We start from the raw sequence: 227,542 nt of genomic DNA on the forward strand, positions 1-227,542 counted from the left end.
CGCGGCTCGCCCCGCGGCACCCCCGCATCCCCCCCCCCCGCCCCCCCAAACCCCACCACCCCCCCCCCCCCCACCTAGACCCCCCCGGTAAGGGGGGGGCGCCGGGGGGGCGGGCCCCCGGGCCCGCTCCCAGTTCCGTCGAGCGCGCACCTGTCACCTCGGCGGCGAGCGTGGGGCCACGACGGACCCGTCCGCCGTACGTTCCGCAACTCAGGAGTACACGTGTACGACTCCCTGAAGGAATCCGCCGCACCACACCCGCCCGCCCTGCGCTTCTCCGTTCTGGGCCCGCTCGCCGCTGAGGCACACGGGCGTGCACTGCCCCTTGGTCCCCCCAAACAGCGGCTGGTGCTCGCCATGCTGCTGTGCCACCCGAACGCGCCCGTTCCGCTCGACCTGCTGACCGATGCGGTGTGGAACGAGGGTCCGCCGCAGACGGCCCGCAAGAACCTCCGGGTCTACGTCTCGGCGCTGCGCCGGACGCTGGCCGAGGCGGGCGCCGACGGCCGTCTGGTGCTCCATGCCGGCGGATACCTGCTCAGGCTGGCCGAATCGGAACTCGACTCGATGCAACTCCAGGCACTGGCCCGGGCCGGACGCGAGGCTGCCGACAGCGGGGATCCCGAACGCGCCGCCCGACTGCTGCACCAGGCCATGGACCTGTGGGCCGGGCCGCCGCTTCCCGAGCTGGCCTGCTCGGAGCCGGTCCAGAACGAGGTCGCCCGGCTGACGCTGCGTCATGTGGCCCTCTGCGAGGACTGGGCCGAGGTCGCCCTGGAGGCGGGCCAGGCACGTGAGGTCGCCGAGGTTGCGGGCGAGCTGGCGGAACAACATCCGTTGCGAGAGCGGCTACGTGCACTTCGGATGACGGCCCTGCACCGCTCGGGGCGCCGGGCCGAGGCGATGGCCGACTACGACGAGGTGCGGCACTGCCTGTCGAGGGAACTGGGCCTGTCGCCGAGCCCGGCACTGGAGTCCGTGTACCGCTCGATCCTGGCCGACCAGGGCGCGGACTCCGGTCCGACCGGCGCTGTCGGGACCGACCGGCGACGCCGGGCTCCGGTGGAACTGCCCACCGACACCGCTGACTTCACCGGTCACGGCAAGCTCCTGGCGGAGCTGCTCGGTGCCGCGGTCGGAGGCGGCACCACGGTGGTGGTCGGCCCGGCCGGCGCGGGCAAGACCGCCCTGTCGGTGCGGGCGGCCCATCGCCTGGCGGAGGAGTTCCCCGGCGGACGGATCTATGTCCGGCTCCGCGGGATCGACGGAACGCCCCGTTCCCTCGCCTCGGTGACCGCCCAGCTGCACGCGCACATGCGCGGGCCGGGCGAGGCCGCACACGATCCCGACCGGGCCGCCGCGCACTGGCGTGCCTGGCTGGCCGACCGCAGAGCGCTGGTGGTGCTGGACGACGCCCCCGACGAGGCCTGCGTCCGGCCCCTGCTGCCGGGCACCGGGCGGAGCGCGGTGGTCGTCACCGCCCGCACCCAGCTCGCCGGGCTCGCCCCGGCCGGTCGGGTCCAGCTACCGCCGCTGTCCGCTGCCGAGGCCCTGGAACTGCTCGGCCGGTTCATCGGCACGGGCCGGGTGCTCTGCGATCGGCCCGCCGCCGAACGCATCGTCGCGGCCTGCGGGTTGCTGCCGCTGGCGGTGCGGGTGGCGGGACTCAAGCTCGCGGTGCTGCGGCACCTCCCGCTCGCCGAGTACGCGGACCGGCTGGCCGATCCCCAGGCGGTGCTGGACGAACTCGCCGTGGGCGATGTCGACGTGCGCTCGCACGCGGCCGACGCGTGGCGGCAGCTGGACACCCCGCGCCGCTTCGCGCTGCGGCAGCTGGCGAGGCTGCCACTGTCGCGGACCTTCACCGTCGCGGACGCCGCCGCCGTCCTGTCGTCGAGTCAGCGGGAGACCCGGCGGGAGCTGGAGCTGATGATCGAGGCCGGTGCGCTGGTCTCGCCGGAGAGCGAGGTGACCGCGCACGCGGCCGCCTACTCGCTCCCCTATCTGACCCACCTCTACGCCCGTGAGGCAGCTTCGGTCTCCGCCTCGGACGATCTGATGCTCTCTGAGGCATCATGAGGGTCGGCCCGAGACCTCGGCGACCGCGGCGGGCACCGTCACCGGGCCGAGGTGCGCGGAACGCGCCGAGCGGAGCGCCTGCGGGCCGGCCAGCGCGGCGGCGGCCAGCGACACCGCGCACAGGGTCCAGAGAGCGGGGCGTATCCCGAGCCGGTCGCCGAGCATGCCCCCGGCCAGCGCCCCCAGCATCGCCGCCAGCCCCAGTACGAGCTGCAGGGCCGCACTCACGCGGCCCATCTCGCCCTCCTCGACGTCCGCGGTGAGCACCGAGGACACCGCAACATTGGCGATCGCGCCGAAGAAGACCGGCAGGCCGATCCCCAGGGCGGCGCACCCCGCCGCCAGTAGCAGCGGTCCTGCGGCCAGCGGCAGCAGCAGGCAGCAGGTCATCCCGCAGCCGAAGGCGAGGATGGTCAGCCGCCGCGGGTCCCGGTGCGGTGCGAGCACCCGGCCGGCCGCCATCGAGCCGGCCAGGCCGGTCGCCCCGGCCAGGACGAAGGCAAGGCCGTAGTAGGCGGTCGGCAGGTGGATGACGCGCAGCAGGAACGGGCCGGTGAGCGTGCCCACACCGGTCATGGCGGCGGCCGGGACGACGATGAAGACCAGCAGTGCCCGCTGGTAGCGGTGGGTGGCGAAGAAGCGCAGGCCCGAGACCGCACGGCGGAAGCCTCCACCGCTGTCCCGGTCGGCCGCCGTGGCCGGTGCCCGGTCGGGGGCTTTCATGCCCAACAGCGCGGTGGCGCTGAGCAGATAGCTGGCGGCGTCGATCGCCAGGGCGGCCGGGCTGCCGAAGGTCACGATCACTGGTCCGGCCAGGATTCGGCCGAGCAGGGCGGCCCCGTACTGCCCTGCCTGGAGCCGGGCCCGGACCGGCCCGATCCCGCCGTCACTGGCACCCGCTGAGTCGACGAGCTGCCGCAGATGAACGAAGTACAGGGACCCGGCCAGGACCGACAGGCAGCCCTCCAGCACCCCGAGGCAGACCAGCCACCCGATCGTGGCGACCCGGTTCGCCACCCCCAGCGCCAGCAGCGCCACGCCGAGTGCCGACACCGTGTCCAGGGCGAGCAGGGTTCTGCGGGGCCGGGTGATCCGATCCGCGAGCGCCCCGGCGGGCAGCCCGGCCACGAGGCCGGGCACGGTGGACGCCGCCCCGATCAGCCCCATCTGGCCCGGGGAGGCCCCCAGATGGAGGATCGCGATGACGGGCAGCGCGACCGCGGTGAAGACCGAGCCGAAGGCGGAGGTGGTCTGGCCGCACCAGTAGAGCGTGATGTCACGCCGCACGGTGCGCTGCCGGGTCGAGGGTGAAAAGGGTGTCGGGGCGCGGATCGAGCAGCTGGGTCAGGAACAGCAGCGTCCCGGCCGAACCGCTCCACAGGTCCGCGCTCAGCCGCTGCAGGTGCTCGCCCAGGAACCGCACCCCGGTGGTGTGCGGTACGGCGAACTTGAACAGCGCCTGGCCGACCCTTACGGCGGCCTCGCGTTCCGCCTGGTCGCCGGTGAACACCGCGCGGTCCGCGAGGGCGAAGCCAAGGCCCGACATGCCCTGGTAGAGGCCGGACATCACCGTGTACGGCACCTGCAGCTGCGTCAGCAGCCGGGGCATGGCGAGGGTGAGCCGGGTGTCCTCCACCGACCGCAGATAGCGGGTGGCCACGTGGACCAGGCCGGCGGAGCCGCAGTAGAGGTAGGGCATCTGGCGCCGGTCGGTGCTGGAGACGGGGAAGGCCATCCCAGGGCTGTCGGGGTCGCTCTCGCGGTCGAGTTCGGCGTGCAGCAGTCGCAGCCCGCGTACCAGAAGGGCGCCGTCCCCGGTGACCGCGGCGAGCTGATGCAGCATCAGTGCGACCCCGGTGCGGCCGTGCAGCAGGCCGGTGGCGTCGTCCGGGCCCAGCTGGGACGCCAGTTCGCCGTCCGCCGGGAGTGCCTCGGCGAGAGCCGCCGCCCGGTCGAGATGGTGCTGGTCGCGGGTGTGCCGGTACAGCGCGAGGTGGCTCAGTGCGACGCCCGCCGCACCGCCGAAGAGCGTGGCGTGCCGCGCGGTGAGCGGGTGCCGATCGGCCGCGTCGAGCAGAGTGCGGGCCTCCGCCAGGTCGCCCTGGTCGGCGAGGACCCGGGCGATCCCCGCGGTCCCGACATGGAAACCGGGCCCCAGCTCTTCCATCGTGGCGAGCGCATCGCGCCGCAGGCGTTCGCGCACTCCCTCGGGCAGGGCCCGGCCGGCCCGGTGCAGGGCGTGGACCACGCCTGCGGCCCCGTAGGCCACGCACAGGGTGTTGGTGCTGAACCCCTGCGGGATGGTGGGGAAGATCGTGGCCGGGTGGTCGACGTCCGCCATCGACACCAGGGCGTCACCGACCCGGTCGCGCAGCTCCTTGAGATGGGTGAGCGGGTCCTCCGCGACGCGCTCGGGGGTCGGCAGGCTGGGCAGGCCCGTGGTGTCACCCGGCGCGTGGAAGGCGGTGACGCGCTTCCACAGCGCGGGCGGGACCGGTGCGATGCCGGACAGGTCGTGGTGCAGATGGGCCAGTGCGTCGGGGTTCCGCTGGACCACGCCGTGCATGGGCGCCATCAACAGCTGGGCCAGTGCGGCGAGCCCGTAGCTGTCGTACACCGTCATATCGTCCGCCACGAGCTCGGCGGGGGGCGTGTACCCAGGGGTGCCGGCCAGGGAGAGGGCACCGCCCAGGCGCTGGGCGGTCTCGAAGTCGATCAAGCGAACCGCGTCGTTCTCGGCAACCAGCACATTGCCGGGGCTGACGTCCACGAAGAGGTAGCCACAGGAGTGCAGTCGGTCGATGGCCTGCTCGGCGCCGGAGATCACCCTCTCGTAGCGCAGGTAGTAGGCGGCGAAGTCGTCTGCCGTGGAACCTGCCCGGATCAGGGGGCTGTTGGCGACCACCCAGCGCTGCAGCGTGGTGCCCTCGATGAACTCGGTGACCAGGAACTCGTGTTCCCATTCGCTGAAGTACGCGACCGGTTCCGGTGCGAGTCCGGGCGCGACCCGGTGCAGCGCCCGCAGCGTCTCCCACTCCCCGCGCAGCAGCTCCCGGGCGTCACGACCGTCCTTGTCGATCCCGATGTGCGCCCGGGCCTCCTTGACGAACACGGTCCGTCCGGTGGCCAGTTCCCGCGCACGGTAGGTCCCTCCGGCGTTGCTGTGCTGGATCGCCTCCTCGAAGGCGAAACCGCCGAAGGAGGACGGCGCCTTGGCCTTGGCCCGTGGGCGGTCCACCGGTGCGGCGAACGGGTCGGCCACGCCCGCGGGCAGCCGGAAGGCGATGTCCCTGCGGTCCTCGACGAGCTCGCCATGCCCGTCGCGGACCAGCATCGAGCGGGTGCCGTCGGGCTTGGTCCGCTCCACCTGGGCGAACCCCCCGTAGCGGTAGTGCACGACATGCGACCCCGGGAAGCGGCGGTCGGACAGGATGTACGGCCCCTCCTCGTCCTTCAGCTCGTCGGCCAGCCGCCGCATCAGCACGCGAGCCGCGTCCGTGTCCGCCGGGTACGCCGCGACGAACTTGCCGCCCTGTGGGCGGGAGGCGTGCTTGTAGTGCATCCACTCGTAGAAGAACCGAGCGGACAGGTGCTTGAAGGGCACCTCCTGCTCGAAGCAGACATCGGCCACCGTGTCGAGCACCGCTGCCACCCGGTCCGAGCGGGCCGAGACATGGACCTTCCAGCCCTCGCCGGCGATGCCGAGCCCGTCACGGCGCCACATGGTCCAGATCCCCGAATCCGTCCCCTGCCAGCCCTCGGCCACGCGGGCAGGCCGGTAGACCTCGCCCCGGTCCGGGACAGTCTCCAACGGCGCGTACAAATCCGGGTCGGCGACGGCGTACCACAACGGCGCGTTCATGAACTCTCCTGGGCGGGAAGCGGGGCCGGGACCAATTCGGTGACTGCGAGCCAGAACCACGGTGGGCGCGGCGCGTTCACGCAGCCGCGCCCACCCCGTCGACTGCTAGGCGGCGAACGCGGTCTTGCCGCCGCCGCCGCTGGTGCAGAAGAAGTAGCTGGCGGTGCTCGTGTCACCCAGCTCGTGGTCGGGGCTACCGACGCTCAGCTCCTGCAGTTCCCGGACCGACGCGCCGTCGGACTCCACGATGAACTCGATCTTCTCAGCCATGTTGTTCTCCTCAGCTGCGGTGCTGTCGACGGCGGGATTGCCGATCCGACGAGACAGAACGCTAGGAGGCGGGCGTCCGACAGCGGGCCGGCGGTCGCATGGAAACGGGATCGACCCACGTCACCGGCGATGCCGGCCTGCCGGACGGTTGCGCCATCACTTCATCGGCCCCCTGCCCATGCCTGTGAGCAGCGGATATATCGTTTGCTAAGCCCCCCGCACCCACCACCGGCCCATCTGCTGGCTACCATGGCTGCCCCCGACGACGGGCGCCGGCTCTGGGTCAGCACCGATTTCGGTGATGCCACCGACCCGTGCAACGTCCAGAACGGCTCCGCCAGCGTCCTGGGCGTGCTCACCCTGGCCGACCGGTTGCTGCCGCGGGAGAACCTGCGTGTAGGTGTCGCCTGGGTGGCGGACTGGACCAGCCGCCACGTCAGCCACGGAGTCGCGGGCTCCGTCCTGACCCAGATCCACCTGTGGCAGGCCACAGGCCGCGCCGAGCTCCTCGAGCGCGCCGAGCTGGGGGCGACGCACTGCTGGCGGCCTCCGAGCACAGCGATGGCCGGGTCTACTGGCCCGTGCCCGGGCGGAATGATCCGGATCGGGGCGCGGGCGGCCGTGGGGCCGGTCTTGGCTCAGCCGGTGGCGGGCACGCCGGTGACGGTGTTCCACTCGGCGAAGCGGGCCTTCATCTCCTGGCGGTAGTCACTGGCTGTGAGCAGGTGGCGGCTTGGTAGGAAGTGCGGGGAGATGTAGCTGAACGCCCCGAGGAACCGTGGGGCTGCGCCGGCGGAGCGAAAGCCCTTCGTCGCCCGTTCCCGTTCCCGGGTGGGTTGGTGGGAGTTCTCGGCCCGGTTGTTCAAGCCTTTGTGGGAGTGGTGCTCCACCGAGGCCATGGTCTCCCGGAGGGTGTTGCACGACGTTCGATGTGGTGATGTCGGCGTCACTGGATATGGTGCTGGGCAGTGACGGGAAGGGCCGGTCCGACGGAGTCGGACCGGCCCTGGTGTTCATGTCGTCGCGGTGGTGCTCACCCTGTCGTGACTTCGGCGACGGCGGCGCGTGCTGATGCCTCGTCGACGATGGTCTTGTTCTGGATGAAGACGTCGAGCAGGGCCTGGACGGCGAGGTTGTTGACCGCGCGGGGCAGGCCGCGTCCGGTGGTGTGGATCAGCGCGGTCGCGTCGTCGGAGAACAGCGGATCGGAGCGGCCGGCCAGGGCGACGTGGTGTTTGAGGTAGCCGGCAGTCTCCTCGCCGGTCATCGGGGGCATCGCGAACCGCAGCGCGATGCGCTGCTCCAGGGCTGCCAAGGTGCCCATCTTGATCCTGCGTCGCAGGGTGGGCTGGCCGATCAGCAGGCAGGCGAACGGGGATGCGGAGTCTTCTCTGAACTTGATTTCTTGATCTTGAAGACTGCTCGGGAGACTCGTTCGGACGACCGCCTGTGTCACTGCGATGCGACATCATGTGCGGGTGATCTCCGGGGAAACTGCTCGTCTCGCTGCCCGCTCGGTGAAGGCCGAGAAGCCTGCTGACGTCGTGCAGGCCGGTGCTCGATGGCTGTCGGAACTGCTCGAGGCGGAGGGGTTCGTCTGGGTCAGGTCGCGGCAGGCTCTGGAGCGTAAAGCTGCTGTCGCGGACGCGGGAGACGATCACCGACAGGACATCGGCCAGATCCGGGGAAATGACCAGGAGACGCTCGGTATCGGTCTTGGGCGGGGCGATGTGCAGGAGCGGGATGAGTTCTCCGGTGGAGGGCAGCGTGAAAGGCCGTGTGCGCGACCTGCCCGCTACGGGGCCGCTGCACCCCTCCAAGTCCGGACGCACCCTCAACGCCCATCCCCGCAGGCCCTGCTAGCCGCCGCCCTCAACCTCCGCCGACTGATCAACCTCGGACTCACCCGCACCGGCAACACCTGGACACTCATCCCGGCCACCCCCTGACAACAGGGGCCGCCACCCCCAGAAACCGGCGCTGACCAGACAAGATCTTCAGTGATCTTCTAGGCGACGAACTCGGTGCCGCCGCCGCCGCTGGTGCAGATGAAGTAGCTGGTGATACTCATGTTACTCACCTCGTGGTCGGGGGTACCGACGCTCAGCTCCTGCAGTTCCCGGACCGACGCGCCGTCGGACTCCACGATGAACTCGATCTTCTCAGCCATGTTGTTCTCCTCAGCTGCGGTGCTGTCGACGGCAGGATTGCCGATCCGACGAGACAGAACGCTAGGAGGCGGGCGTCCGACAGCGGGCCGGCGGTCGCATGGAAACGGGATCGACCCACGTCACCGGCGATGTCGGCCTGCCGGACGGTTGCGCCATCACTTCATCGGCCCCCTGCCCATGCCTGTGAGCAGCGGATATATCGTTTGCTAAGCCCCCCGCACCCACCACTGACCTGTCACTGATGGACCGTGGTGAGTGCGGGACGCGGTCACGGTGCGTCCGGCGCACCGTTGTTGAGCATCGCGTGGTTGAGGCTGGTGCGGTTGGAGACACCGAGCTTGCGGTACACCCGGCCCAGGTGGCGGTCGACGGTCCGCACGCTGAGGAACAGCACCTTGGCGATCTCGTTGCTGGTCCTTCCGGTGCTGGCGAGGTCGGCGATCTCCCGCTCCCGGGCGGTGAGCATGGCCGGCGCACCGTGCACGTCGGCCGGCCGGAGCCGCGCGGCGAGTCGACCGCGCTCGCGGTCGACCTCCTCCGCCAGACATGCCGAACCGCACTGGCCTTTCGCAGCGACGGCGCCCGAGCTACCTGGGCTGGGGTGCACAGGCGCCCCAGACCCGCGGCGGGACCGGTGGGACGGAGCGCGGATGCGGTCAGGGCCGTGGGGTAGCCAGGCTGACGATGACGGTTCTGCCCTGGCGGTGGGCACGCGCCGTGATGTCGGCTGCCACGTGTCCCAGCAGGTGTATCCCGAAGCCCCCGGCCCCGGTGGCCGGGTCCGGGTCGCGCCGCACCGGGACCTGGGGGCTGGTGTCGGTGACCGCGATCACCAGTCGGTGCCCGGAGAACAGCAGATCCACAGTGCAGGGGCCCGGTGCGTGGCGGACAGCGTTGCTCACCAGTTCGCTGACCGTAAGGAGCGCGTCGTGGGGCAGCAACCCCGGCAAGGAGGGCAGGCGGCCCAGTCGGTTCAGTGCGTCGGTGACCCGCGCGTCGACCAGGGTCGCGCGGGCTTGCTAGTCGTGCCAGGCGATCTTGGGCTTTCCGGGGTCGGTGTAGTCGTGCGCGGTGCACCAGCGGGCCGTCACCGCGTGCGCGCCAGGTACTTCGCGGATCACCGCGCGAATCGAGGCGACCAGTTGGGTGACGGTGTCCTGGGCTGCCACCGCGTCGTCCAGGACTGTGGAGTCCAGTGCTCTGCGCCTGCTCTTGATCGCGCCGGTGGCTGCCACGACCTCCCTGACCTTCGCGAACAGTCGGCTCGGATCGGCGGAGTGCTGGAGGCAGCGGAGGTAGGTCAGCAGCGAGGGGTCGAAGGCGGTGTCGAGCAGGCCGAGCCCGTAGGCCGCCTTTCACCGCAGGTCGCACCGCAGCTCAAGCACGGCCTCGAAGTCCGAGCGCCGGTACAGACTCTGCAACACCACGGCTGCGGCCAGGACCTGCGGCGGCATGCTCGGGCGGCCGTTGGCCGACGGATACATGTCCGCGAACATCTCTGCCGGGAACAGCACTTCACAGTGCTCGGCCGAGAACGCGAACACCCTCCCTGCCGGGATCAACTCCCGGCAGGTCTCCCACACATCCGGCCCGACCGGCCCTCCAACCCACTACCGGGTTCTCCTGTCATGGGGCGCGCTGGCGGGGCTGGCGGTGAGTGCGGACAGCAGGCCGGGGGTTCGGGCCGTCTTGTCCTTCGAGGCGAGTCGGAGGCGTTGGTCGCCGGCGTAGGCCGCCATGCGGGCCGAGCCGCACTGGTCGGCCAGCGCCGCGGCCCGGTCCAGCCAACCGCCCACCGCATCGGTCCGACCGGCGTCCAGAGCCAGCGCCGCCGCCGCGAGCAGGGTGCGGCCCGCCTCGATGCGGTCACCGCTGCCGGCGAAGTCCGCGATTGCGTCCTGCGCGCAGCGCAGTGCGCTGTCGGTGTCCCCGTGCAGCGCATGTGCCCGCATCCGCGCACGCAGGGCGAAGCCCCGTCGGCCTGCGGAGGGCAGCTGTTCGACGCTCTCCTCGGCTAGCCGCGCCCAGCGGTCGACCGAGACCTGGTCGCCCTCGGCGGCGGCCACCTGCGCCAGGCTCTCGCACCAGCGGGGTCGGCGCCAGGTGGTGATCCTCGGCAACTCGTCTCCGCCCGCGGCGTCCAGCAGCAGCCATCCGGCGCGGGCCGGGTCGCCGGTGTGCAGGATGAACTCGGCGTTGGCGCAGCGGACAGCGACCGCCCACGAGGTCACCTTGCTGCTGACGGCTGCCCTGGCGCGTTCGGCGGTGCCGGTCGCTTCCTCCAGGTCCCCGGGGGCGTCGCGCCAGAACAGGGCCTCGGCCCGCAGCGTCATCAGGACCGCTTCGGACGCCAGGTCGCCGATGCGTCTGACGTGGTGGTCGGCTTCGTCCAGGGTAGTCAGTGCGCCGCGCAGGTTCCCCGAACGTAGCTGGGCGTTGCCCAGGACTGTCAGCATCTGGGGATGGATATAGGTCTGCCCGGTGCGACGGGACAGGACCGCGCCACGGGTGAGATGGCGTTCGGAGTCGACCAGCAGTCCCAGCATCCCTTCGGCCATGCCCACTTGGAACGCGGCTTCCAGGTTGGCCACGAGAGTCGCGTCCGGGACGGCGTCGAGGAGCTCGGCGGCCCCGGCCATCGTCGTCAGGGCGCTGGGCTGGTCGCTGGTGAACAGATGGCCCAGGGCCGCCTTGCCCAGGGCGTTGGCCTCGCCGACCCGGTCACCGTGCCCGCGCGCAAGCCATGCGGCGGTCTCGGCGTGTTGCCGGGACGTCTCGTAGTCCTGCACGTCGTAGGCGTAGTCGGCCAGTTCGGCATGCAGAGCCGCCGCGGCGGCCGAGTCGTCGTCGGTCAGCGCCGCGAGTCCGGCGCGGGCGAGGGCGCCGGCTTCGGTGTACCGGCCCAGTCGCCGTTCGATCCGGCTGGAGTCGGCCAGTGCGGTGGCGTCATCGGGGGGACTGCCTGGGATGTCCGACCGCAGCGCCTCCAGCAGCGCTCTGCCCTCGGACGCGTCCCCGGTCAGCAGCCGGGTACGGGCGAGCAGGACCTTGGCCTCGTACCAGTGCGCCCCGCCCTCCTGCAGCAGCGACAGCGCGGCCTGCAGATGGCCGGTCGCGACGGCCGGGGAGGTGTAGATCATGCCACGGGCCGCCGCGATCAGGGTCGTCGCGTGTTCCGGCCGCCGCGGATCCGCGGCCCGCGCGACATGGTGGGCCCGTTCTGCGATCGGTGCCGCCCGCTTGGCCAGTTCGGCCTCGGCGCGCTGGTGCAGCTCGGTGCGGCGGCCGGGTTCGAGGTGCTTGTAGACGACCTTTCCGACCGCCGGGTGGCGCAGCGACAACTGCGGTGCTGGCTCTGCGGGGCGGATCAGGTCCAGACGGGCCAGTGAGTCCAACGCGATCACGGCCGTCGGCAGTTCCAGGCCGGCGACGGCGGCCAGCAGCTCCGGGTGGAACTGCCCACCGAGGACCGCCGCGACCTGGACCACGGTCAGCGTTCCTGGATCGAGGCCGGTGAGTTCGCCGAGGATCGCGGTGTCGGCATGGACCGCTGTCCGGTCGTCGGCGGCCATGATCTGGAGGTACTGGGGATTGCCCTCGGCCTCGCGGTGCACCTCGTCCAGGTTCGGCCGGTCGCCGAGCAGTTCGCGGGCCTGCTCCTGGGAGAGCGGCCCCAGGTTCCACACCTCGAGGAATCCGGCGGACGACGCACGGGCGAGCACTGCCGCGAGCGCCGGCGAGAGCTGGCGCTGCCGATAGGAGAGGAGACACAGCACCGGCCCGGCAGTTGTCGTCGCTAGGAGCCGCTCGATGTCGGCGATGCGGTCGCCAGCGAGATCATGCAGGTCGTCGACCACGGTCATGACGGCAGCGCGGTCAACAGCGTGCGCCATGACCTCCTGCGGGTCCCCGATGCCCGGCCCGCCAGGAAGGGTGGGCAGGGCCGAGCTGCTGCCGTGTCCGGTGAGTACCGGGATTCCCTCGTCCCGGGCGTGCGCCGCGGCCGTCCTCAGCAACGAGCTCTTGCCGATACCAGGCTCCCCGACCAGCGCGATCGCTCGGCCCACCCCCGCCTTGAGATCCGCCAACGCCCCTATCACTGAATCGACTTCGATGTCCCGCCCGACGAGTCGACGTCCGTGGGCGGCGCGTTGCTGCATCGGTGGGAGGGGGTGGTACGACCTCCCGTCGCGGGTCACGATGGAGGCCAATGCCGCGCGGGAGGACACTCCGGTCTTGCGGTAGATCCGGGCGATGTGGGTTTCGACGGTGCGCGGGCTGAGATAGAGCCTGTCGGCGATCGCCGGGCTGGTGAGCCCCTCGGCAACCAGACCGGCGACCTGCCGCTCCCGGGTGCTCAGGGACTCCAGTTTGTCTGCGGGGCCGAAGACCGCCGGGCGCAGCCGTTCGGCCAGGGCGACGAGCAGTCGGCTCCCGCCCTCCGAGGCCAGACGGGATCCCCGGTGCCACATGTCGGCTGCATCGTTTCCGTCACCCATGGCTTGCGCGTGCGGAGCGGCGAGAAGCAGTGACTGTGCCTCACGCAGCGTCGCACCGGACCGGGCGCTGTGCGTTGCTGCTGCGGTGTACAGCCTGGCGGCCCGGGCCGAGTCGCCGCGGTGCGCGGCGACCAGCGCGAGGCTGCGCAGCCCTGCCCCGCGCTGGGCCGGAAGGCCGAGCTGCTCCGCCTCCTGCTGGGCACGCGTGGCCCAGTGGGCGGCAGCGTCGGTGTCGCCTACGGCCAGGGCGGCGCCGGTGAGCGCCTCCAGGTAGTTGGGGCGGACCGTGGGCTGCAAGCGGTGCAGGTCGCTGCCGCCACCGATGCGCAGCAGGATGTCCGAGGCTCGCTGTGGATCGTTCGCATCGAGGGCGGCGTTGGCCAGCATGCACCAGGCCAACGCCGCCCACCAGCTCTCGTTGGTGCCGGCGGCCGAGGCCGTGGCTTCCTCGGCGACGACCAGTGCGCTCTGACGTTCCGGCGAGCGGGCCTGGAGCAGGATCTGGGACTGGAAGGCCAGGGTGAAGGCGAGCAGGTCGCCGCTGCCCAGAGCACGTGCGATCGGCTCGGCCTCCTCGGCCAGCTCCAGCGCGGTGGTGATCCGGCAGGTACAGAGGTGAACGTAGGCTTGCGCCGTCAGGAAAGACGGTACGAGATAGAGCTGGCCGGTGGCGCGGGCGATGTCCAGGCCGCGGTCCAGGTGCTCCTCTGCGGTTGCGTAGTCCTCCAGGAATGCTTCGGTCCAGCCGAGTGTGCACAGGAGCTCGCACAGCTCGGCGTGGGCGGTGTCGGTCAGGGCATCGGCCTGTGCGGCCGCTGCTGTGGCGAAGGTGCGGGCGGTGGCGGTGTCGCCCTCGTACGCCTCGCCCATGGCGATGAGCGTCAGGGCGCCCACTTCGCCGATCCGGTCGCCGATGGAACGCGCTGTCCGTAGGACCCTGTGGATGTCTGCTCGGACCTCCGGGAAGCGGCAGGCGGACAGGGCGCAGGAGCACAGTTCCAGTCCGATCCTGACGGCCTGGGACGGCGACGGTCCGGGGCTGCGCGCCAGTTCGCGACGGAGCAGTGCCTCGGCTTCCCGGTGGCGTCCGAGCAGCCGCTCCATCAGGGCGCGCAAGGTGACTGCGGTGGTGTGGATGTCGTCGTAGCGGTCCAGAGCGGACATGTCCATCACCTGGCGCAGTAGGTCCCGGCTCTCCTGCAGCCCGCCGCTCACCCCGAGTGCACTGGCCCTGCGCAGCGTCAACTCGCGCCGTGCGGTGAGGTGGTCGGGGGTGTCCGGGAGCAGTCGCAGGACGGCGCCGAACCAGTGCGCCGAGGTGGCCGGGGCGGTCGCGGCACTCTGCTCGGCGGCCGCGACGAGTACGGCGGCGGCCTGCGCGTCCCAGTAGGTCACCGACTGCTCGACATGGTGTGCCTGCTCGATGACCGGGGCCCCGGCGGAGGCGAGTTCTGCCGCGGCACGACGGTGGAACTCCTCCCGCTGCCAAGGGTCGGTGTTCTCGTGGATCAGTGCCCGGATCAGCGGATGACGCAGCACCATCTGCCGCCCGTCGGGTCCTGGCCGCAGGAGATCACGCTGCATCAACTCCCTCAATGAGTCGATGACCTGATCGTGGTCGAGGGCGGTGAGTCTGCCGATCATCGCGGTGTCGGCGTGGTCGCCGAGGACGGCGGTGGCCTCCAGGATCCTGCGTTCGATCGAGCTGAGCCCGGCGAGTTCGTCGAGCAGGAGTGATCCGAGCGCGCTCGGCAGACCGTGCGGTGGACCGGATCGGGCAGGCTTCGCGGTCGCGAATGCAGATGCGGGCCCTGGGATCGGGCGGCCCTCGTGGCGGGCGTGGAGGAGGGTGAGGAAGTACAGGGGATTACCGTCGCTCGCCCGGTAGAGCTCGGAGACCTGTTGTTGCGGAAGGTCGCCGGCCAGGTCCTTGACGCAGTCTCTCTCGGCCAGCGGGCCCAGGACGATTCGGGACACGGCCCCGGTTCCGAGTCCGCGGGCGAGTGCGGAGTTGAGTACCGGCGGGGTCTGTCGTTCCCGGCGTGAGACGACCAGGAGGAGCGGAGCCGGTACAGGATGGCGGACCAGGTGGTCCACCAGTTCCAGTGATGCCGGGTCGGCCCAGTGCAGGTCGTCCAGTACCACCACGAGGCTGTGTCCGAGACGGCCCAGCAGGGCCGCGGTGGCCTGGTACAGGCCGAACCGGTCGGCGGTGCCCGGCGCGGCTGGTGTCTCGCCGGTGCCTCTAAGGGCCGGTGGCAGTTCCGCCAGCGCGGGGAAGCGGTGCATCGCCGCGGGCTCGAGATCGGCGAAGGCATCGGCGAACGGCCTTAACGGGCTGTGCCGTTCGTACTCCGTGGCCTGTCCGCACAGTACGGTCAGCCCACGGCTGCGGGCCCGCGCGCAGAACTGCGCCAGTAGTCGGCTCTTGCCGATCCCGGCATCGCCCGTTACATCGACGACCGCTGGTCGGCCCTCCGCCAACTGGTCCAGCACCGAGTCCAGCAGACCGATCTCGGCGGATCTGCCGACGAACGGCACTTTGCCCGCTTGTTCCAGTGGGCGGCCGCTGTACGCTTCGACCACGGATGAATCCTTTCAAGCGAGCCTTCTGCACGGCCCTGGGCACCGAAATGTGAGAGCTGTCGCTTGTGCGGAAGGCGATACCCGCACAGGGCACTTTTGTACACCATTCGTGTATACAACGGTCGTCACGTCCCGGTTGTCGGTAGGAACGACCGCCGGTCAGGCTGTCTCCAGGATGACCAAGTCCGCCAGGGCACCGCCGATCACGACGCGGATGTCGTCCTCGTTCTCGGCCAGGGTCAGGCGTCATCGCCAGACGGGTGCTGCGGGGGTCCGTCACGGCTCCGCCGTCTCGGCTTGGCTCAGGATCAGAACACGGCGGGCGGCTGCTGCTCGGAGGCGATGGCGTCGCGCAGTCGGCTGCTGAGCCAGCGCCGGCGGCGCAGCAGCGCGGCGGCCGCGGTCAGACCCAGGGTGAGTCCGAGCAGGCCGAAGACGGTGCCGACCACGGCGTTCTGGAGGGTCTGGGCTCCGAACACCTGCGTCGGTTCGTCGTTGCGGACCAGGATCGCCACGCGGTCGCCCGGGCGTGCGGTGCGCAGCGGAAGGGAGCCCGGGTAGCTGTGGCCGGCCACGGTCCAGGTGCCGTCGCATTCCACGGCCGGACTGTTCTTGCCGCGTTTCGGGCAGCTCGGCGAGGTTGCCGTTGTGGACCACCCGGGGACCGGTCCGGAGTTCTTCGGCGAGCCACATCTGGATCGGGACGTCGCGCCGGCACAGCTCCCGGCGTACACGACCATCCCTGATGCTTCGTCGACGACGCAGGGTACGGCGATGCCCACGGCGCGGGGCGAGTAGCGCGCGGTGAGGTGGGCTGCACATTCCAGGAGTGCGTCGACGACGGCAGCCGGTCCCTGCGAGGCTTCGGAGGGGCGGCTCTCGGTGTGGATCCAGGTGTTGTCCCGGCTCATGATGCCGGCCGTGATGCGTGTCGGGCCGACGTCGAGCGCCAGGATCGGTGGATCCGGCCGGCCTTCGCGCACCGGCGGTGGCGCCCCCGCGCTTCGGCTGATGGGCTTCGTGCGGGGGCGCCCGTGGATGTGCAGTTCTGGCGCTACGCGAGCGGGGATCCGCGTGGTCATGGACGTGGCCCTGCGGCGAGAGCCTGCCCGAGCCAGGTGTGCGCGGCGGTGGCGGTTCGCAGTTCGTCCAGGTCGGGCGGTTGGGCCCCGGCTCGGGTGGCCGTGAGGGCACCGGCCACGACGGCCTGGCGCAGGACCTGCTCCAGCTCGTGCGGTGCAGTCGGGATCCGTACGCTTTGGTTGCCGTCGGGGGCCGGGGCGAGCAGGGCGGCGAGCAGCGCGGCTTGGAAGGCGTCTCCTGCACCGATGGTGTCGGCCACTTGGATTTGAGGGGCGGCCACGGACACTTCGGCGTCGGCGGTGAATGCGGTGGCTCCTTGAGCGCCGCGGGTGAGCACGACCAGGCGCGGTCCGTACTGCAGCAGTGCCCGGGCCGCGTCGGCCGGGTGCTGGTCGGGCCAGAGCCAGCCCAGGTCCTCGTCACTGGCCTTGACGACGTCGGCGACCCCGGCGAGTTGTTCCACTGCGGACCGGTAGGCGGCGCGGTCGGGTTGCACGGCGGGGCGCACGTTGAGGTCCACGGCAACGGCGCGGCCCGGGCGGTCGTGCAGTTGCCGGCAGGCCTCCAGGACCTGAGCTGCTCCGGGCTGCACGACGACGGCCAGTGAACCGGTGTGCAGCAGTATGGTGTGCTTGCTGATCGGGATCCGAACAGGGTCCCAGGCCGTCAGGAAGTCGTACGTCGCCGAGCCGCTCGTCTGGTTCACGTAGGCCAGCGCGACGGTACTGCGCCCTGAGGCGCTGGGTGCGCGGAGTACGTCGATGCCGCTGCTGCCCAGGTACTCCTCGATCATCGTGCCGGGCGGATCCTCGCCCCAGCAGGTGACCAGGGTGACGGGGCGGCCGAGGCGGTGCAGGCCGATGGCCACATTGGTAGGGCTTCCGCCAGGGTAGGGGTGAACGGCCTGCGCGTCGCTGCGCCAGACCAGGTCGACCAGGGACTCGCCGACCACGGCGATCGGTGCAGTGGTTGTCATGACAGTCTCCCTTCGGTGCTGCTCTTGTCCTGGATCTGAAGGGGGTTCAATTCCCATGCCCGGACCTCGAAGCCGGCGGTGCCCGAACCGGAGGCTCGGGCCTGCAATCGCCACGGCCCGTTACCCATGGGGTAGAAGCGCAGGGTGAGTGCCTCGCCGGTGCTGAGGAACACCTCGGCGATCGAATGGTCGACCACCAGTCGTAGTTCGACGGCCTGTCCCGGCCCGGCGGCGCGCGGGATGCGCCAGGAGCCGCGCTTGGCCCGCGGCTCGCACGAGGCGTGGGTGCGGTCGACGACCAGTTCACCGGTGGCCGGGTCGAGCGCGATATCGAGGTGTTCTCCGCCGTCGGCGGAGGTCAGCAGGCGCAGACCGGTGGCGGCCCGGCCGTCGGCGGAGCAGTGCAGGCGGGCTGTCAGATCGAAACTGCGACCGGTCTCTCCCAGGTCGTGCGGCGCTCCTGATGTCGCCCGGCCTTGCTCGTGCGTGATCTGCGTGCCACGCAGTGCGTCGAGTTCGCGGGCGGGCCGCTGGCTTACGGTGCCGTCCTCGGCCAGGGTCAGCTCGCGCGGCAGGGTCAGCATCCCGGCCCAACCGACCTCGTCCGTCCAGGTGCTGGGGGCGCCGACCTGTGCCGCGTCGCGGGCTTCCCAGGACCAGGCCCACAGCAGCCAGCGCCCGTCGGCGGCGGGCAGGAGCGCGGGGGCGTAGAACTCGGGCCCGTGGTCGAGGCGTTGTGGTGCCTGCGCGTCGAAGGTGGTGCCCCGGTCGCGGCCGGGGTAGGCGGCGGTGTGGCAGGCGCCGCGGTGCGGATCCCAGGCGCTGAGCAGCAGGGCTCCGCGGTTGTCTCCGAAGTCGGCGTACTGGACGCATTCCCAGCCCGCTTCGGTGTTTGCGCCGCCTGGTAGCGGTTCGGGGGGACGGGCGAGGAAGGGGCCGACGTACTGCCAGGTCGCCAGGGACTCGGATTGGTACTGCAGGGCAGCTCCGCGGCCGTCGGCGAGAGCGGCGCCGACCAGCATGCGCCAGCGGGTTCCGTCCAGCCATACGTAGGGGTCGCGGAACATTGAGGTGGCAGCAGGGGGTTCGGCGATGAGCAGAGCCTGGCTCTTGGTGAAGGTCAGCCCGCCGTCCGTGGAATGGGCCGAGGTGACGGGCTGCCACCAGCGGTCGTCCCGCTTGGCGGAGTAGAAGGCGTGGAGACGGCCGCCGGAGCTGACGGCGTTGCCGGACCACACGCCGTCTGCGTCCGGGCCGTCGGGGGTGGGTGTGAGCGCGATGGGGAGGTGTTCCCAGTGCAGCAGGTCGGGGCTGCGGAAGTGGCCCCAGTGCATGTCCTGGTGGCGTGCGCTGTGCGGGTTGTACTGGAAGAAGACGTGGTACTGGCCCTCGTGGAGGACCAGCCCGTTGGGGTCGTTGACCCAGTTGCCCGGCGGTCGCAGATGGACCGCCGGGAAGTGGGGATCAGGAGCGGACACGCCCAAGTGCCTTTCGTGGACGGTGCGGTCAGCGGTGGGTGCCTGCCTATCCGTTGATGTCGGCGAACCCGGTGATCGTCATATTGGCGAAGGTCGCCGCGCCGCCGTCGGTGTAGAGGGAGATGCCGGTGTCTCCGGTCTCGAAGTAGACCTGGTGGGACAGCACCGTGAAGCCGGCGTTGACGAAGACCTCGACGCTCTGCCGGTCGACCAGGATCCGCAGGTGCACCGACCTCGCCGACGGGTCGATCGGGGCCTGCGACTGGCCGTAGGAGCCGAAGGAGTAGTCCGGCTGGTCGGACCCGCGGCGGTCGACGTAGACCGTGCCCTGGTAGATGCCGATGTTGGTGTGCCGGGTTCCGTTGGCGGACCTGCCGACCGACAGTCCGACGTTGTTCAGCTGCTGCCAGCTGATGTCGAGGTCGAGTTCGTAGGCCGAACCGTGGTAGCTCAGGTCGAAGCTGCCGTTGACCGTGGTGTCGGCCGGGCGGACCGTGGCGGTGACGTGGTCGGCCAGTGCCGGGACCGGCTGGGAGAGCAGGGTGTACCAGCCGCCCGGCTGCTTCGCCAGGCGCAGCTCGCGGGCGATGGACATCTGCCCGTTGTAGCCGTCGCTGAGGTCGGTGGGCACGGTTCGGGCGGCGTAGTGCCAGTTGTTCATCCAGCCGATCGCGAAGCGGCTGGTGTCCGGGCTGGCGGCGTTGGGCCAGCTGACGGCGGCGTACCAGTCCCAGCCCCAGTCCAGCCACTGCGGGTCGGTGCCGTCGGGGGTGAAGGTGGTGCCGTCCCAACTTCCGGTCCAGTAGGCGTGCGTGTCGGGTTGGCCGCTGTAGTCGCCCTGGGTGCTGCCGCCGAGGACCCAGTGGCTGGTGCCGTCGTCGGCGGTCATCTGGTAGAGGTCCGGGCACTCGAAGCCGCCGATGTTGGGGCTGCTGTAGGAGAAGACGGACTGGTGGGTCCAGTGCTTGAGGTCCGGTGAGGTGTAGAAGGTCAGGGCCTGCTGGCGGCCGATGACGACGACCCATTCCTGCCGGGCGGAGTCCCAGTGGATCTTCGGGTCCCGAAACCAGTTGCTGCCGTCGGGGTTGGTGATCACCGGGGCCCCGTGCGCGGTGAAGGTGGTCCCGCCGTCGGTCGAGTACCACAGGTACTGCTCCTGCTGGTAGGCGTCGCCCCCGGTCGGTTGCGTCGCCAGGACCACGACCGCGCCGGCTCCGAATCCCGCGGTGTTGTCGGTGTCCACGACACCCGAACCGGTCCACACCGGGAAGTTGGGCGCCAACGGGATCGCCGATCCGGCGTCGGTGAACGCAACGTTGTCGGTGGTCGTGGCGTGCTGCCAGCCGCCGGGCGCGTTGTCCTGGTCGCTGTGCAGGTAGTACAGGTTGTAGGTGCCGTCCACGTGGATCGGGCGCTGCGGATCGCTGAGCCAGCCGGCCGGCGGTGTCAGGTGGTAGACCGCGCGCAGGGAGGTCGTGGCTGCGGCCGAGCCGACCGGCCCGAGGAGCGCTTGTCCCGCGGCCACGGCGGCGGTGGCGCCTATGCCTTGGAGGAGGGAACGGCGGGAGAGGGCGAAGTTCGGCATCTGGGTCACCTCTTGATGGGTGTGGCGGCAGGCGGGGTGGCGATCGAGTCGCGTTCGACCGGTGGGCAGTCCAGGGCGATGCGGCCCAGGTCGCCGACCTGGTCGAGACCGAGCAGTACCCGCATGCCGACCACGCCGAGCTCGTAGTGGGGCAGTGCGACCGTCGACAGTGCCGGTCGCAGGTGCGCGGCGATGACTTCCTGGTTGTCGAACCCGACGACGGCGAGGTCCTCAGGGACCCGTTGGCCTCGGTCGCGCAGGCCGTCGTACAGGCCCATCGCCACGCGGTCGTTGTGGCAGCAGACCCCGGTCACCTGCTGGGCGAGCACGGCGTCGGTGATCTCGTACCCGCCGCCCTGGTCCGGTTGCGCATCCAGGACGAGGGCCGGGTCGAAGGCGATGCCCGCAGCGGTCAACGCGTCCTGGTAGCCGCGCAGTCGGCCCTCACGGGCAGGTGAGGGGGTGGTCGTGTTGACGAAGGCGATCCGCCGATGGCCCTGCCGCAGCAGGAGTTCGGCCGCGGCCCGGCCGCCGGCGACTTCGTCGGGCACCACGGCCCGCGGGCCGGGTTCGGCGGCGAAGCAGTTGACCAGGACGAAGTCCGTCTCGGTCAGTGCGGCCGGCACCTCGACGAGCCGGTGGTACCAGGTCGAGTAGAGGATGCCGCGTACTTTGTGCTCCAGCATCATCGAGATGGATTCGGCCTCGGCGTCGTCGTCGGCCTCGGTGTTGGCCACCAGCAGCACGTATCCGTGCTTCCATGCCTCGTCCTGGGCACCGTGGATGATCTGCCCCGCGAACGGGGTGGTGGCGATCGCGTCGGCGACCAGGCCGATGAAGCGGGAGTTGCCCTCGACCAGGTTCTTGGCCATCGCGTTGGGCCGGTAGCCCAGTTCTCGGATGGCCGCCTGAACGCGTTGCCGGGTTTCGGCGCCGATGCGCGCGTTCTTCTTCTCGTTGATGACCAGCGACACGGTGGAGACCGACACTCCGGCGGCGGAGGCCACCTCGCGCAGGGTCACCGGCCGCCGGCTGCGCCCCCGGGCCGAGGAGGCCGGGCCCTTGTCGTCGTCGGGTCCTGAGTTCTTCGATTCCGTCATCCCTTGGACGCCCCGCTCTCCAGTCCGTAGATCATGGCCTTGTTCAGCACGAGGAAGATCAGCAGCAGCGGCGTGACGGTGACGCACACGGCCGCGAACGTCGCCGTCCAGTCGGTCTTGCCCATCGCGCCAATGTAGTTCTGCAGGCCCAGCGGGATCGTCTTCAGCCCGTCGGACAGCACGAAGGTGTTGGCGAAGATGAAGTCGTTCCAGATGAAGATCGAATTGACCATGACGACCGTCACCATGGTGTTCACCGACAGCGGCAGCGTGATCCTGGCGAAGATCCGGTACGGGCCGGCGCCGTCCAGCGAGGCGGCCTCGTAGGTCTCGTGCGGGATGTACTCGAAGAACGAGGAGAAGAGATAGATCGACATCGGCAGGGCGAACCCGGCCAGCGGGATGACCATCGACTGGTAGGTGTCCAGCAGGCCGACCTTGCTGTAGTCGATGAACAGGGGGACGAGCGCGATCTGGACCGGAACGACGATGCCGATCAGGAACAGGCCCCGCACGACCTTGCTGAACCGGAATCCCAGGACCTGCAACGCGTAGGCCCCCATCATCCCGAACAGCACGATCAGGACGTTGGCGCCCATGGTCACGATCAGGCTGTTGACGATGTTCCGTCCCAGATTCCCGTGGGCGAAGGCGCGCGTGTAGTTGTCGAAGGTGATCGAGGTCGGCAGCGCGAAGGGATTGCCGCCGGCGAAGTCCCGCTCGGTGCGCAGGCTCGTCAGGAAGAGCCAGAGCAGCGGGTAGACCTGCACCACGACCAGCGCTCCGACCAGGGCGCGGGACACGATCCGGCCCATGCTCGGCGGACGCCGCGGTCCTGGCGACCGTGCCGGGCGCGGGCTGTCGGTCCGAGCGGTTGGTTCTGCCGCAGTGGCGTGAGTGGTCATCAGTACGCCTTCCGGCGGAGAACGAGGAGGATGAGCCCGACCGCGACCAGGCACTCGACCACGATGAACACCGACATGGTGCTGGCATAGCCGTAGTCGGTACTGGTGAAGGCGGTCTTGTACATATAGGTGGTGAGCAGCTCCGAGGACTGGCCCGGTCCCCCGTTGGTCAGCAGGTAGGGGATGTCGAACCCGCGCAGCGCGTAGGTGGCGGCCATGATCGTGGTGGTGGTCCATACCGGCCGGATGTAGGGGAATCGGATCTTGGTGAAGACCTGCCACTGTGAGGCGCCGTCCAGCCGCGCGGCTTCCTCCAGCTCGCGCGGGACCGCGAGCAGCGCGGCGTAGATGATGATCGTGTAGAGGCCGACGAAGCGCCATCCCTCCGGCGCGGACACGGCCACCAGCACGGTGTGCACGTCCGACAGCCACGGTCGCTCCTGTCCGCCCAGGCCGACGGCTCCCAGCAGCTGGTCGAGCAGCCCGACCGGGTCGATCGAGTAGATGCGCTGGAAGAGGAAGGCGATGGCGACGGTGGAGATCACAGCCGGCAGCAGGAACAGCGTTTTGATCGCCTCGCGACCGCGTCGCAGCGTGGTGAGCAGGCTGGCGACCAGCAGCGCACCACCAAGTTGCAGAACCAGGCAGATCGCCAGGTAGCCCAGGGCGTTGAAGAAGGAACGCCAGAAGACCGGGTCACTGGTGAGCATGTGCGTGTAGTTCGACAGGCCGACGAACTGCATGGCGCTGAGCCCGTCCCAGGAGAAGAAGCTCAGGAACAGCGACTGCAGGATGGGGAAGAGGACAGCGGCTCCGTAGAGCAGCAGCGGCGGGGTCAGGAAGATGACGACCGACAGCCGGGATCGTTGTGGAAGCAAGGCGGTGCCCCTTTCAGGGTGGGGCCCGCCCGCCGGACCCCACCCCTCGCTGATACGTGGTGAAGGCTGTTACTGGTAAAGGCTGTTACTTGGTAAAGAACCGGGGCGCGTTCTGGGCGATCGCCGAGTCCATCGTGCCGGTGAAGCTGCCGGGGGTGGTGTTGCCCTGCGCGAGCAGGACGAGTTCCTGCTGGAGCCGGGTGTTGGTGGTCGGGTCCAGCTGGGTGTCCCACGGCATCGCGAGCTTGGGGCCCACGTCGTTCGCCTGGGCCACCGCCTTCTTGTACAGCGGGGTGGCGTTGGCGGGGATGGTCGTCCGCACGTTCGTCGTCGGGGACAGCGCGCCCGTGGCCGCGTAGGCCGCCGGGTAGCGTGTCAGCGCGAACTTCAGGAAGTCGCGCACCAGCGGGTCGAACGTCTTGGCGTTCACGGCCATGCCGATGCCGGAACTGGTCACCGACTCGTTCGCGGTCGTCACCGAATCCGCGGTGGTGGGCAGCGTGAAGTAGTCGACATCGCTGCGCACCGCGGGGTTCAGCGCGGTGGTCGCCAGGCTGGACAGCTCCCAGGTGCCGATGTTGTACATCGCCGCCTTGCCCGAGGTGAACAGGTTCTGCGCGTCGGAGTAGCCCTGGGCGGAGAAGCCGCTCTGGAAGCACTTGGCCGACCCCATGGCGCTCAGCCAGTCGGCAGCCTTCTGGCCGGCCGGGTCACTGAACCTGGCGTCCCCCTTCTTCAGCTTCTGGATGTAGCCGGGCCCCGCCACCCGAAACGGCTGGTAGGCGACATACCGCTCCAGCGGCCACTGGTCCTGTCCGTCCAGCGCTATCGGAGTGACCCCCGCCTTGCGCAGCGCCGTGCACATCGCCGGGATCTGGTCGAGCGAGGTGGGAACCGTCACGCCCGCCTGCTTGAAGAGCGCCTTGTTGTACCAGAAGAACTCCATCTGGTACTCGAACGGGATCGTGTACAGGGTCCCGTCGTCGAAGCGCTGGTAGTCCAGGGCGCTCGCGCGGTAGGTGTCGTACAGGCCCAGGCTCTTCAACAGTGCGCCTGCGTCCAGCATGCGGCCCTGCTTGGCGAGCTTCTGCGCGTACGGGGTGGCGTCGGTGTCGAACAGCTCCGGGAGCTTGTTCGCGGCGGCCAGGGTCTCGTACTTCTGGATGTACGAGGGCCGGTCCGGAGTGGTGATCAGGTTGAGCGAGAAACCCGGGTGCGACGTGGCGTACTCCCCCGCCAGCTGCTTCATGACCGTGATCACGGCACCGTCGGCGGGACGCGAGAGCAGCCACGAGATCTGACGGGCCTTGACCGGTCCGCCGGGATTCACCTCCGAGGCATTGCCACCTCCACCGCCGCCGCAGCCGGCCAGTACGAACGCGGTGGCCAGGGCAACCGCGGCACTGAGGATCTTCTTCATGGTCTCCGTCTCCTTTGACTGGACACCGGCGCTGCCGGGTTCGACTGTTGTGCGCGGTGCCGTACCTGCAGGCTGCGGACGGTCGCCGCGCCCTCGCCGACGAACACACCGAGGCGGCCCTTGGGGTGGTCGTAGAGGCGGGTGCTGAGGGTGACCTGGCGGTCCAGGACCACCACGCAGAGATCTCCGTCGACGACGATCTCCAGGGTGTGTTCTCCGGCCGACAGGTCCGCGGGGCGTTCCACTTCGATCTCGAACGGGACGTCGCCCGCGATCTGCCACTGCTCCCTGCCAGGAGCCGTTCGCGGCCACCGGTCCAAGACCATGCGTCCGCGCTTCGGCTCCAGGCGGACGACGTAGGACCGGTCACCGTCCTCGCTCGATCGCAGCAGCAGCCCGCACTCCGTGGTGCCCCCGTCGATCTGCAGCCGAGCTACGGCGTAGAACTGTGAAGGCAGGTCCTGTCGGGACGTCAGGACGGCATACCCGTCCGGGGCCTCCAGCGCGGCCGGGACTGCGGCGTCGAAAGCGACGTCGACGTCGGTGTCGAAACTCGCCACCAGCTCATCGGCCAGCGCGAAGGCCAGCGTGCCGTCCGGATTCTGACGTGCCTCCAGGACGGACATCGTGCCGGCCCACTGCCACGCCCCACCGTCCGACTCCCCCTCCTTGCTGGCTATCCAGCCGAAGAAGAAGCGGCGTCCGTCCCGCTCCGCGGACTTGGCGGCGTAGAACGCACGACCGTCCAGGGTGTCCCGCTGGGGTACGAGCCAGGGACCGTCCGGGCTCTTCGCCATCCGGTAGCGGGTGGCGAAGGACTCGGAGAACTCGGAGTACACCAGGTACCACCAGTCCCCCCACGCGAACACCTCAGGGCACTCGTGCGTGATGTACCGGCGCGGGTCCCAGAACGGCTCCGCCGGGGACCATGACGCCAGGTCCTGTGACACGCACCTGGCGATGACCCCGCGCCGCCGCTCCGGGCCGGTCCGATGGCGGGCGGCGACGAGCATCTGCCACTGCCCTGTGCGCTCGTCCTGGAAGACGAACGGGTCGCGCCAGTCCGCGGTCTCATAGCCGTCCGGGGCGCCGAAGGTGTGCTCCGGGCGCCTGACCCAGGTACGCATGCCGTCGGTGCTGGTGGCGTGCATCACCAGTTGCAGGGGCAGGCCGTCGGCGCCGAGCCGGGAAGGGTTCTGCCCGGTGTAGAACAGGTGGTGCACACCCTCCCGGTCCAGGACCACGCTGCCGGTGTAGGCGTTGAAGTCGATGTCATCGCCCGTGCCCTGCTCGAGCGCCACACCGCGATCGGTGAACGTGACCAGGTCGCGGGTCGTCACCAGATGCCAGGGCATCCCGCTCTTCGGCGACGCACGCCGCTCATGCAGATAGAAGAGCCAGAACTCTCCGTCCTGCTCGAACGGGATGACGTCACCCACCCAACCGTCCGCTGGTTGGAAGAACACCGAAGGCACCATCGCCCAAAACTCCTCTGATCAAACGTTTGAACGGGAGCATATGACCAGCCGCACCCCAGATCAAGCGTTTGAGCACGCCTCCTCGCCACTGGATCCCAGCAGGATGCAATGGCGGACAGCCGGACCCGCCACCGACGGCGCCGAAGCCCGCTTCGACGCCGCCTTCGGTCCGGCCAAGTGCCCACCGGCGCACCGGAGTCCGCGCTCCCTCGTTCAACGCACCGCGAAATCCGTCACCCCCGGGCCTCAGCCCTGCGCGCGGGGGCGGAGCGTGCGTGCGGTGACCCGTGCCATGGCCGCTCGGGTCAGCAACCTCGGCAGCTTCGCCAGAGCGGAGTTTGCGGTACCGCTCACCACCGACGGGCGGCGCTTCGCCAGCGCCCGCAGTCCGGCGCGCACGACCTGCTGCGAGGTCTGTCGCCTGCCGAACGATGCCTCCTCGGCGCCCACCACATCGAAGAACGAGGTCTGCGTCGCGCCGGGGCAGAGCGCCAGTACATCCACCCCCATGGGGCGGACCTCGGCCCAGAGTGCTTCGGAGAACGAGAGCACGAACGCCTTGGTCGCGCCGTAGACCGCCATGTACGGCAATGGCTGGAAGCCGGCGGTCGAGGAGATGTTGACCACTGCTCCGTGCCGGCGTTCGACCATGGCCGGCAGGAAGCGGCCGGTCAGGTCGGCGACCGCCGCGGTGTTGAGCGCGATCTGTTCGGCCACCCGTGCCGGGTCCGCGTAAGGGAAGAGGCCGTGCATCGCGAAGCCGGCGTTGTTCACGAGAACGTCGATCCGAAGCCCGCGTCCGGCGACCTCCGCCGCGAGCCGCTCGCCGGCCCCCGGGGCGGCCAGGTCGCAGGCGATCACCTCGACGCTCACGCCGGACTCCCGCTCCAATCGTTCGGCCAGCGCATCGAGCCTGTCGTGCGACCTGGCAACCAGCACCAGGTCCGCACCCAGGCCGGCCAACTCGACGGCGAACGCCTCACCGATGCCGGAGGAGGCACCGGTCACCAGCGCCCGCTGAGCCGTGAAGTCTCGCATCTCATACCCCTTGGGTGAATGGTTCATATTTTGAACGATAGGGGAAAGGTACATGGCGAGACTTAATCAGTCAAATATTGAATGATTCACACGCTGGTAGACTCCGGTCATGACTCGCCGAGATCCTGACCGCTCGCCCGCCGGCTCGGCGTCCCCCGCCGTCAGCAGCCGCCTGTCGCTTCTACTGGCCCGCGCCGAGAAGGAGATCCTGGCCCGGGCTGCGCCCGGGCTCGCCACGCTGGATCTGACAGGTCGCCAGTACCACGCCCTCGCAGTGCTGGCCGACGACAAGCCCGGGTCCCAGCTGGAGTTGGCCGCCGCCCTGGGCGTGCTGCCGGCGATCGTCGTGGCGCTGGTGGACGAGTTGTACGAGCGCGGCCTCCTGGACCGCCAACGCGACCCCAAGGACCGTCGCCGACACGTCATCACCCTGACCGACAACGGCCAACGCACCCTGCGGCAGGCGGATGCGCTGGCCGCCAAGGTCGAGGCGGAGGTCTTCTCCCAGATTGACGAGGCCGCCCGAACCCAGCTCCGCCACACGCTCAGCGCAGCCCTCGCCGCCAACACCCGCAACAGCTGACGCCGCACCGTGCCCGTGCGCGTGCGCGTGCCGACAGCAGGGCGGGGCAGGGAACGTGGTCGACGACGAAGCGGGGGGCGGCCTCGCCTCTCACGACGGCAGGCGGCACCAAGGCCCGACGGATTCCCACTCAGCCCTACCGCGTCGGGACGAAACCTCCCCAGACCGCGACCGGGGAGCCGGCCGGGGTCCGCGCGTCGACGCGGTAGCTGTCGCCGCCCGCGTCGCGCAAGCCCGTGGCGTGGTTGAACTGGGCGGCGAACTCGTACTGGCCGGGCGGCACGGTCAGGCCGGGCTTGAGCACCCAGCGGTAGACCAGCGCGCCGGCGACCTCCCGCACAGTGACGGTGAAGTCATCGCTCGGCAGGGTGCGCCAATTGCCTGTGCTCTGCACGCCGCCGGTCTGCGCGATGCGCAGCTCCAGGGTGAGCGCGGTGACCGGCTGGGTGGACCTCAGGACGACGTCGCTCTGGGACCAGTAGACGATGCTGCGCCGGTCCACCGAGCCTGCCGACCACAGAGGTCCGGCCTGGGGCCGTGCGCCGGTGGTCTGGGCCGGGTGCGAACTGCTCGCGGCTGTGGTCGGCGATGAGCCGGGGGCGGCGGCGGAATCCGACGGAGTCGGACGGGGGGTGGCCGACGGGGAGACGATCGGTGTGGTGACGGTGGTCGATGGCGATGGGCCTTGGACGATGCCGGCGACGGCGAAACCGCCGGTCGCCAGCAGGCCGGCCGTGGCGAGAGCGGCGAGGACGGTCCTGGGACCCGACCTGGTGAACGAGCGGGTGCGGTGCCGGACGACGGGGCCGGCGAGGCCGCGCTCCACGCGGGCCAGCATCCTCGCGCGGTCGGGCCGGTAGGCCTGGGCGGACTCACGCAGCCGCCGGGTGATCTCCTCGCTCACGGAATCCTCCTCCCTGCCACCAGTGCCTCGGCGGATCGTACGCCGAGTATGCGTTCCAGCTCGGCCAGCCCCTTCGAAGTCTGGCTCTTCACCGTACCGACCGATATGCCCAGGGCCATCGCGGTGTCCTTCTCCGACAGGTCGAAGGCATGGCGCAGCACCACGCACGCCCGCCTGCGGAACGGCAGCCGGGTCAGTGCCACGCGCACGTCCAGCACCGCGGCCACGTCGGGACCTTCCGTCCTCTCCGGGGTGCGGGACCAGAACAGCGTGATCCGGCGGCGCTCCCGGACTGTGCTCCGGATTCGCTCGCGTGCCATGTTGGCCACCACGCCGCGCGCGTAGGCGCGCGGGTGCTCGGCCGTACGGAGCCGGTCCCAGTGCTGCCAGAGCGTGATCAGGGCGTCGGCGGCCAGGTCCTCGGCCGCGTCCGTCTCCCCGGTCAGCAGGTGGGCGAAGCGCGCCAGTTCGGCGTAGTAGCGTTCGAAGAAGTCGTGGAACTCTGCGGACGCGTCGTCGGGGAGCATCTCCCTCGGTCGCCCTTTCTTGCATGTGCGCGTTAACAACGCATGAGGGTAACAGCAGTCGTCAACAAGGCCGGGCGGCCAGATGGCCGCCCGGTCAATGGCGGGCGAACCGGACACCGGTGGGCTGGGCGACGTTGGGCCGCAGAGCGAGCCCGTTGACGGTCAGCTGCTGGCCGTAGATGTCGGTGATCCTGATCGGCCCGCCGCACCCGCTGCCGTGGCTGGAGACGAAGTAGTTGTAGTCGGTGCGCGGGAGCCGGCGCCAACCGCCCGCGGTGCGGACCTCCAGCAGTGCGACCGGGTTGCGGTGGCCGATCACCTGGATGCCGCACCACCAGCGGCTGGAGCCGGTCTGGTAGCGGAGGGAGAGCGGGCCCGGCCAGGCGGGGCTCAGCAGCGTCCAGGTAATCTGCAGGCGGCCGACCGAGAGGTTGGCAAGCCGTGCGAAGGCCTGCTGGCTCAGGTCGAGTTGGCCGGGCGCACAGGGCAGGGGGCACTCGTTGACGATCCGCACCGTCAGAGAGGCGCCGTTGGCGGCGCGCACGAGCACGTAGGCCCCGCACGCCTTGGACGACTCGTAGTCGGTGTAGTTCATCGCCGCGATCATGAGGTCGCTGGTCGGTCCGAACAGGCACGAGCCGTTGCCGTTCGCGGCGGCGTAAGCGGTCGCGACGCCGTGGTAGGTGACGGAGGGCTTGATCCGCCCGGCCAGCGGCGCCACCGCTGACCCCGCAGCCGTCGCGCAGCCGGTCGACGCCGACCGCAACGCCGACGGCGTGCGGGTGCCGGACGGCCGCGCCGCCGCGCTCGCGGACCCGGCAGCACCGGACTCAGTAACCGGTCCGACGCCGGGCACGGCGCCCGCCTGGGCCGCCGCGACGACACGCCCGGCGCCGGAGGGGCCCCTGCCCGACAGGAGGGCGGCCGCCAGGCACGCCAGCACCCCGACGGCCAGCAGCGCCGCCGGAATGCCCGTGACCAACCCGCGACCGCGCTCGCGCCTGCGCCGCGACTGCGGCGCGGCGTGCCTTGTTCCCCTCATGCCCATCCGTTCGGTCGGTCCGGTCGAGTCGGTGTTCCACCTCTCCGTTGCCGCCGCGGGCGGAAAGGTTGCCGACCCGCGCGGACTTTTTTCGACGGGTACCAGCCCTGGCCCGCGCCGAAGCGATCGCTGGTGGGCGCGGGACTGCCCGCGAGCAGGCCGTGAGTGTAGGAGGCGAGCGTCTCGGCGCCCTCGGCGCGCAGGGACTCGCTCCAGATGTGGCGGGCGAGCCGTGCAGGTTGGCGGTGCCCGCGTCGGAGAGGGGGAACAGCGCCGGGGCGACGACGAGGCGGTAGCGGCCCAGCTCCGGCTCCCTGTCCCGGAGCTTGCCGCTGTTCGAACGGACCCGTACCAGCGCGGCGGTCAGACGTGCGAAGTCGGTCGGCTCCACCTTGCGCGCCAGCGCCGCGACCGAGTCAATCGCGCCGGCCTGGTAGGCGACCACGGGATCATGCCGCTTCCCAGTCACGCCGCCGCGTTCAACAGGCCTGCCAGCACGTCGGGCCTCTCCAGGGCGATGAAGTGGCCCGCCCCGGGCACCTGCGTGAAGCCGGCGGCGGGCAGCAGTCGCTTGTTGGCTTCCCGGTCTGACGGCCGGGACCAGTCCTTCTCGCCGTAAACGAGGTGGACAGGGGCCTTGACGTCGCGGTAGCGCGAGCGGGCAGCGATGAGGCTGGGCAGGCTCTGGTACACCGCCCGCGCGACGGTGGGGTAGCCAGGGCGGCTGCCGACCTGGAGCAGCTCGTCCACGTAGTCCACCCGCAAAGCGCTCTTGTCACCCAGGCCACCCTGGAGGACCCTGCGCAGGATCGGCTTGGGCTCCACCCCGGCGACCACCGGGCCCACCCCGGGAGCGAGTACCCCGCCCACCACCAGCCGCGCGAGGAGGCTCGACCGGGCGATGCCGCCGCGGAAGTCGTACGTGTTCACCGCGATGATGCGCCGTACCCGCTCCGGCAGGTCGGCCGCCGTGGTCAGGGCGAGCACAGCCCCCATGGACTCACCGGCCAACGTCACGTCGTGGAGGTCGAGTTCGGTCAGGAGTCGTTCGACGCCCGCGCGCATCGCTGGCTCGTCGTACGACGCACCGGGCACGATCTCGGAGTAGCCCATCCCCGGGAGGTCGAGGGCGTACACGGTGTACCGGTCCGAGATCATGGGGATGAGGGAGCGGAAGTGCTCGGCCTGCGTGCGCACGGTGTGGAGCAGGACCAGGGGGGCTCCGGTGCCTGCTTTGAGGTAGCGCAGTGTCCCCTCGCCGTTGTGGCGTCCTGAGCGCGCGGCGACGGTGTGGCTGGTGGTCCCGGGGATGTGGATCGTGGGATGCGTCGGCTCCTGGTGGGGCATGTCGCACACTCCTTCACTCCCGGCCCTGGCAGGCATGGTTGCCCCCGACGTGGAAACCGGTCGGTTTTCACTGTAAACCGATCGGTTTCCACCCGCAAGCGCAGGGGCTCATGAGCCACCGCGGACTTGGGCAGCAGGTCGATGGAACCCCACCGCGCCGCTCCGACGCCGACGTGGACGCCCGGCTCGCAGAACAACTGCACGGCGACGTCAGACAGCCGGTCAGGCGCCAAGACGGCACCGGCGATCGGGGCGAGCACGGGCATCGGCAACCGCGCATCCCCGCAGGCCGGGGTCACGTGTTCACTTGCGCCGCTGAAACCGATCTGTTTTCCTGTGGTGAAACAGATCGGTTTCCGATCTGTGCCAGCCTACGGCCAGCGACAAGACAAAGGTGAAGACATGACTGCCACGTTCGATCACCGGGCGCCTGCCCCCGGGAAGACAGACTCGGGCCGCCGCGGCTCACACGCCGTGCGCTGGTGGGTGCTTGTCGTGCTGGGCGTGGCGCAGCTCATGGTCACCCTGGACGCGACCGTGGTGAACATCGCACTGCCCGCCGCGCAGCACGACCTCGGCTTCAGCGACGGCAACCGGCAGTGGGTCATCACCGGTTACGCCCTGGCGTTCGGCAGCCTGCTGCTGCTCGGCGGCCGACTCGGTGACCTGTTCGGCCGACGGACGACCTTCGTGACCGGCCTGATCGGTTTCGCGGGCGCGTCGGTGGTCGGCGGCGCGGCCGGCAGCTTCGAGGTCCTGGTCGCGGCACGCGTGGCCCAGGGCCTGTTCGCCGCACTGCTCGCGCCCGCAGCCCTCTCGCTGCTCAGCGTGACCTTCACGCACCCGGTCGAAAGGGCGAAGGCCTTCGGCATCTTCAGCGCGTTGGCCGGTGCGGGCGGCGCGATCGGACTACTGCTCGGCGGCATGCTCACCGAGTGGGCGTCATGGCGCTGGGTGATGTTCGTCAACGTCGGCTTCGCGGCCGTCGCGCTGGTCGGCGCGCTGCTGCTGCTGGCCAAGCCCGCGGTCACCGAGCGGCCCAAACTCGACATCCCGGGCACCGTCACCGTGAGCGCCGCAGTGTTCGCCATCGTCTACGGGTTCGCGCACGTCGAGTCCACCAGCTGGACCAACCCGGTCGTCCTGGGCTCCATGGTCGCCGGCGTGGTGCTGCTCGCGGTATTCGTGTGGCTGGAGGCCCGGGTCGCGCATCCGCTGCTGCCGCTGCGACTCGTGCTGGACCGCACCCGCGGCGGCTCGTTCCTGGCGGTGTTCGTCATCGGCATGGGGATGTTCTCGATCTTCCTGTTCCTGACCTACTACCTGGAGGCCAGCATCGGCTACTCGCCGATCAAGACCGGTCTGGCGTTCCTGCCGATGGTCGTCGGCATCGTTCTCGCGTCGACCACGGCGCCTCGGCTGCTGCTGCCCAGGGTCGGGCCGAAGATCGTGATCGGTGCCAGCTTCCTGGTCGCCGCGACCGGCATGCTCCTGCTGAACCAGCTCAAGCTGGACAGCGGCTACCTCGCCGACATCATGCCCGGCCTGATCCTGCTGGGCATGGGCCTGGGCGGGGTGATGAGCACCGCGTTCCAGGGCGCCACCGCGGGCGTGCACCACGAGGACGCCGGCGTCGCCTCGGCGCTGATCAACACCGGCCAGCAGGTGGGCGGCTCGATCAGCACCGCACTGCTGACCACTGTCGCCTCATCGGCCACCACCCACTACCTGACCTCGCACAAGCCCGGCGCGCTGACCCTGGCGCAGGCCGGAGTCCACGGCTACACGGCCACCCTGGCGTGGGGCGCCGGGTTCTTCGTGGTCGGCGCGCTGCTCGCAGCGTTCCTGATACCCAATGCGGCCCTGGCCCCGTCGGAGGGCGAGCCCGTGATCGCCCACTGAGGCGCCGAGCCGGAGCTTGGCCGCCCCGCCCCTCCCGACGGCGAGGCCGTGACCTTGCCGTCGGCAGGGGCAGGAGGCGGTGCTGTTGATCAGGGCACGTGCTTGGGCAGGTCCACGTGGTCGGCGCTCGCAACCGCGCCACCCGGTCGGACCCGGCAGCGTCGCTCCTGACGCCGGCGCCGGTCCGACGGCGTTCAGAGACCGAAGACACGCTCGGCCTGGTCGCGGCTGGTGGTGTGCAGCTCCCAGTAGACCGGGGATACCTGCTCGGACTGAGCCGTGGGCTGCTGACCAAGCTGGTCGGCTTCGCTGTGAGTCAGGTCGGCCGAACATCGAAGTCGTCGCACACCGCACCGAAGGAGGCCGCCGTGGCCACCGCGACCGAACAGCCGCAGCGTCGTCTCCCGCACCTGCGGGCCGACGCCGTGCGCAACCGAGAGCGGATCGTCGCCGCCGCACGCGAACTGCTCGTGGAGCACGGGACAGAGCTCCCGCTGGACGAGGTGGCGCGCCGCGCCGGCGTCGGCAACGCCACGCTGTACCGGCACTTCAAGAATCGCGGCGAGCTGATGCACCACGTGGTCCTCACGGTCACCGACCACGTCACCGATCACGCGGAACAGGCGCTCGCCGCCGAGGAAGCCGGCGAGACGACCGCGTTCGGCGCGCTTCGCTCGTTCGTGCACGCCGCGGCCGACGAGCGCATCGGCGCCCTGTGCCCGATGCTCGATCCGCCCTTCGACGAGGGCCACCCCGAAGTGCCGGCCGCAAGCGACCGGCTGACCGATGCCATCGCGCAGCTCACCGACCGGGCTCGCGCATCCGGTGAGCTGCGCGCCGACGTCAGCGTCGGGGAACTGACGGTCGCCCTCTCCCAGCTCACCCGGCCGCTGCCAGGATCCGACTGTCCGGAATTCGACCGGTTCGTCCACCGCCATCTGCAAGTGTTCCTCGACGGCCTGATGACGCCCGTCCACTCGCAACTCCCGGGTGAGGCCGCGACCTGGGAGGACCTCCGCCGGAACTGAGATCCCGGCCCGTACCACCGCTCCGCCTGTCCGCGACGTCACACCGAACCGCCAGCAGCATCGCCGCGCTCCAGGCGGCGGGTGCTCTCCCGCGAGGACTCTCCTGGCAAAGGCGTGAAGCGCGTGCTACGTCAGCTGCGCGTACAGGGCTTCCAGGTCGGCGGACAGCTGTGACTTGACCCAGCGTGTGGTGTCGTCGGCCAGGACTTCGTGGGCTCCCGCCTCGATGCCGTCGAGGGCCGCCAGGGCGACGTCGCGGGGGTCTGCCTTGGGTGCGTCGAGGCCCGACGTCATGTCGGTGTCCACGTAGGCCACATGGAGCCCGGTCACCGCGATGCCGCGCGGCCGCAACGCCAGGCGCAGGGAATTGGTCTGCGACCACAGAGCAGCCTTGGAGGCGCTGTAGGGCGTGCCGTCGGCGAGCCAGGACAGGGCGGAGTGGACGTTGAGGATGTGGCCGCCGCCGTTGCGCTCGATGATCGGCGCGAAGGCTCGAGTGAGCAGCAGCGGCCCGTAGAAGTTGGTCTCCAGGTCCCGGCGCACGTCCTCCATCGGGGAGTCGAGGTAGGAGGCGCGGACCGAGGCGCCGGCGTTGTTGATCAGGATGGTGACGTCCTGGGCCTGCTCGGCGGCCGCTGCGACCGACGCCGGGTCGGTGACCTCGAGCGCCAGCGGAACGGCACGGGGGTGGGTCACCGTGCGCGGGTCGCGAGCGGTGGCGTAGACCTTGCCGGCACCGCGCCGGTAGAGCTCTTCGACCAGCATCCTGCCGATGCCCCGGCCGCCTCCGGTGACGAGAACGGTGGCGCCCTTGATTGTTGTCACAACTGCCTCCAAGCAATGCAAAACCGATCAGTTTCCGCTACCGTAAACCGATCGGTTTCAGCATGCAAACTCAGAGGACACAATGGCGGCATGGGCAGGATGAGCGCACAGGAGAGGCGCGAGAGCGTCATCCGCGCAGCGATCGTCGAGTTCGCGCGCGGGGGTTACCACGGCACGTCCACCGAGGCGATCGCCAAGCGGGTCGGTGTCACCCAGCCGTACCTCTTCCGACTCTTCCCGGACAAGAAGGCGATCTTCGTCGCGGCCTTGGCGCGGAGCACGGAAGACACCCGCCTGGCCTTCGCAGCGGCGGCCGAGGGCATGGCGGGCAGCGAGCGGGCCCGCCATGCCATGGCGGGCGCCTACATGCAGTTGATCTCAACGCACCCGGAAACACTGCTGATGCAGGTGCAGGGGTATCTGTTCGTGGCAGCTGCAGAGGCACAGGGCGATGACCGGATCGGCGAGCTCGTACGGAACGGTTGGATGCGGCTGTGGGAATCCGTGCGGTTGCCGCTGGGCGCCGATGAAAACCGCGCCAGGGCCTTTCTCGCGCACGGCATGCTCGGCAACATCCTCACCGCCATCGGACTCGTCCCCGACGAAGGTTTCTGTCGGGGGCCTGAAGTCGGGGCACGACCAAGCGAACTCCCACCACGCCGGGTCCTGTCGGGATCCCCGAAAGGGTCGGTCGGCGGCTGAAGGCCGGCCGTAGACGCACCCCGGGCCCAGTGGGTGATCACGACCTTGCCGAAGCGCGCACCGCTGCGCGCATGTGGTCTCCCCACTACGGCTGACGGCGTGATGCGAAGCGACTCCGCCCGTTTCAGCGCACGCCGGCCGCATCGAGCAAGGTGGCCACTGTGGGGGCGATGAGGCCGGTGAGGTTGTCGGCTCCGATCCCCGCGCGGGCGCTGGCGCCGTCGAAGACCAGGCTGAGCTGTCGGGCCAGCAGGTCGGGATCGCTCGCGCCGCCCTGTTCGGACTCGGCCCGGAAGAAGGCCGTCAGGTTCCCCTTGACCCGGTGGGCCACCTTGCTCGCGGGGTGGCTCTGGTCCTTGAGCTCGATCTGCACAGCCAGGTACTGGCATCCCCGGAACTCGGGCGCACCCGCCTGCGCTTCCACCTGCTCGAAGACGTGCAGGATCCGCTCGCGGGGCGAACCGCCGTCATCCACCGCGGGCAGGAGCGTGGTCACGAACGCGGAGGCGCCTTGCTCCAGGCTCGCCGCCAGCAGTTCGTCCTTGCTCTCGAACAGCTGGTACATGGAGCGCTTCGACACCCCCGCCGCCTTGCACAGCGCGTCGATGCCAATACCGACGCCGTTGAGGTAGGTGAGCGAGGCCGCCGCATCCAGCAGCCGCTCTCGAGGACTTGGCTTCACTACGGTGCTCATACTGCGAGGTTAACCCGATTAGGACGGAATCAAAACAGATCGGTTTCCATGAGCTCTGGAAACAGCGCGCCCCACTCAGGGCGCGCGCACTCCGCCTCTGCAGCACCGTCGCATCGCCGTAGGCGTCTCACCGCGTTGCGTGCCAGGGCGCGAACCGGCTGTCGGACTCGTGATCAGCGGGTTGTCATCCTCAGCGGCGACCCCCCTTGCCGGGTACAGAGGGCCCGGAACGCTGCCGGGCTGATGTCGGGGACCATCGAGCAGCTGGTGAAGCCGGTCATCGAGCTGTGCGACCACTACGACGCGGTGCCTGACGGCTGGAGCCCAAGGATCTGGACCGCTACTTCGCTGGCCCGGGCAAGCGGGCAGGGTCGACGGTGCGGTCGAAGATCAGCAAGATCGATGGCTTCTACATGTTCTTGGAACAGCGGTACGCCGGGGAGATCGGGCGCCTTTTCGGGGCCACGGTGGAGTCCCCGGTCGATCCGTTCAACCGGCCGCGGCACCGCGGGGACTTCGGGCTGCGGGTCCCGCCATCGCAGCAGGCCATGACGCAGTTCTTCGCGCACCGGCGCGAGGCGTTGCCGCTTGCACGGAAGGAGGCGGTGGCTTGCCGGGACTATGCGATGGCGAAGGTCGCCTACCTGTCGGGGGTGCGGGCGGCCGAGCTGTGCGGGGTGCGCGTCACGGACGTGCACCGGGAGTCCGGGCAGTGGGGACGCTTCCTGGTGTCGGGTAAGGGGGCGCGTGGTGCGGGTCCGCGTCAGCGCGAGGCGTTCCTGTTCGAGCAGCGCCGGGAACGCGCAAGCTATCTGTGTGTACTCCATTGCGCTCCTCCGCAGGGTGGTGGTTTCGTCATGGCGGGGCGGGCGCAAGCCCTCTTCACAGCAAGCAATTCCCATCATCAAGTTGATCGGCACTAGGCGATTGGGGGCGCGATCAGACGGTAGCCGACGGCGCGGACGGTCTCGAGGTAGACCGGGTCGGTGGCGTCGTCGCGCAGGGCCCTGCGCAGGGTTCGGATGTGCACGTCGACAACGCGCTCGTCGCCGAAGTAGTCGGCGCCCCAGACGGCCTGCAGGAGCTGACGGCGGGTCAGGACATGGCCGGGGTGCCGGGCGAGGGTGAGCAGCAGGTCGAAGTCGAGGGCGGTGAGGGCGGCGGGACCGCGGGCGGTGGAGACCTCGCGGCGGGCCGTGTCGATGGTCAGCGCTCCGTGGCGGATCACCGTGGCCTCAGGAGCCGAACGGGCGGGGTTCACCCTCCGCAGGATGACCCGGACGCGGGCGGCCAGCTCCCGACCGCTGAAGGGTTTGGTCATGTAGTCGTCCGCGCCGACGGCCAGGCCGATGAGAGTGTCGACCTCCTCGTCGCGGGCGGTGAGCAGGATGACCGGGACCTGGCTGCCCTCGCGCAGCCTGCGCAGGACCTCGACCCCGTCGAGGCGGGGCAGCATGACGTCCAGGACGATCAGGTCGGGACGCTGGTCGCGGGCGGCGTCCAGGGCGCCGGGCCCGTCGGCCTGCTCGATGACGGCGAATCCGTCGGCCTCCAGATAGCGGCGCACGATGTCGCGGATCTTGGGTTCGTCGTCGACGACGAGGACGGTGGGCTGATGCATCGGTCGGCTATTCCGTTCTCGGCGGGCCGGGCAGGGCGAGGGTGAACACCGCGCCGCGGCCGGGGCCGGGCGAGTAGGCGGTCAGGGTGCCGCCGTGGGCGCGGGCCAGCGCGCGGGCGATGGTCAATCCGATCCCACTGCCCTGGTGCGGGGCCGGATGCCCGGCGGGAACCCGGCGTTCAAAGCGTTCGAAGATCAGGTCGAGGTCCTCGGGCGCGATACCGCAGCCGTTGTCGGTCACCCGCAGCTCGGCCAGCTCGCCCTCGCAGCCGAGGGTGACGGCGACCCGGCCGCCACGCTCACAGGCGGCCAGGGCATTGGTGAGCAGGTTCACCAGGATCTGGCTGACCCGATCCGGGTCGGCCCACGCGCGAACCGCGTCCGCCGACGTGACGGACAGTGCGATGCCGCGCTGCTCGAACTCCGGGCGCAGCCGGTCGGCGATGTCGTGGGCGATGGCGCCCAGGTCCGTGTCGCGGGGCTGGATCCGGTAGGCGTCCTCCTCGGCGCGGGAGAGGTGGGACAGTTCGTCGGTCAGTCGGCGAAGCCGCTCGACCTCCTCCCCCATCGAGCCGACCAGCGCCGGTCCCGGCTGGTAGAGCCCGTCTGCCAGCGCGTCGAGCTGGCCGCGGAGGATGGTCAGCGGGGTGCGCAGTTCGTGCGCGAGATCGGAGACCAGCCTGACCCGGCGTCTCTCGGTCTCGTCCAGCCTGCCCGACAGGGTGTTGAGATCGGCGGCGATGCCGGCCAGCTCGGGTGTGCTGGGTGCGGGCACCCGGGCGTCGTAGTGACCGGTGGTCATCAGCCGGGCCGCGGTCCGCATCTGCTCGATGGGGCGCACGATCAGGCGGCTGATCAGCACCGCTGTGATCGCGCCGGCGGTCAGGCTCAGCGCGATGCCCGCGAAGACGGCCCCGGCCAGCCCCTTGTCCAGGCTCAACCGGAACGCGTTCATGGCCTCGGGCGTGGGGATCGTCGCCGGGAAATCGGGACCGATCGGGGTGAGGCTGTGGACCGTCAGGGCGAAGGCGACCACGTTGACGACCAGCACCAGTGCGTAGCTGAGCATCAGCTGCGTGCGCAGCCGGGCTCGCGCGAGGCCGGTCGCGCGGAGCCGGGGCAGCGTCATGAGGGGTTTCCTTGCGGTGTGCGGCGGTGTGCGGCGGTGTGCGGCGGTGTGCGGCGGTGTGGGCGGTGGCCCGGTTCGCGGGCCACCGCCATCGTCTGGGCTCAGCGTGCATTGTCGCTGATATGTCCCCTCACTCCGTGGTGATCGCCTCCAGGACTGGGCTGCGTCGCGCGATGCGGGCCGGTAGCGCGGTCAGCACCACGGACGCCACGACGGCCGCGGCGGCGATGACACCGAGCTGACCGGCCGGGAGCTGGAAGCGGGACAGGTCGGACGAGGTCGACGACTTGGTCAGCGCCCAGCAGCCGAGGACACCAAGCAGTGTGCCCGTTGCGGTGCCGTACGCCGCCAGCACTGCGGCCTCCACCGTGACCATGCGTCCGATCTGCTGGGGCAGTGTGCCCACGGCGCGCAGGAGACCGAGTTCGCGGCGGCGTTCGCGTACCGCGAGCGCCATGGTGTTGGTGACACCGGCGACGGCGAGGAGCACGGCGAGGGCGTCGAGGGCGTAGAACAGGTTCGCGATCTGACTGACCTTGGGATTGCCCTGCCCGATCCAGGCGGCCGCGGTCCGCACAGTGACGGACTGGTCGCCGCCCAGCGCGGCGCTGATGGCGCTCACGCTCGAGTGCGGCGCGTTGACCAGCAGCAGTTCGGCGCCCGGCTGAGTGGCGTGGGCGTGGAACAGATCCGGGGGCAGCAGGTAGGTCGGGGCGTCGAAGCCGACATATCCGTAGCTGTAGACGGCTGCGATGCGCACCGTGTGCGGGGTGCCGTCCGCCAGGGTCAGCGTGAGAGTGTCCCCGAGGTGGTGGCCTTGCAGCGCGGTGTCCTGGACCGCGATCTGATCACCGGTCAGTGAGGTGAGCGAGCCTGCGGTCCAGCCGAAGTCCCACGCTGCGTCGATCTGCCCGGGATCGACCGTGCCGACCGTCACCCCGGAGCCGTTGTCCAGCGCGGGCGCGGCATAGACCGCGGCGGTGGAGGTCACCCCCGGTGCCGCATTGACCCGACGGACCACATCGTCGCTGACCTGCCACTGCCAGGGCGAGGCCGTGGTGACCACGTACTGGGCCCGGTTCCCCTGGGCAGCGGCGCTGCCAGTGGCCTGGTTCACCGACGCGACCACCGTGGCCATGAACGAGACGAGCAGCACGCCGATCATCAGGCCGCCGGCCGTGGCGGCCGAGCGGCGCGGGTTGCGCGCCAACGCCCGGCCCGACAACAGCCCGGGCGGGCCGGCCAGCCGACGCAGGGGGCCGGAAACGGCTCGGGCCAGAACCGCGACGATCAACGGGCCCGCGGTCACCACCCCGATGAGCAGGGCCGCCACCCCGCCGACGGCCAGCCCGCTGTTCCTGCCCGAGACCCCGGCCACCGTGCCGACCGCTCCCAGAACCAGCAGTGCCACGCCGATCACCGCGCGCCTACGGGAGCGCCCGGATTCGTCGATCTGCGGCTCGCGCAGCGCGGCGATCGGAGCCATTCGTGCGGCGCGCAGCGCGGGCAGCAGCGCGGCGAGCACGGTGACGGCGATGCCGATCAGGGCAGGCAGCGCCAGCGAACTGATCGAGAACACCGCGTGGGTGTCGAACAAGGTCAGGTGCAGGAGCGAGAAAACCGTCCGGAGCAGCGCGGCGACGCCCACGCCCACGGCGGCGCCGACCAGCGAGGCGACCAGACCGACCGCCGCGGCCTCGGCCAGGACTGCCGCCAGCACCTGGCGCGTGGTGGCACCCAGCGCACGGGCCAGCGCCAGCTCGCGGGCGCGCTGGGCGATCGTGACGGTGAAGGTGTTGGAGATCAGGGTGCCGCCCGCCAGTAGCGCCACCAGGGCGAACCCGAACAGGAAGACCCGTTCGAAGGACAGGGCGTTGTCGACCGCCGCACGCTCCGTCGCGGCCCACGCAGCGCCGGACTGTACCTGGGCCCTCCACGGTCCGACTACCTGGGCGACGGCGGACTGGGCGCCGGGGGGTGCCGAGACGAGGATCTGGTCGTAGCTGTCGGAGATGCCCAGCAGCGACTGCGCCTGTGACGGGGGCAGCAGGACCGCCGCGGTGTCGAAGGGGCCGTCGGCCGAGCCGTAGCCCACGATGCCGACCACCGTCACCGCGTGGCGTCCGGTGGCGGTCACCAGCGTCAGCTGCTGACCGATCGTCACGCCCGAGGCGGTAGCTGCCGCCTGGTCGAGCGCGACCTGGCCGGCTGTGGTCGGGCCCTGCCCGGCCAGCAGGTGATACGGGTTGAGCGAACTGTCGCCCAGCCAGCTCTGCCCGACACCACCGCCGGTGCCCGGATTTCCGATCACCGTACCGTCCGAGCGCTGCAGCACCGCGTAGCCGGACCGCAGCCCCTCCGCCTCGGTGACGCCGGGGACCGCGCGCACCGCGGCGAGCGCGGCCGCCGATACGGGCGCTCCGGACTGGGTGATGAACTCGCCCGGCGGATTGGACATGACCTGCTGCCCGTGCACGACGAGCGCGACGTTGCGGTAGGCGGCGGTGACCCCGCTGGCGGACTGGCTGCTCAGGCCGCCGCTGAGCATCAGCACCGCGGACATGAATCCGACGGAGAGCACCACGGCCAGTACGGTGAGCACCGACCGCCCCCGGTTGACCCAGGCGCCACGGGCCGCGAGACGAACGACCGCGTTCACGAGGCGACCTGCTGCAGTTCGGCCAGCACACTCTCGCGCGTCGGCGCAGCCAGGTCCGCTACCAGGTTCCCGTCACTCAAGAACACGGCACGGTCCGCGTAGCCGGCGGCGACGGGGTCGTGGGTGACCATGACGATGCTCTGGCCCCGTTCGCGGGCCGCGTGCCGGAGGAAGGCCAGCACCTCCGCGCCGGCCCGGCTGTCGAGGTTGCCGGTCGGCTCATCGGCGAACACGATGTCCGGCCGGCCCAGCAGGGCCCGGGCGATGGCGACCCGCTGCTGCTGGCCGCCGGAGAGCTCGCTGGGCCGGTGGGCCAGACGGGAGGACAGGCCCAGTGCTCCGATCAGCTCGTCGAAGAACCCCTGGTCCGGCGCGCGCCCTGCCAGGTCCAGCGGCAGGGTGATGTTCTCGCGCGCGGAGAGCGACGGGATCAGGTTGAAGGCCTGGAACACGAAGCCCACCCGGGTCCGACGCAGCAGCGTCAGCTCCCGGTCGCGCAAGAGGCCCAGATCCGTGCCGCCGATCAGCGCCGTGCCCTCGGTCAGTCGGTCCAGGCCGACTCCGCAGTGCAGCAGCGTGGACTTGCCCGAGCCCGACGGGCCCATCACCGCGGTGAACGCCCCGGCGCCGAAGGCCACGTCCACCCCGTTCAGGGCGCGTACTGCGCCAGGCCCTGAGCCGTACGTCTTGACCGCCCCGACCAGTCGCGCCACCGGCGCCGGCGACTCGTCAGGGGATCCGCCAGTCGCCTGGTCCCTCGTGGAAGAAGTTCTCATGGCGCCCACTTCATCCACCAGGCGTGAAGCAACCCCGGTGGCGAATGTGAAGCTTCCGTGTGATCAGGCCGTTGATTCCGGCTTACGCTCCGTCGCGCTCCGGCCCGTGCGTGTTCTGAAGCAGTCAGGCCGCTCAGGTGCCGATCAGTCGGCCCGCCGCGTAGGTGATGCCTGCGGCCAGCATGCCGACCAGCACCTGCCACCCACGGCGAACATCACGAGCACGGCCAAGCCGACAGCGCTCAGCAGCGCCGCGGTGCCGGCGCCGATCAGGTAGGGCAGCACCACCACGAAGGCACCGAGTCCGAACGCCAGCAGGCTCGAGCCCGCCGCAGACCACGGTGATCCGAGCGCGTCCGGGTCGAGGCCGAGTTCCTCGCGGGCGAGCGTGGCGCCGCACCGCAGCGGTTCGAGATCGTGTCCACCGCGGCGAACATCGGCGGCCTCGGCGTCGGACCGCTCGTCTCGGGCATCCTCGCCCAGTACCTCGGCGCACCACTGCGCATGCCCTATCTCGTCTTCGGCACGCTGCTGCTGATCGCCGTGGCCGCGGTCGCACTGACGCCCGAGACCGTCGGCACGAGGTCCCTGAAACCCCTGCCCCGCCCCCAGCGGATCAGCGTCGACCACGGCGACCCGGTGGGCTACATCAGCGCCTGCGCGGCCGGATTCGCGGCGTTCGCCGTGTTCGGACTGTTCACCTCGGTGGCCCCGGGCTTCATCAGCGGGACCCTGCCCCAGTCGTCCCGTGCTCTGGCCGGTCTGGTCGTGTTCAGCGTCGTTCTTCGGCGCCGCCGCTCTCGCACAGACGCTGACGGGCCGACTCAACGCCCGGCTGCGCGCCCTTGTCGGGCCGACTGCTCAGGCCGTGGGCGTGATCGGCCTTGCCATCAGCATGCACATCGCCGACCTCGGCGCGTTCGTGGCTGCCGGGATCGTCGTGGCTGGCTGCTCTCCCGGTCCACCCAGAAGAGCGACATCGCCTCCTGGACCTGGTCCACCCGCTCCGACGTCGCGCCCCCGACCGGCCTCAAGCCTCTCGCCACCTACAAGAACACCGACCCCGCCGCATTCGTCGCCTTCATGCACGACCGCGCCGCGGTGGAGCGGTTGCGCTCCCAACTCCAGCTCTACGTCGGCCAGGTCCAGGGCCCCGACCCGGCCGACCCCACGAACACCCTCGGCCCGACCCCCGGCAGCTTCTGACCTGGCGTCCTGATGTCCTGGGACGGTCAGCCGAACAGCGCCGCCAGTTCGGCCGGGTGTTCTTCGGATGCGACAGGAGACGGCCCAGGCCGTCTCGGTCGCGAAACTGTCGTCCGACGATCCCGTCGCGGGCAAGGCCGTCAACGGGGACACCGTCACCCTGGACCTGACCGCCACCGAGCCCATCACCCAGCAACCGGGACCGTACGCTACGGCCTGGTCCGCGACACCGGCACCGATTCCGCCCCGGTCCCCCAATACCTCACCCGCGCCACGTCGGCAGATCCCCTGACGGTGCCACAGCGAAGCCAGGTGAGCTGAGGGGGTTGCCGTGCGGTCCGTGCCCGGTTCATCAGCGGCTACGAAATGCCACGGATCACGCTTGCCTGACCTCGTGCGAGATTCACTGCGGCCGGCGCCCCGTCCGCGGATCCAGGCTTCGCAGGCCTTCTGAATCCGACTCCGGAATTTCTGTTAGCTCCGCTCCGCCCACCGGTCTCCCCTGATGTACCGACCGAATCCGACTTGGGAGAACAGTGAGTCACAACACGAGCCAGCAGATGCTCAAGCGCCGGAGCCTGCTGCAGATCGCCGGCGGCCTGGCGACCGGTGTCGGCACCGTGGCCCTGACCGGTGGCACCATGGCGCTGGGCGGTGGCACTGCGGCGGCGGCCACCGGGGCATTCGCGCATCCGGGGATGCTGCACACGCAATCCGACCTGGAGCGGATGGCCGCGAAGGTCAAGGCGGCCGCGCAGCCGTGGACGGCCGGCTGGGAGCGGCTGGCGGCCAACTCGGTCTCGCAGAGCACCTGGAAGGCCAACCCGCAGGTCACGGTCTACCGCGGGTCCGGCAGTCCGGAGAACTACGCCGCCATGTTCTACGACATCCACGCCGCCTACCAGAACGCCCTGCGCTGGAAGATCACCGGGGACACGGCGCACGGGAACGCCGCCCGTGACATCCTCAACGCCTGGTCCGCGACCATGAAGACGCTGTCCGGCAGCGGGGACCGGTTCATCGCCGCAGGCATCTACGGGTACCAGTTCGCCAACGCCGCGGAGCTGATGCGCGGATACAGCGGCTTCGACCTGGCCCGGTTCAAGAAGATGATGCTCGACATCTTCTACCCGATGAGCAGTGACTTCCTGGCCCGGCACAACGGGGCGTTCGCCACCAACTACTGGGGCAGCTGGGACCTGTTGAGCGTGGCCTGCGTGCTGTCGATCGGCATTCTCTGCGACGACCAGGCCAAGGTCGACGAGGCCATCACCTACTTCAAGTCCGGTGCGGGCAACGGCTCCATCAAGCACCTCATCCCCTTCATCCACCCCGGCGGCCTCGGCCAGTGGGTGGAGGTCGGCCGGGACCAGGGGCACGCCACCCTCGGTGTGGGCCTGGCCGGCGCGATCTGCGAGATGGCCTGGAACCAGGGCATCGACCTGTACGGCTACGACGACAACCGCCTGCTCAAGGGCTTCGAGTACGTCGCCAAGTGGAACCTGGGCCAGGACGTGCCGTTCACCGCCTGGACCTGGAACTACGGCGCGCCCGGCGTGTGGTCGGGATCGCAGACCCTCACCGCGGCGTCCCCGGACGGCCGGGGCGCGGAGCGCCCGATCTGGGAGATGATCTACAACCACTACGTCAACCGCCGGGGCCTGGCCGCCCCGTACGTCAGCGCCTCCGCGGCCAAGGTCCGGCCCGAGGGCGGCGGCGGGAACTACGGCGGCGCCAGCGGCGGTTTCGACCAGCTCGGCTACGGCACGCTGACCTTCAGCAGGGCCAGGGCGACGGTGTCCAGCGCCTCGCCGACGGCCTCGACGGGCGGGTCCGCGTCCGCCGGGGCCGGTGCGGCGGCCACGGCCGGATCGACGTCCGCGTCGTCGTCCGCCTCCGCCTCGGCCGGGAGCACCGCCACCGGTGCAGCCGCGGGCGGGAACGGAGCGCTGGCCGCCACCGGCGCGAGCGACAGCGTGGGTTACGCCGCCGGTGCGGGTGTGCTGGCCGTCGCCGTCGGCGGGGTGCTCGCCCTGCGGGGCCGCCGGAGCCGCGGCGGGGCCCACCGGGGAGACTGACGGACAGGGCTGCGCGCCGGCGGGGCGGCCCGTCGGCGCGCAGCCCTCAGGGTCGGGGCGCGGATTTCGGACGGCAAGCCGGGCGCGCCGAAAGAGCTTACGTGTACAGCTCATTGACTTCACGTCACACCAGTGTCAACAATTCACTCGATCTCAGCATCACCTGCGGCAGTCGGGCCTGCAGACACATTTGTTAGCGCTAACATCCCCGACCCGCGAGCAGCGGGCACCCTCGTCCACCCCGAAGGGATCAGATGTCATGCCTCGATCACAACTGCGCCGCGCCGCCCGCCGCTGGTTGCGAAAGGCCGCGATCCGGGCCCTCGTCCTGGGTCTGCTGCTGACCGGGTTCGCCGCCCTCGGCCGGCCTGCCGTCCCGTTGGCCGCCGCGCCCACCGCCGTGAGCACCAGCCAGGTCGCCGTGCCGGCCGCGCCGATGGGCTGGGCCTCGTGGAACACCTACGCCAGCAGCATCACCTACGCCACCATCAAGGCGCAGGCCGACGCCCTGGTCTCGTCCGGTATGGCGGCGGCCGGATACAAGTACGTCAACATCGACGAGGGCTGGTGGCAGGGCGCCCGCGACAGCAGCGGCAACATCAGTGTCAGTACCACGCAGTGGCCCGGCGGAATGGCCGCCATCGCGTCGTACATCCACGGCCTGGGCCTGAAGGCCGGAATCTACACCGACGCGGGCAAGAACGGCTGCGGCTACTACTACCCCACCACCCAGCCCGCCGCCGCCAACACCGGGAGTGAGGGCCACTACCAGCAGGACCTCACCCGGTTCCAGAACTGGGGCTTCGACTACGTCAAGGTCGACTGGTGCGGCGGCAGCGTCGAGGGCCTGGACCAGCAGACGACCTACCAGGCGATCAGCACCGCCAACGCCGCGGCCACGGCGACCACGGGACGCAAGCTGGTCCTGTCCGCCTGCGAGTGGGGCACCGGCAAGCCCTGGAACTGGGGCGCCGGGACAGCAGACCTGTGGCGCACCAGCACCGACCTCATCTACTGGGGCAGCTCCCCCACCACCGCCGCCATGCTGGCCAACTTCGACAAAGCACTGCACCCCGCCGCCCAGCACACCGGCTACTACAACGACCCCGACATGCTCACCGTCGGCATGAGCGGCTTCACCGCCGCGCAGAACCGCACCGAGATGAGCCTGTGGGCCATCTCCGGCGCCCCGCTGCTGGCCGGAAACAACCTCACCACGATGACCTCGGCCACCGCCGCGATCCTCAGCAACGCCGAGGCCATCGCCGTCGACCAGGACAGCCGCGGCCTCCAGGGCACCAAGGTCGCCGAGGACAGCACCGGTCTCCAGGTCTACAGCAAGATCCTGGCCGGTACCGGAAAACGCGCGGTCGTCCTGCTGAACCGCACCTCCACCGCCGCCACCATCACCGCACGCTGGGCCGACCTCGGCCTGACCACGGCATCGGCCTCCGTGCGCAACGTCTGGTCCGCCGCCAACCTCGGCAGCTACGCCACGAGTTACAGCACCACCGTGCCGGCCGGCGAGGCCGTCCTGCTCACCGTCTCCGGCACCGAGGCCACCGGCACCACCTACACCAGCACCGCCGCCCTGCCCAGCTACACCGTCACCGCCGCGGCCACCGGCACGGCGCTGGCCGACATCAGCTACAGCAACACCGGCAGCACCGCCCGCAGGGCCACCCTCCAGGTGAACGGGCAGTACTCCACCGTCGTCTCCTTCCCGCCCACCGCCTCCGGCACCGTCTCCGTCCTGCTGTCCCTGGCCAAGGGCTCGGCCAACACCGTCGCCCTCTCCGCCGCCACCGGCACCACCCCCACCGTCAACGGCCTCCACATCCAGGCGATCCCGGGCAGCAACGGCCCCGAGATCGTCGGCACCGGCTCCGGGCGCTGCGCCGACCTGTACCAGAACACCATCACCAACGGCACCCAGGCCGAACTGTGGGACTGCTCCGGCGGCCAGAACCAGAGCTACGCCGCCACCTCGCGCGGCGAGCTCGTCGTCTACGGCAACAAGTGCCTCGACGCCTACAACAACGGCACCACCAACGGCACCGTGGTGGACATCTGGGACTGCAACAGCGGAACCAACCAGAAGTGGACCGTCAACACCAACGGCACCATCACCAGCAACCTCTCCGGCCTCTGCCTGGACGCGACCGGCGCCGGCACCGCCAACGGCACCACACTCGAACTGTGGACCTGCAACGGCGCCGGCAACCAGCAGTGGACCCGCAACTGAGTCCACCCGCCGGCACAGGCCCGGTTCGACTCAGGCCCAGGCGGCGACGGCGCGGAAGGAGCGGCTGGCACGGTAGGCGTCGGTGTTCTGGGCGGGGTCGAGCCAGAGCTGGTAGTCGGAGCGGTAGCGCAGGTACCGGCCCGGGTAGTTGTACGACTCCAGCGAGATCGAACCGTCCACCGCACCGGGGCGGGGGCAGAAGGTGGCGTCCAGTCTGAAGATGGACGAGCCGTCGTCGACGTCCAGCCGGACCCGGAAGGCGAAGTGCCGCAGGTACCTGCCGCTGGCGTCCCTGAGCGAGTAGCAGCTGCGGTCGGCCAGCCCGGCGACGAACGTGAAGGTGGCGTCCTGCCTGGTCAGCGTCGAACTGCCGACGCTGACCGGGTCCAGGAAGCCGAGCCGGCCGACCTGGAGGACAAAGCGGCCGGGGTGTTCGACCGATTGCAGGGCGTGCGGCCCGGAGAGCCGTGCCACGGCCGGCTCGTTGGTCGGCGTGGCGGACGCCACCGGGGTCGGCAGGGTCTGCAAAGGCGTCGGCACCGCCCGGCCAGCGGCGGCGACCGGGGCCGACGAGTGCGGTCGCGTATGGATGTACGCCGCCGAGACACCTCCCGCGACGGCCACCGCACCGACGGCCACCACGGCCACCGGCTTGACCGCCAGCCTGCTCAGCAGCCGGGTCGCCCGACCAGTGGCGCTGCCCGGCGCGTGCCCGGATCCGCCCGACGCCCCACCGGCCGTGCCGCCGGAGACCCCGGTGGAGGCCGCCGGTATCAGTTCGAGCAGCGCGATCGGCACCGGCACCAGCCCGAGGCCGGCCAGCAGCCCCTCCGCCGGGACCAGGTCGGACGCGCTGACGAGGCACTGCGGGCAGTCCGTGACGTGGCGGGCCAGCCGCTTGCGCCACAGCGCCGAAGGGCGGCCGTCCCAGGAGGTCACCAGCGACAGCAACTCCCCGCAACGCGGCGACACAGTCAGTGCCCGGACCACGGCGCGTGCGCTCTCCAGTCGTTGCTTGACCCGCTGCACCCGCACCGCGGCATGCTGCGGCGGCAGCTCGCAGGCCTCCGCCAGCTCCCGGCGGGTCAATTCGCCTGCGGCCTCCAGCCACCAGAGCGAGAGCACTTCGCGCTCCCCCTCGTCCAGCCAGCGGGTCGCCTCCACCACCTCGCGCCGCTGCCCGGACAAGGCCAGCCGAAGAATCGTCAGATCGGCGAAGTCGGCCTCCGATGCCGCCGCGTCTCCGGCTCCGTCCTCCGGCACGCCCGGGTACGGTCGTGCCTGCCATTCGTGCCAGCGGTTGCGGACCTGACGCACCGTGATGGCGACCAGCCAGGAGCGGAACCGCTCCGGTTCGCGCAGCCCCGGCAGCCCGGCCACGGCTCGCAGCATGGTCTCCTGGACGACGTCGTCGACATCGGCGTGCCCGCCCAGCGCCCGCCCGACGATGTTGTAGACCAGGGGAAGATAGGCCTCCACGAGCTGCTCCAGCGCCCGTCGGTCACCGGACCGCGCCGCGGACACCATCGCGGTGGCCGCCTGCTCCTGCTCGTCCGTCGAACGCATCCGCCCCACCTCAACCAGCTTATGACGCACAATTATGTCAGTACTTGGACAACCGATGAGCGTCGTCAGCCCTTGAGGCCGCCGGCGGACAAGCCGTAGCGCCAGAAGCGGCCCAGTGAGGAGGGGATCAGCACGCCGGACATGATGAGCGCGAAGGCCCCTCCCGTGGGCGGCACCACCGGCGCAGGTCAGAGGCGGTCGCGCTTGAGCCCCGCGGGGGTGTTGCGCGCGCCGGCGGCCACGCCCCGGGGCGAGACGTCGTCGATCGCGGCGATCTCCTCCGCGGTCAGCTCGATCGCTGCCGCTGCCGCGTTCTGCTCCAGATAACGGCGCTTCTTGGTACCGGGGATCGGCACCGTGCCCTGGCTGATCACCCATGCCAGTGCCAGCTGGGCGACTTCGATCTCCCGCTGCTCGGCCAGCTCGCGGAGCCTGTCGACGATCTTCAGGTTGGCGTCGATGTTCTCCTGGCTGAAGCGGGGCAGGTTACGCCGGGCGTCGGTGGCGTCAAGGTCGTCGACGGTACGGATACTGCCGGACAGGAACCCGCGCCCCAGAGGGGAGAACGGCACGAAGCCGATGCCCAGCTCACGCAGCGTGTCCAGCACTCCGTGATCTCCCCGCCGGCCGGAGGGGCAAGCCCGGCCAGCCGGTAGAGATGGTCCCGCTCGGCGTCGGTGAGCTGCAGCGCGCGGGCCAGCGCCGCAGTGAGGGGCCGACCCCGACGCACCCCCCAAGCCCGATCTGGGGCTCTTCGGAATCGTGACCGCCGCGCCCTGCTGTCTCTGGGGACGTTCAGTTGACGGGGGTGGGTGTCGCCTGCGCCATGGAGGCGAGGAGGCGCAGTCTCTCGTCGCTCTCGCTGCCCTGATCGGCGTAGTAGAGGACCAGGAGCAGATCCCCGACAGGGAGCTTGTCCCGGTGCAGGCGCAGCTCGCCGACGGCGGGATGGTTCACGGTAGTGGTGCCGCCTTCGAGGCTGCGGATGTCGTGGCGCGCCCAGAGAGTTCGGAACCGCTCGCTCGACAGGGCCAGCTCGCCCACCAGTTCCACGAATCGCGGGTTGTCGGTGTCGTCGCCGATGGACTTCCTGAAGGCAGCGATGAATCCTTCCATGGAGCGTGCCCAGTCCTGCTGGAACGCCTGCTCCTCAGGATCGAGGAGCAGTGACCGGAGACGGTTGTACCCGGGCTGGAGGCGCGGAGAGAGCGCGGCTGCGAGCCGGTTGGATGCGAGCACATCGAACGCGCGTCCCTCCACGAACGCGGGAACCTGCACGCTCGCCAACAGCTGATGCAACCGCGCGGGCACGCGTTCGGGCTTCCGGCGCCGCTGCGGCCTCGGGCGCGGGGCGGCCAGGCCGAGGAGGTATTCCTGTTCGAGCTCATCGAGGTGCAGGACCCGCGCGAGCGATTCGAGGACCTGCGCCGAGGGGTTCTTGTCGCGGCCGCGCTCCAGCCGCAGGTAGTAGTCGGCGCTGATTCCCGCGAGCATGGCGACCTCTTCACGGCGAAGCCCGGGCACGCGGCGATTCGCACCCGCCGGAAGCCCGGCCTGCTCCGGAGTGACCAGCGCCCGCCGGGCACGGAGGTAGCTGCCGAGCAGGTTGGCGCGGTCGTCGCTCATATTCGCATCGTAGTTCAGGACCCTCTCCGCCGAGGGGGCCCTGCTGGGACCCCGGAAGACGGGGGTACTGCCTCATGCCGGAGAACAGATCAACACTGAGGGTGTCGCCGCACGTGGAAGTCGGCGCCCTGAGCAGGAGTGATCCATGGACATCAGCAACCGCACCGTCTTCATCGCCGGCGCTACCTCGGGAATCGGTCTTGAGCTCGCCCGCCGCTTCGCCGCGGCCGGCAGCGCCGTCATTGTCGGCGGCCGACGAACCGACCTGCTCGACCGACTCGCGGCTGAGGGATTCGCCACCGTTCCCATCGACGTGACCAACCAGGACAGCGTCGCCCGTGCCCGCGACACGATCCTCCGCAGCCACCCGGGCCTCGACACGATCGTGACCATGTCCGGGGTCATGATCCCCGAGGACCTGCGCGATCCCGCACACTTCAGTGCCGCGGAGAAGACGATCGACGTCAACCTCCTCGGTACCGTCCGCGTCATCGACGCGTTCACCCCGCACCTGCTCGGACGCGGCACCGGCACCGTCATCACAGTCACCTCGGGCATCGGATTCCTGCCGTTCCCGCCCATGCCGACCTATGCCGCCTCAAAGGCCGGCGTACACGCCTACTCCGAGGCGTTGCGCGCGCAACTGGACGGCACCGGCATCGAGGTCACCGAACTCGTCCCCCCGGCTGTCGCCACCACGCCGGAACTCGCACTGGCCAACCCCCGCGCGCTCGACCTCGCCGACTTCGCCACCGAGGTGTTCGACCTGCTCCAGACCAACCCCACTCCGCACGAGATCCTCGTCAAAGGGGTGCTGATGCACCGGTGGGCCGAGCGCGACGGCACCTACGACGAGTTGGTCGCCCAGCGGTCGCAGGCGCTCGCGATGCTCCCCAGCCGTCAGTAGGCACGACGTCAGGCGTCGGGCAGCGCGAGGCACAGGTCACCAGCGCAGCGCGGTGAAGTCGATCGGCCGGGAGCGAGATACAGCACGCTGACGTCAGCGGCGCGGGCTCGGGCCCGGGCAGACCAGGCCGGCTGTCATCAACAAGCACCTGATGTCAGGGATCCTGGAATGCGGAGGTGCGACCGCGGCCTCGTCGGTCCGCAGGGTGAGCAGCCCCGTAGCTCGCCGGGTGTCACGCCCCTCGCACGATCGTCACGATTCCGGCGATGACCGCCACCAGGCCAAACAGGATCAGGAGCAGTCCGCCGGCCTCCCACCCGTTGCTGTATGTGCTCGCTTCACGCATGGTGCGAAGCCTCCTCATGTGCGATCCGGACACGTAGACCTGCAACGTCTGCCCGACCTGGTAGTCCGTGTGCCGGGACTTCTCCAGCCACAGGGTCCCCTCGCGGGTCTTCCCGTCCAACTCGTAGCGCACACACAGGCTCGGCGGATAGGCGTTGTACGGCTGGTACTTGGTGGTGCCGCCCGCTTCGGTCCGGACCACCTGCGCGGTAACCGCGCGCCCCTTCTTCAGCGCCCGTGCGGCCCGGTTGCCGCCTTCGGCGGCGACCCGGACGCCCAAGACCACGACCAGGACACCGAAGAGGATGAACACGATGCTCTGAGCAATCATCCGTTCCCCCACCCCTCCAAGCGTGTCATCCAGGCACAGGACCAGGCGGAGCGGAACCCAGCCCGGCCAAACGTTCTACGCCTGCACCTGCACCTGTTCGACTACTCATAGCAGGAGTTGACGCCGCAGTGCAGACCCGGACCGCGCTGGCGGGGGCCGACCCTCGGGGCCGAGTCCCGCCGTCACCGGCCGGCATCCGGAATCTGCCGCCGACCGGCCAGAACGGGTCGACCGTGCGCGTTGTCACCGGGGCGCCAGGACCCGCACCCTTACACGAACAGCTGCATGTACCCGTACAGCCCGAGTTCGGGAAACCCCACCAGCGCTTTCCGGGTAGGTCTACGCGCACAGCGGAGCGTCGTGGTCCATCACGCGGAAGACGACGGGTGACGCCAGCCCCGGCCCCTGGAAGCGGGCCTCCGTGTCGGAGACGAGCGTCATGTACCCCGGCAGCATGCCCGTCACCGCGGTGATGCCGGTGCGCGGATCAGGGGTCGGCGTGGGGGCGTCGATCGTGTGGTCGGTCTGCCAGCTCCGACCGCCGAACACGGCGTACCGGATCTCGCAGTGCACCAGCAGGTCGTAGGGGTAGGTCCGCCCGACGACGGGATGGGCCGGGCCGAGTTGCTGGTGCGCCGGGTCGACCGTGCGCGCCGGAAGCGGCGTGGTGCTCGCCGCCGCGCTCGAGGAGGACGATACGGCCGGCTGTGCCACCGTGGAGGTTGTGCCGGTCGTCGCGTTCACTCCGGCCACCGATCCGCACCCGACCAGGACGGCCACGGAGCCGACCAGGACGGCGCGGCGGACCCGGCGGGCTCGGCGGCCGCCCTGCACCAGCGCGCCGACAGGAGCCGTCACCGGGCCGGCCTCGGTTGCCGCCATGTCGTGCAGTCCACGTCTGAGCAGGTCTTCCTCTTCAGGAGTCGGGTCGTTCATCGCCCAGTCCTTCCCGCGTAGTTGGCCAGTGCGTCCGTGGATCTGAGGTGCTGCAGTGCTCTGCTGGTCCGGCTCTTGACGGTCCCGGTCGAGCAGCCGAGGAGATCGGCGGTCTGCTCGACCGACAGGTCCTCGTAGAAGCGCAGCACCAGCACCACCCGCTGGGCACGCGGCAGGTCGGCCAGCGCTCGGCCGAGCTCATGGCGTGCGACCACCTGATCGGCGGTGTCGTCCCGGCCGGCCTGGCCGGCCGGCTCCGCTTTGAGGACTTCCGTGTGCCACCGGCGGCGACGCCACGTCGCGTAAAGGTTGACGAGTGTCTTCCTCGCGTACGCCCTGGGCGCCTCCCAACTCGCTGCTCGGCTCCAGCGCACATACACCCGCACCAAGGCCGCCTGCACGAGGTCCTCGGCTGCATGACGGTCACCTGTCAGCAGCCTGGCCGTCCGCAGCAGAGACGGGTAGGCACCTGCCGCGAACTCGGCGAACTCCGCGTCACGTGCTTGTCTGCCAACGTCCACCGATCACCCTTCCCCGCGCGCGCCAGTGTCTCCACATGCCCTTGACAACCTGGCCCCGGCGTTAGGTTCCCCCGGGCGGCGATGATCGGACCGGCCACGGCGAGGAGCACCCTCGCTGACACGATCCGCGTCGCACGGTGCGCTCCGTGACGCGCGATGCGCCTGCTTGCCGGTGGGTTCAGTCGGGTACCCATCGAACGGTCAGTCCCTCGCGGGCGGCGAAGCGCTCGATGTTGGCGCCGATGATCCGCTGCATGGTGGCGAGTTCCTGTGGATCCGCGGCCTCGACGGCGAGCAGGAGGCAGTCGGGTTCCGCGGTGACGGTGCAGCGGCCGGTGCCTCCGGGGAACTCGATGACGCCGTGGGGCTCGGTCCACTGCGCGCGGGCGGCCTTCCAGCCGGCGTGGCTGCACAACTGCTTGGCGTACCGCGCGCTCCTGGAGGTCGGGACGCGGGCCCGGGACGTGAGCGGGGTGCTCCGGTCCGGTGGGCTCGCCGGGCGGCGCCTGCGCAGGTGGCTGGTGAGTGTGTGCAGCCGGGCGGCGGTGGCGGTGAGGTGCGCGGTGAGCGCGGAGGTGTGCGAGCGGGGTGTGTGCATCTGGACCTCCCGGAACTGGGAACCCGTGGTGGGGACTGCCTTGTGGCGTTCTAGGCGTCGCGGTGATTGATCAGGATGAAGCCCGCGGCCTTCGGCAGGTAGGGGCCGATGGTGCTGCGCCAGCGACGGCGGCCAGCGCCACCAGCACGATGTTGGCGACCACCGCCGCCGCCGAGGCCCGCCAGCGGGCGGCTCCCGATGGGCGGTGCCGGGGTGGTCCTGGTGGGTGGTGCGGTGGTGGCGTGCATGTCTGCGCCCTTCAGTTCGGGGCCGGGGCGAGCATGCCGCCGGTCGTGCGGCAGTCGACGGCCTCACCGGGGCATCAGCGCTTCCGCTGTCGATGCCGCCAGTTTTACGATACATATTGTCTCTGTCAACCCATAGTGTCGCACCATGATCGGCTTGTATGCTGTGGGAGTGCCGAAGCTCTGGAACGAGACGATCGAGGCGCACCGCGGCGCGGTGCGCGAGGCCACACTGAACGCCACCGCCGCGCTGGTGGCCGAGCACGGGCTGGCATCGGTGACGATGTCGCAGATCGCCAAGGAGGCCGGAATCGGCCGGGCCACGCTGTACAAGTACTTCCCGGACGTCGAATCGATCCTGGCCGCCTGGCATGAACGCCAGGTCGCCGACCATCTGGCACAGCTGGTCGCGGTGCGCGACCGGACCGGTGACCCCCGCGAGCGGCTGCGCGCCGTCCTGCAGGCCTACGCGCTGATCGCCTACCGGCGCAACCAGCACCACGGCACCGACGTCGCGGCCCTGCTGCACCGCGGCGAACCCATGGCTCAGGCCCACCGGCAGCTGACCGACCTGATCCGGGACCTGCTGGCCGAGGGCGCCAAGGCCGGTGACCTGCGCGAGGACGTGGCGGACGAGGAACTCGCCGCCTACTGCCTGCACGCGCTCTCAGCCGCCGCCGGACTCCCCTCCGAAGCGGCGGTGGGACGACTGGTCGCCGTCACCCTCGCTGGGCTGCACCCACAGGCCGCAGTGGCCGAACCGCAGGACACCGGTGAGGAGGCGTCGCACGTCTCGGCGCGGCGAGGGCCTTGACCCCGGCGCGGCAGGCCCCCTTGCGCTGGTGCGTTCAGTCGCCGGCCGGCGCGGTGGCGCGGGTGGTGGTCCAGCTGGCGAGGAGGTCGAGGGCCTGCCGTTCCGGTGAGTCCGGCTCGGGGATGTAGGTGTTGATGCGCAGGCCGGGGTCGGCGGGCAGTTCCAGGGCCTCGTAGGGCAGCGCGAGTTCGCCGACCAGGGGGTGGCGCAGGTGTTTCACCCCGGATCGGTGGATCTTCACGTCGTGGCGGGCCCAGCGGCGCGCGAAGTCGGCGCTCTTGGTGGTGAGCTCGCCGATCAGGTCGGTCAGTGCCTTGTCATGGGGCGCGCGGCCGGTCTCGGTGCGCAGGAAGGCCACCGAGTCGTCGGCGCCCTTGTCCCAGTCGGCCCAGAAGTCCCGGCCCGCGGGATCCAGGAACAGGAAGCGGGCGGTGTTGACCGGCCCGCGCTGCGCGAACAGCGGCGAGTCGAAGACCGGCGCGTACAGGGCGCGCCCCAGCGTGTTGGCGGCCAGGATGTCGAAGCGGCCGTTGCGCACGTACGCCGGCGTGTCGGTCATCGAGTCCAGCAGCCGCAGGATCGCCGGGCGCACCCGGGAGGCGGTCACCGCGGGCCGCCGGCCCGAGGGGGTGGCCGCACGGGCCAGGTCGTACAGGTGGGCGCGCTCGGCCTCGTTCAGCTGCAGGGCGCGGGCCAGGGACTCCAGGACCGCCTCGGAGGCGCCGCTGAGGTTGCCGCGTTCCAGGCGCACGTAGTAGTCCACGCTCATCCCCGCGAGCAGGGCCACCTCCTCGCGCCGCAGCCCCGCCACCCGGCGGTTTCCGCCGTAGACGGGCAGCCCGGCCTGCTCGGGGGTGATCCGCTGCCTGCGGGTGCTCAGGAACTCGCGGACCTCGGCCGCCTGCTCCTTCCGGTCAGCCCCGGCCATGACCGCTCCGCGTGGGCATGGCGGCGGTACGCGACAGCGGCGCCCCAGTGCACCTGAGCACGGATGGGGGACGGGTGTCCGGGAGCACGGCTGGTTCCTCCTGCTCGTGGTGGATCGGGTCGGCTCTTTCACCGTAGATGCGTCCCCCGCGGCGTGCGAGGTACTGCCGTTACCTGGAACAGCAGTGACTCCCAGCTGCGGGCAGTACGCGCTTCCATGGAGAGGACCAGGCATCGGCGGCCCGCAGCAGGGCCTGACCCCGATCAGGTCCGCTGACATGCGGCGTGCCGGGACCTCCCGGATGCTGCCCTTAGTCCCACCTCCCGGAAGGCATGATCTCCAGTGCGAGCCACCCTTATGTACGGTGCGGGGGATGTCCGGGTCGAGGAGGTGCCCGATCCGCGGATCGTGGACCCCACCGACGCGATCGTGCGGGTCACGCTGGCCTGTGTGTGCGGGTCCGATCTGCATCCCTACCGCTCCATGCCGGCCGGCGGCCCGGCGGCGCCGATGGGGCACGAGTTCCTCGGCGTGGTCGAGGAGACCGGCTCCCAGGTCACCGGCCTGCGCAAGGGCGACTTCGTCGTCTCGCCGTTCGCGTTCGCGGACAACACCTGTGCGATCTGCCGCGACGGTTTCCACACGGCCTGCCCCAACGGCGGCTGGTACGGCGCGGGAGGTGTGGGCGGCGCACAGGCCGAGGCCGTGCGGGTGCCGCAGGCCGACGGGACGCTGGTCAAGATCCCCGCCGAGGCGGACCCCACGGTGCTGGCGTCGCTGCTGGCGCTGAGCGACGTCTACCTGACCGGCTACCACGCCGCCCACATGGGCCGCGTCAACGCGGGCAAGACGGTTACGGTGATCGGCGACGGTGCGGTGGGACTGTCCGCCGTGCTGGCGTCCCGGCGGATGGGCGCGGAGCGGATCATCCTGATGGGCGGCCACAAGGCGCGCACCGACCTGGGCCGCGAGTGGGGCGCCACCGACGTGGTGCCCGAGCGGGGCGCGGAGGGCGTCGCCAAGGTGATGGAGCTGACCGGCGGTCAGGGCTCCCACGTGGTACTGGAAGCGGTGGGGTACATGCTCGCCTACGAGCAGGCGTACGGCGTCGTGCGACCCGGCGGGGTCATCTCGCGGGTCGGCGTGCCGCAGTACGAGCAGGCCCCGGTGGGCTTCGGCTCGCTGTTCGGCAAGAACGCGGGCCTGACCGGAGGCCCGGCCCCGGTACGCGCCTACCTCGAGACGGCGATCGCGGACGTGCTGGCCGGCCGGATCGAACCGGGCCGGGTCTTCGACGCCGAGGTCCCGCTGGACCGGGTCGCCGACGCCTACCGGGCGATGGACACCCGCGAGAACCTGAAGGTGGTGGTGCGCCCATGACGCCGCGCCAGCCCAACCCCGCCGCTTCCGCGGCCCACCAGCGCCTGTTCCCCGGCCACGTGTCCACGCTCCCGGTCACCGACCCCGAGCTGATCGAGTACTTCGACAACTTCGCCTTCGACGAGGTGCTGCGCCACAGCGGCGCGCTGCCGGAGCGCACCCGGCTGATGACGCAGCTCGCGGCCCTGATCGCGGTCGGCGCGCTGCGCGAGTACCAGGCGATGCTCGGCGCGGCCCTGACTGTCGGGGTGACGCCGGTGGAGGCCAAGGAGATCGTCTACCAGGCCGTTCCCTACGTCGGCATGGGCCGCGTCTTCGACTACCTGCACACCACGAACGAGGTCCTGACCGAACGCGGGGTGGAACTGCCGCTGCCCGGCCAGTCGATGACCGTGCCGCAGACCCGGACGGCGGCCGGCCTGGCCGTACAGAAGCAGATCATCGGCGAGGCCGCCGTGGACGCCCTCTACGCCAAAGCCCCCGCTGACCAGCAGCACATCCAGGTGTTCCTGAGCGGCAACTGCTTCGGTGACCACTACACCCGCACCGGAATCGACGTCCCCACCCGCGAGTTGCTGACCTTCGCCATGCTCGTGGCCCTGGGCGGCGCGGACCCGCAGGTACGCGGCCACGTGGCCGCCAACCTGCACGTGGGCAGCGACCGGGCGGACCTGATCGCGGTACTCACCGCACTGCTGCCGTTCATCGGCTACCCCCGCACCCTCAACGGCCTGCGGGCAGTCGACGAGACCGCCCCACCCACGACGTAAGGAACCACGGTGGCCACACCACCCACCCCGCAGGCCGACGAGGACATCGTCCGGGCCTGGCACGTGCACCGCCAGGCACTGATCGACGGCGACACCGACACCCTGGACAGGACCCTCGCCCAGGCGTTCACCCTCACCCACATGTCCGGGCGGGTGCAGCCGAAGCAGGAGTGGCTCGCCCAGATGCGCGACGGACAGTTCGACTACCACAGCGTCCAGGAGAAGAACGTTCACGTCCACGTGGACGGCGACAACGCCCACCTGGTCGCGCGCACCGTCACCGACGCCACCGTCTACGGCACCCGCGCCCCCTGGCACCTGCAACTGGCCCTCGACTTCACCACGGTCGACGGCCGGTGGATCGCACAGCGCGCGGTCGGCACCAGCTGGTAACCCCCACCCACCACAGCACCAGAACCAACGAGAGGAAGACGAACGAGATGAGCACCCAGACCAAGGACGTCGTCGTCGTCATCGGCCCCGGCGGCATCGGACAGGCCATCGCCCGCCGCGTCGGCTCCGGACGCACCCTGCTGCTGGCCGGACACAGCCAGGAGCAGACCGAGGCAGCGGCCGAACAGCTGCGCGGCGACGGCTTCGAGGCCGAGGTCCAGGCCACCGACATCTCCGACCGCGAAGCCGTCGAGGCACTGGCCAAGAGGGCCGCCCAGATGGGCCCGGTCACCCACATGATCCACGCGGCCGGCGTCTCGCCCACCCAGGCCAGCATCGAGCGGCTGCTGCACGTCGACCTGCTCGGCACCGCGTACATCCTGGACGCCTTCGCCCAGGTCGTCGCGCCCGGCGGAGCCGGCATCGTGGTCGCCAGCATGGCCGGCCACCGGGAGAGCCCGTACGAGCGCGACGTCGAGACCGCGCTCGCCACCACCCCCACCGACCAGCTGCTGGACCTGCCGTTCCTGGCCCCCGAGCAGATCGGCACCACCGTCCACGCCTACGCGCTGTCCAAGCGCGCCAACTCGCTACGTGTGGAGACGGCTGCCGCCGCGTGGGGCAGGCGCGGGGCCCGGGTCAACACGATCAGCCCCGGCGTGATCATCACCCCGCTGGCCCTGGACGAGCTCTCCGGCCCCCGCAAGGAGTGGTTCGAGAACGTCCGTCAGACCTGCGCGGCCAAACGCTTCGCCACCCCCGACGAGGTCGGCGACGTCTGCGCGTTCCTGCTCGGCCCGCAGGCCGGCTTCATCACCGGCGCCGACCTGCTCATGGACGGCGGCGTCACCTCCGCCCTGCGCACCGGCGAACTGACGATGTAGTAGTCCTGAGCCGCACGCGGAAACCACCGGCCCCAGGACACACGGGCCGGGCCGTCCAGACCCACTCGCACGATCACGCCCGCGCCGCCGGCTCCGGATGCACAGCTGGAGGAGACCACCTGCCCCTGCTCCACTTCCGTTGTGATCGGCGGGCTCGAGCACAGGCGACGGGGCTACCGCAGGGCCTGCACGAGTCGGGACGGTTTCAGACGGCTCCGCGTGGATCCTCTGTGACACGCGGCCCGTTGGCCGGCGTCCCGGTCCAGCTGGCAAGGATGCCCAGGGCTTCGGCGGAGGGGGACGCCGGCTCGGGGGTCAGGACGACCAGGGCCTGGTCCGGGTCGGCTTCCACAGCCAGGACCACGTAGTCGAGGGTCAGGTCGCCGACGAGCGGGTGGTGCAGGCGCTTGGTGCCGGTGGCGTGCGCGAGGACGTCGTGGTCGGCCCACATACGGCGGAAGGCATCGCTGCGCACGGACAGGTCCCCGATCAGCTCGGCGAGTTGCGGGTCGTCGGGGTGTCGTCCGGCGTACAGGTGCAAGGTGGCCACGCAGTCGCCGGCGGCTTTGTCCCAGTCGAGGTAGAGGCTGCGGGCGGCTTCGTCGAGGAACACGAAGCGGGCGAAGTTGCGCTCGCGGTGGGGCCGGGCCTCGAAATCGGCGAAGAGCGCGCGGCCGAGCCGGTTGGCCGCCAGCACGTCCATCCGGCGTCCCTGGATGAGGGCGGGGACGCTGAGGGCGTCCAGGGCCCGGTACATGACCGGGTGGACCCGCTGCGGACTGAGCGGCCGCCGACTGCGGGCCCGGGTGGCGGTGGGCTGGGCGAGGTCGAACAGGTGGGCACGTTCGGCGTCGTCCAGGTGCAGCGCGCGGGCGACGGCGTCCAGGACGCTTTCCGAGACGCCCTGGGTACGGCCGCGCTCCAGGCGGATGTAGTAGTCGACGCTGACTCCGGCCAGCTGGGCGACTTCCTCACGGCGCAGCCCCGCCACCCGGCGCACCCGCGGGTCCGGGGCCAGGCCGGCCTGGTCGGGGGTGATCCGGGCCCGGCGGGTGCGCAGGAACTCGCGGATCTCGGTGCTGCGGTCCATGGGTCCACCGTACGGCCGCCCTGTGCGCCTCGGGTGCCTGAAAGGGGTACTGGCAGACCCCCGGCAGAGCGGTGCCCCGTACGGCCGTCCGGGCGTGGTCGGCGCGTGGTTGCCTGGATGCAGGGCCCACCGCACTGATCGTGGCACTCGCGGCGCCACCCCATTCCACCTGGCACAACGCTCCTGACGCGAGCTGCCGTACGCCCAGAAAGAGGACACTTCCATGGCATCGAATCTGACCGGCACCGTCGCCCTGGTCACCGGGGCGAGCAGCGGCATCGGCGCCGCCACCGCCCGTCGGCTGGCCGAGCACGGCGCCGCCGCCGCGCTCGTGGCCCGCCGCCGGGACCGCCTGGCCGACCTCGCCGCCGAGATCGAGAAGGCGGGCGGGACCGCGCTGGCGGTGGAGGCGGACATCACCGACCGCGCCCAGGCCGAGGCGGCCGTGCAGCAGACCGTCGATCGCTTCGGGCGGCTGGACACCCTGGTCAACAATGCCGGTCTGATGCTGCTGGGCCCGGTCCTCGACGCGGATGCCGAGGACTGGGACCGCATGATCGCCGTCAACGTCCAAGGTCTGCTGTCCACCACCCGCGCCGCCCTGCCGCACCTGCTGCAGGCAGCCGAGGAGGGTCCGCGCCGGGTCGCCGACATCGTCAACATCAGCTCGATCGCCGGCCGCGTCGCATGGAGCGGCTACGGCGTCTACAACCTCACGAAGTTCGGCGTCAACGGCTTCACCGAGTCCCTGCGGCAGGAAGTGACCCGGCGTCATGTGCGGGTCGGCGTCCTGGAGCCCGGTGGCGTGGCGACCGAGCTGGGCTCGCACAACGACCACAAGCCTGAGGTCCGCGAAGCGATCAACAGCTTCTACGAGCAGACCGAGGTCCTCGCCCCCGAGGACATCGCCGACGGCGTGGCCTACATGGTCACCCGCCCCCGGCACGCCTCGGTCGGCGAACTGTGGATCATGCCCACCGACCAGGCCTGACACGCCTCACCACACACCTGGTGCCGGGACCGGCACCTGAAAGGAACCGTCATGAGCAAGGTCATTTTCATCACCGGCGCCGGACGCGGCCTGGGCACGGACATCGCCCTCCATGCCCTCGAAGCGGGCCACCAGGTCGTCGCCACCGGCCGCCGCCCCGAGGAGGTCGAGAAGACCCTGGGCGGACCCCAGGACAACCTGCTGGTCACCAAGCTGGACATCACCAGCCCGCAGGACGCGCAGGCGGCCGCACAGGCCGCGGTCGAGCGATTCGGCCGCATCGACGTGCTGGTCAACAACGCCGGGAACTTCTTCGCCGGCTACTTCGAGGAGATCACCCCCGAGCAGATGCGCCAGCAGTTCGAGACCAACCTCTTCGGCCCCATGAACGTGACCCGCGCTGTCCTGCCGATCCTGCGCAAGCAGCGCGCCGGCCACATCATCACCCTCTCCTCCACGGCGGGACTGATCGGCCAGGAGTTCTGCGTCGCCTACGCCGCCTCCAAGTTCGCCGTCGAGGGCTGGATGGAGTCCCTGCGCTACGACGTGGAGCCGTACGGCATCCGCACCACGGTCGTGGAGCCCGGCTTCTTCCGCACCGAACTGCTCGTGGACGCCTCCACCACCTGGCCCCAGCCGACCATCGACGACTACGCCGAGCGCACCACCGCCACCGTCGCAGCCTGGAAGAGCATGAACGGCCAACAGCCCGGCGACCCGGCCAAGCTCGCCCAGGCCCTGCTGACCATCGCCGACCAGGACACCCCGCCGCTGCGCTTCGTCGCCGGTGCCGACGCCATCGAAGGCGTCAAGGCCAAGGCACAGGAACTGCTCGCGCAGGCCCAGGCCTCCCGCGAACTGGGCGGCAACCTGGCCCACGCCGACACCGGCGCCTGAACACGGGCGGGGCTCGCCGGGGCAGTCCGCGCGCCCCCAGGGCTCAGGCGGGGATGTCGACCAGGACACGGCCCCGTCCACCGGCGTCGACCCGGTCGTGGGCCTTGGCGATCTCGGCGAGCGGGAACCGGTCGCCGAGATCAATGCTGAGTGCGCCGACGGCGGCCGCGGCGGTCAGGTCGCGGGCGGCCTGCCGTCGCGCCTCGGCGGGGAAGTCGTCGCTCCCGAGCATGCGCAGGGTGACGTTGTTGAACAGCAGCGGCCAGAAAGGGATCTCAGCGGGTGAGGTGCGGGTGGCGTAGGCGGCGATGACCGCGCCGTTCACGGCAACCGCGCTGTCCAGGTCCGCGTTGTCGGACAGCGAGACCTCGATGATCCGCTCCACTCCCCGCGGTGCGTGTGCGCGGATCGCCGCCACCGGATCGTCCTGGTCCAGGGCGACGACGTGGTCGACGACGGCCGGATCGACGCGATCCAGATCGGAGCCGCGCCGCACGGTGCCGATGACCGTGCCCCCGGCCCAGTGAGCGAGCTGAGCGGCCAGAGATCCGACTCCGCCGAGCACGCCGTGCACAAGAAGGACTTTGCCGTCGACCGGGCCGTCGGCGAAGACCGTGCGGTGGGCGGTGATCCCCGGGATGCCCAGGCTCGCCCCGAGCTCCTCGCTGATGTGCTCGGGCAGGGGGACGGCCAGGTCGGTGGGGACGACGGTGAACTGGGCGGCGGTACCAAAGGCGCGGTAGGACTGGGCACCGTACACCCACACCCGCTCCCCCACCCGGCGTACGTCAACGCCTGCCCCGACGGTGTCGATGACGCCGGCGGCGTCGCTGTGCGGGATCACGCGGGGGAAGGGCATCGTCGAGCCGAGCCAGCCGCGCCGCTTCTTGGTGTCGCCGGGGTTGACGCCCGACACGCTCACCCGGACCCGGACCTCGCCCGGGCCGGGCTCGGGGTCGGGCAGCTCACCGACGCGCAGTACGTCGTCGGCCGAGCCCTGCGTGTCGTACCAGGAGCCGAGCATGCGTGGACCTCCGTCGCCTTTCAGGTCGTGGGCTCTTCGAGCGTAGGGGGATCGCTGCGGCGGCGCGCGGCGCCGGACTCCGGCCCCGGCCTCGGGGCCCGTCCGAAACCCCTTGGACGGCAAGGGGGCCGGCTTGCTGAAATGGGCGACGGCCGCTGTTGGAACCGAAGGGATGCAGCGATGACCGAGATCAGGCTGCACCTGTCGGTGCGCGGCCTTACCGACGCGGACCTGCCGTCCTGCAGCTGGGCCGGCTCCCCCAAACACGTGCGCGAGCTCGTCCACCAGATTCGGCGCGCCGAGGCGGGCGAGATCGACTACCTGGCGGTCTTCACGCCGGTCGGGCTCCCGGTGGCGGTCGGCGGCATCGACTACACGGTCAAGCCCAGCACCGGCACGCTCTGGCAGTTCGGCGTCCACCCGGCCCTGCAGTCGTGCGGGATCGGCACGCTGCTGATCCGTTCCGCCGAGCAGCGGATCGGCACCCGGGGCCTGACCCGCGCCGAACTCGGCGTCGAGGAGAGCAACCCGCGCGCCCGGGCCCTCTACGAACGTCTGGGCTACCGGGCCTTCGGCCGCGAACTCGACTCCTGGGACGTAGAGGCTGAGGACGGCTCGCTCCAGCGCTACGAGACGATGTGCACGCTGATGCGAAAGGACCTGACGTGACGCTGGGCTTCGCGGCGTTCATTGCCGCGGACGCCTGCGGCGTGGACCTGCTCCTGATGCGACCCCACTCGGACTCCCCGGCCCACCAGTCCTCCTGACCCGGGCCCGCGCCCCGGAGGGGCGGGCCCGGGCAGGCCGAGTGGGTGTCAGGACACGTTGAGGGCGGTGTCGTCCAGGACGAAGGAGGTCTGCAGTTGGGAGTCCTCGGTGCCGGTGAACTTCACCGTGATGCTCTGGCCCTTGTAGGGGGACAGGTCGTAGCTGTGTTGGGTGTAGCCGCTGTTGGCGTTGAGGTTGGAGTAGGTCGCCAGGGTGGCCAGCACGGTGCCCGAGCTGTTGAGGACCTGGACTTTGAGGGTGTCGTAGGCGGTGGTGGTGCTGGTCTCGGCGGTGTCGACGTGCAGCCAGAAGCTGAGCGCGTAGCTGCCGCAGCCCGAGGGGAGGGTGACGGCCTGGGCCAGGGTGTCGGTGTGGGCGGAGCCGTAGCCGTCCAGCCAGGCGTCCCAGGATCCGGCATGCGGCGGCTCGCTGGTGGTGTCGCTGTTGACCACGCCGGAGGTGCCGGTCCACGGGGAAAGCGTGCCGGTCTCGAAGCCGGGGTTGCCCAGAAGCTGGGTCGCTGTGCAGCTGCCGCCGGCGGTGATGGTCCAGGTGAAACCGGTGCTTCCGGTGGCCCCGGTGGAGTCCGTCGCCGTCACCGTCGTACTGGAGGTGGCCGCAGCGGTCGGCGTTCCGGTGATCAGGCCGGTGGTGCTGCTGATGGACAGCCCGGCGGGCAGACCCGAGGAGCTGTAGGTGAGCGTCTGGCTGGAGGCCGAGTCGGTCGCGCCGATCTGCAGGCTGACCGCGGTTCCAACCGTGCCGGCCTGGTTGCCCGGGTTGGTCACGGTGACGGTGTTGCCCGTGGCGGTGTTCACCGTCCAGGTGAAGGTGATGCTGGCGGAGGGTCCGGTGGAGTCGGTGGCGGTGACCTTCACGGTGGAGGTCCCCGCGGTGGTCGGTGTTCCGCTGATCAGCCCGGTGGCGGTATTGAGGGACAGTCCGACGGGCAGGCCGGTGGCGCTGTAGCCGAGGGTGCCGCCGGCGGTGTCGGTGGCGGAGAGTTGCAGGCTCGCGGCCTGTCCGACCGTGCTGGTCTGGGTGCCGGGGGTGGTGAGGGTGACTGTGCCGCTGGTGCCGGTGCCGAACTGGATGTCCAGGACGGAGTGGAGTTCGATGCCGTTGGGGGCGACCCCGGTCTGACCGTGCAGGAAGTCGAAGAAGCCGACTCCGGTGACCGTGACGGGGGTGTTCGCGGTCTGGAAGCTGCCGGTGGGCGAGTACTTGGCGTCGAAGGTGGCCCGGGACTTGGTGATGCTGGAGGCCAGGGGGCTGCCGGAGCCGACGCAGGCCGGGTCGGGGATCTCCGCGATCATCGTGTTGCCGCTGCCGTCGCTCAGGACCAGGTGGTAGTCCGAGTCGGCTTCCAGTTTGTACTGGGTCAGGGTGGCGTTGAGGCGGAACACGGTGGTCTCGGTGGGCTTGACCCGACTGCTGGCGGGCAGGGTGCTCGGTTTGGTCAGCGAGTCGAGCGAGGAGATGGTGGTCGAGGTTGTGGACTGGAGGTTGATCAGTGAGGCGTCGGTGTCGGTGCCGGTCTTGACCGCCCACCGCTCCACGCCGCAGCTGCCAGTGGTCGCGTTCTTCTGGACGACCACCGACTCGTGCTCCTCGGCGTCCGGTTCGGAACTGTGCCGCGGGCCCGCGTTCACGGCGGTCACGGCCAGCACCACGGCCACGGCGGCAGCCGCCAGGGCCGCCAGGATCATCCACCATCTACGGCGCATGAGCGCCTCCCAAACGAGTTGGAACGGTGCCGGCGGGCACGGGTCGGTCGCCGACCAAGGACTGGCCGCGCTGTACGGAGGACCTGGCAACGAGTCTGAGCGGACGTCGGCTGACGGGCATGGACCCGACGGATGAAGACGTGGCGCTGCGCGGACAGTCAGCCGGGGAGGGCTGCGGTCATTCTGTGAGTTCACTGTGACTGGTGCCGCTAACGCCGTGCCGACGCGGCGCTAACGGCCGCGCCGGGACCAGCCGCAGTGGGCGGATTCGGGCGTGGCGAGGGGCCCTGCCGTCGGTCGGCCGGGCCCCCCGTCACGTCATGGAGTGCTGATCAGTCGTCAGTCGGTGCGCCTGGGCGGGTTGAGCGTGATGTGGCTCGGCATGGTGTAGAGGACGGGTCCGGTGGCGGAGGGGTTGGTTCCGCCGAGCAGGGCCAGTCCGCCGGAGACGGTGTACATGGCCTCGTTGAAGGCCTGTCCGTTGGTCGGCGCCTTGCCGACGGGGAACAGGGCCACGCTCTTGCCGCCGACCACGGAGGTGGAGATGTAGTCGCCGACCATCGGGCCCTGGCTGGTGGAGGCGATCTGGGCCAGGGTCATGGGTCCGGCGATGGTCTGCGCGGTGCTCCAGGTGGAGCCGGCGTTGGCGGAGGAGATGAAGCCGACCTCCAGCTGGCAGGTGGAGGCCGTGCAGGAGTGGTTGGGGTAGAAGTAGTAGTACAGGCCCAGCTTGGTGGTCGTCCCGGAGGTGGCCTTGTCCACGCCCAGGCCCGGGGTGAAGTGGTCGGCGGTGCTGGTGACCGCGTCGATCGGGATCCGGGTCACCGCGGTCCAGGTGCTGCCGTTGGTGGAGGTGGAGTAGACGATGTCGTTGGCGGGGCAGCCGGAGCGGAAGCGGCAGTCCTGCCAGGCGACGTAGACCTTGCCGGTGGCGTCGATCTCGGCGGAGGGCAGGCCGTCGCCGGCGCGCAGGCCGCCGGAGACGGTGGCGGCGGAGATGTTGGCGACCAGTACTGAGGAGCCCCAGCTGGCGCCGCCGTCGGTGGAGGTGAAGGAGCGGATCGCGGCACCGTTGGTGGAGAAGGGCACGATCACGGTGCCGTTGGGCTGGACCAGGGGCTGGCCGCCCAGGCCGGAATCGCCGCTGGCGGGAGAGGCCGGGGCGGACCAGGTGGCGCCGCCGTCGGTGGAGGTGGACATGATCTCCTGGTTGCCGTTGGAGGTGATGTCGGCCTCGATGTAGCAGTTGCCGTAGTGCGGGCTGGTGCTGGTGTTGTCGCAGACGATCCATTCCTTGTCGTAGCCCTGGCCGTCGTTGCCCACCGCCATGACCGGGTTCTGCCAGGTGATGCCGTCGGCGGAGCGGCTGACGGTGACCCCGGCGCCGTTGACGTTGGCGTCGATGACCAGGCCCACGATCATCCAGGTGCCGTGTTTGGCGTCGTAGCTGACCGACGCGTCGCTGACCCGGGCCCAGCTGCCGCCGCCCTGATAGGTGGTGATACCCGGGAGCATGCCGTGCTGCCAGGTGGCGCCGGCGTCGGTGGAGGTGTTCCAGCTGATGTCCGAGGCTCCGCCGTCGTAGAAGCGCCCGACCTGGGAGGAGGTGACGATGGTGTTGCCGTAGGCGAAGGTGTCCGGTTCGACCTCGGTGGCGTGCTGGCTGGTGGTGTTGGTGAACGGGTCGGTGCTGACCTGGGTCAGGGTGGTCCCGGTGCCGTTGACGGTCAGGGTGAAGGTGGCGGTGTGGGTGGCCGAGGTGCCGGTGCCGGTCACTGTGATCGGGTACGTCCCGGCCGGAGTGGCCGTGGTGGTGCTCACCGTCAGGGTGGAGGAGGCTCCTGCGGTGACCGAGGTCGGGCTGAAGGCGGCGGTGGCACCGGTGGGCAGCCCGCTCGCGGACAGGGCGACGGTCTGCGCGGCCCCGGAGGTGACGGCGGTGGACAGGGTCGAGGTCGCCGCGCTGCCGGGGTTGACCGCGGCCGCGGTCGGGCTGGCGGTCAGCGAGAAGTCGTTGGTGCTGGTCCCGCCGGTGATGGCGACGTCGTCGTACAGGGTGTAGGTCGGGTCGCCGGTGTAGTTGTCGTCCTTGCTGGTCAGCGTGAGCGTGTAGTTGTGCCCTGCGGTGAGGGACTTGGTGACCTGCGTCCACCCGGAGTTGGCCACGCAGGTCTTGGCCAGCACTGTGCTGGTGGTGCCGGCGGTGGTGTCGGCCAGGGTGGCGGTGGCCCAGTCGTAGGTGACGGTGTCCGGGCAGGTGACGTCGTACCAGAAGCCGAGCACCGGGCTGCCGGTGGGGGCGGTGAAGGACTGCGCGACCGAGGAGGCGCCGTTGGTGGGCGAGGTACTGCCGAGCATCGCGGCGTAGCTGCCGCTGTGCGGGTTGGTGGTGGTGACCGCGGTCGCGGGGCCGGTGGCGGTCCAGCCGGACAGGCTGCCGGTCTCGAAGCCGCCGTTGGTGATCGAGGTGGCGGCCGACGCCGGAGCGGCCGTCAGGGCAAGGCCCCCCGCCAGCAGGGCGGTTGAGGCGACGGTGGCCAGGGGTCGCCACCAGGTGCGTATGCGTAACAGCTTCATCGGGATCTCCTGACGGGGTGGGCCGCCCGCGCGGGAGCGGCCCACCCCAGGTCGATGGCGCGGATCAGGACAGGGTCACGTCGTCGTACTTGGTGTAGGTCGGGTCGCCGGTGTAGTTGTCGTCCTTGCTGGTGAGGGTGAGGGTGTAGGAGTCGCCGGCGATGACGGTGGCGGTCTTGTGGACCCAGCCGGAGGAGGCCACGCAGGTCTTGGCGAGCACCGTGGTCGTGGTTCCGGTGGTGTTGTTCTTGAGCGTGGCGGTGGCCCAGTCGTAGGTGACGGTGTCCGGGCAGGTCACGTTGTAGTAGAAGCCGAGCGTGGTGGTACCGGTGGGCGCGGTGAAGGTCTGCGCCACCGAGGAGGCGCCGTTGGTCGGCGAACTGCTGCCCAGCAGCGCCGCGTAGGTGCCGCTGTGCGGGCTGCTGGTGGTCACGCCGGTCGCGGGGCCGGTGGCGGTCCAGCCGGACAGACTGCCGGTCTCGAAGCCGCCGTTGGTGATCCCGCCGCTACTGGTGCCGCCGGTCACGGTCAGGCTGAACGTGGCCGTGTGCGTCGCCGAGGCGCCGGTGCCGGTGACGGTGACGCTGTAGGTGCCGGCGGGGGTGGACGAGGTCGTGGCCACGGTCAGCGTGGAGGAGCTGCCGGCGGTGACCGAGGTCGGGTTGAAGGTCGCGGTCGCGCCGGTGGGCAGGCCGGAGGCCGTCAGCGCCACGCTCTGGGCGGATCCGGCGGTGACCGCCGTGGACACGGTGCTGGTCGCGGAGGAGCCGGCTGCCACGCTCGCCGAAGTCGGACTCAGCGCCAGCGAGAAGTCGTTGGTCACCGTGCCGGTGCAGTTGGGCAGGGTGAACGAGGAGATCCGGGTGGCCCAGTTGAAGCTGCCGGTGGTCGGCTCGTACTCGTTGGTGTACCAGAAGGTGCAGTTGTCGGCCGGGTCGATGGCCATCGAGGTGTAGTCGCCCCAGCGACTGTACGAGGTCTGCGACCCGGCACCGGTCAGCGCCGTGGTCTCCCCCTGCGTCATGGTGCCCAGCGTGTCGGCCGCCAGCCGCCCGGTGTAACGGATGGAGGGATGGGTCGAGGACGAGGACTGCGAGTAGCCCAGGGCGATGTTGCCGACCTTGTCCTGGGCGATGGAGCCCATCCACCGGTAGGTGGTGTCCGGCGCGTACGTGCCCTGCTGGTACACGCTCGGGGTACCGGAGGCCAGGCGCAGCTCGTACCAGCGCACGCCCACCGAACTGCCCGCGGTGACCGCGTCGTTGACCACCAGTGCCTCGTGGTCGCCGAAGTTGCGGTAGGCCAGGCGGTACATCACCCGGTCCGAGAGCGAGTCCAGTTGCTGGGTGGTGCTGCCCTGCGGGATGCAGGTCCCGGAGGTGCCGCAGGCGGTGGTGTAGGCGGCCACGGTCAGGGTGGAGGGGCCGGTGAAGGTGGAGTTGGCCGGGGTGGTCCAGTCGACGTGGAACTTCCAGTACGCCAGCGTCGTGCTGGTCGTGCCCAGGCCCACCAGCAGTTCCGATTCGCCCGTGGGCGGTGCGGTGGAGCCGTCCAGGTCCGATCCGAGGATCCCGCCGTAGGAGGACGAGGTGGTGAAGCACTGCTGGGTGGCGGCGGCGCCGGTGAGCATGTTGGCGCGGTTCATCGCGCAGACCTCGGCGTCGATGAAGGCGCCGGCCGCGGTGAACATGTTGTAGGTGGTGTAGTAGGCGTCCGGCCACACCGAGAGCTTGGGGTAGTCCGGGAACGTGGTGAAGGAGTACGAGTACCGGTTGTAGGATCCGGTCGCGTCCGCGCTGGTGGAGACCGCGACGCACTCGTAGTACGGGCCCGAGGACGATGACACGTTGGCGAACTGCTGGATCACCCAGCGGCTGGCCAGGGTGTCCCACCGCACGGTGGCGTCACCGTCGTTGGCACTCTGGCAGAACCCGCCGAACCCGGACCACAGTGCGTTGGAGTTGGTCGGGGCCAGGACCGTGGCGCCGGTCTTGGAGTACACCGCGTAGGCGGTGTTGACGACCTCGACGATCTGGGTGGAGCCCACGGCGGCGTTGGGGTCCGGCGGCACGCCGGTGATCGAGTAGTTGGAGGTGCCGATGCCGTCGAAGGCGCTGCCGGTGGTGGGGGTGGCCGGCCCGGTGACGCTGCGCTGCACCACCGGGTCCGGGATCTTCGACGCGGGCGGGTGCGGCAGGCGCTCCTCCTTGTCGTCGGCCTTGTGCTTGGCCGGGGAGACAGTCGCGGCGTGCAGAGTGCGCAGCGGCGGCGAGGTGTCATGGTGCACCGCTCTGCCGGAGTCGGCTGCCTGGTGGTGTGTCACGGCAGCGGGCGTGGGAGTGGGGGCTGAGGCGTGGGCAGCGGGGGCGGTGAGGGCGACCGCGGGAAGCGCGGCGAGCAGGGCCGCGAGCGCGGCTATGCGCCCTCTTCGGCGCAGGGAACGTGACACTGAACATCCTTTCGGCGGCCGGGGATCGCCCGGGCGGCGGGAGTGAAGGACGTTCACGCATGGTGCACGCGTGTTCGCAGTCCGCGACTCTGGCCCGGGACATGACAGCACGCAAGGGGGGTGACACCACGCCGAGTGGCTGCAACCAAAGTTTTACACAGTGAGCACACAGCAGCTGATCTGCGGTCAGATCGCGACTCAGGACCGGAACATCTCGAACGATCGGTCCCGGTGCTGCGCACCGCGGTGACCGTGCCGGGAACCTTCCCTCCGTCCGCCGCGTCAAAGGCGCAACAGCCGAATGCCTCCCCGGCCAAGGAGTCAGGATGAACAGGCGAATCCCACCACGGCCGACCGCCGTCGTACTCGGCGCGCTCGCCCTGTCCACCGCGGCGGCCTGCGGCGGCGCCACGCACTCCGCCTCCCAGCTCGCTTCAGCGTCCGCAACTCCCACACTGAACGTGATCACCACGCCCACGGCAGCGGCCGGATCGGCGACAGCACGATCCACGGCGCCCCCGACCGGCTCGGCCCCGGCAACCCTGCGGCCGAGCCCGTCAACTCCCGCCCCGGGCACTACGGCCGCCCCCGCTCCGACGCGCTCGTGCCTGAGCGGCGCGCTCCGAGTGGTCTACCCGGGCTCGGACAACCCGCTGCGCACCGTCTGCGTACACGTCGGCACCCAGGTCACCATCACGCTGGTCGCCGTCGCCTCCTACAAGTGGTCCCCCGTCACCAGCTCCGCGCCGACCGTGGTGCTCATGCTCGCCAACCATGCCGCGGACGGCGGCACCCTGGTCGAGATCGGCCGAGCCCTGTCGCCGGGCACGGCAACCCTCAGCTCCACCGACACCTACACCCCCGACCCCCACGGACCACCCTCCCGGGCCTGGCAGCTGGTGGTGCACGTCGTCCCCTGAGCCTCCCCCGAACTCCTGCCCGATCGGGATTCCTCACCTCCAGAGTTGAAGAATTCTTCAATTGGATACATCATGGATATGTGGGTTCCGTGGCAGGGCCGGCCGTGCGCTGGTCCTGCCGACCACGGGAGGTACAGGGATGGACGAGTACGCCGAGGCTGTCATCGGGCGGGTGCGGGCGGCGCGGACCGGCTTGGCAGAGGCGGTAGCCGCGCACGACTCGCACGCGGTCTCGCTGGCCGTGGACGAATTGGAGGACGCGTTGCGTCTGGCCCGTGAGAACGAGGTCGAGGTCCCTTCCGCCGACGCGGACCGGGCCGCTACGGAGCAGGAGAGGGGCTGATCGCGGTGCCGGTGCCGTTGTACCAGGCGAAGGCGGAGTTCTTCAGGATGCTCGGACATCCGGTGCGGATCCGGGTGCTGGAGCTGCTCCAGGACGGGCCGATGCCGGTGCGCGACCTGCTGGCGCAGATCGAGGTGGAGCGCTCCAACCTCTCCCAGCAGCTCGCAGTCCTGCGCCGGTCCGGGATCGTGACCGCCACCCGGGACGGCGACACCGTGGTCTACGCCCTGGCCGGCGGTGACGTGGCGGACCTGATGCGGGCCGCGCGCAGGATCCTGACCGAGTTGCTCGCCGACCAGCAGGACCTGCTGGCGGAGCTGCGTGAGGCGGACCGGGAAGCCGTGGCGAAGAGCGCGTGAGTACCGCGAACTCCACCGACAGGGCAGGCCGGATCCTGCTGGACCGGATACTCGGTGTGCTGCCGAACCGTCACATCCTCGCGACGATGGGCCGCTCCCCGCACAAGGATCTGATCGCCGGGGTGACAGTGGCGATCGTCGCCCTGCCCCTGGCGCTGGGATTCGGGATCTCCTCCGGAGCCGGGGCCCAGGCCGGGCTGGTGACCGCGGTGGTCGCCGGAGCTCTGGCCGCCGTGTTCGGCGGCTCCAACCTGCAGGTGTCCGGCCCGACCGGGGCGATGACGGTGGTGCTGGTGCCGATCGTGCACCGGTACGGCACCTCGGGCCTGTTGACCGTGGGCCTGCTCGCAGGGGTGGTGCTGGTGGGGTTGGCGTTGCTGCGGGCCGGTCGTTTCATGGCCTATGTGCCGGTGCCGGTGGTGGAGGGCTTCACCCTCGGTATCGCGGCCGTGATCGCCCTGCAGCAGGTCCCCGGCGCACTGGGCATCAGGACTCCTGCGGGGAGCAACCCGGTGGTGGTCGCGTTCAAGGCCATGGGTGATTTCGCCGGCCATCCGCACTGGGCCGCGATCGCGGTCACGTGCGCGGTGGTGGTGGTCATGCTGGCCGGCGCGCGCTGGCGACCCGCTGTCCCGTTCTCCCTGCTCGCCGTGGTAGCTGCCACGGTGGTCGCGAAGCTGGCGCACCTCGACGTGGCGACGATCGGGCACCTGCCCGCCGGCCTCCCCGCCCCTTCGCTGGGTTTCCTGACGGCCTCGGCGGTCCCGGCACTGCTGCCCTCCGCGCTGGCAGTGGCCGCGCTGGCGGCATTGGAGTCGCTGATGTCGGCCACGGCCGCCGACGCGATGACGGTGTCCGAGCGGCACGACAGCAACCGTGAGCTGTTCGGGCAGGGGCTGGCGAACCTGGTCGCGCCGCTGTTCGGCGGCGTGGCCGCGACCGGGGCGATCGCGCGCACCGCCGTCAACGTCCGCACCGGGGCGGCCTCGCGGCTCTCCGCTCTGGTCCACGCCGCGGTGCTGGCGGTCATCGTCTTCGCCGCCGCCCCCCTGGTGGCCGGGATCCCCCTGGCCGCGCTGGCCGGGGTGCTCATCGCCACCGCGATCCGCATGGTCGAGGTCGGCTCGCTACGCGCGCTGGCCCGCTCCGGCCGTGGGGAGGCGCTGATCCTGATGCTGACCGCCGCCTCGACCCTCGCGTTCACCCTGGTCACCGCCGTGATCGCGGGACTGGCTCTGTCCGCGGTGCTGGCGCTGCGCGCGATCGCGAGGGCCAGCCGGATCGAGCAGGTCCCCCTGCACGCCGACCTGCCGCCCTCGGACCATCACGAGGAGGAGCAGGCGCTGCTGGCGGAGCACATCGTGGCCTACCGCCTGGACGGCGCCCTGCTGTTCGCCGCCGCCCACCGCTTCCTGCTGGAACTGACCGAGTCGGCCGACGTGCGCGTGGTGATCCTTCGGATGTCCCGGGTCAGCGCGATCGACGCCTCCGGCGCGAAGGTCCTGGGTGATGCGATCGAGAAGCTGACGCGCCGAGGCACCCTGGTGCTGGTCTCCGGGGTCCAGGCGGACCACCAGAACCGGCTGGACGCCCTCGGAGTCCTCGACAAGCTGCACGCCGACGGCCGCCTGTTCGCCAGCACGCCCGAGGCGATCACCTTCGCCCACGCCCACCTGTACGACGCTGGGCTGCTGCCCGTGCCGCACGCTGGTGTCGGGGCCATCCCGAAGCCGGTGGGGGCAGATCGATGAGGACATCCACGCCGCAGATCTGGCTGGACCCGCTGGAGCGCGCAGAGGCGTTGTGGCCGGCCGGCGGCGTCTGGCTGGGCAAACTGGTCTCCGGCTACCGCCGGGTGCCCGAGCCCGAACCGGGGGCCGTCCAGTGACCTACCCCAGGCGATGGCACCACCCCGCCACCGCGCCCACCGAGCCGGAGCACCGGCAGGCCATGCGCCAGCACACGCTCACGCTGCCCAACACGGCGGCGTCGGTGTCCCTGGCCCGGCGCACCGCCCAGATGGCCTTCACCACCTGGGGCCTGCCCACCACCAGCACCGTGGACGCCGCCCTGCTGATCACCACCGAACTGGTCGCCAACACGGTCCGCCACGCCGCCCGTTCCCCGCAGCTGGACCTGACGATCACTCTGGAAGCAGACCGGCTCACGGTCGCGGTCCACGACGACGATCCGGTCCTGCCACCCTGGCCGCCGACCGCGACGACTCCAGGTGGCCTGCGGGTGCTGGCGAACCTGGTCCACCACTGCGGCGGGCAGTTGGAACTGCGCCCGGACTTCGCCGGCCGGGGCAAGACCGTCCGCGCCGCCCTGCCCCGAACCCCCAGCTGACCGCCCGCCCACGACCAACCCGACGAAGGAGAGGACACCAGTGCGCTTCGAGGTCACTCACCACTTGCCCGGCCACGACGCCCCCACCACCACCGTGACCGACACGAGCGGAGTCAACGCCCTGCTGGCCCAGGCCGAGACCAACGGAAGCGCCCTGCGCATCCGCCCCCACACCCCCGACCCGTCCACCACCGGATCAACCGCGGAAGGAGATCCGCCCACATGACCGACCCCACCGGCCCGACCCGCAGTGCCCGACGCGACCTCGCGTCATCGGATGCCGCCGCAGTCCTGGCGATGATCGCGGCCGCCAACACCGCAGCCGCGGCCCAGCAGAGCGACGACGGCAGCGAGGGCGGCGGACGCCGTGCCAACAAGGGCGTGTGGATCCGCGCCTTCATCTACGTCATCGGCTTCCACGTCTTCGCCGGCTTCGTGATGCTCCTGTTCTACTTCGGCGGACGCAACCACTGACCCTCCCTCAGCCCTCAGCCCTCAGCCCTCAGCCCTCAACGGGGCCGCTGTCCGCGGTTGTCAGTACCGTGGGCGTCATGGTTGACATCGACGGCTACCGCAGCGCGATCCGTGGAATGGGACTGTCCGACGCCGTGGCCGACTGGTGGCTGGGGCTGAACCGGCCGGGTGTCATCCTCGGCCCTGACGTGGACGGGCCGGCCGCGGGGCACTTGGGCGGCGTCCACTTGCTTCCCTCCGGTGTCGCGTGGCCCGAACCGCTGACGTTCATCGCTTCCGTCGACTGCGCGGCCCTGCCCCGCGACGGCCTCGACAGTGGCTTCCCCACCGCTGGAAACCTTCTCTTCTTCGCCGGTCTCGATATCGACGGCTCAGCCTGCCAGGTCATCCATGTGCCTCCTGGCACGCCGGTCGCCCCAGTCGCCGACCGGGACCCGCAGGCGAGCGCGGGGGCGGCCCAGCGGAGTCTGAAGCGCCAGGAGTTGCGCGCCAGGGCCGGACTGACTTTCCAGGGCACCGAGCACGGGTACCCCGGGCAGATCGAGGTGGAACACGCCACCGACGAGAGGACCCTGACCGCCCTGGCGGAACTGGCCACCCCGTGCACGGAGCACTTCATCTACGAAGTCGACGGCCCGCCCTATTTCATCACGGAAGAGACGGTGGAATTCCTCGCGGAGCTGACCGCCATACCCGGTGACGACGGCGCTGTCTTCCAGGTGTGCGGCCGCCCGTATGCCATCCAGTTCGATCCCGAGGCTGCCAGGAAGCCCGAAGGCTCCTGGATCTTGTTGGCCCAGCTGTTCCTCTGGCTGGTGGACGCCCCCGACCTCTTCGGGGACATCGCCTGGTGGCTGATCCGCCGGGAGGACCTGGCCGCCGGACGCTTCGACCGAGTGGAGATCGAAACGAGCCTGGGCGGCTGAAGCGCCCGCCGGGTGATCGTGCTGATGGAGCGCACCGCGAAGGACGATACACCGAAGATTGTCGAGCACTGCTCGCTCCCCCCTGGACAGCGCTCAGGCCAGTCGGCGGAACCTCGGATGGATGGGGGGAATGAACCGGCGCCCCCACCGCTTCCCCCGACAGGAAGCGATGCGCCTCACGCACCGGACCGTTACCGAGGGAGCTGAATATCGTGCCCAAAGCAGTGCGCTTCAAGCAGTACGGCGGCATCGAGGTCCTGGACGTCGTCGAGGCGGAGAAACCGGAACCCGCTGCGGGGCAGGTGCTGGTCGCGGTGCGGGCGGCGGGGATCAATCCTGGGGAGGCCATGATCCGCAGCGGCGCGCTGCACGCGCGCTGGCCCGCGACCTTCCCCTCCGGGCAGGGCAGCGACCTCGCCGGCACCGTCGAGGCGGTGGGCCCGGGCGTGAGCGGATTCGCGGTCGGCGACGAGGTACTGGGCTTCACCGACGACCGGGCCAGCCACGCCGAGTTCGTGCTCGTTCCGGCAGGTCAGCTGACGCGGCGGCCCGACGGGGTACCCGTGGAGGCGGCCGGGGCGCTCTTCGTGGCCGGCACGACCGCATACGCGGCAGTGCGGGCAGTGAGCGTGACGCCCGGCGACGTGGTCGTCGTCTCCGGTGCGGCGGGAGGCGTCGGGTCACTCGCGGTGCAACTGGCGAGGAACGCGGGTGCCACCGTCATCGGCCTGGCCGGCCCGGCCAACCACGACTGGCTGCGTGAGCACGGAGTGGTCCCGGTGGCCTACGGCGAGGGAGTGGCCGACCGGATCAAGAAGGCGACAGGCGGGCACGTCGACGCCTTCATCGACACCTACGGCGCTGGATACGTGCGGCTTGCGATCGACCTGGGCGTCGCACCGGAGCGGATCGACACCGTCATCGACTTCGCCGCCGCCGAGGAGTTCGGCGTCCGCACGGACGGCAGCGGCACCGCTGCGAGCGCGCTGGTGCTGGCCGAACTCGCGGACCTGATCGATCGCGGGCGACTGGAGGTCCCCATCACACACACCTACGCTCTTACCGAAGTACGCGACGCCTACCGCGAGTTGGAACGCCGCCACACCCGCGGCAAGATCGTCCTGCTGCCGCAGCCGTAGCGCCTGTGCCTCCGTGGGGGCCCGTGAACAGGCCCCCACCCTGCCCGGCTGAAATTCGGCGCCACGGCAGTCCGGCCAAGCTCTTGCGGCGGCGCGCACCGGCGAACGCGTTGACGCAGCCGAGCACCAGGAGTCCGATCCCCGAATACAGGGCCCGTACAAGGATCTGGTATTGGTCACGGTTTGATCGCCTGGGGAACGTGCGCTGGGTGACGGAAGATCGCGGTGCGCTCGGACGTTGTCGCCGGATGTGCAGATCAGCGAAGCTTCCAGAGTCAGCGGTGTCAGCGCACGCGCGCTGCGGTACTACGAGGCCGAGGGCCTGATCGTCTCCGGCCGGTGCGCCAACGGGTTCCGTGACTACTGCCAGTCGACCCTCGACAGGGTGCGGGTTGTTCGCCAGCTGTTGGAGTCGGGGCTGCCTGTGCGGCTGATCAGGGAAGTCCTGCCCCGGCTCACCGACGAACCCGACGAGGTGTGTCCGGAGTTCCTGGCCGACGTGCAGAGCCACCGCGACCGCCTCGCCGCACGCATCGCCATCCTCAGCGGCCAGCAGGAGGCCCTCGACGCCTTCCTCCAGAGGGCCCGTCCGGCCAGTTCGTGAATGCCATTTGACCTTGACACAAGCGTCAGCCTTCTACGGTCGGCCCATGAGCACTGACGAGCAGCTGATGCAGGCCCTGGTCCAGCAGTCGCACCAGGGTCCGAGGGACCTGACTCTGACGACCAACCAGCCCCGCCCTGTCCCAGGCCCCGGTGAGTACCTGATCCGTGTGGGTGCCGCCGGGGTCAACTTCGCGGACGTCATGCAGAGCCGTGGTGTCTACGAGGGTGGGCCGCAGGCGCCCTACGCTGCAGGCTTCGAAGCCTCCGGCGAGATCGTGGCCGCCGCCCCGGACGTCGATAGCCCGCTTCCGCTTGGCACCCACGTCGTAGGGGTCGGCGCGGGCGCGTTCGCGCAGTACATGACCATGCACTCCGCCGGCGTACTCCCCCTGCCTTCCGGCTGGAGCGATGCCGAGTCCCTCGGCCTGGTGCTGAACTGGGCGACGGCGCTGGCGGCACTGAGGTCGATGGGCGAGATCAAGCCGGGCCAGGCGGTACTGGTGTACGCGGCGGCCGGAGGCGTGGGCCAGGCCGCGGTCCGCCTCGCCCGCCACTACGGCGCCCGCGTCATCGCCACGGCCTCCCCGACCAAGCACGCCACCGTCAAGGCCCTCGGAGCCGACGAGGTCCTGGACAGCCGACGCCCCGATCTCGCCGAGGAAATCCTGCGTCTGACCGGCGGCGTCGACCTGGTCCTGGAATCCGTGGGAGAGGCCACCTTCGGGGCCAGCATGACGGTCGCCAAGCCGTTCACCGGACGCATCATCATCCTCGGTGCCGCCTCCGGGCACGCCGAATTCTCCACCCGTGATCTCCTGTTCACGCACTACGCCCAGGTCAGGGGCCTGCACATTTTCAAGTGGGCAGCCGCAGCCCCGGCCGCCTTCAAGGAGTTGCTCGTCGAGCTCGATGCGCTCATCGACCAGGGCGTCTACCCACCCGGCACTCCGCAGATCCACCCCCTGGCCCTGGGTCCGGACGTGCTGCGGCAGCTCGAAGAAGGCCGGACCAGCGGCAAGCACGCCCTCGACCCCTGGTGCTGGACGAGTTGCTCCGATGTACCTGAGTGAGTGAGCGGCGATCAGTGCGGGCCTCATGGAGGCCGGCCTTGAAGGAGCGACGCCTGTGAAACACGTGCCCGATCCCGTCTGCGGCGAAGTAGATCTCACCGCGACGGCGACAGAACTGGCCTGCTTGGCAAGCGCGGTATCCGGGGGTGCTGGGTTCATCAGTGCCGCGTCCGCGTCTCCGCTCGACGCAACTCGGTAGCGCATCGCAGCCTGACGAGGCCGAGATCGCACCGATCAATTGCGCCGGTACTGGCGGGCGGTGCTGCCGGTGCGGTCGCGGAGCAGGATCCGCAGGGTGTTGGCGTTCTCGTAGCCGACACGGCGGGCGATGGCCTCGATCGAGTGGTCGGTGCTGCGCAGCAGATGGGTCGCCTGCTCCACGCGCAGGTCCTGGACGAAGCGCACCGGCGAGGTACCGAGCACCGCCCGGGTGGTGCGCTGCAGGGTGCGCTCGCTGACGCCGACGGCCCGCGCCGCGTCCCGGACGCTCAGCGGTTCGTGCAGATGGGAGCGGGCCCAGCGTTCGAACGCAGCCACCGTCGGGTCGCTGGCGGCGAGAGCGCCGGTCATGGTGTGGGCGGCCTGGGACGGCCGCTCGTCGATCACCAGGTAGTTCGCCACGAGGTCGCTCAGCGCCGGGCTGCTCCGACGTACCAACGCCAGCGCCAGGTCGACGTGCCCGAAGGCGGCTCCGGCGGTGGTGACGCCGTCGCTGCTGGTCACCATCCGGTTCTGGTCGAGCGTCACCTGCGGGTAGCGCCGCCGGAACAGGGGTGCCAGCCACCAGGTGGTGGTGGCACTCAGGCCGTCCAGCACCCCCGACTCGGCGAGCAGAAAGGTTCCGGCGCAGGCCGAGGCGATCGGCGTGCGCCGGGCCCGGGCCCGGACGATCAGCTGGCGGGCCGGGGCCGAGTCCGGTCCGGACAGATGGGCGACCAGTTGCTCGGGCCGCAGTTCGGCCACGGCGGGGATCAGCAGCAGGTCGCAGTCTTCGGCGTGGGAGACGGGTTCGGTGGTGACCGCCAGTCCCGCGCCGGTGCGGACCGTCGTGCTGAAGCCGACCAGGACCACCTCCCAGGCAGGCGGCGGCTGGGGCAGCCTCCTGCGCAGTTCGTTGGCGCAGCGCAGGATGTCCAGGACCGCAGCCAGCCCCGAGTCGAAGACACCGTCGAGGACGAGCACGCAGACACGCATGACGGGAACAGTATCGGATACGCCGGATACGCCACTGATCGCCCGGGCGGGCGGCCCCTAGCGTCAATGGTGGTCGGCCGGAAGCCGACCGTGGACGACAAGGACGGAGCACAGCATGTCGCAGGTGGGTTTCCTGGTCCGGATCCAGGCCGTACCCGAGTACGCCGAGCAGGTGGCGGACGTACTGCGGGACGCCCTGGAGCTGGCCCGCGCCGAGGAGGGCACCATCACCTGGTTCGCCTTCAGGGACGGCCCGACCTCGTTCGGGGTCTTCGACACGTTCGACGACGAGGACGGCCGCAACGCGCACCTCCACGGGAAGATCGGCGACGCGCTGCGGGCGATGGCGCCGACCATGTTCGCCGCCACCCCTGAGATCAGCCCGCACGACCTGCTGGCGATCAAGCTCCCCTGAGGGCGGCCCTCCCCGGGAACCGCGGCGTCCGGCCCCCACCCGGACGCCGCGTCGGGCTGCCCGCCCAGCTGCCGCACTTCGCCGCCGCACAGAGCCTGTTCAAGGGCAAGGACCACCGCTTCGTCGAAGCATCCAAACCGCGCGAGAATCCCGGATTCCCGCGCAGCCCACGCCCGGACCAGAACCTGGTCGTCACCACGGTCTGATCTCCCGCCTGGCCGTGGCGGCGCCGTGCTGCCCTGCCCGGCCCCAGGCCAGCTGAGGGTCCGGCGGGGCGCTCTGCCGGGTCGGATCAGCTGTGCCCGGTGGTCCAGCGGGCGATGCGGCGCAGGCGGTGGTCGCGTTCCGGTTCGGGGAGGGTGGTGGTGAGGGAGCGGCGCATGGCTTCCACTGCCTCGTCGAAGCGGTGCTGCTGGGCGAGTAGTTCGGCTCTGATGGCGTGCCGACGGTGGTCGTGGTCGGCCGACGGCAGGGCATCGAGGGCGGCCAGGCCGGCGGCGGGTCCGTGCGCGTGGGCGAGGGCGACCGTGCGGCCGAGGGCGGCGGCGCTGTTGCCGGGCTGGACGGACAGGAGCAGGTCGTAGAGGCGGAGGATCTCGGCCCAGTCGGTGTCGTGCGCAGTCGGTGCCAGGGCGTGCTGGGCGGCGATGGCGGCCTGGAGTTGGCCTGGGTCGGCCTGGCCGTGGGTAGTGTCCAGGGATGCGGTCAGCAGGGCCAGCCCCTCCGCAATCGCGACCTGGTCCCAGCGCGTGCGGTCCTGGTCGGCGAGCAGCACCACCTCACCGCGAGGGTTGGTCCGAGCGGAACGGCGGGCCTCGGTGAGCAGCAGCAGGGCGAGGAGGGCCTGGGGCTGCGGCTGGTCGGGCAGCAGCCCCAGCAGCATTCTGGCCAGTCTGATCGCCTCGGTGCACATGTCCACGTCGGTCAGGTGGTCGCCGCTGGGCCGGGTGTGGCCGCTGGTGTAGAGGGCGTGGACGACCGCGCAGACCGCGGCCAGCCGGGCGGGCAGCTCGTCGGCCGCCGGGATGCGGTAGGGGATCCTGGCCTGGCGGATCTTCTGCCGGGTCCGGGTGAGCCGTTTGGCCATCGCGGGCTCGCTGGTCAGCAGCACGGCGGCCACCTCTGCGGTGCTGAGCCCGCACAGGGTCCGCAGGGCCAGGGCGACCCGGGCGTCGGCGGCCAGCGCGGGGTGGCAGCAGGTGAAGATCAGTCGGAGGTGGTCGTCGCGGACCACGCTCTGCGTCGGCTCGGGCGCCTCCAGGTCCATCAGTGCTGTCGCCTCCCGTTCCTTGCTCGCGCGCAGCCCCTCACGGCGGATGTTGTCCACGGCCTTGCGCCGCGCGGTGACCGTCAGCCAGGCGCGCGGGCTGTCCGGCACCCCGGAGACCGGCCAGTCGCGCAGCGCGGCGATCGTGGCCTCCTGCACCGCGTCCTCGGCAAGCCGCAGGTCGCCGACGGTGCGGACCAGGGTGGCCAGAATGCGCGCCCCCTCGATCCGCACGGTCCGCGCCAGCGGCTCATCGGCCGGTTCGCCGGGCTCGCCGGGTTCGCTTGCGGCCTGCGGTTCGGGCTCCCGCACGTGGGCGGCCTTACTGGTCCGGCCGGCCCGGCTGGTCCTGCTGCGGGTCGGGGTGCTCGCGGTCCCCGCCCAGGTCCAGTACCGGGCGTACTTCGACTGCGCCGTGCCAGGCGGTGGGGATCTTCGCCGCGAGCGCGATCGCCTCGTCCAGGTCGGCGCACTCCAGCAGGTAGAAGCCGGTCAGCACCTCCTTGGTCTCGGCGTACGGGCCGTCGCTGACGACGACCTCGCCGCCACGGGCCCCGAGCACCCGCACCACCGTCGCGGTGGCGGTCGGGGCCAGCGCCTGGCCGCCGCGCAGCTGCGCGGCGGCCTCCTGGGCGAACTCGCCGTACTGGGGCAGCCACCCGGCCTGCTCCGGGGCGGACCAGTCGACGTCGGGGGTGTAGAGCAGAGCGGCGTAGAGCATGACAGGGTCCTTCCGGTCGGCGGGACCAGGTGAGCTTCCTTGGCCCTCACCCTAGGGACGAACGGGTTCGGGCGCGCAGGACATCTGCTGGGGGAATTTTCTCATCCGGTGTCCTTTTCGGCCCGCGGCTGTTCGTCCCCAGGGTGTGAGCGGGTTCGAGCGACCCGCTCCCGGACGAGGAGGCAGCGATGTCCAGAACCGACGCACGGGTCGGCGCACCCGCCACAACCGCACCACCGGCCCGGAGGCCGGTCGACGCACCCGCGCGAGGCAGCGGCTGGGTGCTCGCGCTGATGTCCGCCGCCGCCTTCATGGCGGCGCTGGACGTGCTGGTGGTCACCACCGCGCTGACCACCATCCAGCGTTCGATCGGCGCCAGTGCCCAGGAGTTGGGGTGGACCGTCAACGCCTACACGCTGGCGCTGGCGGTGTCGATCCTGGCCGCCTCGGCACTGGGCGACCGGTTCGGCCGCCGCCGGATCCTGGTGGCCGGGCTCGCGGTGTTCGCGCTCTGCTCGGCGGCCTGCGCGCTCGCGCCCTCGATCGGTGTGCTGATCGCGGCGCGCACCGTGCAGGGCATCGGCGCGGCCACCGTCATGCCGCTGTCGCTGTCCTTGCTGAGCGCGGCGTTCGCGCCCGAGCGGCGCGGCCGGGCGATCGGCATCTGGGGCGGCCTGACCGGCCTGGCGGTGGCGGGTGGACCGCTGATCGGCGGAGCCATCGTCCAGGGCCTGGCCTGGCAGTGGATCTTCTGGGTGAACGTGGTGATCGGCGCCCTGCTGATCCCGCTGATCCTGCGCAAGGTCAGCGAGAGCCGCGGCCCGAAGGTGCCGGTCGACCTGCCGGGCATCGCCCTGGTCACGGCCGGCGCGTTCGGCCTGGTCTGGGGCATGGTGCGCGGCAACAGCTCCGGTTGGGCCAGCGCCGAAGTGGTCTCCGCGCTGGTGGGCGGTGCGATCACACTGACCGCCTTCGTCGGCTGGGAGTCGCGGACGGCCACACCGATGCTGCCCATCCCGTACTTCCGTGCCCGGGCCTTCTCCGCGGGCAACGCGGCCGGGTTCTTCATGATGGCGAGCCTGTTCGGCGCGGTCTTCCTGATGGCCCAGTACTTCCAGGTCGTCTCCGGGTCCTCGCCACTGACCACCGGACTGCGGTTGCTGCCGTGGACCGCGACCCCGATGGTGGTCGCACCGCTGGCCGGGGTGCTGGGCGACCGGATCGGCGAACGCTGGATCCTGACCGCCGGACTGGCACTGCAGGGCGTCGGTCTGGTCGCGGTGGCCCTGGTCGCCAACGGCGCCGGCGCGCCCTACTGGGAGCTCGTACCGGGACTGCTCACTGCCGGAGTCGGGATCTCCATGGCGATACCGACCGTGCAGAGCGCGGTCATCGGCGCCGTGCCGCCCGAAGGCATCGGCCAGGCCTCCGGCAGCAGCAACACCTTCCGCCAACTCGGCGGCGTGTTCGGCGTCGCCCTCGCCCTGGCGGTCTTCACCCGCACCGGAAACCTCGACAGCCCGGCGGAGTTCACCCACGGCTTCACCCCGGCTCTGCTCGCCCTGGGCGCACTCTCCCTGCTCGGCGCCGCCGCCGGAGCCCTCGTCCCCACCCGAACCCCCGAAGACAGCACCGCTCAGCACCCCTTCAAGGAGTCAAGGAGAGCGACTGACGGGTTGGCTTGACAGTGGCTGTTCAGGGGCGCGGGTGAGGGCCGGCGTGAGTTCTGCAGCCCCGGTCCTCCGCAGCGTCGGCTGCGCCGCGACCTCGTGGAGCGCGCCCTGGCGGGTGGCGTTCTCCGGCGGGGTGGAACGTGTTGCGTGGTCGAGTGTCAGTCCCCGTCTTCCTGAGCCGAGTCAGGCCAAGCCGGTCATGTCCCGTCCTCGTCGAAGCAGAGGCAGAAGGGGTGGCCGGCCGGGTCGAAGAGCACCCGGACGTGCTTCTGCGGCTGGTGCTCCGCCAGAGTGGCGCCCAGGGTGACCGCCTCGGCGACCGCCGAGTCCAGATCGCCGACCTGGAAGTCGAAGTGCATCATCGGGCGCTGTTGCCCGTCAGCCGGAGGCCAGACCGGAGGCCGGTAGCCGTCCGCCTGCTGGAACACGAAGAACGGTCCTTGCGGCGAGGCTGCGACGACGGCCGTTCCCGGCTCCTCGTGCCCGAGGTGCCAACCCAGGAGTTCGGCGTAGAACCTGGCCAGGCCGCTGGGGTCCGGAGCCTCGATGGTCGTGCCCCACCACATGCCACCGGTTCGTGATTTCATCCCGACAGCCTGCCGCATGATCACGTTCTTGTCGTCGATCCGCGCCGAGGTCGGTCCGCGCTCTAGCGCTCGAAGAGCTTCCAGTGCCCCTCGGAGACGACCTCGATGGCACCGTCCACCACCTTGATGGCCGTGTCGTCGTCGATCGCGTACCCCGGCACCGGCACGCGCGCGGCCCACTTCTCGGCGTCGGCCATGGTGTTCTCCGGGCACATGTCGTTGTCCAGATGCGGGAAGATCGAGAAACCGACCATGCCCAGCGCGCTGTCGCCGCCGGCGGCCGGCTTCCAGCCCACGAACTCCTCGCCGACGTGCGGGGCCATCACCATGCTGCCGGCGCTCAGTCCCACATAGACCGTCCCGCCCAGCGACGAAAACAGATCCGCCAGGCCGGACTCACGTATCCAGTGGTGCAGATACAGCACGTCGCCGCCGCACACCAGCAGGGCATCGGTCTCCCGGACCAAGGGGACCCAGCTCTCCTCGTCGATACTGGGCAGCGCAGTCAGCTCCAGCATTCCCACGGACTTCCATCCCAGCTCGACCATGGGCGTGGACGTCTGCCCGGCGATCTGCCGCCACGTCATGACCGCGGTCCCGGGCAGCATGCCGTACATCGCGGTGGGGATGCACAGGGCGGTCGACTCGGCGATGGGTTTGCCCAGCATGTCGACGAGGGCGTCACGGATGCTCTGGTTGCTGACGCCGCCGGAGGTGAGGAGAAGCTTCATCGCGCCTTCCTTGTCCATCACGGTGCACTGACTCGTACGAGTGTACGAGCAGCCTGGCTGGGGCTGGGGTCGATCCGTCCGCAGCCGACGCGGCCGAAGCGGCCTCGGTGGCGTCCTTCACCAGGGCGGCCCATCCCAGTGACCCCGCCCGGGTGTGGTGGGCGGGGTCACTGGGATTCCGGGTAGGTCGGTCAGGCCTTGCCGGTCAGTCGCCAGATCTGGTTCTTCTTCGTGGGAAGGGCGCCGGCCGCGTCGCAGGTCCACTGGTGGATCAGCGCGCCGGGGGCGGTGGAGACTCCGGTGACGTCGACGCACTTGCCGCTGTTGACGGCCACGAGTTGGTAGTCCTGGCTGTTGCCGAGTGCGGTGACGGACTGGAGGGTGAACTCCTGGTTGGTGCCGCCGTTGCAGGTCCACTGGTCGACAACGGCTCCCTCGGCGGTGGAGGCGCCGAGGATGTCCAGGCACTTGCCGCTGAGTTCGTTGACGACGGTGTAGGTGTTGGTCAGTCCGGCGACCGGCTTGAAGTCCAGCATCTGCTGGTACCCGCCCTCGCAGTTGTACTGCTGGTACTGGGTGCCGTTGGCGGTGCTGAGGTTGGTGTCGTCCAGGCACTGGTTGCCACCGTTCTCGCTGATGGCGACGGTGGGGACGGTGGTGTTGGTCGGCGGCAGCAGAGTGATGGTGTACCCGTCGCGGGAGTCGGTCCACGGGACGGTCAGGGAGGCGCTGTTGGAGCTGACGGTCAGGTTGGTGTCCGAGACGGTGACCGGTCCGTTCATGGCCGCGCCGCTGATGTAGGGCAGGCGCTGCAGGATCGCACGGACCTGTCCGCCGGAGACCACAGAGGTGGTGTTCAGGCCGGTCAGGTTGACGGTGACGGTGCCGGTGTTGCCGTTGCTGCCGAGCAGGATCTTGGCGTTGCCGGCGGTGTTGTCCTTGGTGGCGAAGCCGTCGGTGTTGGTGCCGGGGATGAAGTTGACGATGTTCCCGGTCTGCGAGCCGTAGAAGCGGTAGGTGAACCACTCGCCCTTGGGCAGGTACTGTCCGGCGCTGTTCTTGGTGAGCAGGGCGGCCTCGTAGTCGTGCAGGGCGGTGCCGGAGGCCCAGTTGCCGCGCAGGCCGTCCGCGCCCGCGCGCTCCAGGCGGGAGATGAACCAGCCGCCACCGCCCGGGGTCTGCATGGAGGCGGTGGCGTACTCGTTGATCTGGTAGGGCCGGGTGTTGGTCAGCCCGTAGCTGGACAGCAGGGTGTTGGCTGCCGAGGCGTCGGTGACGGGGTCACCGGGTTCGTCGTGCCAGCTGTAGATGTCGGGGGCGACGTTGTTGGCCTTGACGTAGGCCAGGTAGGTCTTCCACCAGGTGTTGCCGGCGCTGGGCTGACCGGCACTGCTGGGGCCGACGATCAGCTGGGTGGGGAAGGCGGCGCGGACGGCGGCGTAGAAGCGGGACCACATCGCCAGGTACTGGGCCTGCGAGGCGCCCCAGAACCCGCTGCCGTCCGGCTCGTTCCACAGGTCCCACTCGACCGTCATGTTGTTGGCCTTGACGTCCCCGATGAGCTGGGTGAGGAACGCGTCGAAGGCGGTCCAGTCGCCGTTGTCCCCGGGGAAGGACTGGCTGGTGGTGCCGTCGGCGCCCCACAGGTCGTGCGGCAGGATCACGAAGGTGCCGCCCAGCGCGGCGGTGCGCTTGTACTGGGCCAGGGTGGAGGCCCAGCGGGTCTGGTAGTCGGCCAGGCTGGTGGCGTAGCCGCCGCTGTTGAGCTGGGCACCGCCGGCGCGCATGAGGTGCCACTTGAGGTCGGTGAAGAAGTGGTTCTGGGGCAGCGATCCGTCGGGGGTCATCCCGTAGATGGTGCCCGAGGCGTGGTAGGTCGGGGCTCCGCCGGCGGTGGCGAAGGCGACGGTGACGCTGGTGTCGGCCGCGTGCGCGGTGCTGGCGGGCAGGATTCCGGCGGCCAGGGTGGTGAGCAGGGCGGCGAGGCTGACGGTCAGTGTTCGGCGGTGCGGGTGCATGACGGCTCTCCCGACTGGGGGTGGGATGGTGGGGTTGGTGCCGGCGACCTACCGGTGCAGTGCGCTCCGGTGGCCGTCGTTCTGGGGGTGGGTGCGCCTGGTGTGGTCCTCGGCGAGCAGCAGGTAGCTGCTGGCGGTCCAGGTGTAGGCGCGGTCGCGCAGTCCTTCGCCGGTGAGGGCGTCGAAGTTCTCGGCGAAGCCGGAGTTCTCGCACAGCGCGCGGAAGCGGGCGCTGATCTCGTCGGCGAGGCGGTGGTGGCCGGCCCGGCGCAGGCCGTCCTCGATCAGGACGGTGGCGGGGGCCCAGATGGGTCCGCGCCAGTAGCCGTCGGCCTGGTAGTGGGGTGAGTCCGGGTGTTCGGTGGCCAGGCCGTGAGCGGTCAGATGGGTCTCGATGTGTGCGGCCAGGCGTGAGCTGATGTCGGTGGGCAGGTGCTCACCGAGGACGATGGGCATCAGGTCCAGCAGGCTGAGGCTGGTTGTGCTCCGGCCGGTGCGGGGGGAGCGGGCCTGGAACCGTTCACCGGTCCACAGTTCGCGGATCATCGCGTCCTGGACGGTCTTCGCCGTGCGGGCCCAGGCGGCGGCTTGCTCGCCGAGGCCGAGTTCGTCGGCCAGGTCCGCGAGTTCGCGCAGTTGCAGGATCAGGAACGCGGACAGGTCGGCGCTGGTCTGCAGGCGGCCGGGGTCGAATGTGGTCGCGTTGTCCCAGCCGCAGTCGTTCCCGTGCTGGTAGTGCGGCAGTGTCTGGCCCGGGGCACGTCGGGTGGTGAGCCAGAACCCGGTCCATCGCTCCAGGCGTGTGTATGCCTCGGTGAGTTCGGCCTGGTCCAGCGGACGGGGCAGACGCCGGCGCAGGCGGCGCAGGGCCCAGCCGTGGACAGGGGGTTTGACGAAGTTGTAGAGGATCTCCGAGTGGGTCACCGAGTCCGGCAGGGCGCCGGACTCGTCCTGGTGGTCGAACATGATCTGGAACTGGTCCCAGGCCAGTTCCGGGGCGCCGGGAGCCAGGGCGAGGGCGTTGAAGCAGTGGTCCCAGCTCCATACCTTGTCCATCCAGTGCTTGGACATCAGCACGGCCGGTCGCCCCACGAACCCGGCCGGACGCACCGTGGCGGACCACACGACGTAGGCGGCCAGTTCGGCGGCGGGGGTGTCCCCGGTGCGCCAGGGGGCGACCGCGTCGGCGAACCGGGTGAATGCCTGGTCGGCCCGGGCCGCGACCTGATCGTGCGTGGCGTTGGGAGCGTAGGGGACGCGGGCGCTGTCGAGTTCCTCGACGGCGGCCTCCCAGGCGCCGCCGACCGGGGCTGCGGTCAGCGTCAGGCCGCGGTGGGCGGTTCCCAGCGCCTCGCATCCGCGGACGTCGACGGCCTGCCCGGCCAGGACGGTGATCCGGTAGCGGCGGCCGGTCTCGTAGGAGGTGAACACATAGGAGCCGTCGACCGGGTCGTGCAGGAAGAACGTGCCGCTGAACGGGGTGAGCTGCTGCGCGCCGGCGATGACCTGCAGGCTCAGTCCGGTTCCCCGCAGCCGCAGGATGTCCGGGGCCTGGTAGGTCAGTTCGATGTGCCCTTCCCGGTCGGTCCATCTCAGCCGTCCTGGTGTGGCGTTCCAGTGCGTCTCGATCCGCTGGCCGTGCGGGCCCGCCAGGGGGACCAGGCGCAGCACGGGGTGCATGCCGCTCTGGTGGGAGACCAGGTGCAGGTCCTGGGAGCGGATGTGCTCGCCGGTGATGGGTGAGATGTCGAACCAGGAGCCGTAGGTGCTGAAGGGGATGTCGCGGATGTTGAAGGCCGGGCCAGTGGGGGCGTCGGTCATCGCGGGGCACTCGTTTCTGGTGCGGGACGTGTTCTGCCGACGCCATGGCGACACGTGGGGTCGCCATGCGGGCAGGGGCTTGGGTGCGCGAGGGGGTGGGGTGTCAGTCCTTGACGGCTCCGGCGGTGACGCCGGCCGCGACGTAGCGCTGGGCCAGGATCAGCATCAGGGTGGCCGGCACGGAGGCGACCACGGCGGTGGCCATGATGGCGTTCCACTGCTGGTTGTTGTTGCCGATGTAGTGGTAGATCCCCAGCGTGATGGGCTCGTTGGCGCCGCCGCCGTCCAGGGTGTTGGCGAACACGAAGTCCGACCAGGCCCACAGGAACGCGAACAGCGAGACGGTGACCACGGCGTTGCGGCTGACCGGCAGGACGACGGACCAGAAGGTGCGCAGGGTGCCGGCACCGTCGGTCCTGGCGGCCTGCATGAGTTCGTCGGGGATCCCGGACATGAACGCGGTGAAGATCAGGACGCCGAAGGGCACCGCGATGGTGGAATCCGCGATGATCAGGCCGCCGATGTTCTGCAGCATGCCGAGCTTGAGGTAGATGGTGTAGAAGCCCATCGCCATGATGATGCCCGGGATCATCTGCGCGACCAGCAGGACGAAGCTCATCACTCCCCCGCCGCGCGGGCGCAGCTTGGCCAGGGCGTATCCGGCCGGGGCGGCCAGCGCCACGGTGAGGGTGACGGTGCCCAGGCCGATGAGCAGGCTGGTGCCCAGGTAGGGCAGTTGCTGGTGCAGGACGGCGCGGTAGCCCTCCAGGGTGCCGTGGACGGGGAGCCAGTTCGGCGGGGTCCTGCGCATGTCCTGGTCGCGGGTGAGGGACACGTTCAGCATCCAGTAGACCGGGAACAGCATGAGCGCGGTCAGCAGCACGCCCAGGACCGTGTTGAACCAGGAGCGCTTCCTCGCACGGCTCCGGCCGGCGGCGGGGGCAGGGAGTGTGGTCATGCGCCGGCCTGCTTTCGCTGGACGCGGATGTAGATCAGGCCGAAGGCCAGCGCGGCGAGGACCAGGAGGTTGCCGACGGCCGCGCCGGGGCCGAAGGAGGGCAGCAGGTTGCCGAATCCGAGCCGGTAGGACCAGGTGGCGAAGGTGGTGGAGGCGTCGACCGGCCCGCCCTTGGTCATGATCCAGATGATGTCGAAGACCTTCAGCGTGTAGACCAGTCCGAGCAGCAGGGTGATCGCGGAGACCGGGCGCAGCAGCGGGAAGGTGACGCGCCAGAAGCGCTGCCAGGCGTTCGCGCCGTCCAGTGCGGCGGCCTCGTACAGGCTCTCGGGGATGGTCTGCAGGCCGCTGTACAGGACGACCAGGTTGAACGGGATCCCGATCCAGATGTTCGCGATCGTCACCGAGGCCAGCGCCCAACTGGGTGAGGTGAGCCAGTTGACCGGGCCGATGCCGGCCCGGTGCAGAACGGAGTTGACCACCCCCGAGTCGCTGTTGAGCATCCAGGACCAGGTGGAGGCCGACACGATCAGCGGCAGCAGCCAGGGCACCAGGAACAGGGCGCGCAGAGTGGCGGACAGACGGAAGCGCTGGAAGAAGAACACGGCCAGGGCCAGCCCGATGCCGTACTGGAGCAGCAGGCTGACCGCAGTGAACAGCACGGTGTGTTCGAGGGCGGGCAGGAAGGTCGGGTCCTTGAGGACGGTGCCGTAGTTCGCGAGCCCGGTGAAGGGGGCGTTGCCGTCCACGAAGGAGCGCACGGTGTAGTTGCGCAGGCTCAGGTCGAGGTTGCGGTACAGGGGATAGGCGTAGAACACGCCGAGGTAGATCGCGACCGGGGTCAGGAACCCCCAGGCGGCCCACTGCTGCGAGTGCGGGCGGCGAGGTGGCGGCCGGGTGCCGGCGCGGGAGGGGGACAGGGCGGCTGCGGCCGCCCCGTCCTTGCCGCGCACAGCCCGGTTCTCCGGTAGCTGTGCTGTGTCGTTCATCGACGTGTCCTGTGTCCTTGCGGCTGGTGGTGCTGCTACTACTGGGCGGCGGCCGACTGTGCTGCGGACAGCGCGGCCTGCGGCGACTTGGACCCGGTCAGCGCGGACTGCACGGCGGTCCACAACTGCTCGGAGATCTTGGGGTACTTGGTGCCCAGGTTGTCGCTGGTGCGGCCCTTGGCGGCTTTGACCGCGTCGACCCACACCTTCAGGTCGGGGTCGGCGGCGGCCTGCTTGGTCTGCACCGTGCTGGTGGGTGCGATGTAGGACAAGGTGGTGTCGGTGGCGTAGGAGTTGTCCGCGCTGGTCAGGCAGGACACGAGCTTGTCCGAGACGCTGTAGCGGCCGGTCTGCTTCTGGGCCGGGACGGTGACGAACTCGCCGCCGGTGGGCGCCGGTGCGGTGCCGCCGGTCATGCCGGGCACCGGGATGATGCCGTAGTCGAAGCCGGCCTTCCTGGCGTTGGCCAGCTGCCAGGTGCCGTTCTCCGCGAAGGCGAACTGGCCGGTGGCGAACTCCTGCCAGCTGGTGGTCTGGGTGTTGTTGATGACCGAGTTGGGGGCGTAGCCCTGCTTGACCCAGCCGGTCCACAGCGACAGGGCGTCGGTGGCCTGGGCCGAGTCGAGCTTGGTGAGTTGCGCGCCGGCGCCCCAGTACCAGGGCAGGAACTGGAAGCTGCCCTCCTCGGTGCCGATCGCGGAGAAGGTGATGCCCTTCTTGCCCGCGGTCTTGACCTTGGTCAGCGCCGCGGTCAGCGAGGGCCAGTCCTTGACCGAGGCGATGTCCACGCCCGCGGCCTTCAGCACCGCCTTGTTGTAGTACAGCGCCAGGGTGTTCGCGCCGATGGGGATGCCGTAGGTGTCGCCGCCGCTCTGACCGGCCGCCAGCAGGTTGGGCGACACGGCCGAGGTGTCGATCCCGTTGTCCTTGGTCGTGGTCAGCACCCCGGCCTGGGCCAGGGTGGACACCACCGGGTTGTCGACGATCAGCACGTCCGGGGAGTTGTTCTGCTGGGCGGCCAGCAGTTCCTTGTTGGTCAGGTCACCGGTGTCGAACCCGGTCCGCTTGATCTTCACCCCGGCCGCGGCGCCGCAGCTGTCCAACAACTTGACCCACGCCGAGCCGGCGTCGAACTGCGGGTACGGGTCCCAGACGCTGTAGGTCCCGCCGGCGGCGCCGCTTCCGGCAGCGGCGGCGGTCGAGGAGGACGAACACGCGGCCGTGCCGGAGGCGACGACAAGGGCAGCGAGCGAGGCGGAGGCAAGCCGCAACGCGGTGGATCTGTTCATGGCACCGAACCCTTCGGTCCTGCGGAAGAAGCGCTGAGAGTGGAGAGAGCGGCGGAGAGGCCGTCTTGAGCGTTTCGCGCTGGTGTCGAATCGATTGCGCGAATCGGTTCGACAGGAACATAGGTCCGCCCACTGCGGCCGTCAATAGCTCGGAGGAACTTCCTCGGAGGGGCCTACAGCCGGGACAGCAGGCTGCATACCGCACCCGGGTTGTGGGGCGTTGCGATGCGCACTAAGGTCGTCCGAATCGGTTCGACGTCGTGGTGCGGAGCGGATGCGCACCCCCATGGCGGCCATGGCATGGCCGCCCACTCCCGTGAGGACTGCGATGAACATCGGAGAGATCGCCAGCCGCGCAGGCGTCTCGCGCAGCACCGTCTCCTACGCGCTCAGCGGCAAGCGCTCGGTCTCCGAGGCCACCCGTAAGCGCATCCAGGGCGTCATCGACGAACTCGGCTACCGCCCCAACGCGGCCGCCCGCGCTCTGAAGGAGGGCCGCACCCGCACCATCGGCCTGGTCATCCCGCCCGCCAGCACCCGCCTGACCCACATGCAGCTCGGTTTCGTCGCCAGCGTCGTCGAGGCCGCAGGCCACGCCGATCTGGATGTCCTGCTCTCCCCCTCCGGCGGTGACCACGACCGGTCCTTCGAGCGGCTGTTGTCCGGCGGCCGGGTCGACGGGGTGATCCTGATGGAGATCCGCTTGGAGGACTCCCGCGTACGCCGTCTCCAGGACGCCGGGATCCCGTTCGTCGGCATCGGGCACACCGCCCACGCCCGGGAGATGTGCTGGATCGACGTCGACTACGCCACCCTGATCAACCAGTGCGTCCACCACCTCGCGGACCTGGGCCACACCCATGTAGCCCTGATCAACCGCTCGGTGGAACTGGTGGCAGCTGGCTACGGACCGGGCCACCGGGCCCGCCAGGGATTCACCACCGCCCTGGTCGAGCGCGGCATCCGCGGCATCGACCTGGAATGCGGGGACGACGCCCGCGCCGGCCAGGAGTGCACCGCACAACTGCTGCGCAACCACCCCGACATCACCGCTGTCGCCACCATCAACGAGGCCGCGCTGCCCGGAATCCAGCGCGGCCTGGAGGAGGCGCACCTGACCGTGCCCCGGGATTTCTCCCTGACCGGCGTCGTCGGCCGCGCCTGGGCCGAGGAGTTCCGGCCCCCGCTGACCGCCGCCGACGTCCCTGCCCAGGACATGGGCGCCCAGGCCATGGACCTCCTCGCGGAACGCATCGCCGACCCCACCACCCCCTTCCGCACCATCCTGCTGGCCCCACCCATCTCCCTGCGCGCCAGCACGGGCCCCGCCCCCCACCGCACCTCCGGCTGACCCCGCCGCCTGTGCGATCAGCAGGGCCCGGCACCCAGGCACTGCGACCCACCTCCGGCAGCGGCTCCACCGGCATCTGGACGAGGTCCTGATCGTCCACCGCCTGGGCGGCACGGCGGGCCCCGGGATCCGATCCCGGGGCCCGCCGATGCCCGTGCGCCTGCCGCGCGGTACGGATCTCCTGCGCAGGACGCTAGTTGAAGGGATCCAGGGTGATGTAGGCCTGCTGCGGGTTGCTGTCGTTGACCAGGGACTCGAAGTTGCCGACGTCGTCGAAAGCGAAGGCGTAGGCCTTGCCGTCGACCATCTGGGCGTGGATCTTACGGGCGTACTGGTTGCTGACCACGTCCTGGTAGAAGTCCGCCGCGTTGGTGTCCGGCTGGTTGGAGTCGGTCAGCAGCGTGGCCCTGTTGTAGCCGGCGCACAGGGTACGCGAGATGGGGCCGCGGACCAGGTCGTTGGGGGCGTCCAGCAGTTTGTAGCAGCCGAAGATGCTGTCGGAGTCGGGCTTCTGGAAGCTGGTGACGACCGCACCGGAACTGTTGGTGAAGTTCATGACGTTGCCCGAGACCTTGCCGTAGTACTTGGTGTTCGGCTGGTCGGCGAACGGGGTCACGGTCAGGGTCGAGGTGGCGTACTTCGTCCAGACGCGGTTGACGTAGTCGTTCATCACGGTGGCGGGCAGGGCGCCGTTCTCGATGCCGTGGCCGGGGGCCAGGGCGCGCAGGACGGTGCCGTCGGAACGGGTCTGGATGAGGTTGCCCCAGCCGCCGGGCTGGCCGCGCAGGGCGCTGAAGAAGCCGGTGTAGCCGCCCGACTTGAGATGTCCGGTGTTCTTGGTCGTCCCGTCGGCCAGTTTGACGCCGACCGCGTAGGGGGCGGAGAACATGTCGACCTGGGTGCTGTTGATCCACAGACCGGACGGGTTGAGGGTGTACTCGGTCCAGTTGAAGAGGATGTTCTCGTTGGGGTCGCTCGGGTTCTGCACCGCGGGCTGGACGAGCCCGCCGGTGGTGAGCTTGAAGACGAGCTTCTGCCCGTAGGAGAAGTACACCCGGCCGGAGAACTGCGGCATCCGCAAGGTCAGCGAACTGCCGTTGGCCGGACCCGCGATCGACGCGTCAGGGGCGGCGATCGGCGGCTGCGCGCCGGCGGGCCAGGCATGGAAGGTGCCGTTGGCGTCGGCCCAGCCCTGCTGGCCGGTGCTGAGCAGCGTGCCGATGTCGTAGATGTACACCTGGTCGCCGCGACCGGAGTGGTTGGTGAACGTCAGCGGAATGGTGGTGGGGACCGCGGCGTCCGCGCTGGAGCCCACCCCCGCCGCTACGAGTCCCCCCGCGACCAGCGCTCCCGCGACGGCCGGGATGAGTACCTTCTTCTTTCGCCTGGCGTGCATCTGCGTCCTCCTGTGGGGGTGGGAGACATGGGGAATTCAGCCTGTTTGGGTGCCTTGGGGGCGATTCTTGAGAGCGCTCTCAGAATCAGCCAATGGACTGGACCTGTCAATGACATCTGCACAACTACCCTTGTGCCATCGCCTTCGTCACTGCGTCGCGAAGGCCTGGTTGCTGCCGACCGCGGAGGACTTGCAGGTCCACTGCTCGAACTGGGTGTTCGCGCTGGTGGAGTTACCGGTCATGTCCAGGCACAGACCGCTCTTCTGGTTCTTGAACTGCCAGGTGCCGTCCGAGAGGGCGATCGGCTGCCACAGGCTGTTGGCGGTGCCGTTCTGCGTGTACTGGATCACCGACGCGCCCGCGGCGGTCGAGGCGCCGAACACCGCGATGTCCGAGCCGCTGTTCTGGTTCTGCAGTTCGCCGTAGCCGCCGGAGACCGGGTTGAACTGGAATTCCTGGTTCGCCTGGCCGCTGGTCTTGCAGGTCCACTGGTCGATCGCCGCGCCGTTGCTCACGCCGGCTCCGGCCACGTCCGCACACAGCTTGCTGTTCTGCACGACCAGTTGGTGATAGCCGGTCGGATAACTCCCGCTGCTGGTCGAGCCGCCCGCGAACGGCTCGAACGCGGAGGTGAAGGCGCCGGTGCCCTGGCTGACACCGCTGCAGATCGACGACGCCGTCGTCGAGCCGACGCACCCGCCGTTGTCGCGGCCCTCCGACCAGAACGAGAGCTCCGCGATGCCTTCGGCCGCCGCGTGGGACTCCACGAGGGAGGCGTCGGACAGGGTGAAGATCTCACCGGCGCTGTCGTTCTGACCGATCATGGGAGTCATGCCGAGCATCGCGTAGCCCTGAGCGAGGCTCTTGCCGTAGGTCGAGGCGACCTGACTGGCGTCCGCGTCGAGCGCCTGGTTGGCGGCGGTGCCCATCTCGGTACCGGAGGTGCCGTAGTCCATCGCCATGACATTGACGACGTTCGGCGTGAACCCGGCGCTCCTGCCACTGCTGAGCACGTACTGGCCGTCCGAGCTGAGGCCGGTGGGGAACGTCGGAAGCGTGTACGAGATCGACAGCGAGCGTCCGGCCCCGGCCGCCCAGGAGCGCACCAGCGCGAGCGCCTGGTTGGTGCGGTCGACGTCGGTGTGGTTGCTCAACGCGACCGCCTCGATGTCGAAGTCGATGTGCGTGAGGTCGAACGTGGTCACCACGTTCTCCATCTGCGTGGCCGCGGCGGCCGCCGAGGAGCAGGTGTTGCCCAGGTCGGTGCCGCCGTTGTCGGTGGTCCAGCCGCCGAAGGAGACCGACACGTCGCCGCCGGCCGCACGCAGGTTGGCGATCTGCGTCTGCCAGCTGGAGGTGTTGTACATCGACCAGCTGCAGTTCGCGCCGTCGACGAACGCCAGGGTGAAGAACTTGTCACCGGTACTGCTCGCGACGCTCGTCAGCGTGGTGTTGCTCAGTCCGGCGTCCACGTACGGCGCGACGACGTGCGCGGGCCAGGCGGTGGCCGCGGAGGCCGGAGCGGCGACGGTGAGACCGATGCCGGCCGCGCCGAGCGCGAGCGCGACGGAACAGGAGATCGAACGGGCAGCTTGGGGCATGTGGCATCGCCTTCTGTGGGGGCTGCTGTCGGGAATCCGGGGCCGACACACCAGGGTGCTGCGCCGGCCCGGCCCCGCGTGGGGGTCCCAGAATTGGGCTATACCAATCACGACGTCAATGGTCTAGACCGATATTTTACGATCAATCAGGTCACTGCTCGCAGATGCCCTGAACCTGCCGGATACCGTCCCGTTTTTGCGCAACCCCGTCACCCGGCGCCGCAGCGAACGGTCAGAGCGGGGCGGCGGGCAGGGAGGCGAGGTACTGGGTCGTCGCCTCGGGGGTGCCGAGCCAGTGGGGGAAGTCGGCCGGGTCGGCGTAGGTGTCGGCCAGGCGGGCAGCGACCTGCGGATGGGTGGCGGCCTGGGCGAAAGCGAGCCCGATGTGGTCGGGGAGCGGTCCGAGCATGGCGGTGGTGAAGTCCACCGTGTGGCGGGCGTGTTCCCAGTACCGCGCGAACAGGGCGTGCATCCACGGCTCGTCGAAGGGGCGGTCGGCGCGGTCCGCCACCGCGTCGGCGTACAGGCTCGCGCAGCGGGCCGCGTTGTTGGCGCCCTGGGCGGTGATCGGGTCGTTGAGGACCAGCGTGTCGGCCATGCCGAGGACGGCCGTGCCGTCCCCGCCGAGGTGCGCGACCGGGTGGCGCACGGTCGGGGTGATCGCCCCGACGAGCGCGGCCCCGGCGTCCGTGGGCTCGGCGCCGAGCACCGCCTCGTACTCCCACGGGACATGACGACGGATCAGCTCCTGGGAGCGGCGCAGCATCTCGGCAGGGGCGGGGCTGTCGCCGAAGACGTCCAGGGGTCCTCCGGGGACGGCCTCCCAGAGCAGGATCACGCAGGTGCCGGTCAGCGTCAGCCCGGGCTGCAGGACGAGCTCGCCCGCCCCGGGGACGATATGGATCCTGGCCGGGTCGCCCACACCGGCGGGGGCGTCGGCGGGCGCGCCCACCCCGTGCAGGTACACGCAGGCGAGGGCGCGCTGCGGGGCCTCGAACCGGCTGCGTGCCGCGTCCCTCACGAACACGGAGCCGAGCTCGCCGCGCCCGGCCGCGACCACCGTCACCTCGTTCCGTTCCGCGAGCCGGACCAGGTCGTCGGGCCGCGCCCGGCGGTACTCCACCCGGCCGCCGCGCTCCTCGAACAGCTCCAGCCAGGCGGACGTCTTCACCCGCTGGTCCACCGAGTGGGCCGGCTCCCCCGGCGAGGCGTCGATCGTCAGCACCGGCTTCGCGTCGACGCCGACCACCACGTGCAGGGCCATGGTGTCGGGAGCAGCGCCGTCCCACAGCGCGAGGCCCGCGGCCCGCTCGATGGCCCGGGCCGGCCCGAACATGGCCTGCGTCGACAGCACTTGGCCCGCCCGGATCTGCTCCGGCGTGCGCTCGGAGACGACGGTCACCCGATGCCCGTCCGCTTGCAGAGCCAGTGCCAGGTGCAGTCCCGACTGCCCCGCTCCGACGACGGCGACCTCACGCATCATCCCCCACACCTTTCCGCGGCTCCCACGACGGTGTGCTGATCCACCGTCAGCCCTTCATCCTCGCGGCCCCGCTGCCCCACGACAAGGCGGCCTGAGCCGGGGGCGTCGTGCCGGCGCGGCAGCGCACGGTAGCGGTCGTGTCGCGCGGCGTCGTGGGAATTCCCACAGGTTTCCCACACGGCTCAGCAGCCCTTCCCCAGGGATGCCGGAGGTCGGCAGGGTTGATTTCGTCGCAGCCCGGCCGAGGCCGGTCCGCCGGCCCCACAGAGAGGAAGCAGTTCATGCTCAGTCGCACCCGCCAACACAGGCGGCTGACCCGCCTGACCGCTGTGGCGGCAGTCATCGGCGCCGTCGCCGCCGGAACCGCCGGGCCGGCCTTTGCCGGCAACGTGACCTGGAAGAACGCCGGGACCGGGTACTACCTGGTCTCCGAGAACGGCACCCCGGGGAAGCCGGGCAACGCCTACACCGTTCTCGACAACTCGCCCGGCAACGACTGCAGCGTCTACACCGTCTGCGCCAAGTGGACCGACATCAAGCAGGGCGACGGAACCTGGGTCGAGGAATCCCAGAACACGAATGGGGGCGGCTGCCTGGACAGCAACTCTGCCTGGACCAGCTACGGCAGCGTCTACGTCCACGGCTGCTTCCTGGACAGCAACGGCGTCGACAACGACACCTACCAGAAGTGGCACGAGCTCGCCACGACCACCGGCTGGGCACTGGAGGACGAGCAGACCGGGCTGTTCCTCGACGGCGGCACCGGCCCGGGCGGCAACGGCAGGTTCAGCTCCACCAACCTGTTCGCCAACAGCAACTACGGCAATGGCGACGCCTGGCAGCGCTGGCACTAGCCCGACGTTCCGGCGCGGCCGACCGCGGCGGCGGACCGGCCGCGCCACCCACCCACCCACCCACCCACGACGGGGCAGAACCCGCCGGAGCACAACAGGGCAGTAGGGAGAACACGATGGTTCCATCCAGCGGACGGGCGCCCGGGCGATTCGTCGTGGCGCTGGCGGCGGTCGTTCTCGGGCTTGCGGGCTGCGCCCGGGGCACCACCGGGACGGGAACCCCGGCAGCGGCGCCGCCCGCGGCCACCTCTGCCGTCGCTGCTGCTCCTTCGGTCGTCTTCCGCGGCGGCGGGGCGGAACTCCTGTCCGACGGCTCCATGGTGCTTCCTCTGGACGCTTACGACGGCTACGACGGCACCGGGAACGAGGAGCTGATCTACCGCGCTGCGACCGCCGTCGAACAGCGATGCATGCGGGCCCGGGGGCTGGACCTGCCGAACGGATACGGCGGCCGGTTCCTGCCGGTCAACCCCCCGTCCCTGGTGTACTACGGCGTGGCCGACATGGCCGACGCCAAAGCGTTCGGCTACCGCATGCCGGAGGCCGCGAAGGCTACGGGCACCGCAACCCCCAGCAGCGTCCCCGCGAACGTGCTCGCCGCCTTCTACGGCACCGGCGGCTGCGCCCACCAGGCATACGACGCGCTCCAGATGTCGCAGGCGGATGCCGCCTTCGGACTCGTTCAGCAGCTCAGATCGCGAGCACTCACCGAGGTGTACAGCGACGCCCGGGTCACCTCGGCGGACACTCGGTGGAGTGCGTGCATGGCCGCCGCCGGCTATCGCTACACCGACCCGCTCGCCCCCGGCCACGACAGGTCACTGCTCGGCCGCGGCCTGCCGGTGCCGGCCGGTGCACAACTGGCCCCGCCCTCGCCCGCGGAGAAGGCTGCAGCGGAAACCGACGTCACGTGCAAGCAGAAGACCCGATACCTCCAGATCTTCGCGGAGGTCACCGCGTCCCACCAGCAGCACCTGATCGACGTCGACGCCACACAGCTCCAGCGTGCCCGGGCGCAGTGGAGCAACGTGCTGCGCGCAGCGCGCGCCGCAGTGAGCACCGGCCGGTGACGAGGTCAACGACCCGTGCTCGCCGAGGAGGGGAGGGCCGGACGCGCGGCGGTCACCGGGACGGCTGTGGCCGGATCGGTGATCACGTCGGTGCAGCCGGAGCCCAGCGGGGTGGCACCGCAGGCGCGGACCCAGTCGCCGTGGGACGCGTCGATCATCGGGGAGAACCCGTCGAGTCCGTAGCGGATCCGGTAGGACTGAGCATGAGCGGGGTCGAGGATCTGGATGGTGTCGCCTGCGGCGGCGTCGGTCATCCGAGCCCAGGCCGACTGGCACGCGGGGCTGTAGCGCACGTAGATGTAGGCCCCGGCGATGGCGGTCATCGCGATGGTTCTGGCGTCGGCACCGCACCTCTCCGCCTGAGGGTCCCGCGCGGCGCAGCCGGCGGCACGGCAGTCCGGGGCCGACAGCGGTTCCACGGCGTTCGTCGCGGACGCGGTGCCGCCGACTGCGCCTGCCGGCGTGTGTGCGGTGGGGAGGTTGGAGACCACGGACGCGACGACGCCGGCGACCGTGACGGCGCCGATCGCGGTCAGACTGAGCCGACGCCGGTGTGACCAACCGCGGCGGCCTGTCTCGCCCTGGCCATCCTGTGCATTCGCAGCCGGTTCGTCTGCCGCTGCCGGGACTTCGCCGATCTGCGGCTGCGGCTCAGAACGCGGAACCGCATGCTCGGCGTCGGCCTGTGCCCACAGCAGCAGCACCCGGTCGCGGTCATCCGCGCCGACGGCGTCGAGTAATCGCTCGACGGCCTGCAGCGGGGGCAGCCGATGACCGTTGAGCCAGCGCTCCCACGAGGACTTGCTGTAGTGGGTACGTGACCCCAGTTCCGTGAGCGTCAGCCGGCTGCCCTTGCGCAGCGCGCGCAACTCCTCGACGAGCCGAACCGCCTCCGGCGACATCCCGTCAGGCAGCCCATGCCTCATCCGTTCCACGCTTCCTCCCGCCCTCAGACGTATCTGAGCCACCCCAAGCGGATCCTAGCGGCGGTCGGTCCTGATCGAGAACGGCGGCCAGGAGGTAACTTCCTTCCCTGCCAAGGGAGGAGGCCGGTCAGGCCGGACCTGGTGGTCAAGGGCCGGCGACGGTCGTGTTCGCGACCTGGGTCACGCCGGAGAGTTGCTGTCGGTCGAGCCAGGTGCCGACGGCGGTATAGGCGCGTTCCCGCGGCTCGGCCTGGGAGAGGAACACGTCGTGGCGGGCGCCCGGGATCGGGACGACGGTGGTCTCGGCGCCGAGGCAGCCGGCCCAGCGGGCGATCTGGGCGACATCGAGCACGGCGTCGGCGCGGTCGCTCAGTTCGGAGTAGACCGTCTCGTAGTGCGTGCGGTCGGAGCGCAGCACCAGGGAGGGGAGGCCGATGTCGAGGCCGCGGTGCAGGTGGGCGTGGCCCCGGCGGATGGCATTGAGCCAGCCGGGGGTGACCGGGAAGCCCTCCAGCGGCTTCATGGCGAGGTCGAACTCCCACTCGCCGCGGGCGTCGATGTGCAGCGTCTCGCCGTACACGCTCGTCGGCAGTTTGAGCGGGCGCAGTGGCGCGATCTTCGCGACCGCGCGCAGCGCCTGGGTGAGCAACCCGCGCTGCACCGGCTTTCCCTGGAGGTCGAACCAGGGACTGTTCAGGACCAGCCCCGCAACCGGTGCGACGCGTCCGGCGGCGCGCCGGCGGTCCAGCCACAGCGGCAGAACCAGGCCGCCGGTGGAGTGCGCGGCGAGGACCACAGGCAGGCCGGAGTGCACGGCGGCGACCACGGCCAGGGACTGTTCCAGCTCGGCGTCGTACAGGCTGAGGTCCGACACGTAGTGCGGGGTCTGCCCGGGGCGCCGGGCGCGGCCGCACTTGCGCAGGTCCAGCGCATAGAAGGCCAGGCCGCGGGCGGCAGCGAAGTCGGCCAGCTCGGTCTGGAAGAAGTAGTCGGAGAAGCCGTGCACGTACAGCACCGCCCCCCGCACGGCTTCGTCCACTCGGGGCTCGCGCTGTACGAGGACCGCGGCGACTGCACCCTCGCCGTCAGGGTCGGCGCCCAGATCGAGCGTGTGGCTGCGGTAGCCGTCGCCGAGGATGTCCGGCTGCCAGTCGGGATCGTGCACGAGGCCGCCTCCAAGGAAGTGATCGTGCTTCACTTTCGCCGACCGGCACGCTCGAGGACAAGTGGCAGCGGTCCGGACCACACGCGCCGCCTGCGCGGGAACCGCCGCCACACATCGGCCGGGAATTCGCGCGGAATTCCGCTCAGCATCCGGATCTGAATCCCACGGGCTTCACGGGGCCGGCGGAAATTCCGAATGCCGCGGCCATTCTGCAGCACCCCGGAACTCCGGGAAACCCCCGAGAGGTGGGCACACACGCGTCGATCGGGGGATGGACAGACCGAATGGGGGGTCGCGGTCCCGTCCGACCCCGGCCGAACCGGCATTCGCAGGAGAATAGTGGCAGGTGGGAGCCATTTTCCAGACCCTCGGGCTCCACCCCCGACTGGTGGGACACGGTCCGCCGCACGCGGCGCGAGAGGCCGGATTCTTACCCCGCTCCTCCCTTTCCGCCCCATCCGGCCATGGATATGCGGATTATCACAAAACACTTGCCCGGGCATTCCATCCGCGTGTACATATCAGCACGGATGTCCGCACCCGGAATTTCATCGCACGTGCCAGGTCATCCTCGCCCTCGTCGTGAACTCATCCTTGGAGTCGTCATTTCCGACGCCCTGCCCTCGCGCAACCGCCGCCGCCGGATAGCGGCCATCACCTCCGTTTCGCTCGCCATGGTCGCAGGCGCGATGGTCCTGGCCCCGTCCTCCCAGGCCTCGGTCGCCGCCCCTTCCGCGCGGACCCTGCTCGGCACCAGCCCGCAGTGGGCCGCCCCCTCGGCCGACAAGGGCGCGACACCGTCGAGCGCGCAGCTCACGGCCCGTGTCTACCTGGCCGGACAGGACCCGGCAGGCTTGGCCGCCTACGCCAAGGCCGTCTCCACCGCCGGCTCCGCACAGTACGGGCGGTTCCTGTCGCCCGCTCAGGTGCAGCAACGCTTCGGTGCGACCCCGGCCCAGATCGCGGCCGTGCACGCCTGGGCGACCGGTGCGGGCCTGCAGATCGCCGGCAGCAGCGCCCACTACGTCGACGTACACGGCACCGCCGCCGCGGTGAATCGGGCCTTCGGCACCCACCTGCACGAGTACGCCGTCCAGGGCGAACTGCGCCAGGCCCCCAGCAGCGACGCCGTGCTGCCCGCGTCCGTCGCGAGCGCGATCCTCGGTGTGACGGGCCTCAGCCAGAACGCCCCGCACGTGCGTCCGCAGTCCATCTCGGTGAACGCGTCCGAGGCGCGGACCACCGACGGCAAGGCGAAGCCCAAGCCCGGTCTCCCCACGGTGGCGACCTGCTCCGACTACTGGGGCCAGAAGACGGTCAGCGGAGCGCCCAAGGGCTACACCGCGAAGACCAGCTTCGACCAGTGCTCCTTCGTCCCCGCCCAGCTGCGCAAGGCCTACGGCGTGACCGCCTCCGGCCTCACCGGCAAGGGCGCCCGGGTCGCGATCGTGGACGCCTACGGCTCCTCCACCATGCTGGCCGACGCCAACCGCTTCGCCACCGCCCACGGCGACAAGGCCTTCCGCAGTGGCCAGTACACCGAGGTGGTCGACCCCGCCGCGTGGACCAAGACGGGCCCCAAGGACGGGTGCGGCGGCGCCGCAGGCTGGGCCGGCGAGGAGTCGCTGGACGTCGAGATGGTGCACGGGATGGCCCCGGACGCCGGTGTCGTCTACGTGGGCGCCAACTCCTGCTCGGACCAGGACCTGTTGGCGGCGCTGAGCACGGTCGTCGACAAGCACCTGGCCGACGTGGTCTCCAACTCGTGGTCCGGTCTGATGCACTCGACCTCGGGTGACGAGACCCCGGCGCAGGTCGCCGCGTACGAGCAGATCTTCCAGCAGGGCGCGGTCGAGGGCATCGGGTTCGACTTCTCGTCCGGCGACTGCGGCGACGAGTCCCCGGCCGCCGCGGCCACCGGGGCCAACTGCGACCCGACCAGCACCCGCGCGCAGACCGGGTTCCCGTCCTCGGACAGCTGGGTGACCGATGTCGGCGGCACCGCGCTGGCGGTCTCCGACAAGAAGGGCTCCTACGGCTTCGAGACCGACATGGGCACCCAGCGCTCCGTGCTGAGCGCGGACGGCAAGTCGTGGACCCCGTTCCCCGGCAAGTTCTTCTTCGGCGGCGGCGGTGGCACCAGCGAGGACTTCGCCCAGCCGTGGTACCAGGGTCCGGTCGTCCCCAGCACGCTGTCGCACACCCTGATGACCGGCGCGACCAGCAAGACCGCGCAGCGGGTCACCCCGGACGTCGCCATGAACGGCGACCTCTACACCTCGGTCCTGGTCGGCATGTCCGACGGCGCGCCCTACAGCGAGGGCGGCTACGGCGGCACCAGCGTCTCCGCCCCGGAGTTCAGCGGCATCCAGGCCGACGCGATCCAGGCCCGCCACGGCCGCCCGATCGGCTTCGCCAACCCGGAGCTCTACGAGCGATTCGGCAGCAAGTCCTTCACCGACGTGGTCAACCACACGCTGGGCAAGGGCCAGCAGCCGCTGAACGCGGTCGCGGACATGGGCGTCGTCAGCGGCAGCCTCCGGGTCCGCCTGGTCGCCTTCGGTCGTGACTACGGTCTTGCCGCGACCAAGGGCTTCGACAACGCGACCGGCGTCGGCTCGCCGACCGAGGCGTACCTCAACTCCTTCCGGTAGTAACGCCAGTAGGGGCGGGGCCGGTCTCTGCTCACCCGGGCAGGGACTGCTCCGCCCAGATCGTCTTGCCTCTGGCGTGGTGGCGGCTGCCCCAGCGCTGGGTGAGCTGGGCGACCAGCAGCAGGCCGCGACCGCCCTCGTCGTAGGTACGGGCCCGGCGCAGGTGCGGCGCGGTGCTGCTGGAGTCGGAGACCTCGCAGATCAGGGTGGCGTCGTGGATCAGGCGCAGCCGGATCGGCGGGGCGGCGTGCCGGATCGCGTTGGTGACGAGTTCGCTGACCACGAGTTCCGTGGTGAAGACGAGTTCGTCCAGCCGCCAGGCGCCGAGCTGGTCGGTGACCAGATGGCGGATCCGGGACACGGCCGCGGGGTCGGCCTCGACCTCCCAGTCCGCCACCCGGGACGCGTCCAGGACCCTGGTCCTGGCCAGCAGGAGGGCGATGTCGTCGCGGGCTCCGGACGCCGGGCACAGTTTGTCCAGGACCGTCTGGCAGATGCTGTCCAGCGTGCCGGCCGGGCGGCCGAGCGCCTCGGCGAGCGCGGCGCGGCCCTCGTCGATGTCGCGGAGGCGGTCCTCGATCAGCCCGTCGGTGTAGAGGGCGAGCAGGGCGCCTTCGGGAAGCTCCCGCTCGACGGCTTCGAAGGGCAGGCCCCCGACGCCCAGCGGCGGGCCCACCGGGATGTCGATGAACTCGACCGTGCCGTCGGGCAGGGCGAGCGCGGGTGTGGGGTGCCCGGCCGCGGCCATCGCGCAGGTCCGGGAGATCGGGTCGTACACCGCATAGAGGCAGGTGGCTCCGACGTCGCCGGCGGGCCGGCCGACGTCGGTCTCCTGGGACAGCCGGATGACGAGGTCGTCCAGGTGGGTGAGCAGTTCGTCCGGGGGCAGATCGACATCGGCGAGGGTTCGTACGGCGGTGCGCAGCCGCCCCATGGTCGCCGACGCCTGGATGCCGTGCCCGACCACGTCGCCGACGACCAGGGCGACCCGCAAGCCGGACAGCGGGATGACGTCGAACCAGTCACCGCCGATGCCGGCGTGCGGCGCGGCCGGCAGATAGCGGGAGGCCACCTCGACCGCGGCGGGGCGGGGCAGGGACTGCGGCAGCAGGCTGCGCTGGAGAGCCAGGGCGGTCCCGCGCTCGCGGGTGAAACGGCGGGCGTTGTCGATGCACACGGCGGCCCGGGCGGTGATCTCCTCGGCGAGCAGCACGTCGTCGGGAACGAAGGGTTCGGGGTGCCGGTGACGGTAGAAGACGGCGACGCCGAGGGTGACCCCGCGGGCCAGGACCGGCACGGCCATGACGCTGTGCAGCCCGTACTCCTCGACCACCCGGGCCCGCGGCGAGTCCGGCTCGGGCCAGTCGTGCGCTCCGTGCTTCCCCAGCGCCTGGATCACCGGTCGGCCGACGGCCAGGCAGCGGGCATGCGGGGAGGACGGCGCGTAGGCGCCCGTGCTCCCGAGGTCGATCGCGGCCTCCGGACAGCCTGGAGTGACGGACAGCTGGGCCACACGTCTGAGGACGACGTCCGCCGACGGCGCCACCACGTGGGCCTCGCCGACATCGTCGCGGTCCAGCAGGTCCAGCAGGTCCACGGTGACGAAGTCCGCCAGATGGGGCACGCAGACCTCGGTGAGCTCCTCGGCCGTGCGGGTGATGTCCAACGTGGTGCCGATGCGCACGCTCGCGTCGTTGACCAGTTGCAGCCTGCGCCGACCGAGGTAGGTCTCGGTGATGTCATGGGCGGTGAGACAGACCCCGTGGACCGTCCCCCGGTCATCGGTGAGCGGCGTCAGGTGCGCCGACCAGGCGTGTTCGCGCGCCTCTCCCCCGGTGCGCATAAAGGTCTCCACGTCGAGCCGTTCACCGGTGGCCAGGACACGCAGCATCTGCTGTTCGAGTTCCGCGCTCTGCGGCTTGCCGCCGATCTCCGGAATCCGCAGACCGCGGATCTGCTCCTCGGGCAGCCCGATGACACCGGCCATCGCCGCGTTCACCGCGAGCAGCCGCAGTTCGGTGTCGTAGATCGCGACCGGGCAGGGCGAACGCACGAAAGCCCACCGAGGGACGTCCTCCGGCGGCCGGACGTCAGAACCGGACCGCGGCAACGCGCTGACCAGCAGCCATGCACCGCCGGAGGTCGTGCCCGGGTCCGTGCGGTGAGCCAGCAGCCGCACCGGTACGTCACGGCCGTCGCGGTGGCGCAGGACCACGGTGCCGTCCCACCGGGTGGCGCCCGCCGTCGGCCCTGCGGCCTCCTGACCATCAGCAAGCAGGTCGACGGCGGGCCTGCCGACGACCTCCTCGCGCGCCCACCCCAGCAGCCGCCGGGCGCCCGCGTTCCAGTCGGCAACGGCTCCGGACGCGTTCACCGTGGCACGGGCGGTAGCTGTCTCGTCGAACGGGTAATCCGGCTGCGGGGTCGGGCTGTCACCGCTCTGCGTCATGGCTCGCCGTCCCTGTCACCTCGTGCGTGTCGCGGGAGTCGCCCTGGGCATCGCATGCCCCTAGGACAGCTTTGCCCGAATTTTTACCGTTATCAACCTGAAATACGCGTGCTTGACCCCGATTGACGTGTTCAGTACAGTCCGCAGTGCGGTCCTTATTAGGAAGCTTTCCTAACTTACTGGACGGTCCGCACCGCCACGCGCCACCCCGTCGCGTCACCAGGAAGGGCAGGACATTCCATGCGCAAACGCCTGAGGTCACCGTTGCTGGCCGCCGCCATCGCATTCCCGGTCGCCGTCGCGGTACCGGCCGCATCGGCGTCGGCACACGGACCTGCTCCGCGACCGGCCACCAGCGCCGCAGTCCGGGCCGCGAACAGTCAGACCATCAACGTCAACGTGACCTCGTACGGCTACAACGACAACGACGACGGCAACGGCCACTTCGGCACCGCCGTGATCGCCTACCCTCAGATCCACAGCCAGGCCACTGAGGATCTCGGCACCTACGACCAGCCCACGACGTTCGCCACCGACCAGGGCGAGTTCGCCCCCGGCACGCGCATCTACGTCCCGTACCTCCAGAAGTACTTCATCATGGAGGACGGCTGCGCCGAGTGCAGCTCCGACTGGCAGAACGGCGTGTACCACGTCGACCTGTGGATGGGCCCGGCGAGCTCGCAGCCCGAGCCCGCCCTCGACAACTGCGAGGCGTCCATCACCCAGAGCTCCGACATCATCGTCAACCCCGACCCCGGACTTCCGGTCGACACCACTCCGATGTTCTCCAACGGGCAGTGCACCGTCGTGCAGCACTGAGCCCACCAGTGCACCACCCGCCCCCCGCGACCAGGAGTCACGGTGTCGGCGCATCCGGCTCCGCTCTGCGGCCATTGGGTTCTACTGCAGCGTCGGCGCCAGGACCGCTTCGGCGACCACCAGGTCCTGCCAGGCCATGCCCACGCTCTTGAAGACGAGGGTCCGGTGCGGGTCGGGCGTTCGGCTGCCTCGTACGAGGTCGGCCATCGGGATCAGCTCGTCGGCGCGGAGGTGGCCGTCGCGCACGGCCAGGACGACGTCGCCGGCCTCGCGCATCGCCGTGCCCACGTCCTCGACGACGACCTCGGCCCGGCCCAACAGCGGACCGTCCAGCTCGCGGGCCTCAGGCTGGTGGGACCCGACCGCGATCACGACCGCGCCGTCGGCCAGGTGCCGGGAGTCGAACAGCGGGCTGCGGGCGCCGGTCGCGCACACCACCACGTCCGCCCGTTCGAGCCGGGTGTCCACGGACGCGTCCGCGGCGGCGACGACGCGGGCGCGTGGGGGAAGGTGTTCGCGGGCTCGCTCCGGTTCGCGGACCACGTACGTGACGTCGGCCGGCTCGACCCGGCCGCAGGCTTCGAGCGCCTGCACGTGGCCGGTCGCCTGGGGACCGGCGCCAAAGACCACCAACTCGACCGGCCGGGTGAACCGGGAGAGCGCCGGGGAGACCGCCGCGACGGAGACGGCCGGCGTACGGAGGTTCGTCACCGCGGTCCCGTCGAGAATCGCCCGCAGGCCCAGCGTCTCGGCGTCGAACAGCAGGTAGGTGGCCTGGATCCGGGGCAGGCCGCGACTCGGATTGCCCGGGGCCACCGTCGCGGCCTTGAGGCCGACGAAGGATGCCGTCTCCGAGGGCATGAGCAGGAACTGGCCACCGGCCAGCTCGACCGCCGTTCGAGCCGGGTCGCGGCCCGGATCGAGTCCGGCCCGGAGCGCCCGGGTGATCGCGTCCGCAGCCTGACCCCGCGTCAGGGCCCGCTCGATGTCCTCCGCCGAGAGGATCGGCAGGTTCCTGATGGCGGTCACCGGAGCACGAACCCGGGTACGAGGGGGTCGCGGGGATCGACCGTGAACCGGCTCGATCCGTAACGGTAGGCCATGCCGGTCACGGTGGGAATGACCGCGTCGAAGGTGCCCACCGTGGTCTCACCGGTGACGGCGCAGATGAACCGCGACCCCACGATCGAGTCGTGCACCAGTCTCTGACCGGGCTTGAGCGCGCCGCGGGCCGCGAGCACCGCCACCCGGGATCCCGAGCCCGACCCGCAGGGCGACCGGTCCAGCTCGCCGTCCGCGAAGACGGTCGCGTTGCGCTGGTGCAGGTCGCCGTCCGCGGTCTCGCCGAGCTCGTCGTAGAGGATCGTTCCGTAGATCCCGCTGAGCCGGGGGTCCGTCGGGTGCTGTGCGTACTGCGTCGCGCCGAGCAGCGACTTCACCTCCCGGCCGATGGCGATGAGCTCGCCGGCCCGGCCGGGCTCGACGCTGAGACCCACGTCGGCGGCCCGCAGCTGGGCGTAGATGGAGCCGCCGTAGCCGATGTCGACGCGGACGCGCCCTCGGCTGGTCCCGACCTCGACATCGGCGGCCAGCAGGTAACTGGGGACGCTGACGAAGTCGACCCCGGTCACCTGCCCGGCCTCGGTACGGACCCGGGCCACGACCCGGCCGGACGGGACGTCGATCGTCACGTCCGTGACGCCCGTCGGGTCGGCCACGACACGGCCGCTCTCGACGGCCCACACGCCGAGTGCGATCGCGCCGTGCCCGCAGGCGGCCGAGAAGCCGTCCTTGTGCCAGAACAGGACACCGAAATCGGCGCCCGCGTCATCGGGCGGAGTGAGGAAACCGCCGAACATGTCGGCGTGGCCGCGGGGTTCGAGGCAGAGCAGCTTCCGCAGCCCGTCCACGGCGGGGTCCTTGCCCGCCCGGTGCCGGCGGTCGGCGACGGACTCGCCGGGGATCGGAACCGGCGGGTCGACGACGATGCGGAAGGGCTCCCCTCCGGTGTGGTAGTCGACGGTGTCGACGGTGCGCGTCTGCATGGGCGGTCCTTCGGTTCGGGCGGTCATCGCGTGAGCGAGAACCCGTGGGTCAGCGGGTCGCGGTCGTCCAGGATCCAGTTCGCGAACCCGCAGATGAACGCGGACCCCCGGATCTCGGGGATCACGGCGTCGTGGTCGCCGACGCGCGTCTCCGAGAGGACCCGGCTCTCGAACACGGAGCCGATGATCGACTCGTTGACGAAGGTATCGTCCTGCGACAGCTCGTCCTTGAGGTACAGCTGTGCGGTGCGTCCGGCCGTGCCGGAGCCCGTGGGCGAGCGGTCCAGCTCCCGGTCGGCGTAGACGCACGCGTTGGCCTGGGTGGAGCCGGCCTTCCTCGGGGGTCCGGAGACGATGGTCCCGTACACCCCGCTGATCTCCGGGTGCTCCGGGTGGACGACCTGGTGCTCCGCGTTCAGCGCGTCCTTGATCTCCATGCCGAAGTCCTTCAGCCGGTCGGCCTCCGACTCCCGCACCTCGAAGCCGAAGGGAGCTCCGTCGGTGTAGAAGTAGAACGCGCCGCCGTAGGCGATGTCGCCGGTGACCGTACCGAAGGAGGGGGTCTCGACGGACACGTCCCGCTGCCAGATGAAGGAGGGGACGTTCACAAAGCGCACGCCGCCGGTGTGCTCGCCGTCCCACTCGACGAACGCCTCGATGAATCCGCACGGGGCGTCGATGCCGACCCGGGTCTCGGGAGCCGTCCGGGCGACCCAGCCGAGCTCCACGGCCGCGGTCGCGAGGGCGATGACCCCGTGTCCGCAGTGCGGGCTGTAGTCGAGGTTCTGCATGAAGATGATGCCGAGATCGGCGCCCTCGCTCACCGGCTCGGTGAGCAGTCCCCCGTACATGTCGGCGTGCCCCCGGGGCTCGAGCATGACCGCCTGCCTGATCTCGTCGGCGTTCTCCTGCAGCCAGGCGCGGCGTTCCAGGATCGTCTTGCCGGGGATGTGGGGGGCGCCGCTGGTGATGATCCGGAAGGGCTCGCCCCCGGTGTGCGTCTCCACGGTGCCGATGAGCCGACTGGTCTTCATGTGCTGACTCCTGAATATCGTTGTGCTGAGTGGACGATGACTGGTGGTCAGGACGAGGGCGTCTCCTCGCCGTCATCGGTGGCGTTCACCAGCTCGAGTACGTCGGCGGCGGGAAGGCGGACCGCGAGGGCCCAGTAGTAGACGACCAGGCTCCACGCGGCGACCGCCGCGATGTCCCACCACATCGGAAGGTGCGGCAGTCCGAACACCAGGTGCGCGGGGCTGGAGTACTGGCCCGCATAGCAGAGGACGGCGAGGCCGATGAGCCAGGGCACCACCCAACTCCCGGACCTGAAGCCCATCTTCGGCCGTACCGGGCGGCGGTCGGTCAGCCAGGAGACCACGAGCAGGGCGTAGCCGACGCCGACCGCGCAGAACACCTTCCAGTTGGCCTCCCAACCGCCCCAGTAGACGAGCAGGTTGACCACGATGAAGGCGACCGGGGCGAGCAGGATGCCGAGCCGGAGCCGGAAGGGGCGGGGGTGGTCCGGCAGTTCCCGCCGCAGGGCGCCGAGGGCGAGCGGCCCGCCCGCGTACATCAGCGCGAACGAGGAGGTGATGAACACCACCAGGGTCTGCCATCCGGGGAAGGGCAGCAGGCAGATGAGGCTGACGACGCAGGTGAACGCCACGCTGTACACCGGCACCCCGGTCCTGGGGTGCAGCTTGCCCAGGGTCTGGGCGATGTACCCGTTCCGCGACATGCCGTAGGACAGGCGCGAGGTCGTCGTGACGTAGATGAGGCCGTTGCTCCCGGGGGAGATGATGGCGTCGGCGTACAGGATCCAGGCCAGCCAGGTGAATCCGAGCAGGGTGGCCAGGCCGGCGAACGGCCCGAAGATCCCGGCGAAGGAGATGTTCGCCCAGCCGTGGCCCAACTGGGCGGGGCCCAGCGCGCCGATGAAGACGATCTGCAGGGCCATGTAGAGGGCGGCCGTGATGAACAGGGACCCCATGACCGCCCGGGGGATGTCGCGACCCGGGTTCCTGCTCTCGCCGCCGACCTGCACCGCCTGCTCGAAGCCCACCAGCGCGAAGATGACGCCTCCGCCGCTGAGGGCCGCGATCGTGCCGTGTATCCCGGTGGGGAAGAAGCCGCCTGCGACCAGGTGGAAGTTCCCGAGATGGAATCTGGTGGCGAGGACGGCGATCGTCAGGACGAGCGTGGCGATCTTCCAGATCGTTATCGCGCCGTTGAGTCTGGATATTTTTCTGATGCCGTAGAGATTGAGCAGGGTGAACAGGAGGATCAGCAGGACCGCCACCCCGAGCCCGGGCAGGGTGAGCGAAACGGTTCCGTTCTCCGAGCGCGTCAGCCAGTGCAGGTAGTTGCTGGAGTACTGCAGCATGGCTTCGACCTCGATGGGCACCGTGGTGACCCCTGCCAGCCAGGTGGCCCATCCCATCGTGAAACCGGCGAGGTGGCCGAACGCGTAGTGCGGGAAGCGCGCGGTGCCGGCGCTGACCGCGAACATGCCGCCGAGTTCGGCGTGCACGAGGGCGAGCACCGCCACGGCCGCAGTGCCGATGAGCCAGGTCAGCACAGCTGAGGGACCCGCGACCTGCGCTGCGAAGAGCGCACCGAACAGCCATCCCGATCCGATGATCGACCCCACGGATATCCACAGCAGCTGGACGCTGGAGATGTGCCGGCGCAGCCTCTGTTCAGAGGCCGCACCGGCGGCCGGCAATGTGTCCTGCCCTGTCATGGCTGCCTCCCGGTCGGTTCCGACTGTCGAGCGCAAGTTTCAGCTCGCCGGTTCCTGGCTGTCCAGCAGACATATCCGGGGCATTGCTGTAAGCAGAACTGACAGATACGATGCGGCGCATGGCCCGCCAATTCGATCTGCACCGGCTGCGGCTGCTGCGGGAGCTGAAGCACCGGGGCACGATCACGGCCGTCGCGGCCGCCATGTCGTACAGCCACTCCGCCGTCTCGCAGCAGTTGACGGTCCTTGAGACCGAGCTCGGGGCCCAGCTGCTCGAACCCGACGGCAGGCGGGTGCGGCTCACGGCGCAGGGCGAGATCCTGGTCCGGCATGTCGAGGCGGTCCTTGAGCAGCTGGACCGGGCGGACGCGGATCTGGCCCGGGCCGCGGGCGATGTGGCCGGCAGGTTCAGGATCGCGACCTTCCAGACGGTCGTCCTGGCGCTCATGCCGTCCGTGCTGACCGCCCTTCGGGCCGCCCATCCCCGGCTCGGCGTCGAATTGGAACACGCCGACCCCGACGCCGCCCTCTCGGGTCTGCAGGTCAAGGAGTTCGACCTGGTGGTCGACGAGGTGTTCGCCGGTCAGCCCTTCGCCCGGTCGGCTGCCGTGGACCAGACCGTGCTGCACCGCGACCCGCTGCGGCTCGCGGTCCCGCCGGACTCGCCCCTGGCCGATGCCGGGCGGGTCTCGGACCTGGCCGGTGCCGACTGGGTGATGGAACCGGCAGGCAGTCCGGCACGGGAGTGGGCCGACCGGATCTGCCAGGCGGCGGGGTTCAGGCCGAACGTGCGGTTCGAATCCCCCGACATGCTCATCCATGAACGGCTGGTCCGAGGAGGGCACGCCGTCGCGTTCCTGCCCGATCTGCTCTGGGTCGAGACCTCACCGACCGTGCGCCTGCGCCCGCTCCCGGACAACGGCTACCGCGACATCGTGTGCAGCGTCCGCGCCGGAACGTCGGAGCACCCGTCGGTCAGGGCCGTCACGACCGCGTTGCTCGCGGCCTGCGCGGAGGCCGCCATCGCCATCACGACTCAGCTCGCCGCGCAGCCGGAGTGACGCCGCGACCGCCGCCACCTGGAGGCGGGGGTGGACGTGGGTCTCGCAGTTCCATGGCGGGCTCCAAGGCGTGCTGACTGCGACGCACCGTCGCGGGAGGCGAATGAGAGCGCTCTCAAACGTAATGTTCCACCGCGAACGCGTCAATGGTCTGGACCACGGATGCCCAATTTCTGACGGCCCGTCACTTCCCGTGCGACTGGTCCGCACGCCCGCGGCCCGGCTGATCAGGCATTTCGGCACACACCCATCGCTGTTTGATTTTGTGTCAATTAATAGGTTTCTCATGGCCCATTGACAGAAGAACCAACACGAGCGCTCAATGTGCCTTGGGCATCCAGCCCGCCCCCACGGTGTCCCTGGAGCCCGAGCAACCATGCCTGCTCATGGCATGGTCATGACGTGCCTGAGCGCTCGGCGCTGCCTCCAGGCTGCCGTGCCACCCCCACCAGCCGTCTTGCCTCGCTGATCCACCCCCACGGTGTCACGTTCAGCAGGCAGCGAAGGAGAAGAACGATGCACGCTGATCGGCGCAGACCGGCATTCCGCCGCTGGATGCCACGCGTACGGAGACTCATCCCCCTGTTGGTCATGACACTGCTGGCAGCAGTGCTCGCGAGCAGCACGACCGCGGCCCAGGCCGCTCCCCGCACACTGGCCGGCGCGTCGGCCGGCACCTCGGTCACCGTGGACGGCGGCCAGGGCGGTCGGACGTTCGACGGCATCGGCGCCATCAGCGGTGGCGGGGGCAACTCCCGGCTGCTGCGGGACTATCCGGCCGCCCAGCAGTCGCAGCTGCTGGACTACCTGTTCAAGCCGGGGTACGGCGCGGACCTGCAGCTGCTGAAACTGGAGATCGGCGGGGACGCCAACTCCACCGACGGCGCCGAACCGTCCATCGAGCACAGCAAGGGGCAGATCAACTGCTCCGCAGGCTACGAGTTCTGGCTCGCCGAGCAGGCCAAGGCCCGCAACCCGGGGATCAAGTTCTACGGTCTGACCTGGGCCGCCCCGGGCTGGATCAGCGGCGGGTTCTGGTCCACCGACACGATCAACTACCTGATCTCCTGGCTCGGCTGCGCCGGACAGCACGGCATCACCGTCAGCTACCTCGGCGGCTGGAACGAGAAGGGCCACAACGTCGACTGGTACATCCAGCTGCGGTCCGCTCTGGACAACGCCGGATACGGCAGCGTGCAGATCGTCGGCGACGACTCGGGCTGGAGCGTCGCGGACGACATGGCGAGCAACGCCTCGTTCAACAACGCCGTGTCGGTCATCGGCACCCACTACCCCTGCCAGGGCGGTGACGGCGGCAACGCCGACACCTGTTCCAGCACCACCACGGCGAAGAACAACGGCAAGCCGCTGTGGGCGTCGGAGAACGGTTCGCTGGACATGGACGCCGGAGCGCCGGCGCTGATCCGCTCGATCGTGCGCGGATATGTGGACGCGCGGATGACCGCGTACCTCAACTGGCCGCTGGTCGCGGCGATCTACCCGAATCTGCCGTTCAACACGGTGGGCCTGGCAGCTGCGAACTCGCCGTGGTCCGGGAACTACTCGATCGGCGAGGACACCTGGGCCACCGCCCAGGTGACGCAATTCGCCCAGCCGGGCTGGACGTTCATCGACTCCGCGTCGGGCTATCTCGGCGGAGCCGAGTCCAACGGCAGCTATGTGACGCTGAAGTCGCCGAACGGGTCCGACTACTCCACCGTCCTGGAGACCACCACCGCCACTGCCGCGCAGACCGTCGGCGTCCAGGTGAAGGGCGGCCTGTCCGGCGGCGCGGTGCACGTGTGGGCCACCCGGGTGAACAGCCCGAGCCCGTCCACCGACTTCGTGCACACGCAGGACATCACCCCGTCCGGCGGCTCGTACACACTGACGCTGCAGCCCGGCTGGATCTACACGGTCACCACGACCACCGGCCAGGGCAAGGGCACCGCCACCGCGCCCGCCGCCCACGCCCTCGCGCTGCCCTACAGCGACACCTTCGACGCCATCGCCACCGGCACCGAGGCCACCTACCTGTCCGACATGCAGGGCTCGTTCGAGGCACGCCCGTGTGCCGACGGCCGGTCCGGGCAGTGCGTGCAGCAGGTGACCCCGGTCAAACCGATCGAGTGGCAGGACGACTCCGACGCCTTTTCGCTGCTGGGCGACCCGACCTGGAGCGACTACACCGTCAAGGTCGACGTCAACCTGCAACAGGCCGGTACCGTCGAGCTCCTGGGCCGGGCCAATACCCAGAACCGTCCGCAGAGCCACCAGGCCGCCTACCAGCTGCGGGTGAGCGACACCGGCGCCTGGTCCATCGTCAGGAGCTCGGCGGCCGGCAACCTGAGCACGCTGGTCTCCGGAAACCGGGCAGCCCTGGGCACGCACGCGTGGCACACCCTCGCCCTCGGCTTCTCCGGCGACCGGATCACCGCCACCGCGGACGGCGCCACCCTCGGTACCACCAACGACACTTCCTTCGAAGCGGGCCAGGTCGGCATCGGCGTGGTGGGCTACCAGACCGACCAGTTCGACAACCTCTCCGTCACCGCCAACCCGCCGGGCAACCGCGGCGGCATCCTCAAGGGACGCCAGTCCGGTCTGTGCACCGATGTGCCCGGGGCGAGTCAGAACAACAGCACGCAGGTCGCGCTCTGGGACTGCGACGGCGCCGCCAACCAGTCCTGGACCCTGACGCCCTCCGGCCAGCTCACGGTCTACAGCGGTGCGAAGTGCCTGGACGTCAACGGCGGCGCCACGACCGACGGCACCGCGGTGCAGATCTACGACTGCAACAACTCCGCGGCCCAGCGGTGGACCGTCAACAGCGACGGCACGGTGGTCAACCCCAACTCCGGCAAGTGCCTGGACGCCACCGGAGGGGGCACCAGCCCCGGCACCCTGCTGGAGATCTGGACCTGCACCGGCGGCTCGAATCAGAGCTGGATGCGCGGCGCGGTCTCGGGGGCCGTCAAGGGCCAGGAGTCCGGCCGCTGCGTGGACGTGCCCGGCTTCAGCCAGACCAACGGCGCCAAGCCCGACCTGTGGGACTGCAACGGCGGCACCAACCAGACCTGGACCTCCACCACCACCAACCAGCTGACCGTCTACGACTCCAAGTGCCTTGAGGTCACCGGCGGCGCCACCGCCGACGGCAGCCCGGTGGAGATCTGGGACTGCAACGGCGGCAGCAACCAGCAGTGGCGGGTGCGTGCCGACGGCAGCGTGGTCGGCGTCGGATCCGGCAAGTGCCTGGATGCGGTCGGACACGGTACGGCCAACAGCACGGCACTGGAGATCTGGACCTGCACCGGCGGCGCCAACCAGATGTGGCGGCTGTCCTAGCCGTCGCCGGCTCCCGCTGGGCCCACAGGCCCCGACCAGCAGCGCGTTCGTCGCGCCGGAAACAGAACAGCGGCGCCCGCGAGCCGTTCCGGGCTCGCGGGCGCCATGGCGGAGAAGTAGGTGCCTGCCTGCGTCAGCTGTGCAGCAGCCGCAGGTCGATCGCGTCGGCCAGCACCTTCATGCCGATGTCGTTGGGGTGGATGTGGTCGCCCGAGTCGAAGATCGGGTCGAGGGCGGCCGGGTTCGCGGGGTTGCGGATGGCCTGGTCGAAGTCGATGACGCCGTCGAAGGCGCCGCTGGTGCGGATCCACTGGTTGACGCTCTGGCGGATGGCCTCGGCCGCAGGCGTGTAGTACCCGTTGCCCTGGTCGGGCGTCAGGGTGCCGCCGATGACTCTGACGTGGGCGGCATGCGCCTGGTCGATCAGGGTGCGGTAGCCGTTGATCAGGTCCGTTGCCGTCAGCGGCGCGCCGTTGGGGCCGGCGCTGTTGCCGATGTCGTTGATGCCCTCGAAGAGGATCACGTCCTTGACTCCTGGCTGGCCGAGGGCGTCGTGGCCGAAGCGCTTGAGGGCGCTGACGCCCTGCCAGAGGTTGGGGACGTCGGTGAGGACCCTGTTCCCGCCGATCCCGGCGTCCACCACGCTGAGATTCTGCGAGGTGCCGGCGCCCAGCCGCCGGGCGAGGAAGTCGGTCCAGCGGGTGTAGGTGCCGGTGGACGAGTGGTAACCGTCCGTGATGGAGTCCCCGAAGGCGACCACCGTTCCCTTCGCGGTCGGCGAGACCACGTCCAGCCCCGCCAGGTAGTACCAGGAGGTCGTGGTGGTGCCGAACGCGTCCACGAGGTCGTCGCCCGCATGGTCGCCCGGGGCCGCGTAGGTGGTGTCGAACGCGTCCGAGTGCCAGGTGGACGCGCCCGTGCTGCCGGGCACATAGAGGCTGACCAGCACGTTCTCCCCGGCGCTGAGCGAGATCGGGATGACGTCGCTGATCGCCTGCCCACCCGCGGGGACGGTGACCTGGCCGGACCGACCGAACGTCACGTTCACGGTGGTCCCGCGCACCGCGTTTCCCCCGCTCGCCTGGACGGCGACGTCCACGGCGCCGACGTCGAGCGGCGTGGTGCTGTACCGGTTGGAGAGGGTGATGCGTACACCGGAGCCGGCGACGCTGCTGTGGACCACCATCCGGATGGTCTGGTCGTCGAAGGCCGGGCCGGCCGTGGTCATGCTGGGCGACCAGGCGCTGACCCGGGTTCCCGTGCGCTGCGCCGAAGCCGCTCCGCTGCCCGCCGCGTGCGCGGCGCCGAGCGGCACGAGGGACAGGGCCATGCCCGCCAGTACGGCGGCCGTCTTGTGGAACATCGTTGTTCCCTCCACTCTTCTCGACTCGTCCGGGCTCACTCAGAGGTTCCGCAGCGTGACGGACTGACCGGGCGTGACGCTGACCTGTCGTGAACTCCCGTTGGCGAGGAGGGTCGTGGCACGGCCGCCGACGCTCCTGAGCGTGAGCTGGGTGACCTTGCCGTTCTTCCAGCTGAGGTCGGCGACGAAGCCGCCGCGCACGCCCACGCCGGACACCGAGCCGGAGGCCGCCCAGGCGGCCGGCAGCGCCGGCAGCAGTTCGATGTGGCCCGGCCGCGAGTAGACCAGCATCTCGATCACCGCGGACGGGGTACCGAAGTTGGCCTCGATCTGGAAGATGCCGCGGCCCGTGCTGACCTCGTAGATGTCGAAGAGGTTCATCGCGCTGCCGTTGCTGCCGTTGACCGACGGCTTCAGGTTGGTGACGACCAGCTGGTACGCCTTCTCCGCGTTCTTCAGCCTGGCCCAGCACAGGCTGCGCCAGGCGTTGGCCCAGCCGAAGCTGGTCATGCCGCGCGCGGTGAGCAGGGCGGTCGCGCCGGCGAGGATGTCCTTCGGCGTGGAGTCGTCCGGACGGATCCGGTCGCCGGGGAAGAGGCCGATGAGCGGGGAGAGGTGACGGTGGGTGGTCTCACCCAGGTTGTCGGGCGTCATCCACTCCTCCAGCCAGCCGGTCGTGGGGCTGACCACGGGCAGGTAGAGGCGGTCACGCAGACCGTCGACGGTCGCGCTGTAGGCGGCGTCCTTCCCGAGCGCCGCCGTCGTGGTGTGGTAGTGGCCGAACAGGTTCCACACCAGCTCCTGGGCGTAGGTGATGCCCTTGGCGTCCAGCGGGCCCTGCTCCGGCGACCAGTCGCTGTCGGCGATCAGGACCTCGCGGGAGGCCCCGGACGCGTCCTTGACGGTGGTGGTGATGAGGCGCGCCTCCCAGAACTCCACGGCGCCCTTGATGAGGGGATAGATCTTCTGGAGGTAGGCGGTGTCCTGGGTGTACTCGTAGTGCTCGAACAGGTTCAGGCAGAGCCAGGCGTTGCCCGCCGGGTGCCACCACCAGCCGCCTCCGCCGTACGGGTTGGTGGAGATGGCGACGGTCCATCCGGCGATTTTGCCGCTGGAGTTGCGGTACCTGTTGGTCGAGCTGTTGAAGAGCCGCTGGGTGGTGTCCGTCCAGGAGGGCAGCTGCGCGAGGCAGTAGTCCGTGAAGGCGTCGAAACACGGGGACAGGCCCGCGCGGTCGGCGATCCAGTAGTTCATCTGGAGGTTGATGTCGGTGTGGTAGTCGGCCATCCAGTCGGGGTCGTTGCCGTCCAGCCACAGGCCCTGCAGGTTCAGCGGCAGGCTGCCGCGCGAGCCCGAGACCATCAGGTAGCGGCCGAACTGTACGTAGGCGGCCTCGAGTTCCGGGTCGGGGACGTTGTCCCGCCAACGGGCCTGCACCCGTCCCCAGGTGTCCAGCGCACGCTGCGCAGCGGAGGAGCTGCCCAGGTCGAGGGCGAACGGGCCGAACGCGGCCCGGAAGTCGGCGACATGGGTGTGCAGCAGGGTGGTCGCGGACTGGCCGGACGCGGCGAGGACCTTCGTCCGGGCGAGGTGCTCGGGGTCGACGGTCGGGTCGCGGTACTTCGCGGCGGCGTCGGGCGCGTAGTCGGTGCCGCCGCTGACGACGACGGTGAGGTCCCTGCAGCCGCTGAAGGAGATCGAGGTGCCGGCGACGCCGACCTTGCCGCTGCTGCTGTAGGCGGTGACGGCGGCGGCGTACTTCAGCCCGTTGGCGAGGGCGGCGCCGAACGAGACAGTGGGGCCGCTGCTGTGGGCGTTGGACTCACCATGGGTGCCGGCGAGGGAGACGGTGCCGGTGTAACTGCCGCCGCCGCCCTGGGAGAAGTGCAGGACGATGGCGTCGTCGGGGCGGCTGGCGAAGATCTGCCGTTCGTAGCCGACCCCGGAGACCTGGTACGAGGCGCCGACCAGCCCCTGGCCCAGGTCGAGGGTACGGCGGTAGTTGTCGACGGAACCCAGGTCGTGGCCGGGGATGTCGACGGTGAGCTGGGCGAGCAGCGTGTAGGAGCCGAAGTCGTCGCGGCCGTACGGGAACTGACCGTCGCTCTGCAGCGTGTCGTTGAGGCCGCCGGTCCACAGGGTGTCGTCGGTGATGGTCAGGAACTCGCTGGCCGGGTCATTGCTCGCGAGCGCTCCGAGGCGTCCGTTCCCGACCGGCAGGCCCTGCTGGATCATCGAGTTGGGAGAGCCGGGGGCCTGCCACCACAGCTGGTTCTTCGCGGCGTCGGCCGCCGACAGCATGGGAGACACGGTGGGGCGGAGCGGGGCCGCCGACGCGGTGAAGGCCGACATGGTGCCCAGGGTGGTGGCCACGCCGGCTGCGGCGGCGAGGGCGAGGAAGTTCCTGCGGCTGGGGCGGTTGTTGTCCGAGTTTTCCGAGTTGTCTGTTTCGACTTGCTGGATGTCCACGGCTCTGCACTCCACGGATCTGGTGAACGGCAAGGGTGGGAAGGCCGGTTGGGGGCGGGGCCCGGGGTGGTTTCGCCGGGCCCCGCGGCGCGGGTCAGCCGGAGGAGGGGACGTCGATCTTGTCGATGTCGGGTGCGTATCCGCCGCTGCCGCTGTCGAAGGTGATGGTGTTGGAGCCCGCTTTCAGTGCCAACTGGACGCTGACGGTGTCGACCGTGTTCCAGTCGCCGGTGGACGGGAACGGCAGGCTGGTGCCGTTGCCGCTGTTGGAGTAGACGGTCACCGAGCGGGGGTCGCCGCTGACGTAGGCGACGTCGACGGTGTAGATCCCGTCCTTCTTCACCGTGATGTCGTTGAACTGCAGCTTGCCGCCGAGGTAGAGGTTGCCGACCTTCAGGTTGTCCGAGCAGGCGGCGCAGCCGACGATGGAGGCGCCGCCGCTCAGTGTGTTGTTCAGCGACTCGGCCTCGTAGGTCGTGGTGGCCAGCCGGCTTCCACCGGGCTTGATGGTGAACAGCCGCGAACCGTGCGCGGGCAGTGCCTCGGTGATGCTGTCCTGGTGGGAGCCGAGGTCCTGCTTGTTCCACAGGTCGCGCACGGAGGCGCTGCCCTTGAAGCCGAACGACGCCCAGTCGGCGGTCACCGAGGCGGGCGAGTCGGCGAGGTTGAACAGGGCCACGGTGTAACTGCCGTCGGCGTTCCTGGTTCCCCAGACCTGCTGGTCGCCAACTGGGGTGACCGGACGGGCCACCGGCGAGCTGTTCTGGTCGACGGCGATGACCTCCCGGTTGGTGAGCAGGGAGAGCCCGTAGCTGTCCAGCTTGGTGAGGTCGTCACCGGTGAAGAGCGGCGACTTGTTGATGGCCCACAGGGTCATGTAGCTCTGCCGCTCGGCGTTGGTGATCCCGTCCATCTGCCCGTTGCCGACGTCGAGCGAGTCGAGGTCGTTCCAGCCGCCCGGGCCTGCCTTGTGGCTCCACGCGGGCGCGTCGTTCCAGCGTCCCTTCACCGAGTTGTTCCAGGTGACCAGAGTGCCGCAGTAGCACTCGACGTCGGTGTCGATGCGCCAGCCGTTGGAGTACTCCTGCCAGTCGGCGGCGTGCCCGATGTCCAGCGACCACGACAGCTCGAAGTGGATCGGGCGCCCGGTGGCGGCGATGGCCTGGTGCCAGGCGGCGACGTCGGGGACGTTGTTGTAGTTGTCGCCGGACTTGAACGAGCCCGGGCCCACGCCGTCCAGCTTGAGGAAGTCGTAGCCCCAGCCGGCGAGCAGCTGCGCCTGCGAGTCGATGTACTTCTGCGCGCAGGGGTTGCCGAAGTTCAGCTTGTAGGCGCTGTCCCAGCCGTTGGTGGTGCGCAGGTCCGGGTAGACGATGTCGGCGGTGGTGCAGCCGGGGGCGTTCCAGACCGGCACCTTGCCGCCGCCGTACGCACCCTTCTCCAGGCCGACCGGCAGGTAGATGCCGGCCTTGAGGCCCTTGGAGTGGATGTGGTCGGCGACCGCCTTCATTCCGTCGGGGAAGCGCTTCGGGTCGGGCGTCTGTCGACCGTACTGGTCGTACCCGGGCGTCCAGTTGTTGTCCATCCACCAGCCGGCGTCGATGTTGACGTAGTCGTAGCCGGCGCTCTTCAGCGTGGTGGCCAGGGCGTCCGTCTGTTTCAGGACGTTCGCCTCGGTGAGGTAGCTGTAGCTGCCGTTCGGGTTGAGGCCCGGGTACGAGGAGGACTGCATGCTCCAGCTGGACCAGCCCATGTAGGGCGTGGCACCGACGGCCGAGGCGGCGTTCGGCGGGGTCGTGGGGGCGGAGGAGGGGGTGAGGGTGGCAACGGCGGGGTGGGCGTTCGCCTGGGCGGCGCCGCTGACGGCGGTGGCGAAGCCGGCTGTGAGGGCCAGGGCCAGCATGGCTCTGGCCGTGCGGCGCAAGGCGCCGGCCGGGTTTTCGGGCAGGGGTGAGTACGAGGATGACCGCATGGGTCGAACCTCCAGTGGTGGGGTCATGGGGGGTACGCAAGAAACCGGGCTGGGCACGTGGGGGGCGTTCGGGTCTGCGGCTCAGCCCTTGCCCGTGCCGACGGTGAGAACGCTGATGAACCAGTGGTGGGGGTGCGGCTCTACGGCGTCATGGCTGCTCCTCGTACGTGTCTGATCCGATGAAGGACTGGATCGCGGTGGCCGCGGCCCCGCGCGCCCACTCCTCGAAGGGCAGCGGACGTGTCATCACGTCGCACTGCGCGGCGGTGCCGAAGGCGGACGCGGCGAAAGCGTCGCGGACACCCCCGGCGAACAGGTCGTAGGCGGCGAGTCCCTCGCCCGAGATGATCACGCGCTGCGGACCGAAGAGGTTGACCACCGAACCGATCGCCCTGCCGATGGCCTGGCCGGCCCGCGCGTACACCTCTCGTGCCCCGGGGTCGCCGCCGCGGGCCAGGTCCAGCGCATCGGCCGCGGTGGCCACGGGCTTGCCGGTGACCTCGCGGACTTCCCGCAGGATCGCCGGATCCGCCGCGATGGCCTCGACGCATCCGTTGTTGCCGCAGTGGCAGCGCGGACCGAGCGGGTCGATGGACAGATGTCCGATCTCGCCGGCCACCCCGTGCGCCCCCGACACCACCCGGCCGTGCACCACCAGGCCGCAGCCGACTCCGGCGCCCACGGTCACCAGGGCGAAGCTGGAGAGTCCCACTCCGGCTCCGAACCACTGCTCGGCGACGGTGAGCGCCCGTACGTCGTTGTCGACCGTGACCGGCAGACCGGTGGCGGTCCCGAGGATCTCGGCCAGCGGCAGGTCGCGCCACTCCAGGAAGGGCGAGTAACGCACCACACCGTCCGCGCGGTCCACATCACCCGAGACGGCGACTCCCAGGCCCCGCACCGGCGCACCAAATCCGTCGGCCTCTGTGAGGAGTTCCTGCACCAGCGCGGTGATCGAGGGGAGCACCGCCTCCGGTTCGCGGTTCGCCAGTGCGAGGTGCCGGGCGACCCGGACCCGGCAGCACAGATCGGCCAGGACGGCGATGATCTCGTCGCCGGTGACCTTGATCCCGATGAAGAACGCCCTGCCCCCGTCCACCCGCACCGGATTGGCCGGACGCCCGAGGGCGGACCGTGCACCCTCGTTCGGGTCCTCGACCACATAGCCGAGCTCCATCAGCGGGCGCACCGCCTTGGTCACCGCGGCTGCGGACAGCCGGGTCCGCCGCGCTATCTCGGCCCGGGTGAGCGGGCCGTGGGAGAGCACGGTCGTGAAGACCAGGGAAGCGGCCGGCGTCTTCGCCAGGACCGCCTCATGAGCAGAGGCCGAGGGCATGGCCGGAAACCTAGGTTCGTTCTTTTCCGCTGTCAATGAAAGAAACATGATCCCTTTGAAGTTCCTGAGGACACGGCATCTGATCAGCAAAGCCAAGCCGAGTCCCGGCTATTGACAGCCGATCAAAGGCACGCTTGGCTGCTCCTTGCTCAGACCTGCGGAGAGGACTTCACTCCATGCCCATCACCCCCGCGCGGATCGTCTCCCTGCGCGCGGCCGGCACCGCCCTCGTCGTGGAACTCACCGAGCCGGTGCCCCGAGTCCTCCACTGGGGCGCGGACCTCGGCGCCCTCTCGGACGCGGACCACGCCGCGCTGAGCCTGACCGCCGAGGCGGCCGCGCTGCACAACTCCCTCGACACGCCGCGCCGGTTCACGATCTGGCCGACCGAGGCGGACGGCTGGTCCGGCACCCCCGCCCAGCAGGGCCACCGGGCGGGCACAGCGACCACCCCGCGACTCGCCACCACCGGTGTCGACCACCGTGAACTGCCCGGCGGCGGAGCGGAACTGGTCGTGGAGCTCCACGACAGCGTCGCGGAGCTCGACATCGCCATGACCTTTCGGCTGGAGCCGTCGGGCGTACTGGGCGTGCAGACCCAGGTCACCAGCCGGGCCGACGCGACCGGTGCGGCGCCGTACGATCTCGCGGGCCTGCAGACCCTGCTGCCGCTGCCCGAACGGGCGGCCGAGGTGCTGGACTTCACCGGGAAGTGGAGCCGCGAACGGTCGCCGCAGCGCCAGCGGCTGGGCTTCGGCACCTACAGCCGGGAGGTGCGGCGGGGCAAGCCGGGTGTGGACTCGCCGTACCTGCTCGCGGTCGGCGTGCCGGGGTTCGGCTTCCGGGACGGCGAGCTGTGGGGGCTGCACGTCGGCTGGAGCGGTGACCAGCGGTACGCGGTCGAGCGCCTGCCGGAGGGCGCCGGCACCCACACCGCCGTTCTGGGCGGCGGCGAACTGCTGCGGGCCGGTGAGATCCGGCTCGGCCCGGGGCAGTCCTATCGCACGCCGGTCTGCTACTTCGCCTGGTCCCGGCACGGCCTGGACGGCCTCGCCGATCGCTTCCACAGCCTGCTGCGGTCCCGTCCGTCCCACCCGGCCGGTCCGCGCCCGCTGCTCCTCAACAGCTGGGAGGCCGTCTACTTCGACCACGGTTTCGACCGGCTGCGGCAGCTCGCCGACCGGGCCGCCGCCGTCGGCGTGGAGCGCTTCGTCCTGGACGACGGCTGGTTCCTCGGACGCCGCGACGACACCGCCGGCCTGGGCGACTGGACGGTGGACGAGAAGGTCTGGCCGGACGGCCTGTCACCCCTGGTCGACCATGTGCGGTCGCTCGGCATGGAGTTCGGGCTGTGGGTCGAGCCGGAGATGGTCAACACCGACTCCGGGCTGGCCCGCAGCCACCCCGAGTGGATCCTCGGCCCGTCGCAGGGGCTCGGCCCCAGCGCCCGCCACCAGTACCCGCTGGACCTGGCGAACGAGGACGCCTGGCAGTACCTGCTCGCCCGGCTGGACGCCCTGGTCGGGCACTACGCGATCGACTTCCTCAAGTGGGACCACAACCGTGAACTCCTTGAAGCGGTGCGGCGCGGGCCCGGCGGCGTGGACCGGCCGGGCGGCCACGCGCAGGTGGTCGCGCTGTACCGGCTGATCGACACCCTGAAGGAACGGCATCCCGGACTGGAGATCGAGTCCTGCGCCAGCGGCGGCGGCCGCGTCGACCTCGGCATCCTCTCGCGTACCGACCGGGTCTGGCCCTCCGACTGCAACGACGCCCTGGAGCGCCAGTCGATCCAGCGCTGGACCGGCCAGTTGCTGCCCCCCGAACTCGTCGGCACCCACGTGGGACCCTCCCCCACCCACACCACCGGCCGCCACGGGTCCGACACCTTCCGCCTCACCACCGCCCTGTTCGGACACGCGGGCATCGAACAGGACCTCACCCGCTGCACGCCCGAGGAGTTGGCGCGGCTGACCGAGTGGGCCGCGCTCTACCGGGAGTTCCGCCCGCTGCTGCATGCCGGGCGGGTGGTCCGGGCGGACCTGGACGGCGAGGCGACACTGCTGCACGGCGTGGTTGCCCAGGACGGGGCGGCCGCCCTGTTCTGCTGGGTCCGGCTGACCACCTCCGCCGAGGGCCAGTCGGGCCGGATCCGCTTCCCGGGCCTCGCCCCGGACGCCGCCTACCAACTCCGCCTCCGCACCGAGCTGGGCCTGCCCTCGTTCCACCAGACGACCGCTCCCGCGTGGGCCGGCCGCGCCCTGAACGGCTGGGTCGATCTGCCGGGCACGGTCCTCACCCTGGCCGGGCTGCCGATGCCCACTCTCAACCCGGAGCAGGCCCTGCTCATCGAGGTGCGGCGCCTGCCCGACCCGCGCTGACGGCGGTGCTCGGGGTGGGTTCGGCGTCGGTGAGCCGGTGTTCGAGGCGCTGTCCCTCGATGTCCGGGTCGGGAACGTAGCGGGCGAACCACCGCGGGTGGTACCAGACCTTCGATCCGATGATCGCCATGACCGCGGGGACGAGGGTGAGCCGTACGACGAAGGCGTCCAGGAAGACGCCGACGGCGAAGCTGAAGCCGACCGCCTTGATGGTGGGGTCCTTGGTGACCATGAAGGCCACGAAGATGGAGAACATGATCAGCGCTGCCGCGGTGACGACCCGTGCGGAGAGTGCGGTGCCGCGCTGGACCGCGCGGCGCGCGTCGCCGTGCCGGGTGAACTCCTCCTTGATCCGCGAGACGACGAACACCTCGTAGTCGCTGGAGAGTCCGAAGATGATCGCCATCATGATGATCGGCAGGAAGCTGATCGTCTCGGACGGGGTGATGCCGAACAGGTGCCTGCCCCAGCCCCACTGGAAGGTGGCGACCTGGGCGCCGACGGCCGCGGCCATCGAGAGCAGGAAGCCGAGGATCGACTTGAGCGGCACCAGGACGGTGCGGAACGCGAAGGTCAGCAGGATGAATGCCAGGCCGACCACGACGATCAGGAAGACCGGCAGGGCGCTGGAGAGTTTGGCGGAGACGTCGATGTTGGAGGCGGTGGTGCCGCCGACCAGGATGTGCGCGCCGGTGCTGCCTTCGATGGTGGTCCGGTTGTCGCGCAGGGTGTGCACCAGGGTGGCGGTGGCGGCGTCGTTGGGGCCGGACGCGGGGATCAGCCGGATCAGCGAGGTGCCGTTCTGGGCGGCCAGCGGGGTCACCTTGGCGACGTCGGGCATCCTGGCGAGGGCCGAGGCGATCTGCTGGGTGTCACTGGGGCCCGCGATGTCCTGGGCGACGATCAGCAGGGCGCCGTTGAAGCCGGCGCCGAAGCCTTCGGTGGTCAGGTCGTAGGCCTTGCGCTGGGTGGTGTCGGCGGCCTGTGAGGCTCCGCTGGGCAGGCCCAGCTGGATCTTCGTCGCCGGGATCGCCAGGATCCCCAGCAGGGCGACCGCGCCGATGACGACGGGCACGCGGTGGCGTACCACGAAGCGCGCCCAGCCGGCTCCGGCCGTGGTGTCCGGGTCGGCGGCGGAGCGGCGGGCCACCCGCGCGGCGCGGGCGCCGAACCCGGGGATCCGGGTGAAGCGGGCGACCCTGGTTCCGGCGAAGCCCAGCACCGCGGGCAGCAGGGTCAGCGCGATCAGCAAGGCGATGGCGACCGATCCCGCGGCGGACAGTCCCATCGCGGTCAGGAACGGGATGCCGACCACGCTCAAGCCGCACAGCGCGATGATCACGGTGAGGCCGGCGAAGACGACGGAGCTGCCGGCGGTGCCCATGGCCAGCGGCACCGACTCCTCCGGGGTCATCCCGTTGAGCAGGTTGGCCCGGTGCCGGGACAGGATGAACAACCCGTAGTCGATGCCGCAGGACAGGCCGAGCATCAGCGCCACCGTGGTCGAGGCGGAGGCGATGGTGATGACCGAGGCGACGGCGGTGATGCCCATCAGCGTGGTGATCACGCCGATGACCGCGCCCAGGATGGGCATGCCGGCGGCCGCGAAGGAGCCGAAGGTGATCATCAGGATGATGAAGGCGATGACCAGGCCGACCAGTTCGGGCGTCTCGGAGAGCTTCTGGTGCCAGCCGGGATAGACGCTGCCGCTGTACTCGACCTGGATGCCGGCGGCCTGCACCGGCTGCACCGCGGCCTTGACGGCGTCGAGGTTGGCGTCCTTGACGTCGGGCCCCTTCGCCGACCACTGCACCTGTCCGAGCGCGACCCTGCCGCTCGCTGAGACCAGGTGTCCGAGGTAGGGGTCCACGGCGTTGGAGACCTGCGGCACCGTCTTCAGCTTGGCCATGGCCGTCTCGATCGCGGCCTTCTCGGCCGGATCGGTGAGCTTGCCGTCGGCGGTCGCGAACACGATGGTGCTCTGGCCGCCGCCGAACGCCGGCAGCTTGGCGGACAGCACGTTCGAGGCGTTCTGCGCCTCGGTGCCCGGGATGGTGAAGGCGTCGTTGGTCTTGCCGCCGCTGGCCTGGGCGATGACGATCGCGGCGATCGCGGCGGCCAGCCAGATCCCCAGCACCAGCCACCGGCGCCGGAACGAGAAATGCGCAAGACGGTGCAAATACGTCGACATGGAAGGTCTCCACTGCTCGGTGCGGGTCTCGCAGTCTGCCGCCGACGCTACGCCGCTCACTTGCCGAGCGTCAAGCGAATGACTTGACGTGCGGATAGTGACTCCCTTGACGCACGACCAGTCATTGACTGGACGCCGTCCAGTAAGCTGGAAGCCGGGCCGCGAGCAATGAGGAGCAACGATGGCGTCGCACGTCAGAGGCATGTCCAGCCGAGCCGCACAGGCCGAGCGGACCAGGCAGCAGATCCTGGAGACCGCGCAGCGGCTGTTCGCCGAACACGGCTACGACGCCACCTCGATCCAGATGATCGCCGACGAGCTGGGGCTGACGAAGGCTGCGGTCTACTACCACTTCCGTGCCAAGAGCGACATGCTGCACGCGGTCATGGAGCCCGGAGTCCGGCGCATCGAGACCCTGCTGGACGAGGCGGACGCGATGCGGGGCCGACGGGCCCGGATCGAGCACGTGGTCGGTGGCGTCGTCGACTTCATCGTGCAGAACCGGCACTACGCGGTGATGGCCTCCAGCGACCCCGCCGCCAAACGGCACGACAAGGACGAGCACGCCACCCAACTGGCCCACCGCGCCCGCACCCTGTTCTTCGGCGAGCACCCGACCGCCACCGAGCGCATCTCCTTCACCGCGGCCTTCTCCGTCGTGGAACGCCTGCCGGAACTGGTCGACCTGACCGACGAGGAACTCAGGGAAGCCCTCCACGCCACCATGCTCCGCATCCTGCGCACCCCCTGACCCCTGGTCCGCTTCACGCCCTCGTCGGCGCCCCGGGCGGCTCCGGCCGAACCGGCTCACAATGGGGCCATGCAGCTTCAGCAGGTAGCCGCGGCCTCGCAGGCCACCGCTGCGGAGTCGGCCCGCAACGCGAAGGTCGCTCTGCTCGCCGACCTGCTCCGCGGGCTCGATCCGGCCGACCGGCACGCCGCCGTCGTCCTGTTGTCCGGCGAGTCGCGCCGGATGCGGGTCGGCGTGGGACCGGCGGCACTGCGCGACCTGCCCCCCGCCGCCGAGCAGCCGCAGCTGGGCGTCGCCGAGACCGAACAGGCCCTGCACACCATCGCCGAGCTGCAGGGACCCGGCTCCCAGGCCGAACGCCACCGGCTACTCGATTCCCTCCTCTCCCGGGCCACCGCCGAGGAACAGGCATTCCTGCGCGCGGTGCTGGTCGGCGAGCTGCGGCAGGGCGCGCTGGACGCCGTGATGGGCGACGCCGTCGCCAAGGCCGCCGGAGTCCCCGTGGCGGACGTCCGCCGGGCGCTGATGTTCCGGGGATCGGCAGCCGCCGTCGCCGACGCGGCGATGACCGGCGGCACGGCTGCGCTCCGCGCGTTCAGCCTTGAGCTCGGGCGACCGGTACGGCCGATGCTGGCCGCCTCCGCGCCCGACGTCGCAGCCGCCCTGGACCGCATCCGACCCGCCGCCCTGGAGTGGAAACTCGACGGCATCCGGGTTCAGGTCCACCGCGACGGGGACCGGATCGGCGTCTTCACCCGCAGCCTGGACGACATCACCGCCCGCGTCCCCGAAGTCGTGGAGGCGGTACGGGCGCTGCCGGTGCGTTCGGTCGTGCTCGACGGCGAGGCCCTGGCCCTGGGCCCGGACGGGCGCCCCCAGCCCTTCCAGGTCACCGCCGCGCGCACGGCCTCCCGCAAGGACACCGCGGCGCTGCGCGCCAAGGTCCCGCTGAGCGTCTTCTTCTTCGACCTGCTCCACCTCGACGGCGCCGACCTGCTGGACGCGCCCGCGCAGCGCCGCGTCGACGCCCTGGCGGCTACGGTGCCGGCGGAGCTGCGGGTGCCCAGGCTGGTCACCGCCGACGACGGCGACGCCCGTGCGTTCCTCCACGACTCCCTCGCCCACGGCCACGAGGGAGTCATCGTCAAGGACCCGGACGCCCCTTACGCGGCCGGCCGCCGCGGCGCGGGATGGATCAAGGTCAAGCCCCGGCACACCCTGGACCTGGTGGTCCTGGCCGCCGAATGGGGCAGCGGACGCCGTCGGGGCTGGCTCAGCAACCTGCACCTGGGAGCACGGGCGGACGGCGCGGAAGGACTGCCGCAGGGCACGGGTGAATGGGTCATGCTCGGCAAGACCTTCAAGGGCCTCACCGACGAGATCCTCGCCTTCCAGACCCGCGAACTGCTGCTCCGAGAGGTCCGCCGGGACGACTGGGTGGTGTACGTCCGCCCCGAGCTCGTGGTCGAGATCGCCATCGACGGCCTGCAGCGCAGCCCCCGCTACCCGGCCGGACTGACCCTGCGCTTCGCCCGGGTCCTGCGCTACCGCGACGACAAGGGCCCCGCCGACGCCGACACCATCGCCACCGTCAGGGAGCTCGCCGCCGAAGGGCTGTGACCGCCGCCGGAACACGGTCAGCGGACGACGTCGAAGACCTCCTTCTGCAGGCAGTTGGACTCTCCACCGACACTTTGGAGCCCGTTCTGGGCATATCCGTCAGGCCTGAGGTCCGGGTCGCGGGGTTCCCGTTCCTACTCCATGAGTCGTGATCGCCAGTGGGTGAGGCCTTGCACCAGGTCGCTGTCGGCGGAGGTCAGCCTCATCAGACAGCTCTCGATGTAGTAGAGGTAGAGCGGGATCAGCTCAGCGTGGAGGAGCTCGGTCAGGCGCTCTGCCGAGTCTGGCTGTCCGTGACGCGCCCGGGTCGCGGCACGGACGAGCTCTGCCGCGGCCGGGGTGGACTGCCCTAGGTGGTACTGGATTGCGTCGTCGGTGGATCCGGGCACGGCATGGGCGGCGGTGTAGAGGAACCTGACGGGGAGCAGGACGGCTTTCGTGAACCGTCTGATGTCGCTCACGAGGCGTTCTGGCCTGTGAAAGTCGGCCACCACGGGGCCCGCGGCGAGTACTTCCAGCGCGAAGCCGATGCTGTCGATCAGCAGCACGCGGGCATCTGGCTGTTCCACGTCGCGGCGTACGTCGGTGCCGAGCAGCAGTACGCCGCTGTTCTTGAGGTCGAGTCGGTCGACGGCCGGGAATCTGCCGTCGTCCTGGTTCGCGCGGAGCGCGGGCAGGGAACTCCAGAACACCGAAAGGCGCTGGTAGTCACCCCCCGTCTGGTGGAGGTCGATGGTGAGACGGTGGATGGTCTGTTCGTCGTCTTGGCGGGAGTTCCTGAGCACGAGACCGAGGTCGATGTCGCTGACGGCGGGCGCGAACCCGCCGTGCGCCAGACTTCCGAGGGCGTAGGCCGCGACGAGTCGGTCGGTGAAGGTCTGCTGGAACGCGTTCGCGCAGCGCTCGGCGATTCCGGTGGCGGAACCGGAGTCGAGGGTCTCCTGGGGGAGGGTGCTCATGCCTGGCCTGCCGCGTCGTGCAGGGCCAGCTCGGCAATCCTGTCGGAGACCATGGTGATGATCTGCCAGGCGCGGTCGAGAAGAACGAGGACGTCGTCGAGTTGCCAGTCCTGGCGCTCGGCGAGCAGGCGGTAGCCCATCTCGATGTGCTCCAGGTCGGCTTCGTCGTGCAGGGCGAAGTAGCTGTTTCCGGGAAAGGCCAGGGACCCGGCGTTGCTGAAGGTCAGGCTGCCGGCTTCCAGTACGAGGTGGGCCAGGACGACGCGCTGCACGCCGGGCAGGGTGCGGAGCTGCTCGACGAACCACGCGGCTCCGGCCTCGACGACGGGATCCCAGCTTGAGGTCCGGGCGCTTTCGTGGCTCTCCGCCAGGATCTCGTTGTGGCCGACCTCTTCCTGCTGGTGCTCAATCGCGAGCGCCTTGAGTTGGGGGTCGGTCTCGAAGGCGGCACGGGCGTTGATCATCCGCTGGAACGCGTTCGACCACGGTGTTACGTGCACAATCACGGCGTCCTTGACGGGTCCCGGTGTCGCGGGGTCCTGCAGTAGACCGATCAAGGAACTGGAGCGGTACGCCCGGACGTGCTGATCGTTCCTGGCGGCGACTGCTTCGAGCGGCGCGGTCATGGTGGTCATACGTTCTCCTCCCGGAGGACTCGCCGCGACTGCTGTGACGGCGGGCTGGGCAGAACAGCCGGTGAGGGGTACACCGGAAACCTGAAGTAGACGGAAACGTCGCCGCCATCAGCGAGCGAGCGGTAGCTGACCAGCTCCTGGAGCCCCCGGCTCTGGTTCAGAGGCCGAGGCGCCACAGCGTGGAGCAGCGCGTGGTGGCGCTGCGGGTCGATGCCCTCGTGTGCCAGCAGCGCGCCGATTCTGGCCGCGGCTTCCGCGTCGGACGCGGTGAAGCTCGACACCCGGAAGTAGGTGCTCGCCTCGTCGGCGCGCGGGACGTCGGGCCGGAAAGCCAAGCAAGTCAGTGGGGTGCTTCCCGCGGCATCTGGCGCGTCGCCGAGCAGAGTCCGGTAGGCCGAGCGAGCCCGGACCGGGTCATGGGTCAGCGCGAGCGATGCCATCTGCTGCAGCACCGCGACGCTGTTGCTGTGGTTGCGGAAGTACACCTTGGCCCGGCTCCGCGCACTGTCGTCCAGGTCAAGGGCGAAGAACTCCAGCTCGCGCTCTACGCCGTCAATCTGCGCTCCCCCGGAAACTCCCGCGGAAGCGTCGGTCCACGCGGCGCCCATCCCGAGGCGTTCCATCGCCTCGCCCACCCTGGCGTAACGTTCCTGCAAGGCCAGGGAGTACAGCCCGAAGTAGATTTTGAAGGCCGGTGGATGCCCCGGCAGCCAGGCCAGCGAATGCCAGACGGGAACCGGCGCTGCCGCCTGGCCGGCGCTCGGCGCGAAGACGTCGGCCACCTTCTGGAGGCGGTCCAGGCTGACCAGTGGTTCCCTGGCCAGCCGGTTCGTCAGGTCCGCGGCAGCGGTCCGATTGGAAGCCGCAGTGATCGGTCTGGAGGTGCCCAGCGCCTCGAACAGGATGCGAAGCTCTGGTCTCCCGCGTGACCACTTCACCGACAGTTCGGCGGGGAAGCCGTCGGCGGCGACATAGGAGGGGAACGGGCTCGACCGCCCGACGGGTATGTCACCCCAGGGCCGCAGGACAGCACCGAGCTGGCGCGCCGCAGACTCCGTCATGAGTTGCTGCAGGCCGAGCCCGTCGCACATGTCGGCCCAGCGCTCACGTAGGAAGCCACCGATGGAGCGTTCTTCGCAAGAGAAGCTGCTGTCCACTCACCCTTCCGATCTCCAAGCGCGCCGTCCCCTCACCTCCTGGTGTTTGATCGACCCTCACGATCGGGACGAGTCCCGTCGCTCCGGGCGATGTGCAGGAGGCCTTCATGGGGGCCGGCGCGATCACCATCAGCAAACCCTCCAGGCATGCCCAACCGGAATGAGAGCAAACGGATTTGAGCAGGTGTCCATGGTGCGACATTGCCCACACGTGCAATGCCTTGCACCGTGCCGGATTGTCCTCACCCACCATTTCCGTGAGATGCCCAAGCGGTTCCTTCCACGCCCCGCAGTAGCTTCTGGCATGGGGAGCCCTGCTCGTCGGGGTGTTCATGACACTGAGCGACTCTGTCGGGGATCTTGGGGGCTACTTGCCTTGGCGCCACCAGAGCGGTCGAGGGAGGTGGCGGGAGTCGGTGTACTGCTGGAACGCGGTTGGCCGACGGGTGGGGGTGGCTTGTGGGTCGTGAACGCGGGCACGGCTGGGCGGGCGGCCTCAGCGTCCGGCATCGCGGCGTTCTGTGACGTTTCACCTGCACGTCGGGGCCCTGTCGCACCGTCAACCGCCGTCCATGGAACGGGAAGGGTTGCCCCAGATGCGGTGATACGATCGCACAAATCTTGCGGAGCAGGTGGATCCACCCCACACATTCTGGGGATGCAGCACCTGGCCCCTGACTAGTCTCGTCAGCGTTTTGCTGGCCCGCCGGCTTTAGGAGCCACAGGCAGACATGGACGTTCGCTCTTCCGCCCCGGTGCCCCCACCCGGCTGCCCTGCTCACTCCGCCGGCGGCCGTGTGCCGCTCTACAAGCCGGAGTTCACCGCAGATCCGCAGGCCTACTACGCCTACCTGCGCCACTTCGGGCCGACCGCGCCGGTCGACCTCGCTCCCGGTGTCGAAGCGACCTTGGTCACCGACTACCAGACTGCCTTGCGCATGCTGCAGGACCCGGTGAACTTTCGTAAGGACTCGCGGCGGTGGCGCGCCCAGGCGGAGGGCAGGCTGCCCGTGGGTAGTCCGGTGGTCCCGACGCTGACCTACCGGCCGAATGCCCTGTTCAGCGACGGTGCCGAGCACCTGCGGCTGCGCCAGGCCATCACGGACAGCCTGGCCCGCGTCGACATGCCCCGTCTCGCGCGCAGCACTGAGCAGGTCTCGGACTTCCTGATCGCCCACTTCGGGGGGCGCGGCTCGGCAGACCTGCTCGGTGACTACGCCAAGCAGGTGTCCCTCATGGTCTTCAACGAGCTGTTCGGCTGCCCCGCCGACATCGGTGACCGGGTCATGTTCGGCACCTCCGGCATGTTCGAAGGCGTCAACGCCGAGCAAGCGGTCGGCGTGCTGTTCGGCGCCTGCGGCGAGCTGGTGGCGCTCAAGCGCAGCCGGCCGGGCGACGACGTCACTTCGTGGCTGCTGCAGCACCCCGCCAACCTGACGGACGAGGAGATGGTCTACCAGCTCGCGCTTCTGCTTGCCTCCGGCTCCGAACCGCTGCGCAACCTCATCGGAAACACGCTGCACCGGGTGCTCACCGACGAGGAGTACGCCCGCAAGGGCGGGCTCATCGACGAGGCCATCGATCACACGCTCTGGGAGAACCCGCCCATGGCGAACTTCATGGCGCACTACCCCGCTACAGACATGGAGTTCGCCGGCCAGCACTTCCGGGCGGGCGATCTGCTGCTTGTCAGCATCGGTGCCGCGAACACGGGACCGGACCTGGCCATGGCTCGGAAGACGAACAGTCGCGCACACCTGGCGTGGAGCGCGGGGCCCCACGGCTGCCCGGCGAAGGACCCAGCCCGCCAGATCGCGGTCACCGCGATTGAGAACCTGCTCAAGCAGGTCCCCGACGTCGTCCTCGCTGTTCCGGAGCAGAGCCTGTCGTGGCGCCCCGGGCCGTTCAGTCGCGGCCTGGTCGCCCTTCCGACCCGCTTCACCCCAGTGGAGATCGCGCACCGAACCAGCTCAGCACCAGCTCCGGCACCCGCGCCCGGTACGAATCCCGTCGCTGCGGGGACCAAGGAGGGCGGAGGTCGCTGGAGCCAGTTCCTCAACTGGCTCAAGGCGTAGTCTGCGTCGGCCTCGCGCCGTCGCAGGACGGAACCCCCGTGTCAAGCCCCGGGTTTCGTGGAGAGTGGGTTAGCTGGTTTTCTGGAGTGACGCAGGGGGTTCGGTCGCGTGGTGGGCGGCTTCGTGCTCTGCGAGGGTGATGTGGCCGAGCCTGGGGACTCTCGTTGCCGGCGGAGGAGGGTATTTCGGGTTCGTGCTGCAGCGGTAGCAGGGATGCGGAACGGGTCCGGACGACAGTGGTCGTCCGGGCCCGTTTCTGCACGGTTATCCGCGCCGCATCGCAGCCTCTGGCCGGCTCTGCTCGCAGCCCCTGGCCTGCGGCCGCGCCAGAACCTCCCGCGCCTCATCCGTGCCCACCCTCGGCAGCATCGGCCAGCCGCCGGACAGTTGTCCACATGCACCCGGGTCACCGGCCCTCCGGCCCGGCGCCGCACCTCCACCGCCCGGACCCGCGGCGGCAACGAGTTCCCGATCCAGGTCGGGCTGAACCAACTGCTGTCGTCCACCCCCTCGTTCAACCCCGTCGCCGGCGCGGGTCTGAACATCACCGTCCCGGAGCTGGCGCCGGCCATCATCGTCGCCATCCTGCCGGTGCTGGTCCTGTTCCTGTTCTCACAGCGGACCCTGGTCTCCGGCATGCTCGCCGGCGCGACCAAGGACTGACCTCCCAGGTCCCCGAATTCACCTCGCGTCGGCGGCCATCGCCACGAGTTCGCCCATCACCTCGCGCTCGATGTCGAGGAACGACCGCTCCTCGCCCGGGGCGATCCACTTCTGGAAGGCCACGCCGAACACGGTCACGCCGGATTCCGCGGCGAGCGTGGCCGTCGCTCCGGGAACCCCCCGCGCGTGAAGTGCGGCAGCGATGGCGGTGGCCAGCCCCGCCAGCTTCAGGAGCTCCCGTTCCTGCAGCGCGGGATTCGCGGCGATGATCATCTGCCGCCGCCGTGAGTGGTCGCGGCGTTCGGCCGGGAAGAACGCCGCCGCGGCCGACAGGGCGGACTCGACCGTCCTGAGCGGTGACGTGTCCGGCGCCGCGACGGCCAGTCCGTCCAGGAACGCCTGCTCCAGCAGTTCCTGACCGCTGAAGAGCACCTCGCGCTTGTCGGCGAAGTGGCGGAAGAACGTGCGCTCCGTGAGGCCGACGGCCTGGGCGATGTCGGCCGCGGTCGTCCTTTCGAAGCCGCGGGTGATGTAGAGGTCCATCGCCGCCGCCTGCAGTCGCTCCCGCGTCCCGGGCTCCCATCGCACCATGCGGCCACTCTAGCGATGACAGTGGCCGACATAGCGGCTACTCTGACAGCAGTCACTGACGTCAGTCACTGACATGGCTCATCGAAGGAGATCATTCCCATGCGCGTCTTCGTCACCGGAGCATCCGGGTGGATCGGCTCGGCCGCAGTCGACGAGCTGCTCGCCGCCGGTCACGAGGTGGTCGGGCTCGCCCGCTCCGACGCCTCGGCCGCATCCCTCGACGCGAAGGGCGCCCGGGTCCACCGCGGCGACCTGGACGACCTCGACAGCATCCGGGAGGGCGCCGCGGCCGCCGACGCCGTCCTCCACCTCGCCAACAAGCACGACTTCGACAACCCCGCCGTCTCCAGCCTGGCCGAACGGAACGCCGTGCGGACGATCGGCGACGTCCTCACCGGATCGGGCCGTCCGTTCCTGGTGGCCTCCGGCGTCGCCGGCGCTGCGCAGGGCCGGCTGCTGACCGAGGACGACAGGTCGCCGTTCCACGGCCTGGAGTCCCCCCGGGGCGGCAGCGAGAACCTCGCACTGGAGTACGTCGATCACGGTGTGCACACGGTGGTTCTTCGCTTCGCGCCGACCGTGCACGGCGCCGGCGACTACGGGTTCATCGCGGCCCTGGTCGCGATCGCCCGCGAACACGGGGTCGCGGGCTACGTCGGCGACGGCGCCAACCGCTGGCCGGCGGTCCACCGGTCGGACGCCGCCCGGGTCACCCGCCTGGGACTGGAGAAGGCCCCGGCGGGCACGCTGCTGCACGCGGTGGGCGAGGAGGGAGTCGCCACCCGGGAGATCGCGGAGGCCATCGGACGGGGACTCGACGTTCCGGTGACCTCGATCGAACCGCAGGACGCCCAGAAGCACTTCGGCTGGATCGGCCGCTTCTTCGCCCTGGACGTCGCCACGTCGAGCGCCCGCACACAGGAGCTCCTCAGCTGGACCCCGACCGGGCCCACCCTCCTCCAGGACCTGGACTCCGGGTCCTACTTCCGCGCCTGACCCGACACGCGACAAACGCACAGCTTTCCGGACACAGGGTGACATAATCACCACTCAGCGTCACCAACCACTGACTGTCTGGAAGGTCTCCGTGAAGAAGACACTGCTGCGCACCGCCGTCGCCGCCACCATCGCCCTGGCCGCCCTGGCCGGCTCCGCCCCCGCCTTCGCTGACGCACAGCCGAGCGTCTCCACCTCCAGCACCACCTCGGACAGCGCCGCCCTCACCGGCGGCGAGGAGGGCGGGTCTGTGACGACCTCCAGCACCACCTCGGACAGCGCGACCGTCACCGGCCCCGTGGTCGACGACGACGACAGCTGCTACGGCCACTGGACCGAGCTGAGCTGGAAGGCCCAGGACGCCTGCGACGACAGCTTCGACGACTGACCGGTCCTCACCTGCTCCACCAGGAACGAGCGTGAGCCCTGTGCCGGCCTTTTCCTGTCGGCACAGGGCTCACGGTGCTGGAGAATGCCGGCGTGACACACCTTCGGCACCTCTCCCTCCGCGCGGACCGGCGGGACCTCGGGCTGGCCCTGCTCGCGCTCGGCGTCCTCGTGGCGAGTCTGGCGCGCTTCTCGCACGGCGAGCCCAACCTGACCGGATACTCCATCGATCTTGACGTCTACCGGTTGGGCGCACGCGCGTGGCTGTCCGGCCGCGATCTGTACGGCGGACTGCCGCCCACCCAGAACGGCCTGCACCTCGGCTTCACCTATCCGCCGATAGCAGCTGTCGTCCTGGCTCCCCTGACGCTGGTCCCCGCGCCGGTGGCCGCGATCCTGGTCACCGCGGTGTCCTTGGGCCTGCTGGCCGCCACCACGGCCCTGATGCTGGAGCGTTCGGGCGTACTGCCGCGTACTGCCGCGATACGCCTGGCGGTGGCGCTGATGCCGGCGGCCGTCCTGTTCGAGCCGATCCGCTCGACGCTGGGCTACGGGCAGGTCAACGTGGCGCTGATGGCCATGGTGGCGTTCGACTGCCTGTCGCCGCGGGTGCACTGGCCCCGTGGCGCCCTGGTCGGCCTCGCCGCGGCGATCAAGCTCACCCCGGCGGTCTTCGTGCTCTACTTCCTGATACACCGTCAGTGGCGCGCGGCTGCCAACGCCGCCGGATCCTTCCTGGCCGTGGGGGCGCTGGGTGCCCTGCTGGCGCCGCGGGATTCGGTCCGGTACTGGACCGCTGCCGTCTTCGACACCGGGCGCGTGGGTTCGGTCACCCTCGCTGCCGACCAGTCGCTCAACGGTGTCCTCGCCCGGGCCCATCTCTCCGGCTTCGCCCTGCACCTGGCCTGGCTGGGCGCCGCCGCAGCCGTCGGCTGCCTCGCGTCGGCCGGGGTGGCCCGCGCGGCCCGCGCGCGGCGGCCGGTGCACGCGCTCGCGCTCACGGCGTGTGCGGCGCTGCTGGTCTCCCCGATCTCCTGGTCGCACCACTGGGTGTGGGCGGCCCCGGTTCTCCTCACCGCAGCGGTCGCCGCCCACCGTGGCGCCAATCGCCGTACCCGGGCACTGGTCTACAGCAGTGTCGTGCTCTTCGTGGTCGGACCGCAGCGCTGGCTGCCCGGCGGCGGAGGCGGGGAACCGCACTGGTCCTGGTGGCAGCAGATCATCGGCAGCGCCTACGTCTGGGCGGCGCTGGCCGCCCTGCTCGCCGCCGTGTTCACGAACGCGGATCGGCGTCGCGGGCCAGCAGGGCGGCCTGTACCCGGTTCTCGCACTCCAGCTTGGTCAGGATCCGACTGACATACGTTTTGACGGTGGCTTCGCTCATATGGATGCGCTGACCGGCGTCGGCGTTGGAGAGCCCCTCCCCCAGGAGCGCCAGGACCTGGCGCTCCCGCTCGTTCAAGGTGGCGATGAGGCGCCGGGCCCGTGCTTCGCGGTCGGTGGCCGACGCCGTGGCGGCCAGGGACTCCGCCGCGTAGCGGGCGGCCACCGGGGAGAGGAACGCGTCGCCCGCGGCCACCGCCCGCACGGCCGCGATCAGTTCGGCCGGTGCCGAGTCCTTGAGGACGAAGCCCGCCCCGCCCTGGCGCAGCGCGCGCAGGACGTTCTCGCGGTCACCGAACGTGGTCAGGATCAGCGCCCGCACCGACGGCGCGCAGCGCTTCAGTTCGGCGAGCACGGTGAGCCCGTCCATGAGCGGCATCCGGATGTCGACCAGGGCGACGTCCACGCTGTAGGAGCGGGCCTTTTCCAGTGCCTCACGGCCGTTGGCCGCCTCGGCGACGACTTCGATGTCCGCGGCCGAGGTGAGGATCATCGTGATGCCCGCCCGGATGAGGGGTTCGTCGTCGGCGATGAGGACCCTGATCACCTGGTCTCCTGCCGGTCAGTTGGCGACGTCGATCTCACGCTTGCCGACCAGTCTGCCGCTCTGGAAGCAGAAACGGTAAACCGTCTGGACCTTCCCGAGCAGGGGCTTCTCCGGTGTGCCCTCGGCCATCAGGTCCAGGCAGGTCTGACCGGGCGGATCGGCCGGCAGTTTCCCGTCCAGCGCGGTGATGAGCAGCGACTTGCCCGAGGGCAGTTCCTGGCGCACCGCAGTCTCGCTCTGGCCAGGCTGTACCGAGTCATAGGTGGAACGGGAGACCAGGTTGCTGCCGACCTGGCTCACCAGTTTGCTGACGCCGAAGAACCCCGCTACTCCGATCACCAGCAGTACGGCCAGGGCGATTCCACAGCCGGCCAGGCAGCCCTTGGCCCTCCTGTTCTTCACCGTGGGCGTGAACCCCTCCTCGGGGTCGCTCTCGCCGGGAAAGTCCTGTGGAGCAGGGACCACGGTCGCCGACCCGCCGGCGGCCACAGGCTGGTACGGCAGCACCCCGGCGAGCCGGAAGCCGCCGTCACCGGTCGGGCCGGTGTGCAGCATCCCGCCGGCCAGCCGGATCCGCTCCTGCAGCCCGGTCAGCCCCTGGCCGCCGCCCGTGCCCGCCAGACCGGCGCGGTCCGCCGACGGCACCGGTCCATTGCCGACCTCCACCACCAGCGCGTCCGGTTCATAGCAGAGCCGTACCGCGATGGCCGCGCCCGGGGCGTGCTTGTACGCGTTGGTCAGCCCCTCCTGCACGATCCGGTACGCGGCGTGACTGGAGGCGGTGGACATCGGCCGGGGCGTCCCCGACTCCTCCATCCGGACCGGCGTGCCCGTCGTGGCCGCGAGCGCCACCAGTTCCCCGATGCCGCCGACCCCGGCCGAGCCGTTCGGCGACGGCTCGGCCCCGCTCCCGGTGGGCAGCGCGAGCATGCCGACCACCGAGCGCAGTTCGGCCATCGCGGCAGCCGAGGCCCTGCGCACCACGCCGACGGCCGTGTGTGCGGCCTCGCCCAGGGTAGGGTCCACCTCCAGGGCCCCGGCGTGCACCGCGATCAGGACCAGTTGATGGCCGAGGCTGTCGTGCATGTCATGGGCGATCCGCTGGCGCTCGCGGATCCGGGCCTGCTCCGCCACCCAGCCGCGCTCGCGCAGCAACTGCGCGTTGTGGTCCCGCAGCGCCTTCAGCAGCAGCCGGCGCTGGGTCCGGTAGCGGTTGACCAGCCCGGGGAGCAGTGAGAACACCAGAAAGGTCAGGGCGCTCCCGGTGACGTCGAGGAGCACATTGGACCAGTCCGGGGCCCCGATCGTGGAGAGCAACGTCAGGCAGAGGTACGAGCCGCCGAAGGCGGCGGCCGTCCTCGGCATCGCCTCGATCCTGCGTCCGGCCGACCAACTGACCGCGATCAGCAGCAGGCCCCCGTCCCCCAGGCCGCTGAGAACGCCCGCCGCGACCAGCGCGGTCGCGGGCATCGCTCGCCGCAGCAGCGAGACCACGGCCACAGCCAGCCCGATGCCGGCGGCCTCCGGCCAGGCCGCCGGCCCTGTGCCGTGTTCGCTCAGCCAGAGCCCTGCCGCCGTCAGGGCCAGAAACGCCGACAGCACGGCCTCCCCGGCCATCTGACGACGCGTCCAGTCGGCAGGATCGGTCAGCCGCTGCCACAGGCCCAGCACCCCTGATCGGATTTTCACACTGCCAACCCTAGGCAGCCTCCCCCACCCGGCACATCCGCCGAAGGTCGGCCCACCCGTCGACGAAAGGCTCGACCGCACGGCCGGGGCGGACACCGCCTAGTTGACCGGCGGGGGCGCCGTCGACTGCCTTACGACCAGGCGTGAGCCGACCCGGATCAGCCGGCCGGTGGCCTCCGGGCCGGTGCTGTCATGATCACCGCCGGCGTCCGGGCGGCTGTTGACGCGGCGCAGGATCTGCTCCGCGGCGAGTTCGCCCAGATCCTGGGCGCCGCTGTCGACGACGGTGACCGGCGGGTGCCAGTGGGAGAGCCAGGGCGCCGCCTCGTGGCACACCAGCGAGAGCTGGTCCGGGACCTGGACGCCGAGCTGGACCAGAGCTCCCAGGACCCCGAGGGTCGCCTCGTGGTTGGCGCTGTACAGGGCGGTGGGCCACGGCACGGCGCCGCCCATCAGCCGCATCACCGCCTCGGCGCCGAACGGCACCGTGTACGGGCCGCGTACGCACAGGTCGGGGTCGGCCTGGAGCCCGGCGGCGGCCAGTGCGGCGGCGAAGCCGGCGTAGCGGTCGCGTCCGGAGTCGACGGTGGGCGGGCCGCCGATGAAGGCGATCCGGCGGTGCCCCAGGTCCAGCAGATGCCGGGTGGCCAGCTCCGCGCCCTCGTGGTCGGCGGCCATCACGGAGTCCCCGGGGGCGCCGTCGGGCGAGCGCATCAGATTGACCACCGGTATCCCGGCCGCGCTCACCTCCCGCACCATCGCGTTGTTGTCACCGGTGCCCACGATGATCAGGCCGTCGACGCGGTGGTCCAGCAGCATCTCCAGATAGCGGCGCTCCCGCGCCGGGTCGGCGTCGGTGACGCACAGCAGCACCTGATAGCCGAACTCGTCCAGCCGCTGCTGGAGCACCCCGGTGATGGTGTGGAACGAGGCGTTCACCAGATTGGTGATCACCAGGCCGATGAGATTGCTGCGCCGGGTGCGCAGCCCGCTGGCGATCCGGTTGGGGCGGTAGCCGAGGCGCTCTGCAGCGGACTGCACCGCTTTCCTGGTCCGGTCGCTGACCCGGCCCGAGCCGCTCAGCACCCGCGAGGCCGTGCTCTTGGAGACCCCGGCCGCGTCGGCCACCTGGTCCAAGGTGACTGCCATCGGTCCACCCCGATCATGAAATCGATCCCATATCGCTGCCTTTCAAGCTCGGGCAGCAGTCGCCATCATGGCAGAAGATCCTGAGTCGCCGACGTAAATACTCTGTTTCACCAGCCATTCACGGGCACTGCAGGGTTGACCTGATCTCCGTCCGGCTGCAACCGTTCTGCGCAATCGATCCCACAACAAGGCCGATCGGAGCGCACCATGAGCCCAGCCGCCGTCTCCTGGCGCGGGTACTGGCCGGCCGCACCCACACCCTTCACCGCCGAGGGCTCGCTCGACGAGGCGGCCTGGCGCGCGCTGCTCCGGCTGTACGCCGGACAGGGCGTGCACGGGGTGCTGGTGAACGGCACCACCGGCGAGTGGTTCTCGCAGACCCCCGAGGAGCGGCGCCGGGTGGCCGAGATCGCGGTCGAGGAACTCGCCGGCCGGGTGCCGGTGGTGATCGGCTGCGGCGCGTTCACCGCGGCCGAGTGCGCACGGTACGGCGAACACGCCCGCGCCGTCGGCGCCGACGGCATCCTCACCACCCCGCCGCCCTACGTGCACCCGAGCCAGGAGGAGATCTACGCCTTCTACCGCAGCCTGACCGAGGCGGTCGACCTGCCGCTCATGGTCTACAACTGGCCGCGCGGCACCGCGGTCGACATCACCGTCGACACCCTGTCCAGGCTCGCCGACCTGGACAACGTCGCTGCCGTCAAGGACAGTTCGGGCGACGAACTGAAGGTGGCGGACACCTGCGCGGCGCTGGCCGACCGGGTCCAGGTCTTCGGCCGCTTCATCCACCGCCGCGGCATGGCCGTGATGGCCGAGTTCGGCGGCGCCGGGAACATCGACGGCGGCGCCCTGGGCGCCCCCTTCGCCGTCCCCTTCTACGAGAGCTTCTGGACCGGTGACCTCGACCGGGCCAGGGAATGGTCCGCCCGCTACGAACGGCTCGTGAGCCTGCTGGTCAACGGCGACTACAGCTCCAGGTTCGCCTCACCCACCTCGCAGCTCAAAGCCGCCATGCGGCTGCTCGGGCAGCCCGGAGGGCATGTTCGCCCCCCGCTCCTCCCGTTGCAGGACCCGTCCGATCTGCGCCGCCTGTCGAAGGCGCTCGACGAGGCCGGGCTGCACTCCTCTTCCTGCACCGCCGAAAGGTGAACCGACCATGCGCAGACTGATCCTCGCCGCCTCCGCTTCTCTGCTCCTCACGGTCACGGCCTGCAGCAGCGGCCAGACCTCCTCCTCGTCCGCCGGCGCCGCGTCATCGGCCGCCTGTACCCCGAAGCTGGGCAAGGCCGACCTGGTCACAGCCGGCACGCTGACCATGTCGACCAACGCGACCCTGCCGCCGATGCAGTACCTGGACGCCTCCGGCAACGTCGTCGGCATGCGGGTCGAGCTCGGCGACGAGATCGCCAAGGTCCTGTGCCTCACTCCGCACTTCGTCAACATCCCCTTCGACGCCCAGATCCCCGGTGTGGAGTCCGGCCGCTGGGACATGATCGACACCGGGATGTTCTACACCCCGGCGCGCGCCAAGACCATCAAGCTGGTCCCCTACGAGATCCAGGGCGTCTCCGTCTCCGTCGCCCAGGGCAACCCGAAGAAGATCACCTCCGAGGCCGACCTGTCCGGGAAGACCATCGCCGTCGAGGCCCCGGGCTACGAGTTCGACACCCTCAACGCCCTCAACACCCAGCTGAAGGCGGCCGGCAAGCCGAGTGTCACGGTCCGCACCTTCACCACCACCGCCGACGCCTACCAGGCGCTGGCCGTCGGGCAGGTCGACGGCGTGGCCATCGTCGCCGCGGTGACCAGCTACTACCAGAAGGACGGCCGCTTCCAGACGGCGGTCGACGGCATGAACCCCGCGCCGCTGGCCCTCGGCTTCGGCAAGCAGACCGCGGCCGACGCGGTGGCGGGAGCTCTGCGGACACTCCGTCAGAACGGCTTCCTCGCCTCGCTGTTCAAGAAGTACAACGTCACCGCCTACTCCGGCGCACTCCAGGTGACCACCGGCGCCGTCAGCGCCAACTGACCCCGCGACACCCCCGCACGACGGAAAGGGCGAGAGCCATGTGGTCCTGGGAAGCGTTCTTCTCCTTCCTCCACAACCCCCAGCTCATCCAGGGAGCCTGGACAACCGTCTGGCTGACGGTGGTCAGCATGGCGCTCGCCCTCCCGCTCGCCGTGCTCGTGGCCCTGGGCCGGGCCTCCGGGTTCGCACCCGTCCGGCTCGTCACCGGCTGTTATGTGTGGCTGATGCGCGGTACCCCGCTGCTGGTGCAACTGGTCATCATCTACACCGGGCTGCCCCAGATCGGTCTGCGCCTGGGCGTGATCAGCTCGGCCCTGACCGGCCTGGTCCTCAACGAAGCGGCCTACCTCTCGGAGATCGTCCGCGCCGGGGTGCTCTCCGTGCCGCACGGCCAGGCGGAGGCCGCCCGGGCCCTGGGCATGTCGCCCTGGCGGGTGCTGCGGGTGGTGATCATGCCGCAGGCGCTGCGGGTGATGGTGCCGCCGCTCGGCAACAGCTTCAACGGCCTGCTCAAGACCACCACCCTGGTCTCGGTGATCTCCGTCGAGGAGCTGCTGCGCCGCACCCAGTTCGCCGTCCAGACCAACTTCCGGGTCCTGGAGGGGCTGACCGCCGCAGCCCTGTACTACCTGGCGATGACCACGCTCTGGGGCTTCGCCCAGCGGTGGCTGGAGACCCGCGTGAGCCGCGGCCACCGGACCCGGCCGACCGTCCGGCGCATGGGCGGCGCCAAGCCTCCCGCACCGGACAGCACCCTCGCCGCCACCGCACCGGACCTGGGAATGGAGACACGATGAGCACCGCAACACCGTCCGCGCCCGTGGTCGTCGAGGCACGCGGGATCCGCAAGTCGTTCGGCGACGTCGAGGTGCTGAAGGGCATCGACCTGACCGTCCGACGCGGCGAGGCGGTGCTCGTCCTGGGCCCCTCCGGCGGCGGCAAGAGCACCTTCCTGCGCACCCTGAACCACCTGGAGCGTCCGGATGCGGGCACCGTCAGCATCTGCGGCGAACCGCTCGGCCACCTGGAGCGGGCGGGTCGGACGACCGCACTGCGGGAGCGGCGGATCGCCGTCCAGCGGCGGCGTACCGGCATGGTCTTCCAGCAGTTCAACCTGTTCCCGAACATGACGGCCGCGGACAATGTGGCGGCCGGCCCGGTGCATGTGAACGGCGTCCCCCGGGCGAAGGCGCGCGCCGACGCCCGCGAGCTGCTGGCGATGGTGGGCCTCGCCGACAAGGCCGGCTCCTACCCCTCCGAGCTCTCCGGCGGCCAGCAGCAGCGGGTGGCCATCGCCCGTGCCCTGGCGATGAGCCCCGACCTGCTGCTCTTCGACGAACCCACCTCGGCGCTGGACCCGGAGATGGTCAGGGAGGTGCTCGACGTCATGCTCCGGCTCCGCGAAGAGGGCATGACGATGATCGTGGTCAGCCACGAGATGGGGTTCGCCCGCGCGGCGGCCGACCGGGTGGTGCTCATCAGCGACGGAGTGGTGGTCGAGGACCAACCCCCGGAGAGCTTTTTCTCCGCCCCGCAGCACGAACGCACCCGCCAGTTCCTCGGCCGGATCCTGTGAGGACACCCATGACCATCAGCCGACCGACCACCGGCCGACGCGCGTCCCGGCCCCCCGAGAGCGTCACCGTCACCATCGACGGCGTCCCCGGCCGGGCCTGGGCCGGCCAGTCGGTGTCCGCGGTCCTGGTCGCGGCGGGCATCTGGCCGCTGCGCCGCAACCAGGTCAACGGCCGACTGCGCGGACCCTTCTGCGGCATGGGCGTCTGCATGGAGTGCGAGGTGACCATCGACGGCCGCCCGGACTCCCGCAGCTGCACCGCGCATGTCGCCGAGGGGACGGACATCCGCACTCACACCGAGCCCGGGACGGAGCCAGACGCATGACCGGCGACCTGGAGGCGGACGTCGCGGTGGTCGGCGGCGGGCCCGCCGGACTCCACGCGGCGCTGGTGCTGGCCCGCGGCGGACTGCGGGTGGTCCTGCTCGACGAGTCCGAGACGCTCGGCGGCCAGTACTACAAGCGCCGGGCCGCCCCCCTGGCCGCGGCCTTCGGCGACTTCCGCCCGCACGGCACCGAACTGATCCGCCGGGTGCACGAGGCGGGCGTCGACTGCCGCACCGGCACCCTGGTCTGGGGCGCGGAGGACGGCGGACGCACGCTGTTCACCAGCGACGTACGGACCGGCGCCGCCGGACGGGTGCGCGTGCGGGCCACGCTCGCCGCGACCGGCGCGTACGAACGCACCCTGCCCTTCCCCGGCTGGACCCTGCCCGGCGTGGTCACCGCCGGCTTCGCGCTGCACCTGGCCACCATGGACCGGGTGCCGGTCGGCCGCCGCGTCGTGCTGGCCGGGACCGGGCCGTTCCTGCTTCCGGTCGCCTGCGCCCTGCTGGAGGCGGGGGCGAGGATCGAGGCGCTGGTCGAGCTGAACCACCCGTACCGGCCCCGGGCGGCGGCGCTCGGCGCGCTACGTCAACCCGCCCGCCTCGCCGAGGCCGCGGGCTACCTGCTCACCCTCTCCCGGCACGGCGTCCGCGTCGAGCAGGGCGCACGCGTACTGGCCGCGCACGGGGACACCCGGGTCACCGCCGTCGACATCGGCCCCGCCGCGGAAAGCGCGGGCGGCGCCGTGCGGCGGGTGGAGACCGACGCGCTCTGTGTGGGCTTCGGCTTCCGTCCCAGCACCGAACTGCCCCGGCTGTTGGGCTGCCGCACCACAGCGGAACTTCCTGCCGTCGACCCGGACGGCGCGACCTCGGTGCCGGGACTGTACGTCGCGGGTGACTGCGCCGGCATCGCCGGGGTGCACGCGGCCGGGGTACGCGGACAGCTCGCCGCCCACGCGATCCTGCGCCATCTCGGCGCGGGCCTCCCCTCCGGATCGGCGGATTCCCGACGGGTGGCGACGCTGCGCCGACGGGCCCGCTCGCTGGACCGGTTCGCGGCGCTGAACGACCGGCTCTTCCCGCTGCCCGCCGCCACCGTCGCGGCCATCGCCGACCCCACCGAGGTGTGCCGCTGCGAGGGCGTGACCGCTGGTGAGGTCCGGCAGGCCGCCGACACCGGCTGGAACGACCTGCACGGCGCCAAGGGCGCGACCCGGGCCGGCATGGGCCTGTGCCAGGGACGCGAGTGCGGCCACATCGTGGCGGCACTCGCCGCGTGCGGCGAGCCGGAGTCGCAAACCTTCGCCGCCCGGATGCCGCTGCGGCCGGTGCCCGTGGCCACCGCGCTCTCCCTTACGTCGACCGATCCGACCGGTCGGCAGGAGGTGACGGACCGTTGACCGCACGGGAGGACGGCACGGGCGCCCAGCCCGACGTCATCGTCATCGGAGCCGGGATCCTCGGCGCCTGCACCGCTTTCCAGCTCGCCGAACGCGGCTACCGCGTCGCGGTGCTGGAGCGCGGCGCACCCAATCGCGAGGGCTCCGGCACCACCGCCGGCAACCTGCACATCCAGGCCATTCACACCCGGCGCCCGGGCCAGCCGGTACCGGTGGACAACGCACGTCTGCTCCCGCTGCAGCGGCGGGCGTCCGACCACTGGTCGCAGGTCGAGGACCGGCTCGGCACCGGCGTCGAGCTGCGGCGCAACGGCGGGTTCATGGTCGCCGAGAGCGCCGCCCAGGAGCAGGAGCTCCGGGACAAGCACCTGCTGGAGCGTCAGGCCGGCATTCCCACCGAGCTGCTCACCGGCGACCAGGCGCGCGAGCGGCTGCCGCTGCTGTCGGAGCGGGTGCGCGCCGCCAGCTGGTGCCCGCTCGACGGTTACGCCAATCCGCTGCTGATCACCCCGGCCTATCTGGCCGCCGCCCGCCGCCACGGTGCGCGGCTGCACCCCTTCACCCCGGTCACCGGCATCCGCCGGGTCGGCGGCGACTACCAGGTGCTCTCCGGCGACCGCAGCTGGACGGCGCCGGCAGTGGTCAACGTCGCCGGGCCGTGGATCAGCGGCGTCGCCGCGCTGGCCGGGATCCCGATCCGGATGTCCCCGGTCGCGATCCAGATGCATGTGACCGCACGGGTGCCACCGGTGATGCGCCATCTGGTCCAGCACATCGGCGAGGGCATGTCGGTCAAGCAGGTCAGCGCGGGCAACCTGCTCGTCGGCGGCGGCTGGCCCGCCGCCGAACTGGACCTGGACGGCCGCAGCACCGTCAGCCCGGAGAGCATCGCCGGCAATCTCGCCCAGGCCGCACGCGTCCTGCCGTTCCTCGGCGGGCTGCGCCTGCTGCGCACCTGGGCCGGACCGCTGGCCGCCACCCCGGACGAGATGCCGGTGATCGGCGAGGTCCCCGGGCACCCCGGCTTCTTCGTCGCGGGCGGTACCTACGCGTTCACCCTCGCTCCGGTGTGGGGGGAGACCCTGTCCCGCCTGATCGCCCGCGAGTCACCGGCCGACCCGGTGGACGACCTCGGCCCCGGCCGCCTGCTGCCCGACCCCGTCCCCGCTCCCTGACCCTGAAAGGCCCTACAACGTGACCCTCCTGAAGATGTTCGTCAACGGCCAGGCGATGTCCGGCGGCAGCCTCAACCACGCCCTGCACGGCGCCCGCCCGCTCGGCCCGGCCCGCACCGCCCCGGCCTACCGGTTCTTCTCCGTACGCGACGAGTTCCCCGGGCTGCACCCGGTCGCCGACGGCGGCGCCGCCATCGTCGGCGAGGTGTACGAGGTGAGCTACGAGGTCCTGCGGGACCGGCTGCTGCCTGAGGAGCCGTCCGAGCTGGAGCTGGGCGTCATCACGCTCGACGACGGATCCGGGTCCTTCTCGATGCGGATGCGCGCCTCGGCGCTGACCGCGCCCGGCGTCGTCGACATCACCGCCCACGGCGGCTGGCACGCCTACCTGGCCGCTCTCTGACACGACCTCACCCGCCCGTCGTCGACCTGCTGGAGGTACCCATGTCCCCTACCGAACCCATCGACCTCGTGGTGCGAGGCGGCACCGTGGTCAACGCCGACTGGCAGGGCGTCGCGGACGTCCTGGTCGGGGGCGGGCGGGTGCTGGGGGTGGTGGAACCGGGCTCGTACCGCTCCGCGCGGGCGAGCGGCGCCACCGAGATCGACGCCTCGGGACGGCTGGTGCTGCCCGGCGGCGTGGACCCGCACTGCCATGTCGGCTTCACCTCGGGAGACTTCACCTCGCTCGACGACTACCGGCAGGCCACCACCGCCGCCGTCTTCGGCGGCACGACCACGATCGTCGACTTCGCGATCCCGCGCCCCGGCCAGAATCCGGCCGACGTCGCCGCCGTCCAGCGCGCCAAGGCGGAGCAGGGACTGTGCGACAGCGCGCTGCACGCCTGTGTGGTCCAGTGGGACGACACCGTGCCGGAGCAGCTGCGGTCGCTGACCGCCGACGGCATCGTCACGGTGAAGATGTTCACCACGTACCGCGGCGAGACCATGGCGGACGAGAGGACCATCCTCAGGGTGATGACGACGCTGCGGGACCTGGGCGGGATGGTGGTCGTCCACTGCGAGGCCGACCACATCATCTCCGACGTCCAGGAGCGCGGCGAGGCGGCGGGAGAGATCAGCGCCGGCCACCACGCCGGCACCAGGCCCGAGCTGGCCGAGAACGCCTCGGTCGCGGAGATCCTCGCCATCGCCGAATCCGTGGACGCCCCGGTGTACTTCGTGCACCAGTCCACCCCCGAGGCCGTCGACCTGGTGGCCCGGGCCCGCGGCAGAGGGGTGCGGGCCTTCACCGAGACCGTCGCCCACCACCTCGTCCTGGACGACACCGCGTACGCGGGGCCGCATCCGGAGCGTTTCGTGTGCTGCCCCCCGCTGCGCGCCGCCGACACGGTCGCCGGGCTGCGCTCGCGGGTGCTGATGGGTCAGGTCGCCACCATCGGCAGCGACCACTGCTGCTACGACACGGCCCAGAAGGAGTCGGTGAGCCACGACGTGCGGGCCATGCCCAACGGCCTGCCGGGGGTGGAGACCCGGATGCCGGTGGTCTTCAGCGAACTGGTCGTCCGGGGCGGGCTGCCGGTCGGCCGCTTCGTCGAGCTGATGTGCGCGAACCCGGCCAGACTCAACGGCCTGTACCCGCGCAAGGGCGTCATCGCACCCGGCTCGGACGCGGACCTGGTGGTCTGGGATCCCACCGCCACCCGGGAGATCCGCAGCACCGCCCTGCACATGGCCACCGACTACACCCCGTACGAGGGCAGGCGGGTCACCGGCTGGCCGGAGACCGTCGTGGTCGGCGGCCGACCCGTCGTCAGCTCCGGCCGCCTGACGGACCCCGAGCCCCGCGGCCGCCATCTGCGCTCGGGCCCGCTGAGCCGGTCCCTGGTCGTCTGAGTGCTCCTCACTCGCGCGGCGGCCGGTCGGCCCGGACCAGACCGGCCTCATAGGCGATGATCACGGCGTGCACCCGGTCGCGGGCACCGGTCTTGGCCAGCACCCGGCTCACATGGGTCTTGATCGTCGATTCGGACAGCACCAGCCGCCGGGCGATCTCGGTGTTGGTCAGGCCCTCCGCCACGGCCTGCAGGACCTCGCGCTCGCGCTCGGTCAGGCCGGCCACCCGCGGATCGTTCGGGCCGTCGGCGCCCTCGGGGTCGGGGACGTGCTCCAGGAAGGTGTCCAGCAGGCGCCGGGTCAGCGCCGGGGCGACCACGGCGTCCCCCAGGGCGACGGCGCGGATGCCGGCCAGGAGCTCCTCCGGCAGGGCGTCCTTGAGCAGGAAGCCGCCGGCCCCGGCGCGGAGCGCGCCGTACGCGTAGGCGTCCAGGTCGAAGGTGGTCAGCACCAGCACCTTGGAGCGGCTGCCGGAGGCGACGATCCGCCGGGTGGCCTCGATGCCGTCCATCCCGGGCATCCGGATGTCCATGAGCACCACGTCGGGGCGCAGCTCCGCGGCCATGCGCACGGCCTCGGCGCCGTGGGCGGCCTGCCCTACGACGCTGGTGTCGGGGTTGTTCTCCAGCAGCATCTTGAAGCCGAGCCGCTGCAGCGGCTGGTCGTCGACGATGAGCACGGTGGTCAAGGCCGGTCCTCTTCCGTTGCTGGATTCGGTGAAGACTGAGGTGCGGGCTTGCGGTCGAGCGGCAGGACGGCGTGGACCAGCCAGCCGCCGTCGCCGGTCGGGCCGATGCCGACGGTCCCGCCGGCGAGGGCGACGCGCTCCTGGATGCCGACCAACCCCTGCCCCTCTTGGTCGGTGTCCGCCAGTGCGCCGCCGGGTTGCGCGGGCGCGCCGTCCGGGCGGCCGGTGTCCTGGACGCGTACGTCGACCTGCTGGTCGCCGACGCGCAGCACGACCTGCACGCCGGTCGCGGGCCCGGCGTGTTTGAGGCTGTTGGTCAGTGCTTCCTGGACGATGCGGTAGACGGTGAGCTGGATCCCGGGCGGCAGGGCGTCGAGGTCGCCGGCGGTGCGGTGCGAGATCCGCGGCCCGGCCGCCTGGATCCGCTCCAGCAGCGGGGCCAGGTCGGCGAGTCCGGGCTGCGGGGCCAGTTCGTCGGCGGCCAGCGGCTGACCAGCGCTCTCGCTCAGGGCGCTCAGGGTGCGGCGCAGTTCGCTCAGCGCCTGCCGGGCCGTGCCGGCGATGACCGGCAGCACCTCGGCGCCGCGGGCGGGGTCGTTGGCCGCCGCGGCGCCCGCTCCGTCCGCGAGACCGATGATGACGGCCAGGTTGTGGCCGATGATGTCGTGCATCTCGCGGGAGACGCGGGAGCGTTCGGCGAGGGTCGCCAGCTGCACCCGCTGCTCGCGTTCCACCTCCAGCCGGTGCGCCCGGTCGGCCAGCGCGCCGAGCTGGGCCCGGCGCACCCGCACCACCAGGGCCAGGGCCGCGGCGGCGACCGAGGTGGCGCAGAGGAAGAACAGGCTGTACAGCGGCTGCTGCTCGAAGGGCTTCACCCGGAACGCGGACACCGTCAGGCCCGCGAACAGGAACGGCGCGGGCCAGAACAGCCGGTCCAGCCGTTCGTAGCGGGCCAGCGAGTAGATCGCGATCAGCAGGCCGCCGACGCTGCGATGCGACTCGCCCCACCACGCCCACTGCACCACGCAGGCGGCCAGGACCACCCCCAGTACCGCCATCGGCGCGCGCCGCCGCCAGACCAGCGGCACCGACTGGCCGAGCACGGTCAGCACCAGCAGCGCGGTCGGCGTTTCCACCACCGCTTGGCCCCCGCTGTGGTCCGAGGCGACCAGGCCGGCCGTGAGCAGCAGAACGGCGAGGACCGTGTCCAGCAGCAGCGGCCTGCGCCGGACGCTCTGGCGCAGCCGACGGCCCCGGCGCACCGCCCGCCGGGCCAGCGGGCTGCCCCACATCTCCTCGAACTCGGGAGGGAACACCTCCCGCGACGGCGGGCTGCCAACGCTCACGATCTCGACACCTGCTCCTCCGGGTTCCCGTCCTTCACCTGCGCCAAGGGCCCCACGGCCACTCTAGGGCGGCCATGGGGACCCGGCGTGCTGCGCGAGCGCCTACGCGTCGGAGCGCTTCAGCCGCCAGGCGGCTCCGGCGAGCGCCAGGGCCACCCATCCGGCGAAGACCGCGAGGCCCGCGCCGGGGCTGAGCGTGTTGCTCGCCTGGTGCAGCGCGTAGATCGAGCCGCCCGCGTTGCCGGGCAGGTAGGGGCTGATGTCGTTGCCCAGGCTGCTGGGCAGCAGCCCGGTCAGCACGCCCAGCAGCATCATCACGGCCACCAGCAGCCCGATCCCGCCGGCCACCGAGCGCACCAGCGCGCCCAGGGCCACCCCCAGCACGCCGACCAGCGCCAGGAAGACGCCGGCCCCCAGCAGACTGCGCACCACGCCGGACGAGGACACGCTGAGTGCGATCGCGTCGCCGCTGAGGAAGTGCTCCCCGGCCAGGAAGGAGGCGAAGGCGCCGACGGTGGCGACGGCCAGGGCCACCACGCCGAAGACGGCGGCCTTGGACCAGAGCACCGGGAGCCGCTTGGGGACGGCGGCCAGGGTGGACCGGATCATCCCGGTCGAGTACTCGCCGCCGGAAATCAGCACCCCGAGTACGCCGATGGCCAGCTGGGCGAAGCCGATCCCGCCCAGGGCGACGCCGACCGCGTCCTTGGCGTCCGCGCCGGGTCCCCGTCCGGTCCCGGACGGGGAGTAGTTGCTCGCCCCCAGGAGGCCGGCGGCGACCAGGAGGAACACGGCCACGCCCAGGGTGATCCAGGTGGAGCGCAGCGACCAGGTCTTGGCCCACTCGGCCCGCAGCACCCGCGGACCGGTGACCTTGTAGCCCGGACGGGGTCGGGACGGACGGGACGTATCCGGGCTGCCGGGCGTTGCCGGGTCTGCGGTCAGGGTGCTCATGCGGCGCTCCTCACGGGTGCGGGTGCGGTGGAGCCGTGGTACTCGACGGAGTCCTCGGTCATGGCCATGAACGCCTCCTCCAGGGAGACTGCCTGCTCGGTCAGCTCGTAGACGGGAAGCCCGTGCTCGAAGGCCGCCGCGCCGATCTGACGCGCGGTCAGTCCGGAGACGGAGAGCTCCTCGGAGCCCGGGGCGCCGCTGACCTCCACTCCGGGTCCCGCCAGCAGGTCCCGCAGGCGGGACGCCTCAGAGGTGCGGACCTTGACGCTCTGTCCGCCGGCGTCCTGGATGAACTGCTCGACCGTGGTGTCGGCCAGCAGCTTGCCGCGTCCCACCACGACCAGGTTCGTGGCGGTCTGCGCCATCTCGCTCATCAGGTGGGAGGAGACGAAGACGGTGCGCCCCTCCGCGGCCAGCCCGGTCAGCAGCTTGCGGATCCACAGCACGCCCTCCGGGTCCAGGCCGTTGACCGGCTCGTCCAGCATCACCGTCTGCGGGTCGCCCAGCAGCGCCGCCGCGATGCCGAGCCGCTGGCCCATGCCGAGTGAGAAGGCCCCGGCGCGCTTGCGGGCGACCTGGGTCAGCCCGGTGAGCTCGATGACCTCCTCGACCCGGCGGCGCGGGATGCCGTGGGTGAGGGCGAGGGCGTTCAGGTGGTTGAAGGCGGAACGGCCCGGGTGGATGGACTTGGCCTCCAGCAGGACGCCCACCTCCTGCAGCGGGGCGGTGTGCCGGTCGTAGCGGCGGCCGTTGACCTGGGCCGAGCCGCTGCTCGGCGCGTCCAGGCCGACGATCAGGCGCATGGTGGTGGACTTCCCGGCGCCGTTGGGGCCGAGGAAGCCGGTGACCACGCCGGGCCGCACGGTGAAGTCCAGGCCGTCGACGGCGGTCTTCTCGCCGTACCGCTTGACCAGCTGATGAATCTCGATCATGGATGCGTCCTCGGGTTCCGGTGCGGAGGCCGTCTGTCGACGGTGCCGCCGACGGTCCTGCCGTCGGCCACATCCCCACCGTAGGTTCGGGCCGGGGCCCGACCACCGGTACCGCGGGCGGAACCGCGCCCGGCGGGCGGTACCCCGGTACCGCGCCGCCTCAGCCGCAAGGGGGAGCCTCGACCGCGCCGTGTGAGAGGCATTGGCGGGGCGGGGTGGGCGAGTGCAGGATGGGAGGAGGCGTGAGGCAGCCGTGGCGCTCGCGCAGCGAAGGGACAGGGCGGTTGTGCTCCGACGGCCAGGCAGCAGCGGGCGGGCGGGCCGCCATGCCGCGACGCGCGGGCGAAGACACAAGCTGTCCGCGCGGATCCTCGTCGCCCTGCTGTCGATCATGGCGGTGACCAGCGCGATCGGCTTCGGCCTGCTCGCCCTGGCACAGCGCGCCCAGCTGGACCGCGACTACGAGCAGCGGGCCGCCTCGATCGCCCGGACCGCCGCCTCCGATCCGCCGATCCGCCGTGCCATGGCGGCCGGCGAGCCGCCGGGCCCCGGCAGCGTCGTCCAGACCGAGGCCCAGCGCATCGCCACCGCCGCCGGCGCCTCCTATGTCGTGGTGATCGACCTGAAGCAGGTCCGCCACTCCCACCCGAACACCGCCCTGATCGGCCAACCGGTCGAAGAGCCGATCGCCGTGCTGGACGGAAAGGCGCACGTGGGCATCGACAGCGGCGCGACCGGCCGCTCGGCCAACGGCAAGGTCCCGCTGTACGGGCCCGACAACCGCCTGGTCGGCGAGGTCTCGGCCGGCATCCCGGTGGCCGGGCCCGGTGGCGAGCTGCTGCGCGAGCTGCCGACCTTCGGGCTCTACGCGGGCGTCACCCTGGCGCTCGGCGCGGTCGCCTCCCTCCTGCTCGCCCGCCGCCTGAAGCGGAGCACCTTCGGCCTGGAGCTGGACGAGATCGCCGGGCTGCTCCAGGACCGCGACGCGATGCTGCACGGTATCCGCGAGGGCGTGGTCTGTTTCGACGCGCAGGGCCGGATCACCGTGGTCAACGGCGAGGCCCAGCGGCTGCTCGGCCTGGACGGCGAGGTCGAGGGGCGGACCCTGGTCGAGCTGGGTGTGGAGCGCGCCGCGACCGAGCTGCTGACCCCCGGACGCGTGGTCACCGACGAGGTGGTCACGGTCGGCGACCGCCTGCTGGCGGTGAACAACTGGCCGACCGACCGCGACGGCGGCCCTCCCGGCAGCGTGGCCACCCTGCGTGACTCGACCGAGCTGCGGCTGCTCTCGGCCAAGGCCGAGGCGACCCGCAGGCGGCTCAAGATCCTCTACGACGCCACCGGAGCGGTCGGCAGCACCCTGAACGTCACCCGCACCGCCGAGGAACTGGCCCAGGTGTCCGTCCCGCACTTCGCCGACTTCGTCACGGTCGACCTGGTCGACAGCGTGCTGCGCGGCGAGGAGCCGCAGCCCGACGGGGCGGTGGTGATGTGCCGGGTCGCCGTCCACGGCATCAGCGAGGGCCGGGTCCCCTTCTTCCCGTGCGGCACCATCTTCGAGATGGTCCCCACCACGCCGCAGGCGTGGGCCTTCGGCCACGGACAACCGGTGCTCGAGCCGGACCTGACCGCCACCACGGAGTGGATGGCCCAGGACCCGGCGCGGGCCGAGGCGGCCCTCGACGCCGGGATCCATTCCCGGATCGCGGTCCCGCTGGGGGCCCGCGGGGTCCTGCTCGGCATGGTCACCTTCTACCGCTCGGAGGAGCCCGGGCCCTTCGAGGACGAGGACCTCTCCCTGGCCGAGGAACTCGTGGCCCGGGCGGCGGTGTCCATCGACAACGCCCGGCGCTACACCCGCGAGCACGCCATGGCCGTGGCCCTGCAGCACAGTCTGCTGCCGCGCGGGCTGCCCGAGCAGAACGCCCTGGACCTCGCCTACCGGTACCTGCCGGCCCAGTCCGGGGTCGGCGGCGACTGGTTCGACGTCATCCCGCTGTCGGGGGCCCGCGTCGCGCTGACCGTCGGCGACGTCGTCGGTCACGGCCTGCACGCCGCCGCCACCATGGGCCGGCTACGGACCGCGGTGCACAACTTCAGCGCCCTGGACCTGCCCCCCGACGAGCTGCTGTGGCACCTCGACGACCTGGTCGCCCGCCTCGACCAGGAGTCGGCGGCCACCGGCGGCGCGACCGCGATCACCGGCGTCACCTGCCTGTACGCCATCTACGACCCGACCACCCGGCTCTGCACCATGGCCAGCGCCGCCCATCCCCCGCCCGCGGTCGTCCACCCCGACGGCCGGGTGGAGTTCGCGGACGTGCCCCCCGGACCGCCGCTGGGCCTGGTCTCCTCGCTCCCCTTCGAGATCCTGCAGCTCGAACTGGAAGAGGACAGTCAACTGGTGCTCTACACCGACGGGTTGATCGAGGACCGGCACCGCGACGTCGACGAGAGCATGGCGCTGCTGCGCGACGCGCTGGGCGGCGATGCGCCGGGCGGCGGCCGACGGCCCCCGGAGGAGACCTGCGCGACCGTGCTCGACGCCCTGCTGCCGTCCCACCCCACCGACGACGTGGCCCTGCTCGTCGCCCGCACCCACGCACTGGCAGGGGACCGGATCGCCGAATGGGACGTGGAACCCGACCCCGAGGCCGTCGCGGGCATCCGGGCCCTGGTCGTCGCGCAACTGGAGCGCTGGCACCTGGACGAGGAGGCGTTCGCCACCGAACTCATCCTCAGCGAGCTGGTCACCAACGCGATCCGCTACGGCGCCGCCCCCGTCCACGTACGCCTGCTCCGGGACCGCACCCTGATCTGCGAGGTCTCCGACGCCAGCAGCACCTCCCCCCACCTCCGCCACGCGGCCACCACCGACGAGGGCGGCCGCGGCCTCTTCCTCGTCGCCCAGCTGGCCGAACGCTGGGGCACCCGCTACCTCCCCGCGGGCAAGGTCATCTGGGCCGAACAGACCATCCGTTCGGTGTAGCGGGACGGGGCTGCGACGACCCGTCGGATGATCGTCTCCGCCGTCTGCGTGGCAGAATCGGTTCCGTCGTGGTGGACCGCGGAGCACGCTGCGGGCGATCGAGGAGAACCCTGTGCCGCTGACCTCGGAACCGTTGCGGAAGCTCGGCTTTCTGACCATCGGTCTGTTCGACGGGGACGACCCCGGCGCGGGCCACGAGTCGACGCTGCAGATCATCCAGCTGGGCGAGCGGCTGGGCTTCGACAGCGCGTGGGTGCGCCATCGCCATCTGCAGTACGGCATCTCCTCCCCCGTCGCCGTCCTGGCGGCGGCCTCGCAGCGCACCAGCCGGATCGAACTCGGCACCGCCGTCATCCCGCTGGGGTGGGAGAACCCGCTGCGGCTGGCCGAGGACCTGGCGACGGTCGACATCCTGTCGGGGGGCCGCCTCAACCCCGGTCTCAGCGTCGGTCCGCCGATGCACTACGACCAGGTGCGCGGCGCGCTGTACCCCGGCACCGCCGAGGTCGAGGACTTCAGCTACGACCGGATGCGGCGGCTGCTGGACTGCGTGCGCGGCGAGCCGGTCACCGACTTCAGCGGCGTCGAGGGCTTCGAGGTGTTCTCCGACCGCGTCCAGCCGCACTCCCCCGGCCTGGCCCGGCGCATGTGGTACGGCGGCGCGAGTACGCGGTCCGCGCAGTGGGCCGGTGAGCACGGGATGAACTTCCTGACCAGCAGCGTGGTCAAGGCGGAGGAGTCGGAGGACTTCGCCGCGATCCAGCTGTCGCACGTCCGGACGTTCCGCGCGCACCACCCGGACGGCGACCGGGCCCGGGTCTCGCAGGGGCTGGTGGTCATCCCCGTCGACTCCGCCTCGGCGGAGCAGCGGGCGAAGTACGAGGCGTTCGCCGCCAAGCGGAGCGCGCGGACCGCCGTACCGCAGGGGCCGGCGCGGCTGTTGTTCGCGCCGGACCTCGTCGGCACCTCCGCGGAGATCGCCGAACGGCTCTACGCCCACGCCGCGTTCCGCGAGATCGACGAGGTCGCCTTCGCGCTGCCGTTCACCTTCGAGCACGAGGACTACGTCCAGATCCTCACCGACATCGCCACCCGCCTCGGCCCCGCCCTCGGCTGGCACCCCACCGCCTGAGGGTCAGTTCTTGATGGTGTAGCTGTCGCCGTAGGTCTTCCAGGTGAGCGGGGGGTTGAGGTCGAGGTTGCCGGCCTTGAGGAAGACGCGCTGTTCGGTGTCGACGCGGCTGGTGTCGTCGTGGGCCGCCTCGGTGAGCATGGCGGCCTTGCGGGCGTCGAGGAAGGCGTTCAGGTAGGTGGCCTCGTCGCCGCCCTGGGCGGGGGTCCTGGCCTTCTGCATGGCGGCCTTGCGGATGCCGCCGAAGCTGGTGGGGTCGTCCCCGGGGCCGTGCATCACGATGGCGTCGTAGTAGATGAACTGCCCCAGTGCGCGCAGTCCGTCGGCCTCGGCCTGCTGGACGGCGGGGTCGAAGTAGACCCGGTCGCGTTCGTTGTTCTGCGCGGTCTGGAAGACGGTGTCCTTGGCGGCGGTCTTCCAGGCGTTGACGAAGGCGGTGCCCAGGCCGCTGTGCGAGGCGGTGCCGTTGACCTTCTTCAGCGCGGGCAGGTACTTGGCAAGGACGTTGCCCGGTTCGGCGGCGGTGTAGGCCTGGACGAGTTCGAGCATGTCGCCGGTGCCCGAGCAGAACCCGATGATGCCCGCGGTGTAGCCGCGGCCGTCACCGATGTCCTCGATGTACTGGTACTGCGCCTTCCAGTCGAGCGAGGAGTTCTCCGCGCTGGAGACGAGCTCCATCGCGATCTCCTTCTTGTGCGCGTCGGTGAGGTTCACTCCGCCGGCGGCCGCGACCCTGGTGGTGGTCGAGGCCATGGCCTGGACGCCCACGAAGGTGAGCGCTCCGGCGGCGCTCAGGGCGGTGGCGGCGAGGAGCGTCCGCCGGCCGAGGCGCTGGGAACGCCGGTGCTGGGACTGCGTCATGAGCGGTCTCCTGAGATCAGAACCAAGTTAGGAAGGTTTCCTAACTTGGCTGATCCTGCCGTTCTGAACCGGTCCCGTCAAACCCCTCGCCCACAGCCCGTACAGGCTTGTGGTCGCGCTAAGGCCCCCTTAAGAAAGAGGCCGGCAAGAGGGAATTCATCGTTATCCTGCACAAAGCAGGCAACTCCGCCGACGCGCCCGTCGTCCTTGCAGACATGGCGAACATTGCGATCCAGGCGGACCCCGAACCCGGCGCCGGCGTGCGGTACCGGTGGGTGCTGGTCGGATGGGCGCTGCTGTGGTTCCTGGTGGACCTTCCCGGGGGCGGGTACTCCTGGCACTACTTCGCCCACGGAAGCGCCCTGCTGTTCGACGGCTCGGCGGCCTCGCCGCCGGGCGGGATGCATCTCTACGCCAACTACCCCGACCTGCAGATCGGCCCGGTGGCCATCGTCTGCGCCCAGCTGCTGCGGATGATCGGCCCCTCGAACGGGGTGGTCGCCGGGCAGGTGGTGATGTCGGTCTGCGGGCTGCTGGTCCTGTACCTGCTGGAGCGCTCCGCGGTCCTGCTCCACCCGGACCTGGCGCGCAGGCCGCAGGCACTGCGGCGCACCGTGGTGCTGGCCGGCGGGGTCTTTCTGGTCCTGTGGGAGTCCCTCGCGGTGCACTACGGGCACCTCGACGATGTGCTGGCGCTGCTCTTCGCCGCTCTCGCCGTGCGCGCCCTGGCCGCGGACTCGCCGGCGCTGACCGGCCTGTGCCTCGGGCTGGCCGTCGACTCCAAGCCCTGGGCCCTGGTCTTCCTGCCGCTGGTCCTGGTCGCGGGCCGGAGCCGGTGCCGCTATGCGGCCGTCTACGCCGTCGCCACCGTGCTGCTGGCGTGGCTGCCCTTTGTGCTCGCCGACTTCGGCACCCTGGGCGCCGCCCAGTACGCCATCGTCAACGAACCCTCCTCCGCCCTCCGGGCGCTGGGTGTCGCCACGCCCGGGACGCCGTCCTGGGACCGGACCGCCCAGCTGGTCCTGGGCTGCGCGCTCGGACTGCTGGCGGTGGCGCGGCGCCGGTGGCCCGCGGTGCTGCTGCTGGGCATCGGTGCGCGGATCGTGCTGGACCCCGGCGTCTACGACTACTACACGACCGGAATTCTCTTCGGCGCTTTGTGCTGGGAACTGCTCGGCCTCCGGCGGCCGGTACCCTACTGGTCGCTCGCCTCCTTCGCCGCCCTCTACCTGGCACCGCGGATCACCGGCGACGCGGCGCTGCTGGGGAATCTGCGCCTGTGGCTGGTGCTGGCGCTGGCCGCCGGGGTACTGCTGATGCCGCAGCGCTGGTGCGCCGAGCTCCGGGCTCCCGAGCCCGCGCGGCCGGGATTCGAGGGGCTGCGTGCGGAGCCGGGCGGGCGACTGTCTACATTCATGTAGACGTCATAACCAAATTCAAGATCCCGTCACATGTTGGACCACTAGATTGCTCGCGGCGAGCACCCTCTCCCGCTGAGCTGAGCCGCACCCGCCCCTTCAAGCATTCGGAGCAGAGCCACCCGTGGTGACCATCAGCAGAGAGCAGGGCGCGGTCACAGCGGCCCGCCCCGGGACACCGCCCGGTCCCCCTCCACCTCGGACTCCCGCTCCTGACCCCTGGTACCTCCGCGTCCTGGCGAGTCCCGTGCGCGCGGTCTCGGTGTCCGTGCTGGGCGTGCTGCTGATGGCGCTGGTGGGGGCGAGCGCGCCGAACGACCACACGGTCGCGGTTCGACTGCCGCTCTCCGTCCTGCCGCCGCTGTCGGGGAGTACCTCCACGCTGGTGATGTGTTGCGCGATAGCCGCGCAGGCGCTGGGGCTGCTGGGCATGCTCGCCGCGATGCGCCGCGGCTGGCGACCCGGCGTGCCGCGGCTGTTCGCGGCCGGCGCCGCTGCCGTGGCGCTCTGCAGTTCCCTGACTCCCATCGGCTCCGCCGATATCGCGAGCTATGCCGCTTACGGCCGCACAGCCGCCCTCGGCGGCGACCCCTATCGCCTGAGCCCGGCCGATCTGGGCGGCGGCTACGCGCAGCTGGTCAGTCCCAGCTGGCTGCACGCTCCCTCCGTCTACGGGCCGCTGGCGACCTGGATCCAGCAGGCGGCTGCGGCGGTCGGCGGCGACCGGCCCTGGCTGACGATATGGCTGCTGATGCTCGCCAACGCGGCCGCGTTCCTGGTCACCGGCCTGTTGCTGGTGCGGGTGGCCAGGGACGGAAGCCGCGCCGCCCTGCTGTGGGTGGCCAATCCGGTCCTGATCGGGCAACTGGTCGCCGGCGGTCATCTGGACACCTTCGTGGCCCTGCTCGCCGCAGCCGCTCTGGTCGTCAGCAGGCGGGCGGATGCCTGGTACCGGGACGCGACCGTCGGCGTGCTCCTCGGGCTGGCCTGTTGTCTCAAGGTCAGCACCGGTCTGGTCGTCGCGGGGGTGGTCTTCGCGCTGCTGCGGGAGCACGCCTGGGCACGGGCGCTCCGCCTGTCCGCCGCGGCCGCTCTCACCGTGGTGGCGCTCTATGCCGGTTACGGTCTCCACGCCCTCGCCCCGCTGGGGGCGGCCGCCCATCTGGTGTCCGTCCCCTCACTCTGGCAGGCCGTGCAACAGCTCGGCAACTCCACCGTGGGCGGGGCCGTGACGGCCGCGGTCATCGGCGTGGCATGGCCGGTGGTGACGGTCGTGGTCGCCCGGCGAATCCAGCCCCGGCTACCCCGGGCGACACCCCTCGTGGTGGGGATCCCGTTCGTCCTGACGCTGGCATGGGTTCTGGCCGCTCCGTGGTCCATGCCCTGGTACTCCGCGGTCAGCTGGCTCTGCGCCGCGGTACTGCCCCGCAACGCGCTGGTCGGGTGGCTGCTGGCGGCCACGACGTTTCTCGCTCTGATGCACAACACCGGTGGACGGGGATGGGCCTGGTGACAAGTCCCCTTGTCGGTGTAGCCACCATCCCCGGCCCCCGCCGGCCGTACGCCGTCGCGGCGCTCACTCCGGCGCCCGGGTCGGTCGGCCGAGGACCGGCTCGCTCCCGGCGGTGGGCGTGGCTGCGCCATCCGGTCGTGGCGGCTGTGCTGCTGGCGGCAACGGTCCAGGCCGGATGGGCGCTCTGGCTGGCGACCAACGGCGGCGACATGGCCGCCCAGTACGCCTGGGAGCAGTTCGCCGCGGCCCACCCGGGGTCGGCCTACGATCTCGCCTGGTACGGCGGGATGCACCCGGCCTCCTACAGCGTGATCACCCCCTATCTGATGGCCTTTCTGGGGGTGCGCGCCACCGGGGTGATAGCCGGGACGCTCGCGGCGGCGCTGCTCGCCCGGCTGCTGATGCGCTCCGCGGTCCCCCGCCCGCTCCTGCCCGCCCTGTGCGGCGCGGCGGCGCTGGCCTGCAACACGGCATCCGGGCGGATCACCTTCGCGGTCGGCACCCTCGTCGCCCTCGCCGCGGTCCTGACCGTGTACGAGACCCGCGGGGCGCCCGGACCGCGGGCCGCGGTCGCCGGCCTGCTCGGCGTCGTCGCGACCCTGGCCAGCCCGGTGGACGGCCTGTTCCTGCTGGCCATCGCCCCGGCGCTGTTCCTGACCGGAAGACGCGCGGCCGCCGCCGTCCTGGCCGCCGGACCACCCCTGGTGGTGGGGGCCACGGCGCTGCTCTTCCCCTTCTACGGCGTGCAGCCCTACATCCTGCTGCAGCTCGCCCTGGTGCTGGCCACCACCCTGCCGCTGGCGCTGCTGGCACCGGCGTCCTGGCGGGCGGTGCGAATAGGGGCCTCGACCTACGCGCTCGGCAATCTGTTCACCGTCCTGATCCCCTCCCCGATCGGCAGCAACGTGGAGCGGCTCGCGCTGCTCTTCGGAGCGACCCTGCTGCTGGCCGCGGCGCGGGCGGCAGACGGGCGCCGGGCCCGCTCACTGTGGATCGCCTTCGGGATCGCCCTGTCCTGGCAGACCATCCAGCCGCTGACGGACATCGCCGTCTCCGCGCCCGCCGCCGGATGGACGCAGTACGCCAAACCCCTGGCCGCCGAACTGACCAAGCTCGGGGCCGGGCAGGGCCGCGTCGAGGTCGTGGGAACGGCATCGCACGTCGAGGCGTCAAGCCTGGCGTCCACCGTGGAGCTGGCCCGGGGCTGGAACCGACAGGCGGACCTCACCCGCAACCCGCTCTTCTACAACGGCACCCTCGACGACGCCAACTACCATGCCTGGCTCCGGAACTGGGCCGTGGACTACGTCGTGCTCCCCGACACCGCATTTTACGACTACGCCTCGACGGCCGAGAGCCGCATCGTCGCCTCCGGGCAGCCGTGGCTCGATCCGGTGTGGAGCGATGCGCACTGGAAGGTCTACCGGGTCGCGGACGCGCTTCCGCTCGCCGACGCCCCGGCCACCGTGGTCGACGCGGGCCAGGTCTCACTGACGCTCCAGATGTCCGCACCGGGGACCGTGCTCGTGCGGATCGCCTGGTCGCCCTGGCTGACCGTGCTCGGCACCGGGACAGGATGCCTCACCGCCGACGGCGCCTGGACCAGACTGACCGTACGGACCCCGGGCATCCTGCACATCGGCACCGCCTACGCCCTCCCCCGGGGCACCCCGTGCTCCAAGGCCGCCACGACCGACGGCTGAGGGTCAACTGGCTTGGCCCGCCCGGGATAAGACAGTTCCTCAAATCGGAGCCGTCCGGTCCGTTGCTTGATCGGGCGATGATACGATCACCTCGCTTGCGGGGCGGGACGGATCCACCCTGCTGTGGCGGGGATTCAGCAGTCGGCCGTCTGTCGCCTGATAGAGAGTCTTATGACGGAATACACAGAGAACCCAGTACTTTGGGGTCTTGTCGTGCTCCTGCTCATCGCAATCGCCCTGATCGTCCGCCAACGCAAGGCGGCCGTGGCGTTGCGGCAGGAGTCCGACGGGCTCAGGGAGTACTACTCCAATCTGGAGCATCACTACACACAGTCCGTCGCGGCGGCCCAGGAACAGGCCGAGGAAGCGACGAAGACCGTGCTGAAGTCCGCGATGCGGACGCTGCAGGGTCTGGCTGCCGAGCAGCAGTTGATCCTCTCGCGGCTGCAGAGCAAGTACGGCGAGTCGGTCCTCCTGCAGGACCTGCTGGAGATCGACCACACCAACTCGCAGTTCGGCCGGCGCGCGCAGTCCATCGCCGTGCTGTGCGACGGCTGGCTGGGCCGGCAGCGTGACATCGCCTCGGTCTACGACGTGGTCCGCAGCGCGCAGGGCCGGGTGCGGCACTTCCGGCGGGTGGAGATCCTCTCCCAGGTGGACTTCGGCGTCTCCAGCCGGGCCGTCGAGCCGGTCGCGCTGGCCCTGGCCGAGCTGCTCGACAACGCCACCAGCTACTCCAGCCCGGACACCGTCGTCGAGATCAACATTCGGACGGTGCCCAAGGGCGTGGTCATCGTCGTGGACGACGCCGGCGTCGGCATGAACGACGAGGAGCGCGCCCGCGCGGAGAGGCTGCTCAACAGCGAGCGGGTCTCGGGTGTCGCGGGGCTCGGCAATCCACCGCAGTTCGGCCTGGCCGTGATCGGCGTGCTCTGCGAGCGCTTCGGCTTCGAGGTGTCGGTGGACTCCACCTCCCCCTATGGCGGGGTGCGCGCGGTGGTGCTGCTGCCGCACGAACTGCTCAGCAGCATGCCCGAGAAGAAGGTGCCTGCCCCAGCCATGTCCACATCGGTACCGGCACCGGATGAGCCCGAGCCCGCACTGAACGCCCCCCTGACTGCCGACGGACTGCCCTTGCGACGGCGCAAACGGCCGATGACGATCGTGCAGGGGGCGGCGCCCGCCCCGCTCGGCTCGGCCCGCACCGGTGCCGAGACCGCAGCCATCATGGGTGCCTTCCAGCGGGGCACACGGTCCGGCCGGGCCACGCGTCCGGACGACGCGGACCAGACGAGCGGCACACGTGCTGCCAGCAGTGAAGGGCAGGAGTTCTCGTGAACGACGATCTGTCATGGATGCTCGACAGCGCCCTGGAGATCCCCGGAGCCCTGCACGCGGTTCTGATCTCCGCGGACGGTCTGCTGATGGCCCGGACGAAGGACTTCGACCGGGACGACGCGGACCGGGTCGCCGCCGGGATGAGCGGTGTGCAGTCGCTCAGCCGCTCGCTCGCCTTCTTCTGCGAGGACACCGGCCAGCGGTGGCGGCAGACGCTGGTCGAGTTCGACGGCGGCTGGGTGTTCCTGATCTCCGCCGGTGAGGGCGCGTACCTCGGCGTCTCCGCTTCCCCGGACGTCGACATGCAGGACATCAGCTTCCGGATGCAGCAGCTCGTCGGCCAGTTGGGCAAGGTCCTGGCGGCGCCGCCGCGCGAGAACCTCGGGGCCCGCTCATGAGGGATTCCGAGGACTGGGACCTCGAGGCGCCGGAGTTAGTGCGACCGTACGTCATCACCAAGGGGCGCAGGCTGCCCGACGACGACAAGCTCTCACTGATCACGCTCGTGACGGCGGCGCTCGAACAGGGACAGCGCCCTTCGCGGCTGTCGCCCGAGGAGCACCGGCTGCTCGACATCTGCTCCGCCGGCTACCTCTCGGTCGCCGAGGTCGCGGGGCACACCCGGCTGCCGCTGGGTGTGGTGAGGATCGTGCTGGCATCGCTGACCGAATCCGGCTATCTGCTCACCCGGCCGCCGGTGGCCCGCGCCCGCCTTGCCGACAAGGAGCTCCTGGAGGAGGTGCTCAATGGTCTCCGGACCAAGTTTGGGTGAAGGACTGCGTTTGGGTGAACGGCCGAGCCTCGGCGAACGTCCTGCCCTGGACGAGCGGGACTACGTCCAGGGCGGGGCGACGCAGACGGCTGTGAAAATCCTCGTCGTCGGACACTTCGCCGTGGGCAAGACCACGTTCATCGGTTCGATCTCGGAGATCCAACCGCTGTCCACCGAGGAGACGATGACGCGGGCCGCAGAGGCGGTGGACGACCTCAAGGGGGTCCGGGGGAAGACCACCACCACCGTCGCCATGGACTTCGGCCGTCTGACCATCAGCGACCGGGTGGTGCTCTACCTCTTCGGCACGCCCGGCCAGTTGCGGTTCGTGGAGATGTGGGAGGACATGGCCCGCGGCGCTCTCGGCGCACTGGTCCTGGTCGACCCCGAACGGCTCGCCGACTCCTTCGCCGTGATCGACCTCATCGAGCAGTACGGCCTCGACTACGCGATCGCCGTCAACCACTTCGACGGCAGCCCGGAGCGCGCCGAGGCGTCGCTGCGGGAGGCGCTCGACCTCCTCGACGACACCCCCGTCGTCACCTGCGACGCGCGCGACGAGAAGTCGTCGGCCGCCGCCCTGACCACCCTCGTCAGCTATCTGCTGTCCCGTGCCGGCTAGGAACCTACTGAAGATCTTGGGAGGGGGCTGTCCGGTTGCGGGCCGGGCGGTCCCCTTTTGTTATGCGGTGGCCGTGGTAATCGTCCGGGCCGACAGCCCCGCGCCTATCACACAGACGCTCAAAGTTCCCCCTGAAGGACATATCCCACACGTATTCGATCGCTCACGGATCCTGACTGCCCAACGCGTCGGCGACTCACACCAGCAACGCCCTGCACCTGCCTATTGACATGAATCACACAAGGGCGGGACAGTAGCGCCGTCCTTACGCACGTCCGCACGATGTTCGGTTCTGCCGGGCTTCGCCCGCCCCCTCGGCGGACGTGCAAGGGGTCTGTTCTGTCGCGCCCCTCCCCGAGTGGACCGATGTCCGGACGTGCCCGAATCCCGGAAGGGGAACGGTTCATGTCCTTGGCATCACTGGTCCTGCGCCTGGTCAGACCCGGCGTGGTGACGGCGGCGCTCGCCGCCGCCGCGCTGGCCTTCACGACCGGAACCGCCACCGCGGCTCCGGCGCTCACCCAGATCAGCTCCGACCCCTACACCAACACCACCAGCCAGCACGCCACCGAGGTCGAGCCGGACACCTTCGCCTACGGCTCCACCGTCGTCTCCGCGTTCCAGGTCGGGCGGTTCACCGACGGCGGCAGCTCCAACATCGGCTTCGCCATCTCCACTGACAGCGGCGCCACTTGGACCCACGGATATCTGCCCGGCATCACCACCCAGGCGGGCGGCAGCTACGCCCGGGCCAGCGACCCCTCGGTGGCCTACGACGCCAAGCACAACGTCTGGCTGATCTCCAGCATCCCGATCACCGCGTCGGTCAGCGTGCCCGCCGTCTTCACCAGCCGCTCCACCGACGGGGGCCACACCTGGAGCAACCCGGTCACCACCGCGACCGGCTCCAGCCTCGACAAGAACTGGATCGTCTGCGACAACACCGCGACCAGTGCGTTCTACGGCAACTGCTACACGGAGTACGACAACAACGGCAACGGCGACCGCATCGAGATGACCACCTCCTCCGACGGCGGTCTCACCTGGGGCGCCTCGAAGACCACCGCCAACAACGCCACCGGCCTCGGCGGCCAGCCCGTGGTGCAGCCCAGCGGCACCGTGGTGGTCCCGATCTCCAACGCCTCGGAGACCTCGATCCGGGCCTTCACCTCCACCAACGGCGGCAGCAGTTGGACCAGCGCCACCACCGTGACCACCATCAGCACGTACACCGTGCACGGCTCGCTGCGCAGCGGACCCCTGCCCTCGGCCGAGATCGACGCGGCCGGCAAGGTCTATGTGGTCTGGCAGGACTGCCGCTTCCGCACCAGCGGGGGCTCCTGCACCTCCAATGACATCGTGATGTCGACGAGCACCAACGGGACCAGCTGGTCGACCGTGGTCCGCATCCCGATCGACGCGACCACCAGCACCGTCGACCACTTCATCCCCGGCCTCGCGGTCGACCCGGCGACCTCCGGCAGCACCGCGCACCTGGCGCTGACGTACTACTACCACCCGGTCGCCAACTGCACCGCCAGCAGCTGTCAGTTGGACGTCGGGTACGTCTCCTCCACCAACGGCGGCAGCACCTGGACCACGGCGACCCAGCTGGCCGGGCCGATGAGCCACTCCTGGCTGCCGAGCACCACGCAGGGCACCATGGTCGGCGACTACATCTCGACCTCCTTCTCCGCCGGAACCGCGCACCCGGTCTTCGCCGTGGCCACCGCCCCGGTCGGTTCGGTCTTCAACGAGGCGATGTACACCCCGACTTCGGGGCTCGCCGCAGCGGCCGGCACCGCGGCCGTGACACCCGCCACCTTCGCGCAGAACATCGCCTCGGCCCGCCTGGCCGCGATCGCCTACGCGCAGTGGCTGGCAGCCGGCGGCACGTCAGGGAGCGAGGACAGCCCCTGAGCTGACCTGACCTGACCCGACCTGCCTGCCTGCCTGCCGGGTCAGCACTGCCTGCGCCCCCGGAGCTCCGGGGGCGCAGGCACGTCCGGCGTGATCAGGCGACCAGGCGGATGGTCCAGAAGTCGGAAGAGAGCCCCGCCTCCGTCAGATACGCGTAGGGCAGGGTGAAGTAGCCGCTCTGGCCCCACCCGGTGCCCCAGGAGTTGCGGACGATGAAGCGCTGCAGGTCGTCGTCGTAGCCCACCGCGAGCACCGCGTGCCCGCCGAGGACCTGTTCGCCGGCGGCGGGCAGCTGGGCCTCGCCGGTCTTGGCGACGTCCGCGCCCTCGAAACCGGAGTAGACGGTGAAGCCGAAGGCGAAGGGGTAGCCGTCGGACAGACAGCCCTTGAACTGGTTCAGGTCCCGGGTCACCCGCCGGTACACCGTCGCGGTCCACTGCCGGGCGTCCTTGTAGCAGCTGTCGGACGGCTTCTCCCCCGCCGGGGCGCCGGGCGGGAAGGGCCCGCCGTCGGTGACCGCCGGGGTGTCGTCGTAGGGCCACTCGGTCTCGGGGCAGACGCCCAGCGTCGCCACGCTCTTGATGCCATCGCGGATCTGCGCCCCGGAGTCGCTGCCCGCGTGACCCTCCATCAGCCGCTCGTTGTAGTAGATGAACAGGCGCGAGGGCGTCCACACGGGCAGCTGCTGCCGCATCAGTTCGAACTCGAACGCGCCGGCCAGCGCGTTCGCGGTGCAGCTCCCGATCCGGCCCTGGTCGTAGACCGGCGGAAGGCTGCCCCGCAGGTCCACCTTGGGCGGCGGGTTCACCAACGCCAGCCGCGGCGCGGCGTAGACGTGGTCGCGGGCGTCCGGCAGGTCGGGGACCCAGCCGTAACGGGAGACCTTGCGCGGGGTGGGACTGGTCATGGTGTTCCTCCCTGGGTTCGGCAACTACTCTATGCGATCGACTGATCACTCTGTGCCGATATTGTCAATTGCCGGGGCCGATGTCCATGCGCGGATCGCGTCCGCCAACTCCCCTACGCCGTGCTCCTTGAGGACGCTGTAGTGGTCGCCGGTGAGCGGCACCACGCGGGGCGGGGCCGCACCGCGCCCAGGCCGCCGCCGCCTACCGGAGCGGCCTGGTCCAGCCGGGAGCCGCTCCCCCGCCCCGACCCGGCCAGGCCGCCTCCGGACAGACCGGCCCGTGACGATCAGCCGGCCGCGGGGGAAAGATCGCCGACCAGGGAGGCAGCGATCCTCCCGGTGCGCTCGCGCTGGGGGAAGGCGCCGACGGTGACGCGGGCGACCTCCTTCGCGGTGGCGTAGTCGATCACCGAGACCTGGTTGAGCTTGCTCAGCGAGACAAAGCAGAGCGTGCCGTCCGCGCTGCTGCTGGCCCAGTACGGCAGGCTGCCGGTGGGGTAGGTGACAGTGCCCCTGGTGCTGTAGTCGGCGGTGTTGACGATGGCGGCGTAGTCGTCGATGGTGCCGGAGTCGCAGACGGCGGACCCGTCTCCGGAGACGGCGAGGCCGTGGTGGGCGGAGTTCTTCGGGTAGTCGTCCGGCTTCAGGGCCGCGCCCGCCGTGCTGAACGGCATGGTCACCGTCTTGACGATTTGGCTGCTGGAAAGGTCGTACTGGACGAAGCCGTTGAGGTAGGAGAGGTCGGTGTACATGGTCCTGCCGTCCGGCATGACGACATTGGGCCGGATGCCGTGCGGGAAGGTCCAGGTCTGCACGGTCTTGAGGGTCTGCGCGTCGACCTTGGTGAGCCGGAAGGAGCCCTTGGCCCACTCCAGGGCCTGGGGCAGCGAGACGACGCCGATGCTGGAGTTGTAGATGTACTTGCCGTCGGCCGAGTAGTCGTTCTGGTGCGGATAGGTGCCGGTGGCGAAGGTCCCGGCCACCGAGCCGTCGGCGGTGTTCAGCACCTCGGCCTCGTCGGCGGTGGTCGCGGAGACGACATAGCGGGTGCCGTCCGGGGAGAGTGCGGCGTGGTCGGCGTGGAAGCCGGCCAGCCTGGTCCGCCACAGCTGGGCGCCGGTGGCGACGTCGTACGCGGCCACGTCGTCCAGGGTGCCGCGGGAGACGTAGAGGGTGCGGCCGTCGGGTGAGAGCGACGCGTCGTCGACCCAGCGGATGCCGCCCTCCACCGAGGTCACCGTCTCGTACCCGGCCCACTGGATCGGGTCCATGGCGGCGATGCGCTGCTGCGCGTCGGCGGTGACATTGATCGAGCCGAGATTGGCGAAGGTGTGCGCGTCGACGAAACTGACAGTGCCCGCCTGGCTGTTGCCGACGACCAGGACGTCGCGCAGCCCGTCGGCGGCTGTCGCCCCGGTGGCGGGCCCAGCGATCGTCCCGGCGAACAGTACCGCTGCGAGCGCGCATAAGCGGGTGGTGCGACGTGTTCCCATGACTTGCCTCCTGCTGTCCCTGTATGGCATGTCCACACTTCTTACCGAAGGGTAAGTAGTGCGGCGCAAGGGGCCAAGAGGCGTGCACCGCCAATTCGGCCCGCGTCCGCCCGGGATGGTCCCCGGCGGACGCGGGCCGTGAACCGCTGCCGGGTCAGTTGAGCCGGCGGACGGTCCAGAGCTGGTCGGAGGTGTCGAGTTCGGTCCAGGAGACGGCCTTGGCGAGGTCGCTGGCGGAGCCCTGGGCGATGGTGACGAAGCGGCCGCTCGACTTGGACTGGATCAGGTACTGGTTGCCGTGCGGGACCAGGGTCCAGACCTGGGCCGCGTTGCCGGAGACGGCCGTGGTCTGGGTGATCGCCTCGCTGGTGGCCGGGCTGGTGTCGGTGAGCGCGAGCCCGGACTGGCCGTTGACGATCCGGTAGCCGCCGGTGACGGCGACGAACCGCCACAGGTGCCAGTTCTGGTTGGCGTACCACCACTGGTCGGCCTGGGTGCCCGAGGTGGTGGAGCCGCCGGGGATCTCCAGGTACTCGCCGAAGTTGTTCTGGAGGGAGAGGAGCCCGGAGGTGAGGTCGGGGAAGGCGGTCTGGGTGAGGGTCCAGTGCTGGTTGCTGCCGCCGGTGGTCTCCCACTGGTCGACCGTCGCACCGGAGGACTTGGCCCACTGGTAGTCGTCGAGCAGCAGGTTGCTCCTGCGGTTGGTGATGGTGAAGGTCCCGTCCGAGAGCTGGGCGACGGCCCAGTCCTGTGCGGCGGAGCCGGGCGAGGCGGTGTCCAGCTCGACGGTGGCTCCGTCGGTGGTGGAGCCACCGGTCACGGCGAGCCGCAGGCCGCTGGCCGCGTCGGTGAGGGTGAAGTAGCCGTTGGCCTGCCGGGTCAGGGTCCACTGCTGCTGGGCGGAGCTCGGCGAGGCGGTGAGCTGGACCGCGGGGGTGCCGCTGGTCGTGCCGGTGGCACCGGCGTTGAGGCCGGAGTAGCTGTTGGTCAGCGTGTACGTGGCTCCGTTGGAGATGCCCGGGGCGACATTGTCGAAGGCGAACTGGACCTGGTTGAGGTAGCTGCTGTCGTGGTAGCCGCCGGTCAGCGTCAGCACGGTGTTGCCGTCGGGCATCAGCATCAGCGAACGGCTGTAGCCGCCGGGCGCGTTGGAGCCCTCTGACTTCCAGGACCCCGCAGCGCCGCCCGCCGTGTTGACCGCGAGCGCGGTCTGCCCGCCGTCGCTGACCACGATGGTCCCGTTGGCACCGCCGCTGGGGGTCCAGACGACGTAGGGCTGGCAGCAGGGCTTGCTGCCGTCGTTCAGCAGGAGCTGCTGGCCGGTCGCCGCGCCGAAGTTCTCCGGATCACTCGCGATCTTGTAGTAGACCGGGCAGCCCCCGGACGGGGCGTTGCAGTACTCATAGGTCATGATCCACTTGCCGCCGCCGATCGCCGCCACCGTGGCCATCCCCGGTCGCGCGGACTGGGCCGGGTAGACCACGTCGTCGACGACGGCGCCCCAGCTGGTGCCGTCAGTGCTGGTCTGGTGGACCAGCTTCTGGGAGTTGACCGAGTTCTCCCGCTGGTCCGAGTAGTAGACGTCGAGCCTGCCGTTGTTCATCAGCAGGAACGGCTCCCACACCGGGGTGTTCGGGTCCGCAGTCCAGGCCGCGCCGCCCTTGGCCACCGAGCTGAGGAAGTGCCAGGTCTGGCCGTGGTCGGTGCTGTCGTAGAGCAGGATCTCGGTGGAGCTGCGGTCGGCGGGCACGGACAGTCCCGACTCCAGCAGCGTGCCCGCGGGCAGAGCGCCCAGGGCGGCCGGGAGTTCGTAGATCTGCGGGTTCCAGCGCATGCCGTAGCCGTTGACGGTGTCGGTGACCTGGGAGAGGTAGCTCCAGGTGGAACCGCCGTCGGTGCTCTTGTAGACCGGGAACACCGGGGTGGTGCTGGTGTAGACCTCGAAGGTGCTGAGCATGGTGCCGTTGGCGTCGCCCGCGTGGTGGAGGGTGACGCCTCGGGCGTACATGGCGCCGGGGTTGACGTAGCCGGCGCTCGCGGTCGGGGTGAAGATCGTCTGCACCCCACTGGTCTCGGCCCGTGCGGTGGGGCCCCACACCAGGCAGAGGGCCACGGCGGTGAGTACCGCCAGCGCTGCTGCCCAGGGGGATCTCGCGGCTCTGGTCATCGATCCGTCCTTTCCTTTCTCGGGACATGCTGCTCGGGACGTGCTGGGTGGTGACGGTCGGTCAGGGAGCGGTGGCGAGAACGCGGACGTCCCAGGCGCCGAGTTCGAGCAGCTCGCCTGCGGCGACGGCGCGGCCGTCGAGGGCGTCGGTCAGCGGGAGGGGGACGGTCACCCGGGTGGGTTCCCAGCTCCAGTTGTGGACGATGTGGACCCGCCGTCCGTCCGGCGAGGTGCCGGTGGTGGCGGTGACGGAGGCGGGCAGGTCCGTCCAGCCGCCGACCGGGGTGGGGGCGAGCCAGCGGGAGAGGGCCTGGGCCAGCTCCCGGCCGGGGACGGTGCCGACGCAGGTGACCCGGCCCCGGCCGTGGCGCCGGGTGGTGACGGCGGCCCAGCGGCCGAAGTGCGGGTGGTCGTAGCCGGCCAGCACCTCGGCGTCCTGGACGGTGAGGGCGTCGGCCCAGCGGGTGGCGGTCGCCGTGGGCGGCAGCGACAGCGGGCTGCCGGGGGTGGCGCGCACCGGCAGCGGGGCGGTGAGGTTGCTGAACTCCTCGTACTGCGCACCCGCGGCCCCGGTGAGGCGTCCGGGAGCCGGTTCCTGCCGGGCCCGGGCCTCCAGGTCGGCGTAGCCGGTGCGCGGCCCGAGCACCAGGTGGCCACCGGCCTCGGCGTATTCGGCGAACCAGTCCAGCGTGGTGTCGTCGGCGAGGTAGAGGGCGGGGACGACCAGGACGGGGTGTCGCTGCGCCGCCTCGTCCGGGCTGAGCGCTGGCCGCTCACCGCTCGGGTCGTGCAGCTGACGGGAGTGCACGATGCGGACCTGACGGCCGCTGTCGAAGGCGCCGCGGTAGAAGGGATCGAAGATCCGGTGGTAGGAGGCGGGGTCGGGGCCGCCGTCCGCGGTCGACAGCGGCGGGTACTTCTGCATCAGCCACTTGCTCGGCGTCGAGTACACCAGGGTGATGTCCGCGTCCGGCTCGATACCGGCGACGAGGGACCCGGCCGCGTCCAGTTCCGTGCCGAGGCGGGCCAGTTCGGCGTAGGTGCGGCCGGGCCTGCCGCTGTGCGGCAGGATGCCGCCCCAGTAGGTCTCCGCGCCGTAGGGCAGGGTGCGCCAGTGCCAGTACTCGATCATCTGCGCGCCCCGGGCGACCAGCGCCCAGGCGGCCTGCCGCCACTGGCCGTCGAAGCCGGGGCGGTTGTCCCAGGGGAAGCCGATGCTCTGGGCGTTGGTCTCGGTGACCAGGAAGGGGGCCTGGCGGGAGGAGAACATCCAGTCCGCGGTCTGGTAGAGCGCCCAGGTGCCGGTGGTCTTCCAGATCTGTTCGTGGTCCTCCGGGGTGGGGTCGGGCAGCGCGAGGCCGTCCTGCATGTCGTAGTAGGGGTTGCCGGTGGCGACGTCGAGGCTGTCGGTCAGCTCGTCGTCCTCCACCGCGCGGCGGGTGTAGGAGATGCAGGTGGTGACGAACTGCTCGGGACGGGTGTACTCGCGTACCAGGCCGGCCTGCCAGGCGATGAACTCGGTGGTCTGCCGGGCCTGGAACTCCCGCCAGGCGACGTCGTACTGGGGCTGGGCGTTGCCGTCGGGCGTCCACAGATCGGCCCAGGTGGACAGCCGGTGCGACCAGTAGACCAGGCCCCACTCGCGGTTCAGGGTCTCCACGTCGCCGTACTTGGCGCGCAGATGGTCGGTGAAGCGCTGGAACACGCCGTGGTTGTGCAGCAGTTCAAAACCGGGCTCGTTGTCCACCTGGAACCCGATGACGGCCGGGTGCGCGGCGTAGCGCTCCAGGATTCTGCGGATGACCCGTTCGGCGTGGAAGCGGAAGGCGGGGTGGGTGAAGTCGACCTCCTGACGCGCGCCCCAGCCGATCCGCTGCCCGGTGGCCCGCTCGCCGGCGATCTCCGGGTACTGGCGTGCCAGCCACGGCGGCACCGCGTAGGTCGGCGTGCCGAGGATGACGGAGATGCCGCGCTCGTGGGCGCCGTCCAGGACCGGTTGGAGCCAGTCCAGGTCGAATCGGCCGTTCTCGGGCTCCCAGGTGGACCAGACCGACTCGCCGACCCGGATGACGGTGAAGCGGGCGTCGGCCATCAGGTCCAGGTCGGTCTTGAGCCGCTCCTGGGCCCGCTGGTCGTCGGGCAGGAAGTCGTGGGGCTGGTACTCGTGGTAGTACGCGGCGCCGAACAGGACGCGGGCGGGCAGGACCGCCATGAAGGCAACCTCCGAGGGGAGTTGAGAGGTGACAGCGACGACGCAGCTTGGTGTCACTGCTTGACGGAGCCGGCCGACAGGCCGCTCTGCCAGTAGCGCTGGAGCAGCAGGAAGGCGATGACCAGCGGGATGACCGAGATCATGGAGCCGGTGACGACCAGCGCGAGCATGTCGCTGCTGGCGCCCGCGCCGCCGTTCTGCGCCTGTGCGGCCCAGGAGGAGAGCCCGACGGTGACCGGGTACAGGCGCGGGTCGTTCAGCATGATCAGCGGCAGGAAGTAGTTGTTCCAGGTCGCCACCAGGGTGAACAGAATGACCGTCACCAGGCCCGGAGCCAGCAGCCGCAGCCCGATCTGGACGAAGATCCGCAGCTCGCCGGCCCCGTCGATGCGGGCGGCCTCGATGAGGCTGTCCGGTACGGCGTCCTCGGCGTAGATGCGCATCAGGTAGAGGCCGAAGGGGTTGACCAGCGAGGGCAGGATGACCGCCCACGGCGTGTTGACCAGTCCGACCTGTGCGAAGAGCAGGTAGGTCGGGATCGCCAGCGCCGTGGTCGGCACCATCACCGCGCCGAGCACCAGGTTGAACGCGGCCCCGTGGCCGCGGAAGCGGAACTTGGCGAAGCCGTAGCCGGCGCCGGCGGCCAGCAGCGCCGCGCCCAGCGAGCTGGTCACCGCGTACATCAGGGTGTTGAGCAGCCAGTCGACGAAGACCCCGTTGTCGTGGGTCAGGGTCTGCGAGATGTTCGTCCACAGCTGCGGGGCGTGGGAGAACCAGAGGCCGAAGGTGTTGAACAGGTCCTGGCTGCTCTTGGTCGAGGCCACGGCGAGCCAGAACAGCGGCAGCAGGAAGTAGGCGAGCGCGGCCAGCATCGCGATGGTGAGCGGGGTGCTGCGCCGATGGGATCGCGACCGGCGCCGGGACGGGGTCGCGGTCTCACGGCTCGTGGGGGTGGGGGCCGCAGTGGTCATGGTCGTCACCTGGTCCTCCGGCGGTTGGCGGTGAGCAGGAAGCCGTAGGAGACGATCACGATGATCAGTCCGAGCAGGAAGGAGACCGTGGCCGCGTAGTTGACCTGCTGGCCGGTGAAGGCGAGGGAGTAGGCGTAGAGGTTGGCGGTGTAGCCGCTGTCGATCACATTGGGGGCGATGTGCGCCATCAGGTTCGGCTCGTTGAACAGTTGGAAACTGCCGATCACCGAGAAGAGCAGAGTGAGCGTCAGGGCCGGGCGCAGTGCGGGGAGTTTGATCGACCAGGCGATGCGCCAGGCCCCGGCGCCGTCCACGGCGGCGGCCTCGTACAGGTCCGTCGGAATGGTCCGCAGCGCTGCGTAGAGGATGATCATGTTGTAGCCGGTGAACTCCCAGGTGACGATGTTGCCGAGGCTGCCGAGCATCCAGCCGTCGCTGAGGAAGGTCGGCACCGGCAGGTGGAAGTGGCGTCCCAGCTGGGCGAACGGGCCGAAGTCCGGCCCGTAGAGGTAGCCCCACATGAGCGTGGCGACCACGCTCGGCACGGCGTACGGGACGAAGATGCCCAGCCGCACCACCCGGGCGAGCCGCATCAGGCCGCTGTCCAGCGCGAGCGCGAAGACCAGCGCCAGCAGCAGCATCACCGGGACCTGGATCACGAAGAACAGCGCGACCCGCAGCACCCCGTGCAGGAAGAGGGGGTCCTTGAGGGCGGTGACGTAGTTCTGCAGTCCGACGAAGGAGGTCCCGCCGATCAGCCGGTGCTGGAACAGGCTGAGGTAGGCGGCGTAGCCGAGCGGGGTGAGGAACAGCAGCAGGAAGAGCACCAGGAACGGGGCGACGAACAGCGGTCCCGCAGCGCTGGGACGGCGGCGCCCGGCTGCTGCCTGGGGGGTGGTGGCAGTCATCATGGGCCCTTCGTCACGAGCCCTGGACGGTGAAGCCCTGGTTCTTGGCGTACGTGGTGATCCGCGACTGCCAGGTGGACAGCGCCGTGACGCTGTCGGTCCTGTCCGCCAGCGACTTGCCGACGGTCTCCGTCCAGTCCGTCACCACCTGGTCCAGGAACGGCGGCCACTGGAAGGAGGTCGGCACCGTCGAGCTGATGTCGGCGAAGACCTGGTTGACCTTCTGGTCGCCGTAGAAGGCGGGGGTCTGGCCGGTGAAGGACGCGTCGGCCAGCAGCGCCTTGGTCGCCGGGAAGAAGAACTGCTCGGTGGTGAAGAGCTTCGCGCTCGCCGGGTCGCTGTTGAGGAACTGCGCGAACATCGCGGCCGCGATGGGGTTCTTGGAGGAACGCATGACCGCGGTGGTCGAGCCGCCCCAGTTGCCCGAGCTCGGCGCGGAGGCGTCCCACTGCGGCAGCGGAGCCGCGCGCCACTTGCCCGAGGTGGACTTCGCCGACCCGGAGAGGAACACCGGACCCCAGGCGGCGGTGATCCAGGTCGCATACTTCCCCTGGTTGAAGCCCGCGTACCAGGAGTCGGTGAAGTCCGGGTCGCTGCTGATGACGCCCTCCTTGGCGAGCCCGCCCCAGTAGGCGCCGAGCTTCTTGGAGACCGCGTCGTCGACGCTGATCGAGACCGTGCTCTTGCCGGAGGTGGTGTACGGCTTGCCACCGGCCTGCCACAGCAGACCGTGCCAGGCCGCGGGCTCGTTCGCGGAGAGGTTGGTCAGGTAGACGCCGGGGTCGGCCGCGTGCAGCTTGCGCGCGGCGTCGGCGAACTCGTCCCAGGTCTTCGGAACGGCGATGCCGTGCTTGTCGAAGATGTCCTGCCGGTACAGCATCCCCATCGGGCCGGTGTCCTGCGGGATCGCCCAGACCTCGCCGCCCGCGCCGCTGACCTGGCCCCAGGTCCAGTCCACGAACGTGCTCCGCAGCGCTGACGCGCCGTAGGGCCGGAGGTCCAGCAGGCTGTCGGTGATGGTGAAGGTAGGGATGTACTGGTACTCGATCTGGCAGGCGTCCGGGGCGCCGGTCTTGGCCTGCAGCGCGGTGCGCAGCTTGGTGTACTGGGCCGCGCCCTGGCCCGCGTTGACGACGTTGACCTTGATCGCCGGGTACTTCTGCTTGAAGAGGGCGACCTCCTGGTCGATGTTGGGCACCCAGGTCCAGAAGGTGAGTTCGGTCGGGGTGGACATGGCCTTGTCGATGTCGGCCTGGCTGACTGCCTGCGCGGCGGCGGTCGAGCCGCTGCTCGCGCCGCTGCCTCCGCTGCTGCAGGCGGCGAGTGCGGTGCCGGCGGTCAGCGCGCCGGTGACTGCGAGAAAGTGACGGCGGCTCAGCGGGGCAGCCTGGTCGGAGAATCTGGACATGGGTGAACTCCCGTTCGGGTGTGAAGAGTTGCCGACATGCCGGAGCGGCAGGCCGGGAACAGGGATGGGTGGATCCGGGGCACGGCGGCCGTCAGTCAGGGCCGCGGGAACGGCGCACGTGCTGCGCGGAGAAGGAGTCCCTGGAGGTGGCGGACGCGCAGGACGGTGCGAAGAGAAAGTCGTGGAGCGAGGGGCCCGGCGATTACCGGGACGACGGAGCTGCGGTGGAATCGCGGACGACGAGCTCGACCGGTGGGTCGTTGGCCGGCGTCAGGTCCACGTCCGGTTTCTCGATGGCGTGCACGAGCAACCGGAGTCCTTCCCTGGCCACGGCGTCGAAGGGTTGCCGGACCGTGGTCAGCGAGGGAGTCACATAGGCGGCGAGCGGGATGTCGTCGAAGCCGACCACGCTGACGTCCTCCGGCACCCGCCGGCCGGCCTCCGTGAGTGCTCGGACCAGGCCGATCGCCATGTCGTCGTTGGCGGCGAAGACCGCCGTCACCGAGGGGTCCGCGGCCAGCCCACGGCCTGCCGCGTAGCCGGACGCAGCCGACCAGTCCCCCATCACGACGGCCGGCTGCTGCCGTCCGCGCGCCGCCAGCGCCGTCTGCCAGCCCCGGAGCCGGTCCCTCCCGGCGTACCACTGCTGCGGACCGGCGAGGTGGTGCACGGTCTGGTGGCCCAGGTCCAGCAGATGCCCGGTGGCCGCCCGGGCCAGCTGCTCGGCCACGCCGACCCCGGCGCTCACCGCCCGGGAGGCGACGAACTCCGACGGCGCGCCCAGCACCAGGACCGGCACTTCGACGCGGACGGCGGCGACATGGCCCTCGTCGATCGGCTCGGAGATCACGATGCCGTCCACGCCCTGTTCGAGCAGGGTGTCCACGGCACCGGTGATGCCGCTCGCATCACCCTCCACGGTGTTGACGACGCGCAGCGCGTACTCGGCGTCACGCACCGCCCGCTCGATGCCCATCAGCAGCGAAGCCGGACCGAACAGGGCCGTTCCCAGCGAGACCACCCCGATGGAACGGGTCCGCCCGGAGGCGAGCATCCGCGCCGCGTTGTTCAGCCGGTAGCCGAGCTCCTCCGCAGCGGCGAGGACGCGCTGCCGCACCTCCGCCGACACGTACGGCTCGTTGTTGAGGACCCGGGACACCGTCTTCTGCGAGACCCCGGCGAGCCGGGCGACATCCACACTGCGCGGCGTTCCAGAGCCTTTGCTCTGCGCTGCCACTGGTGTCGTCATGGGTCTCTCCTGGCTCGTTCCGTCCGGTGGCCATGTCTACGCAGTCAGACAACGGCCGTCAAGGGCTGCTTCCTGACTGCGGAGTCATGTCTACGCAGTCAGAAGCCCTCCGTCAAGGGTTTTCACAGCATCTCGTCGCGGTTTCGATAACGTGACACCCTGGTCCAGGCCCAGCGGGTCCCCCACCCACCCGGAGATGTGACCGTTGACAGAACAGTGCGGCCGCGGTGTTCGCCGCACCGCCCGTCGGCGCGCTGCGCCTGCGGCCGCCGCAGAGCCGCCCACGCCCCTGACGACCGAAGGTCCCACCGAGGACCACCAGGAGGAGAAGCCGATGCCCGATGGCCCGGACCTGAAGCGTGCCCAGGAGTTCCTTGCCGTTGACGGCCTGCCCTGGACCGACGTGGCAGGGGTGCCCGGAGTCTCCGAGCGCGTGCTCAGCGCGGCGCCCTCCGGTGACGGCGCCGAGCTCACCCGTCTGGCCCGCTGGGCCGCCGGGCTCGACACCTCCCCGGCGGGGGTGATCCGGCACGAGTACTGCGAGGAAGTCCTGCTCCTGGAAGGCGAACTGGAGGACCTCACCCTCGGCGCCACCTTCACCGCAGGCCACTACGCCTGCCGCCCTCCTGGCATGCCGCACGGCCCCTACCGCACCACCACCGGCTGCGTGATGCTCGAAATCCGCTACCGCCCGCGGTGATCATCCGGCCCGACCGGGTGCTCCAGTCGTTCGAGAGGCGCGCGCAAGGCGCGGGAAACCAGGACGACGACGATGCCGACGCCGAATCCGATCAGCAGCACCAGGCGCGCCGGATCACCCGCCCAGAAGAACACCGCGACGCATCCGGCCAGCATGACGCCGGAGACCGGTCTCCGGGCGAGCTGGATCGGCCCGGAGACCGCCGCCGCGCGCAGCAGCAGCGGCAGGACGCGCAGTGCGGCCACACACCAGAACGGGATCAGCAGGGCGGCGAGCAGCACGGTCGCCGCCGAGTCCGAGGGCCCCGTGCGACGCAGCCAGCGGCGGGCCAGGGCCAGGCCCGGTGCGGCTCCGCTCACGCAGGTCATCTCGATCACCAGCACGCCCCAGCCCCCGGCGCCGAAGCTGCCCACGCCGGCGAAGACCACGGCGCTGGTCCAGCCGGCGGCGAGGCCGCCGGCCAGCAACGCCGAGCCCGACTCGCTGATCTGGTAGCCGAGCCAGCATGCCGCGCCCATCGCGGCGAAGAACCAGGTGGCCACCGACGCCCCGGTGTCGTACCGGGGGGTGAGGACCACGATCAGCACGGCCGCGGTGATGGCCACCGCGGTCACCGAGATCAGCACCGAACGCTTCGACGGCCTCGCAGTGTCCTCCATCCGACCCACCACCCCTGACCCAGACCGAAACTGACGGCTCATCATGATGGTAGGGCGGGCCACCGCTCAGGATGCGGCGGAGTGCTCGATGCGTTCCAGCAGGCGGTGGCGGCGTGCAGCGTGGGCGAAGTCCGGCGCGTGGTGCGTGCCCAGCGTGAGATCGGCGCGGATCTGCTCGTAGGCGTGGGCCACCGGGTACCAGACCTCCCTTCCGGAGGTCGGGAGTTGGGCGGAGAAGGAGTAGCCGTCCGGCACCGGGAGTTCCTTCGGTTCGGTGTCCTTGCCCTGTGCGCCGTGGACGAGGGCCTGGGCGAACTGCAGATGACCCGAGCCACCGGTGAGCAGCAGGTCGCCCTCGGTGCCGTTGATCTCCCAGTGAAAGTCGGTGGCACGGGAGGCTCCGCCGCGGAAGTGGACCGAGGCCACCGCACCGCCTTCGAGCACGCCGGTGACGGCGATCTGGTCCGGCGCGGTCATCGGGGTGAGCTGTCCCGTCGCCTGGTTGCGGACCTGTCCGCGACGGGTCGCCACGGTGGCCTTGACGTCGGTGAATTCCCCGAGTGCCATGGTGACGGCGTCGATGGTGTGGCCGAAGGGGATGGTGAGCAGGGTGGCGCCGTTGTCGCGGTCGAGGAGGTACTCGCTGCGCGGCGCGAACTCGGCTCCCCAGCCGAAGCCCGAGGCGATCATGCTGGTGGACAGGACCTCACCGACGTAGCCCTCGGCGACCAGGTCCCGTACGTAGCGGACCGCGGGGGCGGAGCGGGCCTGCAGCCCGACGAAGGTGCGGATCCCCTTCGCCTCGGCGACGGCGGCGAGTTCCTCGGCCTCGCCGAGGCCGTTGCCCAGGGGCCACTCGGTGAGCACCGCCTTCCCGGCGTCGAGTGCGGCCAGGGTCAGTTCGCGGTGATGCGGGACCTTGACGGTCACCACCACCAGGTCGACCTCGTCGCGCCGCACCAGCTCCTCGGCGCTGCCGAAGGCCAGCGGGATGCCGTACTTCTCCCCCGCCGCCTTGGCCGATGCGGGGCTGCTGGCGGACAGGGCGCGGACCTCGAAGCCCGGGACGGCCGCGAGCGCGGGCAGATGAGCCTGGGCCGCCCAGCCCCCCGAGGCGCTGAGACCGATGAAGCCGATGCCGATCGGGGCGGCGGAGGGGGCGTGCGAAGACATGGCGAAGTTCCTTTCACCGGACGGGACGGCAGGTGGTGGACCAGGTCAGGCAAAACCCTAGCCCATGTTCGCATGAGTGAGAACATGGGCTAGGTGGATACTTGCCTCATGGCCAGCCGAACCTCCTCCCCCCTGCTCCATCCCGACGAACCGGAGTTCGACCTTTTCGCCGTCATGAGCGCCCTGACCGACCCGGTCCGGCTGAACATCGTCCTGCAGCTCAGCGTCGGCCCGGGGATAGCCTGCGGCACCTTCCACGTGTCCCTCGCCAAGTCCGCCCTCAGCAGGCATCTGCGCGTACTTCGCGAGGCGGGAGTGATCCGCCAGCAGGACGACGGCACCCGGCGGGTCAACACGCTGCGCCGGGAGGAACTGGACCGCCGCTTCCCCGGCCTACTGGACCTGGTCCTGACCGAAGGCGCCGAGCGGTTCGCAGCCCGGCCCACACCCGTCCAGCCCGGCCTCGGGACTGGATTGGTCACCCCTACGACGCAAGCGGCGCCGATCCAACCGCCCGGCTGACCCTCGACGTCGCCGCCCCGCTTGCGCCGGCGAAGTTCACCGGGAGCCTCTACATCGCCGAGGGCTCCCAGGTTCGGCCCGAGTGCGACAACGTCACCAACTCCTCGCAGAATTGCACCGGAAGCCGGCTGCAGAGCGCCGCTTCCAACGGCGCGGGAACGACGCCGGGCATGCTCGGCTACATGTTCTGGGCCGCCGGGATGCCCGCGCTGCGCCAGGGCTGACACTGCGTCACCCCGGCCCCCGGGGCAACTGTTCGTCTTCGAATGATCAGCCGTTCGCCGCCCGGTACTTCTCGACGACCTCAGCGGGAACACGCCCGCGCGGGGCCACCTCGATACCCTGGGCGGCGGCCCAGGTACGCACCTCAACCGGGTTCGGCCGGTCTGCCCCGGCCGGGATGCGCTTGGGGCCACGACGAGCCCCGCCCTGCCTGCGGCCGGCCTCCGTGTAAGGAGCGAAAATCTTGCGGAGCCTACCCGCATTCTTCTCACTGAGGTCGATCTCATAAGACCGGCCGTCCAACGCGAAGGTGAGGGTCTCGACCGCCTCGGAGCCGTCGAGGTCGTCAGAGAGCTCAATTACTACCTTCTGTGCCACAAGTGCGCCTTTCTGGGAGCCCACGCTTCTGCAAGGCGGACATTCAAGAATGCTTCTCCGAGTAGCAGACTACGGCCTCGGGGTAGCGCTGAACACTTCTCGCAGCCGATGCCGTCAGGCGAACGGTGCAATTCTCTGCATATGCGGGAACGCCGGTACGGGTAACGCTTCGGACTCGACGGCTGGGTTGTCGGGTGAAGCATGCCGCATGATGTCCCGCGTGCACCATGAGGAGGAGTTCGACGGGACCGACGGCAGGGCGGGAAGTCCAGGAGTTTCACGGCAGCGAGGCCCGGCGGACATGTCCGGCCAGGTCCTCGCGGCCCAGCGTGGCGACGAGGCGGCGTTCCGGGCACTGTTCCGGGCGGTGCAGCCCGGACTGCTGCGCTACCTGGCCGTGCTGGTCGGGGAGGACGCCGAGGACGTGGCGTCCGAGGCGTGGCTGCAGATCACCCGTGACCTGGGGTCGTTCAGCGGGGACTTCGACGGGTTCCGCGGCTGGGCCGCGACGATCGGCCGCAACCGCGCGATGGACCTGCTGCGCAGCCGACGCCGACGGCCGCGCGGCAGCCTGCCGGTGGAGACCCTCCTCGATCGGCCGTCGGCCGAGGACACCGAGAGGACGGCGCTGGCCACGGTCGGAACCGCGGAGGCGTTGGCCCTGATCGCGGGTCTGTCGCGTGATCAGGCCGAGGCCGTGCTGCTGCGGGTGGTCATGGACCTGGACGCGGACGCCGCCGCGCGGGTGCTCGGCAAGCGGGCCGGTGCCGTGCGGATGGCGGCGCACCGGGGCCTGCGCAAGCTGGCCGCCGTCCTGGAGCAGCAGGAGACGGACCGGGAGGAAAGGGCTCACGGAGCGGGCCGGTCCGGGCCGTCGGAAAAAAGTTTCGCCCCGGGAGTGACACCGACGACGGTCTCGACGCTGAAGGACATGAGATGAGCACCCAGCGATCCCGTCGGATCGACCGTGACACGGCCGAGCAGCTGCTCGGCCGGCCCGAGGTCGGCGCGGCGGTCGGCCATGACGCTCTCGCCGGACTGCTCGCCGCTGCCGCCGCCCCCGCGGCGCAGGGTGAGCTGTCCGGTGAGCAGGCGGCATTGGCCGCGTTCCGGGCGACTCGACTCGCCCCTGTCCCGCCGTCCCGAAAGCGATCGATGTCCACGTCTGCGCCGGCGCGGCTCCTCAGTGCGAAGGTGGTGGCCGCCGTCCTGGCCTCCGCTCTCGGCGGAGGTGTCGCCGTCGCGGCCGCCACCGGCCACCTGCCTGCCGCTCTGGGCGGCAGTCCCGCGCGCAGCGGCCCGTTGCCGGGCGCCACGGCCGGCGCGGGAGCGCCCGGCGCGCTGCCGCAGGCAACGGTCACCGTTTCGCCCGCGGCGGTGCCGGCCGATCTGGCCGAACTCTGCCGCGCCTTGGACCAGGACAGCGCCCCGACCTCCAGCAGTGTGCTGTCCGAACCCCGCTTCGCCCGTCTGGTCGCGGCCGCCGGAGGGCAGAGCGGTGTCGCGGCCTACTGCGCATCCGCCACGGCCGAGCACCGCAAGGGCAACTCGCAGAGCGCGCGGGCGACGCACGGTCGGCCCAGCACCGCCTCGACGCACCCGGACACACCTGGAGCCGGCCATCGGCCCAGCAGTCCGGCTGCGAGCCACAGCGCCGCCGCCCAGCACGGTCACCCGACCAGCCGTCCGAGTGCCGACCCGTCCCCGTCCGGCAAGAGCGCTGCCGGCGCCCACTCGACGGGGTGACCCCACAAACGCCGGGCGGGCGGTGGACTCCCCCCGTACCCAGTCCACTGCCCGTCCGGTCCTGACCCGCCATCCGTAGAGGTAGAGGCTGCCTGCTGATGCAACGACAACTGGGTTCTCCGCACCAGGCCGGCCCGGTTTTCGTCGACTCCTCCGGCCGACGCCAGCGGCGTGTCCGCCGGCTCGGGCGGCTCCTGGTGGTTCCCGCCGCCGCCTACGTCGCGCTGCTGGTCAGCACCCTGCTCGGCGGACCGACCGTCGAAAGCCCCCTGCTCCCGCTGCCCGCACCCCCCGCCGCCGCCCAGAGCCAGGCCCCCCGCACAGCTCCGGCCGGCGGCGCGCAGCCGACCGCATCCGGATCACACGCCGGCGGCCGGTCACAGGCGGTCGGTTCCGCGACCGGTGGAACCACGGGGACGGCGATCGCTCCCGGCGCAGCGGCCACGTCTTCGGCCGGCGCCTCGGCCAGCGCGTCCAGCTCCGCCTCGGCCACCGCCACAAGCACCGCGGCGACGCACGGGAACAGTACGCACTCGGCCACCACGCCCGGCTCCAGCCACCGGGCCACTCCCAGCAAGAAGGCCTGACCGCCCCGATGAGCAAACCCCCCAGTCACAGAGGCGGCCGGCACCGCACCGTCCGCGACCTGCCCGTGCGTACCCACTGGCTGCTGCTGGCCACCCTGGCCGTCACGCTGACCCTCGCCCTGCTGATCGAGGGATACACCCAGCACATGTTCGGCTTCGCCGACGACGGCGCCGCCCTGTCCCAGGGCCCCAGCGACCACGTCCCCGCCTCCGTCGCCCAGGGCGGCCCGGTCATCGAGGCCGGGACGGCCCAGCCGCGCACGGCGCGCCCCGACGCCCACACCATCGCGCTGACCTTCGACGACGGTCCCGACCCGACCTGGACCCCGAAGATCCTCGCGGTGCTGCGGGCCGACCACGTCCACGCCACCTTCTTCGTCGTGGGCACCCAGGTCGCCGCCCATCCGGACCTGGTCCGCCAGATCGTCGCCGACGGCAACGAGATCGGCGTCCACACCTTCACCCACCCCAACCTGGGCACCATCCCGGCCTGGCAGCGCACCCTGCAACTGCGCGAGGACCAACTCGCCATCGCCGGGGCCACCGGACAGACCACCACCCTGCTGCGTCCCCCGTACTCCTCGGTCAACGACGCCCTGGACAACGACGACTGGTCCGCCGTCCGGCAGGCCGGGAGCGAGGGCTACCTCACCGTGCTGACCACCCAGGACAGCGAGGACTGGACCCGGCCCGGCGTGGCCCGGATCGTGGCCGACGCCACCCCGCGCGGCAGCGCCGGGCAGGTGCTGCTGATGCACGACGCCGGCGGCGACCGCTCCCAGTCCGTGGCCGCACTGGCGCAGCTGATCCCCCGTCTGCAGGCCCGCGGCTTCCACTTCGCCACCGTCAGCCAGGCCGTCCACCTGGCCTCCCCGATGACCGCAGCCACCGCCCGGGACCACTGGACGGGCCTGGCGCTGATCGGCGCGCTGCAGGCCAGCCACGGCCTGCTGACCCTGCTCGGCTGGCTGCTGTACGCGGCCGGAGCCCTCAGCGTGCTGCGCGCGCTGGTCACCCTGGTCGCGGCGCGCAGGCACAAGAAGTGGGCGACGTACCCGTGGGGTGATCCGGTCACCGAACCGGTCACGGTCATCGTGCCGGCCTACAACGAGAGCGCCGGCATCGAGGCCGCGGTGCGCTCACTGCTGGCCTCCGACCATCCCGTCGAGATCATCGTGGTCGACGACGGCTCCACCGACGGCACCGCCGACCTGGTCGAGTCGCTGAACCTGCCCGGGGTGCGGGTGATCCGGCAGCACAACGCGGGCAAGCCCGCCGCGCTCAACACCGGTATCGCCGCCGCCTCCTGCGACCTGGTGGTCATGGTCGACGGCGACACCGTCTTCGAGCCCGACGCGGTACGCCGGCTGATCCAGCCCTTCGCCGACCCGGGCGTCGGCGCGGTCTCCGGCAACGCCAAGGTCGTCAACCGCGGCGGCCTGCTGGGACGCTGGCAGCACATCGAGTACGTGGTCGGCTTCAACCTGGACCGCCGCCTGTTCGACCTGGCGCAGTGCATGCCCACCGTCCCCGGCGCCATCGGCGGCTTCCGCCGCCGGGCCCTGGAACAGGTCGGCGGCGTCCCGGACGCGACCCTGGCCGAGGACACCGACCTGACCATGGCCCTGTGCCGGGCCGGCTGGCGGGTGGTCTACGAGGAGCGGGCCGTCGCCTGGACCGAAGCCCCCGCCTCCCTGGGCGCCCTGTGGCGCCAGCGCTACCGCTGGTGCTACGGCACCCTGCAGGCCATGTGGAAGCACCGCGGCGCACTGCTCCAGCGCGGCCCGGCCGGGAAACTGGGCCGCCGCGGCCTGGGCTACCTGCTGATGTTCCAGGTCCTGCTGCCGCTGCTGGCCCCGGTCGTCGACATCTTCGCCCTGTACGGGCTGGTCTTCCTCAACCCCCTGCACATCATCGGCCTGTGGCTGGGCTTCCTGCTGCTGCAACTGCTCATGGGCCTGTACGCGTTCCGCCTGGACGGCGAGAGCCCCGGGCCGCTGTGGAGCCTGCCGCTGCAGCAGTTCGTCTACCGCCAGCTGATGTACCTGGTCGTCATCCAGTCCGTCGTCACCGCTCTCGCCGGCAGCCGCCTGCGCTGGCAGCGCATGGAACGCTACGGCTCGCTCCAGGTCCCCGTCGGCGCGCCGACCGCCTCGGTGGCCATGGCCGCACGGCAACCGGTCCGGCAGCAGCCTGCGGACCTCGCCCAGTCATGGCTGGACGAGGCCTACGGCCAGCCGCCCACGGGCGACTACTACCGACCCGCGGTCCGCTACTCCGAACCGGCCGAGCATTCGGGTCCGCACGAACCCGGTCAGCGGATCTGACGGCGGACCAGTTCGTGGAACGGGCTGCCGGCGTCGGCGAGCAGGGCGGCCGGCGGTCCCTGCTGGACCACCCGGCCCTCCGACATGACGAGCACCCGGTCGGCGTCCATGACGGTGGACAGCCGGTGGGCGATCACGATGCGGGTGGCGCGCAGCCTGCGGGTGCTCTCCATCACCACCCGCTGGGTCTCGTTGTCCAGCGCGCTGGTGGCCTCGTCGAAGAAGAGGATGCGCGGGCGGCGGATCAGGGCCTGAGCGATCATCAGGCGCTGTCGCTGCCCGCCGGAGACCGTGCCGCCGCCGTCGGAGAGGATCGTGTGCATGCCCATCGGCATCCGCTTGATGTCCTCGGCCAGGCCGGCCATCTCGGCGGCCTCCCACGCCTCCTCCGGGGAGAACGTCTCGTTGCCGCAGATGCAGTCCAGGATCGAGCCGGTGAACGGCTGCGCGTTCTGCAGGACGACTCCGCACTGACGGCGCACCGCGGTCCGGTCGAGGGCGGCCAGTTCCTGGCCGTCGTAGCGCACGCTGCCGGAGGCCGGCCGGTCGAAGCCGATGAGCAGTCGCAGCAGGGTCGACTTGCCGCAGCCGCTGGCCCCGACGATCGCGACGAACTCGCCCGGCTGCACCTGGAACGACACGTCGTCGAGCACCAGCGGTCCGTCCTCGGCGTACCGGAACGACAGCTGCCCGACCTCGATCGCGCCGGACAGGACGCCGGGCGGCGTGCTCCCGCCGGCCACCTCGGGGAGCTCGTCCAGCACCGGCTTGATCTGCTCGTACAGCGGCAGCACCGAGGCGGCGGAGAGCAGCGCGCCGGTGAGCTGGGTGACCGAGGTCAGCACCATGGTCACGGCGGTGCTGAAGGTGAGGAAGCTGCTCGCCGAGAGGGTCCCCCGGGCCGGGCCCGCCAGCAGCATGAACATCATCAGCGTGCAGAACGGCAGATAGAACGCGTTGAGGACGGTGATCAGGTTCTTGATCCGGCCCACCCGGCGCTGCAGCTCCCGGCTGCGGGCGAACTCGCCCGCCCAGGCCGCGTAGGCGAATTCCTCGGCCGCGGCGACGCGCAGTTTGGGCAGGCCGCGCAGCGTCTGGAAGGCCTGGTTGTTGAGCTTGTTGTTGAGCGCGATCAACCGGCGCTGCCACCGCAGTTGCCACAGTCCCAGGCCCAGGAAGACGCTGCCGATGACGGCCACCATGGCGAGGGCCGTCAGCGCCAGCGGGACGCTGTAGTACAGCAGCAGCGCGAGGTTCACCGTACTGACCGTGCCGGCCTGTACGGCCACCGAGCTGATGCCGGACAGCACCCGGCGGATGGCGCTGATGCCCATCGCCGCCGTGGCGAGCTCTCCGGTGGAGCGCGCCGCGAAGAAGCGCGTGGGCAGCCGCAACAGCCGGTCCCAGACCGCCGGTTGCAGCGTGGCTTCGATGCGCCCCTCCATCCGGAGGATGGAGATGTTCTCCAGCAGCATGAAGGCGGCCGAGACGACGGTGGTGGCCACGATCGCCAGCGAGGTCTGGACGATGAGGCTCCTCTCGGCGTTGGGCACGTAGCTGCCGAGGACCTGTCCGGTCGCGATCGGCACCAGCGCCCCGAGCAGCACCGCCACCAGCCCGCCGAGGACCAGGTTCCGCAGGTCCGTCCGGGTCCCGAGCAGACTGAAACGGAGCAGACGCCAGGCGGGCAGCGGCTGTTCCGGCAGCGGGCGGTAGAACATGACCGCGTGGGTCTCGAACTCCGCCGCGTTCGCCGCGCTGATCCTGGTCCGCCGGCCCGTGGTGGGATGCACCGCGTGGTAGCCGCCGCGCCGCCACAGCAGCGGGACCAGGGTGCCGGTGCCGGCCCGGTGGCCCACCAGCGGACCGGCGTTCTCCCGCCACCAGCGCCCGGTGAGCCTGACCCCGCGGGTGCGGAACCTGGAACTCAGCGCGATCCGTTCGACCGGACCCAGCCGGTCGTCGGAGGCGACGCTCTGCGCGGACGCGGAGGCGGGCGCCGTGACCGTGATCCCGGCGGCGGCCGCGACCGCGCGGCAGACGGCGAGGGCGGCTTCGTCGGACCCGGCGACCGGCCGTCCGGCAGCCCGCCCCGGGGTGTCGGAGGTGTCGATCGAGTCCAGCAACGCCCGGTCGGCCTGGGCCCTGACTGCGTGGCCGGCCCTGACACCGGCAGCGGCCCGGTCCTCGTGGGCGCGCTCCAGCTGTTCGATCCGGCGGTCCACCGAGATCATCAGCCGGGTCTGCTGGTCGACCAGGCGTTGCCACATGACCGCGTCGACGAGCAGGTCCCTGGCCAGGTCCGCGCTGTACGCGGCGCCGTACTGCAGGCTGCCCGGGTCCACCGCCATCCACAGGATGCCGTCGTCCGAGGACTCGTCGGCCACCGCCGGTACCGCCCCGTCCACCGGGGTCTCGAACACGGCACGCAGGCTCCGCCCGATGCCGCGGGCGAACGCGTCCTCCAGCGGGCTGAGGGCCTGTTCGACGCTGCCGTACTGGCTGCCGTACTGGCGGTACAGCTCACGCAGCTGGATGCGGTGCAGCACGCATCCCTGCAGCGGCCTGCCGACGAGGGTGTGCCGCGGTCCCTCGACGGGCCCGAGCAGCAGGGCTCCGGTTTGGAGCCGGCCGAGGAAGTGCCAGCGGCCCTGCTCGGCGGCGTCGACCGCGAACAGGTCCAGCGCGCCGTCCACGACCAGCCAGAGCACATCGGGCCGCTCCAGCGGCAGGCTGCGCAGGCTGGCGCAGTCGACCGGATCGCCCAGACCGCCCAGGGCGCCGACCACCACGTCGCCGGGCCAGGGGCCGGCGACCACCGGGTACTCGACCGATGTCACTTCAGTTCCCCCCGCGCTCAGTGCTCACGGACCAGCGCGGCGTACCGCCCGGCGGCGGCGACCAGGTCCTCGTGGCGCCCGCGTTCCACCACGGTCCCGTGGTCCAGGACGACGATCTCGTCGCTGTCGCGCACCGTGCTCAGCCGGTGTGCGATCACCACACAGGCGCAGCCGCGCCGTCGTACGTTGTCGATGATCACCTGCTCGGTCTCCGCGTCCAGGGCACTGGTGACCTCGTCCAGGACCAGGACACTGGGCCCGCGCACCAGGGCCCGGGCTATTTCGAGCCGCTGCCGCTGGCCTCCGGAGAAGTTGCGGCCGTCCTGTTCCACCCGGCTGTGGATGCCGCCGGGCCGCCTGGACACGGCGTCGTGGACCGCCGCGTCCTTGAGCGCGGCGATGACGGCCTCGTCCGGGATCGAGGGGTCCCACAGCGCCACGTTGTCGCGGACCGTGCCCTCGAAGAGGAAGACGTCCTGGTCGACGAAGGAGACCGAGGCGGACAGCGCGCTGCGGGGGATCTCGTCCAGCCGCTGTCCGTCGATGCGGATCTCGCCCTCCCACGGCTGGTAGAGGCCGGAAATCAGCCGGGACACCGTCGACTTGCCGCTGCCGGACCCGCCGACCAGCGCGACCTGGCGGCCGGGGCCGACCGACAGCGAGAAGTCGGTGAGCAGCGGCTTGTCGAGCGGGCTGTATCCGAAGGTGACGCCGTCCAGGGTGACGTGCCCGCTGAGCCTGCGGGCACCGGCGGCCGGTTCGCGCCGCGTGTACAGCGGGTCCACCGGGAAGGCCTCGACGTCCCTGAGTCGGGCCATGTCCGCCGCGAAGTCCTGGACCCGGCCGGCCACGCCGTTCAGCCGGGTGACCGGCCCGGTGAAGCTGGTCACCAGCGCCTGGAAGGCCACCAGCAGACCGATCGAGATGCCGCCGTCGGCCGCCCGCTGACCGCCGATCAGCAGGATCAGCGCACTGTTGAGAGCCGCGAGGGTGGGAGCGACCACGGCGAGCGCCGCGCTCGGGACGCCGAGCCGCTGCTGCCCGTCGAGGGTCAGCGCGTGCTGGCCGGCCCAGCGGCGGAAGTATCCGTCCTCGGCCCCGGTGGCCTTCATCGTCTCGATCAACTGCAGGCCGCTGTAGGAGGTGTTGGTCAGCCGGGCGGCGTCCGCGCGCAGCTTCTGCACGCCGGTGCCCCGGATCCGCACCACCACCCGCAGCGCCACCACGTTGAGCAGCGCGATCAGCACCCCGAGCACCGTCAGCTGCGGGTCGTAGGACCACAGCAGCAGCGCGTAGAGGACCACGACCACGGCGTCCACGCCGGTCGCGGCGAGATCCCTGGCCAGGGTCTCGGCCACGGTGTCGTTCGACTGCAGCCGCTGCACCAGCTCGGCCGGGTTGCGCTGGCTGAAGAAGGTGACCGGCAGTCTGAGCAGGTGCCGCAGGAACCGGGCGCTGCTCAGCGTGGACGAGATCATGCGCCCGCGCAGCAGGTTCGCCTGCTGCAGGGCGGTCAGCCCGGCGGTGAGGACCACCATGGCGGCCATCGCCGCGAAGAGCACCGGCAGCAGCGAGGTCTGATTGCCGATCAGGAACATGTCGATGTAGGTGCGGCTGAGGGCCGGCAGCACCGCCCCGACGACGACCAGCAGGAAGCTGGCGAGCAGGGCGGCCAGCATCGCGCCCGAGGTGCCGCGCAGCCGCGCCGGCAGGGCGCGGAGGATGCCCGGCCGCCGGCCTGCCCGGCGGAACCCGTCGCCGGGTTCGAAGGTCAGCACGACACCGGTGAAGCTGGAGTCGAAGTCCTCCGGCGGGACGAACCGGCGGCCCCGGGCCGGATCGTTGATGTGCACGCCCCGGCGGCCGAGGCGACGGCCCATCCCGTCGTAGACGACGAAGTGGTTGAACTCCCAGAAGAGCACCGCGGGCGCCTGGACCTGTGCCAGTGCGGCCGGTTCCATCTGCATGCCCTTGGCCGCCAGGCCGTACCCGCGTGCCGCCCTGAGCACGCTGCTGGCCCGGGAGCCGTCGCGGGACACACCGCAGGCGATCCGCAGCTCCTCCAGCGGCACATGCCGGCCGTGGTGGCCGAGCACCATCGCCAGCGCGGCGGCTCCGCACTCCACCGCCTCCATCTGGAGCACCGTGGGGCTGCGTACCGCCTTCGGCTTTCGCGGCCTGCGCCGTCCGGCGTTCGACCGGTCCGGGCGGTGCCTACCGCGATCGTGCGGCACGGTCATGGCAGGACCCAATCGATCGGATGCTGGGCGGCCAGGTGGATGGCGCCACCGACCAGGGTCGCGGACTCGATCGCGTACGGGGGTCCCTGCGCCGACGACCACGCGTACCCGGACGTCGTTCCGGTGGACCGGTCCAGCTGGACCAGGACGGCCACCGGCTGGCCCTGCGCCGAGAACTGCGCGCCCAGTCGGCTGTCGCCGAGGAAGGCGGTGATCTGCTGCTGCGTCTCGGGAACCCGGCCGACCTCCAGGACCCGCCCGCGCAGCAGGCCGTAGCGTTGCGCGGGCACCGACTGCACGGTCAGCTCGACGGCGGAACCCAGCGGGATCGTCGATCCGCCGCCGCTCGGCGCGTACAGCACCGCCAGCAGCGGGTCGTGCGGGCTGTTGACGCGCTCCACCGTCGCCAGATCCGCCCCCACGGCGACGACGGCACCGATGCCGGCCGACAGCGCCGTCACCCGACCCGCGGCCACCGTGCGCACGGTCTCGACCTTCTGCTCCGTGCGCACGCTCAGCAACGGCGCCCCGTTGGCGAGCGTGTCTCCTTCGTTGGCGAACACAGCCGTGACCTGACCCGCGAACGGGCTCTGCAGGGTGTAGCTCCCCTCCGCGAACGTCAGGATTCCGGGCGCGTCCAGCTTGGGCGAGACCGAGCCGGTGACAGCCCAGAATCCCGCCACCGCCATAACCAGGACCGTGACCGTCAGCACCAGCCGGCCCTGCGGCCGAGCCAAATGCACCGGTACGTCGAGCTCCTCGGGCGACTGCAGCTTGGAAAGCGCCTTCTGGCGGAATTGCACAAACCATTCCTTTGAATACGCCGGTAGCGGTCGGGCACCACAGCGCCCGACCGCACCTCATGAAATCAATTGCTCGATCGAGCAGCGACGGGCCCCGGCCCGAGGAAATCCCGGGGTCCGTCGCCGCTCATTCGCTCCGGGCCGTGAATCCGGAGCGACCCCCGCCGGTCAGGGACCGGCTCCCGAAGGTCAGAGACCGGCGAGGCCGGTGACCTGACCCGGAACCAGGCCGGCGACCGTCGAAACCGTCTGGCCGAGACCGCCGGGCAGGACGGACTCGGCAGCACCGAGCACCGGCGAGGTGACGCCGGAGAGGTCGAGCCCGAGCAGGCCGACCCCGCCCGACACGTTGTCCAGGTCGCTGTCGGAAATCTCGCGGGTCTCGACCTGCGGCGTGAAGTCCTTACGCATGACTTGCGCTTCCCTTCAATACTGTGGGGTGTTTCATGAATGATTTCGGCCAGGTCTGGAGGACGCCAATCCGGCCGGTTCAACGGTTGCCTGGCCCAGAATTCCTGGGGCCAGTCCTTGCGACTTCCGCCGATAGAATGATCCAACCATGTCAACGGGTGTTCCGTCCAGTCGGCCTGTCGGATTTTCGGTGAATATTTCCGCACCCGACCGTGATTCCGTGGAGCATTACCCAGGGAATTGTGACGGCTTCTTCACACATTTTCGGTCGCCCATTCCGGCGACCGGCGCGGGCATTCTCCGTGGCCGGCCGGGCGACCCCCACAGGACGCAGGGCCGCCCACCCCGAAGGATGAACGGCCCTTCCGGCCGGGCGAGTTGCTGTGGTCAACCGACTGATCACGAGTCAGCTCCCGGTCGCGGCCTGGTCAAGGCGGTCCACCCGGCCCTGGGCGTCCTTGTGGATGCCGAACAGTGGCTCAGGATGGAGCACCAGGCTGGACGCCACTCCGGCAAGAGTGTTCACGGACGAACCCGTTCCGGTGCTCAGCGGGGCCGTGGTGGTCACCACGGCGTCGGTGAGCACGTGCAGCCACTGCGCTCCCCCGCTCGACACGAGTTCCCCGTGCACACAGGTGACCGGGACGGCATACATCAGTGCGTCCACGCCCGTGCCGAGAAGGCCGGGCAGCTGGAGCGAGTACAGCCGCACCAGCGTCTCCCCCGCCCGTGCCGTCACACAGCCGACCGCTTTGCCGGGATCCGGCACCGCCGATGTCGCCGACGCCGAGGATCCGGTCGATGCGGAGCGGCCGGAGGCGGTGGGCGCGACCGGATGCGCCGGACGGCTCAGGGTCGCGGATGCCTGGGGGTCCGCCGGACGCGTCGGGTCCGGCGAGGCAGGCGTGATGCCCGACGCGGACGCGCTCGGGATCCCACCGGACACCGGCGGAACCGGTTGTGGCGCGGATCCCAGGGTGCCGGAGATCGCGAAAGCCGTCCCGCCGACCAGCAGCCCCGACACGGCCAGCGCCGGCACGGCCAGCAGCCGCCGCCGACGGCGCCGCTCCGCCAGGCGGCGCAACTCCGCCCCGCTCAGCGGCGGTTCGCCGGCAGCGCCGGCCGCGAGGCCGCGCAGCGACTCCCGAAAGCGCTCGTTCCGTTGGCTCATCACGCTGACATTTCCATCAGGTCGTCGGACAGATGCTTGGCCAGGGCCGCCCTGGCCCGCGACAGGCGGACCTTCACGGTGCCCTCCGGCGCTCCCGTCTCCCGGGCGACCTCGGCCACGGGCAGGTCACAGAGGTAGTGCAGGACAACCACTCGACGCTGCTCCTCGGATATCTTGCGCAGCGCTGCCACCAGCGCGGCGTACTCCGGCCCCGGGCTCGGGGCGTCGGGCGGGGCACCGTGCCGGAACACCGCCAGCAGGGAGCTGCGGGTCCGCCGCCACCTGCTGACCGCCAGCCGCCAGGCCACGGTGCGCACCCATGCCTCCGGCGCCTGCGCCTGCGACAACTCCTCGCGCCCGCGCCAGGCCCGGACGAACGCCTCCTGGACGACGTCCTGCGCCTCGGCCAGATTGCCGGTCATCGCGTACAGCTGACCGACCAGCCGCGACCAGCTGCCGGCGTAGAACTCGTCGAACTCGTCAGGCGACAAGCGCTCCCGCTCCCTGCTCCCGCGGTATCCGGCGGTTCCCGCTGTGCGCGGAATGCCGACTACCGGGCGCAGCCGCATCGGCTGCGCACTCCATCCACCACGTCCCCCCGATCCCCCCGGGCCCCGGTCCGCACATCCTGCCGAACGCCGCTGCCGAAGCCCCGGCCGGGGTCAGCGCAGCTGACTCAGCGACCGGAGGAGCGACCTGAGGAGGTCCGGGGTCACCGGACTGACTCGGGACGCGCCGGGGCCGTCGTGGTACGGCTGATGCGTGCCGGCCCCGGTTCCGGGGGACGCCTGGAACCACGGCGCGACCGGACCGGGGCCGGCGGCGTCGGCGGCGTAGTTGTTGACGGGGCAGTGGTTGGCGTACGAGACACCCATGAGGCCTTGCTCCCTGGGGGTAGGGGTGGGCGACTGCAGAACTGGGGGGCGATTCATGCTCTCTACGCAGCCCGGCACCGTCCCGGTTACATCCCCCGCCGTGAAATCTTTGTGACCTGGGTCACATCTCCGACGCGCGTCAGCCGGAGGCGATCTGGCGTCGTCGCTGCTCCAGAAAGGCTTGTTCGGCGGCGTTGGAGGTGCGTGCCAGCGCGGCGTCGTAGGCGGCCGCCGCCTCGGGGTGTCGGCCGAGACGGCGCAGCAGGTCGGCACGGGTGGCATGCAGGAGGTAGTAGTCGCCGAGGCTGTCCGGCAGGGCGTCCACGGCGTCGAGCCCGGCACGGGGGCCCTGGACCTCGGCCAGGGCGACGGCGCGGTTGAGCGCGACCACCGGCGTGGGGGCGAGGCGCAGCTGCAGGTCGTACAGGGCCAGCACCTGAACCCAGCGGGCGTGGCGGTCGAGTGTCCCGTCGCTGTGGGCCGCGTTGATCGCGGCCTGGATCTGGTACACCCCCGGACTGCCGCGCCGCAGGCAGGCGCGGACCAGAGCCTGGCCCTCCTCGATCAGTGGCCGGTCCCACAGCGAGCGGTCCTGCTCCTCCAGCAGCACCAGAGTCCCGTCCGAGCGGGTGCGGGCGGCCCGGCGGGCGTGGGTGAGCAGCAGCAGGGCCAGCAGCCCGACCGCCTCCGGCTCGTCCGGCATCAGCTCGACCAGCACCCGGGCCAGCCGGAGCGCCTCGGCGCACAGGTCCTCGCGCAGCAGCGCCTCGCCCTCCGAGGCCGCGTACCCCTCGTTGAAGACCAGGTACAGCGTGTCCAGGACGGCGCGCAGCCGATCCGGCAGTTCGGCCTCGGAGGGGACGCGGTAGGGAATGCCCGCGTCCTTGATCTTGCGCTTGGCGCGGACCAGCCGCTGGGCCATCGTCGCCTCGGGCACCAGGAAGGCCCGCGCGATCTCGGCGGTCTGCAGGCCGCCGAGCAGCCGCAGGGTCAGGGCGACCTGCGCGTTGCGGGCCAGCGCGGGGTGACAGCAGGTGAAGATGAGCCGCAGCCGGTCGTCGCGCACGGGGCCCTCCTCTGCCTCCTGGTCGGGTGACTCGGTCACCGCGTCCAGCAACTGCTGGGCCTGCAGGTGCCGGTGGTGCCGCGTCGCGTCGCGGCGCAGCCGGTCGATGGCGCGGTTGCGGGCCGTGGTGGTGATCCACGCGCCCGGGTTCGGCGGCGTTCCGCTCCCGGGCCAGCGCTCCAGCGCCACCGCGAAGGCGTCCTGGACCGCTTCCTCGGCGAGGTCGATGTCGCCGAGGAAGCGGATCAGGGTGGCCACGCAGCGGCTGTACTCGCGGCGGAAGACCTGCTCGGTCTCCTCGCGGGCGTCGCGCGGACCGCGCGGATCGGCTGAGGGCACCGGTCTACTGCTCCGCCGGGTCCTCTTGGAAGGGACGGACCTCGACCGGGCCCCGGCAGGCCCGGCTGCCGTCGGCGGCCAGCGCCAGCGCGGCGTCCAGGTCGGCGGCCCTGACGATCCAGAAGCCGCCCAGGTGTTCCTTGGTCTCCGCGAAGGGACCGTCGGTGGTGAGCACCTTCCCGTCCTCCTGGACGCTGACCACGGTGGCGGAGTCGGCGGGGTGCAGCCCACCGGCGAACACCCAGGCCCCGTCGGCCTGCAGCCGCTGGTTGAACGCGTCGACGTCGGCGTACATCTTCTGCATCACCTCGGGAGCGGGCGGCGCCTGGCCCTCGACCATGTGCACCGCCAGCAGGTACTGCTTCATGACGTTCTCCTCATCGCGCGGGGCCGGCATCCTGCCAGCCCGATACAACCACTACGAACGGCGGCTGCCCGGATCGACACTCACCCCGGGATTGCTTCCGGAGAGACTTCCTGGGCCCGCGGGAGTCGTCAGGCGAGGGTGGGGTAGTCGGTGTAGCCGCGGTGGTCACCGCCGAAGGAGGTGGTGAGGTCGGGAGTGTTGAACGGGCCGCCGACGGCGAGCCGGGCCGGCAGGTCGGGGTTGGCGAGGAAGAGCGCGCCGTAGGCGATCAGGTCCGCGAGGCCGTCCTCGATCAGCTGCAGCTCGTCGGGGCCGGTGGGCTCCGTTCCGGTGAAGGGGTTGAGGATGTAGGTGCCCGGCCACTGCTTGCGCAGACGCGTCGTCAGGTCGCGGATCCCCGGGGCCTCCATCTGGTGCAGGTAGGCGAGGCCGAGCGGGGCGAGTGCGTCGACCAGCGTGGTGTAGGTCCGCTCCAGCTCCGTGGTGTCGGTCTCGGCGATGTCGTTGTAGGGGTTGGCCGGGGAGATGCGGAAGCCGACCTTGTCCGCGCCGATCGCGTCGGCGACCGCCTTGGCGACGTCGACGGCGAAGCGGGTGCGCTTCTCGGGGGAACCGCCCCAGGCGTCGGTGCGCCGATTGGTGTTGGGCGCGAGGAACTGGTGGATGAGGTAGCCGTTGGCGCCGTGCAGTTCGACCCCGTCGAATCCCGCCTCGACCGCGTTGCGGGCCGCCGCGGCGTAGTCGGCGATCGTCTCGGCGATGTCGGCCTCGGTGAGCTCGCGCGGGGTGACGAAGTCCTTCGGGCCCTCGTGGGTGTAGACCTGACCGCTCGCGGCGACGGCGGAGGGCCCGGTGGGCTCCAGGCCGGTCAGGGTGGGGTGGCCGATGCGGCCGGTGTGCATCAGCTGCAGGAAGATCACGCCGCCCTGCTCGTGAACGGCGGAGGTCACCTTGCGCCAGGCCGCCACCTGCTCGTCGGTGTGGATGCCGGGGGTGTTGGGGTAGCCCTGGCCGACCGCGGACGGCTGGGCGCCCTCGGTGACGATCAGTCCCGCGCTCGCCCGCTGCGCGTAGTAGTCCGCCATGAGGTCGGTGGCGGTCGTCCCGGGGCCGTAGGCGCGGCTACGGGTCATCGGGGCCATCACGATGCGGTTGCTCAGCCGCGTGCCGCCGAGGTCGTAGGAGTCGAATGCCGTTGCCATGATGATTTCCCTTGCTCCGGAGCAGGCGCCCGATGCGCCATTGGCTGTCCGAACAAGTAAATCCCGGAGCCCATTCCCCCGATCCCATGACCTGGATCACAGTCAGGGTTCGGATAGTCTCGTTCCTGTTCGAGCAGTCACAGGCAGGAGCCAAGGACGATGGGCGAGCAGCAGGAGACGGCGGGCGACCCGCTCGCCGACGCGGCCTGCCTGCCGATGCCGCCCTCGGTCCAGGCCGGCCCGATGACGTACGCGATCTTCCGCGTCGCCCGACTGCACCGCATGCTCGCCGCCCAGCTGCTGCGTCGCGTCAGCCTTCATCCCGGCCAGGAACTGGTGATGATGCAGCTGTGGGACCGCGGCCCGCAGCGGCAGACCGACCTGGTGCGCCTGCTCGGCTCGGACGCGGCCACCATGACCCGCACCGTGCGCAGGCTCGAACAGGCCGGATTCGTCCACCGCTGCCCCAGTACGACGGACAAGCGCGTCACCATCGTCGAACCCACCGCCGCCAGCCTCGCCCTGCGCCGACAGGTCGAAGCGATCTGGGCCGAACTGGAGCAGAGCGTCACGAACAGCCTGAGCGCCGACGAGCAGGGCGAGGCCATCGACTCCCTGACCCGGATCGAAGCCGCGCTCATCCGCGCCACCGCCCACGACGCCTGAGCCGTCCTGATACCTGTCCGGACAGATATCAGGCGCCGGGTTCCGAGGCGTTCGCTTCGGCGACGTGTTCCGCCCGTACCGCCTGGGCCAGCAGCCGACGGCCGAGTTCGCGCGCCTCGGCGGTGCTGAGTGCCGCCCACAGCGCAGTGCCGTCGGTGCGCTCCGGGCCGATCTTCAGACGGACGATCCCGATCGGCCCGCTGGTGCCGTCCAGCCGCAGGACTCCGACCTCGACCCCGCGCCCGCACCGAGTGACCAACGTCCTGATGTCACCGCGCTCGCCGGCAGCCATGACCGCCTCCTTGTCTGCATACCCGAATGGGTATACAGGCGAGCGCGTGCCCGCACCTTTCTATTCCGGCGAGTCCGTCTCCGCCAGCGCGAAGTCGGCGTAGTCGAAGCCGGGCGCGACCACGCAGCTGACCAGGACGGGCTGGTCACCCGCGGGTTCGGCGGCCTGCCAAGTCCCGGCGGGCACCAGGAGTTGGGGCCGCTCGCCCTGCTCCACCGCGGCGCCGAGGACGGCCTCGGTGCCGGCGGCGTCCGGCGAGTCGCCGGAGCCGCCCAGCCGCAGCCGGAGCGGACCGCCGCGATGCCAGAGCCACAACTCGTCCGAGCGGACCCGGTGCCACCGCGAGACCTCGCCCGGATGCAGCAGGAAGTAGATGCCGCTCGCGAAGGCTCGCGGACCGGGGTACCCGTCCGGCACGGTACCGCCGGAGGTCTTCCAGGTCTCACGGAACCAGCCGCCCTCGACATGGGGCTCCAGCCCGAGGAGCGCCACCAGCGGAGAAGTGTCGGTCATGGCGTGATGGTACGTTCCCTCGCTCAGTGCCAGTCGCTGATCTGCACGTCGCGCGGCGCAGGTGCGCCCTCGCCGGTTTCCAGCAGGGATTTCAGGCTCATCAGGAACGAGCCCCACTTGGTGGAGCAGTGGTGCATGAACTCCACCGGCTCCCTCCAGCCCTGGTGCTTGAACAGCACGATCGTGTAGTCGCCGACCTGGCTGAGGTCCCAGGCGACCGTCGTACCGACCCACTCCTCCGGGCCGTCGACCACCTTCCAGAGCACCCGCTCGGACGGCCGCGACTCGACGACCTCCATGTCGAAGCCGCCGTTCGGGAACCGGAACTCCAGTACCCCGCCGACCTCGCCGCCCCCCTTGGTGTCGTCGGTCCACCAGCCGGCCAGACCCTCGACGGTCGTCAGCGCGTCGTACACCTTCTCCGGCGTCGGGGTCTTGATCCCGACCCGGTGCAGAATGTCCACCATCTCGATTCTCCTTCGTCCTGTGTTTCGTCAGTCCTGCGGTTGGTCCTGCGGTCGGTTCTGCTGGGTGCGCTGGATCGTCTCGGCGATGCGCTTGATCCGCTGCAGCCTGGCGTCCCAGGCCGACCCGACCGACGACAACTGTGCGACTGCACGGGCGAGTTGGGCGTCGTCCACCCGGTAGCGCCGCTCCCGGCCGGCTGGCGTCGCCCGCACCAGGCCGACCCGTTCGAGGACGCCGAGGTGCTTGGACACCGCCTGCCGGGTGACCGGCAGGCGGTGTCCCAGCGTGGTCGCGGTGCCGTCGCCCTCGACGAGCAGCAGGTCGAGCATGCGGCGCCGGGTCGGGTCCCCGATGGCGGACCAGAGGTCGTCGTCGATCTGCTCGGCCACGGCGCTGGTCATGCCCGCGCCTCCAGCTTCGCGGCGTACGGCGCCAGCCGCGGCAGGTAGAAGTCCCAGCCTGCGACGTGCTCCTGGTACTGCTGCTCGAGGACGGCGGCCTCCCAGCCCATCTCGCGGAAGCCGGTCTCGGTCATCCTGAGCAGCGTTCCGCCGCCCGACGGGGTCAGCGCGAAGGTGACCAGCAGCGAGTTGCCCTGCGCCGCGACCTCGTCGGCCGGGTGTGTCCAGCGGAAGGAGAAGGACCGCGGCGGTTGCACGTCGAGGACGGTGATCGGCACCACCGCCCCGCCCGCGTCGCAGTCGCCGAAGACGATCTCCCCCGTCGACCCGGGCGTCGGCTCGAAGTGGGCGTCGTCCGGCCACCACTGCTTGAAGTGGTCGGGACTGCTGACCACCTCGAAGACGACCTCGGGTGACGCCTCGACGTAGATCTCGCGCTCGATCGTTCCGAATTCCACGGCAACCTCCTGCAACGTTTGGTTGCACATCAGGCTACCCGGAACATCGAAGACGTGCAACCATAAGTTGCACTCAGGGCGGAACGGGGACTCGCCTGCCTCTGCTGACAAGGGACCGTCAGGCGGCTACGATCCGCCCGTGCTGATGGTGAATGCCTGTCTGCGGGACGGCACAGGCGGCAGCCCCACCGCCGTGCTGGTGGACGAGGACGCGCTGAGCGACGAGGAACGCCGCCGCGTGCCGGTGGACATGGGGACCTCGCATGCCGTGTTCCTCCGCGTGCACCAGGAGGAGGCGGCCGCCGAACCCACGGTGGACCTGCGATTCTTCACCTCCGAAGGCGAACTGCCCGCGTGCGGGCACGGCACGGTGGCCGCGCTGGCCTTCGTGGCCTCGCGCACCGGCGCGCCGCGGCGACAGCGAGCCACGCTGCGGGCGTCGAAGCGCACGTTCGACGGCTGGTTCGTACGGGACGGGGCCAACGTCACCGCCACCTTCGGCCCGGGTCCGGTCAGTCTGCGCGAGCCGACCGGCGCCGAGCGCTCGCTCATGCTGTCCGCACTGGGCATCATGCCGCAGGAGACCGGGCCGGGGATGTGGGTGGCCGGGGTGGCTCGGGAGCGGCTCCTGGTGCCCGTTCCCACCCGCGCCGCCCTCGCTGCCCTGGCGCCCGACCTCGACCGGCTCCGTGAAGCCTGCGACCATCTGGGCCTGCTGGGCGCCTATGTCTACTCGGCGCCCTCGCCCACGGGCCGCGCCGCCGCCCGCATGTTCGCCCCCTCGATCGGAGTCCCGGAGGACATCGCCAACGCCAACAGCACCGCCTGCCTCGCCGCCCACCTGGCCGGGAACGGCTCCGCCGACATCGCCGTCGACATGGGCGACGCACTCGGCAGCCCCGCCACCATCACCGCCACAGCCCGCCCGGGAGCGTCAGGCCCCGTGGTCCGCGTCGGCGGCACCGCTTACGTCGCCGACCAGTGACGGCACGGGTCTGCCCGCTGGACGCTTTCCCCAGGTGATGCCACCATGATCCCCTTGGCACGCAGGGGGCGGCCACTGTTCACGGGGGAACCACGAATGACTGTCGCCATGCGACGACGCTCACTGCTCGGCTGCGCCACCACGGTGCTGCTCCTGAGCGGTTGCAGCACCGCGCACACCGGGCAGCCCCGGTCGACCGCTTCCGCACCGCTGCACCGTGCGGCCGCGACACCCGTCACGTATGCGTCGTGGGGGGATCCGGCACAGGACCTCAAGGGCGACACAATCCTCGCAACCACCGGGCGGCGCACCGGCGGTATGGAGACGACCCTCTCCCGCAAGGTCGCCGCAGGAACGGTCTGGGTAGCCACGGAGTGCCAGGGCATCGGCACCCTGACCGTTGACGCGAGCACCTTCGGCGTATTCACCGAGCCTTGCTCCGCCCACCCGGACAGCAGCCTCAACGCCATCGAGATGTCGACCCCGACCACGACAACCCCCCTCCAGGTGACTGCCGATCCGGGCGTCACCTGGGCGGTCGCGGTCGGCTGGGACAAATCCCTCGCCCATCCGCAGTAGGCCGCGCTCCGGAGCGTGCCGTCGGCTTCGACGCGGCGTCAGCACCGACCCCGGTGCGAATGTTGACCAGTGCGGGCTCTACCGTCATGCCAATGACGACCTTGCCGACTCCCTCCGACAGCGCCGACCACGACTTCCCGGGCCGAAACGGGCCCGACGCGACGACGGAGGCCGATGCCCATCGTGTCGGCCCGGTCCGCACCGAGTACGCGCCGGCCCACGACGGCGATCCTGATCCCGGCGAGATCGTCTGGACCTGGGTGCCGTTCGAGGAGAACGACGGGCGGGGCAAGGACCGCCCGGTGCTCGTCGTGGCCCGGGAGGCGCACGGCACGCTGCTCGCCGTCCAGCTTTCGAGCAAGCGGCACGACCGCGACGCCGACTGGGTGGCCATCGGCGAAGGACCCTGGGACCATGAGGGCCGCGACTCCTGGATCGCGATCGACCGGGTGCTGCGGCTGCACGAGAAGGGGATGCGGCGCGAGGCCTGCGCGCTGGACCGGGGCAGGTTCAACCTGGTGGTGAACCGCCTCAGGGAACGCTACGGCTGGAGTTGAGCCGTTCTGCTCGAAGTCGACTGCTTCCGGAGGGGGAGAGCCTCGTGCTCAGGTACATCGCGATGGGGAACGTGGCCGCGGCCGGCAGCCTGATGACCGGCGCGGTCTACACGGCGATCGGCCTGTTCCTGCTCATGGCCGGCCGGCACCAGCGCAGGATGGCAGCCTCGGCGCCGGCGACGACCAGCGGGAGCCGACGCGTCACCGGCCTGGTGCTCATCGCGCTGAGTGTGGTCTTCCTCGCCCTGGGCGCACTCGTCCTCCTGAACGCGTTGCTGCTCCTGCTCTACTGACCGGGAGCAGCAACGTCGAGGCGGAAGCCCGCGGCACCGCCCGTGCCGTGACGGCTGCGCTCCGGGTTTCTTTCAGCGGTGGAACAATCATTGCCGCCCGCATCCGCCTCGGATTAGCCTCCTGGCATGAGATCGATGCGGCACCTTGACGAGCGGGTGCGGTGCGCCTGCCTCGGTGTACCGCGATGTAGCCGACGCTGTCGGCTCGCCTCTGCCTGAACCGACTCCGCCAGGCCCATGTGTCGGCCTGCTGTCCGGCGTCGGCGTGGCGTACCGAGTGCTGCGATCCCGCTCTCCCACCGCTGCCCCGGGCGCGCTCTGACTCCGTGTCAGCTATCCCGGCGTGCCCACTGCTCGCTCAGGAGGATCCGTCATGACCGTCACCGACACCACCACCGCGATATCCGTCAGCAAGGTCACCGCCCGCATCGGCGCCGAGGTCACCGGCGTCGACCTGAACCGGGAGCTCGACCAGGGGACCGTGGCCGCGCTGCGGGCCGCCGTCAACGAGCACAAGGCGCTGGTCTTCCGTGACGTGGACCTCGACGACGCCGGGCAGGAGCGCTTCGCCCGGCAGTTCGGGCCGCTCACCACCGCCCACCCGACCGTCCCCTCCCAGCCGGGCGCCCCGAACGTGCTCCCGGTGGACAGCGAGGACGGTCGGGCGAACCAGTGGCACACGGACGTCACCTTCGTCCTCAACCCCCCGCAGCTCAGCACCCTGCGCAGCATCGTCGTCCCGCCCTACGGCGGGGAGACGCTGATCGCCAACTCGGCCGCGGCCTACCGCGACCTGCCCGCCCCGCTGCGTGCTTTCGCCGACACGCTGTGGGCCGTGCACACCAACGACTACGACTACGCGGTGCCGCCGGAGTCCCTCGACGAGGAGGAGAAGGAGCGCCGCGCGGTGTTCACCTCGGTCGCCTACGAGACGGTGCACCCGGTGGTCCGGGTGCACCCGCTCACAGGCGAGCGCGGCCTGTACATCGGCGGCTTCGCCCAGCGCATCGCCGGGCTCTCCAAGGGCGAGTCCCGGGACATCCTGCGGTTGCTGCAGTCCTATGTGACCCGGCCGGAGAACGTGCTGCGCTGGCGCTGGGCCCCCGGCCAGCTGGTGCTGTTCGACAACCGGATCACCCAGCACTACGCGATCGACAACTACGACGACCAGCCGCGGCGCCTGAACCGGGTGACCGTCGCCGGCGACATCCCGGTCGGCATCGACGGCACCGCCAGCCACTCGGTCAAGGGCGACGCCTCGCACTACACGCCGCTGGCCTGACCCGGCGGGCGCGCGGGCACTGACCAGCGCGGCAGGGTGGCCTACCATCCCTACATGTCGACTGGGTCGCCGGACTTCCCCGCGGACGTGGTGCGCGACTGGGCGCGCAGCGGGGTCCTCGCGCTGACCGGCCACCGGGGCGGGGTGCCGAGCCTGCCCGTCGGGGACGCGGCCTCCTGGGCCGGACGGATGTCCGACCGCATCGAGCAGGCCACCCGGGGATCCCGCCATCCGGTCCGGGTCGACGGGGCGCAGTTGCTGGCGGAACGCGCGGCCCACACCGGTCGCACCCGGCAGGGGCGGGTGTCCCCCGGCGGCAGCTGTCGGCTGCTGCCGACGGCGGACGGTTGGGCCGCGGTGTCCTGTGCCCGTCCGGACGACCCGTCGCTCTGGGGCGCGCTGATCGGGCACGAGGCGGACCGGCGGCTCCCGGAGCGGCTGGCCGACTGGCTGGCCGGGCACACCGGGGGCGAGCTCGACGAGCGGGCCGCGCTGCTCGGCCTCGCGGCCGGGGCCGTCCGCCCCCGCGCGGTCGATCCGGTGGCCGTCACTCCGCCCGGGCGGGCCCGCTCGGTGGAGGGGCTGCTGGTGGTGGACTTCAGCGCACTGTGGGCGGGTCCGCTGTGCGCGCACCTGCTCGGGCTGGCCGGGGCGCGGGTGGTCAAGGTCGAGGTCCCCTCGCGACCGGACGGGGCCAGACTCGGCAATCCGGACTTCTACCATCTGCTGCACGCCGGACACCGCTCGGTCGCCCTCGACCCGGCCGACCGGGGCGGACGTGCCGCCCTGCACGCGCTGGTGCGCCGGGCCGACATCGTCATCGAGGCCTCCCGGCCCCGCGCCCTGGCCGGGTTCGGCCTGGACGCCCTGGCCGAGGTCGAGCGCGGCTGCACCTGGGTGTCGATCACCGCGTACGGGCGGTCCTCCCCCCGGGTCGGCTTCGGTGACGACGTGGCCGCGGCCAACGGCCTGCTCGGCCACGACGCCCAGGGCCTGCCGGTGTTCTGCGGCGACGCGATCGCCGACCCCCTCACGGGACTTGCGGCCGCCGCCCTGGCGCTCAGCGAGCCGGAGTCGGAGCACGAGTCCGGCGGGGTGCTCCGGGAGGTGGCGATGGCCGACGTGGTGGCGGCCACGCTGCGGCAGGGGGCGGAGGACAGGCCCGCAGTCGAGTGGTCCGACGACGGCTGGACCGTCGACACCGGGCACGGATGCGTCCCGGTCGCCCGCCCCACCCCCCGGAGGCCGACAGGCCCGGCGCCCACGATGGGTGCGGACACCGCCGAGGTACTGGTCCGACTCGGGATCAGCCTCCCGTGAGCGGCCTGCTCATCCGCCGAGCCGAGGTCGGCGGGCTGCTGCGCGACGTCCGGGTGGGGCGGGGGCGGGTGCTGGAGATCGGCCGCAGCCTGCTTCGCGAGGGGGCGGACGAGCGAGTGCTGGACGGGCGCGGCGGCGCGCTGCTACCGGGTCTGACGGACCATCACCTCCACCTGTTCGCGACCGCCGCCGACCTGGCCTCGACCCCGTGCGGCCCCTCCGCCGCGCACGATGCGACGGAGCTGCGCGGCCTGCTCCACCGGGCCCGGCCCGACGAGCACGGCTGGACCCGCGGGGTGCGCTACCACGAGTCCGTCGCGGGCGATCTGGACGCCGTCGGCCTCGACCTGCTGCGCGACGACGTCCCGGTCCGGGTACAACACCGCAGCGGAGCGCTCTGGATGCTCAACTCCCGTGCCGCCGCAGCCATCGGGCTGGAGCAGGCGCAACACCCCGGCGTCGAGCGCGATGCGCGGGGCCATGCGACCGGGCGGCTCTGGCGCGCCGACGACTGGCTGCGCACCCGTCTCCCGCGCAGCCGGCCGCCCTCACTGGCTGCCCTGGGCCGGCTGCTCGCCGGATACGGCATCACCTCGGTGACCGATGCGAGCCCGGCGCTGGACGCCGGCACCGTCGACGCGATCACCGCCGCCATGGCCGAGGGAGCGCTGCCGCAGCGCGTGCGACTGCTGGGCGCACCGCTGCACGCTGATGGTCCATCAGAACCGACGAACCGTCAGCGCGGGCCGCTGGCCGGGCCCTGGAAGATCGTGCTCGCCGACTCCGGCCTCCCCCACTACGACGAGCTGGTCGAGGAGATCACCGCCGCGCACCGGGCCGGACGGCCGGTCGCCGTGCACTGCGTGACCCGTGAGTCGCTGGTGCTGCTGCTGGCCGCGCTGGAGCAGACCGGCAGCCGGCCAGGCGACCGCCTCGAACACGCCGCCCTGGTGCCGCAGGAGCTGATCCCCACCCTGCACCGGCTCGGCCTGAGGGTGGTGACCCAGCCGGGGTTCCTCGCCGACCGGGGCGACGACTTCCTGCTCGGCATCCCCGCCGCTGAGCACGGCGACCTGTACCGCTGCGCCTCGCTGCTGGCCGGGTCCGTCCCGCTGGCCCTGTCCAGCGACGCCCCCTACGGCCCGCTGGACCCCTGGGCGGTGCTGCGGGCGGCGGTCTCCCGGCTGACCCCGGCAGGCGCCGTCGCCGGCCCCGGGGAACGGCTCAGCCCGGCGCAGGCGCTGGACGGCTACCTCTCGCCGGCGCGGCTTCCCGGCGCCCCGGCGCGCACCGTATGCGTGGGCGAACCCGCCGACCTGGTGCTCCTGCACACCCCGCTGGCCGAAGCGCTGGCCCGCCCGCACGCCGAGCTGGTCCGGCTCTGCCTGACCGCCGGCGAGCCCGGGACGGCGATGTTCTGACGCGGCCTCAGCCGGACGGGTCAGCGCTCAGGGCTTGCGGGCGACGCCGCCGTACATCGCCACGTCGGCGTCGTCCAGGCCGGTGGCGGAGCCGTCCTGGCGCCAGCGGTGGACCAGGACCACGCCCGGATCGACCGGCTCCAGGCCGTCGAAGAACTGCTCGACCTGCTTCCGGGTACGCGCCTGGACGTTGATGCCGCGGGCGTTGTACTCCCGTACCACGTCGGCGATGGCCGGGTTGGAGTCGGTGGTCACCATCGACAGCGCCAGGAAGCTCCCCGAAGGCAGCGGCTCCAGCAGGCGCCGCACGATGCCGACCGGGTCCCGGTCGTCCGGCACGAACTGCAGCACCGCGATGACGGACAGGGCCACCGGCCGGGTCAGGTCGAAGGTGGCTGTCAGCTGCGGGGCGTCGACGATGGCCTGCGGTTCGCGCATGTCCGCCTGGAGGTATGAGGTGCGCCCCTCGGGCGAGCTGGTGAGCAGGGCGCGGGCGTGGGCCAGCACCAGCGGGTCGTTGTCCACGTAGACCACCCGGGACTCCGGGGCGATGCCCTGGGCGACCTGGTGCAGATTGGGTTCGGTCGGGATGCCGGTGCCGACGTCCAGGAACTGGCGGATCCCCTGCTCCGCGGCCAGGTAGCGGGTCACCCGGTGCATGAAGGCCCGACTCTGCCGCATGGAGGGGCGCAGGCTCGGCCAGCCGCGCAGCATCTGCTCGGCCGCCTCACGGTCGGCCTGGAAGTTGTCCTTTCCTCCCAGCACGTAGTCGTAGATCCGGGCGGAGTGGGGGATGTCGGTGCGCAGATCGACCGGCGGCACCGTCGGCTCCTGCATCCGCGCCTTCATCCACTCCGAGGAGTCCGCCACCGAGCCCACCCGCTCTTTCGCCAGCTGTTCCGAACATCATCATCAACCTGCGCAGTCGCAGCATAGCGGGAGGCGGGTGGGCGGCGGACGGGCGGTCAGGTCGCGGCGAGCAGGGTCCGTCCGAGCCAGTCGGTGGAGTCCTTGACGCCCGGCAGAGCGTAGAAGTAGCCGCCGCCGGTGGGCGAGATGTAGTCGACCAGCGGCTCGTCGATCAGCCGGGTCTGGGTGGCTTCAAACTGCCGTTTGACGTCCTGCTGGTAGCAGCAGAAGGCCAGGCCCATGTCCAGGTTGCCGGCGCTGTCGATGCCGCGGTCGTAGTTGTAGCCGCGGCGCAGGATGCGGGTGTCGTCGGTCTTGGCGGTACGGGGGTTGGCCAGCCGGATGTGGGCGTCCAGCGGGATCGCCGTGCCCTGCGGGTCCTTGGCGTAGGCGGGGATGTCGGTCTCGTTGGCGCCGTCCAGGGGCGCGCCGGTGTCCTTGCGGCGGCCGAACATCTTCTCCTGCTCGCTGAGCGAGACCCGGTCCCAGAACTCCACCAGCATCCGGATGATGCGGATCACCTGGTAGCTGCCACCGGTGGCCCAGGCCGGTTCGGCGCCGCCGGCGGCGACCCAGACCAGCTTGTCCATCTCCCGGGCGGAGGTGGTGTCCGGATTGGCGATGCCGTCCTTGAAGCCGAGCAGGTTGCGTCCTGCGCCGCTGGGGCGGGGGGTGTTCTGGAAGCCGTCGATCCGCCACTTGACCTGCATCTGCCCGCGGGTGTGCTTGGCGATGTCGCGCATCGCGTGCAGCACGGTGTCCTGGTGGCCGGCGCAGATCTGCAGGGACAGGTCGCCGTGCAGCTCCGCGGCGCGCAGGTTGTCGTTGGGGAAGGTCCGCATCGGGGTGAGACTGCGGGGTTTCAGCGCGGCCAGACCGAAGCGCTGGTCGAACAGCGAGGCTCCGACGCCGACCGTGATGGTCAGCTGGTCGGCGGGCACGGTGGGGCCCAGGATGCCGTTGTCGGCAGGGGGTGAGCCGACGCCGAGGTCGGGCGGGGTTCCGCCGGAGGTGAGGAAGGCGATCCGGGTGGTGAGGGTCTGCAGCAGGGTCTGCAGGCCCGCCCGGTCGGCGGCGATGACGTCCAGAGAGAGGAACAGCGCGTAGGCCGGGGTCGCGGTGGTGATCCCGGCCTGGTGCTCGCCGTAGAAGGCCACCGCGTCCGCGGAGCCCGGACTGCTTGCGGCTGCGGCCGGTCCTGCTCCGAGGGCCAGCACCGTCCCGGCGCCTCCGGCCATCGCCGCGCCCAGGGCGCTCGCGCCGAGCGCGGTCCTCATGACCGCACGCCGCGAGGCGCCGGGGGCGAGGTCGGAGGCGGACGCGAGGTCGGGGGCGGCTGTGGCGCCGCCGGGGCGGTCGAAGCCGAAGGGGCAGGAGCCGGTGGCGGGCTGGGCCGAGCTGGGCGGGGTCGTGGGGGTCTGCGAGGGCTGGATGTGATCAGTCATCAGGCGGACTTCCGGATCTCGAGCAGGTCGGGAATGGGAGCGAGGTCTTCGAGGAGCTGGCTGACGGCGCCGTTGATGCTCTGGCGGGTGGTGGTGTCGAGCTGTCCGAGGGGCGTCCAGGCGTTCCCGGTGTGCTGCGCGGCCAGCAGGGTGGCGACCCTGCCCACATCGCCGTCCACGGTCGCCAGCAGCGTCGGGTTCCGCTGGGTGATCAGTGGGCGCAGGACGGTGAGGAGTTCCTGGGTGCCGGACAGGTTGGCGGCGGCGGTGGCGAGATTGGTGCCGCTGCCCTCGTCGGTGTCGGCGGTGAGTTCGAACTGGAGAGTGTTCTCCAGGATTTCGTGGGTGCGCAGGGGCAGGTCGGCGGGGTCGAAGTCCTGGCCGGGGAAGGCCTTGGCCAGACCCGCGACATCGGTGACGAGCGCGTCGGCGACGGTGGCCAGGCTCGACGCCGACTCGGCGTGCCACAGTCCGTACTCCAGCCGGCGGAAGCCGGTGAAGCCGGGGTCCTTGACCCCCAGGGGAAGGCCGTCGGCGCGGCCGTTGATCTTCTGGTCGAAGTCGGCGAAGGTCCCGTAGGCGGCGCCCAGCGCGGCGTACTGCAGGTGCGCGGTGAGCCAGTCGGTGCGGGCCGCGGCCAGGTCCTTGGCGTGCAGGTCCGTGGCGATCTTCCTGGTGGCCGGGAGCAGGGCCGCCAGGCCCGCGTTGACGTACGCCTTGTACTGCGCGAGCGGCGCGTCCAGGCCGGTGGCCGGCAGCGGCAGCACGGCCGCGACCGTGGTCCCGCCGCTGACATGGACGGTCGCGGAGGTGACCGCGCTGCCCGAGGTGGAGACACACCGCCAGGCGTAGTCGCCGCTGCCGATGGTGGCCGTCAACGCCCGCGTGGTACCCGGCGCGATGCCCTCCACCTCGCCGTACACGGCGTTGGTCACCGGATTGACCAGGTAGACCTCGGAGGTCTCGCCGCCGGTGTTGCGCATCTGGAACACCTGCTGACCGGGCTTGGGCGAGGCGAATCCCTGACCGCAGGCCTTCTGCGAGACCGAGACCGTGGCGGCCGCGGCCGGCTTGCCACCGCTGATACCGACGATCAGACCCGCGATGACCGCGGGGACCGCGACGGCGGCGGTGGGCACCAACCACCGTGGCCGGCCCTGGTGGACCGCTTCTTCAGGCGCGGCTGCGGCCTCAGCTCCGGCCCCGACCCCGGCCCCGGTTGCGGCCTCGGCTGCGGTCGTGGCAGCCGCAACCGGTGCGGCGACGGAGGGGATCAACCGCCTCAGCCCGAGCCCGTCCTTGCGCACCGCTGCGGCGGCCGGAGTGGCCTCCGGTGCGGCGACGGCCGCCGGAGTAGCGGCAGCGGATGCGGCCTTGGCCGCGGCTGCGGCGGCGCCGGCGGCTGCCGCGGCCGAGACGACGGCCTCCGCCGCGGAGACGACGGCCTCGGCCGCAGCGACGACGGCGTCCGCGGCGGAGGGGTCGGTCGGGGCGCCGGTCTCCGATGCAACAGGAACAGGAACAGGAACGGGCACGGTGCTGGGAGCAGGCGCTGCGGGGGTGGTCACCGCCGGTGCGGACCCGGCCTTCGGGGCGCGCACACCCCGGATGAACAGGGTCATCACCGTCCCGAGGTAGACGACGTAGGCGAACACCTGCAGCCAGGTCATCCGGGTGGTCAGGTTGAACACGCCCTGCACCAGGGTGGCGTACCAGGAGTTGGCGTCGATGCTGCCGCTGAGGTCCACCGCGAAGCTGTGTCCACCGGGCAGCACGCCGCCCTCCTGGAGGTCCCGCAGCCCGTAGGCGAGCACTCCGGAGGCGATGACGATCAGTCCGATACCGGTCCAGGTGAAGAACTTCGTCAGATTGATCGTCAGCACCCGCCGGTACAGCGCCCAGCACATCCCGGCCGCGAGGACCAGCCCGACGGCCGCGCCGACCAGCGGCCCGGTGGACGAGGACGCCGACTGCGCCGTGGTCCAGATGAACAGCGCGGTCTCCAGTCCCTCGCGGCCGACCGCGAGGAAACTGGTGGCGATGAGCATGCCGGAGCCGACCGCCAGTGCGGCGTTCACCTTGCTGCGGATCTCACCGGAGAGGTTGCGGGCGTTGCGCCGCATCCAGAAGACCATCGCCGTGACAAAGGCGACCGCGATGACGCTCAGCGTCCCGCCGAACGCCTCCTGCGCCGTGGCGGGCAGGTTGGCGGCGGTGAAGGTCAGCACCGCGCCGAAGCTGAGCGACAGGGTGATCGCGGCCAGAACTCCGGTCCACACCTGCGGTAGACGGGATCTCTGGTCGGAGCGGACCAGGGTCGCGACGAGAATCGAGATGACCAGCCCTGCCTCGAGTCCCTCTCTGAGCCCGATCAGGAAACTGGGAAGCGCGTCATTCCACATGCAGGACCCCTCCGATTGGCCGGATAAGCTTAGGCTTACCTTATTTAAGCGAATGAGGGCCAGCCAGACTTCCGCTGACGTAAATTCAGAAACCGTTCACAGGTGACTCGTTGTCGCCGCGAGGGTGTCATGTGCATTCGCTCGCAGGCATGCGTCCACGGCCGGTCAGGCGCTCCGACTGCTCCGGATGCCCGGGGCCAGGGCGGCGGCGAGGGTCGAGACCTGCGTTCCGACCAGGGCGAGGCGCTCGCGGGTCGCCGGGTCGACCCAGCGTCCCTGGATGTAGCTGGACTCCCCGACCACGATCGCGGCCCCGTAGGGGGTGGGCACTCCGCGCAGGGCGTGGGCGATGGTGCGCAGATTGTGCAGTACGCAGGTCGCGGCCTGGGCGCCGTAGGCGACGCCGATGCAGCCGACGGGGATGTCGGAGAAGTAGACGCGCCGGTCCCTGGCGAGATCCTCGGCATGGTCGATGGCGTTCTTGATCAGCCCGGAGACCGCACCGTGGTAGCCGGGGCTGGCGATCAGGATCCCGTCCGCCCGCCGGAAGGCGTCGACCAGCCGCTCCTGATCCAGCGTTCGCTCCTGCACGGACGGGTCGTAGTACGGGAGTTGGAGGTCCTTGGCCGCGAAGGAGACGGTTTCGGCCCCGTTCCTCCGGGCCGCCTCCAGCGCGAGTTGCAGTGCGGTCTCCGAGGACGACCCGGGCCTCAGCGTCCCTCCGACCCCTACGATCAACGGCTTCATCGATGGCCTCCGGATTCCTTACGCAGCAGCGTCCTTACGCCCGGAAACCTACGCGCGCACCTGGCCGGCGGTTCGAGAAAATCTCCATTCGCGTGCCGGTGCCCGGTTTTCAATCACCTGGGAACCATTTTTGACACAACATCAATTCGCTTGGTGTCAGTGTGTCTGCTGTGAAGGACGTAACATCCCGGACCGACGCAAGGACACGGTATGGTCACTTTTCACTGATCGACCCTACTCACGCGACGAGCAGGAGGCACGAACACACCATGAGCGCAGCCGCCTTCACCGTGACTGTCGAGACCCGCGGAGAGATCCCGGAGGATGCGCGCCACCTGGCCCGCACCAGCATCGAGCAACTGGACCAGGACGCCGACCTGCTGATACGGCGGGCACGGATCAAACTGACCCGGCTCCCGGACCAGACCCTCCAGCACCCCGCAGTCGTTCAGGGGAACCTGGAGATCGGCGGCATCCCGCTCCGGGCCCAGGCCGCCGCGCGCAATGTGCACGAGGCCATCTACCTGCTGCGGGAACGGCTGCGGGAGCAGTTGATGCGACTGCTGCGGGCCGGCTCGCCCTACTCCGGCAAGGCGATCAGCGCGCCTCGCGAGTCACTGCACCAGCACAGCCATGACCTGCACTCCGACCTCGATTTACCTCCGGTCCTCCGGCACCGGATCATGCGCCGCAAGTCGGTCGTGCTGCGGTGCGAGACCGTGGACGAGGCGGCGTTCCGCATGGACGCGATGGACTACGACTGCCATCTGTTCACCGACGCCGACACCGGGCAGGACAGCATGGTCTTCCGCTCCGGCCCCACCGGCTACAGCCTGGCCCAGCTCTCGGCCAAGAGCGGACCGCCACGCCGACGCCACCTGCCGGTCACCGTCCGCCCGCGACCGGCTCCCTTCCTGACACCCAATGAGGCACTGGCCCGGCTGAACCTCACCGCACTGCCGTTCCTGTTCTTCGCGAACACCGCGGCACACCCCGAAGCTCGCGGCGCCATGCTCTACGAGCGCTATGACGGCCACTACGGTCTGCTCGTCCCCGAGCCGTAGCACCGGACTTAACTCTCCCTCAATTCCCGTTGCGCGTATCCGTGGATACGCGCAACGGGAATTGACGCGTTCAGTCGCCGGCGCCGGGGATCCGCTCCGGCAGGCCGAAATAGCCGAACAGCTCCTGGTCCTGGAAGACGGTGTTGCGGCTGATGCCCGCCTCGGTGACGGTGAAGACCTGGAGGGTGTGCAGGCTGTATCCGCCGTCCTCGGCGCGGGTGTAGGCGGCCAGCGCCGGCTGCCCGTTCGCGCCCGTCGGCACCAAGCGCCAGTGGGTGCCCCGCAGGGTGTAGACGCGCGCGATGAAGACGAGGTACGACTCGCGGCCGCGGTACCAGTTGACGAACGGCGGCATCTCCAGGACGCAGTCCTCGGTCAGCAGCTTCTCCAGCGCGGCCAAGTCGGCGTTCTCGAAGGCGACCACATAGCGCTCGATCTGGGCGCGGTGGCCCGGGTCGGCGGGCTCGTGGATCTGGTCCTCGCCCAGGCCGAGCTCGCCGAGCCGGGCCCTGGCCCGCTGCAGGGCGCTGTTGACCGCGGCGGTCGACATGCCCAGCGCCTCGCCCACCTCGGCGGCGGGCCAGTCCAGTACCTCGCGCAGCACCAGCACCGCCCGCTGCCGGGCCGGCAGGAACTGCATCGCGGCGACGAAGGCCAGCCGCAGCGAACCCCGGGAGAGCAGGACGCCCGCCGGGTCCCCGAGCATCGCGTCGGGGATCGGCTGCAGCCAGGGCACCTCCTCGCCGCGCAGCAGCGGCTCCCCCGCATCCTCGCCCGGCGGCGCGCCGAGTCCGGAGGGCAGCGGGCGCCGGCTGCGCTGTTCCAGCGCGGTCAGGCAGGCGTTGGTGGCGATCCGGTAGAGCCAGGTGCGCAGGGCCGAGCGGCTCGGGTCGTACCGGTCGTACGCCCGCCAGGCCCGCAGCAGGGTCTCCTGCAGCAGGTCCTCGGCATCGTGCACCGAGCCGAGCATCCGGTAGCAGTGCGCCAGCAACTCCCGCCGGAACGGATCGGTCTGGACCGTGAAGTCCGCTGCAGAGTCCTCGCCGGTCGGTGTCGCCACCCTGTCCTCCATCGCGCGCGCGGGTCCTGGTGCCCTGGTGCCCATACATACCGGCGGCGGTCCCGGAAGTCATCGCAACGCGAGCGATGAGCCGTGGCGGGCTGCCAGGTATGTACCGGTGAAGGCAGTACACCGACGGAAGGAACGACCATGACCGACCCCAAGGACCGTGAGATCCTCGCCGTGCTCGACAACCTCTACCGGGCCTGGGCGGACAACGACGCCGACGCCTTCGTGGCCGACTACACCGAGGACATGACCTCGATCATTCCCGGCTCCTACAGCGTCGGCCCCGCCGCGACCCGCGACCGCCTCGCCGAGTCCTTCGCCGGCCCGCTCAAGGGCAGCCAGGTCCGGGACCAGGTGCAGAGCGTCCGCCGTCTGGGCGCCGACGCGGCCGTCGTCGTCAGCAGGAGCAACGTCCTGATGGCCGGCGAGACCCAGCCGGCCGACGACCGCTGGGTGCTGGCCACCTGGACGCTCACCCGCAGGGACGGCAGGTGGCTGCTGGCCGCCTACCACAACTGCCCGGCCTGACCCGCCGGCCTGCCGTCGCCGCCCGTCCGGAGGGCGGCGACGGTCAGACGGATCCGCGCAGTTTGGCCAGCGCCTCTTCCAGCAGGATGTCGCCCTCCTCCTGCGAGCGGCGCTGGCGCAGATACCCCAGGTGCGTCATGTACGGGGCCGCGCTGGCCGGGGCCGGCACGTTGTGGCGGTCGAGACCGGCGATCAGACCGCACTTGGGGCAGTCCCAGACATCGGGGTGGTCCGCCTCCAGGGCGAACCCGATCCGGACCTCGTGCCCGTTGGCACACCAGAACGAGACGACCGTACGCGGGGCCAGCTCACCGCGTTCGTTCTCCCCCATCGGCCCTGCCCCGACCTGACTGCCCCTGATCCCGCCGCGTCCCGCCACGCCCACCACTCCTCGATCGGACTGCTGCACCCTGAGCCGTACCAGGGCCGGTCGCCCAGCCTACGGCCCATCCCGGGCTTCTCTCACCACGATCGGTGGTTACGCCGACCCCGCAGTCTCGTCAGCTGCGGGGCCGGCCCCGCGGCGCAGTCCAACGCCGGTGATCAGATTCTGACCGAACAATGTGCGAAACCGGGCGATCTTTACCAGTTCTGAAGAGGTTCGGACAGGTGGCGACTCAGGTCACCCGTTCGGGCAAGGTCGAGCTCGTAGGTCTGACCGGTCAGGTCGACGCCGAAACTGTGGTGCGGCTCCTCCCCCACGAGCCGGAAGCCCGCGGCGAGATAGATGCCGCGCGCGGCCACCAGCGGGTGGTTGGTCCACAGCCGGATCCGCTGGTACCCGGCTGCGCGGGCGAACTCCACGCACTCGGCCACCAGACGGGTGCCGAGGCGGTGTCCCCGCGCGACCGGATCGACCAGCAGGATCCTCAGCTTCGCGGTGCCGCCGTCCTCGCCGGCCACGCAGAACACGCAGCCCACCCGACGGCCGTCCAGCTCGGCGATCCACGCGGCCTCCCGGGCCGGATCGGTGCCGGCGGCGAAGTCCGCGACGATCCGGGCGACGAGGGCCTCGAAGGTGGCGTCCCAGCCGAACTCCGCCGTGTACTGCTCGCCGTGGGCCATCACCACCCATCCCAGGTCACCCGGCTCACCGATCGGCCTGATCACCGCTTGCGCGTCACCCATCGCGGCCTCCCCGGCAGCTGGACTGAAACGACTGTTTCAGTAAAGCATAATGGCGAAGGTGAACGCATCGGCCCCCACCGACTCCGCCCGCAAGAAGCAGCTGCTCGAACTGGCCTACGCCCATGTCCTGGAGCACGGGCTCGCGGGCATGTCCCTGCGTCCACTCGCTGAGGCCGTCGGCAGCAGCCCTCGCGTGCTGCTGTTCCTGTTCGGCAGCAAGGACGCGCTGGTGCAGGCGCTGCTCGGCCGGGCCCGCGAGGACGAGCTGCGGATGCTCGACGCGCTCCACCTGACACCGCGTCAGCACGGTCTGGCCCAGGCCGGCGAGCTGGTCTGGGGCTGGCTGGCCGATCCAGGACACCGCCGACTGCTCACCCTGTGGGCCGAGGCCTACACCTGCTCGCTCGTGGACAGGTCAGGACCGTGGGCCGGCTTCGCCCGGCGAACCGTCGACGACTGGCTCCACGTCTTCGCCGCCGCACAGGAACCGGCGCTCCGCGACACCCCCGAGGGCCTCGCCGAACGCACCCTGCTGCTCTCGGTCCTCCGCGGCGCCCTGCTGGACCTGCTCGCCACCGACGACCACTCCCGTACCACCGCGGCCGTCACCGCGTACCTCCGCGTCCTGGCACACCCCCGTCCTTGACTCTCCTGCTAGCCGCCGGAGGCGTCGGTGACGGCGGTCGCCGGGGTGTCGGCGAGCGGCGGTTGGAGCGGGAAGTGACAGGCCGCGGTGTGGCCGGCGCCGAACCGGCGCAGGGCCGGCTCCTGCTCCGCGCAGCGCTCGCGGGCCAGCGGGCAACGGGTCCGGAAGCGGCAGCCCGAGGGCGGGTCGACCGGGCTGGGCAGTTCGCCGCTGATCCCGGCGCCGCGCTTGGCCCGCTCCAGGTCCGGGTCCGGCACCGGGACGGCCGCCAGCAGTCCGGCGGTGTACGGGTGGGCGGCGCGCAGCTGGATGTCGTCGGCGTTGCCCACCTCGACCATCCGGCCCAGGTACATCACGCCGATCCGGTCGGCGAGGTAGCGGACCACCGCCAGGTCGTGCGAGATGACGACGTACGACAGGCCGTGCGACGCCTGCAGACGGTTCATCAGGTTGAGCACCTGGGCCCGGACCGAGACGTCCAGGGCCGAGACCGGCTCGTCGGCGACGATCACCTTCGGGGTGAGCGCCAGCGCGCGGGCCAGGCCGATGCGCTGGCGCTGGCCGCCGGAGAACTCGTGCGGGTACAGCTCCGCGCACTGGGCGGGCAGGCCGACCTCGGCGAGCAGTTCGGCGACCCGGGCCTTCTGCTGGCGGGCCGTGCCGATGCCCTGGATCTGCAGCGGTTCGCGCAGGATGCCGCCGACCCGCATCCGGGGGTCGAGCGAGGAGAACGGGTCCTGGAACATCATCTGCAGGTCGCGGCGGCGCCCGCGCAGCTCGCGGCCGCGCAGCCGGCCGAGGTCGGTTCCGTCCAGGGTGACCGTGCCGGCGTCGGGGCGGTCCAGGCCGACCAGCAGGCGGCCGAGGGTCGTCTTGCCGCAGCCGGACTCGCCGACCAGGCCGAAGGTCTCGCCGGGCCCGAGCGTGAGGGAGACGCCGGAGAGGGCGTGCACCACGCGCCGGGCGCGGCCGGGCAGCCGGTTCCCGTGGACCGGGAACTCCCGGACCAGGTCGCGGGCTTCGAGCAGCGGCCGGTCGTGGACCGCCGCCGGCGCACCGGCCGGGCGCGGACCCTCCGGGCGCGGCACCACAGCGGTCGACCCCGGCAGCAGCGGGCCGTCGGTGGGGTGCCAGCAGGCGTACCGGTGGCCGTCCGGGCCGGTGAGCTCCGGCTCCTCCGTGCGGCAGCGGTCGGTGGCGTACCGGCAGCGGTCGGCGAAGCGGCATCCGCCGGGCGGCGCGGTCAGGTCCGGGGGCCGGCCGGGGATGGTGGGGAGCTCCCTGGCCGGGTCCTGGTCGAGCCGGGGCACGGAGGCCAGCAGGCTCTGGGTGTAGGGGTGGCGCATACCGCGGAACAGCCGGTCGGTGCCGGTGCTCTCGGCGATGCGGCCCGCGTACATGACGTTGACCCGGTCGGCGTGGCCGGCGGTCACGCCCATGTCATGGGTGATCAGGATCATCGCCATGCCGAGCCGGGTGCGCAGGTCGGCCAGCAGGGCGAGGATCTGGGCCTGGATGGTGACGTCCAGGGCGGTGGTGGGCTCGTCGGCGATCAGCACCCGGGGCTCGTTGGCGAGTGCCATGGCGATCAGCACCCGCTGGCGCAGGCCGCCGGACAGCTGGTGCGGATAGTCGTCCAGCCGCTCGCGGGGGTGCGGCAGGCCGACCAGGCCGAGGACCTCGACGGCCCGGTCGGCCGCCTCGGCCCGGGTGCAGCCGCGGTGCAGCAGCACGGGCTCGGCGACCTGGTGCCCGATGGTCCTGGTGGGGTCCAGGGAGGTCATCGGGTCCTGGAAGACCATGGCGATGTCGTTGCCGCGCACCTGGCGCAGTTCGCGTTCCGGCAGCCCCACCAGCTCGCGCCCGTCCAGCACCACCGAGGAGTCGCCGATCAGGGCGCCGCCGGGCGGCAGCAGGCCCATGAGCGAGAGCCCGGTCATGGACTTGCCGCAGCCGGACTCACCGACCAGGCCCAGGGTTTCGCCGGCCTCCAGGGTGAAGGAGACGTCGTCCACGGCCCGGACGACCCCGCGACGGGTCCTGATGTGGGCGGTGAGGTTCCTGACCTCAAGGAGGGGTGGCATGCGTGTCGTCCTCGGATCCGTTGCAGCGGTCAGGTGTTGAGGTCAGGTGTCGAGGTCAGGGGTGTTGCAGGCGGACGTCCAGGGCGTCGTGGACCGCGTCGCCGATCAGGTTGAACGCCACCACGGTGACGATCAGGATTCCGGCGGGCGGGTACACCAGCCACCAGTAGCCGTCGTACAGGGAGTTGAGGCCGGCCGAGAGCATGGTGCCCCAGTCGGCGTGCGGCGGTGGCAGCCCGAGCCCGAGGAAGCTGAGGGCGGACAGGGTGAGGATCGAGTCGGCGATGGTGAAGGTGCCGCTGACGATGATCACGCCCGCGGCGTTGGGGATCAGATGGCGCAGCACGATGCGCCTCCCGGTGCCGCCCATCATCCGCGCCGCCTGGACGAACTCCCTGGTCCGCAGGGAGAGTACCTCGCCCCTGACCAGGCGCGCGGCCCCGAGCCAGGACAGCAGCGACAGCAGCAGCACGATCCCCCACAGGGTCGGCGTGAACACACTGACCATGATCAGCAGCAGCACGATGCCGGGGATGGCGAGGAAGGTGTCGATGACCCGCATCATGACCGCGTCGACGATGCCGCCGACATAGCCGGCGAAGGCCCCGTACAGCGTGCCGATGACGGTGGTGGTGACGGCCACCGCGAAGCCGAGTTCGAGCGAGGACCGGCCGCCCTCCATCAGCCGTCCCAGCACGTCGTACCCGGAGGCGTCGGTGCCCAGCGGATTCCCGCTGCCGGGCGGGAGATCGGCCAGGTCCAGTTGCACGGTGACCTGGTCGGTCCGGTACAGCAGCGGCCCGACGAAGCAGAACGCGGCGGTCACGGCGACCATGCCCAGCCCGACCAGGGCGCGCCGGTTGCGGACGAACGCCTCCGCCAGCAGCCGTCCGGACCCGCGCGGCGCCGTCGGGGTGTCCACGGGAGTGTCCAGGGGCTCAAGCGTCGACATAGCGGATCCGGGGGTCGAGGAGGCTGTAGGCGATGTCGGCGAACAGGCTTCCCAGGACGGTGGCCACGCCGACCACCAGGGTCGATCCGAGCATGATCGGGTAGTCCTTGCTGGTGGCCGCCTGGTAGAACAGCAGCCCCATTCCTGGGTAGTTGAAGACGGACTCGGCGATCACCGCACCGGCCACCACGCTCGGGGCCGACAGCCCCAGCACGGTGATGACCGGCAGCAGGGAGTTGCGCAGCACGTGCCGGCGCAGCACCAGTCGCTCCGGCAGTCCCTTGGAACGGGCGACCTGGACGTACTCCTGGGCCAGGGTGTTGATGGCCGAGGACCGCATGTACCGGCTGAAGCCGGCCACGCTGACCAGGGTCAGCGTGACCACCGGCAGCACCAGGGCGCGCGGGTCGGCCAGGATCCCGGCGACGGTCTCCGCCTGCGGTGCCTCGGAGGGCAGCAGGTGCAGCTGCACCGAGAAGACCGCGATCAGCAGCAGGGCGAAGAAGAAGTCCGGCATCGAGTACAGCACGAAGGAGACGACGGTGAGGACGTGGTCCGCGACCCGGCCCCGGCGCACCGCCTGGAAGATCCCCATCGGCAGCGCGACCGCGAGCGCGAGCAGCGTGGACAGCCCCAGCAGCACGGCGTCCCGCGGCAGCCGCTGCGCGATCAGCGTGGACACCGGCTGGTTGAGGGCGTACGAGGTGCCGAAGTTGCCCTCGGCGGCCTGCTTCACAAAGGACACGAACTGCGCCGCCAGCGGCCGGTCCAGGCCGTTGGCGGCGTTGAACACAGCGATCCGCTCGGCCGTGGCCCGGGTGCCCAGGGTGGCCCGGGCGGCACTGCCCGGTACGAGGTGGATCATGACGAACGTCAGGACCATGACGCCGATCACCACCACGATCGCCTCCCCGGTCCGGCGGATCAGATAGGCGGTCACAGCGTTCCCGTCACGAGGTGTAGCCCCAGTCCTCGAAGTTCTGCTCGCCCGAGAACGGGTTGAGCGGGACGACGCCCTGCAGGTTCTTCCGGTAGACCAGCAGGCTCTCCCGCAAGGGGAGCCACAGCCAGGGGAGTTGCTGGGCCGCGTAGTCCTCGTACTGCGTGAACGTCTGGGCCGAGGAACCGTACTCGGTGGCCTTGATCAGCTGGTCCATTGTCGGGTCGGAGTAGCCGCCGGAGTTGGCGGAGCCGCCGGTGTCGAAGAACCCGGTGCCGTTGGGGTAGAGCGGGTACGGGTTGTAACCGAACTCCGCCAGCTGCCAGCCGCAGCCGGACGCCGGGTGGGAGGCCGCGGTGCAGGTGCCGATCGTGCTGATGAGCGTGTTGAACGGCTCCGACTTGAGGTTGACGGTGATGCCCGCCTGCGCCTCCGAGGACTTGATGGCCGCGTTCTGCTCGTCCGTGGTGGCCCGGCCGGAGGAGTAGACCAGGTTGAAGGTCAGCGCCTGGCCGGCGGTGATGCCCGCTCCGCACTGCGTGGCGCCGGTCCCGGGGCTGGCGCAGGTCGTCGTCCCGCCCGGCACCACCGTCCAACCGTGCGCCTGCAGCAGGGCCTTGGCCTTGGCCGGGTCGTACGGGTACGGCCCGCCGGCCTTCTCCAGCGGCGAGGCCCACGCGCCGGTGGCCTTGACCGGGACGGGCCCGTTGCCCGGATCCGCGTAGCCGTTGTAGACCTTGGAGACGATCTGGTTGCGGTCGATCAGGTACTCCATCGCCTGCCGGACGTACAGCGGGCGGAGCAGGGCGCCGACCGCGGAGTTGTAGAGATTGGGTTCGATCTCGGCCACGCCGGGGATCGGCACGCTCGCGATCGAGTATCCGCTCGACTCCAGCGCCTGCGCCTGCTTGACGTCGGTCAGCGGCAGCGACGCGATGTCGAGGGCGCTGCCCGAGCGCAGGGCGTTGATCTCGGGGGTGTCGGAGGTGAAGGGCGAGAAGACGACCTTGTCGAGGGTCGGCTTGGTCGAACCGGAGTACTGCGTGTTGGGGACGTAGCTGTAGTAGCCGTTGCTCCGGAACTCGGACAGCTTCCACGGTCCGTCGACGACCTGCCAGAGCGGGTTGGTGGTGAAGGCGGTCGTCTTGGCGCCCTCCTTCTGCAGGTAGGCGTACACGGCCTTGGCGCCCGCGGTGGTGGTGTCGTCGTCCCCGACCGCGCCGGTCGCGGAGGTCTTGTCCCAGGCGTGCTGGGGCAGCAGCGGGATGGTGCTGAGGACGTCGTCGGTGTAGAAGTCCGGGTTGTACGCCTGGGTGAGGTC

At 70.8% G+C, this 227,542-nt stretch carries 205 protein-coding genes and 2 pseudogenes (1 of these 207 cut by a window edge); 86 read left to right on the forward strand and 121 right to left on the reverse strand.

What is annotated here, in order from left to right:
• Positions 1-222 precede the first annotated feature (222 nt).
• The gene (locus ABH941_RS07230; protein WP_370127767.1) at positions 223-2,079 is read left to right on the forward strand and encodes a BTAD domain-containing putative transcriptional regulator; all 1,857 of its coding nucleotides are present in this window, start codon (positions 223-225) and stop codon (positions 2,077-2,079) included.
• Here the strand turns inward: ABH941_RS07230 and ABH941_RS07235 are convergent.
• The 3 genes from ABH941_RS07235 to ABH941_RS07245 all read right to left on the reverse strand — a co-directional run bounded on the left by ABH941_RS07235 (position 2,074) and on the right by ABH941_RS07245 (position 6,211).
• A complete protein-coding gene (locus ABH941_RS07235; RefSeq protein WP_370127768.1) occupies positions 2,074-3,366 on the reverse strand; it encodes an MFS transporter in 1,293 nt (430 codons plus the stop codon). The two genes, ABH941_RS07230 and ABH941_RS07235, sit on opposite strands and share 6 nt — an antisense overlap.
• A complete protein-coding gene (lanKC, locus tag ABH941_RS07240) occupies positions 3,356-5,941 on the reverse strand; it encodes a class III lanthionine synthetase LanKC (RefSeq protein ID WP_370127769.1) in 2,586 nt (861 codons plus the stop codon). Before lanKC ends, ABH941_RS07235 begins: the two co-directional genes overlap by 11 nt.
• Positions 5,942-6,046: 105 nt before the next feature.
• Positions 6,047-6,211, reverse strand: coding sequence for a hypothetical protein (locus tag ABH941_RS07245; protein ID WP_370127770.1), 165 nt, complete (start codon positions 6,209-6,211; stop codon positions 6,047-6,049).
• A 249-nt stretch (positions 6,212-6,460) separates the two neighbouring features.
• On the opposite strand from ABH941_RS07245, the gene ABH941_RS07250 reads away from it, so the two are divergent.
• Positions 6,461-6,919 carry a hypothetical protein gene (locus ABH941_RS07250; protein ID WP_370127771.1) on the forward strand — a complete coding sequence of 153 codons (459 nt, stop codon included), beginning with the start codon at positions 6,461-6,463 and terminating at the stop codon, positions 6,917-6,919.
• On the opposite strand, the pseudogene ABH941_RS07255 reads toward ABH941_RS07250, so the two are convergent.
• Both ABH941_RS07255 and ABH941_RS07260 read right to left on the reverse strand, forming a co-directional pair.
• Positions 6,850-7,119 (reverse strand): annotated as a pseudogene (locus ABH941_RS07255) (DDE-type integrase/transposase/recombinase); the annotation flags it as partial. The gene ABH941_RS07250 and the pseudogene ABH941_RS07255 overlap by 70 nt on opposite strands.
• 125 nt (positions 7,120-7,244) lie before the next feature.
• Positions 7,245-7,535, reverse strand: coding sequence for a hypothetical protein (locus ABH941_RS07260; protein ID WP_370127772.1), 291 nt, complete (start codon positions 7,533-7,535; stop codon positions 7,245-7,247).
• A 136-nt stretch (positions 7,536-7,671) separates the two neighbouring features.
• Here ABH941_RS07260 and ABH941_RS07265 point away from each other — a divergent pair, with 136 nt between their 5' ends.
• Complete coding sequence (locus ABH941_RS07265; RefSeq protein WP_370127773.1) at positions 7,672-8,160, forward strand: hypothetical protein; 489 nt, start codon at positions 7,672-7,674, stop codon at positions 8,158-8,160.
• Positions 8,161-8,219: 59 nt separating this feature from the next.
• Here the strand turns inward: ABH941_RS07265 and ABH941_RS07270 are convergent, their stop codons facing one another.
• The 16 genes from ABH941_RS07270 to ABH941_RS07345 form a co-directional block, all read right to left on the reverse strand.
• Entirely contained in the window at positions 8,220-8,381 is a 162-nt protein-coding gene (locus ABH941_RS07270; RefSeq protein WP_370127774.1) for a hypothetical protein, read from the reverse strand.
• Between the two features lie 269 nt (positions 8,382-8,650).
• Positions 8,651-8,848, reverse strand: a complete 198-nt coding sequence (locus ABH941_RS07275) for a response regulator transcription factor (protein WP_370127775.1) — start codon at positions 8,846-8,848, stop codon at positions 8,651-8,653.
• Between the two features lie 190 nt (positions 8,849-9,038).
• Positions 9,039-9,386, reverse strand: a complete 348-nt coding sequence (locus tag ABH941_RS07280) for an ATP-binding protein (protein ID WP_370128140.1) — start codon at positions 9,384-9,386, stop codon at positions 9,039-9,041.
• Positions 9,387-9,401: 15 nt separating this feature from the next.
• Positions 9,402-9,617, reverse strand: a complete 216-nt coding sequence (locus ABH941_RS07285; protein WP_370127776.1) for a hypothetical protein — start codon at positions 9,615-9,617, stop codon at positions 9,402-9,404.
• Between the two features lie 120 nt (positions 9,618-9,737).
• Positions 9,738-9,926, reverse strand: a complete 189-nt coding sequence (locus ABH941_RS07290; RefSeq protein WP_370127777.1) for a hypothetical protein — start codon at positions 9,924-9,926, stop codon at positions 9,738-9,740.
• Between the two features lie 66 nt (positions 9,927-9,992).
• Complete coding sequence (locus ABH941_RS07295; protein WP_370127778.1) at positions 9,993-15,467, reverse strand: AAA family ATPase; 5,475 nt, start codon at positions 15,465-15,467, stop codon at positions 9,993-9,995.
• Positions 15,468-15,775: 308 nt separating this feature from the next.
• A complete protein-coding gene (locus ABH941_RS07300) occupies positions 15,776-16,378 on the reverse strand; it encodes a hypothetical protein (RefSeq protein ID WP_370127779.1) in 603 nt (200 codons plus the stop codon).
• Between the two features lie 167 nt (positions 16,379-16,545).
• A complete protein-coding gene (locus ABH941_RS07305) occupies positions 16,546-17,526 on the reverse strand; it encodes a PfkB family carbohydrate kinase (RefSeq protein WP_370127780.1) in 981 nt (326 codons plus the stop codon).
• Entirely contained in the window at positions 17,523-19,004 is a 1,482-nt protein-coding gene (locus ABH941_RS07310) for a glycoside hydrolase family 32 protein (RefSeq protein ID WP_370127781.1), read from the reverse strand. The genes ABH941_RS07305 and ABH941_RS07310 overlap by 4 nt, the downstream gene beginning before the upstream one ends.
• Positions 19,005-19,050: 46 nt before the next feature.
• Entirely contained in the window at positions 19,051-20,589 is a 1,539-nt protein-coding gene (locus tag ABH941_RS07315; RefSeq protein ID WP_370127782.1) for a glycoside hydrolase family 32 protein, read from the reverse strand.
• 5 nt (positions 20,590-20,594) lie between these two features.
• A complete protein-coding gene (locus tag ABH941_RS07320; protein WP_370127783.1) occupies positions 20,595-21,689 on the reverse strand; it encodes a LacI family DNA-binding transcriptional regulator in 1,095 nt (364 codons plus the stop codon).
• Positions 21,686-22,504 (reverse strand): carbohydrate ABC transporter permease, encoded by an 819-nt coding sequence (locus ABH941_RS07325; protein ID WP_370127784.1) that lies wholly within the window; start codon positions 22,502-22,504, stop codon positions 21,686-21,688. The genes ABH941_RS07320 and ABH941_RS07325 overlap by 4 nt, the downstream gene beginning before the upstream one ends.
• Positions 22,505-22,593: 89 nt before the next feature.
• Positions 22,594-23,472 carry a carbohydrate ABC transporter permease gene (locus tag ABH941_RS07330; RefSeq protein ID WP_370127785.1) on the reverse strand — a complete coding sequence of 293 codons (879 nt, stop codon included), beginning with the start codon at positions 23,470-23,472 and terminating at the stop codon, positions 22,594-22,596.
• Positions 23,473-23,557: 85 nt separating this feature from the next.
• Positions 23,558-24,892, reverse strand: coding sequence for an ABC transporter substrate-binding protein (locus tag ABH941_RS07335; protein ID WP_370127786.1), 1,335 nt, complete (start codon positions 24,890-24,892; stop codon positions 23,558-23,560).
• Complete coding sequence (locus tag ABH941_RS07340; protein ID WP_370127787.1) at positions 24,889-26,370, reverse strand: family 43 glycosylhydrolase; 1,482 nt, start codon at positions 26,368-26,370, stop codon at positions 24,889-24,891. The genes ABH941_RS07335 and ABH941_RS07340 overlap by 4 nt, the downstream gene beginning before the upstream one ends.
• A gap of 246 nt (positions 26,371-26,616) precedes the next feature.
• Entirely contained in the window at positions 26,617-27,408 is a 792-nt protein-coding gene (locus tag ABH941_RS07345) for an SDR family NAD(P)-dependent oxidoreductase (protein WP_370127788.1), read from the reverse strand.
• A gap of 109 nt (positions 27,409-27,517) precedes the next feature.
• Here ABH941_RS07345 and ABH941_RS07350 point away from each other — a divergent pair, with 109 nt between their 5' ends.
• On the forward strand, positions 27,518-27,991 hold the full coding sequence (locus ABH941_RS07350; RefSeq protein ID WP_370127789.1) for a MarR family winged helix-turn-helix transcriptional regulator: 474 nt from the start codon (positions 27,518-27,520) through the stop codon (positions 27,989-27,991).
• A 136-nt stretch (positions 27,992-28,127) separates the two neighbouring features.
• Here ABH941_RS07350 and ABH941_RS07355 read toward each other — a convergent pair whose 3' ends face one another.
• From ABH941_RS07355 to ABH941_RS07375, 5 genes are all read right to left on the reverse strand, one after another.
• The gene (locus tag ABH941_RS07355; RefSeq protein ID WP_370127790.1) at positions 28,128-28,895 is read right to left on the reverse strand and encodes a hypothetical protein; all 768 of its coding nucleotides are present in this window, start codon (positions 28,893-28,895) and stop codon (positions 28,128-28,130) included.
• On the reverse strand, positions 28,892-29,422 hold the full coding sequence (locus ABH941_RS07360) for a SigE family RNA polymerase sigma factor (RefSeq protein WP_370127791.1): 531 nt from the start codon (positions 29,420-29,422) through the stop codon (positions 28,892-28,894). The genes ABH941_RS07355 and ABH941_RS07360 overlap by 4 nt, the downstream gene beginning before the upstream one ends.
• A gap of 94 nt (positions 29,423-29,516) precedes the next feature.
• Positions 29,517-30,464, reverse strand: a complete 948-nt coding sequence (locus ABH941_RS07365; protein ID WP_370127792.1) for an expansin EXLX1 family cellulose-binding protein — start codon at positions 30,462-30,464, stop codon at positions 29,517-29,519.
• A complete protein-coding gene (locus tag ABH941_RS07370; RefSeq protein ID WP_370128141.1) occupies positions 30,461-30,682 on the reverse strand; it encodes a beta-galactosidase trimerization domain-containing protein in 222 nt (73 codons plus the stop codon). The genes ABH941_RS07365 and ABH941_RS07370 overlap by 4 nt, the downstream gene beginning before the upstream one ends.
• A 247-nt stretch (positions 30,683-30,929) precedes the next feature.
• Positions 30,930-31,811 (reverse strand): alpha/beta fold hydrolase, encoded by an 882-nt coding sequence (locus ABH941_RS07375; RefSeq protein WP_370127793.1) that lies wholly within the window; start codon positions 31,809-31,811, stop codon positions 30,930-30,932.
• Positions 31,812-32,213: 402 nt separating this feature from the next.
• Here ABH941_RS07375 and ABH941_RS07380 point away from each other — a divergent pair, with 402 nt between their 5' ends.
• Both ABH941_RS07380 and ABH941_RS07385 read left to right on the forward strand, forming a co-directional pair.
• Positions 32,214-33,713: an MFS transporter gene (locus ABH941_RS07380; protein ID WP_370127794.1), complete on the forward strand. Its 1,500-nt coding sequence runs from the start codon at positions 32,214-32,216 to the stop codon at positions 33,711-33,713.
• Positions 33,714-34,081: 368 nt separating this feature from the next.
• On the forward strand, positions 34,082-34,741 hold the full coding sequence (locus tag ABH941_RS07385) for a TetR/AcrR family transcriptional regulator (RefSeq protein WP_370128142.1): 660 nt from the start codon (positions 34,082-34,084) through the stop codon (positions 34,739-34,741).
• 126 nt (positions 34,742-34,867) lie between these two features.
• On the opposite strand, the gene ABH941_RS07390 is transcribed toward ABH941_RS07385, so the two are convergent.
• Complete coding sequence (locus tag ABH941_RS07390) at positions 34,868-35,566, reverse strand: SDR family oxidoreductase (RefSeq protein ID WP_370127795.1); 699 nt, start codon at positions 35,564-35,566, stop codon at positions 34,868-34,870.
• A gap of 90 nt (positions 35,567-35,656) precedes the next feature.
• Between ABH941_RS07390 and ABH941_RS07395 the strand changes: the two genes are divergently transcribed.
• Positions 35,657-36,268: a TetR/AcrR family transcriptional regulator gene (locus ABH941_RS07395; RefSeq protein WP_370127796.1), complete on the forward strand. Its 612-nt coding sequence runs from the start codon at positions 35,657-35,659 to the stop codon at positions 36,266-36,268.
• A 124-nt stretch (positions 36,269-36,392) separates the two neighbouring features.
• On the opposite strand, the gene ABH941_RS07400 is transcribed toward ABH941_RS07395, so the two are convergent.
• On the reverse strand, positions 36,393-36,962 hold the full coding sequence (locus tag ABH941_RS07400) for a TetR/AcrR family transcriptional regulator (RefSeq protein ID WP_370127797.1): 570 nt from the start codon (positions 36,960-36,962) through the stop codon (positions 36,393-36,395).
• 377 nt (positions 36,963-37,339) lie between these two features.
• On the opposite strand from ABH941_RS07400, the gene ABH941_RS07405 reads away from it, so the two are divergent.
• Positions 37,340-37,885, forward strand: a complete 546-nt coding sequence (locus tag ABH941_RS07405) for a hypothetical protein (RefSeq protein WP_370127798.1) — start codon at positions 37,340-37,342, stop codon at positions 37,883-37,885.
• Here ABH941_RS07405 and ABH941_RS07410 read toward each other — a convergent pair.
• From ABH941_RS07410 to ABH941_RS07430, 5 genes are all read right to left on the reverse strand, one after another.
• The gene (locus ABH941_RS07410) at positions 37,882-38,583 is read right to left on the reverse strand and encodes a response regulator transcription factor (protein WP_370127799.1); all 702 of its coding nucleotides are present in this window, start codon (positions 38,581-38,583) and stop codon (positions 37,882-37,884) included. The genes ABH941_RS07405 and ABH941_RS07410 overlap by 4 nt on opposite strands.
• Before the next feature lie 7 nt (positions 38,584-38,590).
• On the reverse strand, positions 38,591-39,712 hold the full coding sequence (locus ABH941_RS07415) for a sensor histidine kinase (protein WP_370127800.1): 1,122 nt from the start codon (positions 39,710-39,712) through the stop codon (positions 38,591-38,593).
• Between the two features lie 130 nt (positions 39,713-39,842).
• Entirely contained in the window at positions 39,843-42,371 is a 2,529-nt protein-coding gene (locus tag ABH941_RS07420; protein WP_370127801.1) for an FtsX-like permease family protein, read from the reverse strand.
• Complete coding sequence (locus tag ABH941_RS07425; protein ID WP_370127802.1) at positions 42,368-43,147, reverse strand: ABC transporter ATP-binding protein; 780 nt, start codon at positions 43,145-43,147, stop codon at positions 42,368-42,370. Before ABH941_RS07425 ends, ABH941_RS07420 begins: the two co-directional genes overlap by 4 nt.
• 144 nt (positions 43,148-43,291) lie before the next feature.
• Positions 43,292-43,660, reverse strand: a complete 369-nt coding sequence (locus ABH941_RS07430; RefSeq protein WP_370128143.1) for a VIT1/CCC1 transporter family protein — start codon at positions 43,658-43,660, stop codon at positions 43,292-43,294.
• Here ABH941_RS07430 and ABH941_RS07435 point away from each other — a divergent pair.
• From ABH941_RS07435 to ABH941_RS07450, 4 genes are all read left to right on the forward strand, one after another.
• Positions 43,565-44,353 carry a hypothetical protein gene (locus ABH941_RS07435; protein ID WP_370128156.1) on the forward strand — a complete coding sequence of 263 codons (789 nt, stop codon included), beginning with the start codon at positions 43,565-43,567 and terminating at the stop codon, positions 44,351-44,353. The genes ABH941_RS07430 and ABH941_RS07435 overlap by 96 nt on opposite strands.
• Positions 44,354-44,420: 67 nt before the next feature.
• The gene (locus tag ABH941_RS07440) at positions 44,421-44,645 is read left to right on the forward strand and encodes a hypothetical protein (protein ID WP_370127803.1); all 225 of its coding nucleotides are present in this window, start codon (positions 44,421-44,423) and stop codon (positions 44,643-44,645) included.
• A 244-nt stretch (positions 44,646-44,889) separates the two neighbouring features.
• On the forward strand, positions 44,890-46,431 hold the full coding sequence (locus tag ABH941_RS07445; protein WP_370127804.1) for an alginate lyase family protein: 1,542 nt from the start codon (positions 44,890-44,892) through the stop codon (positions 46,429-46,431).
• A 259-nt stretch (positions 46,432-46,690) separates the two neighbouring features.
• Positions 46,691-48,676, forward strand: coding sequence for an RICIN domain-containing protein (locus ABH941_RS07450; RefSeq protein ID WP_370127805.1), 1,986 nt, complete (start codon positions 46,691-46,693; stop codon positions 48,674-48,676).
• Positions 48,677-48,706: 30 nt separating this feature from the next.
• On the opposite strand, the gene ABH941_RS07455 is transcribed toward ABH941_RS07450, so the two are convergent.
• The 3 genes from ABH941_RS07455 to ABH941_RS07465 all read right to left on the reverse strand — a co-directional run bounded on the left by ABH941_RS07455 (position 48,707) and on the right by ABH941_RS07465 (position 51,868).
• Positions 48,707-50,242: a sigma-70 family RNA polymerase sigma factor gene (locus ABH941_RS07455; protein ID WP_370127806.1), complete on the reverse strand. Its 1,536-nt coding sequence runs from the start codon at positions 50,240-50,242 to the stop codon at positions 48,707-48,709.
• A 188-nt stretch (positions 50,243-50,430) separates the two neighbouring features.
• A complete protein-coding gene (locus tag ABH941_RS07460) occupies positions 50,431-50,850 on the reverse strand; it encodes an aldo/keto reductase (RefSeq protein WP_370127807.1) in 420 nt (139 codons plus the stop codon).
• A 187-nt stretch (positions 50,851-51,037) separates the two neighbouring features.
• A complete protein-coding gene (locus ABH941_RS07465) occupies positions 51,038-51,868 on the reverse strand; it encodes a helix-turn-helix domain-containing protein (protein ID WP_370127808.1) in 831 nt (276 codons plus the stop codon).
• 145 nt (positions 51,869-52,013) lie between these two features.
• Between ABH941_RS07465 and ABH941_RS07470 the strand changes: the two genes are divergently transcribed.
• Entirely contained in the window at positions 52,014-52,775 is a 762-nt protein-coding gene (locus tag ABH941_RS07470; RefSeq protein ID WP_370127809.1) for an SDR family oxidoreductase, read from the forward strand.
• A gap of 232 nt (positions 52,776-53,007) precedes the next feature.
• On the opposite strand, the gene ABH941_RS07475 is transcribed toward ABH941_RS07470, so the two are convergent.
• From ABH941_RS07475 to ABH941_RS07495, 5 genes are all read right to left on the reverse strand, one after another.
• Complete coding sequence (locus ABH941_RS07475; protein WP_370127810.1) at positions 53,008-53,451, reverse strand: DUF3592 domain-containing protein; 444 nt, start codon at positions 53,449-53,451, stop codon at positions 53,008-53,010.
• Positions 53,452-53,790: 339 nt separating this feature from the next.
• The gene (locus tag ABH941_RS07480; RefSeq protein ID WP_370127812.1) at positions 53,791-54,387 is read right to left on the reverse strand and encodes a hypothetical protein; all 597 of its coding nucleotides are present in this window, start codon (positions 54,385-54,387) and stop codon (positions 53,791-53,793) included.
• Entirely contained in the window at positions 54,384-54,908 is a 525-nt protein-coding gene (locus ABH941_RS07485) for a SigE family RNA polymerase sigma factor (RefSeq protein WP_370127813.1), read from the reverse strand. Before ABH941_RS07485 ends, ABH941_RS07480 begins: the two co-directional genes overlap by 4 nt.
• A gap of 178 nt (positions 54,909-55,086) precedes the next feature.
• Positions 55,087-55,506: a DUF2218 domain-containing protein gene (locus ABH941_RS07490; RefSeq protein WP_370127814.1), complete on the reverse strand. Its 420-nt coding sequence runs from the start codon at positions 55,504-55,506 to the stop codon at positions 55,087-55,089.
• A 50-nt stretch (positions 55,507-55,556) separates the two neighbouring features.
• The gene (locus tag ABH941_RS07495) at positions 55,557-55,754 is read right to left on the reverse strand and encodes a hypothetical protein (RefSeq protein ID WP_370127815.1); all 198 of its coding nucleotides are present in this window, start codon (positions 55,752-55,754) and stop codon (positions 55,557-55,559) included.
• Positions 55,755-55,923: 169 nt separating this feature from the next.
• Between ABH941_RS07495 and ABH941_RS07500 the strand changes: the two genes are divergently transcribed.
• Positions 55,924-56,565, forward strand: a complete 642-nt coding sequence (locus tag ABH941_RS07500; RefSeq protein WP_370127816.1) for a TetR/AcrR family transcriptional regulator — start codon at positions 55,924-55,926, stop codon at positions 56,563-56,565.
• A gap of 34 nt (positions 56,566-56,599) precedes the next feature.
• On the opposite strand, the gene ABH941_RS07505 is transcribed toward ABH941_RS07500, so the two are convergent.
• Positions 56,600-57,493 (reverse strand): helix-turn-helix transcriptional regulator, encoded by an 894-nt coding sequence (locus ABH941_RS07505; RefSeq protein WP_370127817.1) that lies wholly within the window; start codon positions 57,491-57,493, stop codon positions 56,600-56,602.
• Positions 57,494-57,835: 342 nt separating this feature from the next.
• On the opposite strand from ABH941_RS07505, the gene ABH941_RS07510 reads away from it, so the two are divergent.
• Genes ABH941_RS07510 through ABH941_RS07525 form a run of 4 tightly spaced genes read left to right on the forward strand, consistent with a single transcriptional unit; the run spans position 57,836 to position 60,920 of the window.
• Entirely contained in the window at positions 57,836-58,873 is a 1,038-nt protein-coding gene (locus ABH941_RS07510; RefSeq protein WP_370127818.1) for an alcohol dehydrogenase catalytic domain-containing protein, read from the forward strand.
• Entirely contained in the window at positions 58,870-59,643 is a 774-nt protein-coding gene (locus ABH941_RS07515) for a carboxymuconolactone decarboxylase family protein (protein ID WP_370127819.1), read from the forward strand. Before ABH941_RS07510 ends, ABH941_RS07515 begins: the two co-directional genes overlap by 4 nt.
• A gap of 9 nt (positions 59,644-59,652) precedes the next feature.
• Positions 59,653-60,036, forward strand: a complete 384-nt coding sequence (locus ABH941_RS07520) for a nuclear transport factor 2 family protein (RefSeq protein ID WP_370127820.1) — start codon at positions 59,653-59,655, stop codon at positions 60,034-60,036.
• Positions 60,037-60,083: 47 nt separating this feature from the next.
• Positions 60,084-60,920, forward strand: a complete 837-nt coding sequence (locus ABH941_RS07525) for an SDR family oxidoreductase (protein ID WP_370127821.1) — start codon at positions 60,084-60,086, stop codon at positions 60,918-60,920.
• A gap of 205 nt (positions 60,921-61,125) precedes the next feature.
• Here ABH941_RS07525 and ABH941_RS07530 read toward each other — a convergent pair whose 3' ends face one another.
• Positions 61,126-62,010 carry a helix-turn-helix transcriptional regulator gene (locus ABH941_RS07530; protein WP_370127822.1) on the reverse strand — a complete coding sequence of 295 codons (885 nt, stop codon included), beginning with the start codon at positions 62,008-62,010 and terminating at the stop codon, positions 61,126-61,128.
• A gap of 223 nt (positions 62,011-62,233) precedes the next feature.
• On the opposite strand from ABH941_RS07530, the gene ABH941_RS07535 reads away from it, so the two are divergent.
• Together ABH941_RS07535 and ABH941_RS07540 are read left to right on the forward strand one after the other, a co-directional pair.
• Entirely contained in the window at positions 62,234-63,001 is a 768-nt protein-coding gene (locus ABH941_RS07535) for an SDR family NAD(P)-dependent oxidoreductase (RefSeq protein WP_370127823.1), read from the forward strand.
• Between the two features lie 51 nt (positions 63,002-63,052).
• Entirely contained in the window at positions 63,053-63,898 is an 846-nt protein-coding gene (locus ABH941_RS07540; RefSeq protein WP_370127824.1) for an SDR family oxidoreductase, read from the forward strand.
• 43 nt (positions 63,899-63,941) lie between these two features.
• Here the strand turns inward: ABH941_RS07540 and ABH941_RS07545 are convergent, their stop codons facing one another.
• Complete coding sequence (locus ABH941_RS07545; protein ID WP_370127825.1) at positions 63,942-64,922, reverse strand: NADPH:quinone reductase; 981 nt, start codon at positions 64,920-64,922, stop codon at positions 63,942-63,944.
• 180 nt (positions 64,923-65,102) lie between these two features.
• On the opposite strand from ABH941_RS07545, the gene ABH941_RS07550 reads away from it, so the two are divergent.
• Positions 65,103-65,591 carry a GNAT family N-acetyltransferase gene (locus ABH941_RS07550; RefSeq protein WP_370127826.1) on the forward strand — a complete coding sequence of 163 codons (489 nt, stop codon included), beginning with the start codon at positions 65,103-65,105 and terminating at the stop codon, positions 65,589-65,591.
• A 146-nt stretch (positions 65,592-65,737) separates the two neighbouring features.
• On the opposite strand, the gene ABH941_RS07555 is transcribed toward ABH941_RS07550, so the two are convergent.
• The 3 genes from ABH941_RS07555 to ABH941_RS07565 all read right to left on the reverse strand — a co-directional run bounded on the left by ABH941_RS07555 (position 65,738) and on the right by ABH941_RS07565 (position 72,443).
• Positions 65,738-67,417: a putative Ig domain-containing protein gene (locus ABH941_RS07555; RefSeq protein WP_370127827.1), complete on the reverse strand. Its 1,680-nt coding sequence runs from the start codon at positions 67,415-67,417 to the stop codon at positions 65,738-65,740.
• Positions 67,418-67,756: 339 nt separating this feature from the next.
• On the reverse strand, positions 67,757-69,994 hold the full coding sequence (locus tag ABH941_RS07560; protein ID WP_370127828.1) for an exo-alpha-sialidase: 2,238 nt from the start codon (positions 69,992-69,994) through the stop codon (positions 67,757-67,759).
• Positions 69,995-70,058: 64 nt separating this feature from the next.
• Positions 70,059-72,443 (reverse strand): hypothetical protein, encoded by a 2,385-nt coding sequence (locus ABH941_RS07565; protein ID WP_370127829.1) that lies wholly within the window; start codon positions 72,441-72,443, stop codon positions 70,059-70,061.
• 326 nt (positions 72,444-72,769) lie between these two features.
• On the opposite strand from ABH941_RS07565, the gene ABH941_RS07570 reads away from it, so the two are divergent.
• From ABH941_RS07570 to ABH941_RS07625, 12 genes are all read left to right on the forward strand, one after another.
• On the forward strand, positions 72,770-73,363 hold the full coding sequence (locus ABH941_RS07570) for a hypothetical protein (RefSeq protein ID WP_370127830.1): 594 nt from the start codon (positions 72,770-72,772) through the stop codon (positions 73,361-73,363).
• Between the two features lie 139 nt (positions 73,364-73,502).
• Complete coding sequence (locus ABH941_RS07575) at positions 73,503-73,706, forward strand: hypothetical protein (protein WP_370127831.1); 204 nt, start codon at positions 73,503-73,505, stop codon at positions 73,704-73,706.
• Positions 73,707-73,711: 5 nt separating this feature from the next.
• Entirely contained in the window at positions 73,712-74,065 is a 354-nt protein-coding gene (locus tag ABH941_RS07580) for an ArsR/SmtB family transcription factor (RefSeq protein ID WP_370127832.1), read from the forward strand.
• Between the two features lie 86 nt (positions 74,066-74,151).
• Positions 74,152-75,816: a SulP family inorganic anion transporter gene (locus tag ABH941_RS07585; protein ID WP_370128144.1), complete on the forward strand. Its 1,665-nt coding sequence runs from the start codon at positions 74,152-74,154 to the stop codon at positions 75,814-75,816.
• Complete coding sequence (locus tag ABH941_RS07590; RefSeq protein WP_370127833.1) at positions 75,813-75,953, forward strand: hypothetical protein; 141 nt, start codon at positions 75,813-75,815, stop codon at positions 75,951-75,953. Before ABH941_RS07585 ends, ABH941_RS07590 begins: the two co-directional genes overlap by 4 nt.
• Positions 75,950-76,414, forward strand: a complete 465-nt coding sequence (locus ABH941_RS07595) for an ATP-binding protein (RefSeq protein WP_370127834.1) — start codon at positions 75,950-75,952, stop codon at positions 76,412-76,414. The genes ABH941_RS07590 and ABH941_RS07595 overlap by 4 nt, the downstream gene beginning before the upstream one ends.
• Positions 76,415-76,454: 40 nt before the next feature.
• Positions 76,455-76,640 (forward strand): hypothetical protein, encoded by a 186-nt coding sequence (locus tag ABH941_RS07600; RefSeq protein ID WP_370127835.1) that lies wholly within the window; start codon positions 76,455-76,457, stop codon positions 76,638-76,640.
• Positions 76,637-76,888, forward strand: a complete 252-nt coding sequence (locus ABH941_RS07605; protein WP_370127836.1) for a DUF6126 family protein — start codon at positions 76,637-76,639, stop codon at positions 76,886-76,888. Before ABH941_RS07600 ends, ABH941_RS07605 begins: the two co-directional genes overlap by 4 nt.
• 77 nt (positions 76,889-76,965) lie before the next feature.
• Positions 76,966-77,814 (forward strand): DUF1963 domain-containing protein, encoded by an 849-nt coding sequence (locus ABH941_RS07610; protein WP_370127837.1) that lies wholly within the window; start codon positions 76,966-76,968, stop codon positions 77,812-77,814.
• A 212-nt stretch (positions 77,815-78,026) separates the two neighbouring features.
• Positions 78,027-78,953, forward strand: coding sequence for an NADP-dependent oxidoreductase (locus tag ABH941_RS07615; RefSeq protein ID WP_370127838.1), 927 nt, complete (start codon positions 78,027-78,029; stop codon positions 78,951-78,953).
• A 238-nt stretch (positions 78,954-79,191) separates the two neighbouring features.
• Entirely contained in the window at positions 79,192-79,557 is a 366-nt protein-coding gene (locus ABH941_RS07620) for a MerR family transcriptional regulator (protein ID WP_370127839.1), read from the forward strand.
• Positions 79,558-79,603: 46 nt separating this feature from the next.
• Positions 79,604-80,629, forward strand: a complete 1,026-nt coding sequence (locus tag ABH941_RS07625; protein ID WP_370127840.1) for a zinc-binding dehydrogenase — start codon at positions 79,604-79,606, stop codon at positions 80,627-80,629.
• Positions 80,630-80,863: 234 nt separating this feature from the next.
• On the opposite strand, the gene ABH941_RS07630 is transcribed toward ABH941_RS07625, so the two are convergent.
• Positions 80,864-81,823, reverse strand: a complete 960-nt coding sequence (locus ABH941_RS07630; protein ID WP_370127841.1) for a GlxA family transcriptional regulator — start codon at positions 81,821-81,823, stop codon at positions 80,864-80,866.
• A gap of 115 nt (positions 81,824-81,938) precedes the next feature.
• Between ABH941_RS07630 and ABH941_RS07635 the strand changes: the two genes are divergently transcribed.
• Positions 81,939-82,238: a putative quinol monooxygenase gene (locus tag ABH941_RS07635; RefSeq protein WP_370127842.1), complete on the forward strand. Its 300-nt coding sequence runs from the start codon at positions 81,939-81,941 to the stop codon at positions 82,236-82,238.
• Positions 82,239-82,530: 292 nt separating this feature from the next.
• On the opposite strand, the gene ABH941_RS07640 is transcribed toward ABH941_RS07635, so the two are convergent.
• Complete coding sequence (locus ABH941_RS07640; protein WP_370127843.1) at positions 82,531-83,817, reverse strand: RNA polymerase sigma factor; 1,287 nt, start codon at positions 83,815-83,817, stop codon at positions 82,531-82,533.
• Positions 83,818-83,827: 10 nt separating this feature from the next.
• Positions 83,828-84,226, reverse strand: coding sequence for a YciI family protein (locus tag ABH941_RS07645; protein ID WP_370127844.1), 399 nt, complete (start codon positions 84,224-84,226; stop codon positions 83,828-83,830).
• 188 nt (positions 84,227-84,414) lie between these two features.
• Between ABH941_RS07645 and ABH941_RS07650 the strand changes: the two genes are divergently transcribed.
• Positions 84,415-85,911: a DHA2 family efflux MFS transporter permease subunit gene (locus tag ABH941_RS07650; protein WP_370127845.1), complete on the forward strand. Its 1,497-nt coding sequence runs from the start codon at positions 84,415-84,417 to the stop codon at positions 85,909-85,911.
• 185 nt (positions 85,912-86,096) lie between these two features.
• Here the strand turns inward: ABH941_RS07650 and ABH941_RS07655 are convergent, their stop codons facing one another.
• The 7 genes from ABH941_RS07655 to ABH941_RS07685 all read right to left on the reverse strand — a co-directional run bounded on the left by ABH941_RS07655 (position 86,097) and on the right by ABH941_RS07685 (position 94,292).
• Positions 86,097-86,486: a VOC family protein gene (locus tag ABH941_RS07655; RefSeq protein WP_370127846.1), complete on the reverse strand. Its 390-nt coding sequence runs from the start codon at positions 86,484-86,486 to the stop codon at positions 86,097-86,099.
• A 62-nt stretch (positions 86,487-86,548) separates the two neighbouring features.
• Complete coding sequence (locus tag ABH941_RS07660) at positions 86,549-87,217, reverse strand: Type 1 glutamine amidotransferase-like domain-containing protein (RefSeq protein WP_370127847.1); 669 nt, start codon at positions 87,215-87,217, stop codon at positions 86,549-86,551.
• Positions 87,218-87,408: 191 nt separating this feature from the next.
• The gene (locus ABH941_RS07665; RefSeq protein WP_370127848.1) at positions 87,409-89,235 is read right to left on the reverse strand and encodes an RICIN domain-containing protein; all 1,827 of its coding nucleotides are present in this window, start codon (positions 89,233-89,235) and stop codon (positions 87,409-87,411) included.
• A 48-nt stretch (positions 89,236-89,283) separates the two neighbouring features.
• A complete protein-coding gene (locus ABH941_RS07670; RefSeq protein ID WP_370127849.1) occupies positions 89,284-91,056 on the reverse strand; it encodes an amylo-alpha-1,6-glucosidase in 1,773 nt (590 codons plus the stop codon).
• A gap of 103 nt (positions 91,057-91,159) precedes the next feature.
• On the reverse strand, positions 91,160-91,921 hold the full coding sequence (locus ABH941_RS07675) for a carbohydrate ABC transporter permease (RefSeq protein WP_370128145.1): 762 nt from the start codon (positions 91,919-91,921) through the stop codon (positions 91,160-91,162).
• Positions 91,922-92,010: 89 nt separating this feature from the next.
• Positions 92,011-93,003, reverse strand: coding sequence for a carbohydrate ABC transporter permease (locus ABH941_RS07680; protein WP_370127850.1), 993 nt, complete (start codon positions 93,001-93,003; stop codon positions 92,011-92,013).
• A 38-nt stretch (positions 93,004-93,041) separates the two neighbouring features.
• Positions 93,042-94,292, reverse strand: a complete 1,251-nt coding sequence (locus ABH941_RS07685; RefSeq protein WP_370127851.1) for an extracellular solute-binding protein — start codon at positions 94,290-94,292, stop codon at positions 93,042-93,044.
• 328 nt (positions 94,293-94,620) lie between these two features.
• Here ABH941_RS07685 and ABH941_RS07690 point away from each other — a divergent pair, with 328 nt between their 5' ends.
• A complete protein-coding gene (locus tag ABH941_RS07690; protein ID WP_370127852.1) occupies positions 94,621-95,643 on the forward strand; it encodes a LacI family DNA-binding transcriptional regulator in 1,023 nt (340 codons plus the stop codon).
• A 193-nt stretch (positions 95,644-95,836) separates the two neighbouring features.
• On the opposite strand, the gene ABH941_RS07695 is transcribed toward ABH941_RS07690, so the two are convergent.
• The 3 genes from ABH941_RS07695 to ABH941_RS07705 form a co-directional block, all read right to left on the reverse strand.
• A complete protein-coding gene (locus ABH941_RS07695) occupies positions 95,837-97,039 on the reverse strand; it encodes a glycoside hydrolase family 64 protein (RefSeq protein WP_370127853.1) in 1,203 nt (400 codons plus the stop codon).
• Between the two features lie 147 nt (positions 97,040-97,186).
• Positions 97,187-98,641, reverse strand: coding sequence for an RICIN domain-containing protein (locus ABH941_RS07700; protein WP_370127854.1), 1,455 nt, complete (start codon positions 98,639-98,641; stop codon positions 97,187-97,189).
• Positions 98,642-98,873: 232 nt separating this feature from the next.
• Positions 98,874-100,124 carry a styrene monooxygenase/indole monooxygenase family protein gene (locus ABH941_RS07705; RefSeq protein WP_370127855.1) on the reverse strand — a complete coding sequence of 417 codons (1,251 nt, stop codon included), beginning with the start codon at positions 100,122-100,124 and terminating at the stop codon, positions 98,874-98,876.
• A gap of 281 nt (positions 100,125-100,405) precedes the next feature.
• Here ABH941_RS07705 and ABH941_RS07710 point away from each other — a divergent pair, with 281 nt between their 5' ends.
• Both ABH941_RS07710 and ABH941_RS07715 read left to right on the forward strand, forming a co-directional pair.
• Positions 100,406-100,978 (forward strand): hypothetical protein, encoded by a 573-nt coding sequence (locus tag ABH941_RS07710; RefSeq protein WP_370127856.1) that lies wholly within the window; start codon positions 100,406-100,408, stop codon positions 100,976-100,978.
• A 116-nt stretch (positions 100,979-101,094) separates the two neighbouring features.
• On the forward strand, positions 101,095-102,048 hold the full coding sequence (locus ABH941_RS07715) for a hypothetical protein (protein ID WP_370127857.1): 954 nt from the start codon (positions 101,095-101,097) through the stop codon (positions 102,046-102,048).
• 5 nt (positions 102,049-102,053) lie between these two features.
• Here ABH941_RS07715 and ABH941_RS07720 read toward each other — a convergent pair whose 3' ends face one another.
• Positions 102,054-102,974: a helix-turn-helix domain-containing protein gene (locus ABH941_RS07720; protein WP_370127858.1), complete on the reverse strand. Its 921-nt coding sequence runs from the start codon at positions 102,972-102,974 to the stop codon at positions 102,054-102,056.
• A gap of 145 nt (positions 102,975-103,119) precedes the next feature.
• Positions 103,120-104,139, reverse strand: coding sequence for an alpha/beta hydrolase (locus ABH941_RS07725; RefSeq protein ID WP_370127859.1), 1,020 nt, complete (start codon positions 104,137-104,139; stop codon positions 103,120-103,122).
• A 557-nt stretch (positions 104,140-104,696) separates the two neighbouring features.
• Here ABH941_RS07725 and ABH941_RS07730 point away from each other — a divergent pair.
• Positions 104,697-106,793 carry a protease pro-enzyme activation domain-containing protein gene (locus ABH941_RS07730; RefSeq protein WP_370127860.1) on the forward strand — a complete coding sequence of 699 codons (2,097 nt, stop codon included), beginning with the start codon at positions 104,697-104,699 and terminating at the stop codon, positions 106,791-106,793.
• A 31-nt stretch (positions 106,794-106,824) separates the two neighbouring features.
• Here ABH941_RS07730 and ABH941_RS07735 read toward each other — a convergent pair whose 3' ends face one another.
• Positions 106,825-109,242 (reverse strand): SpoIIE family protein phosphatase, encoded by a 2,418-nt coding sequence (locus tag ABH941_RS07735; RefSeq protein ID WP_370127861.1) that lies wholly within the window; start codon positions 109,240-109,242, stop codon positions 106,825-106,827.
• Between the two features lie 240 nt (positions 109,243-109,482).
• On the opposite strand from ABH941_RS07735, the gene ABH941_RS07740 reads away from it, so the two are divergent.
• A complete protein-coding gene (locus ABH941_RS07740; RefSeq protein WP_370127862.1) occupies positions 109,483-110,061 on the forward strand; it encodes a hypothetical protein in 579 nt (192 codons plus the stop codon).
• Positions 110,062-110,142: 81 nt separating this feature from the next.
• Here the strand turns inward: ABH941_RS07740 and ABH941_RS07745 are convergent, their stop codons facing one another.
• From ABH941_RS07745 to ABH941_RS07760, 4 genes are read right to left on the reverse strand one after another with little or no spacing between them, the layout of a single operon-like run.
• A complete protein-coding gene (locus ABH941_RS07745; RefSeq protein ID WP_370127863.1) occupies positions 110,143-111,090 on the reverse strand; it encodes an ornithine cyclodeaminase family protein in 948 nt (315 codons plus the stop codon).
• Entirely contained in the window at positions 111,087-112,106 is a 1,020-nt protein-coding gene (locus ABH941_RS07750; protein WP_370127864.1) for a proline racemase family protein, read from the reverse strand. Before ABH941_RS07750 ends, ABH941_RS07745 begins: the two co-directional genes overlap by 4 nt.
• Before the next feature lie 23 nt (positions 112,107-112,129).
• Positions 112,130-113,140, reverse strand: a complete 1,011-nt coding sequence (gene lhpH / locus ABH941_RS07755) for a trans-3-hydroxy-L-proline dehydratase (RefSeq protein ID WP_370127865.1) — start codon at positions 113,138-113,140, stop codon at positions 112,130-112,132.
• A 47-nt stretch (positions 113,141-113,187) separates the two neighbouring features.
• Positions 113,188-114,849 (reverse strand): APC family permease, encoded by a 1,662-nt coding sequence (locus ABH941_RS07760; protein WP_370127866.1) that lies wholly within the window; start codon positions 114,847-114,849, stop codon positions 113,188-113,190.
• Positions 114,850-114,968: 119 nt separating this feature from the next.
• On the opposite strand from ABH941_RS07760, the gene ABH941_RS07765 reads away from it, so the two are divergent.
• Entirely contained in the window at positions 114,969-115,910 is a 942-nt protein-coding gene (locus tag ABH941_RS07765) for a LysR family transcriptional regulator (protein ID WP_370127867.1), read from the forward strand.
• A gap of 591 nt (positions 115,911-116,501) precedes the next feature.
• Positions 116,502-119,258, forward strand: a complete 2,757-nt coding sequence (locus tag ABH941_RS07770; RefSeq protein ID WP_370127868.1) for a ricin-type beta-trefoil lectin domain protein — start codon at positions 116,502-116,504, stop codon at positions 119,256-119,258.
• Between the two features lie 133 nt (positions 119,259-119,391).
• Here ABH941_RS07770 and ABH941_RS07775 read toward each other — a convergent pair whose 3' ends face one another.
• The 4 genes from ABH941_RS07775 to ABH941_RS07790 form a co-directional block, all read right to left on the reverse strand.
• A complete protein-coding gene (locus ABH941_RS07775; protein WP_370127869.1) occupies positions 119,392-120,621 on the reverse strand; it encodes an SGNH/GDSL hydrolase family protein in 1,230 nt (409 codons plus the stop codon).
• A gap of 39 nt (positions 120,622-120,660) precedes the next feature.
• Complete coding sequence (locus ABH941_RS07780; RefSeq protein WP_370127870.1) at positions 120,661-123,090, reverse strand: glycoside hydrolase N-terminal domain-containing protein; 2,430 nt, start codon at positions 123,088-123,090, stop codon at positions 120,661-120,663.
• Positions 123,091-123,184: 94 nt separating this feature from the next.
• Complete coding sequence (locus ABH941_RS07785) at positions 123,185-125,062, reverse strand: carbohydrate-binding protein (RefSeq protein WP_370127871.1); 1,878 nt, start codon at positions 125,060-125,062, stop codon at positions 123,185-123,187.
• Between the two features lie 148 nt (positions 125,063-125,210).
• Complete coding sequence (locus ABH941_RS07790; protein ID WP_370127872.1) at positions 125,211-126,398, reverse strand: ROK family protein; 1,188 nt, start codon at positions 126,396-126,398, stop codon at positions 125,211-125,213.
• 176 nt (positions 126,399-126,574) lie between these two features.
• On the opposite strand from ABH941_RS07790, the gene ABH941_RS07795 reads away from it, so the two are divergent.
• The gene (locus tag ABH941_RS07795; RefSeq protein ID WP_370127873.1) at positions 126,575-128,779 is read left to right on the forward strand and encodes an alpha-galactosidase; all 2,205 of its coding nucleotides are present in this window, start codon (positions 126,575-126,577) and stop codon (positions 128,777-128,779) included.
• Here ABH941_RS07795 and ABH941_RS07800 read toward each other — a convergent pair.
• A complete protein-coding gene (locus ABH941_RS07800) occupies positions 128,745-130,970 on the reverse strand; it encodes an MMPL family transporter (RefSeq protein WP_370127874.1) in 2,226 nt (741 codons plus the stop codon). The genes ABH941_RS07795 and ABH941_RS07800 overlap by 35 nt on opposite strands.
• 181 nt (positions 130,971-131,151) lie before the next feature.
• Between ABH941_RS07800 and ABH941_RS07805 the strand changes: the two genes are divergently transcribed.
• Positions 131,152-131,721, forward strand: coding sequence for a TetR family transcriptional regulator (locus ABH941_RS07805; protein WP_370127875.1), 570 nt, complete (start codon positions 131,152-131,154; stop codon positions 131,719-131,721).
• Positions 131,722-131,790: 69 nt separating this feature from the next.
• Positions 131,791-133,341 carry an ATP-dependent DNA ligase gene (locus ABH941_RS07810; RefSeq protein ID WP_370127876.1) on the forward strand — a complete coding sequence of 517 codons (1,551 nt, stop codon included), beginning with the start codon at positions 131,791-131,793 and terminating at the stop codon, positions 133,339-133,341.
• Between the two features lie 134 nt (positions 133,342-133,475).
• Here the strand turns inward: ABH941_RS07810 and ABH941_RS07815 are convergent, their stop codons facing one another.
• From ABH941_RS07815 to ABH941_RS07825, 3 genes are read right to left on the reverse strand one after another with little or no spacing between them, the layout of a single operon-like run.
• The gene (locus ABH941_RS07815; RefSeq protein WP_370127877.1) at positions 133,476-134,300 is read right to left on the reverse strand and encodes a hypothetical protein; all 825 of its coding nucleotides are present in this window, start codon (positions 134,298-134,300) and stop codon (positions 133,476-133,478) included.
• A complete protein-coding gene (locus ABH941_RS07820) occupies positions 134,297-134,935 on the reverse strand; it encodes a hypothetical protein (protein WP_370127878.1) in 639 nt (212 codons plus the stop codon). Before ABH941_RS07820 ends, ABH941_RS07815 begins: the two co-directional genes overlap by 4 nt.
• Positions 134,932-136,092 (reverse strand): tryptophan dimethylallyltransferase family protein, encoded by a 1,161-nt coding sequence (locus tag ABH941_RS07825; protein WP_370127879.1) that lies wholly within the window; start codon positions 136,090-136,092, stop codon positions 134,932-134,934. Before ABH941_RS07825 ends, ABH941_RS07820 begins: the two co-directional genes overlap by 4 nt.
• A 731-nt stretch (positions 136,093-136,823) precedes the next feature.
• Between ABH941_RS07825 and ABH941_RS07830 the strand changes: the two genes are divergently transcribed.
• A complete protein-coding gene (locus tag ABH941_RS07830) occupies positions 136,824-138,167 on the forward strand; it encodes a cytochrome P450 (RefSeq protein WP_370127880.1) in 1,344 nt (447 codons plus the stop codon).
• 459 nt (positions 138,168-138,626) lie between these two features.
• Positions 138,627-138,830 (forward strand): annotated as a pseudogene (locus ABH941_RS07835) (carbohydrate ABC transporter permease); the annotation flags it as partial.
• A gap of 18 nt (positions 138,831-138,848) precedes the next feature.
• On the opposite strand, the gene ABH941_RS07840 reads toward ABH941_RS07835, so the two are convergent.
• The gene (locus tag ABH941_RS07840) at positions 138,849-139,421 is read right to left on the reverse strand and encodes a TetR family transcriptional regulator (protein ID WP_370127881.1); all 573 of its coding nucleotides are present in this window, start codon (positions 139,419-139,421) and stop codon (positions 138,849-138,851) included.
• A gap of 99 nt (positions 139,422-139,520) precedes the next feature.
• Here ABH941_RS07840 and ABH941_RS07845 point away from each other — a divergent pair, with 99 nt between their 5' ends.
• From ABH941_RS07845 to ABH941_RS07855, 3 genes are all read left to right on the forward strand, one after another.
• A complete protein-coding gene (locus ABH941_RS07845) occupies positions 139,521-140,417 on the forward strand; it encodes an SDR family oxidoreductase (RefSeq protein WP_370127883.1) in 897 nt (298 codons plus the stop codon).
• 91 nt (positions 140,418-140,508) lie between these two features.
• Positions 140,509-140,805 (forward strand): hypothetical protein, encoded by a 297-nt coding sequence (locus tag ABH941_RS07850; RefSeq protein ID WP_370127884.1) that lies wholly within the window; start codon positions 140,509-140,511, stop codon positions 140,803-140,805.
• A gap of 92 nt (positions 140,806-140,897) precedes the next feature.
• Complete coding sequence (locus ABH941_RS07855) at positions 140,898-142,160, forward strand: glycosyltransferase 87 family protein (protein ID WP_370127885.1); 1,263 nt, start codon at positions 140,898-140,900, stop codon at positions 142,158-142,160.
• Here the strand turns inward: ABH941_RS07855 and ABH941_RS07860 are convergent.
• From ABH941_RS07860 to ABH941_RS07870, 3 genes are all read right to left on the reverse strand, one after another.
• Positions 142,078-142,734, reverse strand: coding sequence for a response regulator (locus ABH941_RS07860; protein ID WP_370127886.1), 657 nt, complete (start codon positions 142,732-142,734; stop codon positions 142,078-142,080). The two genes, ABH941_RS07855 and ABH941_RS07860, sit on opposite strands and share 83 nt — an antisense overlap.
• A gap of 15 nt (positions 142,735-142,749) precedes the next feature.
• The gene (locus ABH941_RS07865; RefSeq protein ID WP_370127887.1) at positions 142,750-144,423 is read right to left on the reverse strand and encodes a sensor histidine kinase; all 1,674 of its coding nucleotides are present in this window, start codon (positions 144,421-144,423) and stop codon (positions 142,750-142,752) included.
• A 99-nt stretch (positions 144,424-144,522) separates the two neighbouring features.
• Positions 144,523-145,572, reverse strand: a complete 1,050-nt coding sequence (locus ABH941_RS07870; protein ID WP_370127888.1) for a LacI family DNA-binding transcriptional regulator — start codon at positions 145,570-145,572, stop codon at positions 144,523-144,525.
• A 207-nt stretch (positions 145,573-145,779) separates the two neighbouring features.
• Here ABH941_RS07870 and ABH941_RS07875 point away from each other — a divergent pair, with 207 nt between their 5' ends.
• The 9 genes from ABH941_RS07875 to hydA are packed head-to-tail and all read left to right on the forward strand — an operon-like array spanning position 145,780 to position 153,941.
• The gene (locus ABH941_RS07875; RefSeq protein ID WP_370127889.1) at positions 145,780-146,724 is read left to right on the forward strand and encodes a dihydrodipicolinate synthase family protein; all 945 of its coding nucleotides are present in this window, start codon (positions 145,780-145,782) and stop codon (positions 146,722-146,724) included.
• A 7-nt stretch (positions 146,725-146,731) separates the two neighbouring features.
• Positions 146,732-147,604: an ABC transporter substrate-binding protein gene (locus ABH941_RS07880; RefSeq protein ID WP_370127890.1), complete on the forward strand. Its 873-nt coding sequence runs from the start codon at positions 146,732-146,734 to the stop codon at positions 147,602-147,604.
• A 38-nt stretch (positions 147,605-147,642) separates the two neighbouring features.
• Complete coding sequence (locus ABH941_RS07885) at positions 147,643-148,401, forward strand: amino acid ABC transporter permease (protein ID WP_370127891.1); 759 nt, start codon at positions 147,643-147,645, stop codon at positions 148,399-148,401.
• Positions 148,398-149,180 carry an amino acid ABC transporter ATP-binding protein gene (locus ABH941_RS07890; protein WP_370127892.1) on the forward strand — a complete coding sequence of 261 codons (783 nt, stop codon included), beginning with the start codon at positions 148,398-148,400 and terminating at the stop codon, positions 149,178-149,180. Before ABH941_RS07885 ends, ABH941_RS07890 begins: the two co-directional genes overlap by 4 nt.
• A gap of 8 nt (positions 149,181-149,188) precedes the next feature.
• On the forward strand, positions 149,189-149,506 hold the full coding sequence (locus ABH941_RS07895; RefSeq protein ID WP_370127893.1) for a (2Fe-2S)-binding protein: 318 nt from the start codon (positions 149,189-149,191) through the stop codon (positions 149,504-149,506).
• Entirely contained in the window at positions 149,503-150,909 is a 1,407-nt protein-coding gene (locus ABH941_RS07900; RefSeq protein WP_370127894.1) for an FAD-dependent oxidoreductase, read from the forward strand. Before ABH941_RS07895 ends, ABH941_RS07900 begins: the two co-directional genes overlap by 4 nt.
• Positions 150,906-152,084 carry an NAD(P)/FAD-dependent oxidoreductase gene (locus tag ABH941_RS07905; RefSeq protein WP_370127895.1) on the forward strand — a complete coding sequence of 393 codons (1,179 nt, stop codon included), beginning with the start codon at positions 150,906-150,908 and terminating at the stop codon, positions 152,082-152,084. Before ABH941_RS07900 ends, ABH941_RS07905 begins: the two co-directional genes overlap by 4 nt.
• A gap of 19 nt (positions 152,085-152,103) precedes the next feature.
• Positions 152,104-152,487 carry a gamma-glutamylcyclotransferase gene (locus ABH941_RS07910; RefSeq protein ID WP_370127896.1) on the forward strand — a complete coding sequence of 128 codons (384 nt, stop codon included), beginning with the start codon at positions 152,104-152,106 and terminating at the stop codon, positions 152,485-152,487.
• Positions 152,488-152,528: 41 nt separating this feature from the next.
• Entirely contained in the window at positions 152,529-153,941 is a 1,413-nt protein-coding gene (hydA, locus tag ABH941_RS07915; protein ID WP_370127897.1) for a dihydropyrimidinase, read from the forward strand.
• 7 nt (positions 153,942-153,948) lie between these two features.
• On the opposite strand, the gene ABH941_RS07920 is transcribed toward hydA, so the two are convergent.
• The 4 genes from ABH941_RS07920 to ABH941_RS07935 all read right to left on the reverse strand — a co-directional run bounded on the left by ABH941_RS07920 (position 153,949) and on the right by ABH941_RS07935 (position 157,861).
• Positions 153,949-154,629, reverse strand: coding sequence for a response regulator (locus ABH941_RS07920; protein WP_370127898.1), 681 nt, complete (start codon positions 154,627-154,629; stop codon positions 153,949-153,951).
• On the reverse strand, positions 154,626-155,975 hold the full coding sequence (locus ABH941_RS07925; protein WP_370127899.1) for a sensor histidine kinase: 1,350 nt from the start codon (positions 155,973-155,975) through the stop codon (positions 154,626-154,628). Before ABH941_RS07925 ends, ABH941_RS07920 begins: the two co-directional genes overlap by 4 nt.
• Positions 155,976-156,077: 102 nt before the next feature.
• The gene (locus ABH941_RS07930; protein ID WP_370127900.1) at positions 156,078-156,929 is read right to left on the reverse strand and encodes an ABC transporter permease; all 852 of its coding nucleotides are present in this window, start codon (positions 156,927-156,929) and stop codon (positions 156,078-156,080) included.
• Positions 156,926-157,861 carry an ABC transporter ATP-binding protein gene (locus ABH941_RS07935; RefSeq protein WP_370127901.1) on the reverse strand — a complete coding sequence of 312 codons (936 nt, stop codon included), beginning with the start codon at positions 157,859-157,861 and terminating at the stop codon, positions 156,926-156,928. Before ABH941_RS07935 ends, ABH941_RS07930 begins: the two co-directional genes overlap by 4 nt.
• Positions 157,862-158,252: 391 nt before the next feature.
• Between ABH941_RS07935 and ABH941_RS07940 the strand changes: the two genes are divergently transcribed.
• Both ABH941_RS07940 and ABH941_RS07945 read left to right on the forward strand, forming a co-directional pair.
• The gene (locus tag ABH941_RS07940; RefSeq protein WP_370127903.1) at positions 158,253-160,850 is read left to right on the forward strand and encodes a SpoIIE family protein phosphatase; all 2,598 of its coding nucleotides are present in this window, start codon (positions 158,253-158,255) and stop codon (positions 160,848-160,850) included.
• Positions 160,851-160,962: 112 nt separating this feature from the next.
• Positions 160,963-161,982, forward strand: a complete 1,020-nt coding sequence (locus ABH941_RS07945) for an LLM class flavin-dependent oxidoreductase (RefSeq protein WP_370127904.1) — start codon at positions 160,963-160,965, stop codon at positions 161,980-161,982.
• Positions 161,983-161,985: 3 nt separating this feature from the next.
• On the opposite strand, the gene ABH941_RS07950 is transcribed toward ABH941_RS07945, so the two are convergent.
• Positions 161,986-162,843 carry a chitosanase gene (locus ABH941_RS07950; protein ID WP_370127905.1) on the reverse strand — a complete coding sequence of 286 codons (858 nt, stop codon included), beginning with the start codon at positions 162,841-162,843 and terminating at the stop codon, positions 161,986-161,988.
• A 215-nt stretch (positions 162,844-163,058) separates the two neighbouring features.
• Here ABH941_RS07950 and ABH941_RS07955 point away from each other — a divergent pair, with 215 nt between their 5' ends.
• From ABH941_RS07955 to ABH941_RS07990, 8 genes are all read left to right on the forward strand, one after another.
• Positions 163,059-164,264 carry a hypothetical protein gene (locus tag ABH941_RS07955; protein ID WP_370127906.1) on the forward strand — a complete coding sequence of 402 codons (1,206 nt, stop codon included), beginning with the start codon at positions 163,059-163,061 and terminating at the stop codon, positions 164,262-164,264.
• A gap of 244 nt (positions 164,265-164,508) precedes the next feature.
• Positions 164,509-165,774, forward strand: coding sequence for a hypothetical protein (locus ABH941_RS07960; protein ID WP_370127907.1), 1,266 nt, complete (start codon positions 164,509-164,511; stop codon positions 165,772-165,774).
• Positions 165,771-167,477 carry an MFS transporter gene (locus ABH941_RS07965; RefSeq protein ID WP_370127908.1) on the forward strand — a complete coding sequence of 569 codons (1,707 nt, stop codon included), beginning with the start codon at positions 165,771-165,773 and terminating at the stop codon, positions 167,475-167,477. Before ABH941_RS07960 ends, ABH941_RS07965 begins: the two co-directional genes overlap by 4 nt.
• Positions 167,478-167,648: 171 nt before the next feature.
• Positions 167,649-168,815, forward strand: coding sequence for a sensor histidine kinase (locus tag ABH941_RS07970; protein ID WP_370127909.1), 1,167 nt, complete (start codon positions 167,649-167,651; stop codon positions 168,813-168,815).
• The gene (locus ABH941_RS07975) at positions 168,812-169,213 is read left to right on the forward strand and encodes a roadblock/LC7 domain-containing protein (protein WP_370127910.1); all 402 of its coding nucleotides are present in this window, start codon (positions 168,812-168,814) and stop codon (positions 169,211-169,213) included. The genes ABH941_RS07970 and ABH941_RS07975 overlap by 4 nt, the downstream gene beginning before the upstream one ends.
• Entirely contained in the window at positions 169,210-169,587 is a 378-nt protein-coding gene (locus tag ABH941_RS07980) for a DUF742 domain-containing protein (RefSeq protein WP_134007734.1), read from the forward strand. The genes ABH941_RS07975 and ABH941_RS07980 overlap by 4 nt, the downstream gene beginning before the upstream one ends.
• Positions 169,588-169,633: 46 nt before the next feature.
• Positions 169,634-170,209 carry an ATP/GTP-binding protein gene (locus tag ABH941_RS07985; protein ID WP_370128146.1) on the forward strand — a complete coding sequence of 192 codons (576 nt, stop codon included), beginning with the start codon at positions 169,634-169,636 and terminating at the stop codon, positions 170,207-170,209.
• 405 nt (positions 170,210-170,614) lie between these two features.
• Positions 170,615-172,129: a sialidase family protein gene (locus tag ABH941_RS07990; protein WP_370127911.1), complete on the forward strand. Its 1,515-nt coding sequence runs from the start codon at positions 170,615-170,617 to the stop codon at positions 172,127-172,129.
• Positions 172,130-172,223: 94 nt separating this feature from the next.
• Here ABH941_RS07990 and ABH941_RS07995 read toward each other — a convergent pair whose 3' ends face one another.
• From ABH941_RS07995 to ABH941_RS08030, 8 genes are all read right to left on the reverse strand, one after another.
• A complete protein-coding gene (locus ABH941_RS07995; RefSeq protein WP_370127912.1) occupies positions 172,224-173,036 on the reverse strand; it encodes a C1 family peptidase in 813 nt (270 codons plus the stop codon).
• Positions 173,037-173,323: 287 nt separating this feature from the next.
• A complete protein-coding gene (locus ABH941_RS08000) occupies positions 173,324-174,529 on the reverse strand; it encodes a YncE family protein (protein ID WP_370127913.1) in 1,206 nt (401 codons plus the stop codon).
• Positions 174,530-174,683: 154 nt separating this feature from the next.
• Positions 174,684-176,696, reverse strand: coding sequence for an RICIN domain-containing protein (locus tag ABH941_RS08005; RefSeq protein ID WP_370127914.1), 2,013 nt, complete (start codon positions 176,694-176,696; stop codon positions 174,684-174,686).
• Between the two features lie 61 nt (positions 176,697-176,757).
• Complete coding sequence (locus ABH941_RS08010; protein WP_370127915.1) at positions 176,758-178,908, reverse strand: beta-galactosidase; 2,151 nt, start codon at positions 178,906-178,908, stop codon at positions 176,758-176,760.
• Between the two features lie 53 nt (positions 178,909-178,961).
• Entirely contained in the window at positions 178,962-179,879 is a 918-nt protein-coding gene (locus ABH941_RS08015) for a carbohydrate ABC transporter permease (RefSeq protein WP_370127916.1), read from the reverse strand.
• Positions 179,880-179,884: 5 nt separating this feature from the next.
• Positions 179,885-180,790, reverse strand: a complete 906-nt coding sequence (locus ABH941_RS08020) for a carbohydrate ABC transporter permease (RefSeq protein ID WP_370127917.1) — start codon at positions 180,788-180,790, stop codon at positions 179,885-179,887.
• Between the two features lie 10 nt (positions 180,791-180,800).
• Positions 180,801-182,195 (reverse strand): ABC transporter substrate-binding protein, encoded by a 1,395-nt coding sequence (locus ABH941_RS08025; RefSeq protein WP_370127918.1) that lies wholly within the window; start codon positions 182,193-182,195, stop codon positions 180,801-180,803.
• A 202-nt stretch (positions 182,196-182,397) separates the two neighbouring features.
• Entirely contained in the window at positions 182,398-183,444 is a 1,047-nt protein-coding gene (locus tag ABH941_RS08030) for a LacI family DNA-binding transcriptional regulator (protein WP_370127919.1), read from the reverse strand.
• A 334-nt stretch (positions 183,445-183,778) separates the two neighbouring features.
• On the opposite strand from ABH941_RS08030, the gene ABH941_RS08035 reads away from it, so the two are divergent.
• Positions 183,779-184,144, forward strand: coding sequence for a cupin domain-containing protein (locus tag ABH941_RS08035; protein WP_370127920.1), 366 nt, complete (start codon positions 183,779-183,781; stop codon positions 184,142-184,144).
• Here the strand turns inward: ABH941_RS08035 and ABH941_RS08040 are convergent.
• Complete coding sequence (locus tag ABH941_RS08040; RefSeq protein WP_370127921.1) at positions 184,129-184,803, reverse strand: hypothetical protein; 675 nt, start codon at positions 184,801-184,803, stop codon at positions 184,129-184,131. The two genes, ABH941_RS08035 and ABH941_RS08040, sit on opposite strands and share 16 nt — an antisense overlap.
• Positions 184,804-184,869: 66 nt before the next feature.
• On the reverse strand, positions 184,870-185,976 hold the full coding sequence (locus ABH941_RS08045; RefSeq protein WP_370127923.1) for a Gfo/Idh/MocA family protein: 1,107 nt from the start codon (positions 185,974-185,976) through the stop codon (positions 184,870-184,872).
• A 108-nt stretch (positions 185,977-186,084) separates the two neighbouring features.
• Here ABH941_RS08045 and ABH941_RS08050 point away from each other — a divergent pair, with 108 nt between their 5' ends.
• The gene (locus ABH941_RS08050) at positions 186,085-186,498 is read left to right on the forward strand and encodes an ArsR/SmtB family transcription factor (RefSeq protein ID WP_370127924.1); all 414 of its coding nucleotides are present in this window, start codon (positions 186,085-186,087) and stop codon (positions 186,496-186,498) included.
• A gap of 270 nt (positions 186,499-186,768) precedes the next feature.
• Here ABH941_RS08050 and ABH941_RS08055 read toward each other — a convergent pair whose 3' ends face one another.
• Positions 186,769-187,098 (reverse strand): Lsr2 family protein, encoded by a 330-nt coding sequence (locus ABH941_RS08055; protein WP_370127925.1) that lies wholly within the window; start codon positions 187,096-187,098, stop codon positions 186,769-186,771.
• Between the two features lie 301 nt (positions 187,099-187,399).
• On the opposite strand from ABH941_RS08055, the gene ABH941_RS08060 reads away from it, so the two are divergent.
• From ABH941_RS08060 to ABH941_RS08075, 4 genes are all read left to right on the forward strand, one after another.
• Positions 187,400-188,038, forward strand: a complete 639-nt coding sequence (locus tag ABH941_RS08060; RefSeq protein ID WP_370128147.1) for an RNA polymerase sigma factor — start codon at positions 187,400-187,402, stop codon at positions 188,036-188,038.
• Positions 188,035-188,844 (forward strand): hypothetical protein, encoded by an 810-nt coding sequence (locus tag ABH941_RS08065; RefSeq protein WP_370127926.1) that lies wholly within the window; start codon positions 188,035-188,037, stop codon positions 188,842-188,844. The genes ABH941_RS08060 and ABH941_RS08065 overlap by 4 nt, the downstream gene beginning before the upstream one ends.
• A gap of 98 nt (positions 188,845-188,942) precedes the next feature.
• Positions 188,943-189,431: a hypothetical protein gene (locus tag ABH941_RS08070; protein ID WP_370127927.1), complete on the forward strand. Its 489-nt coding sequence runs from the start codon at positions 188,943-188,945 to the stop codon at positions 189,429-189,431.
• An 8-nt stretch (positions 189,432-189,439) separates the two neighbouring features.
• Positions 189,440-191,758, forward strand: a complete 2,319-nt coding sequence (locus ABH941_RS08075) for a bifunctional polysaccharide deacetylase/glycosyltransferase family 2 protein (protein ID WP_370127928.1) — start codon at positions 189,440-189,442, stop codon at positions 191,756-191,758.
• Here the strand turns inward: ABH941_RS08075 and ABH941_RS08080 are convergent.
• The 10 genes from ABH941_RS08080 to ABH941_RS08125 form a co-directional block, all read right to left on the reverse strand.
• A complete protein-coding gene (locus ABH941_RS08080) occupies positions 191,746-194,598 on the reverse strand; it encodes an NHLP bacteriocin export ABC transporter permease/ATPase subunit (RefSeq protein ID WP_370127929.1) in 2,853 nt (950 codons plus the stop codon). The genes ABH941_RS08075 and ABH941_RS08080 overlap by 13 nt on opposite strands.
• A gap of 17 nt (positions 194,599-194,615) precedes the next feature.
• Positions 194,616-196,838 (reverse strand): NHLP family bacteriocin export ABC transporter peptidase/permease/ATPase subunit, encoded by a 2,223-nt coding sequence (locus ABH941_RS08085; protein WP_370127930.1) that lies wholly within the window; start codon positions 196,836-196,838, stop codon positions 194,616-194,618.
• Positions 196,835-197,641, reverse strand: coding sequence for an HlyD family efflux transporter periplasmic adaptor subunit (locus ABH941_RS08090; protein ID WP_370127931.1), 807 nt, complete (start codon positions 197,639-197,641; stop codon positions 196,835-196,837). The genes ABH941_RS08085 and ABH941_RS08090 overlap by 4 nt, the downstream gene beginning before the upstream one ends.
• A gap of 189 nt (positions 197,642-197,830) precedes the next feature.
• A complete protein-coding gene (locus tag ABH941_RS08095; RefSeq protein WP_370127932.1) occupies positions 197,831-198,052 on the reverse strand; it encodes a type A2 lantipeptide in 222 nt (73 codons plus the stop codon).
• 406 nt (positions 198,053-198,458) lie between these two features.
• The gene (locus tag ABH941_RS08100; RefSeq protein ID WP_370127933.1) at positions 198,459-199,223 is read right to left on the reverse strand and encodes a hypothetical protein; all 765 of its coding nucleotides are present in this window, start codon (positions 199,221-199,223) and stop codon (positions 198,459-198,461) included.
• Complete coding sequence (locus ABH941_RS08105) at positions 199,223-199,714, reverse strand: SigE family RNA polymerase sigma factor (RefSeq protein ID WP_243876673.1); 492 nt, start codon at positions 199,712-199,714, stop codon at positions 199,223-199,225. The genes ABH941_RS08100 and ABH941_RS08105 overlap by 1 nt, the downstream gene beginning before the upstream one ends.
• A gap of 171 nt (positions 199,715-199,885) precedes the next feature.
• Positions 199,886-200,098, reverse strand: a complete 213-nt coding sequence (locus ABH941_RS08110; protein ID WP_370127934.1) for a hypothetical protein — start codon at positions 200,096-200,098, stop codon at positions 199,886-199,888.
• 139 nt (positions 200,099-200,237) lie between these two features.
• Positions 200,238-201,503 (reverse strand): RNA polymerase sigma factor, encoded by a 1,266-nt coding sequence (locus ABH941_RS08115; RefSeq protein WP_370127935.1) that lies wholly within the window; start codon positions 201,501-201,503, stop codon positions 200,238-200,240.
• Between the two features lie 4 nt (positions 201,504-201,507).
• On the reverse strand, positions 201,508-201,870 hold the full coding sequence (locus ABH941_RS08120) for a YciI family protein (RefSeq protein WP_370127936.1): 363 nt from the start codon (positions 201,868-201,870) through the stop codon (positions 201,508-201,510).
• Positions 201,871-201,998: 128 nt separating this feature from the next.
• A complete protein-coding gene (locus tag ABH941_RS08125; protein ID WP_370127937.1) occupies positions 201,999-203,072 on the reverse strand; it encodes an alkene reductase in 1,074 nt (357 codons plus the stop codon).
• A gap of 159 nt (positions 203,073-203,231) precedes the next feature.
• Between ABH941_RS08125 and ABH941_RS08130 the strand changes: the two genes are divergently transcribed.
• Positions 203,232-203,738, forward strand: a complete 507-nt coding sequence (locus tag ABH941_RS08130) for a MarR family winged helix-turn-helix transcriptional regulator (protein ID WP_370127938.1) — start codon at positions 203,232-203,234, stop codon at positions 203,736-203,738.
• Between the two features lie 28 nt (positions 203,739-203,766).
• On the opposite strand, the gene ABH941_RS08135 is transcribed toward ABH941_RS08130, so the two are convergent.
• The 5 genes from ABH941_RS08135 to ABH941_RS08155 are packed head-to-tail and all read right to left on the reverse strand — an operon-like array spanning position 203,767 to position 205,870.
• Positions 203,767-204,030 carry a hypothetical protein gene (locus tag ABH941_RS08135; protein WP_370127939.1) on the reverse strand — a complete coding sequence of 88 codons (264 nt, stop codon included), beginning with the start codon at positions 204,028-204,030 and terminating at the stop codon, positions 203,767-203,769.
• Between the two features lie 60 nt (positions 204,031-204,090).
• Positions 204,091-204,543, reverse strand: coding sequence for a cupin domain-containing protein (locus ABH941_RS08140; protein WP_370127940.1), 453 nt, complete (start codon positions 204,541-204,543; stop codon positions 204,091-204,093).
• Between the two features lie 23 nt (positions 204,544-204,566).
• Positions 204,567-205,010, reverse strand: coding sequence for an SRPBCC domain-containing protein (locus ABH941_RS08145; protein WP_370127941.1), 444 nt, complete (start codon positions 205,008-205,010; stop codon positions 204,567-204,569).
• Positions 205,011-205,037: 27 nt separating this feature from the next.
• Positions 205,038-205,412, reverse strand: a complete 375-nt coding sequence (locus tag ABH941_RS08150; protein WP_370127942.1) for an ArsR/SmtB family transcription factor — start codon at positions 205,410-205,412, stop codon at positions 205,038-205,040.
• Positions 205,409-205,870: an SRPBCC family protein gene (locus ABH941_RS08155; protein ID WP_370127943.1), complete on the reverse strand. Its 462-nt coding sequence runs from the start codon at positions 205,868-205,870 to the stop codon at positions 205,409-205,411. The genes ABH941_RS08150 and ABH941_RS08155 overlap by 4 nt, the downstream gene beginning before the upstream one ends.
• A 145-nt stretch (positions 205,871-206,015) precedes the next feature.
• Here ABH941_RS08155 and ABH941_RS08160 point away from each other — a divergent pair, with 145 nt between their 5' ends.
• The 7 genes from ABH941_RS08160 to ABH941_RS08190 all read left to right on the forward strand — a co-directional run bounded on the left by ABH941_RS08160 (position 206,016) and on the right by ABH941_RS08190 (position 212,307).
• Complete coding sequence (locus tag ABH941_RS08160) at positions 206,016-206,855, forward strand: PhzF family phenazine biosynthesis protein (protein ID WP_370128148.1); 840 nt, start codon at positions 206,016-206,018, stop codon at positions 206,853-206,855.
• Between the two features lie 108 nt (positions 206,856-206,963).
• Positions 206,964-207,434, forward strand: coding sequence for a hypothetical protein (locus ABH941_RS08165; RefSeq protein ID WP_370127944.1), 471 nt, complete (start codon positions 206,964-206,966; stop codon positions 207,432-207,434).
• A 92-nt stretch (positions 207,435-207,526) separates the two neighbouring features.
• A complete protein-coding gene (locus tag ABH941_RS08170) occupies positions 207,527-207,991 on the forward strand; it encodes a type II toxin-antitoxin system PemK/MazF family toxin (RefSeq protein ID WP_370127945.1) in 465 nt (154 codons plus the stop codon).
• A gap of 44 nt (positions 207,992-208,035) precedes the next feature.
• On the forward strand, positions 208,036-208,284 hold the full coding sequence (locus tag ABH941_RS08175) for a hypothetical protein (RefSeq protein WP_370127946.1): 249 nt from the start codon (positions 208,036-208,038) through the stop codon (positions 208,282-208,284).
• A 373-nt stretch (positions 208,285-208,657) separates the two neighbouring features.
• Positions 208,658-209,566, forward strand: coding sequence for a TauD/TfdA dioxygenase family protein (locus ABH941_RS08180; RefSeq protein WP_370127947.1), 909 nt, complete (start codon positions 208,658-208,660; stop codon positions 209,564-209,566).
• Between the two features lie 54 nt (positions 209,567-209,620).
• Positions 209,621-210,886: a CoA transferase gene (locus tag ABH941_RS08185; RefSeq protein WP_370127948.1), complete on the forward strand. Its 1,266-nt coding sequence runs from the start codon at positions 209,621-209,623 to the stop codon at positions 210,884-210,886.
• Complete coding sequence (locus tag ABH941_RS08190) at positions 210,883-212,307, forward strand: amidohydrolase family protein (RefSeq protein ID WP_370127949.1); 1,425 nt, start codon at positions 210,883-210,885, stop codon at positions 212,305-212,307. Before ABH941_RS08185 ends, ABH941_RS08190 begins: the two co-directional genes overlap by 4 nt.
• A 27-nt stretch (positions 212,308-212,334) precedes the next feature.
• On the opposite strand, the gene ABH941_RS08195 is transcribed toward ABH941_RS08190, so the two are convergent.
• The 4 genes from ABH941_RS08195 to ABH941_RS08210 form a co-directional block, all read right to left on the reverse strand.
• Positions 212,335-213,144 (reverse strand): SAM-dependent methyltransferase, encoded by an 810-nt coding sequence (locus ABH941_RS08195; RefSeq protein WP_370128149.1) that lies wholly within the window; start codon positions 213,142-213,144, stop codon positions 212,335-212,337.
• Positions 213,145-213,272: 128 nt separating this feature from the next.
• Positions 213,273-214,493 carry an iron uptake transporter deferrochelatase/peroxidase subunit gene (gene efeB / locus ABH941_RS08200; protein ID WP_370128150.1) on the reverse strand — a complete coding sequence of 407 codons (1,221 nt, stop codon included), beginning with the start codon at positions 214,491-214,493 and terminating at the stop codon, positions 213,273-213,275.
• A gap of 167 nt (positions 214,494-214,660) precedes the next feature.
• The gene (efeU, locus tag ABH941_RS08205) at positions 214,661-217,063 is read right to left on the reverse strand and encodes an iron uptake transporter permease EfeU (RefSeq protein ID WP_370127950.1); all 2,403 of its coding nucleotides are present in this window, start codon (positions 217,061-217,063) and stop codon (positions 214,661-214,663) included.
• A 165-nt stretch (positions 217,064-217,228) separates the two neighbouring features.
• Entirely contained in the window at positions 217,229-217,810 is a 582-nt protein-coding gene (locus ABH941_RS08210; protein ID WP_370127951.1) for an NADPH-dependent FMN reductase, read from the reverse strand.
• A 269-nt stretch (positions 217,811-218,079) separates the two neighbouring features.
• Here ABH941_RS08210 and ABH941_RS08215 point away from each other — a divergent pair, with 269 nt between their 5' ends.
• On the forward strand, positions 218,080-218,874 hold the full coding sequence (locus tag ABH941_RS08215; RefSeq protein WP_370127952.1) for a sigma 54 modulation/S30EA ribosomal C-terminal domain-containing protein: 795 nt from the start codon (positions 218,080-218,082) through the stop codon (positions 218,872-218,874).
• A gap of 70 nt (positions 218,875-218,944) precedes the next feature.
• Here the strand turns inward: ABH941_RS08215 and ABH941_RS08220 are convergent, their stop codons facing one another.
• Positions 218,945-219,946: a sigma-70 family RNA polymerase sigma factor gene (locus ABH941_RS08220; RefSeq protein ID WP_370127953.1), complete on the reverse strand. Its 1,002-nt coding sequence runs from the start codon at positions 219,944-219,946 to the stop codon at positions 218,945-218,947.
• Between the two features lie 138 nt (positions 219,947-220,084).
• Between ABH941_RS08220 and ABH941_RS08225 the strand changes: the two genes are divergently transcribed.
• Positions 220,085-220,471, forward strand: coding sequence for an SgcJ/EcaC family oxidoreductase (locus ABH941_RS08225; RefSeq protein ID WP_370127954.1), 387 nt, complete (start codon positions 220,085-220,087; stop codon positions 220,469-220,471).
• Positions 220,472-220,514: 43 nt separating this feature from the next.
• On the opposite strand, the gene ABH941_RS08230 is transcribed toward ABH941_RS08225, so the two are convergent.
• The gene (locus tag ABH941_RS08230) at positions 220,515-220,850 is read right to left on the reverse strand and encodes an RNA polymerase-binding protein RbpA (protein WP_134007858.1); all 336 of its coding nucleotides are present in this window, start codon (positions 220,848-220,850) and stop codon (positions 220,515-220,517) included.
• Between the two features lie 203 nt (positions 220,851-221,053).
• Positions 221,054-221,599 (reverse strand): GNAT family N-acetyltransferase, encoded by a 546-nt coding sequence (locus ABH941_RS08235; RefSeq protein WP_370127955.1) that lies wholly within the window; start codon positions 221,597-221,599, stop codon positions 221,054-221,056.
• A 58-nt stretch (positions 221,600-221,657) separates the two neighbouring features.
• Between ABH941_RS08235 and ABH941_RS08240 the strand changes: the two genes are divergently transcribed.
• Positions 221,658-222,245, forward strand: a complete 588-nt coding sequence (locus ABH941_RS08240) for a TetR family transcriptional regulator (RefSeq protein ID WP_370127956.1) — start codon at positions 221,658-221,660, stop codon at positions 222,243-222,245.
• Between the two features lie 8 nt (positions 222,246-222,253).
• Here ABH941_RS08240 and ABH941_RS08245 read toward each other — a convergent pair whose 3' ends face one another.
• The 4 genes in view from ABH941_RS08245 to ABH941_RS08260 are tightly spaced (at most 55 nt apart) and all read right to left on the reverse strand, a layout consistent with a single transcriptional unit that may run on beyond the window.
• A complete protein-coding gene (locus tag ABH941_RS08245) occupies positions 222,254-224,329 on the reverse strand; it encodes a dipeptide ABC transporter ATP-binding protein (RefSeq protein WP_370127957.1) in 2,076 nt (691 codons plus the stop codon).
• A 55-nt stretch (positions 224,330-224,384) separates the two neighbouring features.
• Entirely contained in the window at positions 224,385-225,281 is an 897-nt protein-coding gene (locus ABH941_RS08250; protein ID WP_370127958.1) for an ABC transporter permease, read from the reverse strand.
• The gene (locus ABH941_RS08255) at positions 225,268-226,221 is read right to left on the reverse strand and encodes an ABC transporter permease (protein ID WP_370127959.1); all 954 of its coding nucleotides are present in this window, start codon (positions 226,219-226,221) and stop codon (positions 225,268-225,270) included. Before ABH941_RS08255 ends, ABH941_RS08250 begins: the two co-directional genes overlap by 14 nt.
• Positions 226,222-226,231: 10 nt before the next feature.
• Positions 226,232-227,542, reverse strand: the 3' portion of a protein-coding gene (locus ABH941_RS08260; protein WP_370127960.1) for a peptide ABC transporter substrate-binding protein. The gene runs 534 nt beyond the window's last position; only the last 1,311 of its 1,845 coding nucleotides appear in the window; its start codon lies off the right edge, out of view; it ends in the stop codon at positions 226,232-226,234.

It is taken from the genome of Streptacidiphilus sp. EB103A (assembly GCF_041261405.1).
In the GTDB taxonomy this organism is placed as follows: Bacteria; Actinomycetota; Actinomycetes; order Streptomycetales; family Streptomycetaceae; genus Streptacidiphilus.

Bases quoted from the DNA above. Each gene is read 5' to 3' on its own strand.
- ABH941_RS07815 (WP_370127877.1), bottom strand. From the start codon at position 134,300: ATGAGCACCCTCCCCCAGGAGACCCTCGACTCCGGTTCCGCCACCGGA.
- ABH941_RS07325 (WP_370127784.1), bottom strand. From the start codon at position 22,504: ATGGGCCGGATCGTGTCCCGCGCCCTGGTCGGAGCGCTGGTCGTGGTG.
- ABH941_RS07970 (WP_370127909.1), top strand. From the start codon at position 167,649: ATGACGGAATACACAGAGAACCCAGTACTTTGGGGTCTTGTCGTGCTC.
- ABH941_RS08020 (WP_370127917.1), bottom strand. From the start codon at position 180,790: ATGATGACTGCCACCACCCCCCAGGCAGCAGCCGGGCGCCGCCGTCCC.
- ABH941_RS07480 (WP_370127812.1), bottom strand. From the start codon at position 54,387: ATGAACGACCCGACTCCTGAAGAGGAAGACCTGCTCAGACGTGGACTG.
- ABH941_RS07455 (WP_370127806.1), bottom strand. From the start codon at position 50,242: ATGCGTTCGACGGACGAGCAGGAGCAGGCGGCCACCGCGATGGTGTCC.
- ABH941_RS07515 (WP_370127819.1), top strand. From the start codon at position 58,870: ATGACGCCGCGCCAGCCCAACCCCGCCGCTTCCGCGGCCCACCAGCGC.
- ABH941_RS07395 (WP_370127796.1), top strand. From the start codon at position 35,657: ATGGGCAGGATGAGCGCACAGGAGAGGCGCGAGAGCGTCATCCGCGCA.
- ABH941_RS08135 (WP_370127939.1), bottom strand. From the start codon at position 204,030: ATGGCTGCCGGCGAGCGCGGTGACATCAGGACGTTGGTCACTCGGTGC.
- ABH941_RS07590 (WP_370127833.1), top strand. From the start codon at position 75,813: ATGAGGACATCCACGCCGCAGATCTGGCTGGACCCGCTGGAGCGCGCA.
- ABH941_RS07930 (WP_370127900.1), bottom strand. From the start codon at position 156,929: ATGAGCACCCTGACCGCAGACCCGGCAACGCCCGGCAGCCCGGATACG.
- ABH941_RS08145 (WP_370127941.1), bottom strand. From the start codon at position 205,010: ATGGTGGACATTCTGCACCGGGTCGGGATCAAGACCCCGACGCCGGAG.
- ABH941_RS07300 (WP_370127779.1), bottom strand. From the start codon at position 16,378: ATGAGCCGGGACAACACCTGGATCCACACCGAGAGCCGCCCCTCCGAA.
- ABH941_RS07305 (WP_370127780.1), bottom strand. From the start codon at position 17,526: ATGACAACCACTGCACCGATCGCCGTGGTCGGCGAGTCCCTGGTCGAC.
- ABH941_RS07495 (WP_370127815.1), bottom strand. From the start codon at position 55,754: ATGCACGCCACCACCGCACCACCCACCAGGACCACCCCGGCACCGCCC.
- ABH941_RS07265 (WP_370127773.1), top strand. From the start codon at position 7,672: ATGCGACATCATGTGCGGGTGATCTCCGGGGAAACTGCTCGTCTCGCT.
- ABH941_RS07635 (WP_370127842.1), top strand. From the start codon at position 81,939: ATGTCGCAGGTGGGTTTCCTGGTCCGGATCCAGGCCGTACCCGAGTAC.
- ABH941_RS08025 (WP_370127918.1), bottom strand. From the start codon at position 182,195: ATGTCCAGATTCTCCGACCAGGCTGCCCCGCTGAGCCGCCGTCACTTT.
- ABH941_RS07680 (WP_370127850.1), bottom strand. From the start codon at position 93,003: ATGAACGACACAGCACAGCTACCGGAGAACCGGGCTGTGCGCGGCAAG.
- ABH941_RS08030 (WP_370127919.1), bottom strand. From the start codon at position 183,444: ATGACGACACCAGTGGCAGCGCAGAGCAAAGGCTCTGGAACGCCGCGC.
- ABH941_RS08160 (WP_370128148.1), top strand. From the start codon at position 206,016: ATGGTGAATGCCTGTCTGCGGGACGGCACAGGCGGCAGCCCCACCGCC.
- ABH941_RS08140 (WP_370127940.1), bottom strand. From the start codon at position 204,543: ATGACCGACACTTCTCCGCTGGTGGCGCTCCTCGGGCTGGAGCCCCAT.
- ABH941_RS08060 (WP_370128147.1), top strand. From the start codon at position 187,400: ATGTCCGGCCAGGTCCTCGCGGCCCAGCGTGGCGACGAGGCGGCGTTC.
- ABH941_RS08195 (WP_370128149.1), bottom strand. From the start codon at position 213,144: ATGCAGGAGCCGACGGTGCCGCCGGTCGATCTGCGCACCGACATCCCC.
- ABH941_RS07585 (WP_370128144.1), top strand. From the start codon at position 74,152: ATGGGCCGCTCCCCGCACAAGGATCTGATCGCCGGGGTGACAGTGGCG.
- ABH941_RS07550 (WP_370127826.1), top strand. From the start codon at position 65,103: ATGACCGAGATCAGGCTGCACCTGTCGGTGCGCGGCCTTACCGACGCG.
- ABH941_RS07475 (WP_370127810.1), bottom strand. From the start codon at position 53,451: ATGATTGCTCAGAGCATCGTGTTCATCCTCTTCGGTGTCCTGGTCGTG.
- ABH941_RS07665 (WP_370127848.1), bottom strand. From the start codon at position 89,235: ATGCACCCGCACCGCCGAACACTGACCGTCAGCCTCGCCGCCCTGCTC.
- ABH941_RS08225 (WP_370127954.1), top strand. From the start codon at position 220,085: ATGACCGACCCCAAGGACCGTGAGATCCTCGCCGTGCTCGACAACCTC.
- ABH941_RS07465 (WP_370127808.1), bottom strand. From the start codon at position 51,868: ATGAGCGACGACCGCGCCAACCTGCTCGGCAGCTACCTCCGTGCCCGG.
- ABH941_RS08085 (WP_370127930.1), bottom strand. From the start codon at position 196,838: ATGACCGTGCCGCACGATCGCGGTAGGCACCGCCCGGACCGGTCGAAC.
- ABH941_RS07660 (WP_370127847.1), bottom strand. From the start codon at position 87,217: ATGAAGCTTCTCCTCACCTCCGGCGGCGTCAGCAACCAGAGCATCCGT.
- ABH941_RS07940 (WP_370127903.1), top strand. From the start codon at position 158,253: ATGGCGGTGACCAGCGCGATCGGCTTCGGCCTGCTCGCCCTGGCACAG.
- ABH941_RS07540 (WP_370127824.1), top strand. From the start codon at position 63,053: ATGAGCAAGGTCATTTTCATCACCGGCGCCGGACGCGGCCTGGGCACG.
- ABH941_RS07340 (WP_370127787.1), bottom strand. From the start codon at position 26,370: ATGGTGCCTTCGGTGTTCTTCCAACCAGCGGACGGTTGGGTGGGTGAC.
- ABH941_RS07415 (WP_370127800.1), bottom strand. From the start codon at position 39,712: ATGACGCTGCCCCGGCTCCGCGCGACCGGCCTCGCGCGAGCCCGGCTG.
- ABH941_RS08180 (WP_370127947.1), top strand. From the start codon at position 208,658: ATGACCGTCACCGACACCACCACCGCGATATCCGTCAGCAAGGTCACC.
- ABH941_RS08075 (WP_370127928.1), top strand. From the start codon at position 189,440: ATGAGCAAACCCCCCAGTCACAGAGGCGGCCGGCACCGCACCGTCCGC.
- ABH941_RS08050 (WP_370127924.1), top strand. From the start codon at position 186,085: ATGGCCAGCCGAACCTCCTCCCCCCTGCTCCATCCCGACGAACCGGAG.
- ABH941_RS07675 (WP_370128145.1), bottom strand. From the start codon at position 91,921: ATGCTGTTCCCGGTCTACTGGATGCTGAACGTGTCCCTCACCCGCGAC.
- ABH941_RS07715 (WP_370127857.1), top strand. From the start codon at position 101,095: ATGGTTCCATCCAGCGGACGGGCGCCCGGGCGATTCGTCGTGGCGCTG.
- ABH941_RS07350 (WP_370127789.1), top strand. From the start codon at position 27,518: ATGACTCGCCGAGATCCTGACCGCTCGCCCGCCGGCTCGGCGTCCCCC.
- efeB (WP_370128150.1), bottom strand. From the start codon at position 214,493: ATGAGGACCGCGCTCGGCGCGAGCGCCCTGGGCGCGGCGATGGCCGGA.
- ABH941_RS08170 (WP_370127945.1), top strand. From the start codon at position 207,527: ATGACGACCTTGCCGACTCCCTCCGACAGCGCCGACCACGACTTCCCG.
- ABH941_RS07800 (WP_370127874.1), bottom strand. From the start codon at position 130,970: ATGTCGACGTATTTGCACCGTCTTGCGCATTTCTCGTTCCGGCGCCGG.
- ABH941_RS08065 (WP_370127926.1), top strand. From the start codon at position 188,035: ATGAGCACCCAGCGATCCCGTCGGATCGACCGTGACACGGCCGAGCAG.
- ABH941_RS08185 (WP_370127948.1), top strand. From the start codon at position 209,621: ATGTCGACTGGGTCGCCGGACTTCCCCGCGGACGTGGTGCGCGACTGG.
- ABH941_RS07935 (WP_370127901.1), bottom strand. From the start codon at position 157,861: ATGATCGAGATTCATCAGCTGGTCAAGCGGTACGGCGAGAAGACCGCC.
- ABH941_RS07735 (WP_370127861.1), bottom strand. From the start codon at position 109,242: ATGACGCAGAGCGGTGACAGCCCGACCCCGCAGCCGGATTACCCGTTC.
- ABH941_RS07505 (WP_370127817.1), bottom strand. From the start codon at position 57,493: ATGGCCGGGGCTGACCGGAAGGAGCAGGCGGCCGAGGTCCGCGAGTTC.
- ABH941_RS07490 (WP_370127814.1), bottom strand. From the start codon at position 55,506: ATGCACACACCCCGCTCGCACACCTCCGCGCTCACCGCGCACCTCACC.
- ABH941_RS07320 (WP_370127783.1), bottom strand. From the start codon at position 21,689: ATGACGGAATCGAAGAACTCAGGACCCGACGACGACAAGGGCCCGGCC.
- ABH941_RS07950 (WP_370127905.1), bottom strand. From the start codon at position 162,843: ATGACGCAGTCCCAGCACCGGCGTTCCCAGCGCCTCGGCCGGCGGACG.
- ABH941_RS07375 (WP_370127793.1), bottom strand. From the start codon at position 31,811: ATGCCCCACCAGGAGCCGACGCATCCCACGATCCACATCCCCGGGACC.
- ABH941_RS07345 (WP_370127788.1), bottom strand. From the start codon at position 27,408: ATGCGAGACTTCACGGCTCAGCGGGCGCTGGTGACCGGTGCCTCCTCC.
- ABH941_RS07770 (WP_370127868.1), top strand. From the start codon at position 116,502: ATGACACTGCTGGCAGCAGTGCTCGCGAGCAGCACGACCGCGGCCCAG.
- ABH941_RS08045 (WP_370127923.1), bottom strand. From the start codon at position 185,976: ATGTCTTCGCACGCCCCCTCCGCCGCCCCGATCGGCATCGGCTTCATC.
- ABH941_RS07820 (WP_370127878.1), bottom strand. From the start codon at position 134,935: ATGACCACCATGACCGCGCCGCTCGAAGCAGTCGCCGCCAGGAACGAT.
- ABH941_RS07955 (WP_370127906.1), top strand. From the start codon at position 163,059: ATGGCGAACATTGCGATCCAGGCGGACCCCGAACCCGGCGCCGGCGTG.
- ABH941_RS07805 (WP_370127875.1), top strand. From the start codon at position 131,152: ATGGCGTCGCACGTCAGAGGCATGTCCAGCCGAGCCGCACAGGCCGAG.
- ABH941_RS07610 (WP_370127837.1), top strand. From the start codon at position 76,966: ATGGTTGACATCGACGGCTACCGCAGCGCGATCCGTGGAATGGGACTG.
- ABH941_RS08245 (WP_370127957.1), bottom strand. From the start codon at position 224,329: ATGCCACCCCTCCTTGAGGTCAGGAACCTCACCGCCCACATCAGGACC.
- lanKC (WP_370127769.1), bottom strand. From the start codon at position 5,941: ATGAACGCGCCGTTGTGGTACGCCGTCGCCGACCCGGATTTGTACGCG.
- ABH941_RS08220 (WP_370127953.1), bottom strand. From the start codon at position 219,946: ATGGAGGACAGGGTGGCGACACCGACCGGCGAGGACTCTGCAGCGGAC.
- ABH941_RS07765 (WP_370127867.1), top strand. From the start codon at position 114,969: ATGGCCCGCCAATTCGATCTGCACCGGCTGCGGCTGCTGCGGGAGCTG.
- ABH941_RS07250 (WP_370127771.1), top strand. From the start codon at position 6,461: ATGGCTGCCCCCGACGACGGGCGCCGGCTCTGGGTCAGCACCGATTTC.
- ABH941_RS07360 (WP_370127791.1), bottom strand. From the start codon at position 29,422: ATGCTCCCCGACGACGCGTCCGCAGAGTTCCACGACTTCTTCGAACGC.
- ABH941_RS07695 (WP_370127853.1), bottom strand. From the start codon at position 97,039: ATGCACGCCAGGCGAAAGAAGAAGGTACTCATCCCGGCCGTCGCGGGA.
- ABH941_RS07645 (WP_370127844.1), bottom strand. From the start codon at position 84,226: ATGCTCTACGCCGCTCTGCTCTACACCCCCGACGTCGACTGGTCCGCC.
- ABH941_RS07425 (WP_370127802.1), bottom strand. From the start codon at position 43,147: ATGAGAACTTCTTCCACGAGGGACCAGGCGACTGGCGGATCCCCTGAC.
- ABH941_RS07625 (WP_370127840.1), top strand. From the start codon at position 79,604: ATGAGCACTGACGAGCAGCTGATGCAGGCCCTGGTCCAGCAGTCGCAC.
- hydA (WP_370127897.1), top strand. From the start codon at position 152,529: ATGTCCCCTACCGAACCCATCGACCTCGTGGTGCGAGGCGGCACCGTG.
- ABH941_RS07470 (WP_370127809.1), top strand. From the start codon at position 52,014: ATGGACATCAGCAACCGCACCGTCTTCATCGCCGGCGCTACCTCGGGA.
- ABH941_RS07555 (WP_370127827.1), bottom strand. From the start codon at position 67,417: ATGCGCCGTAGATGGTGGATGATCCTGGCGGCCCTGGCGGCTGCCGCC.
- ABH941_RS07885 (WP_370127891.1), top strand. From the start codon at position 147,643: ATGTGGTCCTGGGAAGCGTTCTTCTCCTTCCTCCACAACCCCCAGCTC.
- ABH941_RS07685 (WP_370127851.1), bottom strand. From the start codon at position 94,292: ATGAACAGATCCACCGCGTTGCGGCTTGCCTCCGCCTCGCTCGCTGCC.
- ABH941_RS08015 (WP_370127916.1), bottom strand. From the start codon at position 179,879: ATGACCACTGCGGCCCCCACCCCCACGAGCCGTGAGACCGCGACCCCG.
- ABH941_RS07795 (WP_370127873.1), top strand. From the start codon at position 126,575: ATGCCCATCACCCCCGCGCGGATCGTCTCCCTGCGCGCGGCCGGCACC.
- ABH941_RS08250 (WP_370127958.1), bottom strand. From the start codon at position 225,281: ATGTCGACGCTTGAGCCCCTGGACACTCCCGTGGACACCCCGACGGCG.
- lhpH (WP_370127865.1), bottom strand. From the start codon at position 113,140: ATGAAGACCAGTCGGCTCATCGGCACCGTGGAGACGCACACCGGGGGC.
- ABH941_RS07400 (WP_370127797.1), bottom strand. From the start codon at position 36,962: ATGAGCACCGTAGTGAAGCCAAGTCCTCGAGAGCGGCTGCTGGATGCG.
- ABH941_RS08095 (WP_370127932.1), bottom strand. From the start codon at position 198,052: ATGCGTAAGGACTTCACGCCGCAGGTCGAGACCCGCGAGATTTCCGAC.
- efeU (WP_370127950.1), bottom strand. From the start codon at position 217,063: ATGTGGAATGACGCGCTTCCCAGTTTCCTGATCGGGCTCAGAGAGGGA.
- ABH941_RS07810 (WP_370127876.1), top strand. From the start codon at position 131,791: ATGCAGCTTCAGCAGGTAGCCGCGGCCTCGCAGGCCACCGCTGCGGAG.
- ABH941_RS07655 (WP_370127846.1), bottom strand. From the start codon at position 86,486: ATGAAATCACGAACCGGTGGCATGTGGTGGGGCACGACCATCGAGGCT.
- ABH941_RS07575 (WP_370127831.1), top strand. From the start codon at position 73,503: ATGGACGAGTACGCCGAGGCTGTCATCGGGCGGGTGCGGGCGGCGCGG.
- ABH941_RS07775 (WP_370127869.1), bottom strand. From the start codon at position 120,621: ATGTTCCACAAGACGGCCGCCGTACTGGCGGGCATGGCCCTGTCCCTC.
- ABH941_RS07570 (WP_370127830.1), top strand. From the start codon at position 72,770: ATGAACAGGCGAATCCCACCACGGCCGACCGCCGTCGTACTCGGCGCG.
- ABH941_RS07880 (WP_370127890.1), top strand. From the start codon at position 146,732: ATGCGCAGACTGATCCTCGCCGCCTCCGCTTCTCTGCTCCTCACGGTC.
- ABH941_RS08010 (WP_370127915.1), bottom strand. From the start codon at position 178,908: ATGGCGGTCCTGCCCGCCCGCGTCCTGTTCGGCGCCGCGTACTACCAC.
- ABH941_RS07990 (WP_370127911.1), top strand. From the start codon at position 170,615: ATGTCCTTGGCATCACTGGTCCTGCGCCTGGTCAGACCCGGCGTGGTG.
- ABH941_RS07380 (WP_370127794.1), top strand. From the start codon at position 32,214: ATGACTGCCACGTTCGATCACCGGGCGCCTGCCCCCGGGAAGACAGAC.
- ABH941_RS07650 (WP_370127845.1), top strand. From the start codon at position 84,415: ATGTCCAGAACCGACGCACGGGTCGGCGCACCCGCCACAACCGCACCA.
- ABH941_RS07630 (WP_370127841.1), bottom strand. From the start codon at position 81,823: ATGCGTGTCTGCGTGCTCGTCCTCGACGGTGTCTTCGACTCGGGGCTG.
- ABH941_RS07525 (WP_370127821.1), top strand. From the start codon at position 60,084: ATGAGCACCCAGACCAAGGACGTCGTCGTCGTCATCGGCCCCGGCGGC.
- ABH941_RS08100 (WP_370127933.1), bottom strand. From the start codon at position 199,223: ATGAGCCAACGGAACGAGCGCTTTCGGGAGTCGCTGCGCGGCCTCGCG.
- ABH941_RS08130 (WP_370127938.1), top strand. From the start codon at position 203,232: ATGGGCGAGCAGCAGGAGACGGCGGGCGACCCGCTCGCCGACGCGGCC.
- ABH941_RS07535 (WP_370127823.1), top strand. From the start codon at position 62,234: ATGGCATCGAATCTGACCGGCACCGTCGCCCTGGTCACCGGGGCGAGC.
- ABH941_RS08070 (WP_370127927.1), top strand. From the start codon at position 188,943: ATGCAACGACAACTGGGTTCTCCGCACCAGGCCGGCCCGGTTTTCGTC.
- ABH941_RS08005 (WP_370127914.1), bottom strand. From the start codon at position 176,696: ATGACCAGAGCCGCGAGATCCCCCTGGGCAGCAGCGCTGGCGGTACTC.
- ABH941_RS08110 (WP_370127934.1), bottom strand. From the start codon at position 200,098: ATGGGTGTCTCGTACGCCAACCACTGCCCCGTCAACAACTACGCCGCC.
- ABH941_RS07830 (WP_370127880.1), top strand. From the start codon at position 136,824: ATGGACGTTCGCTCTTCCGCCCCGGTGCCCCCACCCGGCTGCCCTGCT.
- ABH941_RS07315 (WP_370127782.1), bottom strand. From the start codon at position 20,589: ATGCCGAACTTCGCCCTCTCCCGCCGTTCCCTCCTCCAAGGCATAGGC.
- ABH941_RS07670 (WP_370127849.1), bottom strand. From the start codon at position 91,056: ATGACCGACGCCCCCACTGGCCCGGCCTTCAACATCCGCGACATCCCC.
- ABH941_RS07245 (WP_370127770.1), bottom strand. From the start codon at position 6,211: ATGGCTGAGAAGATCGAGTTCATCGTGGAGTCCGACGGCGCGTCGGTC.
- ABH941_RS07365 (WP_370127792.1), bottom strand. From the start codon at position 30,464: ATGAGGGGAACAAGGCACGCCGCGCCGCAGTCGCGGCGCAGGCGCGAG.
- ABH941_RS07900 (WP_370127894.1), top strand. From the start codon at position 149,503: ATGACCGGCGACCTGGAGGCGGACGTCGCGGTGGTCGGCGGCGGGCCC.
- ABH941_RS08235 (WP_370127955.1), bottom strand. From the start codon at position 221,599: ATGGGTGACGCGCAAGCGGTGATCAGGCCGATCGGTGAGCCGGGTGAC.
- ABH941_RS07560 (WP_370127828.1), bottom strand. From the start codon at position 69,994: ATGAAGCTGTTACGCATACGCACCTGGTGGCGACCCCTGGCCACCGTC.
- ABH941_RS07410 (WP_370127799.1), bottom strand. From the start codon at position 38,583: ATGCATCAGCCCACCGTCCTCGTCGTCGACGACGAACCCAAGATCCGC.
- ABH941_RS07545 (WP_370127825.1), bottom strand. From the start codon at position 64,922: ATGCTCGGCTCCTGGTACGACACGCAGGGCTCGGCCGACGACGTACTG.
- ABH941_RS07275 (WP_370127775.1), bottom strand. From the start codon at position 8,848: ATGCTCACCGCCCGGGAGCGGGAGATCGCCGACCTCGCCAGCACCGGA.
- ABH941_RS07870 (WP_370127888.1), bottom strand. From the start codon at position 145,572: ATGGCAGTCACCTTGGACCAGGTGGCCGACGCGGCCGGGGTCTCCAAG.
- ABH941_RS07790 (WP_370127872.1), bottom strand. From the start codon at position 126,398: ATGCCCTCGGCCTCTGCTCATGAGGCGGTCCTGGCGAAGACGCCGGCC.
- ABH941_RS07760 (WP_370127866.1), bottom strand. From the start codon at position 114,849: ATGACAGGGCAGGACACATTGCCGGCCGCCGGTGCGGCCTCTGAACAG.
- ABH941_RS07690 (WP_370127852.1), top strand. From the start codon at position 94,621: ATGAACATCGGAGAGATCGCCAGCCGCGCAGGCGTCTCGCGCAGCACC.
- ABH941_RS08000 (WP_370127913.1), bottom strand. From the start codon at position 174,529: ATGGGAACACGTCGCACCACCCGCTTATGCGCGCTCGCAGCGGTACTG.
- ABH941_RS08150 (WP_370127942.1), bottom strand. From the start codon at position 205,412: ATGACCAGCGCCGTGGCCGAGCAGATCGACGACGACCTCTGGTCCGCC.
- ABH941_RS07705 (WP_370127855.1), bottom strand. From the start codon at position 100,124: ATGATGCGTGAGGTCGCCGTCGTCGGAGCGGGGCAGTCGGGACTGCAC.
- ABH941_RS07710 (WP_370127856.1), top strand. From the start codon at position 100,406: ATGCTCAGTCGCACCCGCCAACACAGGCGGCTGACCCGCCTGACCGCT.
- ABH941_RS08165 (WP_370127944.1), top strand. From the start codon at position 206,964: ATGCGACGACGCTCACTGCTCGGCTGCGCCACCACGGTGCTGCTCCTG.
- ABH941_RS08125 (WP_370127937.1), bottom strand. From the start codon at position 203,072: ATGGCAACGGCATTCGACTCCTACGACCTCGGCGGCACGCGGCTGAGC.
- ABH941_RS07700 (WP_370127854.1), bottom strand. From the start codon at position 98,641: ATGCCCCAAGCTGCCCGTTCGATCTCCTGTTCCGTCGCGCTCGCGCTC.
- ABH941_RS07270 (WP_370127774.1), bottom strand. From the start codon at position 8,381: ATGGCTGAGAAGATCGAGTTCATCGTGGAGTCCGACGGCGCGTCGGTC.
- ABH941_RS07995 (WP_370127912.1), bottom strand. From the start codon at position 173,036: ATGACCAGTCCCACCCCGCGCAAGGTCTCCCGTTACGGCTGGGTCCCC.
- ABH941_RS07840 (WP_370127881.1), bottom strand. From the start codon at position 139,421: ATGGTGCGATGGGAGCCCGGGACGCGGGAGCGACTGCAGGCGGCGGCG.
- ABH941_RS07740 (WP_370127862.1), top strand. From the start codon at position 109,483: ATGCGCAAACGCCTGAGGTCACCGTTGCTGGCCGCCGCCATCGCATTC.
- ABH941_RS07440 (WP_370127803.1), top strand. From the start codon at position 44,421: ATGCGACAGGAGACGGCCCAGGCCGTCTCGGTCGCGAAACTGTCGTCC.
- ABH941_RS07605 (WP_370127836.1), top strand. From the start codon at position 76,637: ATGACCGACCCCACCGGCCCGACCCGCAGTGCCCGACGCGACCTCGCG.
- ABH941_RS08035 (WP_370127920.1), top strand. From the start codon at position 183,779: ATGCCCGATGGCCCGGACCTGAAGCGTGCCCAGGAGTTCCTTGCCGTT.
- ABH941_RS07450 (WP_370127805.1), top strand. From the start codon at position 46,691: ATGCCTCGATCACAACTGCGCCGCGCCGCCCGCCGCTGGTTGCGAAAG.
- ABH941_RS07890 (WP_370127892.1), top strand. From the start codon at position 148,398: ATGAGCACCGCAACACCGTCCGCGCCCGTGGTCGTCGAGGCACGCGGG.
- ABH941_RS07335 (WP_370127786.1), bottom strand. From the start codon at position 24,892: ATGAAGAAGATCCTCAGTGCCGCGGTTGCCCTGGCCACCGCGTTCGTA.
- ABH941_RS07785 (WP_370127871.1), bottom strand. From the start codon at position 125,062: ATGCGGTCATCCTCGTACTCACCCCTGCCCGAAAACCCGGCCGGCGCC.
- ABH941_RS07530 (WP_370127822.1), bottom strand. From the start codon at position 62,010: ATGGACCGCAGCACCGAGATCCGCGAGTTCCTGCGCACCCGCCGGGCC.
- ABH941_RS08210 (WP_370127951.1), bottom strand. From the start codon at position 217,810: ATGAAGCCGTTGATCGTAGGGGTCGGAGGGACGCTGAGGCCCGGGTCG.
- ABH941_RS07260 (WP_370127772.1), bottom strand. From the start codon at position 7,535: ATGGGCACCTTGGCAGCCCTGGAGCAGCGCATCGCGCTGCGGTTCGCG.
- ABH941_RS07750 (WP_370127864.1), bottom strand. From the start codon at position 112,106: ATGCAGACGCGCACCGTCGACACCGTCGACTACCACACCGGAGGGGAG.
- ABH941_RS07895 (WP_370127893.1), top strand. From the start codon at position 149,189: ATGACCATCAGCCGACCGACCACCGGCCGACGCGCGTCCCGGCCCCCC.
- ABH941_RS08040 (WP_370127921.1), bottom strand. From the start codon at position 184,803: ATGGAGGACACTGCGAGGCCGTCGAAGCGTTCGGTGCTGATCTCGGTG.
- ABH941_RS07875 (WP_370127889.1), top strand. From the start codon at position 145,780: ATGAGCCCAGCCGCCGTCTCCTGGCGCGGGTACTGGCCGGCCGCACCC.
- ABH941_RS07845 (WP_370127883.1), top strand. From the start codon at position 139,521: ATGCGCGTCTTCGTCACCGGAGCATCCGGGTGGATCGGCTCGGCCGCA.
- ABH941_RS07720 (WP_370127858.1), bottom strand. From the start codon at position 102,974: ATGAGGCATGGGCTGCCTGACGGGATGTCGCCGGAGGCGGTTCGGCTC.
- ABH941_RS08215 (WP_370127952.1), top strand. From the start codon at position 218,080: ATGAGCGCAGCCGCCTTCACCGTGACTGTCGAGACCCGCGGAGAGATC.
- ABH941_RS07980 (WP_134007734.1), top strand. From the start codon at position 169,210: ATGAGGGATTCCGAGGACTGGGACCTCGAGGCGCCGGAGTTAGTGCGA.
- ABH941_RS08120 (WP_370127936.1), bottom strand. From the start codon at position 201,870: ATGAAGCAGTACCTGCTGGCGGTGCACATGGTCGAGGGCCAGGCGCCG.